A 230,686-nucleotide genomic window follows, 5' to 3' on the forward strand; every position below is an offset into this window, starting at 1 on the left:
CGCGGCTCACATCCAGCTCTACTTCCAGACGTGGATATTGCTCACGTAGCGCTATTAAAATCTGCGACATAAACACCCCGCCAAAACTGGTTGGCACGGTGATACGCAATAAGCCTGCCACTTCTTCACGCAAAACCAGCACCGCCTGCCGGGCGGCCGAAACCTGCGCCTGCCACGATTGGCAATGCACCAGATAAACCTTGCCCGCCTCGGTGAGATTGAGTTTGCGTGTGGTGCGAAAAAAAAGATCCACGCCAAGCAAATTTTCTAGTTGCGATACCTGCTTGCTGGCATAGGATTTAGAACAGCCCAAAATTTCTGCCGCCCGCGTAAAGCTCCCTTGCTCCGCCACACAGGTAAAGGTATTGGCCCAAATCACTTGCTGACTAATTGTTTCCACTAGGGCAACTCAAAGTTAATTATTAGCTAGATTATCAATGATAAAAGTTTGTTTATGATTCTTTCTGTAAACAAACTTGATCGCGCAAAGCAAAAGCTCCACAACGCGATCCAACTCTTACAGAGATAAACACCATGAAAATTCTTGTTATCGGTGCCAATGGCACAATCGGCAAAGCTGTTGTTGCAGAACTATCATCACGGCACGAAATCATCACCGCAGGCAGAAACAGCGGCGAGTATCGGGTTGATCTAAAAGACGCAGCCAGCATCACGGCTTTGTTTAAAGAAATAGGCAAAGTAGATGCGGTGATCTCAGCGGCAGGGAATGTACACTTTGCCCCGCTGGCCGAATTTAGCGCCGACCATTACGCCATCGGCATTAACGATAAACTGATGGGACAAGTAAACTTGGCGCTGGCCGCACAAGGCGCGTTAAATGACGGCGGCTCCATCACCTTAACCAGCGGCATTTTAAGCAGCGATCCGATTCGCTTTGGCAGCAGCGCCAGCATGGTAAACGCCGCTATCGACGGCTTTGTCCGCTCCGCCGCCATTGAGCTACCGCGCGGCTTACGCATCAACAGCATCAGCCCCACCGTATTACAAGAAGCTCTTGAAAACTACGGCCCCTACTTCCGAGGCTTTGATGCCGTACCCGCAGCAAAAGTAGCGCTGGCCTATAGCAAAAGCGTAGAAGGCGCACAGACTGGGCAGGTTTATACGGTGAATAACTAGCAAGATTTGTAGGATGGGCACAGGGTCGTGCCCACCCTACATTCGTTTTCCTCCGAGGTTCAAGACTTGGGTTTTCTCTCCCTCACACCGCATCCACACTATATCGCTCACCGCCCTGAATTTCAGAAGCGACCAGCCTTGCAATCGCCGCCGCCACATCTGCAGGCGGGCGTAATAGACCTTGCTCCTTACGGGCAATAAATCGGCCTACATCGGGGAATTCTTCTGCTGTGCGCGAGCGGATTTCGGCTTGCATGGCAGTATCCATGACGCCGGGGTCAAAATTAATACAGCTCACCGGATGCGTCATCGTGCTTTGTTCTACCGCCAGCGCCCGAATAAAGTGCTCTAGGCCTGCTTTGCTCGCACAATATAAAGACCAGCTACCATAGCCGCGAATCGCTGCACCGGATGAAACCTGCAGCACGGTTTTACGCGCAGGCAAATCACCAAAATGGCGGATAAACGCTGCAATAATGCGGATCGCCGCATTGAAATTCACATTCAGATTAGTGGCAATGGCCTCATCACTTAAAGTGGCAACCGGAGCCAGCGGACTGAGCATGCCAGCATTATTGATTAGCAGCACCTCTTCCCAAGTTTGGCTCGCTAGCCGAGAAAAATGCGCATCAATCAGATTTGCCGCATTGTCTGCCGCCAGATCAACGCTGATATGACCTGCAAGCTGGCCACTGCGCGAAAACTCGCAGACCTGCCAGCCTTGAGCCTGATACAAGCTGACCAGCGCCGCGCCCAAACCAGCAGATCCGCCGGTGATACAGAGTAATTTCATGTTTTTCCTTAGAGGTTCTGCTGATAACAATGGATAAGCTAGATCTTGAATTACAGAAAATAGGGAGCTCCGAACTTTATGTAGGGCGGGTGAAACCCACGTATTTATTTAATATTGCTCGCGGGTTTCACCCGCCCTACGAATGATGGGGTGCTTGTAAATAATTCGCGACGCTCATCCCTACACTCAAGCGGCCCAATCTCTTGCCCTGCTTGAACAATCAACGGTGTTTTCACACTGGCAGCTGTATATATCCCTTTTGCGGCCAGCCTTGCTTCAATCATCGTTTCACCCGCTTTGAGTAGCGTCACCCAGCCGGTTTTTTCATCCACCGTGGCGATCTCGGGCTGGCTACTGTAATAGCTAATTAGGCCCTGGCTATTGCTGGCAGGAGCTGGGATATAAAACGGCTCGTCATCCAAGGTTTTGCTTATCATCGTCAGCGCCACCAAATCAGGCATAGGCAAGACAGCCTGTTGCTCTGGGCTGAATACAATGTCATCCGTATTTAAAGCGCCAAGCTGGGCGAGTGATAACGAGCTAAGTTGCTCTGGGCTTAGGGCAAGCAATAATTGGGGGGGCAGAGCGGCTAATTGTGGCTGGCTCAATACCGGCAATAATTTCAAAGCAGCCAGCTGAGCAGAGCTCATCGCGGCAATCGCCTTAGGTGGCAAAGATAATAATTGTTCTGCATTGAACAATTCCAGCTCGGCCACAGGCATACGGGCAAATTGCTGTGGAGATATCTTTTGCAGGCCTAAAAGTGTGGGGAAATTTAATCGTTTCACCGAGGCCAGCTTCGCATCACCGCCCAATTCTGCAGCGGCTTTGCTCACCTCTACTTCGATTTGCAGCACCGCACCATCGCTTTGCTGCACATCCAGAATATACACACCAGCTTTGCTAAAGCGAGTCAACATCGCCCTGATTGTGCCCGCCTCAAGCACAAATAACTCGGTCCCACGCTCACGAATCACCGCCTTGCCCTTGCTTTGCAGGGCAATAATTTCCTTTACAGGTAAGAGCAGCAAAATAGATTGCCGATTACTGATATCAATACTCACCCCGCCCGCTGCCACGGTTTTATCTGGAATAGGGCCGCTAAAACCGGTATAGGCCAGCACCGATTGCGGAGAAGGCCGCTGAATGGCATCTGCCAATACAGGTGTAAATGGCTTAGGCCCTGCAAGGTACTGGGCGCAGGTCTGGCTTTTAAAACTACCTCCATTCAGAGGAATGGCATAGCGCAGCACAATATTGCCTTGGGCAATGTCCTGCTCTACCCTGCGGGTGGCAGTTACACTCCATTCGTCTTTGGCAATCCCCACATTAAATAAATGAGTGGATTCACCTCCGTTATAGCCTCCCGTAAGGCGCAGACAATTTGTGAAATACTGGCTGTATTGCACTAAAGATTGCCGCTCTCTTCCCCCCCAGGCTGCACCCGCCGTATTTTGCACACGCTTATAGCCCAAGCCTAAATCGAGCTTGGAAAAATAAGCAGGAGCGAGGCTGATATTGTAAACAGCCCCCTGCCGCCTAGTGTTTGACATGCGTGAATCAAAATCACTACTGACCACATTCTGACTTTCAATACTTGGATCAGCGGCATAGACCGTCATGCCCAGTTCGGAGAAAACATGGCCCCTATCCCAGCTCTTTTTTAAATTCAGCAGATAATTATTCTGCCGCATCTCCTGCTCATCGCTGCCATTAGTCAACTGAAACGTCTTTTGTGCCTGCTGCTGCCCTAAGGAAAGCCTTAAACGCAAATGATCCGACGTACTAAATACGCCAGAGAGCAGCGCTTCTTGAAAACGCTCGCTGACTTCTAAATTAGCGCCCAGCGCAAAGTAATCGCTCAGCGCAAAGCCTCCATCTAAATTTAGCGCTGTTTTATTGGCCTCTGAATAGCCAACAGTCGCACTAAGGCGCTCGGTCGAAGTTTTAAACCCCAAGCTTGCCTTATCCATAGCCCAATTGATTTTACCAAGCGATGTATCCTGAGCATCGGGTAAATCGGGCAAATCTGCGGCATGCAAAGCCGAGAAGCTAAACAGGCTCAGGAAAATTATTCTTTTAGAAAATAGAAACGAATCCACATGCTTCCAGATCATCGGCAAAAAGGCCACCTTTGAATCTAAAGAAAGCCATCTACCTTGTCTTGGTAAAAGTACGATCCCACTTAAAGAAACAATCTCTACCCCTATAAAAAAAGGCCCCTGTATAACAGGAGCCTAGGCAGAGTTAACATACGGCCAGCATTTTCTCTGCCGGATTTGCATCCACTTTCTTATCACTTTGCAGCTGCTTCACAATTCTGGCAGGGTTACCGGTCACTACGCAAAAAGGCGGTACATCTTCGCTTACCACAGCTTGTGTACCGATCACCGCACCTTCACCGATGCTTACGCCTTTTAGAATCGTTGCCCCTGCACCGACCCAAACCCCATTCGCTATTCGCACAGGGGCAGAGCGAATTCTAGCGGCTTCACCCGCCTGGCCACGCCCTAGCAGAGGATGGCCGCTGCTATCCATAATCGTTACCATCGGGCCAAAAATAACATCGTTGCCGATCTCCACCCGCTGATAAGCCAGAATCGCCACGCCCTGCAATACCACCCGATCGCCAATTCTAATCTGCCCAACCGGGCCATCGTTAATTTGCACCGTGCTCAGCTTAACCGGCAAATTATGAAAAGCAGGGATATTTCCCGATTCGATATAACACTGGCTACCAATCACAATACTGCCTGCAAACTGAGCCTCATCGATATCAGACGCTACTAAGCCCGCCTCCAGCAACTCTTTATCAATCACTCTGGTATACGCTAAACGAGGCGTACCAGAGAAATGGGTGCTCAGGCCTATCCTCACCTGATGTTTGAGCAAGTTTTCGGCTACATTTTGAGCGGGGCTAGCTGCCAACTCGGGTGGAATTAAATAAATATTCTGATATTCGCAGGGCATATTATGCCCCCTCGGTTTCAAGTAATTCGGCACGTTTGGTTTTCTTAACCGCATAATCACGATGAATTTTAATCACTTTATTTAAGGAGTATTTTTCATCATTCAAATCCTTGCCATAAAAGCTGGTCGACCAAAGCTGATATTTTTGGTGAATGCGTAAAGCTGCGATTTCTGATTGCTGTTTTTGATCGTCCACTTCTTTTTTGTGTGGCCAATGGAAAGACACCGCTTCGCGCTCCATTGAAAACTGATTGTTATTTAGGTGCAAACGCACGCCTAAATCAACATCTTCACCGCCCCAGCTATTAAATGATTCATCAAATAAGCCCGCTTTCAATAGCTGTGCGCGCTCCGCCGAGGCATGGCAAGTCCAGAAAATATCAAAGGGCGCAGGCCAGTTGCTGATGTTGTCCCCTAGCTCATCGTATTGCTGCTGGCGAATATCATGCGCCCCCATCAAAGACAGACGGCTAATCGTGGCATCGGGCGTTTGGTAATCGATTTGTGAAGACATTTCGGCCAGCAGGCTGTTATCTACTTCAAAGCCATAAACATAGCCAATGATCACCACAGGGAATTCTGATTGGGTATGCACTTTGGCGTGCACTTCCAACGTTTTACTGCCCAGCAAAACGCCTGTATCAATAAAAATAATATATTGCCCTTCAGCAATCGCCGTGCCGATATTGCGCGCCTTACCCGCCCGGAAGCCTTTATCTTCTTGCCAGAAATATTTGATATTAAGCTGCTCAGAAAACGCCTGAACCACCTGCTCGCTATTATCAGAGCCGCCATCATCAACAACAATCACCTCAAACAGCTGCTTATCCAGCGTTTGTAAAACCAAAGATTCGAGGGTATAGCGTAAAAGATCGGCTCGGTTATAGGTGGGGATAACAACACTGATCTGTAGATTAGGCATGGTCTTTCCTTTGACTTCAATTTGATCAAAAAAACCAGCTTGAGTGCGTTTTCTATCATCAAGCCGTGACGCTTCGTTTTACTGATGTGCAGCACAAACGACGGGGATGCGACTACATCAGCAGTGAGTAATGTAAAATTTAATTTCAATCATTTACAATTTAAAGACAATTTAAAGTAAGAATATAACGCTTATTTACTTTATATTGCTTTCAATCAGCTGTAAACAATATGCCAATGTAGTTTTGTAACAGAATATTTTGTAGTATTTGCTGGTTTTACTACAAAGGCATATTCAAAGCGCATAAAATCAGCACAAAGCCATTGTCTGTAGCTTACAAGCAAGAAGAGAGGGAAAAATCTGAAAGAAAAGCCGCTGCAGACTTACCGCAGGCAGAAAAGAGATAAGCAATGGAGAGGAAAAAGAGACACTTCAGGCAGGGCGATACGCAATAGTCACAGCCCTGCCGTTTAAGCAGTACAAACGCTAAGGGATTAATCTTTTAGCTTTAATTTTTGCTATCTAAAACCTGCGCTAAAAGCTTGGTTAAAAAGTTTTTCATCGCAAGCACGCGCTGGCTGGCTTTAAGATCACGGTGATACACCAGCCATAACTCACGCGAAGGCACTACCGATGGGGCATCGAGTTTCACCAGTGTTTCATCAATATCGCCTACATATTCTGGCAACAGGGTAATTCCCAAACCACACCTTACCGCCACATACTGGGTATGCAGGGTATTGCCTTTAATCAGCGGAGCACGATTCTGAGTAATTTGCTTTAGCCATTTCACCATCGGTAAATACGCCCAGCAATCACTCAATTCAATAATAGGCAATGCCTGCCACGGGTCTTGCTTTGGGCCAAGATCTGCCAATAAAGACTTCAGGCAATACGGTGCAAAATGCACATAGCCGACAAAATGGGTGATGTAATCCTGATTATTATCGACCACAATTGAATCGCCATAGCGCAAAGCCACATCGGCCTCACGCCGTGCTAAATTAGCAGGCAATGCGCCCACCAAAAGCTCTACCTGTACTTTGGGATATAAAGCCAGAAACTCCGGCATATGCGGCATGATTAAATAACTGGCTAAAGACTCCGCTGCGGCGAGCCGAATTAAGCCGCTGACCTGATCAACGGATTGCAATTGATCGCTATTTCTTTCTACGGTCAGCATGGCGTTTTCTACTTCAGTCACCCTTGCCAAAATACTCACGCCCTGATCAGTGAGCAAATAGCCTATTTGCTGCCGCAAAAAAAGCTTCACCCCTAAGCGATTTTCTAAAGCGGATATATGCCTGGACACAGTTGATGCGCTGCTACCCAATTTAAGCGCAGCCGCACTTAAGCCGCCTTCACGTGCCACCGCCAAAAAATACTTTAAATCATTCCAATCCAAATCTGCATTTTTCATTTTTAGAAAACTGTTTTCCATTCAAGGCTAAATACATCTTAAGGATCAGCAACAATAATGACGGCAATTTCCAGCTAAAGCCGTACACACCATGCCACACTTGCTGACTTATATACAACTTACATTGACTGTCTTCTTCTGGGGGGCAGTATTTCATATTGGCAAATACGTGGTGCAATTTTTATCACCGATGGTGGTCGGCAGCTGGCGATTTATCATCGCTGGCCTGATTCTATTTATCTTTGTTTCTTTGCGCGAGAAATGGGATATCCAAGCATTACGCAATAATATCCGCCCCTTATTATTTATGTCCGTCATTGGCATTATGGGCGTCAATTTTTCATTATTTTATGGTCTGCAGCTCACATCAGCGATTAACGCGGGATTAATTATGGCGCTTAGCCCCATCCTTACCGCCATACTCACCGCTTTTTTTCAAAAAGAACCGCTGAATCATCAACAAATACTCGCGATGGGATTAAGTTTTTTTGGCGTAGCGATTGTTGTCAGCGGCGGCTCTCTTCAGGCCATCCGCGATTTACATTTTGCCTTAGGCGACGCACTAGTTTTAATTGCCAGCTTTAGCTGGGCTTTATATTCTGCTATTCCTAAACGCTTTGTTCATGGCATTTCCCCCCTGCACACCACAACCGTCACCATTATTGTTGGCGCTATTTTCATGACCGCTATTTCGGCAAGCTTGAGCAGCGATTTTTACACCCTGCCCGCTTGGAATGTTTTGTTGGCCATCGCGACCATGGCCTTTTTTTGTACCGCGCTAGCCTTTGTCTGGTGGAACGAAGGACTGCGTAAAATTGGCCCTGCACAGGGAGCCATCTTTATGAATCTGGCTCCTATTTTCGCCACGCTAATCGCCATTGCTCTAGGCCAAACCCCTAGTTTGCCGCAGTTTATTGGCATGATCCTCATCATCAGCGGTGTGGTTTATAACTCACGCAAGCCCTCCGCCACACCCAAACTATTTAGCCGCACGACCTATCAGCGCGTTAATTCATCGACTCGCTCAGCCTTGCCTGCAAGCGTGGCACCACAAACTGAATAAACGCTTCGTATTTTTTGGGCATAGGTTGCCGGTATGGGAACACCAAAAAATAGGGCTTAGGTGTAGCTAGCCAATCGGGTAGTACAGGCTGCATCAACCCTTGGCGCAAATAGGGGGCTGCGATGATGTTATCCAGGAGTCCCACGCCATATCCTGCCTCCACCGCGCTGGCAATCGCCCCAAAGGTATTGCAAACCAGCGTAGGCCGCAGCTCTACCCTCACCACTTCGCCGTTTTTCTCGAGCTGCCAGCCCATCTGCTCATGCAAGCTCTCGTGGCAAAAAACCCGATGCTGGCGCAGGTCGCTTGGATGCTGCAATTTGGCCGCCTTGGCTAAATACAGCGGCGAGGCATAGAGGCGTTTCTGCGTGAAGCCAAGGGGTCGCGCCACCATACTGTCGTCCAGCACATTGCGCGAATGCAGGCAGAAATCGATACCCCCTTCTGCCATGCCCTGCAGCTTATTTTGTGCCGTCATTTGCACCTGCAAAGAGGGGTAATGAATGGCGAACTCGGCCAGAATCGGTGCCAGTACATATTGCCCGATACCACTCGGGCTGCTGATCAAAAGCGGCCCGGCCAGCTGATCTTGCATACTGCTCACTTCGATTTTGAGGCTTTCCATCAGAACGCGCAGCTGCGCAGCCCGCATCGCCAGCGTTTGCCCCACCTCGGTTAGCGTAACCCTTCTGGTCGTTCGCAAAACCAGTACCGCTCCTAAATCCGCCTCCAGCCGCTTAATACTTTGGCTGACATAGCTCTTGGCACAATTCAACTCATCAGCCGCCGCAGTAAAGCTCCCCAATCTAGCAAGCGCATCAAAAACCAATAAAGCATCGGATGAGGGTATTGTTTTCATAGCAGAACAGTTTGTCTAGTTATCGTGGGTTTATCCAGATAATGAATCAAAATACACTCCAATTACAAATTTAAAAAGCAAATTGGAGATACCATGAAAGCACTACTCAGCAAACTACTAGATAAGCCAATAGCATTCTGTGATGCCCGTCTTGGCGGGCCAGCCTTCTATTCTGAAGTTGAATTAGACGAAGGCCTTGAGCTACGCCTGCGCAAAGCAGCGCTTGTTGCAGCGGCCAAGATTGAGGAGTGGCGATGGCGATGTAGGGAGCGGTTTTAAAGAGTGCCTATGTTAAAACCGCAAACCCATCAATTAAACGTTAAAACACGAACATCGGCCAAGGCCGGTGTTATTTATTGCAAGGTTACAGAGGGGTAAGCAAGATGCTTTATCTTGCCCCCCGAACTACCTCTCACTAAAAATTGAAGTTCTGCGTAGGCACATACCTATCCTGTCGCCTGATTAAACCGTAAAAAACCGCTCCTGCATCTCATCCAAGCCCAGCTCTGCCAACACGGCGGTAAGGCGTTCGGCGGGTTTGCGGCGGGGCAGGGTTTTATACTGGGCGATAATCAGCTCATTTTTCATCGAATGCTCCCAGCCTACCAATTCAGTCACCGTTACTTGGTAGCCATGCGCTTCCAATTGCAGGCAGCGCAATACATTGGTGATTTGGCTGCCAAATTCACGGGTATGAATCGGGTGACGCCAGATTTCTGCCAGCGGATTCTTTAGCGATTTAGCCTTGTTTTTACGCAACACGGTAGCGACTTCGGCTTGGCAACAGGGCACCAGCACCATAAATTTGGCTTTCTTTTTAAGCGCAAAAGCAATGGCATCGTCGGTGGCGGTATTACAGGCATGCAGTGCTGTTACCACATCAATTGTTTCTGGCAAGAGATCAGAATCAGTTGATTCGGCCACCGATAAATTCAGAAAAGACATACCGGGAAAGTTAAGGCGCTGGGCCAGCTCTTGCGACTTTTTAACCAGCTCATCACGGGTTTCAATGCCGTAAATATGGCCGGAGCCCGGCTTATCTTTAAAGAATAAATCATAAAGAATAAAGCCCAGATAAGACTTACCCGCGCCGTGGTCAACCAAGGTGACTTCGGGGTGCTCCGCCTGTACTTCTTTTAGCAGCGGCTCAATAAACTGATAGAGGTGATAAACCTGCTTGAGTTTGCGGCGGCTATCTTGATTAAGCTTGCCGTCGCGGGTCAGGATATGCAGTTCTTTAAGTAGCTCGACCGACTGGCCGGGCTTGATTTCGTGATGTTCTGTCATAAATGCGTCCAATGGCTGAGCTTGCAGCAAGGCGCAATTCTACCCCTTCTGGGGCGATCAGTTAAAACCAGCCGCTAATATCACCAAAAATCACCCCAAGCAGCAGCATAGCAACCGTTCAGCGATGAAAAACAAATCACGCAAAAAAATAGACTAAAACGCACATAGTAAGCAAAAAAGCAAAATAACCATTAACAAACTGACACGATAATTTGTAAACAAATAAATATTGCATCCTCATGAACGATATTTTGCAGCAAGTTTCAGAGCATAGGCATCCACATGGCGGGTAAATAATAGACACAATTAATTATTTTTCTTTGGTCGCTACAGCAAGCCGTTGGCTGAAACTCGCCCCAACAATATGGCATAAAACTGTGCTTATCCCTCTCTATACAAGGACTTTAAGATGAAAGCATTCCAATTGATTCACCCCTTCGGCTTATCGCTTATGCTGGCTTGCGCCCTGACTTATGCCTCTGATGATCATGACGGCTCCGTAAAATCCGAGCCTTATGCCGTTGGTAAAACAATGAGCAAGGCAATACAAGCCGGCATTACACCGAGTGCTGCTCTGGATATTTTAAAAGCGGGTAATCAGCGTTTTGCCAGCAATAAATCAATCAAACGTAATTATAAAAAACAAGTGATGCAAACAGGCTTGGGGCAGTATCCCTTTGCCAGCGTAGTTTCATGCATTGATTCTCGCTCCGCTCCAGAATTGGTATTTGATCAGGGAATTGGTGATTTATTTACCGCCCGTGTGGCTGGTAATACCGTGAACGAAGATATCTTAGGCAGCCTAGAATACGCAGCTAAAGCAGCTGGCTCACGCGTGATTGTTGTGCTGGGGCATAGCCAGTGCGGCGCAATCAAGGGGGCTTGTGATGATGTAAAACTGGGCAACTTAACAAGCTTGCTCGAAAAGCTAAAACCCGCAGTAGACGCCACTAAAACAGACGGCGAGCGCAACTCTAAAAACCATAAGTTTGTGCAAAAAGTGGCCGATGAAAATGTGCATCTCACGGTGCAGAAAATTCGCGATATGAGCCCGATTCTGAAAGAAATGGAAGAACAAGGCAAAATCAAAATTGTTGGTGCAATGTATGACATAAGCACCGGTAAAGTAGATTGGTAATATGCTTAACCATTGATATCTTATTGATTTAAAAGATGGGGGGAGGCCACTTTGGCACTCCCCTTATTTTATTTCTACGCTTAGCTCCGTAATCTGAAAAGATCCTCCTCGCAATTACCCACCAGATAACGCTACCGTTCAGGGCCAAAATTTACATATCCTCATGAAAAACAAGCAATTTTTTGATTGGCAATGCGTAAATCTGCGACAATGCGCGATTAGTATTGCTCATCAAAGCCATGAATCCCGCTCCTACTGCTATTTCTACCCTGCCCGCAGGTGTTTTCCCCCGTAAACCCGCCCCTTTCCTGCCTATGAGCCGTGCCGAAATGGACCTGCTCGGCTGGGATGAGTGCGACATTATTCTGGTAACGGGCGATGCTTATATCGATCACCCCAGCTTTGGGATGGCCTTGATTGGCCGCCTGCTAGAAGCGCAGGGGCTGCGGGTTGGGATTATTTGTCAGCCAGACTGGTTATCTGCTGACGAATTTAAAACGCTGGGTAAGCCAAAACTCTTTTTTGGCGTGACTGCGGGCAATATGGATTCGATGATTAACCGCTACACCGCAGATAAAAAGCCACGCTCCGACGATGCCTATACCGCGGGAGGCATGGGCGGTAAGCGGCCAGATCGCGCTGTTACCGTTTATTCTCAGCGCTGCCGTGAGGCTTATCCCGGCGTGCAGATTATGATAGGCGGGATTGAAGCGAGCTTGCGCAGGATTGCTCAGTACGATTACTGGAGCGATAAAGTGCGCCAATCAGCGCTGATTTATTCCAAAGCCGATATTCTTTTATTTGGTAATGCCGAACGCGCGCTGGTCGAAGTCGCCCAGCGCTCAGCTGCGGGCGAAAAACTCAAAGACATGCGAGATATTCGCGGCACTGCCTTTATGACGCCGCAGGGCTGGCTGCCCGAAGGCTGGGCGGAGCTGGATTCCACCACGGTAGATACCCCAGGGCGCATCGATAAACATATCGACCCTTATGAAATGCTGCCGGAAAAGTCTGAAAAAGATATCACTCCCGCCAGCGACACCAAGGCGATTCGCCTGATCAGCAAGGCAGAGCGCATCGCCGCCAAGCAGGCTGATCGGCAGCACACGGTGATCCGTATTCCGGCCTATGAAGCTGTGGCTTTTGATCCGGTGCTCTACGCCCACGCCAGCCGCACCCTGCATCTGGAATCTAACCCCGGCAATGCTCGGGCAATGGTGCAGCAGCATGGTTCTCGCGATGTATGGATTAACCCACCGCCAATCCCGCTGAGCACGCCAGAGATGGATTATATTTTTGGCCAGTATTACGCCCGCAACCCGCATCCAAGCTATGGCAAAGCACATATCCCGGCTTGGGAAATGATCCGCTTTTCGATCAATATCATGCGTGGCTGTTTTGGCGGCTGTACTTTCTGCTCGATTACCGAGCACGAAGGCCGGATTATCCAAAGCCGCTCGGAAGAATCCATCCTGCAAGAAATCGTCGATATCCGCGATAAAACCAGCGGTTTTAAAGGCCATATTTCTGATCTGGGCGGCCCGACTGCGAATATGTATCGCTTATCGTGCAAAGACCCCAAAATCGAATCATCCTGTAGACGCTTAAGCTGCGTGTATCCGGGTATTTGCGAAAATCTAAACACAGATCATGCGCCGCTGATTCAGTTGTATAAAAAAGCGCGCAAGATTGAAGGCGTAAAGCGCATCACCATAGGCTCGGGCGTGCGTTACGATATTGCGGTGGAATCGCCTGAGTATGTTAAAGAGCTCGCGACACACCATGTGTCAGGTTATTTAAAAATTGCCCCAGAGCACACCGAAGAAGGGCCTTTATCTAAGATGATGAAGCCCGGCATTGGCACGTTTGAACGCTTTCGCGAGATGTTTGATTATTACTCTGAGCAAGCGGGTAAAAAGCAGAGTCTTATCCCTTACTTTATTGCAGCCCACCCCGGCACTAGCGATGAAGATATGCTCAACCTTGCGCTATGGCTGAAGAAAAACGACTTCCAGCCAGATCAGGTACAAGCCTTTACGCCTACACCGATGGCAATGGCCACCACCATGTGGCATACCCGCCGTAATCCTTTAAGAAAGCTGGCGAGAAGCTCGGAAAAAGTAGATGTCATCCGAGATGGGCATCGCCGCAAGGTTCACAAAGCCTTCTTGCGCTATCACGATTCAGATAACTGGCCTATCCTGCGCGAAGCACTGATTGCCATGGGGCGTGCGGATCTAATCGGCAACACGCCTAGGCATCTAATCCCCGCGCAACAACCCGGCGAGAAGTTTGTGCACGAAAAAAACAATGTCGTGGTTCGCCGCACAGATAAGCCCAAAGGCAAAAAAACCTTCGGCAGAAGCCGTGATGCGGCGGCTCAGGGCTCTAAAAAATAAAATGGCAAACAAAAATGTGTAGGGTAGGCACATTTTTGTGCCCACCCTACGCGTTTTTTGAGAGAAAACAATGAGTTTAGAAAACCGTATTACCGAGCTGGAAATCAAGCTGGCGCTGCAAGATGAGCTATTAGAAGAGTTAAACCGCATCGTTGCCACCCAGCAGCAGCAATTAGATCAGGTAGTAAATGAGTTACGCTGGTTACAGCAACAAGAGCCTAGCGGCTCTGCACAGAAATCATTATTTGATGAAGTACCGCCTCATTATTAATTTCTGCCAGTAGCAAATAGAAAAAGGGCATAGGAAGCACTGATCGTGCTCTCTGTGCCCTTTTTTCATGCTTTACATTTTTATGATGGCTTTAAGTAATGCACCAACAGCTCGCCAAACAACACACTAAAGCCATCCCAGAAAATCTGAATCCCGATACACATCAAAATAAATGCGGATAAACGCAGAAAAATAATCGAACCTGTACTGCCTAAAAGCTTAAGCAGGCGCTCGGCGTGGCGGTAACACAAGTACAAAGAGTAAGACGTAATCGCCACGGCCGTTAAGCTGGCTAAAGGCATAGAAAACCTCTGCAACCCCGGCCCGTTAAAACCCGCCCCCAAGGCAATCGCCACAGTAATCGAACCGGGGCCTACCGTAATCGGGAAAGTCAGCGGATAAAACGCCCGCTCGCGTAATTCCTCATTGCTTGGGCGTGTGGCCCCTGCCTGCAGCATACCGGCGGACTTATGACTATCATCACCCGAGCTCATCAACTGCCAGCCAGCGGTAGCCACCAGCAAGCCGCCGCCTACCCGCACAATCGGTAGCGACACGCCAAAAAACTCCAACACATAACTGCCAATAAACATGCTGACCAGCAGCAAAATAAAACTATAGATTCCTACCCGCCGCGCCAAAATCGCTCGCTCTTGCGAGTTATAACCGGCAGTCATGGTCAAAAAGATAGGTGCATGGCCCGGCGGATTTAAAATCGGCATTAAAGCGCCAAAAACCAAAAGCATATTGCCGAAAAATACAGTTAAGGTTTGCAGCATATTGTTTACAACCTTACAAAAAGTGGCAATGGGTCGGCATTTTAAACAAAGAAATGCACTGGACTGCTAAAGCATTGTTATTACTTTACTAATACAAAATGAATCACATAAAAATAATCCTGCTGCGGGTAAATTTGCCTAATTAACTGCTTCAATTCAGGCAGTCCCATGTTTTCCTGCGCGGCATGCAGTGGTGTTAAATCTTCCAGATTCACTGGCGTAAGTGATAAAACCTGCAAGCGGCAAAACCAGCGCCCTTCTTCTAGAGTGCTGACTTCAAGAATATCACCGGCATTTACATTTGCTTCACTCGCATCGCGAATCGTAATGGTTTTGCGTTCGGCCAAAATATCATCAACAAAACGTTTAAAAAAAGTGATCTTCTGCATTTTGTGTCCCCAATACGTACGCACTACAGGCAGCGTAGGCTGATTCCTGCCTCTATAAAAGCCCGCAGCTTACTGCCTGCAATATAAAAATCATCAAACTATTGATTGATCAATGGCTTATAGCCAGCCACCACAGCGATGACATGTAGATAATCACGTCAAAATGTAGTTGTACTACTAAATAAACCACTATAAAATTAGTAGTAATACTACATTAAATGGAGAGCATTACAATGATTAGCTTACTAGGCAGCCTTTACCACCTGTTTTTTTCCGCCTCACAAAACATTGCTATTAATACCCGCGTAAACCGCATTGCAACCATAGATGGCTCAGAAAAAATCGACGGTCTTGTGATGAATGTAGAAGGCAACCGCGCCCGTGTTTGCTGGAACAGGGGCGAAAAAACCCAAGAAGACTTAAGAAACTTAATAACCATTGTCGACTGATAAAAGTAGCAGAACAATGCGCAAATCAAAAAAGGCTGATCAAGATCAGCCTTTTACTTTTTAAGACACGGCTTTTACCCGCTTGGCCATCCAGATCGCCAGCAGGCCAAATATGCAGCTTAAATACCCTACCCAATCAAAATTCAAAATCCGGCCGCTGCTGCTCTGCGTCATAATCAAGCCTGCCAAAAGCGCCGCAATACCCGATGCAAAATTCTGTGTTGCTGAGTTAAATGCCATCAGCCGCCCGCGCATTTGCGGTGCAGTAGCGCCAGTCACCATAGCCGTTGCCGGAATAAAACGCCCGCTAACAAACACAAAAAAGAGCGTAGAGAATAATAACTGCCATGCAATCGATAGAGAAAACGTTTGCGTAACTAAAATAAGCGGTACAAAACTCACCACCACCAAATAGCCCAAAATACGGCTAGGGCTGAAACGATCAATTAAACCGCCAATTAATGGCCTTGAAAATAAAGTAGCCACCCCGCCCAGCAAATACATATAAACCAAATCATGCGTCGTTAGCCCGGAATTGCTTACCATCGTCGAAGCAACATAGGGAATCACGCAAAAGCCGGATAAAGTCAGCATGGCCGTTACACCGCAGGCCCACCAGTGATTAGCATCGGCAAATAACTCCTTGTAACCCGCCAATAAGCCCTGCACAGGCTGATTCTTCATCAAATGGCTTTTTACCGCAGGCAGCAAATACCATACTCCGATCCAGACCAAGGCACACATCAAGGACAACGCCACAAAAGGCATGCGCCAATTGGAGTGCGCAGCAATAAATAAGCCCAAGGGCACACCGGCTACCGCAGATAATGAAAAGCCCAGCATCACCCAGCTCATTGCCCAACCCCGCCGCTCTGGCGGAATTAAATCTCCCACAATGGCAAAAATAATCGAGCCGATTACCCCGCCAAACACACCTGCTAAACCACGAGCAGCCAGCAAGCTATAAAACCCTGTAGCCGCCGAGCAGGCCAGTGTGGCCACAACCAGACCGGCATAACAAAACAGCAATGCCTGCCGCCGATCAAAGCGATCAGCCAGCGATGCGGCCAATAAAGAAGCCACGCCTGCAGCCAAAGCATAGGCTGAGACTAAAAAGCCAAACTCAGCGGTATCAATGTGCATCTCGCGCATCAAATCCGGAGCCAGCGGCATCAAGATCATAAAATCTGCGATCGACGTAAACATCACCAGCATTAGGACCAGCAACATGGCTTGAGTACGGTGTTCGGGCTTAAGCGATTTCAGCATGCAAATTCCTAAAAAACAGAGCATTGCCCTATTAAGATCGGGGCCTTATGAACCGGCTATTTAGAGTATTTATAGCTAGGCATTCATGATGAAAGTGCGCTCAAAAATATATATCGCCTAAAGAAATATCAATAAGCTGCCGATAAGTAATAAACCTCTTTGAGTCACCGGCTATGAACCCGCTCTCGCTACTTAATCATCGTACAACACCTAGCTTTTATGCGCCCTCTGCACAAAGCCTGGTGGCCAACACACAAGCGGACAAAGCAGATAAAGCCTTGCCAGAAAGCCGTGATGTTCTGGCAAAGCGTGCTGAAGAATTAGGCAAGGCCACCACCGATTTAGCACAGAACTTAATGCAAGGATTTGCCCAGCAACTCTTCGGCGATGCAGCCAAAGGCATGACATTTAGCTTTGAGCAGGCAGAGCTGAGCAGCTCATCAAACTTTGCAGCTGCAGCCCAGCAAAACGCCAATGGCGCAGCCGCAGGATTTAGGCTGGAAGACGCCAGCCATTTTAATGGCAAGGGTAAACTATTTACTGCCGATGGCCGCCAGTTTGATTTTGAAATTGATATCCGTTACCAATCCATTATTGAAGGAGCGAGTGCCAGCAGCTTTCAGCCTGCCACCGAATTGCCACCTAGCCAGCCTAGCAATTTAAATACACAATTTGCAGATACGGCAGAAGAGCTGCTTAAACGACTAAGCAGCGAGCCCACCTATCAGCCCTTCCAATTACTTAAGCCAAGTGAAGATGGGAAATCCCTGCTGAAACTACTGGGCGATATGAGCTTGCAGCTGCTTAATCTACCCGGTGGCCCGCGGTATTTGGATTTAGACCCGGAAGGCAGAAAACAAAGCCATCTTTTGGCACAAGCCTGAGCGCTTTGAAAAGCCCCAACCGCGCAGTGCAAACTCTCTTTCGCACGCTCTAAAATCATCCATAGCGATTCTAAACAGCGAAGTTATTACGTACTCTATTTCCCCAATGACAAATCTCCGCAACGTTCCTGCGCATTAAATCAGCTATAAATAACAAATACATTGCCTTGCCATCGTGATAAATTGCTTATCATTGATATCTAATGATGTTAGAAATGAATGGCCATGCCAGCAAGTAACAAGGTAATGTTTATTATAAATAACATAGATCAACCATGATATTACGCGCCATATTTTTTCTACTTTGCCTATACCCAAATACTGGCTTGGCCAAAAAAAGTGTACGTGCATGCGGCGGGCAATCTGAATGGCCGCCCTCATCCTATTATGTAGATGGCCAAAAGAAAAAAATTGAAGGCTACTCGGTGGATGTACTGCACAGCATTTTTAAAAACACTGGCCATCAAATAGAAATACAGCTTCTGCCTTGGCCACGCTGTTTAGCCGAAGTACAAAAAGGCACTGACTTTCAAATTGCCATGGCAACATCACGCACTGCCGAACGGGAAACAAAATTTTTATTTTCCCAACCTTATCTTTATTTGACGCCCGGCTATATTCGGCACACTAAACACGCTCCGCCGCTTGGCAATAATATAAAAAAATGCGGGATTAATGGGTTTAACTATCAGGCATTTAATTTAGCTTCTGCCACAGAAATAGATAGCACTGCAAACAACTATGAGTCTGTTATTAATAAACTAAAAGTAGGCCGCTGCGATATATTGTTGGAATACGTAGAAGTTGCCCAAGCCTTATTAAGAATGGAGCGGCACGGGCTACAAAATAAATCTTTTAAAGTAGAAGAAGTAAATGCAGCCCCGCCTGTGGCAGCGCACTTTATAGTTGGAATAAATTCAAGCCAATCAAAAGAAACAATAATATTACTCAACAATGGCTTAGATTTATTGGAGAAAAATAATAAATTAAAAAACATGCTACTTAAACATACTATCGGCAAGCCTTAAATTATTTCAACACTTTATCCCAAGATGGTTCACGCCCAAAACGATCGGCTAAAAAATCTAATAAGCTGCGTAAAATAATCGGCATATGACGGCGCGAAGTATAAAGACCATAAATCCCTAATTCATCCGATTGATAATCAGATAAAAGCCGAACTAACTGCCCTGATTCTAAATAAGGTGCGGCACTAAATGTGGGCTGATGAGCCACACCTGCCCCTGCCAGCGCTGCCTGCAAAATCACATTTGCATCATTCGCGCTAATCGCGCCAGCCACATTGGCAACAAAAGGCTGCCCTTCCTTAGTAAACCGCCAGCCATTTTTACCAAAAAAAGCATGTGTTAAGCATTGGTGCTGCAGCAAATCCTCCGGATGCAAAGGCGTACCATGCTGCGCCAGATAAGCCGGTGTTGCGCAAACAACCGAGCGGCAAACGCTTAGTTTTCGGGCAATCAGGCCAGGGTCTACATCATTAGTAATGCGGATCGCCAGATCAATTCGCTCATCCACCAGATTAATACTTCTATCTCCCACAATCAGCTCTACTTGCGTATCAGGATACTGGGCAACAAAGGCCGCTGCCGCTGCAGCTAAGTGTGATTGGGCGAAGGAATTACTGCTCGCAACGCGGATCAGCCCATGTGGCGCCGCATTTAGATTATGCGTTATTCCCTGCACATCATCAGCCAGCTCCAGCATTTGCCGGCAACGTGGCAAAGCATCCTGCCCTGCGCTACTCAAACCCAAACTTCGGGTAGAGCGATGCAGCAGCCGCACTCCAAGCCAAGCTTCCAGCTCTGCCAGATAGCGGGAAACCATCGCCCGCGGCATATCCAGCTTATCCGCCGCTGCGGTTAAGCTGCCCTGATCGACTACTTCTATAAACACCCGCATCGCGGTCAGCCTATCCATCATCTTTGTAACGGCATTCGCCGCTCCTTTGGCAGATCAGTCATTCGCTCGAATTATGCAACAAACTAACACGTGATTTGGGGTTTTTCTGCGCACGGTATACAACTAATCTAGCGTCCATTGCCTGACCCCAACATTCAAGGAAACAAACCATGTTTAAACCTGCTGCAGTTTTATCCACACTTGCTCTATCTATTGGCGTAATCGCTGGTGCTCAGGCTGCCGAAGCCCCTTTAAAACTTGAAGTGTATGCAAACCCGGATCCAAGCACCTTTGGCGTAGCTTCTACTTTAATTACCGGTAAAACCGAAGCCATCTTGATTGATGCACAATTTACCCTAGCCGATGCTCACCGTGTAGTTGCCAATGTTTTAGCCAGCGGCAAAAAGCTGACTACGGTTTACATCAGCCATGGAGATCCTGATTACTACTTCGGCCTTGAAGTCATTACCCAGGCTTTCCCGGGCGTAAAAGTAGTAGCAAGCGCACCAACTATTGCCCATATCAAGCAAACACTGCCAAAGAAAATGGCTTACTGGGGCCCGATCTTAGGAACAAACGCACCTAAGAACCCAGTGGTTCCAGCTCAATTATCCGGCAACACACTGACCGTTGATGGCGAGAAACTAGAAATCATCGGCTTGGATGGCGACAATGCAGAGCACAGCTTTGTATGGATTCCATCGATCAGAACCATCGCTGGCGGCGTCTCGGTATTTGGTAACTTCCATCTGTGGACAGCAGACGATGCATCCGTAGCCAAGCGTGCAAAATGGCTGAAAGTGCTCGATAAGATGGAAGACTTAAAACCTGAAGTAGTGATTCCAGGCCACTTTAAAGCCGGTACTACCTTCACTGTTGAGCATCTGCAATACAACCGTGAATACCTGAAGGCTTATGATCTTGAGCTGGCTAAAGCAAAAGACTCCACAGCACTGATCGCCGCGATGAAAAAACGCTACCCAAATGCGGGCCTTGGCATGGCACTCGAAATTGGTGCTAAGGTCAACAAAGGTGAAATGAAGTGGTAAGGCGCTGGTTTACAGTAAACCTTGTCTAACACAAAAGGCCCGGAGCAAATCCGGGCCTTTTGACGTGTAAAACTCAATAAAAAATGCCAGGCTAGTGATGCAGCAGCGGGCTGACCTCTCTCGGGCGCGCCGCTAATATGGCCGAATGCACGGCATCGTCTTGTAATCCATGCCAGAAAACATGAGCGCCCACCGCATGGCTATGATCGTTAATCTGCTGCCAGGCGCGTACGGCATCGCTTGCCAGCTCAAACATCACAATCGAGTGATGCACTTCCAGCGCCTGCGCTACAGTCATCATTCCCGCATCGTTTAAGTAATCAATCAAAGCCCCCCGCGATCTGGTTGTACGCTCATCAGTGGTATCGTAAGTCAGAAACAACACTGCATCACCCAGCTGTGCAGACGCCATACGAATGAAATCAACCCGGGACAGAATATTCACCCGCCCCCGCGGACTCTCAGTCTTCATGATAAAACTCCTCAGCAATAGACACCCTTACTGTGTTCTAGCAGATTTAAATTTGCCTGCTAGCCAGGAAAACGTAGCCATTTCCAGCCATAAAATACTTCTGGCATTACAATAAGGTAGAGGCCTAGTTAGGTGTAAGTAAAACTTTGAAAGGAGAAAGGAATGGCACGTACAGCTTTAATTATCAGTGGCGGCGCACCCAATGCCACACTGCTTGCAGGCGCTTTAGAAGCCTTTCACGAGCTAGGGGTAAAAGTAGATGTCATCTCCTCTGCCGGAGCAGGAGCCTTGCTTGGATTAATGTATATTGCCCCGAAGAACGGCGATATTGTAAGCACACTGCGTAGCCTTAAAGAAATGGGCGTCGCTGATTTTATCTACCAAGCTTTTCCTGTGAATTTCAAAGTATTTCATAAGCCAGGCCCCATGGCGGATGCTTATCGCCAGGCACTTTCGGCCAATCCTTTGTTACAAATGATGCAGCAATGGCCCGCAGATAATGCTTGGGCTAAAACATTAAAAGATGGCGCTGCACTGGCTTTTGCCAGCGCTACCCCAAGCAATTTAAGCAGTGATTCGCTCGGCCTTTGTGCCCATGTCCCTTTTGCCGAAGAAATCATCGACTTTAATGCCTTAAAAAACAGCGGGCCGGATTTCTGGCTCAATGCTTATAACCTCAGCCAGCATCAAATGGAAAACTGGTCACGCAGCCAGATTGATTTACAGCACTTACAAGCCGCGCTGTCTTTCCCCTATCTGTACCCGCCTACTGAAATTAATGGTGATTTTTATATCGAAGGGGCAGCCATTGATTGTCTTAACTTTAAAGACCTGCGCAAAAACTATCCGGATTTAGAAGAAATCGTCGTCTTTGATTTGCTCGGCGCAGAAAAACTACTCCGAAAACCCAAAGATTTATACGATGCCTGGGTAATGTCTATTATTACCCCCTTAGTTGAAATTGCGCGCGATGATATTAAATTATTTGAAGCTCTGCATAGCGATGGCATTACCTTGCATAAGGTGCCATTAATTGACGCGATTGCTGAAGAAAACCTGCCGGATGTATTTGACTGGTCCAGAAGCAATATGGACAGGCTTTATCAAACCGGCTATCAGGCTGCTAAAAACTATGCCCAGGATAAGCTTAATCATTTAATAAAATAAATTACTCTTTAAATGATGAATTTAACTGAATGACCGTTCTTTTATTTAAATTTAATGATTTAACTTTAGGTAAAATAAGTTGATCAAATAAGCGGCGCTGTAAGCCACTCGCCAATGCGGCTTGCAATGCCCGCTCTATCTGATCTCGCAACTGGGGATAATGGGGTGAAACATAAAAAACGAAATCACGTTCATAGCTTAATAATAAATTCGGCTCAATTTCTAAGCCCGGATACTGGGAAAAATCATCCAGAATCTCAATAGCACCACGTGGCAAATAATCTATACCACGATTTTTTGCGCCTGCAAGTTTAAATAAAACGCGCCAATCACCAACCTGCTCATACACGGGCAATTGATTCGCCTTCCAAACCATCACATCAAACCAGCCCTGAGCCATTCCTGCACGTTTATTACTTGCTTGTAAATCTGCCAAATTTTTTATTTTAGTATAGGGTTCGGCTTGCCCTTTTTTGACTAATAATAAACGTTGGCCAATCAAGCCAAAACTTAATGGCACACTCACCCGTAAAAAACGCTTGTCCCGTTCAGCGGTTTGCAAAAACCAATGTGCGGATAATTCACCGCTATCTAATAATTTATAGATACGCAGCAAAGGCATTTCTGGCGCTAATATAATCTTTACACTCTTCCCCTCTGCCTGTAATGACTCTTGCAATAAACGATGATAATACAGCGGCGCCTGATCACGTTGCCCCATTAAATGCAAATCAAGTACTTCTGCCTGAGCAAAACCCGAAAATACTAAAACAATTACTAGTTTATACATCGCCCTTCCCCTCATTTTACCCATGAAAGATAAAGCAAAAACAAAACAAACCCTCCATTTAGCCGCTCATAGACAGATTTGAATTTAAGATTAAACGAATCCTGCCTAGGATGAAAGTTCAGAATAATGTGAGCCCCGATGATGAACTACTTAATCCGCTTTATGCGCTCGCTCAGCTATCCGGCTCGGTTTGCAGTAATGGGTATTGTTATCGCAATTGGAATTTGCTTTCTTGGCTACTCGCTCTACAAAGTTACAGAAACAAATCGCTTGTTTTCGGCCCGGGAACAGCAAGGCATGGCCTATATTCAGCCATGGTTAAGTTTACAAGCGGACTTACAACCTTTACGCGCCGCCAAAGTGGCCGGATTAGCAGCCAATAATAGTGCATGGATTGGCGAGCTTGAAAAAGTATTAGCCAGCTCGGAACAAACCCAACTCGTTAAAGATTTAGGCTTTGATAGCCAGCGGGATGCCTTGCGCCAATCTTGGGATGAGTTTCGTAAACAAGCCACGGAAGACCCGAAAAACATAGAAGAAAGCTACGCCAAACTTTCCAGCAAAATGACCCAGCATATTTCTGATGCTTGCGACCAATCCAACCTTACGCTAGATCCCGATATCGACACCTATTATTTAATGGATACGGTTTGCTTCAGGCTACCTGCTTATCAAGACTTGCTGGGTGAGCATATGGCGCGTGGCTCAATTGCCCTAAAAACAGAGCAAGCCGGGCAAGCCACCCGCCTGATTGAGCTACGCCCGCTTGCCCAGCAAAACCTTGACCTTAGCACCGGTAATTTAATCCGCGTGGGTAATTACAATGCAGAAATGAGTAAGCATTTTGATAGCACTTTAAATGCAATGAGCAGCCAATATAGTAAGCTGCAAAGCGAACTAAGCCCATTGGCGCTAGAAAGCAAAACTGCCGAAATGCTGCCCGCACTGCTGCAACTGCACCAGCAAGGCAGTAAAGCCCAGGAAGAATTAAACCAAAGCCTGCAAGCCTCTTTAAACAAATTACTACAAGTGAGGGTAGATGGCCTTACAGAGCAGCGTAATCGCTATATGGGCACGTCCATCATCGCGCTTATTTTAATTAGCTTACTGGGCTGGGCTTTTTACCGCGCGCTGAGCATGCAGCTTGGCAGTGATCCTAATACCGTAGTGGCGCTGGTTAAACTAATTGCCGAGGGTAATTTAGCCGTGCCCATCCCGCCTTCTGCCGATGGCAGCCTCTTGCAAGCCATTGATAGCATGCAGAAAGACTTGCGCAGCATGGTGGCAGAAACCCAAATTGCCACCACTTTACTGGGCGATATCGCCATCGAATACGCTAAAACGGTTGCCAGCATTGCCGATATGGCGGTCAGGCAAAGCGAAACAACGCAAATGGTTTCCAGCGCCGTAGAGCAACTTTCTACCAGCATTGCAGAAAGCGCATCTTATGCAAAAAATGCGCTGGAATTAGGCACGCAATCTGAGGTGCAAGCCATCCAAAGCGTGGCTGAAGTCGATTCTGCCTTCGGGCAAATGCAGCAAATTGCTGACAGCATCAATACCGTCTCCACCAGCATTAATCATCTCAGCACCGAATCAACGCGTATCTCATCCTTAGTAGGCGTAATCCGGGAAATTGCCGATCAAACTAATCTGCTGGCACTTAACGCCGCCATTGAAGCTGCGCGTGCCGGAGAACAGGGTCGTGGCTTTGCGGTAGTTGCAGATGAAGTGCGCAAACTGGCAGAAAGAACATCCAGCTCTTCTGCCGAAATCGTCGGGGTCTTAAGCAAAGTTCAGCATGCCACGCAAGATGCTGTGCACAGCATGAACCGCAGCGTGGCCGAGGTAGAACGCAATAGTGATATGTCGCAAAAAGTCAGCTCATCGGTCAACACCATGCGTGAACAAATGAGTGGTGTAGTCCTGCAACTACGTGCCATTAGTGACACCTTGGTTGAGCAACGCACCGCCAGCGAACACGTCGCCATGCACGTTGAAGCCATTGCCAGAGAAGCCGACGGCAGCCGCGCCTACACCGAAAAAGGCCTGCATGCTTCTGAAGAGCTGCAACAAGTTGCATCCCGCTTACAAGAGAGTGTCAGCAAATTGAAGATTTAAGTACATAAATGCAAGGAGCGCTATCGTATTTACGACGAAAGCCGCTCCTGCAAAGCTTGTAACCCGGTCATTCTGACTCATAAAACTTAAGTGCTTTTGCGCTGAAAAACCCATACCCCCGCTTTTAACTCAGGCGGCAGCACCAGCCTGCTTAGTGAGGCATCTTCCTGCCAATCGAATGTCGTTTGCGCCTCATAATCGGCCCAGTTGCCAGTAATAAAACGAGAATGGCTGCCAATGACGATATAAGTTTCTACGCTACGGGTGCGGAAAATCTGCTTTTCAAAGCGGTTACCTGAAGGCGACCAAGAGCAAATCACCACCTGTGGATTAAATCGTGCCATCGCTGCAGCGGCATCTAAGCGCTGCACGGCTTCAGGGTATTGCACCACTTTTCCCCAGCTAAAATCGTCGCTGGCCGTGATATCCACACCTTCATCACTTAAAAACCGGCTGAGCGTACCATCCCCCGCCGCAATTTCTAAGCAGCTACGCTGGCCAATGATCCGGGCTAAACCTGCAATCAGCTCACGGCTATAAAAACAATAAATTCCGCGCTTTTCTACCAAGGGCATCAAAAGCCGCTTTTGCCATAACAGCGGCCAGATGCACTTAAATGCCCGCATCGATACGGGTTTCCTCACTAGATCACGCTTAAATAATAGTTTTTGCGCCAAGAAGCCATTAAAAAAATTAAACCTCACCTTACCCTGATACACGCCTGTGGCCGCAGAAAAAGCATACTGGCGAAGCGCCAGCTCGGTCATTCGCTGGCGAATCTGAACGCGGACAAAATCAGCAAAAGCACGGCCATTTCGCTCGCCCGATAGGAAACGCGCATCGGCCTTGATTCGCTTTGAAGATCGCTCGACCAACTGCTTAAGCTCAGCCGGATCCCGCCGCGCAAACACCGCCGCCAGCTCATCACGCACCATGAGCCAATCCTCTGGGCAAGACTCGCTTAAAGCACCCAAACCCGGCCCACTTTGCAACCACTGCCACTGCTGCTCAGGGGTTTTATCATTCAAAGCAATACTCCTAAGAAAACCCAAATCTTGAACCACGGAGGACACAGAGTTTCACGGAAAAAACCTAGTTTTCCTTATGCTTTTCTCCGTAGCCCTCCGTGTTCTCCCTTTCCTCCGTGGTTCAAGATTTGGGTTTGGGGTGAAGACTTATTTCCACTATTTTGTACAAGCATAAAAAAAAATGCAAACCAGCGAACCAGTTTGCATTATGAGAGAGTCTTGCAAGCCAGCCTGCAATCAGGCTGGATTAATTTTACTTACCGCCTAGTGTTTCCAATACTTCCCACTTACCACCTTTCACCTTGTACACAGTCAGGCTACCGTCTTGTAAATCGCCTTTCTCGTCAAAGCTGATATTGCTGGAGGTTACGCCGCTATGCTTGATCTTAGCCAGCACCGGCAGGTATTTAGCTGGGCTGGCCGAGCCCGCAGCTTGTATCGCAGCCAGCATCAGGCGCGTAGAGTCGTAGCCGTATGGAGTGTAAATTTCCAGCTCGCCGTATTTAGCTTTGTAACGGGCGGCAAAGTCTTTACCACCTGGCATCAGATCCAGTGGCTGACCAGCCAGCGCAGCAATCGTGCCTTCTGCATCTGGGCCAGCTAATTTCAAAAACGTATCTGAGCGAGTCATTTCGCCAGAAACAATCGGTACATTGATGGCTAAGCGTTTCTTTTGACGCGCCATAGGGCCGGATTGTGCGTCAGTGCCGCCGTAGAAAATCACATCTGGCTTAGCGCCTTTGATGGAGGTGAGAATCGAGGTGAAATCCGTTTCTTTATCGCTGGTGAATTCGCGTTTTACGATTTCAGCACCGGCAGCCTTAGCGGCTTTTTCAAACTCATCAGCCAAGCCTTGGCCGTAAGCTGAGCGATCGTCAATGATGGCGATCTTCTTAGCGCCTAGTTTTTCAACTGTGTATTTACCGATCACCGAGCCAAGCTGAGAATCAGAAGTCAAGGAGCGGAAAGTCGTTTTAAAGCCTTGGGCGGTATAAGCAGGCGCGGTGGCCATCGCAATTTGTGGCAGGCCCGCATCGGAGTAAATCTTGGAAGCCGGAATAGCGCAGCCCGAATTAAAATGGCCAATAATCCCGGCTACTTTGCTATCAACAAATTTCTCGGCAACCTGAGTGGCTGTTTTTGGATCAGCCATATCGTCTTCGGCCACCAGCTCAAACTTAACTGGCTTGCCATCCAGAGTCGGTTTTGTTTCGTTTACATCGTCAATCGCCAGCTGCACGCCATTTTGATAACCCTTGCCATAATGCGCTTGCGGCCCGGTAAGCGGTGCTGCAAAACCAATTTTTACGACCGATGAATCACCGGCAGGTGCTGCAGCAGCGGCTGGGGCAGATGCCTCGGTATTGCTTTCTGGCTTTTGACCACAAGCAGTCAGGGCTAAAGCAAGAGCGGCGGATAGCACGGCTGATTTCTGAACGAATTGCATAAACAAAACTCCCCTCGAATGTGTCCACGCAATGTGAGCGCGTTCATTTTTTACAGCAATCGGGGGTTTCCTGAACAGGGTTTGATTTGAAGCATTCAAACGTCTACAGCAAAAGCGGGCTTAAGCAATAACGCCGCTTAAAACACCGCTTATAGCTGCTATTTACAGGGAATTGGTACTTTGTTTATTGGAGGCTTTTTAATTTTGTAATTGCTTTAACTGCTCAATGCTTGGTGCAAAAAAAGCAGCGCCTGTCACTGCGCGGGTAAAGTTAAGCAGGTGATCAACTCTGCCGTCTGATGTAGGCGCTACCATTCTGGTAAGCATTTTCTCAAACACTGACGGCGTTTTACAGTAGGAAATAAAGTAGAGACCCTTTTCCCCACCCGGCGCGCCATAGGGCATGGAATGCCTGAGCATAGCCAGCTCCTCACCGTTTTCTTCAATAATCACTCGGCTGATATGCGCGGTATGTGGCCGATCTTCATCAGGGAGCTCTTCATTTGTTTCCTTGGTACGCCCCATCACCGCCTCTTGCTGACGCACGGGAAGTTTTTTCCATTGCTCCATCCGGTGTACATAGCGCTGCAGGTGGATATAACTGCCACCCGCCCAATCACCGTCAGAGACCAATGCAACCTCGGCCCGCTCATCGCCTTCGGGGTTTTCTGTACCATCCACAAAGCCCGTTAAATCACGCATATCACGGTAGCGAAAGCCATGTACGGTTTCAATCACATCTAACCACTCGGCCATTTCAGCACTCAGCTGATCAGCAAATTCATGCAACAAATCATAACGCTCGCCACGTAAATGCAGCAAAACATCCACGTCACTTGCAGGAGCAGGGTGAATTGCCCCTGAAATAGAGGGAAAATCCCGCAGTAGCTCTGGCTTGCTTTGATAAAGCTCCGGCCAAACATGCGGGCCAAAAGCCAACACCACACTGGCCCGGCTGTCTTCTGCCTGTAAAAGCTGAATACGATCAGAAACACTGGCAAGTAAAGCTTTAAGACGTGCATCTGCGCGCCTGCCTAAGCGCCGCCGAAACAGGGTAAATAATGCGTGCCCATTGGCAGGAGGCAGAATTCCACTTTGTGGGGTCATGCTTTAATCCTTAAACAAAAATCTCAGACTGCGGGTAGAAACTGCGGGACTGTCCCGCCAGGCAAATACAATATTTAGCACTCCGTGCTGACCACAAACAGGCGATCAGCTTCGGGGTTTATTTTCCCTGGGCAAATCCCCATATCTCGGGCAGCCACTGGGTAAAATCAACGAAGCCATGATCGCCACCTTCAATAATAGTCTGACGGCACGCCGAGTAATAGTTCACACCAAGCTGATAATCCAGAACCTCATCGCCCGTTTGTGTAAGCAGCCAGTATCGCTCAGGCTGGCTTGGCAGCCGCTCAAACGCTTTTAGCTGCTCAGAAAAACAAGCGTCAATCATATGAATCTCGCCGGTCTGATAATTACGCTGCGGCCCTAAATACTCATTAATTCTGGTATAGGGCTGCACCGCAGGATTAATCAGCACCGCCCGGCAAGCAAAAGTTTCTGCCGCCCATGTGGCAAAAAAACCGCCTAATGAGCTGCCCACAATGCAAATATCTTCATGCACCAGCTTAAAAAATAAACCTTGCAACAATACGCCTGCCGCATCCGGATCCATAGGCAGCTGCGGGCAATGAAAATAATCCTGTAAGCCCTGCTGCTTCATCCAGGCCGCCATTTCCTGCGCTTTTTGCGACAAGGGGCTGGATAAAAAGCCATGCAGATAAATAATATGTGGGCGATCTTTCATCTTATCAGGGCCGTAGTAAAGTGGAGCCTTGCGTCTTACGCAGCGCCAGATCTTGGTGCGCCTGTGCAACATCTGCTAAAGCGTAGCTCTGGCCGATTTCTGGCTTAACAAACCCGCGACGCACGGCGTAAAAATAGTCTGCTGCTGTATTCACCAGCTCGGCTCTCGTTGAGGTGTAATGTCCCAGTGTAGGACGTGTAAAGAAAAGCGAACCTTTTTGCGCCAGAATTGCAGGCTCAAAAGCAGGCACAGGCCCCGATGCATTACCAAAGCTCACCAACATGCCCCGCATTGCCAAACTATCCAGCGAGCCTGCAAAAGTATCGGCCCCCACTCCGTCATACACCACTGACACTCCCTTGCCACCCGTTATTTCACGCACATGCTCAGAAAAATGCGCGTAGTCGATCACATGGTCGCAATAAGCACGGGCAACTGCCGCTTTTTCTTCCGAACCTACCGTACCAATCACTATGGCACCGAGTTCGCGCGCCCACTGGCAAGCAAGCTGACCTACACCACCGGCAGCGGCATGAAATAAAATGGTTTGCCCCACATGCACTGGAAAAGTCTGCTTTAGTAAATACTGTGCTGTCATTCCACGCAGCAAGGTACCCGCCGCAATTTCATCGCTCACGCCTGCAGGAACCAAGACCAGCTTATCCACAGGCATCACGCGATACGATGCATAAGCGCCTACTGCACCGCCCGCATAAGCCACCCGATCTCCCTGCTTAAACTCAGTCACACCCGCACCAATGGCCTCGACCACACCGCACGCTTCTACGCCAAGGCCAGAAGGAAGGCTCAGCGGATACAAACCCGATCGATGATAAGTATCAATGAAATTGACACCAATAGCCGTTTGGCGCAGCAACACTTCGCCAGCCTGAGGTGCTGCAAGAGTATGATTTTCAAGCTGCATCACGCGGCTATCACCATGGGCATGGATACGAATCACCTGAGTTTGCATCATGATTTCCTTTTGAAATAGTAAGTACACCAAGCGAAGCTGACAAAATAATCCAGCTGAAAACAAACAAGCAAAAGACAAACCATAGCGCGAGTGCAAGCTTGCTGCACCGGAATTAATTGAAACCATCATGATCAAACACAGCAGAAATAAGTAAACAAGCCAGCACAAGGCCAAAAAAACCGTAAAAATCTTCATCATATAAATGCGAACAGCAGCAAAGCAAAAACCACGGCTGAGCATGGTAAAATTGCCAGCTTTGTATTACGCCTAGATTGGACAGCCCATGACCCGCCCCCTAAGTCTTCATGCAGAACTACAAAACCAGCTCAAACAGCGCATTCTGATTCTGGATGGCGGCATGGGAACGATGATTCAGGCTTACGATTTGCAAGAGGCCGATTATCGCGGCACGCGTTTTGCTAATTGGTCTTGTGATGTAAAGGGCAATAACGATTTGCTGGTGCTGAGCCAGCCGCACATCATCGCTGAAATCCATCAGGGATATCTGGATGCGGGCGCGGATTTGATCGAGACCAATACCTTTAACGGCACCTCGATTGCCATGGCCGATTACGAAATGGAAGGCCTCGTTTGGGAGCTGAATTTTGCCGCTGCCAAAATGGTTAAAGAATTATGCGTGGCGCAAACCGCCAAAACCCCCAATAAGCCGCGCTACTGTGCCGGTGTTTTAGGACCAACCAACCGCACCTGCTCGATCAGCCCCGATGTAAACGACCCTGGCTATCGCAATGTAACCTTTGATGCACTGGTTGAAAGCTATTTAGAAGCCATCGATGGCCTTGTGAAAGGCGGCGCGGATATCCTGCTGGTTGAAACGATTTTCGACACGCTAAACGCCAAAGCCGCGGTGTTCGCGATTAAACAGTATTTCCGCAGAAATAATATTGCGAAAGATGATCAACTGCCGGTGATGGTCTCCGGCACGATTACCGACCAATCTGGCCGCACCTTAACCGGCCAGACCACCGAAGCGTTTTACAACAGCCTGCGCCACTCAGATGCCATCAGCTACGGGCTGAACTGTGCGCTAGGGCCAGATTTGCTGCGCCAGTATGTAGAAGAACTGAGCCGTATTTCCGAAGGCTTTGTTTCCGTCCACGCCAATGCAGGCTTACCCAATGCCTTTGGCGGCTACGACTTAGACCCGGAAATGATGGCCGAGTCGATCAAAGAATGGGCGGCATCGGGCCTGATCAATATCGTTGGCGGCTGTTGCGGCACCACTCCGGCACATATCGCCGCCATGTATGCTGCAGTAAAGGATATCGCGCCACGCGCCCTGCCAGAGATCGAAGCCAAATGCCGCCTCTCTGGCCTTGAGCCATTTAATATCGGCGATAGCGATTTATTTGTGAATGTAGGTGAGCGCACCAACGTCACCGGCTCCAAAGCCTTTGCCCGCCTAATTTTAAATGGCGATTATCCACAGGCCTTGGTGGTTGCCCGTCAGCAGGTAGAAAACGGCGCGCAAGTGATCGACATCAATATGGACGAGGGCATGCTGGACGCCCATAAAGCCATGGTCACCTTCTTGAACCTGATCGCTGCCGAGCCGGATATCTCACGCGTGCCGATTATGATCGACTCGTCCAAATGGGATGTGATCGAAGCCGGTTTGAAGTGCGTGCAGGGCAAGTGCATTGTTAATTCGATCTCGATGAAAGAAGGTGTTGAAGCCTTTAAACACCACGCACGCCTCGTCAAAGACTACGGCGCAGCGGTGATCGTGATGGCTTTCGATGAAGTTGGTCAGGCCGACACCTATGCCCGCAAAGTAGAAATCTGCGAAAAGAGCTACCGCATTCTGGTTGACGAAGTGGGCATGGATCCGGCAGATATTATTTTTGACCCGAATATCTTTGCCGTAGCCACAGGGATTGAAGAGCACGCACGCTACGGCCTCGACTTTATCGAAGCCACCGGCTGGATTCACCAGAATCTACCGCACGCCAAGGTCAGCGGCGGCGTATCGAATGTCTCGTTCTCCTTCCGTGGCAACAATAAAGTACGCGAAGCCATCCACGCCGTCTTCCTCTATCACGCCATTAAAAAAGGCATGACGATGGGGATTGTGAACGCGGGTGCGCTGGAAGTTTATGAAGAAGTGCCACGCGAATTGCGCGATTTAATCGAAGACGTTGTGCTGATGTTACCAGCCGGAACCAGCGCCGGTGCGCCACTCACCGAGGGCAATCTGGATGTCACCGAGCGCCTGATCGAAATTGCCGAACGCTTTAAGGGCGACGCAAATCAGGCCAAGGGTGAGGACTTAAGCTGGCGCAATGGCACGCTGCAAGAGCGCATTACCCATGCGCTGGTGCGCGGCAATACCACTTTTATTCTGGAAGACGCCGAAGAAGCACGCCTCGCCGTAGAGCGCCCGATTCATGTGATCGAGGGCGTACTTATGAACGGTATGAACCATGTGGGTGATCTGTTTGGATCAGGCCAGATGTTTCTGCCGCAAGTGGTGAAATCCGCCCGCGTAATGAAAGCCGCCGTTGCCCATTTAGAGCCCTTTATCGAAGCAGAAAAAATCGCCATGGGCCTGCAAGACGCACCCGCCAAAGGCAATATTGTGATGGCAACGGTTAAAGGCGATGTACACGATATTGGCAAGAATATTGTCGGCGTGGTGCTCCGCTGCAATAACTACAAGGTGACCGACCTTGGCGTGATGGTGCCTGCACAAAAAATCCTCGATACAGCAAGGGAAATCGGCGCAGATATGATCGGCCTATCCGGCCTGATTACGCCAAGCCTGGAAGAAATGAGCCATGTGGCCAAAGAAATGCAGCGCCAGGGCTTTGATATTCCGCTGCTGATAGGCGGGGCCACCACATCCAAAGTGCACACCGCCGTTAAAATCGAGCCGGGCTACGCCAATGGCCCCGTGGTTTATGTGCCCGATGCCAGCCGCGCGGTAGGCGTCTGCTCCAATTTATTAAGCGACGAGCTAAAGCCGGCCTTTATGGAAAAGCTACGCGCCGAATACCAGAATATCCGCACCATTCATGAGAACAAAGGCAAGAGCAAGCTACTGCCCATTGCCACGGCCCGCGCCAATAAATTTGAAATCGACTGGACCAGCTATACCCCACCCAAACCTAAGCAGCTGGGCGTGATGCGCTTTGAAAAAGTGCCACTGCGCGATATCGCCCCCTATATCGACTGGAGCCCATTCTTTAACGCTTGGGAGCTGGCCGGTAAATATCCGCGCATTCTGACCGACGAAGTGGTTGGCGAGGCCGCCACCGCCCTGTTTGCCGACGCCCAAGTGCTGCTGGCACAAATGATAGAAGGCGAGTGGGTGCAAGCCAATGGCGTAATCGGCCTCTTCCCAGCAAACAGCGTGGAGGACGATATTGAAATCTACCATCCAGAAAATGGCGAGCGGCTGATGACTTGGCACAATCTGCGCCAGCAAAATGCCAAGGCTGCTGGTAAGCCTAACTGGTGCTTAGCTGACTTTATCGCCCCCAAAGACAGCGGCGTGACTGACTATATTGGCGCATTTGCCGTAACGGGCGGGCTGAATATTGATCAGCATGTGGAACGTTTCGAGAAGGCCGACGACGATTACAACGCCATTATGGTGAAAGCCTTGGCCGATCGTTTTGCCGAAGGCTTTGCCGAATATATGCACGAGAAAATCCGCAAAGAGATATGGGGCTATGTGCCGGATGAAAACCTGCATGTGGATGATTTAACCGACGAAAAATACCAAGGCATCCGCCCCGCCCCCGGCTACCCCGCCTGCCCAGATCACACGCCCAAAACCGGCTTATTTAACCTGATCGACCCAGCCAGCATCGGCATGAGCCTCACGACCGGCTACGCCATGCTGCCTACCGCAGCCGTCAGCGGCTTCTATTTCAGCCACCCCCAAGCCCAATACTTTGCCGTGGGTAAAATTGAGAAAGACCAAGTAGAAAGCTACGCGACGCGCCGAGGGGTAAGCATCGAGCAAGCAGAACGCGATTTGGCACCCAATCTGGGATATAACGCCTGATTGTGTAGTTGGATATGGTTTGCACAACCCAAATCTTGAACCACTTCGGTCCCAGAGAACACGGAATTTCACGGAGAGAAACCATGCTTGAGTTATGTTGTTCGCGCAATAACAAGCATTGAATCATCGTAGGGCGGGTGCAACCCGCCGTTTTTTGTGTTCCAGCAAAGCTCGGCGGGTTTCACCCGCCCTACGAAAAACATTTCGCTTAAGTTGATAGGATTAGAGTTCACTCCCTTTACAAAGCTCAGCAATTACAACGTCAGCCTTAAACTGGAAGACTATGTTCCTGTGCAAGCTAGCCCTAGCTCCAATGACTTGCATGCACACAAAGCGGCCCTCATCGCAAAATACAAAATAAATACCCATGGCAAATAAATAAGGATAAAAAATGCAGCTCAGTGAATGGGAAAAACAATTTGAAAATAAGATAGCTACCATCGCAACAAATGACGACCCCGCTCATGATCTGCTGCACTTTAAAAGAGTCGTTCAACTTGCTAAAAAAATAGGCAAAGAAGAAAACGCCCAATTAGAAGTCATTATTCCTGCGGCATGGCTACATGATTTTGTGATTGTGCCCAAAGACAGCCCATTGCGCAGCCGTGCTTCCAGATTATCTGCCGAGGGCGCCATTGAGTTTTTAAGCTCAATTCAATATCCAGCAGAATTTTATCCCGCCATTGCCCATGCCATTGAAGGGCATAGTTTTAGTGCCAATATTGAAGTCACCACACTAGAAGCCCAAATTGTTCAAGACGCCGACAGGCTAGATGGCCTTGGGGCAATAGGCATCGCTCGATGCTTTGCAACTGCAGGCCTATTAAAGAGAGCTTTTTATGCAGATCATGATCCCTTCTGCACCGTAAGAGCGCCAGATGATGCTCAATTCACTGTTGATCATTTCTTTAAAAAACTATTCAAAACGGCTGAAACATTAAAAACAAGAGCAGGCAAAGCAGAAGGCCGGAGGCGAATTGAAATCATGAAAACCTATTTAGCCGCCTTAGAAACAGAAATTCTCTAAAATGGACTGAAGCTACACCGCTTATCCACACATCCAATCACCCGCCCCGGACACCCCATGCCCATATCACACCGTTTTTTAGATAGCGAAATCGAAAGCCTGACCCGGCTGATGAGCCAGCGGCGGGATATTCGTCAGTTTAAAACCGGGCCTCTGCCAGAGGGGCTGATGCCACGCTTAATTGAAGCGGCGCAAATGGCTCCTTCGGTAGGCTTTATGCAGCCGTGGCGCTTTCTACATATCACCGATGCTGCATTGCGTGGACAGGTGCATGCCTTAGTCGATGCCGAGCGTGAACGTACCTCGGCGGCGCTGCCCAGCCGCCAGCAAGAATTTATGAAGCTCAAAGTAGATGGCTTGGCAGAATGCGCCGAAGTATTGGTGGTGGCTTTAATGGATGGGCGTGAGAAACACATCTTTGGCCGCCGCACCCTACCGGAAATGGATTTGGCTTCCGCCTCCTGCGCCATTCAGAATATGTGGCTCTTGGCACGTGCCGAAGGAATTGGTATGGGTTGGGTATCGATCTTTGAGCCTAGTGATCTCGCCAAGTTATTAAAGATGCCAGAAGGCGCAAAGCCGATTGCCATTCTTTGCCTGGGGCAAGTCGAAGCCTTCCCAGAAAAACCTACGCTGGAGCGCTTGGGCTGGGGCTGCCGCCTGGAACAAGAGCAAATCTTTTTTGAAAATAGCTGGCCGGAAGGAGATCACAGCACGCCGATTAGCTATTAGGAATATTCAGACGTAAAAAAAGCCGCTTTACGCGGCTTATTTTGCTCTTGGCAGGGGAAGAAGGATTCGAACCTTCGCATGTCGGAATCAAAATCCGATGCCTTAACCAACTTGGCGACTCCCCTGAAGAGAGCGGCATAGTACATGAAGAATTTTGTTTTGGGAAGCCTTAAACAAATATTTGTAAGCAGGCCTGTAAAAAGCAAGCCTTCAGCCACTCTACCTCTGCAAATATGAGCAATAAACGCCCAAAAATCACGCCGTATTATCTATTAAACCACAATAGATCTTTCTACTTACTTTCTTCTATCCATTGCATTTCTTTCCATATACCATAGAAATAGTGAATAATTACAATACTACTTTTTGGTGCCGCATGGATGAAACAGAAGATCTGGAAGCATTCCTTGAGGATTTCTCCAAGGTCTACGCACGGTTGGATGTGGATGGTGTAACAGATATGTTCTGCCTGCCGTTTTTTTCGCTAATTAACGGTGAAAAAACCGACTGGCCCAAGCTGGAAGAGCTTTACCATACCACCTGTATTTTATTTGACTGGTATCAGCAGCAGGGCTTTCACGACGCGCATTACGCTATTTTAAGCATGCTCAAAATCACCCCCAAGCTAGCCACCGCCAGGCTGCGTTGGCGCGTGCTACTCACGGATGGCAGCCCTTGGGAATATTGCACCAGCTATCAGCTCAAACATATTGATGGCGAATGGAAAATAGCTGGCGTAATTCAGTTTGAAGATACAAGCCCGAATTCGCTACCTCATCCCTTTATTGCCGCAGAAAACGCGCTGCATCATTTAGCTGAACTTGCTGAAGCAGAACCTGCCCTGCTTAAAAATATCTATTTTGAAGCGCAATAATTAATCGCGAAATACCGCGATCTATCTGGAAACAGGCTGGTAAAATTGTGTTTTGCCTGCCTGATTTTTATGAACGATACGCAAGCCATACCATCGCCCTGCATCAATCAATGCAAGCTGGATGACGCACAAACCTGTACCGGATGCCGCCGCACGATTGAGGAGATCCGCCTCTGGTCTAAAACCACCGAGGCAGAGAAAACCATCATCTGGCAACGCTTGCTTGCGCTGCCCTTAGCAGTAAAAAGTAAAACCTGCCAGCGCTGCAATAGCGTATTTAGCTGTGGCAATGGGGGCAAGCAGGGTAGCTGCTGGTGCATGGATTTCCCGCCGGTGCTATCGGTCACTAGTGCAACGGGTGATTGCTTTTGCCCCACTTGCCTTGCTGCCGTGATTGCCGAGCGCAGCCATCAGCCCCTTGGCGACCAATCCACCAGCCGCAATTCATCTGCAGAATAAAGCTGGCGGCTTGCCAAAGCCGCCAAAGCGCCAGCGCCTGCATCCAGATCATAAAGATGCCAGAGTGTATTTTGCCCCTCACAATGGCTTATTGCCCGCAAACGCTGGCTTTCGCCCAGTGGCAGCACCACTTGTGACATTGGCAAATGTAAGCCCCGCCCCACAGCCTTGAGTACCGCTTCTTTGCGCACCCACAGCCTTAAAGCTTGCGCCGCATTTAAAGGTTGGTGCATTCGCCGCAGCTCTGCGGGGCTCCAGCAATCTGTAAACCAATCCGGGCTGGTTTCTTTGCTATGCAGCTCGATATCAACCCCCAAGGGCAGATCAGCTTGTACAGCAATCAAGGCCAGCGGGCCGCTATGGCTAAGCGAAAAAGCAGGGCCACGCTCTAGAAACGGCTTGCCCCAGTCATTCTGCGAATACTGAATATCACCCGGTGAGCAAGCCAGCTCGCTCGCCAGAATAGAGCGCAAAGCGGTATGCGCAGCAGCATAGCGGCGGGCATCTAGCGCCTTGCGCAAACTCTGCCAGCGCTGATGCTCCTGCTGATCTAAAGCCGCCAACCTTGGCGGATCAAGATGCACCGGATCATCGAGTGTTACCCGCCAGATTTTTAGCACGCCTTCATCCGATTAAATCCCCAGCGTCGCCCCGCCATCCACACACAGATTATGCATGGTGATATGGCGAGCGCCGGGCGAGAGTAAAAAGAGCACCGCTGCAGCAATATCATCAGCATCTGCAATCCGCCCTAACGGAATACCTGTGCGATAGCCCGGCAAGGAGCCTGCAATCACTTTTTGCACATCGCTTTCATCCTGCCAAAGCTGGCGCTGCATGGCCGTATCCGTAGAGCCGGGGGAGACAATATTGCAGCGTATGCCGTATTCAGCCAGCTCCAGACCCAGGCACTTGGTAAAGTGCCCCACCGCTGCCTTAGACGCGGCATAGGCCGCCATTTGCAGCCGGGGTACTTCTGCCGCATTTGATCCTACCGTTACAATCGTGCCGCTGCGGCGTGGAATCATGCGCCGTGCCACGGCTCTGGATAAATAAAAGGGGCCATGGGTATTCACGGCAAAAGTGTTTTCCCAATCTTCATCACTCATCTCGCAGATTGTCGTCATGCGTAAAATACCTGCGGCATTTACCAAAATAGCAATCGGGCCAAGCTCGGCTTCAATCCGCTCAACCACCTCGTTAATCTGGCTACTGCTGCGCATATCCACTGGATAAGCATGCACCGCCAAGCCTTCTGCCTGATATTGCAAAGCCACAGATTGCAAACGCTCAGCCTGAATATCCAGCGCTGCAACAATCGCGCCCTGGCGGCTTAAAGCCTGCACAACCGCAGCGGCAATACCCTGAGCGGCTCCGGTCACAATGGCCACTTTCCCACGATAGGGCTGATCTTGCATAAGCGCTTTTCCTTGTTTTTTTGAGGGGCTAACAGTCTGTGTCTGGCTTAAGACTAATCTGCCAGACGCTTTTTAAGCGGTCTTACACAATATTTTAATACGAATAATTATTGTTCGTATTAAAATAATAATAAGGCTGTAAGTGTTACCGATGGGCTGCACAACCATGCTCCCATAGCGCCAGCACACCTCACCCCAAACCCACATAAGCGAGTCTTCCTTGAATACTAAACATGGCCTTATGGCCTTTATTCTGATGAGTGCCGCCCTGCTTACTGGCTGCGATTCCAGCCCGCAAACAACCAAGACCGAAACACAAGCAAGTGGCTGGCCACGTACTTTCGACACACCCCAAGGCAAACTCACGATCAAAGCCCCGCCAGAGCGAATTGTATCGACCAGCGTAACGCTCACCGGCACGCTGCTCACCATTAATGCGCCTGTAATTGGTAGCGGCACGGGCGCTGTAAATACGGTGACTTCGGATGAGCAGGGGTTTTTTCGGCAATGGGCGCATATTGCTAAAGAGCGCAAAGTAGAGCCGCTCTATCATGGCGAGCCCAATGCCGAAACGATTGCAGCCGCCAATCCTGATCTGATTATTGTGTCGGCTACCGGTGGCGATTCTGCCCGTAAAATTTATGATCAACTCAGCCAGATTGCCCCAACCGTGGTCATTAATTATGACGATAAAGACTGGCAAGCCATCGCTACACAACTTGGGGCCATCACCGGACATGAGCAAGATGCTGCGGCAGCAATCAAAGACTTTGACAACAAGCTCAATGCCACCAAGCAAAAAATAAACCTGCCTCCCCAGCCCACTACTGCCATGGTTTATTACGAAGATAACTCTGGTGCAAATGTCTGGACGGCAAATTCTGCCCAAGGGCGGCTCTTGCTGGATCTTGGCTTTACGCTAGCCACCATCCCGGATGCAGCCAAAGGGGATACCAGCATGGGAATACGCAAAGACATCACCCAACTCACGGGTGAAAAATTCTCTGAAGGGCTACAAGGCAAAACCATGCTGCTCTTTACAGCCGATGATGCAACGGTAGCAAAAGTCAAAAACAATAAGTTTTTACAACAAAACCCGGCCATATCAAGCAATCGCGTTTACGCCGTAGGCTTTGATACTTTCCGTATCGACTACTACAGCGCCAGCAATATGCTGAAGCGGATCGAGCAGCACTTTAAGTAAAAAGCGGCCTGGCTGCCGTATTCAGGCAGCCAGGCAAAAATTGCTTTAATGAGCCGCCTCGGATGCCACCTCAGGCAGTAGTGGCTCAGTCTCCGGCGGGGGATTCTGCAAGCGCCGCAAACCACTGAACCCCAGCCCCAGCATAGCCCCGGCCAGTGCAACGCTACCCGCAAAAGAGCACACCGCCAGCAGTGGCGCAAATGCACGGGCCAAAGCACCCAGCCCTAAAGCCCCCACAGAATCTCCTACTACATCTTGTGCGCTCCATAAGCTATTAACACGCCCCAGCAAGCGATCCGGCGTGTGCTGCTGCACTAAGGTGAACTGCAATAAAGAACTAATCGAGCCCAGATAGCCAAAAATAACGAGCGCCACCAAACCCGATGGCAAATGAGAAATCAGGCCGAATACAACAATCACCAGCGCCGCAGAGATCACCGCAGCAATCAGTAATAAACCCGGCCGCTGCACCCGCGCCACCCAGCCACTGGTAAACGCCCCCGTCATTGCACCTAGCGGCACCGCCGAATACATCAGCCCTACCTCAAATGCGCCTCCGCCATACACACTCACCGCCAGCACCGGAAACATCACTCGAATGGCGCTCAACATTGTTTGCAAAGTCCCCATCACCACCACAGCCCCAACCACGGGGCTTTGCATCAGGAAATGCACGCCATCGGCCAAGGCCCGTAGCGGATGTTCTGGCTTCCCCACGGCAGGCTGCATCGAAGGCAAGCACAGCAAGGGAATCAGTGTGCACAAAGTGCCAAGACCTGCCAGCAGATAATTCCAGCTCACCCCTGCCGAAGCAATCACCACACCAGCAATGGCCGGAGACAAAATCGCACCTAAACGAACGGTCAGCATGCTTAATGCACCGGCCGCCGATAAGTTTTCACGCCCAACCAGAGCCGGAATACTCGCCATCAGGGCGGTAATCCCCAGCGCGCCAAAAAAACCATCCCAAACCGCAACCAAATACAGGGCAAGCAGGGAAGGCGCAGCAATAAAGCTATTTAACGCCAGCACTAAAAAGCCGATACCGCACAGGCAACGGGCCATTAAAATCAGCTTGCGTCTGTCGTAGCGATCAGCCAGTACGCCGCCGCACATCAGGCCCACAAACATCCCCACGCCATCCAGCGCCACCGCCAGCCCGACATGCAATGCCGAGCCAGTGAGCGCGTGAATCTGCACGGGCACCGCAACGGTGAGCATCCCCAGTGAGAGTACCGAAATCAAACGCGCTATAAAAACAGACCGAAAGTTTGAATTATTTTTAAGCAGACTAAAATCAACAAAAATAGACGATCTGGGTTTACTCATTAGAAATCCAAAAAAAGTTAGTAAGTACTTAGGCGCACACAAACACCCAAATCTTGAGCGGCAAAGCAAGCTTTTAGTCTCTTCGCGGGCCAAGGCCGAGCCTTGAATGCTTGAGTTAATTACAGAAAATAAAGCAATAGAGCCGCCACCCGCAGCTTGAGCTGTATCTGTCACCAGATTGACGACTATGGTATCATTAAGCATTGAAATGAATATGATTTACATTCTCATTTAATGATTAAATCTGGCACGCCTACTACCATTTCCTGGCAGCAAACCCGCTCCCGATATGCCTTAGTGTTTATCCTGCTCTGCCTTATTGCGGCTCTTAGCCTAACGATGGGGGCCAAGCCTATTCCGCTGGCCGTGGTTTATGACAGCTTCTTTGGCACGGCCCTTCACCCGGACAGCATTATTGTGCTGGAGAGCAGGCTGCCCAGAACGCTGCTCGGCCTATTTGCCGGGGCAGCACTGGGGCTCGCTGGCGCGCTGATTCAAGCCCTCACGCGTAATCCTCTGGCCGATCCGGGCTTGCTTGGGGTTAATGCAGGGGCGAGCTTTGCGGTAGTGCTTGCCGTCGCACTATTTAATATCCAGCAGCCCGCCGCCTTTGTTGGCTTTGCCTGTACAGGCGCCCTGCTCACTACCCTGCTGGTTTATTTTGTCGGTGTCTGGGGTGCGGGCAGGCTAGACCCTAGCCGCTTTATTCTGGCCGGGGTGGCAATTGGCGCGGTGATGCACGGTATTTCTTCGGGGCTGGTGCTATTTAACCCTATGGCATTTGATCGTATCCGCTACTGGAATGCAGGCACGCTGGATGTACGCAATCTGGATCTGGTACTGATGGTGTTGCCCGCTATTATCACCGGCAGCGTATTGGCGCTGCTTCTGGCAAGGCCGCTGAATGCGCTCAGCATGGGCGCAGAATTATCCGTAACGCTAGGCACTCGGCCATGGATCACGCAGGCATTCAGTATTTTGGCCATTACCCTGCTCACGGGTGCCACCACGGCCATTGCAGGGCCAATTGGCTTTGTCGGCCTGATGATCCCGCAAGTGGCCCGCTGGCTGGTTGGCCCGGATCAGCGGCGAATTTTGCCACTGACTATTTTACTGGCCCCCATTTTATTACTCGGTGCCGATATTATTGGCCGCCTACTGGTGGCCAGTGAGCTACGCGTATCGATTGTCACCGCCTTTGTGGGTGCGCCGATGCTCATTTGGCTAGCCCGCAAACAGGTGCGCACATGAACACCGCCCTTTCTAAGCATCACCAGAGCTTTAAGCCAGCAATCGCCGCTAAATCAATATGGGCTCGCCGCTCTATGCTCATTGGCAAGCCGGATGGAGCGATCAACTTCCGGCTCAATCTGGCTGGGCTACGGCTCGCTTTTATCCTTACGCTGGCTTGCCTGCTGCTGGGAATAATGGCCTTAAAGCTGGGTGCATTATCGTTTTCAAACTCCGAAGTATTTGCCGCACTAAAAGGTGAAGGCAGCAGTCGCGCCATGATCGTCATCAATCAATGGCGACTGCCACGCGTATTTATGGCGATTGTGATTGGCGCGGCATTGGGCATGAGCGGAGCCATTTTTCAATCACTGGTGCGAAACCCGCTAGGCAGCCCCGATGTGATTGGCTTTGGCACAGGCGCGCATACCGGCGCGCTGATTACCATCATCCTTTTAAACGGCGGTTATCTGGAAATCGCCACCGGTGCCATCGTTGGCGGGCTGCTGACGGCACTCTTGGTTTATTTACTAGCATGGCGGCAAGGCATACACGGCTTCAGGCTAATTATTGTAGGGATTGCGGTAAGCGCCATGCTAGCTGCATTTAATACCTGGCTTAGCATTACCGGCAGCCTGGAAGCCGCCATGAGTGTGGCGCTGTGGGCGGCCGGATCGCTCAATGGCATGTCATGGGCCAAAGGTCTGCCTGCTGCGGCGTTTTGCCTCAGCTGTATGCTGCTGGCGCTGCTACTTGGCCGCCGGATGCAACTCTTAGAAATGGGCGACGATAGCGCCAGCGCATTAGGGATTCCAGCCGAGCGCACCCGCTTGCAACTGATGGCGCTTGGCGTGGCCCTCATTGCCGCAGCCACGGCAGCCACCGGACCAATTGCCTTTATTGCCCTCGTTGCACCGCAAATCGTTAAGCGCATAGGCAGCAATAATGCGGCGTCCCTCTATCTTTCAGCCTTAATGGGCGCGCTGCTGCTACTGCTAGCCGACGTAGCCGCACAACATTTATTCTTCCCCCAACAATTTCCGGTCGGCATCATCACGGTGAGTATTGGCGGGGTTTATCTGATCTGGCTCTTACTCTGTGAAGCAAAACGCATATGACAGCAAGACTTAACCCCTCCCCTCCCGTCACCAGCCGCTTAAAAGGTGAAGACCTGCAGCTGGGCTACGGGCAGCGCGTGATTTGCGAGCAGCTTAATCTGCAAATCAGCGATGGCGCTTTTACCGTGATTATTGGCCCCAATGGCTGTGGCAAATCAACGCTACTGCGCAGCCTGGCCCGGCTAATCAAACCATCCACAGGGCAAATCAGCCTTGATGGCAAAGATATCCACAGCTACCCCGCTAAATTTGTCGCCACACAGCTTGGCCTGCTACCGCAATCTTCCACCGCGCCCGAAGGCATTTGCGTGGCCGACCTCGTTGCCCGTGGCCGCTATCCGCACCAAAGCCTGCTGAAACAATGGAGCCAAAAGGACGAAGACGCCGTTGCCAGCGCCATGCACGCCACAGGCATAACCGAGCTAGCCGAGCAAAATGTAGACGCGCTATCCGGCGGGCAAAGACAACGCGTTTGGGTGGCGATGGCACTGGCCCAGCAAACATCCATTTTGCTGCTCGATGAGCCCACTACCTATCTGGATATTGCCCACCAAATCGAGCTGCTTGAGCTGTTTCGCACCCTTAATGAACAAGGCCGCACCCTAGTGGCGGTATTGCACGATCTAAACCACGCCTGCCGCTACGCCAGCCATCTAATCGTGATGAAAGAAGGACAAATTGTGGCCACAGGCACGCCCCGCCAAATCATGACGCCAGAGCTAGTAGAAAGCGTCTTTGGCCTACCCTGCCTGATTATCGACGACCCGATCAGCCACACCCCAATGATTATCCCGCGAGGCAGGCCGCATTTGCGCTGATTGGGCCGATGCAAAAAAATACCCCGCCTTCATAATCGGCGATCAGCGGGGTATTTTTATCAGCTCAGCGTTTTAGTCAGGATCTGATCAAGCAAAGGCCCGAGCACCGTTAAGGATTCGGGTGAGACGATATCCTCGTGGGCGCAATCCAGATAATGGACTTCCAGCTCCCCCACATAGGCGGCCCAGCTGGCTTGAATATCCCAATCTGCCGGCAAAGTGCGGCTGGCTACAAACAGCTGTGCTTTTCCCTCGTAACGGGGGGAGCGTGCCTTGGATAACAGGCGCACGGCATCAGCGTAGTTGGCCACAATCTGCTCAAACATTTCGGTTTTTTCACGCAGCATAAATTCATCTGCGCCCTCTTCTGCCGCCAGCATAAACTGCTCGCGCTCCCTATCCAGCTCGGTATTGGCGATCTCTTCCGAAGGCGCGGTCCAATCCTGCTCTTCGGGGGGGTACATATCGAACAGCCCTAAGAAAGCGACTTGTTCGCCCATCGCCTGCAGCCTTGCAGCCAGCCCATGCGCCACCGCACCGCCAAAAGAATAGCCCAGTAAGTGATAAGGGCCTTGCGGCTGAATGCGCAGTAAATTAGCCAGATGCCGCTCGCACACCTCATCCATATCAGCGCATGTGGCAATCACACCGTCCGGCCTTGGCGACTGCAAGCCAATTAAAGGCCATTGGCTGGATAGCTGGCTGGCAAAGCCGCTGTATTGCCATGCAAAGCCAGAAGCAGGATGGATAAAGAAAAGGGGCTTGCCCAGACCTGCCCGCAAATAAAGCACTTCGCCAAAGCCTGCGTTATTCGGGTCATTCGCCTGCTGCTCATCGCTCAGCAGCGCGGCCAGCTTTTGCACGCTAGACGCCACCATAATTTGCCCAACCGACACTGGCCGCTTCAATTCACTACGCAAAGCGGCCGCTAAACGCATCGCCATCAAGGAATGGCCGCCCAGCATAAAGAAATCATCGTCGGCAGAAATGGCTGATTGCCCGAGTATTTGTGCAAAGACATTCGCAATCTGGCTCTCCAGACCGGCACGGGGTGCACGACGGGCAGAGCTCGCCAGTAAAGCAGGCTCGGGCAAGGCTTTACGATCCAGCTTGCCATTAGCGCTTAAAGGAAACTCGCTCAGATAAACCAGCGCCACCGGCACCATATAGGCGGGAAGCACTTGTGCCAGCGCCACAAGCACGGCCAGAGAATCAGGCGGTGACTGGCTATCTTCGGCAATGGCATAGGCCAGCAACTGGCGGGCATCCGCGCCTGTTGCTGCCGCCTGCACGCCTAGTAAACGAGCATGCACCACAGCACGGGCAATGCCCGGCTGCTGCAAGAGTGCCGCCTCGATTTCGCCCAGCTCGATGCGCTGGCCACGAATTTTCAGCTGGTCATCGCTGCGGCCAAGGTATTCAACATCGCCCGTTGGCAAGTAGCGCACCACATCCCCCGTGCGATACATCCGTTCCCCAAGCGCAAAAGGATCTGCCACAAAGCGCCCTGCTGTGAGGCTTGGGCGCCCCAAATAGCCATCTGCCAGCTGTACACCTGTCAGATATAAATCGCCTGCCACACCCAGCGGCACTTCGCGCAAATAGGCATCCAGCACGCGCAGCTGGGTATTCCAGACGGGGCGGCCAATAGGCACGCTGCTCGCGCGCTCTGTGCCCGCATCTTTATCCTGCGCAGGCTTGTATGTCACATCTACTGCTGCCTCGGTCGGCCCGTAAAGATTATGCAAGGGCGCGGCAATCAGCGCGGCGTAGCGATCAGCCAGCTCGCGGGGCAGCGCTTCACCGCTGCAAAATACGCGTTTCAGGCTGGCGCAATCTGGCAATAAAGCATTGGGCTGAGCAATAAATGCAGCCAGCATCGACGGCACAAAATGCAGTGTTGTAATCTGCTGCTCAGCAATCAGCTGCAGTAATTCTTCCGGGTCTTTATGCGCTTCAGGCGGCGCCATAAAGAGTTTGGCACCGTACATTAAGGGCCAGAAGAATTCCCATACTGAAACATCAAAGCTGCAAGGCGTTTTTTGCAGCACCACATCATCGGCCTGCAAAGCGTATTCATGCTGCATCCATACCAGCCGGTTCACAATGGCGCGGTGCGAAACCAGCACACCTTTAGGGCGACCAGTCGATCCCGATGTGTATAAAAGATAGGCAGCATGATCTGGCGTCAGCGCCACCACATCATGCTGCGGCGCATGCTCAGGCAGGCGGTCTGCCAGCAGCAGAGGCCCCATTGCAGCAAAGCGAGCTGCCAGTGTGCTATCGCTGATGATTAAACGCGGCTTAGCGTCTGCCACCATATAACTCAGTCGCTCATCTGGGTAGCCCACATCAAGGGGCAAATAGGCGGCTCCCACTTCCAGTGCTGCCATTAAAGCAAGGCTAAGATGGGCAGAGCGAGGCAGGGCCACCGCCACAATATCGCCCGCCCGCACGCCTACGGCTTGCAAGTGCCCGGCAAGCTGCGCCACCTCCAGCCGCATTTGCCGATAGCTGAGCGATCTTTCCACATCCTGTAAAGCCACGGCATCCGGCGTTCGCTCTGCCTGCGCCTGTAGTAAATCGCACAGGGTATACGCGGGCAGCGGGGTCTCCGTTGCATTCAGGGATTGAATCAATGCCTGCTCGGCCTGAATCTGCGGTTTAAAAGCAGACCATGGCAGATCAGCCTCATCCGCCAGATGGTTCAGCAGCATTAAAATTCGTTCTGGCAACTGAGCCGCATCCTGCACCACATCCCGATATTCAATCACCAGACGTAATTGCTGGCCCGGCAGCACCAGAACGGTTAAAGGATAATGGGTATAGCCCCGGTTACGTAGCGCCCCCACCCGCAGCCCGCGGTAATCCCGTGCAAGCAATTCATCTTGCTCGGGGTAGTTTTCAACCACCAGCAGGGTATCAAATAAGGTGGGCGCTCCTGCCAGCCGCTGAATTTCACCCAATCCTAGGCCATCGTGCTCCAGCAGCTGAATCTGCTGAGCCTGTACAGCGGCTAATTGGGCGAGCAAAGGCTGGTGCGGATTAAGCCGGACGCGCACGGGCAGCGTATTACTAAATAAGCCAATATGCTCGTCAATGCCTTTTACCGGGCTAAAGCGCCCCGATACGGGCGAGCCAAAAACCACATCATTGCGCCCGCTCATGATTGAAAGTAGCGCGGCCCACATTCCTTGCATCATGGTATTGAGCGTTAAACCCTGCTGACGCGCCTGCGCAGTTAAGGCCTGCTCCAGTGCCTTTGGCACCACCAGCTCTAGGGTATTCACCTTGCCGGGCTCAGGGTTGTTGCCAAATAAAAGCGTTGGTTTTACCCCGGCCAGCACATCTGACCAGATCTCCCTTGTTGCCGCCAACGGACGAGCTGCCAGTTGCTTAACCACCGTCGGGTAATCGACGCGGGTGGCGGCTAAAGTGCCTTCCCCATAAGCGAGGAGCAGATCACCCAGCATAATCGGCGTAGACCAGCCATCTACAACCAGATGATGTGCCGTTAAGCAAAGCGTGTGCTGATGATGGCCTTGCCGAACCAGCAAGGCGTTGAGCAGAAGATCTGCCTCGCCAATCACAAAATCACGATTGATTTCCTGCTGCTCTAATCGTGCCAGCTCAGCCTCCTGCTCTGCCGCACTTAAATGGCTGAGATCCTGCTGCACCCAAGGCCAGCGGCGCTCGTTGCCACTCACCAGAGGCAAGAGCTGCATGGCTTGATTACCCGATTCATTATCAAACATCGCCGCCAGTTGCGGATGGCGAACAAGCACCGCTTCCAGCGCATCACGCAATCTTTCAATATCCAGCGCGCCTAGCAGCTCAATGCGGGTAATCGAGTTGTATTTGCTGCTTGCATCGCCCAGCTGGGCATGAAACAGCAGGCCTTCCTGCAAAGGCAGAGCGGGTAAAACAGCCGCCAGTGGCCCGTAGCGCTGGCTTAAAACATGCAGCGCCGAATCGCTCACCGGCGTTTCCACGCTCACCAGCGTATCAACCGCCAGTAAAGGCCGGGCCTGAGCAAAGTGTTTCAAGCCTGCCACATAGGCGGTAAATCGCTGGTGCAGAGCGGCTATTTCAGCCTCGCTAAACAGCGCCGTAGCCCATGTCCAGTTCAGGGCCAATTGCGGGCCGCTGCTGCTTTCTTCTACAAATAAATTAACTTCTAAGCCATATAGCAAAGGCATGGTTGGATCAGTGTTCACCGCAAAAGCATCGGCAAAATACCCTGCGGTGCTTTGCGGAGCCCAAAACGCGGCTCCTCCCGTAAAGCGCCCCAGATAATTAAATAGGAACTGTGGCCGGTGCGCCGATTCCAGCTTTGCCAAAGCAGGGCCGTTTTCATCATCCAGATAACGCAAAATACCGTAGCCCAAGCCTTTATCTGCAATAGCACGGGTGCTGCGCTTAATGGCCTTCACCGCTTCCACAGCGGCGTGGGTTCCGGCGCACACACCCGCCAGATCCAAGCCTTTTAGCTCGATTGCCAGCGGATATTCGCTCGTCAGCCAGCCTATGGTGCGGCTTAAATCTGCATGCTCGTCATCAAGCTGGCGGCCATGAGATTCAAGTGAAACGCTGACGCGAGGGCTGGCAAATACCTCGCTATACGCTAAGGACACCGCAAGCAGCATCACCTCTTCAATCTGCGCCTGATAAGCAGCGGGCAAATCAAATAAAAGCGCTGTGCTTAAACCGGCATCCAGCAAAGTGCGGCACTGGCTTGCCGAGCCATAGGTATCCCGAACAGGATCTAATGCCCGGCCAGCAGCAGGCTCAGCCAGCGCGGCTTGCCACAGTGCAAGCTCGGAGCGGCGGGCAGGAATTTGCCCGGCCAGCCGCTGTGCCCAATCCTGCACCGTGCACGATTCACGCAGCAGCAGAGCCGCCGTATTATTCAGCGCAGCCTCACTGGCCTCTTGCAAATCGGCCAGCAGAATTCGCCACGACACGCCATCAATCAGTAAATGATGCAGCACCAGCATCAGGTAACTATCGTCTTCCCCAACAAAATGCACTGCCTGCATCATCTTTCCGGCTGAAGGCTTTAAGCTGGCGCAGGCCGCTTCAAACCGGGCATCCATCACGGCAGAGAAATCGTCTTGCTGCAGTAATTGCTGCTGCTCTGGCTGCGCAGTATCCAAAGTGGCGGCAGGGGCTGTGAGTACCAAGCCTTGCTCATCCACTTTGGCGCGTAAAACAGGGTGGCTGCGTTGTACGGCATGCAATGCAGCCTGCAAATGGGCAAGCTGAATCTCCTTAGGAATACGCAAGAGCACGCCCTGTGCAAAGCGTCGATCCAGCCCGTAATGCTCGGCAAACCAGCTTACGATAGGCAAGCGCCCTAAGCGCCCTGTTGCCTCGCTACCCGTAGTGGGCGCGCTATCCAGACGCTCTAATATGGTGGCCATTCTGGCGGGCGTGCGTTGAGAAAACACATCCCGCGGCCTGAGTAAAAAGCCTGAGCGTCTTAGCTCTGAGCCCAGCGCCATCGCCGAAATACTATCCCCGCCCAAATGAAAGAAATCATCATCCGGGCCAAGTATCTCCAGCCCCAGCACCTTGGCCACCCCATTGCAAAGCAAGCGCTCTGCCTCGTTCGCAGCCGGGCGGCTCTGGCTTTCCTGAGCGGGCTTAGGCAGCGCCTGCTTGTCGATTTTGCCGTTCACATTCAGCGGCCAGTCTGGCAGGATCATCAACGCTGCCGGGATCATGTAATCAGGCAGCTGCTCGGCCAATCTGGCGAGTAAATCTAGGCTTAAGCCCGGCGCATCGTGCTCTACCGTGCAATAGGCAATCAGGCGATGACTAGCGGCAAGCGGCTCTGCAATCACTACAGCGCCCTTCACACCTGCCAGCTTAAGCAGGGCGTGTTCTACTTCGCCCAGCTCAATCCGAAAGCCCCGCACCTTGATCTGAAAATCGGCACGCCCGATAAACTCCAGCAACCCATCGGTGCGCCAGCGGACTAAATCGCCCGTTCGGTACATCAGCCCTTCTGCAAAAGGATTTGCCACAAAGCGGCTGGCGGTTTGGCCGGGGCGGCGCAGATAGCCAAGCGCCATTCCTTCACCGGCCAGATATAAATCACCCACCACGCCCTGTGCCACTTTTTGCAAAGCATGGTTAAGCACATAAGCCCGAGTATTGGCCACAGGCAGGCCGATGACCGGCTGCTCCGCCTGCGACACGCAAGCGCCTAAGGCGTCGATGGTGTATTCAGTGGGGCCATAAAAATTATAAACATGCAGGTGGGAATGCTGGCGCAGCTCATTCCACAGCGCCGGAGACACAGCCTCGCCACCAATCAGAATCAGATCAGGCACATGGTTGGCCGCGGCCAGACCGCAAGCGAGCAGCTGTTGTAATACTGGTGGCGGTACATCCAGCATATCGATTTGCTGCGCTTGAATAAGCTCGAGCAAGGCCTGTGCATCACGCCGCAATTCTTCATCGCAAAGATGTAACTCATGGCCCAAAAGTAAAAAGAACAGCGGCTCCCAAGAAGCATCAAATGAGAACGACGTGCTATGCGCCGCACGCACTCTGCGCCCGCCAAGGCGCTGCATCATGTCCGCAATAAAACCATGCTGATGAGAGATCAGTAAATTAACTAAACTGCCGTGGCTAACCATCACCCCCTTAGGCTTACCGGTCGATCCGGAGGTATAAATAATGTAGGCAAGATCCCTTTTATTTAAAGGAGCAGCCCTTTCGCTATCACTGACCGGCAGTGCAGATAAAGCAGACAATTGCGCCATGCAATCCGGCGAATCTAGATATAAAGCCTGTGCCTGCAAAGGTAGATCGCAATCGCTTAAAGCCAGCAGCAGAGCGGGCTGTGCATCGTCGCACAGCATGGCCAAACGATCTTTTGGGTAATCCAGATCCAGCGGCAAATAAGCCGCGCCTGCCGACAATACCGCCAACACAGACACCACCGAATCCACACTGCGTGGCAAGGCAATGGCGACAATATCGCCTCGGCCTATCCCTTGCTGCATCAGCAGGCGGGCAAGGCGCGCTACTTTGGCGCTTAGCGCGCTAAAATCCAGCGTTTCCGCCCCAAAAACTAGCGCCTTATACCCGGCAGAACGCACAGCCTGCTGCTGAAACAGATCAACAACGGTATTTATTTCAGGCAGCGCAATCGCAGGCCCGGCTGACCATTTATCCAGCCTTGCTGTTTCGGCAGGGGCCAATAAGGCCAGCGTATCAATTGGCGCATGCGGGCTGGCCATCAGAGCATTTAAATATGCGCTTAAACGTTCACAATGTAATGCCAGCTCTTCTGGCTGATAGCGATCCGGATTAGCTGTAAGGCTCAGCACCAGCAGCTGTTCTTCCAGCGCAATACCAAACTCCAGATCATCAACCGGGCCTGCAGCCAGGATATGCGTCGTGGCTTGCAAGCCGCCCAATTGCAGGCTTTGCTCGTAAATCTTCAAATTAATACTTGGCCCGTACAAGGGGCGGCGGCTGGTTCCCATGTCCCGCTGCACCTGCTCAGCATCATAACGCTGGTGCCTGCGTACCCGCTGTAGCTCTAAAGCCAAGCGTTTGGCCAGCTCGCACAGGCTTAGCTGAGTATCCACTCTAAGCTGCAAGGGCAATACATTTACCACAGGGCCAATTGCATTAAGCGCGGCGGATCCCATGCGGCGCATAAAGGGCATCCCTAAAACCGGCCTTGCTGATCCCGTCATCCGGGATAAATAAGCAAAAATGCCTGCCATCAGTAATTCTGGCTCGCTCACATCGCCCGGCAAGCCCGCCCTTCTTTGCAGCTGAAAGCTTTGTTTTAAGGCATTCACATTGGCAAAAGACTGGCCGCCATGATGGGCAGTCAAAGAAACCGGCAGCGCTAAATCGGCGCTATATTCCTGCCAGAACTGCCGATCACGCTGGTAAAGCGCGGACTGCTGATAGGCCTGATATTCATCGACCACACGGGCAAAAGATACAAAGGGCGTTGCGCTAAGGGCATGGCCTTGTTGCAAATCGGTATAGAGCGCAGCAATCCGCCGTGTTAGCGCACTAAAGCTATAGCCATCAACGCACACATGGTGATAGCGCTGATACCAGAACCAGCGCTCATTGCCCGCTGTCCCTAATTTAAAAATAATATGCCGGTAAAGCGCCTGCCCCGAATCAGCAGGCTGGGCCTGATCAAGATCGGCATGCATCAGCGCCAGCGCCGTAGCGGGTGCATCGTTTTGATCGCTTAAATCTAAGTATTCGGCATCAGGCAAACAATCTGCATCTACAGCCAGCGGCAAATATTGCACAGGGCCGGAATCACCGTCCTGAAAACGCGCATGCAGCGTATCTGCTTCGCTCAGGCCAAGCCGGATAGCACGTTGCAGGCAAGCTATGTCTAGCCGGCCTTGCAGCTCTGCATAATGCGCAACGGTATAGCCATTTTTTACCGGAGATATCTGATCAGCCAGCCAAATGCCCAGTTGTGATCCAACGATGGGCAATTCCAGCTCGCTCTCTGCCGAGGAGTTCTGCGTAACAGTACTAAACAAGATGCCTATTCCCTTTAAAAGTAGATCCGCTGCTTGCAGACTAAAAATCAATACGCTTACTGGGTAACGCGAATATCAAGCCAATTCAATTCAATATATTCAAGGCAACGGGCATGGCCCTCTGGCCCCAATACCGAGCTCCAGCCTACTGGCACCGCAGCAAAATCAGGCCACAGGCTGTATTGCCCCAAGGCGTTTTTCAATACCAGGAAATCCTGGCTCTCATCATCAAAAGGATTAACCTGCTCATTGCTCATGCTTTGAATCTCCGCTTAAAACCGGTTTAAAAATGGACTGACTTCAGTACGGTATTTATTTGCACGGCGCTAATAGCTCACTCAGCCCGTCGAGCAGGCCTCCCCGCCAGCACAGCCAATCGTGCCCGCCTTCAAACAGGCGGTAATTCACCTGATGGCCAGCCTGCAATAAGGCATCGCGCATGGTTTCATTGACATCAATCATCACGTCTTCACGGCTACCTACTTCCTGAAAAACCTTTAATGCACGCACAGCCGGTGCCAAGCCCGGCAACTGCTCGGCAAGCTGCCCTATGCTCCCCGGCTTGCGGCTTGCTGGCTGATTAGGTGGCATTTTTAGAATATCGTTGTAAGGCCACCAGAAAGAGCCTGACTGGCTTAGCACGCATCCAAAGCGCTCAGGCCAGTGCAAGGCCGCATACATGGCTGCCAGCCCGCCATAGCTTTGCCCTGCAAGCACTGTGCGCTCCGGGTCATTGCTACACGGCGCAATATCCTGAATCAGGGGTAAGAGCTCGCTCTGCACCGCCAGCCAGAATGAGGCATTGCAGGGCAGCTCGCGGCCGCGTTGCTCGCCATCAATCACATCAATCAGCACATATACGGCAGCGGGCAGCTGCCCCTGCTCAGTGGCCCGATCAATCGCAGCATAAACAGGCATACGCTTGGCCCAGTGCTGTCCATCAAGCAGCAACACCAAAGCACGCTCGCTCTGTGCCTCGCCTGTCTGGTAAACCCAAACCTTGCGCTGATTGGCCAAGATGACGCTATGCCAATCCAGCTCGCAAAGCCCTGCCTTATCATCCTCGCCGCACCTATCCGCATGCCGCCAAGCCGCCTGTGGCGGTGCTTCGGGTAAATGCAGCGCCGACATTGCAGAGCGCCATGCGCCAGCACTGGGAGACTGCAAATTCAAAGGATCTGCCTGCGCCGCCTCAGCCATTGAGCGCCACCAGCTTCGCTGGCGGCTGGCTTGCTCAGCGGGGGCCAGCTCTGAAAACACAGGTAGCTGAGATGCAGCCACGGGCATCAGGCTATAGCTACCCCGCCAATCTGCGGGCAGTTGCACCTGCCAATACCAGATATCACTGCCCGCTATTCTGGCCAGCGATTGCGGGTCTGCACGGTGGTGATCAGTGACCGAATTAACGTCGATATAAACTCTGGCCAGCGTTGAGCTCGATTCATCGCCTGCCGGATCACGCCATAAAAAAGTAATCCACACCTGATGATTAAGGCATTCCTCAATAAGCGGCGTGCCCTGCTCTGCAATCTGCTGCCACCAGCTTTCGCTGCCAGCATTGCTTGCTTTCAGCAGATTCATGGCTTGGCTTGCTTCTGAATTTAAGTTCCACAACATCACCCTTTTCATCCTTTTTGCTGCCTTTATCATAACGGCATTATTGCACATTGTAATGAGAAGTATTATCATTTCATCGCTGCAATTTATTACATATCACCAAAAAATTACAATTTTCTAGAAAAGAACCGCCAGATGACCCAAGGGGCGCTTGTAAGGAAGAGAAATAATTAAGTCAGATTGCTTCATCTTGGTGTGCAATAAAATGCCTCGCAGCCTGTCGGACTTAAGCGATCGTAGCGAGGGAAAGACCGGTTTGAGACAGACTTCATGCCAGCAAGCCATACCCAGCCCACGGCTATGAATGATTACGCCTGTAAGCGCTCACATCACCTCTAACGGAAACACAAATGAAATACCCAACCCGGCATTACTCATTACTGTTAGCAACCAAGCTGGCACTTGCGTGCTTAGGCGGAGCCACGCTGACCAGCGTTGCCTATGCTTCACCCTCGGCAGAGCAGGCTTATCAGCTGCCTGCGGGCTCTTTATCTGCTCAGCTTAAGCAGTTTTCGCAGCAATCGGGTATCAAGCTCAATATCGATGAAAGCTTAGTCAAGGGCTGGACAAGGCCTGCGCTGAATGGCCGCTATTCTGGCCAGCAGGGGCTGAATGCCATTCTGGCCGATACCGGCTTACAGGCCGTAGCCAACGGCAATGGTTATCAGCTCATTGCCAACACAGCCTACTTAGCCCCTATCACGGTGACCGGGGAGAAAATCAACCGCTCCATGCAGGAAACCACCACCGCCATCACCGTATTAAATGGCACGGATCTGGATAAGGGCCATGTCACATCGATTTATGAAGTAGGCAATCGCGCGCCCAACGTCAATATCAATGGCGCAGGCGGAGTGAATATCCGTGGCGTGGAAGGCACCGGCCCTGCAACAGGCGTATTCAGCTTTATCTCTGGCGCCCGCCCGCGTGTCAGCACTAGTGTGGATGGCGCTCCTGAAACGTGGTCCGGCCAGCAATATGTAGACTTCGGCATGTGGGATGTAGAGCAGGTAGAGATTTTGCGCGGGCCCCAATCAACCACCCAAGGCCGTAACACCATTGGCGGGGCCGTGGTGGTAAACACTAAAAATCCTACCTCCAGCTGGGAAGGCGCAGTGCGCGCTGGCTATGAAAACGAAGCAGGCAGAACGCTGGGTGCTGCCATGATTTCCGGCCCTATCGTGCAAGATGAATTGGCATTCCGCCTTGCTGCCGAAGGTATCAAAGGCAAGGGTTTTGTTGAATATCCCGGCGTGTGGCCATGGGACCCATCGGATTTCAAACGCCAGAATATCCGCGCCAAATTGCTTTGGACGCCAAGTAATATGCCTGATTTTTCGGCCAAGCTCACCGTATCCCAGCGGGATCAGGAAGGCGAATTCTTAAACCGGATTAATAGCGCCAACCATTCAGACCGCACTTATTCCAAGCTGAATTCCAGAGTAAACACCCGCACGCAAGATTCATCCAAAACCACGGCCAATGTCGATCTTGAATACAAAATATCAGACAGCTTAAACAGCCATATGCTCTATAGCCGTGGCAAATACCGCGCTTCATTTAAAGAAACCGGCGCTGATCGCTTCCAGCTGCAAATGGATGAAAACAGCAATACGCTGGAATCCCGCTTGGTTTACGACCCACAAGGCGGCAGCGTAACGGCACTGGCAGGGCTTTACTACTACGACCGCCATCAGGATTTGAACGCCAGCCCATATAACAGTGGCTTTTTTGGCACCGATAAAGTCGACACCCTCGCTTTTTTTGGTGAATCCACTATTGCTCTGAACAGCAGTTTTGATCTAAATATAGGCGGGCGTATCGAGCGTGAAAGCCAGAAACGCAATGTTTTAGGATGGCCTGGCACCCCCAATGAAGCACTGATCAAAACCGATATCACCGAAACCATGTTTTTGCCTAAAGTCGGCGTGATTTACAAAGCCACACCCGAAACATCATTCGGCCTGACCTATCGCGAGGGCTATACCCCGGGCGCAGGCAGCATTAATTATGACGACAACAAGTTTTATGAATATGGCAAAGAAGAAGTCAGCACGATTGAGCTAAGCAGCCGTTCCAGCTTCCTTGATAAACGCCTGACCTTAAACACCAATCTGTTTTACAACCGCTATAAAGACTACCAAGCTTTACTCAATAACTACTTTACCAATATTCCTAAGGCAGAAAGCTATGGTGTAGAAGTCAGCGCTGACGCCAGCGTTAATTCCTCGCTCAAGCTCTTTGCATCTTTAGGCTTATTGAGCACCAAAATCACCGAAAGCAATCTGCGCAGCACCTCAGTTGATGGAAACCGCTTTGGCTACGCAGCCCCTGTGTCTGCCAGCTTCGGCTTTAAGCAACAATTTGACTTAGGCTTCTTTATCAATGGCGATATCAGCCATACAGGTGAATATTATTCTGACCTAAACAACTCAGAAACCCTGAAAGCAGGCGATTACACGCTGGCCAATTTGCAAATTGGCTACGACAAAGGCAATTACGCAGTACGCGCCTACGTTAAAAACCTCTTCAATAGCGATGTTATTTATCGTAAAGGAAGCCGCAATAACGAAGCAGACGCCGGTGCACCACGCACGGTAGGCGTCACGGTTGATTACCGCTTCTAAAAAAACAAAACGTCCACCTGTTTGCAGGTGGACGTTTTTTTACAGCTCGGTTTCATGTTTTTTTAAGGCTTCGCTAACAAAGCCCACCATGCCGCCAGCGTAGCTTGCTCGGCAAGCTGGGTGAAGCTTAGCTCTACACCCGCCCTTCTCCAGCTCTCTTGCAAACTCATTACCCGAATCGAATCCAGCCCCCAATCGATCAGATTGTCATCATCGTGCAAATCAGATGCGGGGATTTGCAAGCTGGTGGCGATGATTTTGCGCAGCTCGTCAATCGAGGCAGGCAGGCTGCCGCCTTGTAATTGCTGGATTAAAGCAGCGGTGGAGGTGGTGTAGCCACAGCGCTGAGCCACGTAATCCAGCGCCATTTGATGCTCTTTGGCAGAGAAATCAGCCAGCGCATCGCCCACAAAGAAGGCTTGGATATCGTTCATAAAAGCATCGCAAGCGGTCATCATGCAGCCGATATGCGCGTAAACACCGCAAATAATCAGCTGATCGCGTCCCTGGCTGCGCATGGTTTCCAGCAAATTAGAGCGCTGAAACGCGCTATAGCGCCATTTAGGCAGCACGGTATCTTGTGGCTGCGGAGCAAGCTCAGCCAGAATGCCTTTGCGTGCGGGCTGGGCCACGAGGCCCGCTCCCCACATATCTTGCAATAGTCCGCGCTCTTCCAAGGTCTGATCCGGCGTTTGCGCGGTATACACCACGGGAATACTTAGCTTTGCTGCCAGATCCAGAATGCGTCTTGTATTGCTGATTAATTCAGGAATAGGCGCGGCAGATTTATCGTAAAAATCAACAAAGTAATCCTGCATATCGTGGATCAGCAGCACAGCGCGTTTTGCATCTGGCTGCCAGCTCACACGGTTTGCAGGAAACTCGGTAGGCATTGGGTAAGTACTGATTTTTGGGATAGCCATATAGATTCTTTTAAGTGTTTAAATTTAAAGGTCAGTAACGATGCGTAGGGCGGATGAAACCCGCGTATTTTTCAGCATCGCTCGCGGGTTTCACCCGACCTACGACGGCACTAGCAGCCGCTGCTCTATTATTTGTCGCAAGATTTTTTTGCTGACTTTGCCCACGCCGGTTTTAGGGAAGGCGTCGATAAACTCGATCCGGTCGGGGATTTTGTAAGCGGCGATGCCTAGTTTTCTCAGATAGGCATTCAGCTCCACAGCCCGCAAGCTGGCGTCACGACGAATCACAAAGGCGCAGCTTTTTTCACCCAGAAAAGCATCCGGCATGGCCACAATCGCCACGTCGGCCACGCCCTGATGAGCCAGCAATAGATGCTCCACTTCTTCGGCAGAGATTTTTTCACCGCCACGGTTAATCTGATCTTTTGCCCGGCCTTCCACCACCAGATAGCCCTCAGCGGTCTGCCTGACTAAATCGCCGGTACGGTAAAAACCATCGGCTGTAAAGCTACGGGCATTGTGCTCGGCAGCGCGGTAATACCCGTGAATGGTGTAAGGGCCACGCGTTAGCAAATGCCCTACTTCGCCTACTGGCAAGGGCTGATCTTCATCGTCCACCACGCGAATTTCATCGTCTGGCGAAATCGGCCTGCCTTGCGAGTGCAAAACCAGCGCGTCGCTATCGTCGTAGCGCGTGTAATTCACAAGGCCCTCGGCCATGCCAAACACCTGCTGCAAGGTGCAGCCCAGCTCACGCACCAGGCGGGCGGCCATCTCGCTATTAAAACGAGCACCACCGACCTGCACTACTTTCAGGCTGGATAAATCGGCTTGCAAGCTTGCCGCGGCATCCAGCCATATGGGCACCAAAGGCGGTACCAAGGCGCTGATCGAAACTTGCTCTGCGGCAATCAGGGGGAAAACATGATCAGGGCTGGAATTACTGCTCAGCACCACCGTGCCACCCGCGTAGAAAACACCTAATGAGCCGGGCGAGCTCAGTGCAAAATTATGCCCAGCTGGCAATACGCAGAGATAAACGCTTTCCGGGCTAAGCTGGCAGATTTCTGCACTGCCCCGTAGGCTGTAAATATAGTCATCGTGGGTGCGCGGAATCAGCTTAGGCGTGCCCGTGCTGCCACCCGATAGCTGGAAAAACGCGACATCCGAAGCCTTAGGCGGTGCTGGCAACGGGCCAGCAGCTAAATCATGCAAAGCCGTAAATGGCCCTGCATCACCCAGCACCAAAACATGCTGCAAGCTTGGCGACACGGCTTTTACTTCGCTGGCCAGATTGCGGTAATCAAAGCCGCCATGCTGATCAGCAATGATATAAGCCACCGCTTCGGCATGCTGGCAGAAATAGCTGATTTCTAATTTGCGATGTGCTGGCAGGGCAAAGACCGGCAAAGCGCCAATCCTGAACAAGGCAAAAATCACCGAAAAAAACTCGGCGCAATTAGGCAGTTGCACCACCACCCTATCTTTTGGCCCTATGCCCAGCGCACTAAACCCTTTGGCAAGGTAATCTGCCTCTGCGGCCAGATCACGGTAGCTCCAGCGGGTTTGCCCGCTCACGACCGCCAGCCGCTCGCCATATTGCTCTACCCGCTCATCCAGCAAGGCGTTAAAGGTTTGGCCACGCCAATAACCCTTGCGGCGATACTCCGCCGCCAGAGCTTCGGGCCATGGCGTGCAATGTGCTAAAAAATCACTCATCGAACTACTCCTGCATGCACAAGACCCATGGCATTGAACGTGGTGCTAAATTTAACCGACATTCCTGCCAGCGCGCTTTGCAGCGAAGAGTCACTCATCACACCGCCCCGGCATGCACAAGGCCCATAGCATTCAGCATGGTACGGAATTTAGCCGACGTTTCTGCCAGCTCGCTTTGCGGCGACGAGTCAGCCACGATGCCGGCTCCGGCAAACAGGCGCAAAGATTTACCCACCACTTCAGCGCAGCGGATCGTCACAACCCACTCGCCATCACCGTTGGCATCGCACCAGCCCAGCATGCCGGTGTAAAAGCCGCGATCAAATGGCTCGATCTGCGAGATCAGATCTCGGGCGCTGCGCTTAGGATGGCCGCACACTGCCGGTGTAGGGTGCAGGGCAGAAGCCAGCATCAGCGAAGTAGTGGCTTCATCAATCAGCTCGCCGCTGATTTCGGTGGATAAGTGCCACATCGTTTCGGTATGTAGCAGCACAGGCCGCTCCGGCACATTCAGTGTGCGGCAAAATGGCCGCAAACCGGCCGCAACCGCATCCACCACCACCGCGTGCTCGTGCAAATCTTTAGCTGACTGAAGCAGCGCCTCGCCACGCTCTCGATCAATTTTAGGATCGGGGCTGCGGGCGGCAGAGCCTGCCAGCGGATTAGAAAACACCAGCTTGCCCTGCTTGCGTACTAATAGCTCGGGGCTGGCACCAATCAAGATGCGCGGCGTGGCTTCTTTTTCAGCGGCAGAAAGGTTCACAGCAAAGGTGTAACCATGTGCATTGCGCTGCGCCAGCGTCACCAGTAATTTGGGAATATCTACCGCTTGTTCAGCCGTTAAATCCAGCGCACGGGCCAGCACAACCTTATCCAGATCCTTATTTTGCAAATGACTGACCGCCAGCGCCACGCCATCGGCATAAACCTGTGGCTCCGGCAGCGATTGAATAGTGCACGGCACGGCTTGCGGCTTAGGCTGCGCCAGACTTTGCGGCAAAGGCCCTGCCCGTAATACGCTGCGTGGGATACTGAGGCAAGCTGGCTTTTGCCCATCAAAAGGAATCGCCCCCACCACCACCGGATCAAAATGCCCTGTGGCTTTAGCTTGCTTTAAAGCAAGGCTTACCGATTCATTCAGAGCTTCTAAACTATCGGCCGTGGGCACGGTGGCATAGTGGCCTTGTGCCAGCAAAGTTTGCCGGGAGCTGGCAAAAAATAAGGCTGAATCTGTTTGGTAGCCCGAGAGTAAATATTGAGCCTGCGTGCGCAATTCACCGCGAAAAAGATCGTTCATAAGCGAGTTCCTCTTGTTCAAAGTGGAATAGGCAAAGTAGTTAAAATCTATAAAACCATTCCTGCACTAGATTTCCTAATCACCACGAAATACCAGACCACGAAGCAAAATAGATTTAATAAGCCAACAAAAACGAATGATAATGAGTATCATTAGCGAGATTGGCGAGAGTATGTCATAAGCAAGATGAGTAAGCAATGCTCATGAAGTCACTCGATATTGGCTGTCTTTTATTGCAAGAAAAAGCCAGCAGGCTGACAAATTAAAGAAGGAAAAAAGCGCAGCCTCTCGTTAAGAAGCTGCGCTTTTATAAAAATCAGCAGGCGCTTAAAAAATAAGCTAGGCCTGAAGCCTCAACGGCTATACATCAACTCATTAAAACGGGCTCGCCAGTTGAAAGCCTGTTGAGCTATAGATTTCGAGCAACCACGAAATACCAATCCCCGCCAGCAACAGACCAATCACCAGCTTTAGCTTAACTTCAGGAATGCTTTGCAAGCGCTTATGCAGCAATAGTGCCAGCAGAGTCACAATGGCAATCCCCGTAAAAGCGCCACCCAACACGGCAGGCCAATCTCCGCTTATTGCCGCTACCGGAAAAACCACCAGCAAAATTTCAGTCGCTTCAATCACCGCACTTTTAGTCATCACCAGAAAAACAAAGGGGGAAAAGGCGAGGGGAATCAAAGATTCAGGCGTGATGCCTACTTTGCCCAAGGGGTTACTCACCCAGCGCGGCCGCTGATTAAGCATCTGCCTTTTAGCTGACTTAAAAGCCCAATACAGCCCCATCGTGGTGAGCAATAATGCAGCAATCAACCTTAGCCAATCCACGGAGATCGCCGTGTGCGCAGGCAATAGAAAAAACGCCGCAATAAATACCAGCAGATGGCCAAAAATCACCGCAAAAACCGCCTCCCGTGGATGCCCCGCCCGGATAATGGCGTAGGCAATCACCACTGTTTCAAAGAACTCCACTGATGTACCAGTAAGGGCGGCAATAAAAGGCTGAAACATGGACAACTCCCAGATTTAGATCATAAGAAGTACATCAATCAAAGAAACAAACCCTTCACCCACCCTAAGATAATTCAATGCTTACAAGTCAAGCAGAAACCAACTCAAAAAAAACGCCCCTGCATTGCAGAGGCACTTCTAGGGGGAGAATAATTCTAAATAGCGTGAGGCTCAACAATGAGAATAAATATCATTACTAATAATGCCATAAGCAAGCCCCGCCATGCAAGATTAATGTAAGTTTAATCAAGCCAGCATTAAGCGCGATTTGTCATCTAAATTGCTGAAAAACACAGACACCAAGACGCAAAAAAACCGGCTGACTCCTATGCCTGAGCCAGCCGGTTTTGCGATAAAACGAATCAGCCTAAAAGCAAGGCATCATCGTCGATTTTCTCTCCGCGAGTTTTTTCAAACATCGCCAGTAAATCACCTACTTCCATCGTGTGGCGCTCGTCTCCTGCCACATCCAGCACCACCTGCCCCTGATGCAACATAATCGTGCGATGGCCGTGATCAAGCGCTTGGCGCATGGAGTGCGTCACCATTAATGCAGTTAAGTTGTTTTCTTTTACGATGCGGTTTGTCAGCTGCAACACAAAAGCCGCCGTTTTAGGATCAAGCGCAGCGGTGTGCTCATCCAGCAGCAACAAACGCGATGGCTGTAAGGATGCCATTAACAGGCTCACCGCCTGCCTTTGCCCGCCGGAGAGCAAATCCATCCTATCCCCCAGCCTGTTTTCCAAGCCCAACTCTAAGGTAGCCAGCTTTTCACGGAAAATCGCCCTCTGCTCGTTTTTGACCGCTCGGCCAAAGCCACGCTTTTTGCCGCGCTGCCAAGCCAAGGCCATGTTTTCTTCAATGCTCAGCCCTTCGCATGTGCCTGCCATCGGGTCTTGAAACACCCGCGCCACCATGCCAGCACGCTGCCATGCCGACTGCCTTGTGACATCTTGCCCATCGATATGAATGCTGCCGCTATCCATTTGCAAATCGCCGGAAATCGCATTCAGAAAAGTCGATTTACCTGCGCCATTACTGCCGATCACGGTAATAAACTGGCCGGATTCAATGGTGAGCGATAGCCCACGTAAAACCAGATTCTCAATCGGTGTACCGGGGTTAAAGGTTTTGTATAAATCACGGACTTCCATCATGATTTTTTCCCCTTTTTACGAAACAACTTAGCCTTCAGCTTAGGCAAGACCAGTGCCACCCCAACCAGCACGGCAGTAATTAAGTTTAAATCCTGTGCCTTTAAGCCAATAAAATCAGCATTAAGCGCCAATGCAATCAGCAGGCGATACAGCAATGCACCCAACACAGTCGCCAGCGTAATCACCCATAGGCTGCGTGATGGCAGCAACGTTTCACCGATAATCACCGCTGCCAAACCCACCACAATCGTACCTACACCCATCGACACATCCGCACCGCCCTGCGTTTGCACATACAGCGCACCGGCAAAGGCAATCAAGGCATTCGATAAGGCCATGCCAATCAGAATCATCCGGTCAGTAGCAATGCCCTGAGCACGCGCCATACGAGGATTAGCCCCAGTGGCACGCATCGCCAGGCCTGCTTGCGAAGCAAAGAAGACATCCAAGCCCAGCTTAGCCAGCACGATAATCACGGCTAGCACCGCGGGCTGTACCAGCCAGCCACGCTCAAATTGTTCACCAATAAAGGGTGAGAACACCGTTGGAGCGCCAATCAGCGGTAAATTAGGCGCGCCCATAATGCGTAAATTAATCGAATAAAGGCCAATCATCACAAGGATACTGGCGAGTAGTTGCAAGATATTTAAGCGCACATTCAGCCACGCCGTTAGCCAGCCCGAAGCCGCCCCAGCTAATACCGCCATGGCACAGGCAAACCAGGGATCATGACCACCGGCAATTAAAGTGGCCGCCACAGCACCACCAAGGGGGAAGCTGCCATCGGCAGTTAAATCGGGGAAATTCAGCAGGCGAAAAGAAATCAGCACCCCAAGCGCCACCAGCGCAAAGATCAAACCAATTTCCAATGCGCCCATTAAGGCAATGGGAGTCATAAGTATTCCAGGGGGTGAACATCAAAAACATTACAAAAAGTCTGTAGACACAGAGAGCCCAGAGGGCACGGAGCACACAGAGAAATACAAAGCTAGGCATTGTCTTCCTCTATGTGCTCTGTGTTCTCATTTAGCTCTGTCTCTACAGACCTTTTTGTGATTAATACAGAAGAGCTTACTTCACTACTTCTTTAGCTTCTTTTAGCAGTGCTGCAGACAGCGTTACACCTTGTTTCTTGGCGGCCGTGGTGTTGACCATCAGCTCTTGCTTAGAGCCTACTTCAGGTGCGATATCGCCGGCTTTTTCACCTTTCAGAATACGCACCACCATCTTGCCGGTCTGGCGGCCTAGGTCGTAGTAGCTCATGCCCATCGCCGCAATCGCGCCGCGTTTAACCAAGCTGGCATCGCCCGAGATCAAAGGAATCTGCGCCTGTTGTGCCACGCCAACTAAAGACTCGTAGCTAGACACCACGTTATTGTCGGTATTGGTGTAAATCGCATCCACCTTGCCCACCAAGCTTTTTGCTGCTGTAGAGATATCCACCGTGCGTGCTGCTGGTGCTTCTACCAAAGTCATGCCGCGTTTAGCCAACTCAGCTTTTAATTCTTTAGCCACGATGGTGGAATTCACTTCACCTGGGCTATACACCATGCCGATACGCTTGGCAGTCGGTTTTACTTTGAGGATTAAATCAATTTGCGGGGATAATTGCAGCATATCGGATACGCCGGTCACATTATCGTTGCCCGTCTTCCAGCTTTTAACCAGCTTGGCCGCCACCGGATCAGTTACTGCCGTAAACACCACAGGAATGCTGCGTGTTGCAGCCACAACGGCCTGTGCGCTTGGGGTGGCGATCGCCACGATCACGTCAGGCTGATCGCCCACAAACTTACGTGCAATTTGAGCGGCAGTGGCGGTATTACCTTGAGCGCTTTGAAATTGATATTTGATTTGCTTGCCCGGCTCAAAGCCCGCTGCTTTTAATTCATCTTCTACCCCTTTGCGTGCCGCATCTAATGCAGGGTGATCAACAATCGCCGTTACTGCTACTGATTTCATTTCCGCAGCGCCCGCAGTAAACGACAAGCTAACAAGTGCGGCTAAAAGAGTAGGTTTAAATAATTTAAGCATCGGGCAAATCCTTATTTCAAAGTGATTTTGAAGCTTGGGGGAAAGAAAATCTCGAATTTTTTAAGTAAAAAATAAGTTTGCTTACTTATCCAAAACAATCGTTTTATTTTTTCATTTGAATGACAAACAAATAGCTAAGCCACTGCTTTAGCTTGCAAATCATACTAAATAAAATACCAATAAGATAAACACAATAAGCTTTAGTTGCGCCAAAGATAATAGAGGGAAGTCTGCATAGGATACAAAACGGGGATATCCCTAATAGAGGGTGTTTTCTTTAGTGCAGATTGAGACAAACGGGAGTCAAACGGGCTGTGGATAACTTTGTGGGTAAGATATCAACTAAGCCTTAATTAAGACGATTTAAAGCGATGAATCCGGCCTTGGCGGCAACAAAGAAATAGTGCTAAGAGCCAAGCCAGATACCATTTAGCGGAAAAAAACGCGATGAGAAATTATATTTATAAAAACCAGCCACAAGCACAGCTCTGCCTGTGTGTAAAGGCTTAGAGCACACTTTGATATACCGCAAAAAACCAGCACTTAAGATGTCAACAGCACTACAGGTTTTAATAAATTTTAAGGAAACAGCGGGTTAGCAAGAAAGATGTCTATCAGACTAGTTCACAGAAATGACATTATCCAGCAATATATTTGAAGGATATCTTTGTAAGCTGAGGAACGGTTAAATGCCTTGCTCACACTTGTATTTTGACCTTCTTATACCTCTTTTCAAAAAAACAAAGCGGAAAACCCTGAGGTTTTCCGCCTGTAAATTCAGGGCATTAGCAGCAGAGCGAGGCCAGCCAATGTGGCTGGCTAGCACTCACCCTTCTTGCATCCTGATGCCTGACAGTTTAAAGCACGTAGCGCGCTAAATCTTCGTCTGCGGCAATGCCACCTAATTTGCTGCTTACGAATTCTGCATCCACCACAATCTTGCCGCTTTTTGCATCAAAGGAAATTTCTTCCAGCAAACGCTCCATCACGGTATACAAACGGCGCGCGCCAATATTCTCGGTGCTTTCGTTCACCTGCCAGGCAATTTCAGCCATGCGCTTTACACCGGCATCGGTGAAATCCAGCTCCACCTCTTCGGTAGCGAGCAAAGCCTGATATTGCTTCACAAGGCAGGCATCGGTGCCAGTCAGAATGCTGGCAAAATCACCAACGGTGAGTGAATTCAGCTCAACCCGAATCGGAAAACGCCCTTGCAACTCGGGAATTAAATCCGAAGGCTTGGCTAAGTGGAAAGCACCGCTGGCAATAAACAGAATATGGTCGGTCTTCACCATACCGTATTTGGTGGTAACGGTTGTGCCCTCTACCAGTGGCAGTAAATCGCGCTGCACACCCTGACGGCTGACTTCACCGCTACCTGCCTCGGCACGGCTGGTGACCTTATCAATCTCGTCGATAAACACAATACCGTTTTGCTCAACTGCTTGCAGTGCTTCGGTTTTGGCGTCTTCTTCATTCACCAACTTGCCGGCTTCTTCCTCGGTAAGCAACTTCATCGCCTCAGCCACTTTCAGCTTTTGTGCTTTCTTTTTATCCGAGAACGCACCTTTAAACATTTGCTGGATCTGGCTGGAGAAGTCTTCCATTCCCGGCGGGCTCATTACTTCCATCGTTGGCATGCTGGCTGCCACTTCGATTTCGATGTCTTTATCATCAAATTTGCCTTCACGCAGCATTTTGCGGAATTTCTGGCGGGTATCTGATTCATCGTTGCCACCGGGTGGCAAGAGTACATCCAGCACCCGCTCTTCGGCGGCATCGGTAGCACGGGTACGATTGCGGCTAATGGCTTTATCCCGTACCTGCTTTACGGCAACTTCTACTAAATCACGAATAATGCTGTCTACATCTTTACCGACATAACCCACTTCGGTGAATTTGGTCGCTTCTACTTTAATAAAGGGTGCGTCAGATAGTTTGGCAAGGCGGCGGGCAATTTCAGTCTTACCCACGCCGGTTGGCCCAATCATCAAAATATTTTTGGGTGTGATTTCACTACGCAGCGGCTCTGCCACCTGCTGCCTGCGCCAACGATTACGCAGCGCAATCGCTACCGATTTCTTGGCCGCAGCTTGGCCAACAATATGCTTATCTAGCTCGTGAACGATTTCTTGCGGCGTCATATGACTCATGGTCAATCCTTAACAATATATAAAAAGCAGATGGCGGCACTCTCGCTAAATTTAAAGCCTGATACACACATATTTCATCTCTTTATGCCTTAGTTGGCCCCCTAAAACCACGGGTAATTAATACATAAAATCATAAGCACTTGCATACAAATCAACTAGATAAGTTCTACACTAGCTATATATAAGCCTTACGCAGAGAGAAATATGAGCAATAGCGTAGATGATGATTGGTTAGATGAAGACACTACGGATGAATCCACCCGTGATCACAAAGATTGCTGGACGATCTTGGTAGTGGATGATGAGCCAGATATTCACCATGTCACGCGGCTTGCTCTGGCCAATATCGAATTTCTAGGCAAGCGTTTAGAAATCTTGTCTTGCTACTCTGGCGCAGAAAGTCTGGAACTACTCAGTACCCGCCAAGATATCGCTCTCGTATTACTTGATGTAGTGATGGAGCAGGAAGATTCCGGCCTGCAAGTAGCCCATGCCATCCGCGAAACCCTAGGCAATCATCAGATCCGTATTATTTTACGCACAGGCCAGCCCGGCGTTGCCCCGGAACGGCGAGTAATTGAAAGCTATGATATTAATGATTACAAAGCTAAAACCGAACTCACCCGCGATAAGCTCTACACCGCTATTCTGGGCACTTTGCGCTCTTATAAAGACATTATGCAGCTGGAACATCAGCGCCAGATGCTGGCCGCCAATCGCCGGGGTTTAATAAAAGTAATTGAGGCTTCGGCCAGTATTTTTAAACAGCAATCGATTCAGCAATTTGCCCAAGGTGTATTAGAGCAATTGCAATCGCTACTCTTTTTTGAGCAAGAAGCTTTATATGTGGTTGTTCAGGGCGGGATGGCCGCCCTATCGCAAGATGGAGGCGTTCAAGTCATGTATGCCACCGGCGGCTATCAAGCGCTTTGCGGTAAGAAACTAGAAGTTGCACAGCTTGCCCAATTTGATGCCTCAATCAAACAAGCAATGCAAGAAAGCAGCAGTGTTTATGCACCTGATCATTTTGTCGGCTTTTTTCATACCGAACGTGGGCCGGTGAATCTGCTGATTATCGACGGCCCCGTGGCCTTATCTAACCCGGATAAAGAACTGATCGAACTATTCTGTCGTAATGTCAGCATCGCTTTCGAAAATCTAATGATGAATAGAGAAATTCAAACGCTGCGTGGGGCAGAGTAAAACCCCTGCCTGCCGTATTTAAGTACAGTCGTGGCTAAAGCCGCACCTACAGTACCTTGCTGGGATTGAGTCATCCCCTTGAGCAAAATAAATCGGCCCGATTTTTAACTCCCTGCTTTTTCAAAACCCCGATTGATCACTTTCAACGGTAGAATCATCCATTCCCTCTCACCAACCCGTAGCATGCTATGTCGAAAGATTATCTGGAAAGTATTATCAAAGCCCGTGTCTACGATGTGGCTATTGAATCCCCGCTAGAATTCGCCCCCAATCTATCCCGCCGCATTGGCAATAAAGTATTGTTTAAACGCGAAGATATGCAGCCCGTGTTCTCGTTCAAAATTCGCGGCGCATATAACAAAATGTCCAAGCTTAGCCATGCCGAGCTGGAGCGTGGCGTCGTTGCAGCATCAGCTGGCAACCATGCGCAAGGCGTAGCGATGGCTGCCCAGCATTTAAAATGCCGCGCCACCATTGTGATGCCCACAACGGCCCCTCGCATTAAGGTAGACGCCGTTACCCGCCGTGGCGCTGAAGCGGTTTTGGTGGGCGACTCTTACTCTGACTGCTATCAGCACGCGCTTAATTTATCCGAGCAAACCGGCGCTACGCTGATTCACCCCTTTGATGATCCTGATGTGATTGCCGGGCAAGGCACGGTGGCAATGGAGATTTTGCGCCAATACCCTGATCATATCGACGCGATTTTTATTCCGGTAGGCGGTGGTGGCCTTTTGGCGGGGATGGCGGCGTATATCAAGCGCCTGCGCCCGGAAATTAAAATCATTGGCGTAGAGCCAACCGATGCCAACGCCATGTATTTAAGCCTGAAGCTGGGCGAGCGCATTACGCTGCCGCAAGTCGGCATTTTTGCCGACGGCGTAGCGGTGAAACAGGTTGGTGAAGAAACCTTCCGCCTCTGCCGTGATTTTGTAGACGACGTGATTCTGGTCGATACCGACGCCATGTGCGCGGCGATTAAAGATGTATTCGAAGACAATCGCTCAATTCTAGAGCCTGCCGGTGCGCTGGCCATTGCTGGCCTGAAAGCCTGGGCGGCGCGTGAAGGCAAGCAAGACGCCACCCTGATCGCCGTGGCCTCTGGCGCAAATATGAATTTCGACCGCCTGCGTTATATTGCCGAGCAAGCCGAAATGGGCGAGCAGCGCGAAGCGATTGTGGCCGTCACTATTCCAGAGCAACGTGGTTCTTTCCGTGCTTTCTGTAAGCTGATTGGCGCGCGCAATATCACCGAGTTTAACTACCGCTATTGCACCGCAAGCGAAGCCCATGTTTTTGTAGGCTTATCGATTCAAAATCGCAGCGAAGTGATCGATTTGATTAGCGACTTAGCTACCGCAAAAATCGCTGCTGTCGATCTTACCGATAATGAACTCGCCAAGCTGCATATCCGCCATTTAGTCGGAGGCAAAGCACACAATGTACAAAACGAGCGCCTGATGCGCTTCGAGTTTCCAGAACGCCCCGGTGCACTACTTAACTTCTTGGACGGCATGAATAGTGAGTGGAATATCAGCCTATTCCACTACCGCAACCACGGTGCAGATTACGGCCGCATCTTGGTCGGCATTCAAGTGCCAGAGCAAGACAACGATGCATTTAAAGCCTTTGTGGATAAGCTGGGCTATATGCATTGGGATGAAAGTAATAACCCTGCGTATCATTTATTCCTAAGCGCATAAAAAAAAGGCCGTCATTTAATGACGGCCTTTTTACTCACTCAAACAATTACAGCAAATTACGCGCAGCTTCAATCACGATATCTACCGCAGTATGCTCAGCAAGCTTCATAGCTTCAGCATCCGGGATTTCTTGCTGGGTGCGGTTCACAATCACGCCAGCTACCATCCCTGCACGCCAGCCTTGAGTCGCACACATGGTCAGCAGAGTGGCCGATTCCATTTCGTAATTCATCACGCCCATCGCCTGCCATTCTTTCATCGAACCTTGCAAGCTGCCCAACACACGGCCGCTACAAGTGTCGTAACGCTCTTGGCCCGGGTAGAAGGTGTCCGATGAAGCGGTTACGCCGATATGCAGTGGTTTACCCGCTTTTTTAGCCGCGTTAACCAGCGCAGTGGTGCAGTCAAAATCGGCCACGGCAGGGAAGCTCATCGGAGCAAAGTGCAAGCTAGCACCATCCAAACGAACCGAACCGGTGGTCACCAGCACATCGCCCACATTGATATGCGATTGAATCGCACCCGTTGTACCCACGCGCAGAAAGGTGTTGATCCCCAGCTGAGCCAGCTCTTCAACCGCAATCGAAGTAGAAGGGCCGCCAATACCGGTAGAGCAAATCACAATCGGCTTGCCATCGAGCTCAGCAAGGTAGGTGGTGAATTCACGATGGCTGGCCAGCAATTTGGCATTACTCATTTTTTCAGCAATACGCTGCACACGAGCAGGATCACCCGGAACAATGGCAAGAGTGGCACCGGCTAAATCGCTTTTAGCGAGGCCTAAATGGAAAACTTCAGATTTAGACATGAGAGTCCTACTTAAATTAATAAAACGAAAAACACCTGTAGACACAGAGCGCGGAAAGAACACAGAGCCCACGGAGAAAAACAAGCTTACTTAGGTTTTCTCTGTGATCTCTGTGTCTACAGAATTGTTCTTAGGCAAGCTAGCCGCCCTGAGGCTTTGCATCAGATTGGATGCTTAAAGCGCTGGTGTATCTTTTGGGTCGAGGTAGAAAGCACCCGGCAGCAGATCGCCTGCGGTGGTGATTTCCATATCTTCTTTCATATTGCCCAAAATCACCGGCAGCGCGGGTGTACCTATTTCTATCATCACCTGACGGCAAGCACCGCAAGGCGCGATCGGGCCGGGAGTATCACCCACTACAGCAATGGCAGAGAAATCACCCGGCTTATAGCCATTGGCAACCGCGCTAAACAGCACGGTACGCTCGGCGCAATTGCACAGGCCATAAGAAGCGTTTTCTACATTGCAGCCATGAAATACACGGCCGTCTTTAGTAATGAGCGCAGCGCCAACTAAAAAGCGCGAATACGGCGCATAAGCCGAAGTACGGGCAATACGGGCTTGATCGAGTAATTCTCTTGCATCGAGTTCTTCACGAGTCATCATCATCTCCAAAAAAATCACTCTAGAAAGGCTTTCCCGACGGGGAAAGAAGAAAGATTGAACCAGTTAGCCAGGCTCTGACCCACGTCTGCGAAAGATTCGCGGATACCAATGCTGCCAGCCGGAACGCACTTACCGTAGACCAACACCGGCACATGCTCACGGGTATGTTCGGTGCCCGGCCAAGTTGGATCGCAGCCGTGATCGGCCGAGATAATCAGAATATCGTCGTCTTTAAGCAGGGCCAGCATTTCTGGCAGGCGCTTATCAAATAATTCCAAGCCACGGGCATAACCCGCTACATCGCGGCGGTGACCAAACTTCTCATCGAAATCAACAAAATTGGTCATCACAATGCTGTTGTCCGGCGCCTCTTCCGTAGCTTTCAGCGTGGCATCCCACAGCGCGGTTAAGCCACTGGCTTTAATGCCCTTAGTAATGCCGCAGTGCGCGTAAATATCAGCGATTTTGCCAATAGAAACCACCGTGCCACCTGCATCGGTCAGCTTTTCCAGCACCGTTTTAGCGGGCGGTGCAACGGCGTAATCATGACGATTGCCGGTACGAGCGTAAGTTGCTGGTGTTTCGCCATCAAATGGACGGGCGATCACGCGGCAAATATTGTAGGGCAGCATTTCTTCATGGGCGATCTGGCACAGCTCGTAGAGCTTTTCCAAACCAAAGCTTTCTTCGTGCGCAGCAATCTGGAATACCGAATCGGCCGAGGTATAAAAAATCGGCTTGCCGGAAGCGCGGTGTTCATCACCCAGCTTGGCAATAATATCGGTGCCAGAAGCGTGGCAGTTACCCAAATAGCCGGGCAGGCCTGCACGTTTTACCAAGGTTTCCAGCAGCTCTGGCGGGAAGGTATCGGTTTTTTTGGTGAAATAGCCCCAGTCAAACAAGACCGGCACACCGGCTAATTCCCAGTGACCCGATGGCGTGTCTTTACCGGACGAAATCTCAAAAGCTGCGCCATAGGCGGCAATCGGCGTAATCGTGGCGGATAGGCCTGCTGGCACTTTGCCACTAGCTAAGCCACAAGCCAGCCCCATTCCCAACGCTTCAAGATGAGGAATTTTCAGCGGGCCGCTGCGCTCGATATCAGCCTCGCCATTGAAACAACGCTCTGCAATATGGCCAAGTGTATTGGAGCCTACATCACCAAACTTATCTGCATCGGGTGCAGCGCCTACACCGAGTGAATCCATAATCAGGAAGATGGCACGCATGGGTGACTCCTTAGGGCGGGTGTTTACCCGCCAAAAAATACTATTAATAAATAATCGGATTGCTGGCAACGGCAACTAAGCCGTAAGTAAACGCAGCCTGTATTTCTTGCACCGCCAGCTCGGCAGCCTGTGCGTTTTGTGCATGCACAATCGCCAATGGCTCGCCTGCCCTCACTTCCTGGCCTAAGCCTGCAATTTGTGTAATACCTACCGCGTAATCAAGTTGCTCACCCGGCTTACGACGACCACCACCTAGGCTGACTACAGCCATCCCTAGCGCACGGGTATCTATAGCAACAATAAAACCATTTTGCGCCGCTGGCACCGCAATTTGTAGCGCAGCCTGTGGCAGATATTGCTCTGGCTTTTCAATAAAATCAGCTGGCCCGCCAAGGCTGGCGATCATACGGCCAAATATTTCAGCTGCACGGCCGCTATTAAGGGCGGCCATTAACTTGCTTTCTGCCTCGGCCACATTCGTCGCCAATTTACCCAGCACCAGCATTTCGCTACACAGCGCCATAGTCACCTGATGCAAGCGCGCAGGGCGATGTTTGCCGCTTAAATAATCCAGCGCACAGCGCACTTCGATGGCATTGCCCGCACATGGGGCGAGTGGCTCGTTCATATCGGTGAGCAGTGCAGCGGTGGGCAGGCCTGCGCCATTGCCGACTTCTACAATACTAGTCGCCAGCTCACGCGAAGCGGCCAGATTAGGCATAAATGCACCACTGCCTACTTTGACATCCATCACCAGCGCATCCAGCCCTGCCGATAATTTTTTCGACAAAATCGAGCCGGTAATCATGGCCACCGATTCCACCGTGGCGGTCACATCGCGAATTGCATAGAGGCGTTTATCCGCTGGGGCTAAATCACCTGTCTGGCCGATGATCGCCACGCCCACTTCACGTACCGTTTTACGAAATAGCTCGGTGCTTGGCTCGGTGTTGTAGCCGGGAATAGCATCAAACTTATCTAAAGTACCGCCGGTATGGCCCAAGCCTCGGCCAGAGATCATCGGTACAAAGCCGCCACAAGCCGCAATCATTGGCCCCAACAGCAGCGAGACTAAATCGCCCACGCCGCCAGTTGAATGTTTATCCAGCACCGGACCAGATAAATCTAAGCTGCGCCAGTCCAAAACCTGACCCGAATCCCGCATCGCCAAAGTCAGCGCCACGCGCTCGTCCAGCTCCATGCCTTTAAAATAAACCGCCATCGCAAGGGCGGCGATCTGTCCTTCAGAAATGCTCTGATCGCTAATCCCGGATACAAAAAAACGAATCTCATCGCCACTTAAAACATCGCCATTGCGCTTTTTACGGATAATTTCTTGGGGCAGAAACATATAAACCTCTTTGAAACGAATCACATTCTGTTGGGCGTGGATCAATTTAAGTTTCGTAGATTGGGTTACGCAATATATCGCTGAGAGAGGTAAACCTCACACGCAGACTGCTAGCCCAACCTACAAATTCACCTTCAATAGACAGAGCGGAGATGAGGCCCGCCCACAAACGAACACAAACCAATCAATACGCCGATTTAGCCGTTGCGCCTGCATCGTGGCCCAGGGTGGTCAGCAAGCTGCCCATCAGGCTGGATGCGCCGAAGCGGAAAGTAGCGGCTTGCGCCCAATCTGGCCCCATGATGCGATCAGCAATGGCTAAGTATTCCAGCGCATCTTGTGCAGTACGCACGCCGCCTGCCGCCTTAAAGCCAACCGCTTTGCCACTGTCTTTAATCGCCTGAATCATGATTTCAGCCGCTTCTTGCGTGGCATTCACCGGCACTTTGCCGGTAGAGGTCTTAATAAAATGCGCGCCTGCAGCAATTGAAATTTCGCTGGCTTTACGAATCAGTGCAGGTGTTTTTAGCTCGCCGCTTTCGATAATCACTTTCAGAATTTTGTTGCCCACTGCAGCGCGGCTTTGCGCCACTACATCAAAGCCAACCTGCTCATCCCCTGCCATCAGCGCGCGCCATGGAAACACCACATCCACTTCATCTGCGCCATTGGCAATGGCGGCAGCTGTTTCAGCAGCAGCCTCAGCAGGTGTTGGCTCACCCTTAGGGAAGTTAGTCACGGTGGCAACTGGAATATTCAAGCCGTGAGCTGCCAGTGCCGCTTTTGCAGTAGGCACAAATTGCGCGTAAACACAGAGCGCAGCAGGATTACCCACAGGGGTTTTAGCCGATGCAGCCAGTGCTTCAATCGAAGCCACGGTGTCAGAATCGTTCAGCGCGGTTAAATCCATTAAATGCAAACCACGCAGGGCTGCGGCACAGAGTTGATTTTGAGTCGTCATGATTTTTCCTTTTACAAAATATTTGAGTGCTTCGCCTCAAAGATGAAGCTTGATCTTGATCTGAGCATGTTGGGTTACGCTTGTTTATTGGCAAATACGGCCAACAAACAAGCTAACCCAACCTACCCAACTAGCCACTAGGCTCTGTTGACTTGTATTTCACAAGGGAACAAATCAACAGAGCCTGCTTTAAAACCTTAAGCCATGCTAATAAACAAACCAGCAATCGTTGCACTCATCAAATTAGACAGCGTTGCAGCAGCCACCACGCGCAAGCCATAACGGCTTACTTCGGAACGGCGCTCTGGCGCTACCGAGCCAAAACCACCGGCCAAAATAGCAATCGACGAGAAATTGGCAAAGCCACACAGCGCAAAAGACAGAATCGCCAGTGTTTTAGCATCCAATACTTGCAAGCCAGCAGCCGTTACCGATGCCGCGTCTTTAAGGTAAGGAGCCAAACCAACAAAGGCCACAAACTCGTTCAAGATCATTTTTTGGCCAAGGAAGTTACCCGCCAGCGCCGCATGTTCCCAAGGCACACCAATTAAGTACGCCAATGGCGAGAACACATAACCCAGAATCAATTCCAGATTGTATTCAGGATGGCCAAACAAACCGCCCACGCCCGCAACCAAGCCATTGACCAGCGCGATCAAGCCAATAAACGCCAGCAACATCGCGCCTACATTCAGTGCAATCTTCAGACCCACCGATGCACCTGCCGCACCCGCTTCGATCAGATTAGCCGGGCGCTCATCGTCAAAAGTCAGGTCTTTAATTTCTACCGTGCTCTCTTCGGTGCTTGGGCAAATGATTTTGGCAAAGAGCAAACCACCCGGAATCGCCATAAATGAAGCGGCAATCAGGTATTCCATACGCACGCCAAGGCCTGCATAACCCGCCAATACCGAGCCAGCAATAGCCGCCATACCGCTAGACATCACCGCAAACAGCTCAGGGCCGCTCATGGTTTTCATAAACGGCTTAACCACGGCAGGCATTTCACTTTGGCCTAAGAAAATAGTCGTTACAGCTGAAAAAGATTCCAGCTTGCTCACGCCCAAGAGCTTTTGGAAGATCGTGCCTAGAATCGTCACAATCCAGCGCATTACACCAAGGTAGTAAAGCACTGAAATAAATGAAGTCATAAAGATAATCATTGGTAACACACGGAATGCAAACACAAATCCGCCATTACCAAACACTTCAAACATCTTTTTATCGACTAAACCGCCGAATAAAAATGAGATCCCATGATTACCATATTCCAACACATGATTCACGGCATTAGCCACATTCAGTAAAATATCTTTACCAAGCGGAATAAATAGCACAATTGCGCCAATTGAAATCTGTGTGAGTAATGCGGCAATAATAACGCGGGGTTTAATTGCTTTTCTGTTCATTGAAAGCGCAAAAGCAATCAATAATAGAACAGCGATACCTATTAGGCTGCGTCCAACTTCAAACATCTTCGTCTCCTGAAATTTCACATACCGCTTTATTTAGCGTGCGCTGCGGCTTGTTTTTTACGGGTTTTCACTCAGCCTGCAATATAGGCTTGGTAATATTTGAAGAAATAAGGTGTTTCACTTATATACCGACCCCCCAAAAAAGAATGAATGTTTAGCAAATCAGCCTATGTAAGCAAAATAGCCATTTTTCAAAAAAAGCGGCACATACTAATGCTTTTCAAGTAAAAAAAGCTAAATTTCTCTGCCAATTATCAGAAAAAATCAATTTTCTTTGTTTTATCTTTTCATATTTTGTAAGCAATAGCATTTACTGTTTTATTTGAGAGAAATCAAAAAAGGCACAACCCACAGGGTATGTGCCTTTTTTTGCCGATTAAATATGCCCACTTTTTTTAAACAAAATCAAGCAAAGCCTGACATTTGAAATAAGGGGAATCTAAATCTGTTTATTTCATTAAAAATAACTCAACGATTATTTTTAACCCATTCCAGCCATGGCTTAAATAAAGAAGGACATCGCGCAGCAACTACCGATCTTTGCCAAATATGATCCTGCCAGTAATTATCATGATGGATACTGGCAATTTGTCCGCCGGATTCCAGTAAAATCAATACCCCTGCCGCGTAATCCCATAATTTTTGCGAGCCATGCAACATTAAATCGGTACGCCCTGCCGCCAGCCAGCACCAATCGATAGTTGACGATCCATAATTGCGCAAGCTGCTAAAGGGGGCCACGCTCACCACCCGTGCTGGCAAGCGCCCGCCTAAATACTTAGGCTCCACTGCTGCCACCGCCTCACACAAAGACTTGGGGATCTCGGTGCGTAGCGGTAAAGATCGCCCATTCATCCACGCGCCGTAGCCTGCGGCAGCCGAAAAGCACTCGTCCAAGGCCGGTACATACACCACACCCAATACAGGCCGCCCTTGGCGAAATAGCGCAATCGACACCGAAAAATGCGGCAAGCCATGCACAAAATTAGTTGTGCCATCAATCGGATCAACAATCCACAGCCCGTCCGCATGATTTTCCCACAACGCTTTTTGCTCGGCGACGCTCATTTCCTCACCCAACACCGGGCAATTTACAATCTTAGGGAGCTCACGCTGCAAAGCCGCTTGCGACGCCATATCGGCCTCGGTAAAGAGGCTGCCATCCTGTTTACGGCTTGACGCCACCTGCTGAAAACGCGGCATGATCTCATCCACCGCCACACGCCTAGCCAAAGCCACCAGATCAGATAAACGCTCAAAATCGCTCACAGCTTTCTCCCTTGTTTACCCCTCATTGTAAGGCCACAAGCCCGCTTTGTTGCATGTGCACATGAAAAAACGCTGGGGAATATATATAGGGAGGCCAAGTTTCACCCCAATCCTATCAACTTAAATAAATCCAGCGGAAAATGACGCTTTTGTAGCTTGAGTTACGCGATATATCGCTGAGCGAGGTAAACCTCGCACGCAGGCTGCTATAACCCAACCTACAAAAAAACCCACCCATAAAAAAACCGCTCCCCCATCAGGAAAGCGGTTTTTGTGGATTTTAATCAGCTAAACAGCGCTAATTAATAAGGCCACTTCCAGTTTTTAACTTCTGGCATATCGTCGCCGTGTTCTGCAATGTATTGGCCGTGTTCTACCAATTTATCCGACAGTTTTTGACGGACATGTGCGCCGATTTTTTGCAAAGATGGCACACGGTCGATCACGTCGATGGCTAAGTTATAGCGATCCAGCTTGTTCACCACCACCATATCAAACGGTGTAGAGGTCGAGCCTTCTTCGATATAACCACGCGCATGGATATTGCTATGGCCATTGCGACGGTAAGTCAGGCGGTGAATCAGCCATGGGTAGCCGTGGAAGGCAAACATCACTGGCTTATCGGTCGTAAACAGCGAATCAAACTCGCGGTCAGACAAGCCGTGTGAGTGCTCTTCTTCTGGCTGCAAAGTCATCAAATCGCAGACGTTTACAAAGCGGATTTTCAGATCAGGGAAGTGCTGGCGCAGCAAATCAGTTGCAGCCAAGGCTTCCATAGTCGGTACTTCACCCGCGCAAGCCATCACGACATCTGGCTCGCCGCCTTGATCATTAGACGCCCAGTCCCAGATCCCCAAACCCTTAGTGCAATGGGTTATGGCTTGATCCATGGTCAGATATTGCAGCGCTGGCTGCTTACCGGCAACCACTACGTTTACATAATGACGGCTGCGTAATACATGATCGGTTACGCTGAGCAGGGTGTTAGCATCTGCTGGGAGGTAAACGCGGATCACTTCAGCACGCTTGTTAATCACATGATCAAGGAAACCCGGATCTTGATGTGAGAAACCGTTGTGATCCTGACGCCATACATGCGATGTGAGCAGGTAATTGAGCGATGGCAACGGTTTACGCCAATTGATCGTGCGAGTTGTTTTCAGCCATTTTGCGTGCTGATTAAACATCGAATCAATCACATGGATAAACGCTTCGTAGCAGCTAAAGAAGCCGTGACGACCAGTCAGGTTGTATGCTTCCAGCCAGCCTTGGCAGGTGTGCTCAGACAAGATTTCCATGACGCGACCATCTTGGGCCAAGTAATCATTGTTTTTATCGGCTTCAAGGTAATCAGCAAACCAAGTTTTGCCTGATACATCGAACACATCGTTCCAGCGGTTGGATGCAGTTTCGTCTGGCCCAAAGATACGGAAGTTCTTTTGCTCTTCGTTCTCTACCATCACATCGCGCAGGAATTTACCCATTACACGAGTGGCTTCGGCGTTCACTGTACCTGGCTTGTCAAAAGTAACCGCATATTTACGGAAATCTGGCATACGCAGATCTTTAGACTCTTGACCATGCACGACTGGATTAGAGCCCATGCGCAACGCGCCTTCCGGTGCTAATTCGGCCAGCTCTGCCTTGAAGGAGCCATCGGTATTGAACAGCTCTTCAGGACGATAGCTCTTCATCCAGTTTTCTAAGTTATGGACGTTTTCTTCATCAATATCAGAGAACGGCACTTGATGGCTACGCCAGTAATCTTCAACTTTCTTACCCTTAATTTCTTTCGGGCCAGTCCAGCCCTTAGGCGTACGCATCACAATCATTGGGTAGCGTGGGCGAACGATAGGCTGGCCCGCATCCATTTCTGCCTGCGCCTTAGCACGAATCGCATCCAGCTCGGCCATACACAGATCCATGGTCGCAGCCATTTTTTGGTGGATCTCGGTAAACGATTCATTCTTTTCATTAAATGTTTCGGTTTTCAGCTCAACAAAGTGCGGCTTATAGCCGTAACCTTCAAATAGCTTGGTAATTTCTTCGTGGCTAATACGGGACAGCAGTGTTGGATTGGCAATCTTGTAGCCATTCAAATGCAAGATAGGCAGTACAAAGCCGTCATTCACTGGGTGCAGGTATTTATTCGAGTGCCAAGATGCTGCCAGCGGGCCAGTTTCAGCTTCACCATCACCCACAACGGCAATCACCGTTTGAGTTGGATTATCAAACGCAGCACCAAAAGCATGTGAAAGCGAATAACCCAACTCGCCGCCTTCGTGCATCGAGCCCGGAGTTTCCGGTGCTACGTGTGAAGGAATACCGCGTGGGAAGGAGAATTGCTTAAACAGGCGTTGCATACCGGCAGTGGTGCGGTCGATATGTGGATAAAATTCTTCGTAGCTGCCTTCCAGATAAGTATTTGCCACCAAACCCGGACCGCCGTGGCCAGGACCAGTGATATAAATCATTGGGCTTTTACGTTGTTTAATAATGCGATTGGCGTGAACATAAATAAAATTCAGACCGGGCGTTGTGCCCCAGTGGCCCAGCAAACGTGGCTTGATATGAGCAAACTTCAGTTGCTCGGTAAGAAGCGGATTATCTAACAAATAAATTTGGCCAACTGAAAGATAGTTAGCCGCACGCCAGTAAGCGTGCATTTTGTCGATTTGTGCAAGAGATAGCTGTTGAGTCACGGAACACCTCGTTGAGAGTTGCTAATCAGTAAATCGTTAAGAATTTCATCTGTTGAAATCCACTGTACATGATTACTATTTAAGGCTGTATGACAAAAATCAAACCTGTTAAAAGTCGAACACAATAAGTTTTTCACCTTAGTACCGACGATCAAAAGTACTGCTTTGTTCCTGATGCTTTCCAAAACAACAAAAAATACCATAGGACAAATATGGTATTTCGTTCATACCCCGCATTTTAAGAAATTAACCCGCATAAATAAGATACATTATATTTTATTAACAAGCATTTTATTTATAATAAATATTGCCTTGTTTTTTAAAAACCTACGCATTTAATAAATTAAATATAATTATATTAATTTCAATTTAAATACTACACAGGCAATAATTTAGCAGGAATAAGTATCTATCTAAGCAGCGCTATGCCTTACTTGCTCTTTGTTTATTGTTCCGGTAACTTGCCAATGTTACGTAAGTCTAAAGTAAAAAAATCCGTAAATCATGCCCACACTTGTAGCCAAGCTATGCTTCAAACTACTCATTTATTTAGCTGTAGCACTAACAAGTGCTGACAAGATGGCGCGCGGCACTCCCCTTACACCCCCATTTTTCTTAAATTAATGTATTGGAGCAATCTATGAGCTTGCCTATGGCAAAAGAGCAGGAAAAAGTTCGTTTGGTTTTACAAAAGCAAAATGTACCGCCAAGCTTTAAAATCAATATGAAACTGTTTGCTGATGTAAGTGGCTCATTTAAAGATGAATTCACCAAGAAATTAGCCAATGACAGCTATATTGTTGATCCGTTTTTTACTGCTGCGCTCGCAATTGCAGGCGTCATTGATCCAGACCGCAATATTCAGATTATTGGCTTTTCTGATCGCGCGCTCGATACGGGCGACTATTCGGTTGATGGAGCCGAAGGGATACGCACTGAATTCTTACAGCGCGCCAAGCCTATTTTATGGGGCTCTACCGATTATGCTAAGGCGTTAGAAGCTTTACTTAAAAGCGAAGCCATGGAGAAATCACTAGGTGGCATGCTCAAAGGCTTATTTGGCTTTGGCAAGAAAAAAACCGTAGAGAAAAAAGAAGCATTTTTAGTTTTATTTGTTTCCGATGGCGAAGATATGGGTTCGGCTCAGAATTTTATTTCTCAATTAAAAGAGCTGGCTGAGATTGGTACTTTTGTCGCATTAATTGGTGCAAACTCAGATAAAAATGTAAAGTTTAATTTGATGCAAAAAGCTGCTAAAGAAGTAGAAGGCTGCACATTTCATCGCTTAACTGAATTAGCCAGCCTTTCAACAGACCAACTTTATGACCGTATTTTTGATACTGAATTTAAGCGCTGGTTTGAGCAATTACCCGCTGAATATAAAGTGTAATAATGGCTGAATTAAGCGGCAGCCAAGTCTACCGTTTTAAGATTTGATTCAACATTAAACCTATGTAAGGATAAAAAATGCTCCCCATGACTAAAGGCGGCAGCTTGCCGCTCACAAAAAACAGTGAACCATTACAAGAAGTCCGCCTTGAGCTGTCTTGGTCTCCTCCCAAAAACAGCAGCAAAGGCAGCTATGATCTGGACGCCAGCGCCTTCCCCCTCAATAGCAACGGTGGTGGCCCAATGGGAACCATCACCGAAGTAAGCCATATCTGCTATTGGGGCCAGCAAAAAACGCCGTCTATGGAGCACCTAGCTGGAGATGATCGTACGGGTGACGGCGATGAGCCTGATGAAATCATCTTGGTCCGCTTTAATGCCCTGCCAAGTCAGTGCGATTTAATCGCCATTGTTGGCACCATCGATAAAGCAATCGAGCGTGGACAAAGCTTTGCCGAAGTTGCCGATGCAACGATGCAAATCTTTAATAATAAAACCAATGAGCTATTAGCCTCAGCTAAGCTTGCAGCGCTAGACGCTGGCTCTACGGGCTGCTTATTTGCAAGTATCCGCAAGAAAAATCAGATTTGGACAGTAGAAAACGTAAGCCAAGGCTATCCGGGCAAAGAATTGCCTGATTTCTTCCAGCTATTTGGCTATCAAGGCTAATTATGTCTGGGTATCGCGATTTATTTGGCGCTCCTTCAGCCCCAATGCGCGACCTGTTTGGGGAGCAGCAGGTTGCTCCCCCGGCAGCCCCCGTTGCCGAAGCATTGACCGATCTATTTGCCGGACAAACAAGCGCCACTGTGCCTGCTAAGGCAGATTTAAACCCAGCACCCGCTGCACCAACAACAATTGCCAGCACTGAAGGCGTTAATCTGCGTTATGCAGAATTAACTCAAGCCAGCGAGCAGTTAATGCACCGCGTAATCGACCTCACCCAATCCGTTAAAAGCCGTGAAAATCTATTAAATACGATATTTACTGAAGCCAAACGCCAAGCAGATGATTTACAAGCCACAATCAATCCCAAACGCAGCATATTGTTTAGAAAAACAACGATAGATAAGGCGCAAGCACATGCCTTAATCGATCAGTTGCAGTTATTTATGCGGCAAGAATTAAAACCAGATCTATTTTTACAAAATGATATCGACGAATTACTGCGCCAAACCGATTATCTAGATCGTCTGGCCCATGTTTTAAAAACGGATGCGCTGCTCGTACTGGCTCCGCAAGATCAGCTACTTAATCGCATCCTGACGCAAGCACAAATTCTGGCCCTGCAAGCCGCATCCACACGGCAGCTCACAGCCCAACTGGGCGAGCAACTCCATGATATTGAAAACTGGCGCACCCACTTTCTATCTCTATTAGTCGTCAATATTCAGCAAAAACTCTGAGGATCACCATGTCGCAATATAAGGACTTATTTGGCAGCCCAACACCGGGCCCAAGCCCTCAAACTAGCGAAGTAAACCAAACCGTAAACACAGTGTTAAATGTTATTCAGCCATCAGAAGTGGCAGCCCCTGCAGCTGTAGATCCCGCAGCGACCTCAGCCCCAGTTGCTGATCCCGCCTTAGTGGCACAAATTCGCCAACTAGGCAGCGAGCAGCTCGAGGAAATCGGCAACAGGCAAACTCAGCAATTGGTTAATTTATCCGATCAGCTGTTAGCTAAAACACGGGCCAGTGATACCGGCGATTTTGGCCGCGGCATGAATGATGTGCTTAAGCTAATGACTACCGTGCACTACGATCAGCTCGGCGAGCCCAGCGGCTTAAACGGGCTGGTTAATCGCCTGAAACGCACTTTAAAAGTGGCAAAAGTGGATGTTGTACAGGCGTTTGATAGCGCAAAAGGGCAAATCGACAAAATTTGCAACGATATGCGCAATCGCCTACGCGTCATGGAAACCGATAACCAATGGCTAAGCAACGCTTACGAAGCCAATCTAGCCGATATGCGCGCGCTAGAGCAAATCCTGCCCGCCATCGGCGTTGTACTTGCCGAAGAGCAGCAAAAGCTGGCAGCACTTGATCCTAACGACCCGATGCAAATTGCCGGGCAACGGCAACGGGTAGATCGCTTAACACGCAGGGCAGAAACAATCGAGCTACAAATCCATCAGGCCAAATTACGCGCATTTCAAATCAAGGGCTTAGAAGACGCAAATCGCGGGATTACTGATGATTTTCGCTCTTTGCTGGAAAACGCGATTCCTGCTTGGGGAACGGATATCAGTATGGGTTTGCTCAGCCTGCGACAAAAAGCCAATTTAGAAATTAGTAACCGCGTTAAAGATCAGATTCAATCTTCAATGAAGCGGGCAGCAGATCAAATTCACGACAATGTAATTGGCGCTGAAACGGCACTACAAAGACAGGCTGTAGATGTAAATACGCTGCAACATGTGCAGGATAAAACCATTAATATGATCAGGCAAAAACTGCAATTGGCCGAGCAACGCAGCCAGCAGCGAGCCAAAACAACCCAAGAACTTATGCGGATGGATGCTGAATTAAAACAAACTTTGAAAATCTGATTCAAAGCACATTTAACCCGATGTTCACTACTTTAGTTTTGTATGAGTAAAAAGCCCCGCTGTTTTTGCAGCGGGGCTTTTTATTTTAAAACGAATGACTAAAGAAAATTAAAGTCATTACTACAAATAGCGGCAAAAGAATCGCGCAAGACCAAGCCATATAACCAAAGAAGCTTGGCATCTTAATACCACGATCTTCAGCAACCGCCTTCACCATAAAATTAGGTGCATTACCGATATAGCTTAATGCGCCCATAAACACCGAGCCTGCCGAAATAGCCAGCAAGGTAGAAGCCATAGGGCCCATCATTTGCACGGCATCGCCATGAGCCAGATTAAAGAACACCAGATAAGTTGGCGCATTATCCAGGAAGGCAGAGAGTAAACCTGTCATCCAGAAATACATATAATCAATCGGCCCGCCGCTGGCATTGCTTACGGTATTGACCAGAGGCGCTAAATGCCCTGCCTCACCCGCCCGCAAGATAGCGATCGCTGGGGCCATGACAATAAAAATACCGGCAAATAATTTAGCCACTTCTAGAATAGGGCCCCAGTTAAAGTCATTCCCAGCCCGAACTGGCTTGGGTGTGAACTTTAAAGAAAGCAGTGCTAAAGCCAGCAAAATTAAATCGCGCATTAAATCCTGAATCGCGAGCTCAGTACCCGCAATATTCCAGCTAATTCCTGGCTTCCACACCCCCGACATCACCACCGAAGCTACTACCGCAACAATCAAAAAGAAATTGAATTTGCCATGAATTTTAATCGGCTTATCTTTAGTTTTATCAATTTCTAGCACGCCTTCTTTTTTGAAGTAATAGCTATCAATAAAATAAAACACCGTCAGCAATACAGCAGCGGCAAAAGCCACTAAAGGCAGCATATGGCTAAAGGTCCAGAAAAAATCCACGCCCTTTAAAAAGCCCAGAAACAAAGGAGGATCACCTAGAGGGGTTAAACCACCACCAATATTCGCCACCAGAAAAATAAAGAACACCACCACGTGCACATTATGTTTGCGGTTGTCATTGGCTTTAATCAGCGGGCGAATCAAGAGCATTGCCGCACCCGTCGTTCCCATAATCGATGCCAATACCGTACCTAAAGCTAAAAGAGCAGTATTAAGCTTGGGAGAACCGTGCAAGTTTCCCCACACTAAAATCCCACCCGAAATGGTGTAGAGGGCAAATAAAATCAAGATAAAGGGAATATATTCAGCAATCATCGCATGCGCAATCACGCCCAGCGATGTAGGTAAGCCAAACACCATGGTAAACGGCAGTAAAAGACATGCCACCCAGAAAGCGGTGACCTTGCCAAAATGGCTGTGCCAAAAATGCGGTGCAAACAGCGGAAACAGCGCAATCGAGAGCAAAATACCCACAAAAGGTAACGCCCAAAGCAAGCTTAAACTGGCACCATCAAAATCTGCCGCCAGCGCAACGCCAGGCAGCAGACTTAAAGCAAGAAGTAAGTTTTTTTTCATCATGACTTTTGGATAAATTCGATTTTGTAACCATCCGGATCCTCAACAAAAGCAATAATCGTAGTGCCATGCTTCATTGGACCCGGCTCGCGAACCACCTTACCGCCTTTTTGGCGTACCTCGTTACAACAGGCAAAAATATCGTCTATTTCAATGGCGATATGCCCATACGCATTGCCAAGATCATATTGTGCGGTATCCCAATTATGAGTGAGCTCCAGCACCGTACCGTTGGCTTCATCTTCATAACCTAAAAATGCCAAAGTAAAGCGCCCCTCAGGAAAATCCTTGCTGCGCAATAAACGCATGCCTAGCACTTCGGTATAAAACTGAATAGATAGTTCCAAATTGCCCACACGGAGCATGGTATGCAACAAGCGCATGACGATTGTCCAATTCAAGAAAACTCGAGTTTACCGTGTTTCTATTGCCTATTAAGGCCACGGCATAAATTCACGTTTTTTTTCCAGCGCTACTTTAAGCAAAGCTAATCAATCTAGCTATTTACTCCACAAAAAAAATCATACTAATCAGTAAGTAAGCTATTAACCCATAAGTTTAAAGCTAATTTATACGGCCTAAAGGTTGACACAAAATCTCAATACATTACAATGCGTCCTCTCTGAAGTGCGAGCGGGTCGTTAGCTCAGTTGGTAGAGCAGTGGACTTTTAATCCATTTGTCGCAGGTTCGAATCCCGCACGACCCACCACTCACACACAGATAAAGTATTTTAGGGCTGTTAGCTCAGCTGGTAGAGCAGCGGACTCTTAATCCGTAGGTCGACAGTTCGAATCTGTCACAGCCCACCAAAAAATTAGCCCAATCAGAAACGATTGGGTTTTTTATTGCCTGCCGTTTTACCCCCATTCATTGATCACAGTTGAGCCCGCCTTAAGCTGCACAGCCGCACTTATCAATGAATTAAGCGCTGCCTGCACCTCACTAGCCTCGGCACTTCCGCTGACACACTTCAAACACCAGCTATAAACCAGTCCACCTATAGAAAATGACCTAAACTTGGGGGCGGGACGAAATATTGCATTCAATATCCCTGCAAAGTTTACGAAGGACAAAAGTAATCCGTGCAAGGATGCTGACGCTCTGCCGCAGCTGCCACACATCACCCCGGAGCAAGGGTAAGCAACAGCAAGCCTTTTATGCTCACCAAGGTATTTATTTTTCAAAATCATTTGACAAACTCAATATATCAGCTATAATCCGCATCTCTTTAGAGCGGGTCGTTAGCTCAGTTGGTAGAGCAGCGGACTTTTAATCCGTTTGTCGCAGGTTCGAATCCCGCACGACCCACCAAGTATAAGTATGCAAAAAGCCCAATCTTCGGATTGGGCTTTTTGTTTTTCAGCAAGCCATCTGCATCCCTGCCACATTCCCCTCCCAATCACTTTATTATTTCTCTTTTATTCACTGTAGTTTTTTACAAATTCAGCGGGTTTAAGTTAGTATTTAATGTAATCCAAAGGCTACATTTTAATCTTATTAAACCAATAAGTGCTTATGCAAAACTTCGCCAGCTGCGTCGACGTGCCTTGCTGTAAAACTTTTGTATATGCACTAGATATTGATTTTTAAGTATCAAGCCTAAGCTCATCGCATCAGTAGCATAAGGATATTTGAATGCTTGGCCTGCTAGGAACCCTTAGTACCATTTTATTGGTATTCCTGGTGGTGGCGATTATTTTAATTCGCCGCTTGCTAAGGGATAGTCAGCGCTATCAGGCACTACTCGACAGTATTCCTGATTTAGCTTGGGTTAAAGACAAACAAAGCCGCTTTGTGATTGTTAATCAGGCCTTTCGCAATATATGGGGTATTGCAGACCCAAAATGGCTAATAGGCAAGGATGATTACGTCCTTTCCCCGCCTAATTTAGCAGCCAGTTATCAGGTAGATGATCAACGTGTCATGAACAGCGCAACAACAATGCGCTCTGAGAATAATTTCAAGCACATTCAGGACGGCACTCGCTGGATGGAACTAATCAAAGTTCCCGTGTATTTGCGCGGCAACGTTATTGGCACAGCGGGTATTGCCCGTGATATCAGCGAACGAAAAACCGCCGAAGAACAACTGTCTTGGCTTGCCCACCACGATCCGCTTACCCAGCTAGGAAATCGCACCTTTTTAGCCCAGCAACTCAAACAAAAAATTGAAGCTGCCGAGCCATTTTGTGTTTGGCTGATAGATTTAGACCACTTTAAGCGCATTAATGATGCCCTAGGGCACCGGGCAGGCGATCAGGCACTCACACAAGTAGCTAGTAATCTAAGCAGCTTAGGCTCAGAGGTATTTCGCTTAGGCGGTGATGAGTTTGTATTGCTTGATACGCTCAATCACGCTCACGCCATTAATCAGGCCTTAATGGGGCTTTTAAATATCCCTATCATGATTGAGGGCTTGAAATTTGAGCAGACATTTACTGCAGGACAAGTGGATTTTCCCAACGATGGCACTTCGGCAGAGCAATTATTAAAACACGCCGATGTGGCACTCTATGAAGGCAAAGCATTAGGGCGTGGACATATACGCCGCTTTGAAGCTCATATGGCTACGCAAGCCGTCAGGCAATTAGAATTAGAGCGGGATTTACGCAGCGCATTAATCAATCAGCAATTCAGGCTTGCCTATCAGCCACAAATCGCTCTCGCTACTCAAAAACTAATCGGCTTTGAGGCCCTATTGCGCTGGCATCACCCAGAACGAGGAGAAATTCGCCCCTGCGACTTTATTCCCTTTGCAGAACAAACCGGCATTATCTGTGCAATTGGTGAATGGGCTTTAGATCAAGCGATTGCCGAGCTTAGCCATTGGCATCAATCAGGCCTGCCCTTAGTTCCGGTATCGGTGAATGTCTCTGCACTACAATTAGAAATCCCCAGTTTTGCCCATTCCGTGATTGAGCGATTAAACCTTTTGCCAGACCATTTACGCAGCAATATTGCGCTAGAGCTAACAGAATCAACCCTTATGCAAAATCAGGCATTAGAAAGTATTCAAGCCTTAAGCACAGCAGGCATTCCTTTATATATGGATGATTTTGGAACGGGTTATTCTAATTTATCGATCATCTCTCAATTAGGCCTGTCTAAATTAAAATTTGATCGCAGTTTAATTCAAAACGTACCCAATAATAATGCACATCAGAAGGTATGCAGTGCCCTGCTCGATTTAGCCGGAGCTTTAGAATTAGAAGTCATTGCTGAAGGAGTAGAAACGCCAGAAGAAGCACAATGGTTACTTGAGCAAGGCGTTTTATATGCACAGGGTTATTGGTTCTGCCATCCGCTTGAAAGCGCACAAGTACTTCACTACCTGAAAGAGCACCAGCCCTAATCGCCGAATAAGCTTTTAAGCGCTCCCTATTTAACTCTTTTTTAAAAGCAATGCTTGCGCCAGTCTATAACGGCTTATCCCTTGATTGGAGCATCATGATGCGCACCCTCTATTTTGCTCTTTTACTTAGCTCCACAAGCCTTGCTGCTGAACTTATGCCCCAGATAGGCCAATGGGAAATCACCAGCGAAATGCCTCCCGAGCAAAAAGCAGCGATGAGCAAAATGACGCCGGAAATGCTCAAGCAAATGCAGCAAGGCAATATGCGCTTCGATACCAAAGCAGGAACAATGATTATGTCGACTTGCTTATCCAAAGATAAGCTGGGCACTTGGCAGCAGATGGGGCAAAAACCACCGCAGCATTGTGATGCCCCCAAAATAAACTATAGCGGCAATACCGTAACCATGGATATGCAATGCCGCCAGCCACAAGCATCAACGATGCATAGCGTGATTCAATTTAGCGCAGCAAGAGACAGCTATCAATACCAGCACCAGATTCAGGCACAAGGAAAAACAATGGTCTTAAAAGGAAGCGCAAAGCGGCTGGGGAATTGCAAATAAGGCGGCAAAAAACAGGGGGGGCAATTTGCCTGCCCTGTTTTTACAATTAGCTCTGAATACGGAATGTACGCAGGAAAGGCGTATTGGTTTGCGGCCCAAACCAGCGATTAAAGATCAGCTCTGCTTCACCGCTTTTTTCAGTTTCTAGCAGTGTTTCATTAATCAGATTAAGCAGGCGCTTTTCATTGAGCTTCACGGCTACAGAAAGAATTTCGGTTGCATTGGCAAAGCTGGACAATTCATACTGTGCTTTTGTTGTCATGGTATTTAAAGCACCCGCCAAGGTAGGCTCATCATCCATCACCGCATCCACGCCACCTTGCTCTAACGATCTGACCGCATCAGATATATCAGCAAAGGCCGTGATATTTGCCTTAGGGTAAAGCTTTCTGGACAGGTCTTCACCTGTCGTGCCACGTGATACGGCAATCCGCGATTTAGCCAGCGATTCTGCAGTAGGATACTTCCCTTTTTTGCTCAATGCTTTTTGCGAAGCAACGAAATATCCAATACTGCAGGCCACTTCACGTTCACGCTCCGGCGTTTTAGTAAAAGCCGCCACAATCACATCAACCTTGCCTGTTTTTACGCTGGGAATTCGCTCTGCCGGATCGACATCCTGTACAACCAGCTTCACTCCCAGTTTTTTAGCAATAGCCGCTGCAAAATCAACGTCATAACCTGAAACAGTACGGTTTTTATTTCTTTGCCCAAACGGAGGTACATCTGCGGAAACACCGACAATCACCGTGCCTCGCGCTTTAATCGTATCTAGCAAATCAGCATGCGCCACCATGCTGCAAACACTAAGTAAACCAGCCAAAAGTAATCGTTGCATAACAAGCTCCGGGCAATCGCACAAAAACCTGCACTTCATTGCCGTATCAGATTAGAGATAGCTAATCTTAAAGCGCTTTCGCCACGACCGTCATACTGCGGTAATCGCCAACTGTATAATTTATCCAGCTGTGCCTGCGCTCAGAAACGCCGCAATATATAGTTTCACTTACTGGCTGGCTTAGTTACTTACAATAGAGCAACGAAAACACTCAGTATAAAAAATTATATTTATACTGAGTGTTGTTAAATCAACCGCGAATCTTGAATGTACGTGGGAATGGTGTTGCAGTTTGCGGGCCAAACCATTGATTAAAGATGCGCTCGGCTTCACCGCTGTTTTCCATCTCAACCAGCGTTTCATTAATCAGGCTCATCAAGCGCTTTTCACCCAGCTTAGTGGCAATTGCAAAAATCTCAGTTGAGTTTGCATAGCTAGATAATTCAAATTGAGTTTTATTTGACATCTTGCTTAAAGAACGCGCCAGAGAAGGCTCGTCATCCACCACAGCATCAATCTTTCCATCTTCCAGGAAACGCACTGCTTCAGGGATATCATCAAAAGCAATCACAGTGGCCTTAGGGTATTGCTTACGCACCAGATCTGATCCGGTAGTACCGCGTGCCACACCAACATTAGCTTTGGCTAAAGATTCTGGCGTAGGAAACTTACCCTTTTTTGACAGTACTTTTTGGGCGGCAACAAAATAGCCAATGCTGCAGCTCACTTCACGCTCACGCTCTGCTGTTTTAGTGAAGGTTGCAACCAGCACATCCACTTTGCTGGATTTCACGGCAGAAATACGCTCGCTAGGATCTAGATCCTGAACCACGAGCTTCACGCCTAGCTTTTTGGCAATCGCACCAGCGAAATCAACATCGTAACCAGAAACTGTTTGATTTTTATTTCTTTGGCCAAAAGGAGGGATATCAGCGCGCACGCCAACAACCAAAGCACCGCGCGCTTTAATCACATCCAGTAAATCGGCATGTGCCATCAGGCTACTACAAGCAAACAATGTGGCAAGTAAGAATTTATTCATTATATGAATCCTAATTTTGGGCAGTGTCAGACACAAAGCAGCAAATGCTTTGTACTAGTACATCAGTGTTTGCTTATTCTATGTGTTTGGAATATTTCCACAATTGGGGATAAGTCGCAAGTGTAGATACTTATACCCACTAAAGCCTTACTCACTACCCTGCTTAAAACTCATATAAGCAGCTATTCTCCTGCACCAGGATGCTTTTTATTTCAGGCACTCAATATCATCAAATGTATATTGAGTGCCCTCCACAAACTAAGCCCGAATAAACCCGCGTATCTGGCTTAGCAGCTCTTCTTCCTGATAAGGCTTACCTAGGAAAGCATTAACGCCCAGCTCGAATGCGTAATTCTTATGTTTATCCGCAGTACGCGAAGTAATCATAATGATAGGAATCTGACGTGTACCCTCGTTGGCACGCACATTGCGAGTCAACTCAAAACCATCCATACGCGGCATTTCAATATCCACCAGCATCACATCGGGTGTTACATCAGAAAGCTGTTGCAAAGCATCCACACCGTCTTTCGCTGTAAGCACCTGAAAGCCTTCACGAGCCAGCAAGCGCCCCGTGATTTTGCGCACAGTCAGGGAATCATCCACCACCATCACCAAAGGTGTGGTTTTGAGCGTTTCCGGGGCAGCAGATTCAGCAGTAATACTCCGTGTTTCACCATGTGCCAGCAGCAAAAGTGGATTCATAATCATCACCACATCGCCGTTACCCAGCACGGTAGCGCCTGTCACTCCTGGAATCCGCGCTAGCTGTGGCCCAATGGTCTTCACTACCACCTCTTGGTTACGCAACAGCTCATCCACATGCAAGGCCATACGCCCGGTACCGCTACGCAGCAACAATATAGTGTTATAGCGTTTTTGTTCTGGCACCGATTGCGCATCGCCCAACAACCTCGGGAAATACGCAAATGGATAGCGGTGATCCATCCACTCCTGGAAACGGCTCTCGTAAATCCGCTCCAATACGCCCAGCTTAATTTCCTGCACCTGCTCGATCATTCCCGAAGGAATAGCGAATTGCTGTCCACCCGCTTTCACCAGCACCACTTGGGTTACGGCAAGGGTTAAAGGCAGGTAAATGGTAAAGGTCGTTCCCACACCCGCCTGGCTGGATACGTCGATACGTCCACCCAAATCACCCAATTTATTTTTTACCACGTCCATGCCGATACCACGGCCTGAAATTGCAGTCAGCGAGCTCGCCGTACTGATGCCCGGCTCAAAAATCAGCTCGGTCACCATCTGATCGCTAGCATGAGCGGCCAGCAGACCTTTTTCCACGCCTTTAGCACGCAGCGTTTCCAGATCGAGGCCCTTACCATCGTCTTTTAGCACTAAGACCAGCTCGTTACCTTCTTGTCTTACTTCAACCTGCACTTCACCAAACTCGGACTTACCTAGGGCAACTCGTTGCTCGGTTGTTTCCAGACCATGATCGATGGCGTTGCGCAGCATATGCTCAAACGGCGACATCATTTGATCCAGCACCCCGCGATCGACTTCTACACGGCCACCACGCAGCTCCAGATTGACCTTCTTACCGACGTCCTTACCGGTCTGACGAGTCAGACGGTAGAGGCGATCAGATAAGCTGCTAAACGGCACCATGCGTACACGCATCAAGCTTTGTTGCAGCTCTTTGGTCATCCGCGCCTGCTGGCTAAGCGCAGCAGTAGAATCATCGTGATTTTTCAGCAAGTTTTGCTGAATAGTTGCCACGTCATTCACACTTTCAGCAATAAAACGCGTTACTTCCTGCAAACGGGTAAAACGATCAAATTCAAGCGGATCAAAGTTAGCCTCATGGCTTTCTTGTTCCTTCACCTTCGCCTGCATTTGCGATTCGGCTTGGATTTCCATCTCACGCAGCTGACTGCGCAAACGATTCACGTTTTCTGTTAAGTCGAGCAACGATGCTTTCATGGTGATCATTTCGGCATCAATACGCGATCGGGCAATCGAAACTTCACCGGCCTGATTCACCAGCTGATCCATCAGCTCTGATTTGACCCGGATCGTCGTACCGCTTTCTACATCGCCCTGATTGAGCGGAGCAACTTTAGCAGCGACAACCGGTTGTTTAACACCTTTTAATTCATCCGCTAAGGTTTGAATTAAATCAAAATCAGCATCAAGCGCGTCTAACAAAGCCGCGGAGTAGTGATTACCAGCAGCCAGCAAGCGGCTTTCCATTTGGTGAGCCACTTCCCCCATCCGCATCGCACCCGCCATCCGCGCGCTGCCTTTAAAGGTGTGTAAATCGCGCTTTAAAGCACTGGATTCTTGCTGCACTTCGGCTGGCACACGCAAACCACGCAAAGAGCCACTGATTTGCTGCATCAGCTCGTCTGCTTCTTCGATAAACACTGGCAAAAGCTGCTCATCAATATCATCGGCTTGCAGGCCATCCAGCTCAGATTGACGCTGCACATCGTGCTTATCCAGCAACTGCTCAAATGGCGTCAGCGATTCCATATCCAAGAGGCTGACCAACTGCTCTTCTTCGTCGGCGCTATCCAGATCATCTGGCTGATTCAGCAAGCCATCAAGCAACGGCGATAGAGCCTCAGACTCGTCTTTAGACTCATCAACTGCGGGTTCTGCCACTTCCTGTGTTTCAGCAACCTCGCTACTAAGCGGCTCTACCTCACCCTGTTGCTCAAACTCATTCACCGGCACCAGTGCTTCTGCCAACAGCTCGTGCTCTTTGAAGGCATCCGACAATTCAGAATCAATTTCTTCTATCAAAGACTCGGCAAACGCATCGTTAGCAAGCCCGGCTGGCTGATCCACCCCATCCAGCAGTTGCTCGTGCTCTTTGAAGCTATCCAGTTCAGAGTCAATTTCTACAACTAAAGGCTCAGCAAACACATCGCTGGCAAGCCCGGCTGGCTGAGCCAACCCATCCAGTAGTTGCTCGTGCTCTTTGAAACTATCCAGTTCAGAGTCAATTTCTACAGCTAAAGGCTCAGCAAACACATCGCTGGCAAGCCCGGCTGGCTGATCCAACCCATCCAGTAGTTGCTCGTGCTCTTTGAAGCTATTCAGTTCAGAATCAATTTCTGCAACTAAAGGCTCAGCAAACACATCGCTGGCAAGCCCGGCTGGCTGATCCAACCCATCCAGTAGTTGCTCGTGCTCTTTGAAGCTATCCAGTTCAGAATCAATTTCTGCAACTAAAGACTCAGCAAACACATCGCTGGTAAGCCCGGCTGGCTGATCCAACCCATCCAGCATCGGCTCAAGCTCTTTAAAGGCGTCCAGCTCTAGATCAACCTCTACTGCCAGCTGCTCAGTAAACGTATCGCTGACAAACTCTGGCTTGATCGCAAGATCAAGAGTGTCTTCAAGTGACAAATCTAACGGCTCAGCGAGCTCATCAAGAGCTGCTTCTGGCTCTACGCTCGCGATATCGTCTGCTTCAACCGCATCGGGCAGGTTAAACTCTGCCGCACTGCTATCAAGCAGTAAGGCTTCAGGCATAAGGACTACATTTTCTGCCTCAGGCTCGCTCTCAGCTAAACCATGCCCAAGATCGATCGCAACGCCTTCAGGCTCAGTGGGTTCATCCAAAGATATTTCATATGTTTCGGCTTGCAGATTTTGCAGGGCAAGGATTTCAGCCTCAGCAAAGCCTGGCGCTTCAAGAGCAAAAATAGACTTCAACATACTGCCGATTCGCTCTACAGCCTGATCCAGCGCGGGCTCCTGGCCGATCACCATTTCACCAAGTTGCTGCACTGCATGCTCGAGGGTGTAAGCCAATTCGCCTAAGCTGCGAAAGCCTGCAGTCGAAGCAATGCCACCGAGGGTATGAGCAGCCAAGAGATAGGCTGATGGATGGCTGTTTTTTCCGCCTTGCAAGGTCTGCAAATATTGAGCGGCTTCATTACGGAATAAGGAAAACAACGAGGACGATACCGTCACCGTACCGATTGTCACTTCGTCGCTGGCGCCCTGCTCACCCTCAAGCGATACGCTGTCTTCAAATGGGGCAGAAACCACATCAAGCTGGACTTTAAGCTGCTCTGCTGCAGCAATCAGATCACTACCTTCAACCTGAGCAACGCCATCACGGCCAAGCTGCTCCACCCACGTCGCAAACGCGGTATGCGCCTGGGCCAGTAATTGCAATAGCTCAGGCGTGGCGGTTTTTTCAATTTGCATCAGCTTATTGAGCAGTTGCTCAATGGCCCAGGCAACCTGAGCTAAGTGATTCAGCCCCACCATGCGGCCACTGCCTTTTAAGGTGTGGAAGCTGCGCCTTAAGACAGTAAGCGCCTCTCTGTCATGTGGAGTCTGCTGACAAACCAAGATTTGCTCGGCAATACTCGCCAGCACCTCAGCCGCTTCTTCTAAGAAGACTTCAAGCAGCTCGGCATCCACTGCTGCGTCACTTGCTGGCAATGGGCGCGATGGATCAGGTAAAGGTTTAACATGCTGCGGTGCAGGTTCGGCGTCAAGCTGCGGCTCTTCTTCCAGCTGTTCAAGCTCGTTTTGCACTGCATCGGGCTGCACCGAGCCAGCCAGCTTATCAATCATCACCAAGAGCGAGGCAGGCTCGTCTCTGTTTTGGGCAATGTTATCAATATAAAAACCAAGGCAGGATAAACCTTCGGCCAATAACTCCAGATCTTCTTGCGCAGGAAGCAGCAACTCACTCTGCGTAAACTGCTCAATTCGCTGCTGACAGCGTTGTAATAGCTCAACAGCCTGATGCTTCTCCAGCATCACCAAAGCGCCTTGAATCTGGCGCAGGCTAGGGTCAATTTTATTTAACTCTGCGCTACTGTCCGGTTTGCGGAACCAGCCATCAAGAATGTCTTCAACTCCCTGCAAATTGCTGCGCATTTCGTGCGCCAATTGCGCTTGTAATAAGCGCTCTTGTGCCTGCCGGGTGATTTCATCAAGTTGAGGCAGCTCATTTTTTACCGCTGGGTGCAGCAAGCGCAGGCACATGGCCTCCGCCTGGGCAGGAAAATCATCTGCCAAGAGAGGGTAAATCACTAGGCAGTTATCGATCAGCAATAATGCGGTGGCCACTTCAAGGGCATCTGCATCACTCGGCGCTTGATCATGCAAACGCTGCACAGCCACGGCAATCGCGGGCCATAGCTGATCCAGACCCGGAATCGCTAAAGGCTCAGCACGCGCGGATAGTGGCTCAAAATCGGCCATAAAGGTATTTAAGCGTTCAAACTGACCCGAACTGATTCTGCCCCAGCCTTCTTTACACGCATCCAGCTCTTCACGCAGGCTACGTGCCAATAAGACACGCAATGCGGATTCGGGCGACAATAAATCGCTATCTGCCCCCGGCAATAAGCTCTCTAAAGCAAAGCCTTTGCGTAATGCCAAAGCCAGTGTACTGCTGGTTTCCTGCATTAACAGGGCGTACAAAATATCACGGTATAAGCGCTCTGCAACTTTGCCTGAGCCCTCACTCAAACGGCGCAATTGCATATTAAGCCGCAAGATAAGCTGCTTCAGATCCAGATCTATATTTAAATCCAGTGGCCCTTGATGACGGCTTAAGCCATCGAGTAAACCAGCAGCGGCCCACCAAAAATGACGCGAAATAGCCAAGGATTGCGTGGCCGCAATTTCAGCTAGGCACTTGGCCATTACTCCCGCAGCGGCAGGCTCGTTACCAATCCAGCTCAGCAATACCGCTTCAAAACGCTGGCGGCGCAAACGAATAAAAGCACTCACGTCAGCGGCATCTACTGTACGAACAGGCAAACCCTTAGGCAGCTCCAGATCAGCAAGGTGCGGGAAAAACAACTCAGCACCGCTCTCTGAAGCCTGACGCAAAGCAGCCATCTTTTTAAAACTGCCAAGCAATCTTAAAGGCTGATTAGGCGCGCCTGCAGCAATTTGCTCCAGATAATGGCTGGCTTCTGCAATCGCTCTTTGGATAATGGTAAGCGTGTCAGGACTGATCTCATCCGAGGCGAGTGTTTGTTCGATTTCTTCACAAAAACGCGCAAGGCCAGTGAGCTCAACCATTTGCACTGCACCATAAGCCTGATGCAAAAAGGTTCGAGCATGTTTCAGCAGTGCGCTATCTTTGGTCTCGCCAAACTGAGCCAAAGCTTGCGATGCTTTTTGTAAAGTTTGCTCGATTTCGCTCTTAACCCAGACCAAAGAGCCCAGATCAAATTCGGTGTGCGCGCTCATTTAAAGCCTATTTTCAAGTAACACTTCAACATATTAGATGTAGGTTGGGTTAAGCGATCTATCGCCATAACCCAACGTCCTTATCAGCCTCTTGGCTTAGCAAGCGCCATCGCCTAAGTCTATAGGCGTCAACTTAAGTGCCAAACTTAACCTTTGCAGAATAAGTTTTCTGCAGGCGGGCTATACAGCCCCCTGCAGATGCCGTCAGCTAGCAATAGAAAAATTAAAGCTTAAAGCCCGAAGCGGAGTCTTTCAGCTCTTGCGCCAGAGACGTGAGCTGCCCCACCGCCGCCGCAGATTGCTTCGTCCCTGCTGTCGTTTGCTCGGTAATAGCCAAAATATCGCGCATGGACAAGTTAACCTTACTAGCCAGCTGGGTCTGATCTTCCGTTTCATGCGCAATCGATTCAATCAAACGCGCCAGATCACGGGAAACCTGACCAATCTCGGTCAGTGCCTGACCCGCGGCATCAGATAGTTTTGCCCCTTCAACCACACCCTGTGTTGAAACTTCCATCGCGGCTACCGCATCATGGGTATCGGTCTGAATCGTTTTCACAATCGCACTAATCTGCTTAGTCGCCTCGCCCGAACGTTCCGCCAGACGCTGTACTTCCTCAGCAACAATCGAGAAGCCGCGGCCTGCATCACCCGCTGCAGCAGCCTGAATCGCCGCATTCAAAGCCAAAACGTTGGTTTGTTCGGTAATGTCTGAAATCAATTCAACGATTTCACTAATTTCTTGCGAGCTTTCACCCAGACGCTTAATCCGCTTCGCCGTTTCCTGAATCTGCTCGCGAATGTCGCCCATACCCTTAATCTGATTCTGTACGGCCTCTGCACCCTTCTCTGCAGCCATCAGGGATGACTGCGCAACGTTGGCTGATTCGGCAGCATTGCTCGATACACCACGAATCGATGTCACCATCTGCTCAACCGTTTGATTGGTGCCTTCAATTTCTACAGATTGGCGTTCAGCAGCTGCCAGCAACTCATCAGAAATACCCTGCGCTTCTTGCGTGGCCGAAGTAACCTGCCCTGTTGCACGGTTAATCTTGGTAATCAGGGAGCGCAGCTCTTCAATCGTATAGTTAATCGAGTCAGCAATCGCCCCCGTCAGATCTTCAGTAACCGATGCACGAACGGTCAAATCTCCGTCAGCTAAATCGGCCATTTCATTCAGCAGGCGCAAAATCGCCTCCTGATTCTTTTTGTTCTCAGCTTCCAGTACCAAACGACGACGTACCGATTCCTGGTTAAATACCGCCACCAGTAAGTACAGAGCCAATAAAGCCACCACGATAAAAACAAACTCTAAAAGACCATTGACGATACTACCGGCGGTATTTTCATATGCATCCGCCAGTTCACTGGTTTCTTTCAATAGTTTTTCTGAGTCAGAAACGATACTTTGGCTGGCCATCCGCGAGCTCACCAAAGGCTGCATGTTTTTAGAGAACGAGGCCACAACCACTTCAAAGTCATTAAAACGCTTAGCAATTTCATTTAATTTAGCAATCATTTCAGGATTGCTAACCGCCCGCAGTTGCAGCTCTGTATTTTTGCCATCCAAAAACGCAGTCACGATTTCATCAAATAAAACCGCATCCTTACCCAATAAAGACACCACTTCAGGGTTGATCAGATCATCGCCGAAAACGGTGTTCGAGTTTTTCGCCATACGCTGCGATAACATCGATAGGAGATACGCGTGCTCCATTTCGCTTGCATTACCGCCATTTGCGGCCAGCAGTTTGGCGAAATCCTGTGTGTTTTCCAGTAATACGGCATCGTTACGGTTAATCGTAAATACAGACTGACCAATCGTCACCAAAGCTTTCTCTTGCTTCAGGATGGTATCTACTGTGGGGCGGGATGCATTGCTACTAAACGATTGCTTCCACGTCGCATTAATCGAGCTAATCAGCTTGGATGGGTTATGCGACAACAAGCTAACCAGCAAACCACCGCTCGACAGCTGCGTCAAATTGGCGTCAAAGCGAACATAAGCATCTTTCAAAATAGGGAACGCGTCTGCCTTACCCTGAACAGCCTGCGTAGATGCACGCGCAATACGCTGCGAAAGCATCTGCATTTCAGTAGAAATAGCACGACGCTCAGCGTTATAAGACGAAGCTTGAAACGCAAGAAACGCGGTAATGATAAACAAGCTGGCAGAAAGCAACATAACCGCTAGCAAAATAGCCATTTGCTGACGAATTGGCAGCGCCCCAATCACGGGTAATGGTTTTTTTACTTGTGTGTCATCCGACTCAGGCAGACTCAACTTCCCCATGATCCATGTTGTTTTTGTCGGCTCATAATTAGCCGCAACAGGAGCCGCTTGTTTGCTTCCGGAAAAAAGGCGTTTTACGCCATCCAGATTCAGTGCCATTTTGTGTTACTCCCAATCCCGTATCTATTTTTATGGGTGCTGCTCATTAAACAGACCATTTAAAACCACTACGCCCTCACCATCATCCAATGATGTATGAGAGCAATGGCAGGAACTCCCAGCTTACAGTCATAAACCGAGCTTTTTTATTACCCTGCCATGCTCTGGCCAAGGGGATGCTACATTTTTCAACAGCCCGCTACATTTGACCTGTCTGTAAAAAAGCAGGCTGTGCAACTAAGGCCTGAATATCTAAGCTGCGCCAAGAAATACCCACCGCATCGCGATATGCATCTCCTGTGCAAGCAGATGAGCGGCTAAGTGCAGAATCAGGCGTTAAATCTGCCAAATGCTTTAAACCAAGCATGCGATCAACCAACACCGCGCAATGCAAGATATGCCGGGGGTGCAAGAGCAATAATCTCGCGGCAGGGGTAGCGGATAAGCTGCCCGTGCCAAGAAACGCAGCCAGATCACTCACACTGACTAAATTACCTCGTAAATTCGCCACCCCTTTAAACCAGTGGTGAACCAAGGGAACAGTTGAAAGGGCTGGCACAGGCATCACCTCTGCCACGTCTGATAAATCAACCAGCCAATTCTCTCCGCCGATTCTCACGCCCAAACGAGCATCAACTTGAGCACTTGCTGCCACGCTTTTTAAACGCGCCATTACCCCTTCTTGATAATCGCGCAGGCTAATCCGTTTGGCCATGATTCTTCCGCTTAAATAAGCTGCAATTTAAAATACAACAGATCAAAATTCAGTCAATACCTGATTCACCTCAATAGGAGGCAGAAAATCATGCCGAAGAAACACTAAACGAGTAAATGGCTGACTCATTTTAGAATCAGCCATTCGCTTTAAAAATACGGACTAAATCTCACCTAAATGGCGTGATTTTGACCCGATTTTTGTGTTTCTTACAGATATATTGCAGCTTAATCAAGCAGCTCTATATCAAAGGCTTGGCATAGGAATAAGCTATTTTTTACAAAGCCGCAATTTTGGCAAGCAATTCCTGGGGGTCAACCGGTTTAACCACGTATTCCACGGCACCTTGTCTGCGTCCCCAAACCATATCTGTTTCCTGGTTCTTAGAAGTGCACATAATGATAGGAATATGCTTAGTCACTTCATCACGGCTAATTGTGCGAGTTGCTTGAAAGCCATTCATTCCCGGCATTACAACATCCATCAGAATTAAATCTGGCATTAATTCTTTAACTTTTGCCACCGCTTCCTCACCCGACTCTGCGGTGACGACTTGAAAACCATTCTTCGTAAGTAATTCACCTAGGAAATGACGCTCTGTTGGTGAATCATCGACGATAAATATTTTTTTGATACTCATTGGTGTCCTACCCATAGTCAAACGCTGCGAATATGCGCAGCAACAGCCTGCAATAGGCTGTCTTTAGTAAAAGGCTTAGTTAAATACTCATCAGACCCAACCATCCTGCCTCTGGCACGATCAAATAAACCATCTTTAGAGGACAGCATAATAACGGGGGTCGTTTTATATCGAGGATTTTTTTTAATCAGCGAGCAGGTTTGATAGCCATCAAGCCTTGGCATCATTACATCAACAAAAATCACATCGGGTAAACGATCGCTGATTTTAGCTAATGCATCAAAACCGTCTTCTGCAAGAATCACCTCGCAGCCAGCCTGCCCCAAAAAAATCTCCGCACTTCTGCGTATGGTATTGCTGTCATCAATCACCATGACTTTTACCCCGGCGAGCTGTGACATTACTTTTTTCCCCTCATCAATTTTCTTGGCATGGTTTTATCGGGAGCAAACAAAAATTATAATATTAGTGGGCAGTATATGCGCCCTATTTTATCTGCGCACATTCTTTGCCGCAAAATAATAGGCCAATACTAAGACAATAAGAAGATAAAGGGATATAGAAAAAAAAGAAACCCCGGTCTGAGCAGGCATTGACCGGGGTCATACAGGCTCTGGCGCGTTGCCAAAGCACCCGCTCAGGGAGGAAAAAGCGGGAGGTGCAGGGGCGCACCTAGAATCAAGATAGAACCCCGGCATAAAACTGCAAGCCTGTTTACTCCCCGTCTATCGGCTCCGGGTTTTCACCTTCGCTCTTAAGCTGCTCTGTCTGGTAATTCATGGCATCAAACCAGCCGCCAACGACCTTTTCAGTAATATCTGCCCCCAGCTTTTTAGAACTGGAAAACAGCTGAACTGTAATCATCGATTCGTCAGCAAACTCTGCCTCTACCTTACGCAAAATCGCAATTTGTTCCTGACGATTAAGCTTGTCACATTTGGTCAGAATGCAGTGAATAGGTTTGCCTGTTGGGCGGAACCAATCAAGCATTTGCCGATCAAGCTCGGTTAAAGGGCGACGGGAATCCATAATCAGCACGAGGCCAATCAGATTGCTCCGGCGTACCAGATACTGGCTTAGCAATTTTTCCCAGTGTTGCCTAACAGACACAGGTACTTCAGCGTAACCGTAGCCCGGCAGATCCACCAGCCGGTTATTGGCATTACCAAATTGAAAATAATTGATATGTTGAGTACGGCCCGGTGTTTTAGAAACAAAGGCAAGCCGTGTATGGTTAGCCAGTGTATTGATAGCACTGGACTTGCCGGCGTTGGAGCGTCCGGCGAATGCAACTTCCATACCGTCAGCCGGAAGAGCCTTCAGGTCGTTGACGGTTGTCAGGAATTGCAAGCCTTGGAAAAGCGACATTGGGTAACCACTGTGGTTTGTGAACGGGTCTTGTTATAGAATACCAGCAATTGAATAATCTTCGGCCGGTTCAACTTATTGCAAAATTGACTGCGGCGCTTGTACTGCGTGCTAAAAACAAAAAAATCCTCATTTACTCTAGTAAATTCCAGATTTTTTGTCTTACCTGCCCGGTACCTGCCCCACCCTATTTTGCAGCAAGCTGATTTATCCGGCTACTCGCACTTTTGAGGAGCAAATGCTTATGCGCCGTGCGCCTGTTGCAGCAATCATTGCCACACTATTAATGGTGGCCCCGACCGCATTTGCCGCTGGCGGCACTAAAGCAGATCCGGCAAAAGGTAAACAATTGGTCGAGCAAGTCTGCGCGGCCTGTCATGGTATCGATGGAAACAGCGCTGCATCTGCTAATCCCAGCCTTGCAGGCCAACATCCTGAATACATTGTAAAACAATTGGTCGAGTACAAGACGGCTAAGCGAAAAAATCCCGTTATGATGGGAATGGCAGCGCCTTTATCTCCTGCGGATATGGCTAATGTGGCGGAATACTTCTCTCAGCAGCCAGCCAAAGATCGTGGCGCATCTGATAAAGCGCTGATCGAAACCGGTAAAAAAATCTACCGTGGCGGCATTATGGCTAAGGGTGTTCCTGCCTGTATGGCCTGTCATGGCCCGTCTGGCGCAGGGATTCCCGGACAATATCCTCGCATGGGTGGCCAGCATTCGGCCTACACCTTGGCTCAGCTTAATACTTTCCGTAGCGGTGAGCGCACCAACAACAGTGTAATGACTGATGTTGCGGCCAGATTGTCTGATGCAGAAATCAAAGCCGTTGCTGAATATATTCAGGCACTGCATTAATTTAGACCGTAGAGCAGCACAAGCTGGCTAAATACGCCTGTGCTGCTACTCCTTACCGGAACTTTATTCGGTATCAGGGTTCTTTTAAGCTAGCTACAAACAACTGTAGTTGATTAACAGATCCCTAGAACAAGGGGCTTATGCCCCTTTTTGACTTCTATGACACCCAAAACTTCTTTTCTAAAAGCATGGTACGAATTATTTTCGTCGATGCGTTTTGCCGTAAGTCTGCTGACTATTCTTGCAATTGCTTCGATTATCGGCACCGTCCTCAAACAAAACGAACCTTACGCCAATTATAAAATTGAGTTTGGTGAATTCTGGTTTCAGATTTTTCACCCCTTAGGCCTGTTTGACGTTTACCACAGTGCATGGTTTTTACTGATACTTTGCTTTCTGGTGCTTTCCACCAGCTTATGTATCTGGCGGCAGTGGCCGGGAGTTTGGCGTGATATTCGCGGCTACCGCGAAAACGCCAGCAATAACTCGCTGCGCTTGATGTCGCACAATACCGAACTGGACAGCGAATTAGCCCCCGAAGAAGTGATTGATGCGCTAGCCAACCGAGGCTACCGCAGCCGTATTCGTGAAGAACACGGCCATGTCATGATTGCCGCCAAAAAAGGCAGCTTTCAGCGTCTGGGCTATTTATTTGCCCATGCCGCCATTGTCGTTATCTGCTTAGGCGGCTTGCTCGATGGCAATGTGCCGCTCAAACTAACCGAGCTATTTGGCTTTAAAACACCGGAAATACGCGACGTACCTCAAAGCAAAGTGCCCGAACAAAGCCGCTTGCCCGAAGATAATTTATCTTTCCGAGGCAACGTCACCCTGCCCGAAGGCTCGGTAGGAGATGTGGTCTTTTTAAACGCAGGCCAAGGTTATTTTGTACAAGAGCTGCCATTTGCACTGCGTTTGAATAAATTTTATATCGAGCATTACTCCACAGGGCAGCCTAAGCTCTTTGCCAGCGACATCGATTTACTCGATAAAAAAACCGGCAAAGTACTGCGCAGAGCCAAGGTAGAGGTCAATAAGCCCTTAATTTATAATGGTGTTGCCGTGTATCAAGCCAGCTTTGGCGATGGCGGCTCCTCGCTCGAAATGCGGCGCTGGGATTTAAACAATAACACCTCGCAAGCACTAAGTGCCCGCTCGCAAGCCAGCCAGGCAATTCAAATTAATGGCCAGCCTTACCAGCTAGAAATGGGTGATTTCCGCGCATTTAATATTGAAAACATGGGCAAAGTGGTTAATAACGCCATGGCCGTCAGTAAATTTGCCCAAGCAATGGCCTCTGCCCAGGCAGTGCAAAGCGAACACAATCTCAAAAATATCGGCCCATCGATTCAATTTAAATTGCGTGATAAAAACGGCCAGGCAATCGAATACCTGAATTATTTCTCCCCTTTCTTTGAAAAAAGCGCGGGCTACGCCGTAACGGGTATGCGCCGCGAAGTAGCAGCACCTTTCCAATTTGTCCGTATTCCTCTCGACAAGGAAATGGAAGCCAACACCTTTATGCGTTTACGAGCGGCTCTGCTAGATAAATCTCTCTACCCGGAAATTGCCCGCCGTACCGCAGCCAAAGCATTTCAAAGTGGCGGGATATCCAAAGAGGGCGAAGCCCAATTTAAAGATGTCACCATGGGTGTGCTCACCCGCTTTAGCGAAGGTGGCTTCCCTGCCATAGAAAGTTTTCTTGATGACAAAGTACCCAAAGATCAGCGCCAAACGGTTGCCCAAACCTATATCAAGATTCTGCAAGGCACAGTGATTGATGCAATGGATGTGGCGCAAGGACGCGCTGGCCAGCCGATACTGCCTATTGATGAGACACAATATCGCTTTCTGATGGATAGTCTGGTGGCGGTGAGCAGCTTATTTGAATACGGGCCGCCAATCTGGCTGGAAGCGAATCGCTTTGATGAAATCAAAGCCAGTGGCTTTCAGATTACCCGCGCTCCGGGCCAGAATATTGTTTATTTAGGCTCTCTATTATTGGTTATCGGTATCTTCTGCATGTTTTATATTCGTGAAAATCGCGTTTGGGTGCGCCTTGCCGCTGGCAAAACCTTAATCGCCATGAGTAGCAACCGCAAAAACTCCGATCTAGATCATGAATTTACCGAGCTAAGCTCGGCTCTGGCTGCCAAAGGAAAAACACGATGAGTCTCTCCAAGCGCCGTCTGTCACCGTTTGATATGGTGTTTGCCGGTCTGATTATTGCCTCAGGGCTATTTGCCTATAAGCGCTACGCCGCGTTTATGGATTATTACGAAGAAGGCATCTTACTTGGCACCGTGGCCGCCATCGTATGGTTTGGCCGTTTCTGGCCAGCGATGCGCGTATTTCTGCCGGTCAGCGCACTGTTCGCTCTTGCAGGGATTGGCCTGTATCAAAACTCGCTGGCTAATGGGCAAAGTGTTTTCTGGCTCAAATATATCCTCTCCAGCCAATCGGCCGTGATGTGGATGTGCGTGCTTTATCTTTTAGCCACACTAATGTATTGGCTGGGCATGTTGCGCCGCTCTGATACCGCTCTGGATATCGCCAGCAGCTTAACTTGGGCTGCAGCTTCCGCCGCGCTGATCTCTAAACTGGTGCGCTGGTATGAAAGCTATTTAATCGGCGCAGATGTAGGCCATATCCCTGTTTCCAATCTGTACGAAGTCTTTATTCTGTTTTGCCTGATTACCACCTTGATGTATCTGTACTACGAGCAAAAATTCAAAGCACAGGGCATGGCTAAAACCATGGGCGCATTTGTACTGCCCATCATTCTGGCCGCAGTTGGTTTTATTCTCTGGTATAGCGTTGATCGTCAGGCACATGAAATTCAGCCGCTCATCCCTGCCCTGCAATCCTGGTGGATGAAAATTCATGTACCGGCAAACTTTGTGGGCTACGGTGCATTTGCATTATCTGCGGGCTTGGCAACGGCTCAGCTTTTAGTTTCGCGTGGCATTCTGGTCAACCGCCTGCCTAGCTACGAAACGCTGGGCGAAGTGATGTACAAAGCGATATCCATCGGCTTTCTATTCTTTACCATCGCCACCATTTTAGGTGCGATGTGGGCTGCCGAAGCATGGGGCGGCTACTGGAGCTGGGATCCAAAAGAAACATGGGCGCTGATTGTATGGCTCAACTACGCATCATGGCTACATATGCGCTTAGTGAAAGGCTGGCGCGGCAATATACTGGCTTGGTGGGCACTGATTGGCTTGCTAGTCACCACCTTCGCTTTTATTGGTGTAAATATGTTTTTATCCGGCTTGCATTCATACGGCGGCTTATAAGCCATCTGCAACAACCCAAAGTGCCTCCATCTGTGGAGGCATTTTTTTACCTGCTACTTTCCGAATTGAACCATTTCACCACCTTTCCAGCAGCCCATCGCTTAAATAATAAGCCAGCATCTTTAATCAGGCCTTGGCCCGTTCTGCAAATTACTGACGAAAGAATTAAGCAATACCCTTGTAATTGCTTAATATAAAGTACAAGAATACTAGCGATCTATTTGACACTTAAGCAAAGCCAAACTAGCTTAAGTTATATCTTTTCACTGACTACACACCTAAAACACTTGAGGCCAATGATGAAAGCGGCTTGGTTTGATGATCTAATCCGCTTGGTTTTAACTCGCACCGGCATTGTCGTTCGCGAGCAGGACGGCCTGTGCAAAGAAATCGAAATCTTAAGTAGCAAGCAACTGGGTTTAAATCCGCAGGAACTACTCCTTGCCTTGCAATTTAGCGAAACTGAATCCAGCAAAGTGTGGCGTGAGATATTGTCCCTGCTCACGGTAAGTGAATCTTATTTTTTCCGCGATCAGGGCCAATATCATTTACTGCGCGAACACATTTTGCCAGAGCTTATTGCACAAAAAAGAGAACAAAAGCAGCTGCGTATCTGGAGTGCGGCTTGCTCTTCCGGTGAAGAAGCTTATTCAATTGCTATTTTAATCAGCCAATTGCTGCCCGGCCTAAGCGGCGATTCGCAGTGGGATATCCGTATTGTGGCGAGCGATATCAATCAGGATATTTTAGATAAAGCCCGCACAGGCATCTATAGCGCATGGTCATTCAGACGAGTAGACCCCGCCATACAGAAAATGTATTTCACCCAGCAAGGTAATAGCTGGAAAATCAACCCGGATATCCAAAACAAAGTACATTTTTGCTATAACAATCTACTTGAGGACTCTTTTCCCGATTTTAATTCCGACCTGCATGATTTTGATTTAATTATTTGCCGTAATGTATTTATTTATTTTTTACCTGAAACTGTAAATAAAATTGCACAAAAATTTGTGGCTAGCCTGAATGAATCCGCTTATTTAATGACCGGGCATGGTGAGCTGGGATTACGGGAGACTCAAGGACTGGTGGGCAAAAGTATTGATAATCTTCTCATATATAAAAAACAATCCGCAGCAATCATTGCCCCCAGGATAATTGAATCTGCGCCGCATATAAAAAAAACAAGAATCATTTCAACACCTATACCAAAAAGCATTCCTGTCGCTAGCAGCCAATACATAAAACCTGCAATTTCCTTTGCGGAGCTATTACAACAGGCAAAAACAAAAGCAAACCAAGGCCAATATGAACTCGCTATTTTAGATTGCAGGCAGGCAATCCGTATTAACGAAGCATCACCTCACCCGCATTTTATCCTAGCACAAATTGCAGAAATACAAGGCCAGCGGCAGGAAAGTAAAATCATGCTCAAGAAATCTTTATATTTAGATCATGATTTCTTACCTGCTTATGTTGAATTATTTAATATTTATATGCAAGAAGGCAATAAAAAAACAGCTGGAAAAATGTTAGATAGCGCTTTGCATATTGTGCGCAATTTACCAAGCCATTCCCCCGTTATGCACTATGACGAAACCAGCGCCGGTGAGCTATTGGCTCTATTAGAGCAATTTCAAACTAGCTTATAAGTGGTGAAAGCGATGAGCAATAATTTATATTTTATTTTCAGCGTAAATAACTCTCTCTATGCCATTGATGCATTAGCCGTCAATATGACCTTCGGGCTGCCTGCTATTCGCAATATGGAAGAAGCGCCTCATTATATTGCCGGAGTCATTAATTTACGTGGCCGCATTATTCCAATTTTAGATTTAAATTTGCTGCTAGGCGGCAATGAGCAAGAAAAAAATCTATCCGATGCTGTATTGGTTATGCAGGGTGATCAAACCTTGCTTGGCATGATTGTGAATGAAGTGCTGGATGTAATTAATATTTCTACTGAGCAAATAGATCCCCCTCCCCGGCATGAAAGTGCACATCAGCGGCATCCCTCACTTGTATTAGGAATGGCAAGGGTAGATGAGCAAATTATTAGCATCCTTGATCACCATCGCTTATTGGCGCAAGACTTAATATTGGATGAGCAGAACTTTGCAGATCTGCCTAAAAATACGGACGCAATGAGCGATACGGATAAAGGCATATTACAAAAACGTGCTGCTGAATTAATACGCCAAGTAGAAGATGATAGCGGAACAGAAACTTTGCAACTTGCCGTTATTTTGCTAGGGCAAGAATACTTTGGCATGGATATTCGCTATGTAAATGAATTTACCAAAATTAAAAATATTATTCCCCTGCCTAATTGCCCGCAGCATGTACTGGGAAATATGAATTTACGCGGCAGCATCCTCACTATTATTGATATCCGCCATACCTTAGGAATGCACTCAGCGAGCTTTAACCAAAGCGCCAAGATTGTAGTTAGCTCGGCCAGCGATATTCTGGTTGGCGTCGCCGTAGATGAAATCGACGATATTGTACAAATCAACCCGGTAGAAGTGGTGCCTTTGCCTGCATCAACGCACCCCGAGGTGCTGCGCTATATGATGGGCACCATTCACTATAACCAGAAAGCCATGACCATTCTTAATTTACCAGAGATTTTAAAAAACAAAGATTTAATCGTAAACGAGCGTTAGCACTGGTGAGTGATCACCTAAGGAGATCGTCATGTTTGAAAAATTAAAACTCAAATATAGCATTTTGCTAGGCTATGTTTTGCCGCTGCTATTTTTAGTGCTGGTTGGTATTCTGGTCTACAAAAATATTAAAGAGGCTGAAGAAGAATCGCAGCTGGTGCAACAATCGCAGAGCACCATGCAAAAAATCATCATGCTGCAATACCATATCGCCGCTTTTCAGCGCGCGGCACGGGGCGCAATTATTTTCAAAACCGATGCCGTTTTTAAAAATTACCAGAGCCACTCTGATGGATATAAAGCGTCGCTCGCCGATCTGGATGAAATGATTAAAGACGGCAAGCAAAAAGAAATATTTAAAAATATTAAAACCCTAGGTGATGAGCTGTTGAATGACACTACTGAATATATACGTTTAGTCGATGCTGGGAATAATGAATCCGCCGCCGCGATATTTCGCACAGGCAAAACATTGGGGCCAGCGGCCGAGTTGAATAAATTACTCGATGAATTTCAGAAGGCTAAAGATGAAACCATGAAAGAGCAGCAAAAACTAGCTGCAGATGCCTTTAGCGCCCTGCTCAGTACCTTGGTTTACGGCATCATCGGGTCGACTCTAGTAGCGATAGGTCTCGGCTTATTTATTGCCTCTCGCATCACACGTACCATCAATGTGGCCATCAATGCCGCCGCCGCAACCTCTAGCGAAATTGCCGCAACCATTGCCCAGCATGAACGCACTGCTAATCAACAGGCGGCCATGACCAATGAAATGACCACCACACTTGAAGAGCTCTCTGTTTCATCCCGCCAGTCTTCAGACCAATCTACCAATGCCGCCGATATGGCAAGAAACGCCAGCACGATGACCGAAGACGGCAACGAAGCGATCAGGCAGGTGGTTGAAGCAATGAGTGGTTTAAAAATGAAAATTGGTGCCATTGCCGAGCAAATTCTCTCGCTGTCCGAGCAAACCGGGCAAATTGGCACCATCACCGAGCTGGTTAAAGACTTATCTAATCAAATTAATATGCTGGCTTTAAATGCTGCAGTAGAGGCCGCGCGTGCAGGCGAACATGGCAAGGGGTTTTCTGTAGTTGCTGCTGAAGTGCGCAAACTATCGGTGGAGAGTAAAAAATCAGCAGAGCAAGCTAAGGGTATTGTTTCCGGCATTCAAAAGGCATCAGACACCACCATCATGCGCACGGAGGAAGGCACGCGCAATATCGAAACCGTGATGGGCATTGTTTCCAGGGTAAACGAGCTATTTGAATCGATTTCCAGTTTATCTAATCAGGTCTACCAAAGCTCCCAACAGGGTGCGCTCAATGCTAAACAGCAAACCGCGGCCATTGCCGAAGTGGTTGGGGCAGCAAACACCATGAATGCCGGGGCCAAGGAAACCGCAGCGGGTATTACCCAAACCAAGGTGGGCATACAAAACTTGAACGAAGCAAATAACAAGCTCAAAGCGATTGTTTGATAGTAAAACGGCGGCCCGCGTCCGCCCGACAATGAGCTAGAGCTACGCTGGGAGGTCGCATGATAGAAGATAATGAGATGCGCGATTTATTTCGCATCGAAAGCAGTGAACACCTGCAAGCGATTGAAGATGGCTTACTCAAAATCGAAAAAGATCCTGACAATCAGGCACTGCTAGAGGAGTTATTTCGCGAAGCGCACAGCTTAAAAGGTGCTTCACGGATGCTGGAGCTCTACGATATCGAGCGTATTTTCCATCGCTTTGAGGATATTTTAGGCAAGGCCAGAATCAGCGGGCAACGCATGGCCAGCGACACCATTGATGGCATGTGTAAATCGCTCGATGCCATCAGAAAGCTAGTTGATGAAGCGGTAAATGGCAGCATTGCGAATGTAGATGTCTCTGAAGTATTAGCCTCACTTAAAATACCCAGCACTGCTGTGTTAAACACAGCGGAAGCCATTACTAAAGATAGTCGCGCCCCCACCCAGCAAACAGCAATTGCGGCTCAAATTGATCCTGCTCCGAGCCAGCCCGATACCTCCTCCGCCACAAACGAGCCCATTCCAAGCGGGCAGATTGATGAAGCCTTTGATGTAGGCAAAGCGATTCTTAGCAGCAAAGCCAATACCGAACAATTTGTAATCGAAACCATACGCGTTGAAACTCGTAAACTCGATATGCTAATGACACATGCAGGCGAGCTAACCGTCGCAAAAATCCGCATTGCCCGCCGTCATATGGAGCTGGAAGAACTACAAGAAAAGTGGGATCAAATTTATCTAACTATTAAAAATTCCAGCGCTAAAAGCGCCCATCTACTCAGCATGCTGGATCAACATGCCAACCATTTAGAAAACTTAATCAGCGCCGCTTATGAAGATAGCGCAAGGCTGGATTTTGTCACTGGTGAGCTGGAAGAAGGCATTCGCACCATACGCCTGCTGCCGCTTTCCACTATTTTTAATTTATTCGGGCTGATGGTCAGAAAGCTTTCTCGTGAACGAGCTAAAGACGTAGAGCTATATATCGAAGGCGGTGAAATCACCGCAGATAAGCGCATTCTGGAAGAAATGAAAGACCCGCTTATGCATATCCTTAGAAATGCAATTGATCATGGCCTTGAACTGCCTGCAGAGCGTTTAGCCAAAGGTAAATCCAGTACAGGGAATATCAGGCTGCGTGCTTATCAATCATCATCCAAAATTGTCATTGAAATTGAAGATGATGGCCGGGGACTGGATCTGCAAGCGATCAAACATGCCGCAAGTAAAACTCGTTTATGGCGAGAAGAAGAATTAGCAGCGATGAGCGATGAGCAAGTGATGAGCCTGATTTTTATGCCCGGTTTTTCCACCAGTAACTTTGTTTCTGATGTATCCGGGCGCGGCGTAGGCATGGATGTGGTGCGCGCCAACGTAGAAAAACTTAAAGGCAGCGTGAATGTATCGTCCGTGCCAGGCCACTCATGCACCATCAATATCAAGCTACCGCTCACCCTCGCCACATCACGGGTCCTGATTGTCCTCGCGAATTCAATCAAATATGCCGTGCCGGTTGAATATGTACAGAAATCCTATCCGCTTTCAAGAAAAGAGCTATTTACTGTAGAAGGCCATCTAGCCACCATGTTTGAAGATAAAGCAGTCGCAGTGGCCAGGCTGCTGGATTTGCTGCAATTTAAACGCAATGATTTTGTCCCCGCAGCCGATGATAAAGCCGAACAAAAAGCCGATGAATCATCGCCATGCATCATTATGGAGGTCAATGGCGAGCGCTTTGGCCTGATCGTCGATGAGTTACTCGATGAGCAGGAAATTGTTTTGAAATCACAAAGTGCCTTGCTCAAACATATCAGTGATCTGTCCGGCGTCACCATCTTAGGCACAGGCGAAGTATGCATGGTGCTCAACCCGCCTGATTTCATCGCTAAGCTCAAACACCAAACCAGCCAAACCGTCACAGCCAGCAGCCAAGAAGTAGAACGTAAAAAACAATTAATCTTATTAGCCGAAGATAGCTTAACCACCCGCGCCCAGATGAAGCGCATTCTGGAATCAGGCGGCTATGAAGTAGTCATGGCAGTTGATGGGCTAGATGCCTTTAACAAGCTGGAAACACGGCCCTTTGACGCCATTGTAAGCGATATCAATATGCCCAATATGGATGGCTTAACGCTGGTGCAGAAAGTGCGCAGCAATAAAAAACATACCGAACTGCCCATCGTACTAGTCACCATGTTATCCACTGAAGAAGATAAAAGGCGGGGTATGGAAGCAGGAGCCAATGCTTATATTTCTAAAGCAGCTTTTGAACAAAAGCTATTACTCGATACCTTAAGAAGATTGGTGTGAAATGCAACTAAACAAAACACGAGTCCTACTGGTTGATGATTCCCCCATCGCGCTTCGTATCTTAATAAGAATATTGGAAAAAGCCGATGATATCGAAATAATTGGCACTGCCAGCAATGGCAAGCAAGCTTTAAAAATGATTGCCAGTTTAAACCCAGCCGTGGTTTGTACCGATTTTCATATGCTCGGCATGGATGGTTTAGAGCTGATACAAAACATCATGGAGCATCATCCATGCCCTGTGCTGGTCATTAGCGTCTCGGCCATGCCCGGCTCGGTAAATGTCTTTAAATTACTTGAAGCAGGCGCTTTAGATATCGTTACCAAACCCAGGCTAGAGCAAGAATCTGTTTATGGTGGCATTAGCTCTGAATTACTCAGCAAAATACGTATTTTGGCGGGTGTGCATGTGTTTCGTAAAAAGAACCCTGCCCCCCGCTTGCTACCCGATATCCTCTCAGCAGCAAGCTGTAAATACCGCTTACTCATCATTGGTGCATCAACTGGTGGGCCACAGGCACTGCAAGCCATACTCTCGCAGCTACCAATCAACTTTCCGCTGCCTATTATTTGTATTCAACATATCAGCGATGGCTTTTTGCATAATTTAGTCTCATGGCTAGGCGAGCAATCTGCTTTAAAGTGCCAGATAGCCACGGCGGGGCTAGCCCCACAGCCTGGCCATGTGTATTTTCCCCAAGAGAAAATGCAGCTTGAATTTGATACCAACGGCCGCTTCTTAATTAGTAATAATGTGCCCAATAAGGGGCATTGCCCCTCAGTTAGTACTACCATGCAATCTGCTGCAAAACAGTTTGGTGAAAACATAATCTCTGTTTTGCTGACAGGAATGGGCGATGATGGTGCAGATGGTATGCAAGCGATCTGCCAAGCAGGTGGCATGACCATTGCCCAGGATGAAAAAAGTTGCGTGGTATTTGGAATGCCTAAGCAAGCCATTGCGCTGGGCTCAGCCAAACGCATATTGGCTTTAAACGAGATCGCGCCCCATTTAATCGGCCTATGCCTGAGAGCAGCCAAATGAGCACATTCGATTCCAGCCCAAGCGGCACAGCGATATCGGTGTTAATCGTCGAAGACAGCACGATTCAGGCCATCATGCTCAAACGCATTTTGCTGGCCGAGGGTTATCAGGTTTTACTCGCAAAAAATGGCAGTGAAGGGCTAGAAATAACACGCAGCCAGCGGCCTGATATCGTCATCAGCGATATTAATATGCCCAATATGAATGGCTTTGAGCTATGCACACATATTAAGCAAGACCCTGCCCTGCAGGGCATTCCAGTAATTCTATTAACCTCGCTCACCGATGTAAAAGACGTAATCAAGGGGCTTGAATGCCGTGCAGATAATTTTCTGACCAAGCCCTACGATACAAGTGATTTATTGCTCCGAATTAAATACATGCTGCTCAGCCGCGATATGTATAAAAACAACGATACAGATGCAGGCGTACCGGTTTTTTTCTCGGGAGAGAAGTATTTAATCAAATCTGATAAACAACATATTCTAAGCCTCTTACTTTCTATTTATGAAACAGCTGTACAGAATAATAATAAACTATTAGAAATGCAGGAACATATTCGTAGTGCCAATGAAAAATTAGAACAAATGGTTGAAGAAAGAACCAGCGAGCTATCTAAAGAAGTAGAAGAGCACAAAGCAGCAGAGCAAAAAATATTAAAATTAAATCTTGAATTAGAAAGCCGGGTAGAAGAACGCACTGCACAACTACAATTAAGTTATAAAGAACTGGAAAAAGCGCGTGATTCAGCCGAACAGGCCACCAAGACGAAGAGTGAATTTTTAGCGTCTATGAGCCATGAAATTAGAACACCAATGAATGCAATTATTGGTCTTTCTCATTTGGCTCAAAAAACGGATTTAAACCCTAAGCAAAGAGATTATATTGATAAAGTACAAGGAGCTGGTAAGCACCTATTGGGAATTATCAATGATATCCTAGACTTTTCTAAAATAGAGGCTGGTAAATTAGATATAGAGCTCGTTGATTTTTCTTTAGAAAAAGTATTAGATAATGTAGCCAACTTAATTAATGAAAAAGCCTTTGCTAAAGGTTTAGAGCTGGTTTTTGATATCGACAAAACTGTGCCACGGCATTTAATTGGCGATCCTACACGCCTAGGGCAGGCAATCATTAACTATGCCAATAATGCAGTAAAATTTACCGAGCAAGGTGTTATTAAAGTCATTATTAAATTAAAAGAACAGCTTAACGATGATGTGCTGATTTACTTTGCAGTGCAAGATACCGGCATTGGCTTAAATAGTGAGCAAATCAGTAAATTATTTCAATCTTTTCAGCAAGCAGATTCCAGCACCACCCGCAAATATGGCGGCACAGGCTTGGGCTTGGTGATTGCTAAAAAATTAGCAGAATTAATGAATGGTGATGTGGGTGTCGAAAGCGAGCTAGGCAAAGGTAGTACATTCTGGTTTACAGCCCGTTTAAAACTTGCAACAAACGGCCCTAACTACCCTGTGCCGCAACCTGATTTACGCGGACGGGATATTTTAATCGTCGATGATGTGGATAGCGCACGTGAAGTCATGCAAGATTTATTAGAAAGCATGTCATTCAAAACAACAGCCGTGCCCTCTGGGCAAGCGGCTTTAGAAACCATCAAGCAACGCCAACACTCGCCTTTCGATGTGATTTTAATCGATTGGAAAATGCCGGAAATGGACGGCATCGCCACGGCTCAACATATTTTTGAAATGAATTTATCTCCGCCGCATAAGGTGGTGATCGTCACCGCTTATGATAGCGGTGATGTGCAATCGCAAGCACAGCAACTAGGGATTGAAAACATTCTGGTCAAACCCGTTCAGGCATCCCAATTATTCGATGTGGTCATCCGCGTGCTAAGTGCCGGAAGCAGCACGACAAGAAAGCAAACAGAGCGCTCATCAGCAAACCAGGAAGAGCAGCTTAAATCGCTTGCAGGCGGACGAATTTTGCTAGTGGAAGATAATGAACTCAACCAGCAAGTGGCAAGCGAGCTTTTATCCGATGCAGGTTTAATCGTTGCCACTGCCGACAATGGCGAGATTGCCGTGCGCATGGCCCAAGCCGATACTTACGATGTGATCTTAATGGATATGCAAATGCCGGTTATGGACGGCATTAGCGCAACACGCGAAATTAGAAAAATTGAGCGGCTAAGTAAGACCCCCATTCTGGCCATGACCGCCAACGCCATGCAAAGCGACCGGGACAATTGCACGGCAGCAGGGATGAATGACTTTATCAGCAAACCTATCGATCCAAATCTATTCTGGGGAGTATTGCTAAAATGGTATACACCATCTGCAACAACACCTGCACCCATTGTATCCCCTGCTCCCGACCCCATTGCTAAACCTGTTTCTAGCGATTCAAATCAGTTACCCAGCAATATTGAGGGGCTAAATGTAGAAGCAGGCTTGCAATTATGCTTGGGAAAAAAAGATCTTTATTTATCGATTCTGCGCAAATACGTTAAAGCGCAAAAAAACACCGCGGCAGAAATTAATGCCGCAATGGAGCAAGATGATTGGGCCGGTGCCGAACGAATAGCCCATACACTAAAAAGCACATCAAGTTATGCAGGTGCTGATTTTATCCAGGAATTATCAGCCTCGATTGAGCAAGCGATTAAAAACCGGCGCTCAAAACAAGATATCAACACCCTAGTCTACACTCTGGATATCATCTTATCGCCATTGATTCATAACTTAGAAGTCCAATTAGCGCTTGAAACTTCAACATACGAATAAACATTCCTGCATTACACCATTCAGTGGCTGTGGTTTCTAAACCACACTCGTTCATATTGAATGACAGCAATAGTCTGCTATGAACAGCGATTTTCCATGCTCCTTTCAGCAAAATAGCCGCAAATACTTTTACACTGTAAATTTAAATAAAAATAAATAAATTCATCATTAATATTTTATATAAGTAGTATTGGCTTATATGTGAGAGTCGGGTAATCTGAGCTTACACAACCCTATCTGGCCGGCCGTAAAATGGATCAGCAGCGTTTCACTAAAACAGCCAAAGGTAGTAAAGAAATCGAAGAGCGCAGTGGTTTGCTCTCTTCGGTAGCGCGTCGTATTTTAATTATGACCGATGGAAAAAGAAGCCGTGCTGACTTACTACAAACATTCAGCATCAATGAATTAGAAGAAGGCTTAGCCCGGTTGGAGTTGCTCAAGCTGGTAGAAGAAGTGGGCAGCAATGGCCACGGTATAGTGAGCATTGATCAACGCGCTTTATCCCAAATACGCCAAATGATGCATATGAGTAATCAGCAATACCTGGCAGGCCAGCTTGATCGTTTTTTAAATGAAGACTTTGCACATATCCACAATAGAGCAGGATTAGAGCCGGTATTAGAGCATTGGCATCGGCTGTTATGTGATGCGGGGCATGAAGTAACAGCCTATGCCTATCTTAGACAGATTAAAAGCACTTTAGGCTGGGATAAAAGAGCCGCATAATGATCTGTTGGCTTGCAATCAACCATGCCGTGCAATAAAAAATAGCTAGAGCAATTTCATCCGGCTTTGCGTTTGCAATTGTAAAATTCGCTGCCGGTGTTTTGCGCTTATTTTAAAAGTGTGTTTTTCTTCATTTTGCAGTAGTGCGTTAAAACTGGGCATCGCCAATTCATAATGATGCTGTGCAATATGCCACTGAATTAAACCCGTATGACAGCGATTTTGTAATTCTTTTATTCCAACCTGCTGCGCTAAATTTAAAGCCTGCTGCAATATCTCTCCGGCAGTAACATCATTCAAAGCCAGTAATACCTCGGCCAAAGCCGTTAAAGCATGAGCCTTACCCCACAGATTTTCATTTTGATCGCTTAAGGTAAACGCAGTTTCTAATTCGATTTTAGCTTGTAAAAATTGCTTTTGCTCTGCGTGTACAGCCCCTAGATAATAAATAATCTCTGCAGACCAAATTGGATTAACAACCGATTGCTGTAATAGTTTTTCTGCTTCAGCAAGACATTGCAAAGCATAAGAGAAACGTTTTAAGCGATAAGCATCACTGGCCACATTCAGCAGCACCTCGCACTTCAGGTGATCGCTCCCCAGCTTGCGAGCTAACTCCAGTGCCAGCTCATTAAACCCCAGCGCCGCCTGATGATCACCAAAACCAATATAAACCTGCCCGATCCCCATATAGATACGCGCGCAGAGTTTTCTATTTTTTAATAGGCGGGCTATTTTTAATGCCTCAGACCAATTATCAAGAGCAAGCAGCGGTTCGTGGCTCAATAAATGCGAAAATCCCAGCAGAATCAGCGTTTCAGTTTGCTCCTTCTTACACTGCATGGCTTTAAAGCTCTTTATTCCCGCCAGAAAAGCCTGCTGGGCCTTCAGATGCTCGCTTAAATGCTGCCATGAATGCCCCAAAATCACCTGAGCCGTTGCCATCAGTTGCTCATCACCTGCTGCCGCAAGCAATAGCTGCTCTGATTCAGTTGGTGAAGGAGGTGCACCGCAATACGATGCCTTGGCAATCATTTCTAATTGGGCCGCAAATTGTAATTTCGCGCTCATTTTGTGGCTTCATCCCAGAGCAATTGACCTTGCCCTTTGCGTTGCCCCAGAAACAGGGCTAAATCTGCCCGCAATTGCAAAATCTCGGCGGTATCGCCCTGCTGGAAAAAAGCCCCTCCCATACCCACACTAAATGGCTCGGGCAAATGAGCGCTTTCCAGATGCGCAACATCCAGCTGCATGCAGGCAGCCATTTGCTCAATAGCCGCTTTATCCATACCGGCTAAAACCAAGGAGAATGAGCCTATCCCAGCGGACACTAAGATAGCTTTAGCCGGGGTATGCTGCTGCAAAATACGGGCTACCTGATGGTAGGCAATGTAGGCCAGCTCGCTGCCAAAGACTTCCCGAAGACTGGCAAAGTGATCTATGCCAATACTGAGCAAACAAAGCGCAGTTTCATCCGCCCGATCTAATAAAGCAGGCCAGCGCATCGCAAGATAGCGTGCATTATGCAAGCCGCTTAGCTCATCGCGAAAACTCACGTTTTCTAGCTCTTGCACCTGTTGATGCTGCGCCACATTTTTTTCACGCAGTAGTTCAATTTCAATCTCGCTAGTCATATGGCGCAACTTGTATTCCACTGCAGCAAGGCGCCTTGGCCGCGATTTTTTCTGCACTTTAGCCAACTGCAAGGCATGGCTAAAATAATCAGCAGCCTCAGCAAATTGCCCCAATGCCTGATAAGCATGGCCCAGCTCTGCCTGCATTTCGCGCTGACAATTGGGCAGCAGATGCATGTATTTTTTTACAATAGCAATCCCATCAACCGATTCAGACCAGACAGCAGCCTTGGCCTGCAATTTAAGTAAAGCCAAGCCACAGCATGCCAACGCCAGCGGCTCGTTCTGATACAGAGCAATCGCCTTTTCAAGCAGGCCTAGCGCCTGCAACCACTCAGCTTGCAAGGAATAAAGCTGGCTTAATCGCTCAAGCAGATAGGCGCATTCATATAATGCAGGGTTTTCCATGGACTGTTGCATCATGGCGAGCGCCGATGCTGGTTTATTCAGTACCCATAAATCGGCAGCCAGTCCTAGCCTCGCGGCGCAAATCAAATAAGCATCGTCTGCTGCTAATTGCAATCCATATTGATTTAAAGCTAATGCCCTTTCCACCTGCCCTGTTTCGCGAAATAAATGCGCCAGCTCAAGCCAATAAATGGCTTCGTTTTCGCCCTTATCCAGAGATTCTTCGATACCAGAAAGAAAGACAGAAATAGCTAGGGCAGGCTGCCCTTGCCGGTATAAGTTCCGCCCTTCCAGCAATAGCGCTTGCTGATGACTCATGTTGATCTACTCACACCCTGCACGTAATTTGTACAAAATCAACAGCCCTCACTTAAGGCGCTGGTTTAAGCGCATCAAACGGATAAGTAGACAAACTAGCCCAGCACCACTAGACACCACATCAGCGCCAGATTAAGCAAACACACCAGTTGCGCTGCGCTGCCTAAGTCTTTGGCCCGTTTAGCCAATACATGGCGCTCTAAAGAGGTGTGATCCACAGCGGCTTCAATTGCAGAATTAAGCAGCTCTACAATCATCGAGGCCAAATGGCTGCCAATCAAAATAGCGCGCCCCCAGTGAGGCAGGCCAGGAATCAAAAAGGCACAGGGAATACCAATAAAAGCCAGCATGCTCACTTGACGAAAAGCGGCTTCATTAAGCCAGCCCGCTTTTAAACCGTCTAATGAGTAGCCCAATGCATTAAAAATACGGGCGACTCCTGTTTTACCTTTGAATGGGCTTTCTAGCACTTTAGACTCCATCAACGCTCACGGGCGCTGCGTCAAAAATTTCTCGGTATGCCATATATTGCGTCAACATCATGACAGGCAGCACAACGACTAATCCAAGCATTAAAGTAAATGCCGACAAAATAAATAAAGCGGCAGCAAGCATGCCACTCAGTAAAAAAGCCTGCCAATTGCTGCAAACACCTGAAAACGACAGCTTCATTGCCTCAATCGCTGAATGACCTTTAAGCAGTACCAAGGCGGGTGCAAACCATGTAGCGCATTTCACTGGTGCCATTAAAATCAGGCTCAAAGACACGTGTAAATAAATGGCTTTCATCTCTTCCGGGCTGGGTAAAGTGCCAGCAGGAACATCAGGAAAAGTACCTTGGCTACCAAAAAAACTGAGCAATATCGTGACCAATACCGCAGCAAATAAATCAACAAAACCAATAAAAAGTAAGGGCTTTATTTCACCACGAAAAGCAGCAAATAAATCCAAAGGGCCCAGTTTATTGCCTAAATCGGCTTGCTTAGCCGCCAGATAAAACCCGGCAAATAGCACAGGAGCCGCCAAGGCATAAGCGATGGCACCCACGACCGAAAGCACATAAGCCAATAAAGCGACAACAAAAAACTGCAGGGCAAGCACAATCCACATCCCTGACTGGCGGCGAAACAGCTTAAATCCACTCACATACCACTGCCAGCCGCGCCCGGCAGGCAGGCGACGCGGCTCAGGCAAGAGATCAATTACATTATCATTTTCCATTTTTTCCTACTCGTACTCCGGCAAGGCTTGAAGGATACGTGAACCACCTGGCTTACTCAAAGGTAAACATAGCAAGCAAGCCTGAAATGGGCTTACTACGATAAATATGCATGAAACAATTAGCCCGGTATTTGTTGCAGACATAAAACTAAATCACCGCAGTCCCTGAAGTTACCTTCAGTTGCAAGTAGAGCACGGAAGATTGCCCGCTGAGTACGGCCATTGTGCGGCTTTTAAATAAAGATTTAATTTCAAAGCAGATTAACAACACCCCTACTGCATTTGTTTTTTTACATAAAAAAAGCCACATGAATTAACTCATGTGGCTTTTTTAACACTAGAAAATTAAATGGCAACGCACTTTAAAGCATGACGTGCAATCATCAATTCTTCATTGGTTGGAATGATATACACAGGAACACGGCTGCTTGGCAGAGAGATACAGCGCGCTTCACCTGAGCGTTTTGCGTTTTCTGTTTCATCAATTTCCACGCCTAACCAGCGCAATTCATTGCATACCGTAGCGCGGGCAATATCGTCGTTCTCGCCAATACCTGCCGTAAACACCAGCGCATCAAAGCCTTGCATCGCCGCAGCTAAAGATGCCGTTTCACGCACAACACGGTGAGCAAAATAATCCACAGCAAACTTAGCATGTGGATCTTTGCTAGCATGCAGATCGCGCATATCGCTAGAAATACCCGACATACCCAATAAGCCTGATTTTTTATAGATTAGCTCTTCAATTTGTGAGGCATCCATTTTCAGATGGCTCATAAAGTGCAGAATCAAAGCTGGATCGATCGTGCCGCAACGCGTGCCCATAGGCAGGCCTTCCAAGGCGGTAAAGCCCATTGTCGTTGCCTGGCACTTCCCCCCCAACAAAGCAGCCATCGACGAGCCATTGCCCAAGTGAGCTACAACCGTGCGGCCTGCGGCAGCCTTAGCATCAATCGCAGGCAGCACACTGGCGATATATTCATAAGAAAGGCCATGAAAGCCGTAACGACGAATACCGTGTTTTTCGCTAAATTCATAAGGTAAGGCGTATTGCTGTTCGATTTCTGGCTGAGTGCGGTGAAAAGCGGTATCAAAGCAGGCAACTTGCGGCACATTAGGTAACAGCTGAGCCAGAACACGCATCGGCATAATATTGTGCGGCGCATGCAGTGGCGCTAGCGCAATCGTTTCATCCAGACCTTTTAAAACGTCTTCTGTAATCTGTACTGGCTGGCAAAAGCTTAAACCACCATGCACTACGCGATGGCCAATCGCTGCAATGGTGCGGCCTTCGATATGGCCATTGAGCCAAGCTAGCATATGACGCAGTGCAGAGTCGTGGTTCTTAGGCATATCTGCCGGTATCGATTCGGAAACCAGCTTATTGTCATTCGCATCTTTAGCCACAAATTTAGGATCGACATAAATGCCGTCTGCTAAGCCTTTAAACAGCAAGACAGGATCTGCTGCTGTGGTTTCAAACAGGGAAAATTTGATGCTGGACGAACCGGCATTGATAACTAGAACCAACTCACTCATAAACTACTCCTTAGTATTACGCTGGCGGTGATAAGAATGCCTTACCACCAGCCCTGTTGTGCCTTTGCAAATCATCATTCAATCGCAGCATCACCTGCTTTTCAAAAGCGGGCAGATAATCAAGCCTCAGCCTCTGTAAGCACGCCATTTAGAGACAATCAATCCAGCAAAATCAGCGCTGGTCTATCTCATTTTTCGTGTCAACCAAAAAAATCGGGCAGGCTGCCAAGCTGTGGCTGCGATAATATTCATAGCAATTGCTGCTTATCTCTTACTCATTCGGCGCAATGTTAGAAACTGCAATGCTGCGCTGCAATGGAATAATTACTAGTGCATATTCTAAACAGCCATAAAGTCGGCTGTATTGGCCAAAATCAAGCAAAATCACTCAAATTAGGTGCATATTCACCATGACCGCATTCACGACCCACCTGATCTGTGTTCCCGAGCTGGCAGATTCCGCCTGCGTGAGCGCTCTGCATATCGCGCCCGGCCACCATGTTCAGAATAACGCCCCTCTGCTGACCTTAAGCTACGGCAGTGAAGAAATAGAAATTTGTGCGCCCGAAGCGGGTCTGGTTTCTCATTTAATGGTTTCACTCACCGAAACCGTATTTTGTGGCGATTTATTATTACAAATGGAAATCGAAGAAACACCCGAGCCTGTTTTTGGTGCAGAAGCCACCTTTGTAAGCGCCTGCCAAGTTGACTGGCCGGAAACAGCCGTACTTAGTGTTAGCCCACAAGCCGCCCAATTTGCAGCAAGGCTAGGTGTAGACCTCAGTGCCGTCGAGGCCCAGGGTAAATGCATTGAAATCACCGATGTAGAAGCCCATATACGATCAGTGATGCTGCAATGGCAAGCTGCAAACCATCATTAAAAAAAACCTGCCGCACTTGCTTGCATAAGAGCGGGAGTAGCCGCGCCTGCACCTGCTGCAAAGTCTAAAGTTCAGCAGGCTGCCCAGCGCTATTTTTTTTGCAACTGCTCCATAATCGCAGCCGGATCTTGGCTCGTCGCCAATACCGCCCGCACCTGATTAAATGCAGTGCTTGCCTCATTAGGATGTTTGCCATAAGACACCACACTGGCGTGTTTCCAGCCTGCCGCCAGCAAAGCATTGCGTTTAAACGTGGTTCCCTCGATACCACCACCACCCAGCTGCATCAAAGCTTGTTCGATCAATACATGGGGTAAAGGAGTGCGAGAGATAATATTAAAATGATCGGGTAGTACTTCATCAAATTGCATATGCTGGCTCCGATATCAGGCAATATATTTCCAGTATGGCAAGCTGTTTGCTAAGCGATCTTTCAAAAAAATAGACAACTTAGCTAAGACGCCCTCAAAAAAATATCCCTGATCGTTTATCAGGGCATTTTCAATACTAGTAAAGAGCTGTGCCAAATCCAGTAATTCCTTTCCATGAGCACTCGCTAAGCGGCAAATAGAAATACAAAACGCCCCGATTTACGGGGCGTTTTCTTATAAAGCTCAAACTTATTTCAAGCTTTTAAATATGTACTTTAGCAATTGCACGACGATCAACCACCGCCTTGGCTAAATCGATCAGCATGGTTTCAGTTTGATCCCAGCTAATGCAGCCATCCGTAATCGACTGACCATAAGTCAGCGGCGTGCCTTCGACATGATCCTGACGGCCGCCCACTAAATGACTTTCAATCATCACACCAAACACCGCATTATTGCCCCTAGCAAGCTGACCACACACATCGGCGGATACATCAACCTGGCGACGGTAATCCTTGCTGCTATTTGCATGGCTAAAATCGACCATTATTTTTTGTGGCAGACCCGCAGCAGATAAATCGGTCATCGCAGCGCGCACATGATTGGTATCAAAGTTAGGTTCTTTACCACCACGCAAAATGATATGGCAATCAGGATTGCCCGCGGTCGCCACAATGGCTGAATGGCCCATTTTGGTTACAGACAGAAAGTGGTGCGACTGGCTGGAAGCACGAATGGCATCAAGAGCAATTTTTAAATTGCCATCGGTCCCGTTTTTAAAACCAACAGGGCAAGATAAACCCGAAGCCAGCTCGCGGTGTACCTGCGATTCAGTAGTGCGCGCACCAATTGCGCCCCAGCTCATCAAATCCGCCATATATTGTGGCGTGATCATATCGAGAAACTCACCCGCGGTTGGCATGCCATCGTTGTTTAAATCAAGCAGCAATTTGCGCGCAATACGCAGGCCATCGTTGATATTAAAGCTACCGTTCAGGTAAGGATCGTTAATCAAACCTTTCCAGCCAACAGTAGTGCGTGGTTTTTCAAAATAAACCCGCATCACGACTTCTAAATCGTTTTTATGCAGCTCACGCAGCACTTTAAGCTTAGCGCCGTATTCATGCGCAGCATCAGTATCGTGAATGGAACAGGGCCCAATAACGACCAAAAGGCGATCATCTGTTCCTTGCAGAATACGTTGAATGGCTTGCCGGGTTTCAAAAACGGTGACGGATGCAATTTCGCTGACGGGAAATTTTTCCATCACGGCAATAGGGGGAAGTAGCTCTTTGATTTCTCGGATACGGACATCATCTGTTTGATATTGCATATTCTTCCCTAGAGCGGCTGCCTTGCACCACGACAAGCACATAATAAAAGGAAGAGATTATCGTCTATCGACAGTCGGCGCAAATGCCTTTCACGGTGATTTCAACCATGCGAGCCATAAAGTGCGCAGGCAAACTTACGGGCAGATCACTGCTAACGTTTTCTAGGCAGAAAAAACGACCACAATTTTCACACTGAAAATGTGCATGATGGTGTGGGGCGGGTGCAACAGAAAAACGCCAAACCCGATCATCGCCGGATAATTTATGCGCTAAATGCTGCTCGGTGAGCCAATCCAAAACTCGGTAAACCGTCACCCGGTCGATGGCAGGCTGCAGCGCAGCCAGCACATCAAGATGCGATAAGGGGCGCTGAGCATCCAAGAGAGCAGCCAGCACCCGTACACGCGCAGGAGTACTACGGGCACGGGTCTGGGTGACTAAGTCACGTGCTTTAGCAATTGTCTCGGAGGTATTACTCATCAACACAGCACGGCATTAATCTGCGTACTGCTTTTTCATACGTTCACGACGCTCTTGTGCTTCCAGAGACATGGACGCAGTTGGACGTGCAACCAGACGTGGCAGGCCAATCGGCTCGCCGGTGTCTTCACAGTAGCCGTAATTACCCTCATCAAGCTTACGCAAAGTCGATTCAATCTTCATTAGCAACTTACGCTCACGATCACGAGTGCGTAGCTCTAATGCGTATTCTTCTTCTAAAGTAGCGCGATCAGCCGGATCAGGCGTGGCTTCCTGCTCTTGCAAGTGTTGGCTGGTCTGATTGGCATTTGCCAACAGCTCTGCTTTCATTTGCAGAAGCTTAGCCCGGAAAAACTCGAGGTGATCCGGGTTCATGTAATCATCTTCTGAACCATTCCAGTTAATGATTTCTTGTTCCGTGAGTTTGGCCATGGTGGTTCTCCCTTTCTGCAAATGGGGGCGGGGCGAAGATGCGCTGTGAGAGTATTTCATGAATCTGAAACAAAAACTAAACAGAACATCAACTTACGAGCATACACCCCACCAAATGGGGAGGCAGCATAATCAAGTCCCCGCCGCAATGCAATAACTCGTTTTGCCATACAGGCGGTATGGTATTAATGAGACAACACCCAACGCACAATAATCCTTAAATCTTTCTCTTCAATTTGCTGGGCAGGCATAGGAATTTTGCCCCATTTCCCGCCCGGTAAACCACTACGCACTTCTTTCATTAGCATCGCTTCTGCGTCTTTTTGCCCACGATATTTAGCGGCTACTTCTTTATACGACGGACCAACGATTTTAGTATCAATAGCATGGCAAGCTAAGCAATTATATTTTGCAGCCACTTTTGCGCCATCTTCAGCCCAGGCAAGCGGCGTACAGATCAGCAATAGCGGCAAAAAATACTTAATCATGTTTTTTCCTTACGGGTAGATGAAGCGTAAAGCTATTTTAGCAGCAAGCAGGTAGCCTGCGTCGTGCTACACTCCCGCGATTAAAAATCTTAGGCAAGTACAGGTTGGCAAATGGATAGAGCGCAACGCTTTATGGCTCTGGGTGGGTTCTTATCGGTACTCGCACATGCTATCCCTATTTTCGGCATGAAATTTGTCATGCCCGATCCTAAGACGCTGTTTTCAGCGCAGCCACTCGAAGTGGTGCTTGTAAACCAGCGCACGCTGCAAGATGCTCACAAGGCCGATGCGCTGGCGCAAGCCAATCTCAATGGTGGCGGTAATACGGATGTGGCCAATCAACACGTCAAATCCCCCCTGCCTGCCAGCAATAATGCCCAGTCCAAAGAGCTTGAGCGCGTTAAAGAACAGCAAAAAAAGCTGGAAGCCGATGCAGAAAAGCTGATGTTGCAGCTCAAAGCCAATACCCGTGTCGCACAGGATTTGGGTAAGAGCACGCAAACTGAAAACGTGGGTCTGGATAATGAGCAATTAAAGCAACAGGCACGTGAAATAGCCGGCTTAGCAGCGCAAATCAGCAAGCAAACCAGCGATTATCAAAGCCGCCCACGTATGACTTTTATTGGCGCACGGGCGAGAGAATATCGTTTTGCCCGTTATGTAGAAGACTGGCGAATGAAAATGGAGCGAGTCGGTGCGCTGGCTTATCCGCTGGATGCGCGCGGACAAAAAATGTACGGCCGCTTGCTGGTTTCAGTAGAAATTGATGCTAACGGTAATGTGCGCCATGCTGAAATCACCAAATCATCGGGCAATAAAGAATTAGATTCTGCCGCTTTGCGCATCATAAAAATGGCCGCGCCTTTTGGTAAGTTCCCAGACGATATTCGTAAAGACACCGATGTGCTCAGCATTAGCCGCACTTGGACCTTTGCAAAAGGTGACACTGTTTTAGGTAATGATTAGTAGCCAGTCAAGCTGAAACGACAGGCATAAATCGCGTCTTTTTCCACCTAGCTGCGTTGCTCGTCATTGCATAGCCAGCTATGCAGCTTCCTCGCGCCTTGCCAGACGAAAAAATCCGTCGATTTCTAACCTGCCTTTTTCAACTGGACTGACTACGAATGCGTATTTTAGGAATTGACCCCGGCTCTAGAATCACAGGGTTTGGGGTGATTGATATCGACGGGCAAAACCGAACTTACGTCGCTTCGGGCTGTATTCGCACCCCCGGCGGGGAGCTAGCAGCCCGCATCAAATCCATTTTGCGCGGGATTACTGAAGTAGTAGAAACCTATAAGCCGGATGTAGCTGCAGTTGAAATTGTGTTTGTAAACGTCAACCCACAATCAACCTTAATGCTGGGCCAGGCACGGGGAGCGGCGATGTCGGCCCTTGTGCTGGCCGATCTGCCGATTGGGGAATATACGGCGCTGCAAGTGAAGCAGGCCGTGGTGGGAAATGGCCACGCAGATAAAGATCAAGTCAGCCAGATGGTGCAGCGCATGTTGCGCTTAAATGGCGCGCCGCAATCTGATGCTGCCGATGCCTTGGCTGTGGCACTTACCCATGCTCAGCACGATAGTGGCGCAATGAAGCAACTGGCAAGCTTAGGTCTCACCATTAAACGTGGGCGTTTAGCTTAAAGTTTGCTACGGCAAAGCGGCAGCTCGGCATTAAAGCGAGCAAGAAACTCTGGCTCTTCTTTTAAGAAACGATGGCCAAAATACACGCCTAAAGGTTTGTCTTCTAATAATTCGGAGCGAATTTTTTGCTCCGAATGCGTCAAGCGAATCGACTCATTCATCGCCAAATCACTCGCCAATACTGCTTCGACTCTTCCTGCGATCAGCATTTTTAATAACTGATCATGCCCAGGAGGGGAGGCATAAATTCGATAGCCGGATATTTTTAACCAGCTCAGCATATTCGAGCCAAAATAAGCCCCCACCATCGCCGATTGGCGGAATTCTTCACTTAAAGGCTTGGCATGACTATCGCGGCGAAAATACCAGCGCCACTGCTGAGGCGCAATCATTTGCGTCAACGAGGCGTAACGATCCCGCTCATTGCTTTGCGATGCTGAAAAAAAGCCATCGGCCTCACCCAGCTCAACTAAGTTCTGCGCACGCTTCCATGGCAAAAACTTAATTTCTACCGGACGCTGCAATTTATTCATAACGCAACGTACCGTTTCCAGGGCAATACCTGTCTGGCGTCCATCTTCCAGCTGATTACTGTATGGTAATTGCTGCTGTGTCAGTAGTTTTACGGGCACGGCACCCGCTTGCAGAGCAGATGCTAAGCAAAAAATACCTAACTTCACTTTCAGATTCGTCAAGCGATTGTCGGCCATTTATACTCCCCGCTTTGATAAAGAGATGCACACCATGATCGGACGCCTTACCGGAACCCTGATCGAAAAACAGCCGCCGCAAATTGTGATTGAAACCAATGGCGTGGGCTACGAAGTAGATGTGCCCATGAGCACGTTTTATGTATTACCCCACATGGGTCAGCCATCCAGCTTATATATTCATATGGTAGTGCGTGAAGACGCACAGCTTTTATACGGTTTTGCCACCCGGGCTGAGCGCGATACATTCCGCTCGCTGATTAAAGTGAGCGGCATCGGCGCAAAAATTGCGCTCGCTATTTTATCGGGAATGAACGCCGACGAGCTTGCGCAAGCGATTGCCGCAGAAGATCTGGTGCGGCTATCCAAAGTACCGGGTATTGGTAAGAAAACGGCAGAGCGGCTTGTTTTAGAACTGCGTGGCAAGCTCAACAATCTGCCTATTATGACCTCTGCCAGTAATAATAGTGCACTGTTTCAAACGCCTGCATCAAATAAAGATGATGTGCTACATGCATTAATTGCCTTGGGATATAGCGAACGCGAAGCCAATGGAGCGGTCAAAGAGCTCGCCAGCGATGTTGATGTTTCTGACGGCATCCGGCGCGCCCTTAAACAACTGGTTAAAACCTAAATGCGAATCCTGTCCATCACCGCCATTACCGGCACTATCCTGTTCATTTTTTTAGCCACGCTCTTAAGCACGCCAGAGCTCAATGCACTTGATGATGCCATCGGTAATGTCTTTTACAATGGACCAGCATGGCTGATTGCCCTCTGCAAAACTTTAGCTTGGTTTGGCAGTGCATTAGGCTCCCTGCTACTGGCATCGGTGATTGGTGCAGGTTTATGGTTTAAATTAGGCGATCGCCGCAATGCCGTTGGCCTGCCCTTGGCCATTTTCAGCGGCTGGCTATTAAATGCCGCACTTAAATTCAGCATTTTACGGCCTCGCCCCAGCTTAGAATTTTTAGCCTCGGCACACGGCCCGTCTTTTCCTAGCGGCCACGCCATGAGCGCATGGATAATGTCTTTTGTACTGGCCCTGATTGCCTCGCAATACCAGCCACAACGCCGCACGCTCTGGTTTGGCCTTGCCTTTTGTGCTGCCATTTTAGGTGGAATAGCCAGACTGGTACTCGGTGTGCATCATTTCTCCGATATCATTGCAGGCTTTAGTGTTGCGAGCGTGGTGGTACTTGCTTATTGCTACGCAGCAAGCCGTACTACCCTCTTGGATCGCCTACTGCCATGATCGAAACCGATGCGCTTTCTGCAGCTCCTGCTGATCGCCTGATTAGCAGCACAAAATTATCTAATCAAGAAGAAAAACTAGAACACGCCCTCAGGCCAAAATTACTCGACGAATACGTTGGGCAAGCCAAGGCGCGTGAGCAATTAGAAATTTTTATTGAAGCCGCTAAAAAGCGCGGTGAAGCGCTCGATCACGTTCTGCTGTTTGGCCCGCCGGGCTTGGGCAAGACCACGCTGGCGCATATTATTTCCCGCGAACTGGGCGTAAATCTGCGCCAGACTTCAGGCCCGGTACTCGAGCGCGCTGGCGATTTAGCGGCGATTCTGACTAATTTAGAGCCGCATGATGTCTTGTTTATCGACGAAATCCACCGGCTTAGCCCTGTGGTTGAAGAAATTCTTTATCCTGCGCTCGAAGATTTTCAGCTCGATTTAATGATAGGCGAAGGCCCTGCGGCAAGATCAGTAAAGCTTGATCTACCGCCATTTACGCTCGTTGGTGCCACCACCCGCGCAGGGATGCTGACCAACCCGCTGAGAGATCGCTTTGGTATTGTGGCAAGGCTGGAGTTTTACACAGCAGAAGAGCTAACCCGCATCACCACACGTTCGGCACAATTACTCAATGTGAATATCGCACCTGACGGCGCATTCGAAATTGCGCGAAGATCACGGGGTACGCCACGGATTGCTAACCGCCTACTGCGCCGGGTGCGTGATTACGCCGAAGTGCGGGCCGATGGTCATGTAACGCGAGAAGTGGCCGATGCTGCGCTCTCGATGCTGGATGTCGATCACGCAGGGCTGGATGTCATGGATAGGAAGCTTTTATCTGCCATCCTAGAAAAATTCGCTGGTGGGCCAGTGGGCCTCGATAACGTAGCCGCCGCTATCGGCGAATCATCCGACACCATTGACGATGTAATCGAGCCTTTTTTGATCCAGCAAGGCTTTTTACAAAGAACACCGCGCGGCAGGATTGCTACACTGGCTGCATACGAGCACTTCGGGCTTAGCCCGAAGAAACAGGATTAATGCCAGATTCAACCGGCACAGAATATTATTTCGGCGGCTTCTCCCGCCATTAACAACACGCTATATAAAGGATTCCCCAAAGTGGACGCTGTTGCAGCCAATCAAGATCTGTCGATTATCACTTTAGTCCTGCACGCCAGCCCCGTAGTACAAGCCGTCATGGGCATTTTGCTGGTGATGTCGTTTATGTCTTGGTGGTATATCTTCAGCAAGCACTTCGCCCTCTCCCACGCAAAAAAACAAACTGAAGAGTTTGAAAACCGCTTCTGGAATGGTGCAGATCTGGCAACACTTTACGATCAAGTGCGCCGTGGCCAGACACTCGGCATGGAAAAAATCTTTCAGGCGGGCTTTGGTGAATTCTTAAAATTGCGCCAGCGCGCGGGCGAGCGCGGCAATATGGAATTATCCGACGTCATGGAAGGCAGCCGCCGTGCCATGCGCGCCGCTTGCCAGCGTGAACTGGACGAGCTGGATTCGCACACTGCGTTTTTGGCTACCGTTGGCTCGATCAGCCCCTATATCGGTTTATTCGGCACCGTATGGGGCATTATGAATGCCTTTACCGGCCTTGCTAATGTAGGCCAGGCTACCCTTGCCACCGTTGCCCCCGGCATTGCCGAAGCACTGGTTGCCACCGCCATCGGCCTGTTTGCCGCCATTCCTGCCGTAGTTGCCTATAACCGCTTTGCCAATGATGTCGACAAGCTCGCCAATCGCTTTGATACCTTTATCGAAGAGTTTTCCAATATCTTGCAGCGTCAGGTGAAATAATGGCCCGCCGCGCACGCAGGATTAAAAACGAAATCAACGTCGTTCCCTATATCGACGTGATGCTGGTTTTGCTGGTGATTTTTATGGTTGCCACACCGATGATGCAACAAGGCGTGGTGAATCTGCCTACAGTTGGCAAATCCGATCAGGAAGTGAACGCGGCCCCGCTGCGAGTTGAAATCGACGCCGCTGGTGCGATTAAGCTGCACGATAAAGAAGAGAGTAGCGATCTGGCCGATCTCAAAGCGCTGGTCGCCAGCGTACAAGCCAAACAAGCCATCACACCCAATCGCCCGGTCGTGATTGCCGCAGATAAATCCATACGCTACGAGCAGGTAATGAATGCGATGGATGCTTTAAAACAAGCCAATATTGCCCGGGTTGGCCTGCTTGTTCAGCCGAAGTGATATGAGCCCAAACCTTAATCGTAATGAGCGCCCCACTCTGGCCTTTGCGCTGGCCGCTGCCGTCCATTTGCTTTTGGTGGCGGGCTTATTGCTGTCGATGAACTGGCAAACAAAGAAACCTGAACCGGTCATGGTTGAATTATGGGGTGGACCACCACCTGCCAGCTCGCAGCAAACACCTGATCCAGAGCCAGTTCCCCCTCCTAAAAAACAAACCAAAATCGAAGCCAAGCCTGAACCTTTACCCGAAAAGCCAGCGGATATTGCTACGGCTAAAGTAAAGCCAGCGCCTACTCTACGACCTACCCCAATCCCGACTCCAACTCCGGCGCCAAAGCCTAAGGCGACGCCAGTGCCAACAGCTGTGCCTACTGCCCCACCAAAACCCAAGCCAAGCGCTGCGCCCATAGCCAAGCCAACAGCCGCCCCCAAAGCGTCGGCTAAGCCCAAAGTATCCGCATTTGATGCCGCATTGTCTGAAGGCAGCTCCTTAGAGCCCAATAAAACCGGAGCAAAGCCGGGTGGCAAAGGCAATAACCCCAATGCCACCAACAACACTGGCCCTGGTTCAGGTAGCGGAAATAGCGCCACTGCCAGCAAGGGGCTGGCCGATTACCGCAGTAAGGTTTCGCAACTTATTCGCTCTAAATTGGTCTACCCAAACCCTAAGGGCAACCCATCGGCAGAGTTCAGAATCAATGTGCTGCCCAATGGCGAGATTCAAGAAGTAACACTATTGAAATCCAGCGGCGAAACAATGTATGACGAAGCCGCAAAACGTGCCATTCTTGCCTTGCAACGCATGCCGCCTTTGCCTGATGGGCAACCATTTAGCGGTGATATGCGCAATATTAAAATCTCGTTCCGTTTGAATGATTAAAGCCATGTCTCTACCAAGAGAGATAACACGTTAACCGAATGGAATAGCCATTCATGGAGAACTCCAATAATGCTTTGGCGAAAATTCTTTAGCCTGCTCAGCGCAAGCTTGCTCTTAAGCGCTGCGGCTCATGCTGATATGACGATTGATGTGGTAGGCGTAGGCGCATCGCAATACCCTATCGCAATCGCACCATTCCAGAATGAAAACCAGCAAAAACAAGCGCTCACACCAGTCATTAACGATGATTTAACACGTAGCGGGCTGTTTAAAGTGATCGGCGCGGGGGACTTGTCGCCAGTGCCATTTGCACCGGAGCAGGTCAATTACACAACAGCTCTGGCTAAAGGCGCACAAACCATGGCCATTGGCCGGGTAACGCCTGATGCGGGTGGCTTTAATGTGCAATTCTGGCTGATTGATTTAGCCAGCAAAAAGCCCTTAATCACCTGGGAGCGCAAAGCCACAGCGGGCCAGATGCGCCGGGTAGCGCACCAGATTGCAGATTTGATTTACCAGCAAATCACTGGCCAGCCGGGTGCGTTTAATTCACGAATTGCCTATGTACTCAAACAAGGCTCACGCTTTGAATTACAGGTGTCCGACGCCGATGGTTTTGGCTCACAAGCCATTTTGGTCTCCAAACAACCTGTGATGTCGCCAAAATGGTCGCCAGATGGTGGCAAATTGGCCTATGTTTCTTTTGAGGCCCAAAAACCCGTGGTGTATGTGCACGAATTGGCTTCAGGACGGCGCTGGAAAGCGGCTAGCTTTAAAGGCAGCAACTACGCGCCTGCCTGGGCACCCAATGGCCGAGAACTCGCCGTTGTACTCACCCAAAGTGGCAGCTCGCAAATTTATCTGGTCAATACCGATGGCAGTGATTTACGCCAGCTAAGCCGGGGCGGTGAAATCAATACCGAGCCTGCGTTTTCACCCGATGGGCGCTTTATTTATTTCACCTCGGATCGTGGTGGCAGCCCGCAAATTTATCGTATGAACAGCAATGGCAGTAACACAGAACGGGTAACGTTTCAGGGCAGCTACAATAGCTCAGCCAAGCTCAGCCCGGATGGCAAGAATATGACCTTTATTACCCGTGATGGTGGCTACCGTGCGGCAATTATGGATTTAAGCAGCCGTCAGGTGCTCACCCTCACCGATACAGGCTCTGACGATTCGCCCAGCTTTGCACCGAATGGGCAAATGGTGCTGTACGAAACCAAAATGGGTGGACGGGGAGTGCTAGCGGCGGTTTCAAGCGATGGCAGAGTAAAACAGCGCCTCAGAGCGCAGGCTGGAGACGTAAGACAACCCGCATGGGGACCGGTACTCCGGTAAAGATACCATTTGCGGAACCTTTGCTAAGCTAAATGTCATACTGCTCGAACGCTTAGCTTTATCTCTTTAAGATGTAAGATCTAAGGAAGAAACACAATGAAAAAAGTAGCGCTTAGTTTAATCATGACTGCCTTGCTGGCCGCTTGCGCGAGCACCCCGGTACCAACAACAAAACCTGCTGACAACTCTGGCTCAACAAATACCAGCACGACTCAGCCAAGTACTAATCCTACAACCGTTGACCTGACTCAAGGCACGGCAAAATCCTTTACCGAGCTGACAGATCCAAACAATATTCTGTCCAACCGTCGCGTGTATTTTGATTTTGATTCCTTTATTGTGCGCCCGGATTTTCATGAGCTAGTACAAGCTCATGCTAAGTATCTGAACACCCATAAAGACGCAAAAATCATCTTGCAGGGCCATACCGATGAGCGCGGCACCGCAGAGTACAACTTAGCTCTGGGCCAAAAACGTGCAGATTCAGTGCGTAAAATGATGAATGTACTGGGCGTGCCGGATAGCCAGATCGAAACAGTGAGCTTTGGTGAAGAGCGTCCGCTTGAAGCCGGTGATAGCGATGCCATTCGCGAACGTAATCGTCGTGCCGAAATTGTTTACAATGGTGAAACTGCGCAGTAATCAACTTGCCGTTAAAACAAAAAAGACCTAGTCTCTACCACGGACGAGCGATAGCTCGTCCGCGCGTTTTCAACTTCACATCAGATCAATCTATGAAACGAATTGCTACTCTGCTCTTGCTCGCATTTTCTGTGCAGGCTCACGCTGGTCTTTTTGATGACAATGAAGCGCGCCAGCAATTAACTGATCTGCGTACTACTCAAACCCAAGCGCAAAAAAAGACCGATGATCGCCTCATGCAATTAGAGGCAAGTAATAGCCGCGCTATCGAACTAGTGGGCCAGCTAGAAAAACTACGCCAGGAAATTGCCACCTTGCGTGGACAAAACGAAGTACTGCAATTTAATCTAGACGAGGCAGCCAAGCGCCAGAAAGATCTTTACACCGATCTGGATGCTCGCATGCGCACAATGGAGCTGGCTAAAGTAGAAAGCAAAGCCGCAGCTGTTGTGTCTGAACAGCAGCAATTAGACGATATCGTGCAGCTCACCCGCTCAAGCAAACACAAAGAAGCGGTAGTCGGCCTGCAAAAATTTATTAACGAAAACAGCGGTAGCGCACAGCTGCCCACCGCCTATTACTGGATGGGTGTCAGCCAAACGGCACTCAAAAGCTATAAGGGCGCACAGGCATCTTATCAGCAGGTACTCGCGAGTAATGACGAAACTCGTGCACCCGATGCACTCTTTGGCCTAGCCATTATTGCCAACGCACAGGGCGATAAAAAATCATCGCGTCGCTTTCTATTGCAGCTGATTGAAAAGTATCCACAAGCAGAAAAAGCCGCAGCAGCCAAGAAAGCACTGCTTGCAACTGATTAAGTGTAATTAAAACAACTCTAAAAACACTAAAACTGCGTAAAATTGCTTCGCTGAAACATTGCAACGCCCACATTTTTACCCGGCGTCACCGATTAGGTTGACGCCGTTTTTATTTCCACCGGACTGTTTTCCGGTTTGCCATGCAGCATCAAATGCTGCCGCTGGCTGAGGAGCTTCTCTTGAAAGACGCATTACGTATTACCGAAATCTTCTGCTCATTGCAGGGTGAAACCACCCGTATGGGCCTGCCTACGGTGTTTGTCCGCCTGACCGGCTGTCCGCTGCGCTGTGGCTATTGCGACAGCGCCTATGCTTTTACCGGTGGCGAGACGCAATCTTTTCAAACCATCCTCGATAAAATCGCCTCATTTAACACCCACCATATTTGCGTGACTGGCGGCGAGCCTCTGGCGCAAAAAGGCGTGCATGAACTGATGCGCTTGCTCTGCGATGCAGGCTATTCACTCAGCCTGGAAACCAGCGGCGCTTTATCGATTGCTGATGTTGATCCGCGTGTTTCACGCATTCTGGATATCAAAACGCCCGGCTCGGGTGAATTAGCCAAAATGCACTGGGAAAACCTCGCATACTTGAGCAAAGCCGACGAAATCAAATTTGTTTTATGCGATCGTAGCGATTACGAATGGGCGCGCGATTTAATCCGCGAGCGTCGTTTAGAAACGCTGGCCCCCGTGCTGATGTCGCCCGTCTGGGAAACGCTTCCCCCTGCCAATCTCGCCGCCTGGGTACTGGAAGATCATTTACCAGTACGCATGCAAGTGCAATTACACAAAATCCTCTGGGGTGAACGTCCCGGCGTTTAAACAGGCAAGCTCATGTATTGGAAACGTTGGCTGGTACGTATTAAACACTTACCAGAACGCAGCCGCGCCACACTAGCTCTCTGGTTTGGTGCCGCTATGGTGGGCCTTGTTGCCGTTGTTTTGGCCAAGGCCGCTGACGGTGCACTGGCGATTTTCCAAAGCATGAGTACACGCTGGGCATGGTGGCCCTTTTTTGCCCTGCCCTGCGGCGGGATGGCTATACGCTGGCTGATGCAGAAAATAGGCAAAGGTTCGGAAGGCAGCGGCATTCCACAAGCGATGGCGGCACTGCAAGTAACCGATCAGCCCGCCGTTATCAGACAACTGCTTAGTTTACGTATCGCCTGCGCCAAGTTTATCGGCGTAGTCGCAGGGCTGGGATGTGGCTTTGTGCTGGGGCGTGAAGGCCCAACGGTGCAAATTGGTGCAAGTTTAATGTATGCCTGCCGACGTTTTATTCCATTATCCGATGCCGTATTTCGCCGCCAACTGATTCTGGCTGGCGGAGCCGCTGGGATTGCCGCCGCATTTAATACGCCACTGGCAGGGATTGTGTTTGCATTTGAAGAACTGGCGCGCTCGGTAGAAGAAAAAACCTCAGGAAAGCTATTAGGCGCGGTGATTTTAGCCGGTGTGGTTTCCCTAGCGATTCAGGGTGATTACACCTATTTTGGCCGGATTCATGTGCCCGGTTTTAACTACAGCATTTTGTGGCCGATGTTTATTGTGGCGGTGAGTGCGGGCTTAGTTGGTGGCTTTTTCTCCTGGCTTTGCGTGCATCAGGATCGCTGGCTGCCCGTTAAAGTGAAGATGTGGCGCGCAGCTCAGCCCTATTTGTTTATCGCCGCATGTGGCTTTTTAATTGCCTGCATGGGGCTAGCCGCTCCTATTTTTGGTAGCGGGGCAGAAATCACCAGCGAAGTGGTTACAGGCCATGGAACGATGGCCTGGTACTTCTTACCGCTGAAGTTTTTAGGCTTGCTCGCTACCTTTCTAACCGGCTTGCCCGGCGGCATTTTTGCCCCATCGCTCTCTATGGGCGCAGGAGTCAGCAGCTGGTTTTTGCCATGGTTTGACAGCAGTATTCATATCAAACTAATTGCCATTGGAATGGCGGCGATGCTGGCCGCAGTGACGCGGGCACCACTGACCTCGGCTATTATTTTGATAGAAATGACTGACGGGCACACGATGGTGATTTCAATTTTGGCAGCCGCGATGATTTCATCCACCGTAGCACGCCTCTTTGGCACCAATCTTTATCATGATCTGGCGGAAAAAGCCCTGCAACGCTTGGCTTACCCTCAACTTTTAAAGTGATCCTATGCGCTACTTTTTAGCTGTATTTGCATTGATGGCCACATTGGCTCAGGCAGAATCCACAGGTCCGGACGGAATGACCACTGCTCAGTTGAGTGAGTTTTTAAAATCACTGCAAACGGCCGTCGCCAAAGACGATGCCGCCAGCGTGGCCAAGCTCGCCCGCTTTCCCCTGCGCGTGAATCTGCCACATAAAAAAACACTGAAGGCACCGCAGTTTATTGCTCAGTACTCAAAAGTAATCACGCCAAAAGTCAAAGCGGCCGTGCTGGCACAAACAGCAGAAACGCTGTTTCGCAATAGCAATGGCGCGATGATAGGCAATGGTGAAATCTGGTTTTCCGGCATTTGCCTGAATAAGGATTGCACAAAGCAAACCACCAAAATCATCGCCATCAATCCATAAACAACATTATTTAAATTGAAAATATCATGACAAAAAAACCTGCAGTGATCTTACTATCCGGTGGCCTCGACTCCGCCACCTGCCTTGCTATTGCCAAAGCTGAAGGCTTTGCTCCCTATTGCCTGTCTTTTGATTACGGCCAAAAACATACTGCCGAGCTGAAAGCCGCCGCCCGCGTGGCAGAAGCGCTGGGCGCAGTTGAACACCGCATTCTGAAAATTGATTTAGCAGGCTTTGGCGGATCGGCACTCACCGACGCCAATATTGATGTGCCAGTAGACGGCGGCAAGCCCGGCGAGATCCCTGTGACCTACGTGCCCGCTCGCAACACAGTGTTGCTCTCTTACGCGCTGGCATGGTCTGAAGTGCTCAAAGCCGATGATATTTTTATTGGCGTGAATGCTGTGGATTACTCAGGCTACCCAGATTGCCGCCCAGAATATATTGCATCTTTTCAAGCCATGGCAAGGCTGGCGACGAAAGTGGCCGTTGAAGGATCAAAACTCACCATCCACACTCCGCTGCTGAAACTCACCAAAGCAGAAATCGCCCAAAAAGGCACCGAGCTGGGTGTGGATTACGCCCTTACCGTGACCTGCTACAAAGCCGATGAAGAAGGCCGCGCCTGCGGCGAATGCGAAGCCTGCCGCCTGCGTAGCGCTGGCTTTGCCAATGCGGGGTTGACTGATCCGACACGGTATCAAAAGTAATATAGAGCGTACGGCGAGACTTTTCGGGCGACGTTTACCTTGCTCAGCAAAAGCACAATGCGGCGAAAACGACCTATAAAAAAATCGGCTTACGTGCCTAGCACGGAGCCGATTTGCTTTTGTATTAGCACACAAGAAAAAAACGTACTAACCAAGCTCTCTGCATCGGGCTTAAAAGTCCCCTAGAAGCACGCCGAAACGAGGAATAAGCGGATCGGGGTTTCGGAAAAGGGGTAGCGAGGCAGCGAGCGAGCAGCCTTTTTCGCCGAGCCGATTATCCGCAGTGAGGGGCCTTCGTGCTGGCTGGGGCGGCCTTCTTTGGCTTCGTTTCTTGGCCGCGCAAGAAAGGAAGGTCCAGCGGGACGCCCGCACCAAAATCAACGTGCCGAAGGCACTAAAAAAGCATTGTTTTTGATCTGCTTCACCCCTTACAACAACACATCACTTCCCCGCCAACCACCGTGCCGCATCCAAGGCAAAGTAAGTCAAAATCCCATCTGCACCAGCGCGTTTGAAGCCCATTAAGCTTTCCAACACCACAGCCTCTTCATTCAGCCAGCCGTTTTGCGCGGCGGCTTTGATCATGGCGTATTCGCCAGACACTTGATACACAAAAGTCGGCGCAGCAAATTCGTCTTTCACTCGGCGAACTACATCTAGGTAAGGCATGCCCGGCTTCACCATGACCATATCAGCACCTTCTGCCAGATCGAGCGCAACTTCATGCAAGGCTTCGTTCAGATTGGCTGGGTCCATTTGGTAAGTCTTTTTATCAGCCTTGCCCAGATTCGCAGCAGAGCCAACGGCATCGCGGAAGGGGCCGTAAAATGCCGATGCATATTTGGCCGAGTAAGCCATGATGCGGGTGTTGATAAAATCATCGGCATCCAAAGCCTTTCGAATCGCGCCAATACGGCCATCCATCATGTCCGACGGTGCAATAATATCGACGCCGGCCTCGGCATGGCAAAGCGCTTGCTTGACCAGCGCAGCCACGGTTTCTTCATTAAGCACATAGCCATTAGCATCGATAATGCCGTCCTGACCATGAATGGTATAAGGATCAAGTGCGCCATCCGTAATCAAGCCCAGCTCTGGGAAACGCGCTTTTAACTCACGTACTACACGTGGTACTAAGCCATTCGGATTCCAGGCTTCGGCAGCATCCAGCGTTTTTAAGTCTTGCTCAATCACAGGGAAAATGGCTAAAGCAGGCACGCCCAGCTTAACCGCTTGCTCGGCGGTATGAAACAGCTGATCCAGACTCTGACGATTTACCCCGGGCATAGAGGCAATCGCCTGAGTACGATTTTCGCCATCTAAAACAAACACCGGCAAGATCAAATTGTTCGCGCTTAAATGATTTTCACGCATCATTCTGCGCGAGAAATCATCGTGGCGCATACGGCGTAAACGGGTAGTGGGGAACGAGCGATTACTATGCATAAGGCGCTACCAATAGATGAGTACGCTTATTTTAACGAAGATTGAGAGGGGATGATTGAGCAATGCTGACAAAACATGAAAAAAATACAAATGTAGAATGGGCACGCTTTTGTGCCCACCCTACATTTAATCAATAACGCGCTAAAGCCAAGCCGCTACTTTCGATTTCTGGTTGCTTTTGGGTAATCAAATCAGCCAGTACACGGCCAGAGCCGCAGGCCATCGTCCAGCCTAGTGTGCCGTGCCCGGTATTCAGCCACAGATTTGGATAAGACGTACCGCCCACCAAAGGTGTGCCGTCCGGTGTCATGGGGCGTAAGCCCGTCCAAGGCTCACCCTTACTGGTATCCCCGGCATCAGGAAAAAGATCATTGGTGACCATTGCCAGCGTAGCAACGCGGCCCATATCCAGATGCCTATCGTAACCCGCTACTTCGGCCATGCCACCTACACGCAGACGAGAATCAAAGCGGGTCAGCGCAATTTTATAGCTCTCATCCAGCACGGTAGAGCGTGGTGCGGCATCGGCGTTTTTTAGAGGAATAGTCAGCGAATAGCCTTTCACCGGATAAACTGGTAAATCCAGACCCAGCGGTAAAGCCAAAGCGCGTGATGTGCAGCCTGCGGCCAGCACCACATGATCTGCATCGAGGATTTCCCCTCCCTTAAGCTGTACCTGGCGGATTTGCTGATTAGCCGCGATTAAACGCTCAACCGTTACGCCATAGCGGAACACCACACCTGCGGCTTCGCAACGCGCTGCCAGCTTATCGGTAAACATTTTGCAATCGCCCGTTTCATCATTTGGCAATTGCAATGCGCCAACCAATTTACCCGGCACACGCGCCAGAGCAGGCTCTACATCGACCAAGCCTTGCGCATCCAGCAAATGATTAGGCACGCCAATGGCGCTTAAAATATCTGAATCGCGTTGTGCGGCTGCTAACTGCTTGGCCGTACGGAATACCTGCAAAGTGCCTAAGCTGCGTTGCTCGTATTGCAAATCAAGCTCTTCACGCAAATCGCGCAGGCAATCACGGCTATATTCGGCTAAAGGCACCATACGGCCCTTATTGCGCTCATAAGCGGCATGGGTGCAATTGGCAAGCATTCTTGCCATCCATGACAGCTGAAAAAAACTGCCATCAGGCCGAATTTTGAGTGGGGAATGCGGCTGAATCAGCCATTTAACCGCTTTCCACGGGATGCCCGGCGCAGCCCAAGGTGCGGCGTAGCCTGGGGACACTTGGCCCGCATTAGCAAAGCTCGTTTCGGTTGCAGGCCCGTCCAGTTGTTCTAGTACGGTGACATCGCATCCCGCTGCGCGCAGGTAGTGCGCAGTGGCTACGCCGACAACGCCAGCTCCGATGACAATAACACGCATATTTTTAATCCTTAACCCACTGGGTGATTTCTGTTTGCAGCTTACCGCTGGGGGATAGGTTCAGCGATAGGTGATTCCCCTTGCATAAGTATATTTGGGTATTTATTCCTTAATCAAATAAATAAAGGAAGGATCAACCCAACTTTTTGATATAAGCGCAATTTAATTGTGCATCTACACAATTACTTAGCATAAGCATTTACCATAAAGCGGCTAGATTAAAGTTTCCATATTGCATAAAAACTACAGGCATTTGAAACGGTACGCTGCGCTTTTAATAAAGCACTTGCTCAAGGCAAAAACATACCGTACGATTGGTTTGTTTTCACGCTACAGAGTGCTGTAATGCCCATCACCAAGCAACAGCTGATCAATCAAGCTACCACCTTATTCAGAATGAAAGGTTATGCTGCAAGCAGCATCAGTGAAATTGTGCAGGCCTGCGGCATTACCAAGGGCAGTCTTTATCACCACTTTGCGAGCAAAGAAGCATTGGGGCTGGCTACGCTAGAGCAGTTAGAAGCTTATTTTGACGAGCATATTTTTTCAAAAATACGCCAAGATCAGCCAGCAGCAGGGCTTGCTGCATTTAATCTGGCAATTGAAGAATTCTTCTGGCAACACCCCAATGGCTGCCTGCTTGCTAGCTTAAGCTTAGAAACGGGTACCGCGTATGAGCCATTCCAAACTGCCATTCTGCATTTTTTTAGCAAATGGCAAAGCTGCTACTACCACGCTTTTATTGCTTTTTACCCGGCCGCTCAAGCCAAAACACTCAGCATTGACGCCCTCGCCATCGTGCAAGGCTGCATTTTAATGTACCGGGTGAATGGCAATATCGAGCCCTTACAGCGCCAGCAGCAAGCTCTGCTCAAGCTCTGCGCTTAATTGAAGCTGGCGGGGCTAAACTCGCCTTGCAAAAAAAAACATACCAATCGTTCAGTATAAAAAAGGAAGATTATGATAGATAAGCAAGCTTTAAAGCATGCCCTGCTCGCGGGAATGGGGGGATTTATTGCCATCTTACTGCTGGCAAGTGCCAGCGAATTTGGAGCGGCAGCACTGATTATGGCGCCGTTTGGTGCAAGCTGTGTTTTGCTTTTTGCACTGCCTGAAGCAGCACTATCGCAGCCTAGAAATGTGATCGGCGGGCATTTACTGACTGCAAGTGTGGGGCTAGCTTTCTATTTACTCACCCCTAATACCGCACTATTTGCTGCACTAGCTGTAGGTGTTGCCATTAGCCTTATGGTACTGACTAAAACCACTCACCCGCCAGCTGGCGCAAACCCATTATTATTTTTTCTAGCTGCCAAGCCGCTGAGCATCTGGTTTTTACTCACTCCTGTGGCAAGTGGTGCCATTTTGCTGGTGCTACTAGCCACCCTCTACCACCGTGCCACAGGTAAATTCAGCTATCCGGTAAAGCGTTAAGCTGCAATCACCATATCGATATGCGGAATATTGTCTTCTAAATATTCCTGCCCCACCGGCACAAAGCCAAAATTGCCGTAAAAACCCTGCAAATGGGATTGCGCTCCAATACGATGCCCCTGGCCCGGATAAAGCTGGCTTGAATAGCGCAAACCTTCTGCCACCAGCTTTGATCCGGTTCCGCCACGGCGTGCATCAGGGTGAGTAATCACCCGCCCAATCGAGGGCTCTGCATATTTAAGCCCGGGCGGCACCAGGCGCAGGCTGGCAAGCACCTGGCCGTTTTGATCAAAGCCTAATAAATGCTGCGAAACCGCATCGTATTGATCCATATCCGGATAAACACAGTTTTGCTCAATAATAAAAACGTCCTGACGTAACTTTAAATGGGCATACAAAGTCAGCGCATCAAAATCCGCCAAAGCAAACCAACGCCATTGCAATTCCATAATCTGTATCCTAAGAAAAAGGCTGCCAAAGCAGCCTTTTTGATGAAGTAGCATAACGGCACAGGAGTGCAAAAAACAAAACGGCGATCCGTGAATAACACATGAAGCATAAAAAACCGATTATCTGTCTTGGTTTTCTTCGTGTAACTCTGTGCTCTCTGTGGTTCAAGATTTGGGTTTTGTTCGCAACACCTGCTTTATTTGAAATGACTTTATTTTTAGCAGCCCAGCTTTTCACGCCATTTGGCAATTTGCACCAGCACCTGGAACGGCGCAGTGCCACCCACATGGTTACGGGCATTCAGAGAGCCTTCCAGCGTCAGCACTTCAAAAATATCGTCTTCAATCAGCGGAGAGAAGCTTTGCAATTCAACCAATTGCAAATCGCCCAGATCTTTATGCTTTTGCTCGGCATAGCGCACAGCTAAAGCAACGGCCTCGTGCGCATCACGGAACGGAATGCCACGCTTCACCAGATAATCGGCCAGATCGGTTGCAGTAGAAAAGCCCTGTTTTACCGCACGCACCATGGCATCAGGCTTTACAGTAATACCGCGCATCATATCGGCATAAATACGCAGCGTATCTGTGAGTGTATCTACCGTATCAAACAGCGGCTCTTTATCTTCCTGATTGTCTTTGTTGTAAGCCAGAGGCTGGCCTTTCATTAAAGTGAGCAGGGAAATCAGGCTGCCATTTACACGGCCGGTTTTACCACGCACCAGCTCAGGCACATCCGGGTTTTTCTTTTGCGGCATGATGGAGCTGCCGGTACAAAAGCGATCGGCAATATCAATAAAGCCGTAACGCGGGCTCATCCAGAGTATCAGCTCTTCTGATAAGCGCGACAAATGCGTCATCACCAGCGCTGCGGCGGCGGTAAATTCAATCGCAAAATCGCGATCAGATACCGCATCGAGCGAGTTCTGACAGACTTCATCAAAGCCCAGCAATTTTGCGGTGTATTCTCTGTCGATTGGGTAGGTAGTGCCTGCCAGCGCTGCCGAGCCCAGCGGCAAGCGATTCACACGTTTACGTGCATCAATAAAGCGCTCAGCATCGCGGCCCAGCATTTCTACATAAGCCATCATATGGTGGCCAAAGGTCACAGGCTGTGCCACTTGCAAATGGGTAAAGCCAGGCATCACGGTAGAGGCGTTTTTTTCTGCCAGATCAATCAGGGAAACCTGCAGCTCGTGCACAAGGCCAACCAGCAAATCAATTGCGCCGCGCAAATACAGGCGAATATCGGTGGCAACCTGATCATTACGGCTGCGGCCGGTATGCAGGCGCTTACCTGCATCGCCTATCATCTGAGTCAGGCGGCGCTCGATATTCATATGCACGTCTTCTAAATCGAGGCTCCATTCAAACGTGCCTTCACGGATTTCGTTCAGGATATCGGCCATGCCGCCCTGAATAGATTTCAGGTCTTCAACTGACAACACGCCTACTTTATTCAGCATGGTGGCGTGAGCTAAAGAGCCTTGGATATCCACTTCGGCCATGCGTTTGTCAAAATCTACTGAGGCGGTATAACGCTTGACGAGTTCGGTAACCGGCTCGTTAAAACGGCCAGACCACATCTTTTTGCTCTGATCTTGCATGCTTGTTTCCTGATCGAATCTAGATTTAGGACAAATTATATCTGCCATGCTAGATAATACGTAAAATTTCCGCTTAATAAATCATAAGCAGGCATTCAGCTGATGGCGATAGCATGTTGCTATTTTGCCCAAGAAAAGAACCTATACTGAACTTAAAGTAGATTATTGCTTATACAGCCATGAGAATACGCTGTAAAAATACAAAATGCCTTATAAAAACCAAGAACGATGCCTGCTCCAAAAGTGTAAAGAGCCGTATAATCCGCAGCATAAATAGAAGTGACGGCATAATAATGCAAACAACATAAGTAGTTTCATTTAATCATCACAAAAATATAAAAATATCCTGAACCAATATTCGGAATAAAACGGCATTGCAAGCACGCCACTATTTATTAATCGTTTCTTATTTAGCTTAGAAACGTATCTTCTGAACTCAGAATCTTTAAGGAGTTGGACAGACTCTATGTCTATAAGTGCCTAATTCAAATAAGCGCTTTATGCTAACAAGCAGATCTGTCACAACTTAAACCGCCATTGAATACTGAAGCGCCACAGAGAGTAAGCAAGCAATGTCCAGAGACATGAAAAGAACACCTCGCAGCAATACCGGTAACGCCTCAAAAAGCGGAGGCGGAGGGTCCTTGCTCACGGGCTTATTGATTGGCTTATTCGGAGGAGTCGCTGTGGCTGTGGCTGTGGCCGTTTTCTTAAACCGTAGCGGCAATCCTTTTGCAGGCAAAGTCAGCAGCACACCGGCAGATGCAATCTCTTCTGCTCCTGTTGGTTTGCCCCCACAAACTCCAGAAGTCTTATCCCCTGGTGGTAAAAATGATGTGATCATCGTCACACCTACGCCCACCGCCTCGGCCGTTAAAAACGAAAATGGCGAGCGTTTTGATTTTTATAAGATGCTGCCGGAACTTGCAGACAAAAAACCTGCCGAAGCAGCTAAGCCTGCCGAGCCTAAAAAGCCTGAAGCCAGCCCGCCGGTAAAAGTAGAAGTACCAAAAGGGGCATATTTACAAATTGGCTCATTCCAAAATGAACAAGATGCAGATAATCTTAAAGCCAAACTCGCCTTACTTGGCATTGAAGCCAGAATTCAAACCAGTGATATTCCCGGTAAAGGAATCTGGCATCGCGTTCGGCTTGGGCCTTTTAATTCCAGCAATGAGCTGGATAATGCCCGCTCACAACTAAAAGCGAATGGCGTAGATAGCGCCATTGTTAAATAACAAGGTAGGACTTGCGTATGTTAAATACTTGGCTCAAACGATTACTGATTGGCACCACACTGCTGGCTGCAAGCTTTGCCCACGCCGACATCCGTGAAGGCGTTGAATACAAAAAAATGACGAAGCCACAAGCGGTTGCCGTTGCTGGCAAAAGCGAAGTAATCGAGTTCTTCTGGTATGGCTGCCCGCACTGCTTTACCGTGGCCCCTTATGTAGAAGACTGGGCAAGTAAATTACCATCCAATGTTAATTTCCGCCGCGTACACGTTGCATGGCCAGGCCGCAGCGATATGGAAGGCCACGCGAAAATCTTTATCGCCTTGCAGGCAATGGGTCTGGAAGGCAAGCAGCAGCTGGCTGTTATGACCGCCGTGCAAAAAGATCGCATTGAATTACGTAAAGAAGATGTGTTGTTTGACTGGATCAAAAAACAAGGCATCGATGCAGAAAAATTCAAAGCCCAGTACAACTCATTCAGCAGCAGCGCCAATATGAATAAACTGGCGCAAATGACGCGTGATTATCAAGTAGATGGCGTGCCCATGTTTATCATCAATGGCAAATACGTAACCAGCCCGGCGATGGTTGGCAAAGAAGATGGCACCATCACCCAGGTTATTAATGAGCTTCTGGCCAAAGACAAACCTGCAGCGGCTAAAAAGAAATAAATCAGCCCCCTGCAATAAAAATGCCCCGGATATATTCGGGGCATTTTTTACGCCCTAAATCCTGGCACAACAAGGCATACTCAGAAGCCTGATTGTAAGTACAGTGCCATTCCCCCTACAGGAGCGTTAAACATGCAATGGATCGATCTGCGTAGTGACACCGTTACCCAGCCTACACCTGCCATGCGTATAGCCATGATGAATGCAGCCGTTGGCGATGATGTATATGGGGATGACAGCAGCGTGAATGAGCTTGAACGCTTTGCTGCCGAAACACTGGGCTTTGAAGCGGCCCTGTTCGTACCCACAGGCACCTTTGGTAATCAACTGGCATTGTTCACCCACTGCGAGCGTGGTGATGAAGTGATCCTGGGCGAAGACACCCATATTGTCTGGCACGAAGTAGGCGGAGCTGCTGTGATTGCAGGCGTCAATCTGCGCCCTGTTCCCACGCATAACGGTGTGCTGGATGCCGAACAAGTTCGCCGCCGCATCCGCCCCGAAGGCGATATCCACCTGCCGCGCACAAGCTTAATCTGCATGGAAAACGCCCATTCCAGTGGCCGGGTTATTCCGCTCGCCGCCATGCAGGAAGTCTGGGAAACCGCAAAATCTGCAGGGCTGAAAGTTCACCTTGATGGAGCACGGGTCTTTAATGCCGCCACTCACTTAGGGGTTGATGTAAAACAGATCACCCAATACGCAGACAGCGTGATGTGCTGCTTATCCAAAGGCCTGGCGGCCCCAATCGGCTCTATTCTTGCCGGTGATACTGCTTTTATCGCCACCGCACGTAAAAAGCGCAAGCTTCTGGGCGGTGGATGGCGGCAAGCCGGCGTGCTCGCGGCCCCTGCCATGCTGGCGCTTACAGAAATGACCCAGCGCTTGGGGGACGATCATAAAAACGCACAATACCTGGCCGGGCAACTTGCCAGCCTGCCTGATGTGCGTGTTTGCACCGACCAGCTGCAAATCAATATGGTGTTTTTTAAAATCTGCAAAGAGATCGACGAAGCCAGACTGCTTGCCTGCCTGAACGAGTGCGGCATTAAATCAAACGGCACCGAAGACGGCCAATGGCGTTTTGTTTGCCACTGGCAGATCGGCAAAGAAGAGATTGATAAAGTCATTGCAGCAATGAAAGTGGCACTGGCTGCGGCTTAAGGCTTTAGCTTAAGGAGTGGGCACGCCACTCCTTAATTTGCTGACCTTAACGATTACCTTAACTTATCCACAACCGCCAGCAGCGGCAGCAAAACGCTTGCGCCAAACTGGCGCGAACGCTCGCCGTTCCAGCCTACTTCCGGCAATGGGCGTTTAGCAGTGTCTTTAAATGGCATTTCAATGGTGTAAGCCAGGCAATCAAAGGCATCGCCTACCCAGTTGGTACCAATAGTCAGTGTTTCCGGGCCAAATTTGCCTTTTTCATAGCCAAATTCAGTTTGAAAATCCGGGCTTGTTGCCAGCCATGCGGCTTTAAAAGCCTCCTGCAGGCTGGCTTGATGCGCGGAGAAAGACGCATTGTCATCACAGCCCGCCACAAAATTATGCGGAATTGCTTCGTCGCCATGCACATCAAGGAAGGCATCGATACCGGTTTCCAGCATCATCTGACGCACCAGGAATACCTCAGGGCTGCGCTCCATCGCTGGCGTTGCCCATTCGCGGTTCAGATTGGCACCCGCCGCATTGGTACGCAAATTACCGCGCACGCTGCCATCCGGATTCATATTCGGCACGATATAGAACACGGCTTTTTCCAGCAGCACACGAGCCACAGCGTTTTCAGGGTCAAGCAGCGTTTCCAGCAGGCCTTCCACAAACCATTCGGCCATGGTTTCGCCCGGGTGCTGACGCGCGGTAATCCAGATTTTTTTCTTGCCAGGCATTTCCACGCCCACGCGCAGCAAATCCATATCACGGCCATCCAGCGTGCTGCCTAGATGCACCAACTCGCACAGCGGGCTTGCTTCAACGGCCTCGCCAATCAGGCGCATATGGCGCTCCCACGAGTAAGGCTCGAAATAAGCGTAATACACCGATTCGCGCTCCGGGCGGTGATGGATACGCAGCGTTTGTCCATCGTAATCACTGGCCACACGGAACCAGTTTTCAGTGTCGTAGCTGGCCACCGCATTGTAATCAGGCCAGCCATCGGGATATGCGCTGCTGGCGGCATTATCAAAATGGATCACACAGTCCTGATCTTTTGCGCCAAGCAGACGAAAGTGAAACCACTGGCTGAATGGCGAAGCGTTATCGCTGCGGATCTTTAAATGGATATTTTGGGCATCAGCAAGGCTGACAACTTCAATAGCGCCAGAATCAAACTGGCTGGAGATTTTTAGCATGAGCTAACCTTATTAATTAAGAGACATAAAAATTCTGTAGACACAAAGACCAGTGAGAACACAGAGCACAAAGAGAAAACCTTTTCCTAGCCAGTAGGGACAAAGAATTTACAAGATTAAAAGTATGTTTTCTCTGTGTTCTTTGTGTGCTCGGCATCCTCTGTGTCTACAGGTTTAAGGTTTTCCAGCTTCAAACGGATAGACCAAGCCTAGCTCTGCTCTTGCCGCATCCATCATGGCAATCATCGCTCTGGAATGAGCGTAGGGCATCAGCGGGCTTTCGCTTTGGCCTGTGCTTAATAAATGGCAAAAATGCGCTGCTTCGTATTGCAGGCCAGAGCCCGTTGGCGGCATTTCCAGTCTGACTTTGCGGCCATCTTTATAAAAAACGGTGGCGGCAGTCGGATTCCACCATTTTTCGTCCAACACTACATGGCCATCTGGGCCTGCCAACATCGCCTCGCCCGATCCAGCTAAATCAAGGCCGCAGTAAAGCTGGCTGATGCCGCCGCTGTGCTGGCTATTGATGCTGGCAAAAGTATCCACACCACCATTCAGTCGCCCCAAAGCCTGCACATTCTGCACGCCACCTAGCCAATCTACCGCTAAAAACGCGCCATAAATACCGATATCCAGCAGGCCTCCGCCCGCCATTTCAGGCTTTAGCACGGCATGGTCTGGCGCCACATTGGGGTTGGCAAAGCCGCAACGCACAAAAGCAATCGGGCCGATTGGGTCTTCTAATAAGTGCTCACGCAGCGCCTGATACAACGGATAAAACCCCGGCTTCATCGCTTCCATAAACAACTGGCCAGTTTCCGTCGCCACATCCAACACACGTTCCAGCTCGGCAAGGCTGGTAGCCGCTGGCTTCTCGCACAGCACCGCCTTACCCGCCTTCATGGCAGCTATGCTGTACTCAACATGGCTGGTATGAGGCGTGGCGATATACACCGCGTCGATATCACTGGCGAGCAAATCTTCCACGCTGTGATGCACTAAGCCACCATGCTGATCCGCAAAAGCCGTAGCCTTAGCCTGATTGCGGTTCCACACGGCAGCAAGCTGTGCCTGGCCCGGAATTAAAGCCAAGCCCTGAGCAAAGCGATTGGCGATATGGCCAGTGCCGATAATCCCAAAACGAATAGTCATTGAGTGCCTTTGTAATTGGTAAAGAAAACTCACACCTTAAAATACGGAGTAAAAGGAGAACACAGAGATCCACGGAGAAAAGCACAATAGCCAGTTAATTTGAGCGAACAAAACTATATAGTTTTTCTCCGTGAAACTCCGTTTTCTCAGTGGCCTCAGTGCTTCAAAATCTAAGTTTTCTTAAATTACTATTAAACTTTATTAAACCGCACTAAAGCCAAGCTGCCGAGTAGATTAGGCAGGAATTCTACTTTTTCACCCTGATTCAATACCAGTTGATGATCAATTTTTAAGCCTAATTTATTCAATAATTTAGCAAAATCATGCACGGTGCAAAAATGGATATTGGGTGTGTTATACCACTCGAACGGAATCGTTTCTGATACCGGCATTCTGCCCTTGAGGATTTGCCAGCGATTTTCCCAAAAGCCAAAATTAGGAAAGGTTACAATACCGGTTTTACCCACTCTGACCATTTCCTGCAAAATCCCTTCAATATTGTGCATAGCCTGAATCGTGAGGGACAGCACCACATAATCAAAGGAATGGTCTTCAAAAGTCGATAAGCCACTTTCCATATCGCTTTGAATCACATTCACGCCATTGGCCACGCAGCCCACCACGCCATTAACATCGATTTCAACGCCATAACCACTGACTTCTTTTTTGGCCGCCAGCCAGGCCAGCAATTCCCCATCGCCACAACCTAAATCTAATACTCTGGATTGTGGGGCAATCCAATCGGCAATATATTGCAAATCGGGGCGTAAAGTTTTTAGCTCGCTCATTGAGTAATCTCCTTAGCAATCCGCTGCATATAGTTGCGCATAATGGCGTGATAAGGAGCGTCTTCCATTAAGAATGCATCATGGCCGTGTTCTGATTCAATTTCTGCATAAGAAACTTGGCGTTTAGCCGCGAGTAAAGCTTTTACAATTTCTTTAGAACGGGCAGGAGAAAAACGCCAATCAGTGGTAAATGAAACGACCAAAAATTGCGCCTTGGCCTCACTTAAAGCCGCCACTAAATTATTATTGTAATGACGTGCCGGATCAAAATAATCCAGCGCCTTGGTCATCAATAAATAAGTATTGGCATCAAATACTTCGGCAAATTTATCACCTTGATAGCGCAAATACGATTCGATTTCGAATTCCACTTCAAAACCGTATTTATATTCACCCGAGCGCAATAGACGGCCAAATTTCTCGCCCATACCATCGTCGCTTAAATAGGTGATATGCCCCAACATGCGGGCCAATCGAAGGCCTCGGCGAGGCAGGGTATTGTGCTGATAATAATCGCCGCCATGAAAATCCGGATCGGTCAAAATAGCCTGGCGAGCCACATCATTAAATGCAATATTTTGCGCGGTTAATTTAGGTGCAGAAGCAATCACGAGGCAATGGCGAATTCGCTCCGGGTGGGTAATGGACCAACGCAGCGCTTGCATGCCCCCCAAGCTGCCACCAATCACTGCAGCAAATTGGGCAATGCCTAAACGATCGGCTAATCGTTTTTGCGTTTCTACCCAATCCCGTACCAATACCAATGGGAAAGTCGAACCATAAGGCTGGCCCGTGGCTGGATTAATCGAAGAAGGCCCAGTTGAGCCATGACAGCCACCTAGATTATTTAAACCAATCACAAAGAATTTATCGGTATCAATCGGCTTGCCAGGCCCAATCATCGTATCCCACCAACCCGGATTTTTATCATCTACGGTATAGCGGCCAGCCACATGATGATTACCCGACAAGGCATGACAAACCAGAATGGCATTAGATGCATCGGCATTCAGCGTGCCATAGGTTTCATAAACCAACTCGTAATACGGCAGGATAGTGCCGGAAGATAAAGTAATTGGCTCGTCAAAAATCGCCTTTTGAGCGGTGACTAAACCAACGCTGCGAGGTAGCTGCATTGTTTTTCCCAAGTCTAAAAAGCTCAAACTCAACCGAAACCATAAATCTTCAACACGGAGCACACGGAGGAAGGCAAAAACGAGAGTGAACAAATATATAAATCTCTCTCAAGATTTTCTCTGTGAAACTCCGTGTTCTCTGTGTGCTCCGTGGTTTAAGATTTGGGTTTTAAGCCCTATTTATTCAATTGTACTAATTGTGCCCGCTCTGCATCCGACCATTTATCTTCCAGACTAATTAGCTGATCTCTGTCCGCAAAAGGCGGATAACCCGCTTTCATGGTCAGGCGAATATAATGGTGGATAAATACATCCAGGCAAACATGCATCGCGCGCATATCGCCCACTTCCTGTTCGCGCTTTTTAGTACGCAGATATAAATCGAAATCTGCGGCCTGAATGCGCTCATCCCACACGCCAATTTTAGCCAGAGCACTACGGGCTATCATCACCGTATTGCCCACAAAGCCTTCTTTAATCTGATGCTTAAATCGCGTTTGCCTATCAAGGCAAAAACCTTCCCAATTACGATACATCAGCTTATGCATCCAGCTGAGCGTGGTGCGATTAAAACCAAATAAGCCGAGGATGTTTTTAATTTTCTGCCAGCGATGCTTCAATTTTTTAGTGGCTTGGGCATTTTCAATTTGCTCAATTCCACAAACCGTCGCCACCTCTAAGCCATTCGCCGTCATCGATTCAATCAGTTTAATATCCCATTGGGGGGATACGATGATGTCATTATTCAGAAAAGCGAGCCAGTCATATTTTGCAATGGCAATCCCTTGATTCTGGCTATGCGGATAAGCGTAATTCGCATGATTACGAATCACCGTTACCCCTACTGAATCAAAAAATTCCGCGCTGCCATCATTCGAGCCATTATCAATAATAATCAGCTCAAAAGGGTGATGGGTATAACGCTGCAGGTTTTCCCAGAATAATTGATTGACTGCTAATTGATTATGGATGGCGGTAATAATGCTAATCATAAAGAAACCTTACGCTGAAAACTGGAGCCCGCCAACAAGGCGCAAGCCAATAAAACATAAGCCAGGCCCGTAATATTATCTGTAAAAAAGGAATTGGCTAAAGTCGATATACCGTAAGAGCACACCAGCACCAAGCCCAACCAGCGTTCAGCCGAAATAGTATTCCATGCTTGTTTTGCTGTAGCGAGTAAAACTAAAACCAAGGACAACATCCCCACAACACCCAGCTCTACACCCAGCCATAAATAATCATTATGCGGATTAGCAAAAGAGCGGCGCACTTCCGAATCGCCGGCATTCTTTAAATAGTTTTGGGCATAACTACCCGTGCCATGCCCCAGAACAGGCGCTTCTTTAATTAAATCTTTAGCCACTTTATGAAAAAATAATCGTAAACCTACCGAGGTATCAATATCGCCTTTATCGTAGCTTTGTACATCGCTTTGTACCGTGCTCATTCCTGTGCGCAATGAGCTGGAGCCTAAATAAAGTAAGGGGCCCATTACCGCAGCAGCAATCAGCGCAATAAAAAAACCGCGCCTGCCCTGCCATAGCACCACCAATAAGCCTAATAATAAAAGCAGCAATACTTGCGCCGTACGCCCTTTCACCATAAAAAACACATCAAAAATACACAGGGCAATCGTGATTGCAGCTAGCCAGCGCCATGCTGAAGGCAAACGCCCCGCCATCCAATAAGCGGCAATACCACAGGCCAGAAAACTCACAAAGGTACTGTGATAGGTATGGGTTCTAAACACAGAATAATCGCCGATTGCGCCCTGAATAATGGGCGTGCCACTGAGGCCACTGCCAATTGAAAGCACAAGGGTAATCACCGCACCAAGGCCAAAACCCGCTAATAAATACTGGCGAACAGGAGCTAAAGTACATACTGCAAAAAACAAAGGCGCTAATAAATAAGCCCGCATTTTAAGCAACATGCCCAGCGCATCATTGATTGATGCATCAGTCCAGAAAACGCCCAATACAAACAGCGCATACATTAAAAGGCAGGCCTGAATTAAAGGCTGGCGTAATGCATTTGCAATATGTTGGCGGATTTCCGGAGTAAAAATCGCGAATAAAACCAAAACCCCCGCGCTAATATTTTGCATAGCGGTTGAAACAGGAATAGCAAACCCCGCCAGAAAAGCAAACCAGAGCAGAGGCTGCCGAGCGATATTTAAATTCATGCCACCACCAGTCGATAATGTTTTTTAGTTAAATCACGGCCCAGTAATTTTTCTACTTTCATTTGCCAGCGATGACGTTTTTCACGCTTGGATAAACAGTATTGCGGATCGGCCGTGAATACTAATTCGGCATAATCTTGAAACCAAGGCTGAACAATGGCTGGATGTTTGCCTTTAAATGGCTGCAAAATGCTGGCATCAATCTGGCTGTAATCGTGCGCCTTTGGTGTGTGATTCCAATATCGGGAAACCTGGCGAATTTTTTCATTCATTTTTTCGCTGGATCGCACATGGCCGTAATGATAAATCGGGCAACCCACCAAAGCCGCATTTGGATAGCGGCCACGCTTATTCTGATGCATCACCACCCAGAACAAACCATCAGGTGCCCAGCTGCGAATCGTGTTTCTGATAATTCTAGGTGCGCGGCGATACCATGCAGGGCTTTTGGCGACTAAATCCGGGCAACCATAAAAATGGTGATAATCAAACACCAGCGCTTCAACTTCAGGGTTAGCTAAATGCTTTTCCATTGCGGCGCGAATCGTGACCACATCTTCTTCGTGAATAACTTCGTCGCCTTCCAGATAAAACGCCCAATCACCACTGCAATTAAATTGGGCAATCATTTTTTGCTGGGCATAGACATAACCACGGTCTTTCATATCCTCATTCCAGGTGGTTTCAATCACCCGAATCCGCGCATCGCCAATGGAGCGCACGCGCTCCAAAGTATCGTCATCGCTTTTGCCCACCGCCACGACCACTTCATCGCAAACGCTAAGTAAGCTTTTTAAACTTTCAATATAGGGATAGCCAAGCAGGGTGCCATTGCGCAGGAAGGTAAAGCCGCTAACTTTCATAGGGAATCCGTAAAATGTGGGGATCTACTCGGCATTATGTTAATTGAGCCTTGCGGGCAGCCAGCCAATCGGGAGATTATAGCAGCCTCAATACAGCTATCTTGCGTCTTATACGCTCGCACAAAATGTTAAAAATAAGTGGTCTAATTATTACGTTTAATGAAGCGCACAATATCGTTGCATGCCTGCGCTCCATGAAACAGGTTTGCGATGACATTGTGGTGGTCGATTCTTGCAGTAGTGATAACACCGTAGAATTAGCGAGGCAAGAAGGCGCAACGGTGATTTCGCAGCCCTTCCTAGGCGATGGACCGCAGCGCAGTGTGGGTTTGCCGCATTGCCGCCACGATTGGGTACTTAATTTAGACGCCGATGAGCGCTTAGAAGACGATTTAGTCGCTTATTTAAAGAATACTGATTTAAGCCAGCAAAATGTCAGTGCCATTGAAACGCGCCGCCGTAATTATATTGGTAATCAAACCACCCGCTTTGCCGGGCAATATCCGGATTATGTGCGGCGCATTTTTAATAAAACACAGGCTGATTTCTCACCAGCCGCTGCGCACACCAAAATTCAAAGTAATTCATTAAAAAAAATACCCGCGCATATTACCCATTATTCTTATAAAGATTATCCGGATATCTTTAAACGAGCCTGCCTCTACGGCACATGGCAGGCACAAACTATCGCAAAAACCAATAAAAAAATCGGCCCGCTCACGCCTGGATTTCATTGCCTGTTTTCATTTCTAAAACATTATGTGATTAAGTTGGGCTTTCTGGCAGGGCACGATGGATTAGCGATCTCATTAGGAAAAGCCATCGCCTCCTACATCAAATACGCCCATGCGATTGAATTACGTCGTTCACGCTAAAAAGATCTGTAGACACAGAGCACATTAAGAACACAAGGAACTCGGAGAAAACCACAAACAAACAACACCACAAAGAAGTCCTGATTGATTCTGTTTCGTCATTCCCGTGCGGATTGAAATCCAACATTTTTACTGGATCCCCGACAAAACATTCGGGGATGACGATCTAATCAGAGCATCCTTAACTTCATTTTCATTATTTCTCTGTGTTCTGCTTTTAAACTCTGTGTTCTTTGTGTCTACAGACCTTAGTTTTTTAAATCATCGCAGCCAAGATTGCTGCTTCTATCGCCACCCAATCGGGCACGGTATCACCGCTTACAATCACTTCAAAGCGTGAATCTCGGCGATAAGCCGTGGTGGTGGCTCCCAGCATGCCATCTACCCAGTCGAATCGATACCAGTCCCGCTCGGTATGAAATACACCTTTAGCACGGGATAAACCTGCTAATCCCAAGCTTTGCGGGCTAGATAGCGCATCAAATAAATCGGCGAGTTTGGCGCTAAAAAAAAGGGTTTCTGGGGCAAAAATCCAGCCGCAGCTGTGCGAGCCTAAAGCCGAATGGGACTTTTTAATCGGCCAGACCTGCTCTTCTTCCACGGCAGCAACTGGTTTAACGCGTTTGCGCAGATTATTGCTATGAGTGTTAGGCGTGCTGGCGACTGGCCAGCGCTCTGGATGCAGCTCTAAATCCAGCAGAGCAGGATAGAATTCGCCTTGCACCGCTTCTACAATGGCGAGCTTTGGCGGGAACATCGCTTGCGCCATTTTCCAAGCAGCAGCCATTTGATCGACATCGGCCAAATCGGCCTTACTCAGCACAATCACATCGGCCAATTGCAGCTGATCGCGCCATGTTTCATGGCTGGTATAGCGGCTGTCTTGCAAATGCCGCGCATCAAGCAGCGTGAGCACCGCCCGCACATCCAGGGCGGCGGCCAAAAAAGGATCACGCAGTAAATCGATAATCCCCGCCGGATGCCCCAAGCCTGATGGCTCGATAAGTAGGCGATCAGGGCGCTTACCTTTCAGTAATTTAGTCAGTGTGACTCGCAGCATGGGGCTGGTGGTGCAACAGATACAACCGCCGGGTACTTCCGCCACTTGCAAACCATCCGCCGCCACCGACAGGCTGGCCCCATCGATGCCGACTTCACCAAACTCATTCACCACCACCGCCCAGTATTCATCCTGCGGCTTGGTGGCGAGCAGCTTCATCATGGCGGTGGTCTTGCCGACGCCTAAAAAACCGCTGATTAAATTGACCGGAGTGCGATTCATAAATACTCGTTGCTCATTTTATAAAACTACAAACTTCTGTAGACACAGAAAGCGGTGAGAACACAGAGGAATACTTTAAGCTAGTTGAATTAGCTGCTCAATTTTACTGCAGGGCATAATCGCCATCACATGCCGCATACAGCTGCTAGTCATTTCGAGTGCACCCTGCGCTGTTTTCTCTGTGTGCTGCTTTTTATCTCTATGTGCTCTGTGCCTACAGACTTTTTTACTCTGGCTTAGGTTTATTTGGCCTTTGCACGCCAGCGTGCAATTGCTGCATTGCTCCGCCCATATCCCCTGCCAGCATTTTAGGCAGCACATGGTGCGCCTTAATAAACACATCCATGATGCCTTCGAATTCTTCTTTGCGTGGCGGCTTAAGTACAAAATTAGCCACTTCGGCCTTATTGCCCGGATGGCCAATGCCCACGCGTAAGCGCCAGAAATCAGGTGTACCCAAGTGGGCCTGAATATCTTTTAAGCCGTTATGCCCGCCATTACCGCCACCCTGCTTCAGCTTGATCTGCCCTGCGGGGATATCCAGCTCGTCGTGCACCACAAGGATTTCTGTGGGCAATATTTTATAAAACTGCGCCAAGGCCACCACGGATAGGCCGCTGCGGTTCATGAAAGTTTGCGGCTCTAGCAGCCATACATCACTGCCATGCAGGCGAGCTTTAGCAGCCAGTCCGTGGAATTTATTATCGTGGCGTAAAGAGGCATTGGCATCTTTAGCTAATTCATCCACCCACCAAAATCCCGCATTATGGCGGGTTTGCGCGTAATCGCTACCCGGATTACCCAGCCCTACAATCAGTTTAATTTGCGGCATAGTCTTTCAAAAACAGGCGAAAAGGGCTACATGATACCCTAGGCAGCCTGTAAGACTTAAATCCGGCGAGCTACTAAGCGCCCATTTTTTTCAGCGAGGCAAAAGCTGCAGCATTTGGGTGGTGGCGAATGACACGCAAGCTGGCATCGGGTGCCAGATAAATCTTTCCCCATGCAATACGATCTGATTCAATATCAATACTCCAGCCACCAGACCAAGCCCAGCCTGCACTCGCGGGAATCAGTTTAAAGCGCCCGATCCAGCGGCCCGGTGTAGCTGCTGTTGCATCACCCACGCCGGGAACATCAATCGCTGCCTGCCATTCAATTTTGCCAGCGTGATTTCGTAACACTAATTGCTGGGTATTTTCAGATGAATACTGGCTTAGAGTAAAACCCGGCCAAGACCCAAGCAGGCTCAACTCGGCCTGAGCAATGGGCAGGCCTTGCGGTACTTTACGATCCGCAGACACTTGCACATCCGTGAAATAGGGGGCGTAGTCCAAGCCATCTTGCCGAACATGAAAAGGTGAAACGCCCAGCCTTGGCGCCAGCCAATAAATCAAAATAAATAACAACAGCAGTAGCGCCGCCCCCATCACTTTGGCCTTATGCCTCGGTGGGATAACGGGTAAATTAGCTAACCATACCAAGGGGCTCCAGGTAAATGTTTGGATATAGTCCTGACCTGATGACTGCTCTTCTCCACGCATAGCTTTCTCTAATTTTTATTAGAAAGAAAGAATAGCAGAGAGATAGAACTAAAAGACGAAAAAAAACCCGCCGTAGCGGGTTTTTTAAGAGCTAAAACTTAAACAGATTTTGCACCGTTCAAGTTTACAACGCCCAAGTCTTTACCAGAAGCCAACGATACCAATTCGATACCATCAGCAAGCTTGATGTCTGACAAGTGAACTGAAGTCTTCAGAACAGACAAATCAGCCAAATCAACAGTTACGAATTCTGGCAGCTTAGAAGCTACGCAACGAACCATTACTTCGTTCAGCACAGTGCTGATCGAACCACCTTGCAACTTAACACCCAGGCTGTTTTCGCCGTTGATGAAGTGCAATGGTACTTTCAATTCAACAACAGTTGCTTCGTTTACGCGTTGTAAGTCAACGTGCAGAACCAATTGCTTGAACGGGTGGTATTGAACAGCACGAACCAGAACTTGCTCAGCAGCAGCGCCTTCAACATTCAGTGTGATCAAAGCAGTGTGGAACGCTTCTTTTTGCAAAGCGTAATACATGCTGTTGTGATCAAGAGTTACGGCTACAGGGGCTACATCGCCACCGTAAACGATTGCTGGCAAACGGCCGTCACGACGCTGGCGGCGGCTCGCACCCGTACCTTGCGTGTCACGTGCTACTGCATTGATTTCAAAAGTCATGATAAAACTCCATAAGCACTTTGCTTGCCCTCAGGGCTGGCTTGGTGCATTTAAATAAGTGCTGTCCGCGACCAGACAGCACAGTAAGCGGACAAAAGTCCGTAAATCGAATTAATCTACAAACAAGGATGAAACAGATTCATCGTTGTTGATACGGCGCATCGTTTCAGCCAAGAGGCCAGCAATCGATACCACGCGTACACGACCACTATCTTGTGCTGCTTGGCTCACTGGAATAGTGTCAGTCACAACCACTTCATCCAGATCAGATTGCATAATGCGCTCTACAGCAGCACCCGAAAACACGGCATGCGTAGCGTAAGCTAATACGCGCTTAGCACCGTGTTGCTTCAAAGCTTGCGCCGCTTTACACAGGGTGTTGGCGGTATCGATCATGTCATCAATAATCACGCAAGTACGGTCTTTTACATCACCGATAATATGCATAACTTCGGCAACGCCAGCCTTAGGGCGGCGTTTATCGATAATCGCCATATCCACACCCAATTGCTTAGCCATGGCGCGGGCACGTAATACGCCGCCTACGTCCGGGCTGACAACCATCAGGTTTTCATAGCGTTTTTCACGGATATCCGACAGTAATACCGGTGTCGAGTAGATATTATCTACAGGGATATCAAAGAAACCCTGGATTTGATCTGCATGTACATCGACAGTCAGCACACGATCTACCCCAGCCACAGTCAGCATATTTGCGACCACTTTGGCAGAGATAGGCACACGAGCAGAGCGTGGGCGACGATCCTGACGGGAATACCCAAGGTAGGGAATTGCTGCAGTAATGCGGCCTGCAGATGCGCGTTTCAGCGAATCAACAATCAACATCACTTCCATCAGATTATCGTTGGTCGGTACACAGGTGGACTGCAAAACGAAAACATCGCGACCGCGAACGTTTTCCAGCAGTTCAACGGTCACTTCACCGTCCGAGAATCGACCAACCGTGGCACGGCCGATCGAGATGTCCAGGTGATTAACTACGCTATCAGCAAGTTTCGGGTTAGCGTTACCAGTGAACACCATGAGACTATCGTAAGCCATTTCTGTATTCCAGAAGGACGAAAAGCGCGTAATTTTTAAATTACACGCTTTTCTATTCGAATGATGGCAGGGGAAGAAGGATTCGAACCTTCGCATGTCGGAATCAAAATCCGATGCCTTAACCAACTTGGCGACTCCCCTAATGAAACTGCCTAAACACTACTCGGCAAATTCATGTAATGGATGCTTACTTAATGACCTTGCTACATATCCGGTCATATTTTTTGGCAGGTCGTATATTACACGGTTTGCTTCGTTGGGTGAAGAAAAACTTGCAAAAACACAACTACCTGAGCCGGTCATCCTTGCGTTTGCATGCTGGCCAAGCCATGTAATGCTTTCGCTTATTTCCGGATAACTCTTACGCGCCACTTCTTCCAGATCATTTTGGGTCATGGCGCTGCTGAGGTGCGGAACTGTAATCGGCGGCGTATCCCTTGTCAAGCTAGGGTCGGAAAATATTTGTGGTGTAGAGACATGCACTTGAGGGTGAAGAATCACAAAATGAGCCTCAGGAGTAAGTATCGGCGTCATGATTTCGCCTATCCCTTCCACGAAAGCGTTCTCGCCAAAAATAAAAAACGGCACATCTGCGCCCAAGCTTAAACCCAGCTCCATCAACTTGCTGCGTGACAAATTCAACTGCCAAAGGCGATTCAGCGCCAACATCACCGTGGCCGCGTCCGAGCTGCCCCCCCCCACACCGCCGCCCATAGGCAGGCGCTTCTCTACTTGGATATCCACGCCCTTGCTGCATCCTGTAGCTTGCTGCAGCAAACGTGCAGCCCGCACGGTTAAATCGCTTTCCGCAGGCACTCCGGGTAAAGGATTGAGATGCCGGACTTCACCATTATCATTCACCCGCAAACTGATGGTGTCGGCCAGATCAATCAGCTGAAACACAGATTGCAGCAAATGGTAACCATCGCTACGACGACCGATAATATGTAAAAAGAGATTAAGTTTGGCGGGTGCAGGAAAATCTTGCCAATCGTGAGTACTGCTCATTAGGGATTCCATTGCCATTCTGATATCACTACTTTGATTTCTAAATCGCTACGACTTAGCGTTAATTTATGCGGCAAGCTAGGTTGCCCGCGATAATCACTACTTTCTATATGCCAACCTGCCTGTAAGAGCAGGCGGCCATTTTCAATCTCACTCTGGCTTGTTACCGCAAGCTCCGGATCAGGCTCACCACGTAGCCACCAGCGTAAACCTGACACAGGCAAAGGCCAGCCAAGCGCCTCTAAGATCAGCTCATCGGCAGAGTTTGCGGTAATTTCGCGTTGATTGGCACCGCGAAAGCTCGCTCTGCCGGGGCTAAAACGCAGCTCTGCTGCCGTTTGCCCGAGCGGGCCAGAAAGCGACAACTCGCTTTGCTCGCCCAATTGATGCCAATCAAACTGAGCATAGTGCCTTTCATTCGCCACTTTTAAAGCCACGCGCCCACTCGCCGAATACCCCGCCCGAGTTGCTTGCGGGGTAGATGCGCAGCCTGCCAGCATAAATAGCAGCAGCAAAACAAAACCTAAGCGCATCAACGAATACCTAGCCGGGAGATAGTTTCGGTCAAGGTTTCATTTTTGGCATCAATTAAGAGCGCGGCATCCACCACTTTTTTGGCTTCGACCTTATCACCCAGCTGCCACAATACTTCAGCCAAATGTGCGGCAACATCAGGCTCAGACAATTTTGCGTGGGCACGCTTCAGCAACTCTTGTGCCTCTGGCAGCTTGCCTTGCTTATAACGCAGCCAGCCCAAGCTATCCAGAATCACAGGGCTATCTGGCTCTAAGGCGATGGCTTGCTCCAGCCATTTTTCGGCTTCTGCAAGCTTGGCGGTGCGTGTCAGCAGCGTATAACCCAAGGCATTCATTCCCTGAGCATTAGCGGGTAGCAGCTGTACATACTTACGCAAATCGCTTTCAGCTAAAGCGTAATTACCTTGCATATCGGCCATTAAGGCTCGATCGTAAATTAAATCTGCCGACTGTGGATAAGTTGTAATTCCCTTACTTAAAATATCCACACCCTTTTTATAATCGCGTGCCTCACGCCACAACTGAGCCTCCATCTGGATATGCTCAATCCGTGCTTGCTCGGTGTCCGCAGGCAAGGCGGTGATCGCTTTACGTGCTTCCTCCATGCGGCCTAAACGGGCAAAAACTCGTGGCAAGCGTTTTTTAGCCGGCAAGGCAAATTCGCCACCTACCTGGCTATACCACTTTAATGCTTCGTCAAAACGATAGCGCTCTTCGGCAATCTGCCCCAGGTAGTAACGTAAGTTATCCACATTGCGCGGGTTTTGCGTAATGGCAGCGCTTAAATTGCGATAAGCCGTATCTAAATCTCTCTGCTGCAATGCAATTAAACCCGTGCCAATCAAGGCATCCAGATTGCTCGCTTGCAAATTAAGTACTTCCTGGTAAACCTGATTTGCTTCAGGTAAACGTTGAGCAGCAACTAATTCACGCGCCAGACTATTACGCAGGCTAAACGACATCGGATTATCTTTTATGGCTTTTTGCAAAAATTCAATGCTACCCGCAGGCGATTGATTCGATAAAAGCTGTGCTTTGTACTGAATCACCACTTCCCAATTAGGGCGAGCTGCCAAAGCGCGATCTAATTCTGCGATGGCATCATTAAAACGCTCCTGATTAGCTAAGGCCACGGCACGGGCAAAGCGAGCTTCCGGCAGCTGAGGATACTTTTGCGTTAACTCATCTGTGAGCATCCACGCAGCTTTTCGATCGCTGCTTTTATCCCAGAGCAAGTGCATTTGCATAAAGAAAGCAGCAGCATCCTCAGGCTTGGCAGCCAGCAATGCCTCTATATGCGGGCGGGCTTCTTCAATGCGATCTGCCCGAATCAATAAAGTAAGCAATATTTGTCGCGCACCCACCGAGTTAGGTGCCGCTGTAATCCATTGCTGAGCCGTTTCCTGAGCCAAACCCAACTGCCCCGCGCCTACTGCGACTTCGGTAGCGCGACGTGCAACACGCGGATCATGCGTTCGGTTTGCTAAGTCGTACCAGGTTTGCGCGGACAATGCTGTTCGGCCACGCTGCAAAGCAATATCCGCAACCAAAAAACGCAATAGCAAATCATTAGACAGAGGTAAACGTGATAGCGTTTCAGGGGCAAAGCTTTCATCCCGAACCGGCTCCGCATCGCCCGTAACCTCAGCGGGTTCGCTCGCCGTCACCCCGGATGTGGAGGCGACAGGCACAGAGGCGCACCCGCCCAAAAATAAGCTGCTAATAAGTAAGCAAAGAGCATAGTGTCGGAAAGGGACGAGCATGGCACAATCCAGTAACGTCATTAATCATTCCATATTAACTCGGATATTTCAGATAGGAATAGCTCGTCTTACACTTACTATATTCATCGACAGATCGTAAGCTTTACTAACATAGAATAAAAACAATATTAAAAACTCATAAAAATGCTTACAAAACAAGCAGCTGCGCCATTATCACTCGCCAGTAAGCCTCTTTATACGCAATATATATCCAGTGTTTACAACAACATCAGCACCGCCAACGGGAAGAAAAAGTGCCAGAATTACCCGAAGTTGAAACCACAAAACGCGGCATTGCACCGCATATAGAAGGTGTTGTGATCAGCGAAGTGATTATTCGCCAAGCCAGATTACGCTGGCCGATTCCTGCCGATCTAGCTCAAACACTAGAAGGCAAAAAAATACTCAGCGTAAGCCGTAGGGCAAAGTATTTACTCTTTAACTTTAAGCACGGCACCCTGCTGATTCACTTGGGCATGTCAGGCAATTTACGCGTATTAACCGAAGCATTTCCGGCAGAAAAACATGATCACTTTGATTTAGTTTTAGCTAATGGAAAACGCTTACGATATCGCGATCCACGCCGTTTTGGCGCTTGTTTATGGCAAGCATTAGAAAATGGACCACATTCTTTATTATTAAAGCTGGGGCCAGAACCATTATCCGAGCAATTTAATACCGATCATCTTCTATCCGCCCACTCTAATCGGAAAATAGCGATTAAACTCGCCATTATGGATAACCATACGGTAGTGGGCGTTGGTAATATCTATGCATCAGAATCTTTATTCAGGGCAAAAATCAATCCCAACAGAGCTGCAAATAGCCTAAATCATCAAAAATCTGCGCAATTAGTTGATGCAATCAAGGCGACACTAGGGGATGCGATTATTGCAGGTGGCAGCACACTGCGTGATTATGTCGATAGCGATGGTAAAGCAGGCTATTTTCAGCTGAGTGCTTTTGTTTATGGCCGGGCAGGAATGCCATGCCGAATTTGTGGTACTGAAATCAAACAAATACGCCAGGGGCAACGCAGTACATTTTATTGCCCTCAATGCCAGAATTAAAAAACAAATAAATTACAATTAAAACAACACATTAACCAAGACTCACAACTTACAAACAATGACGGCGTCGCAAATAGAGAGATGGCAATGAGCACCGATTATCTGCATCAAAACGATTTGGCAGTGAATGACCCAAGTGGCAGTGATCGCTTAGTCGGGGATTTCCAGGCTTACAGCACTTGGCGCGCTGAGCTCACTCAGGCAATCAGCCAGCTCGCCCGCTGGCTGACTGAGCAAGATTTGGAGGATGCCCAAAGTAATTTGCGTATTTCTCAGCTAATAGAAAAACTACGTGACGACAAACTGAATATTGCCTTTGTTGCCGAGTTTTCACGCGGTAAATCTGAGCTGATCAACGCTATTTTCTTTGCAAATTATGGCAAACGTATTTTGCCCTCATCGGCTGGCCGCACAACCATGTGCCCAACCGAGCTGCTCTACGATGCCTCGCGCGAGCCATCGATTCAGCTTTTGCCGATTGAAACCCGCACTCAGAATGTAACCACCAGCGAATATCGCCGATATCCTGAAGAATGGAAAACCATTCCACTAGATGTTAATGATGCTGATGCCATGTTTGAATCGTTTCGGCATGTAGGCCTTACACGCCGCTCCCCTGTGGCAGAAGCAGCCAGCTACGGCCTTTACAATGCCGAAGACCCAGATCAGCTCATCGCAGTGGATGCGCAAGGCACCATCGAGATTCCTTGCTGGCGGCATGCGGTGATTAATTTCCCGCACCCGCTACTCAAACAAGGCTTGGTGATTCTGGATACACCGGGGCTAAACGCCATTGGTACCGAGCCTGAACTCACGCTTAATTTGCTGCCCAATGCACACGCTATTCTTTTTATTTTGGCAGCAGACACCGGTGTTACCCGCTCGGATATTGATATCTGGCGCTCGCATATTGCCAAAGGCGGCAACCGTGGCCGCTTAGCCGTGCTCAATAAAATCGACAGCATGTGGGATGAATTAAAACCCCCCGAGCAAATCGAAGCTGAAATCAATCATCAGATTACCACCACTGCTGAGCTGCTCGGCGTGTCTATTGGCCATGTTTACCCTATTTCGGCACAAAAAGCGCTGGTTGCCAAAGTAAACCAGGATGTAGATTTACTGGCTCGCTCACGCCTAACGGCATTAGAAGAAGCACTTTCTAACGAGCTGCTTCCTTCCAAGCAAGATATCGTTCGCGACAGCACGATCACCGAAGTAGAAGACATCGTTCAAGGTATGCGCGCGATTCTGACAGTGCGACGGGACGGTGTGCTGGAGCAACTCAACGAGCTATCCACTCTGCGTGGCAAGAATCAGGATGTTGTCGGGCAAATGATGGATAAGGTGCACGCCGACAAGCGCAAATTTGAACAAGGCTTGGTGCGTTTTCAGGCACTACGCAGCATTTTCAGCCAGCAAACCAATCAGTTGATGACATTGCTGGGCATTGATGCGCTCAAAGGCAATATCGAAGCCGTGCGTAAGCAAATGGAAAACAGCATGTTCTCCTTTGGCGAAGGCGGTTTGCGCGCAATCATGGATCAGTTTTTTAAAGACGTGAATGGCAATATCAGCCACTCCGCAGCCCAAGTGGCCGAAATCCAAGCCATGATGGCGGCGATGTATAAGAAATTTAGCGAAGAACACGGCTTGGGTAGCGTTACTCCACCACCTTTTTCTACCTTGAAGTATCACAAAGAAATTTCGCGCTTAGAAAAATCTTTCCGTGAGCATTTCAATACCGTCAGTACTTTGCTCACCACCAGCAAGGGTAAGCTTTCGCATAAATTCTTTGAAACCATAGCCAGCCGTGTGCTCTATGTATTTGAAGTAGCCAACCGCGATGTAGAAAACTGGCTAAAAGCCGTAATGGCACCGATGGAAACACAGGTGCGCGAACATCAGCTGCAATTACGCCGGCGCCTAGAAAGCATTAAGCGCATCCATAAAGCCACCGACACACTGGAAAGTCGTATTGAAGAGCTGGAAGAAATGGACAGACAGCTCGCCACACAGCTCGCCGATCTGGAGGGGCGTTTACGTGGCATTTATGCTGCACTGAATGAAAATATATTTGCAGCAAAAGCGGCTTAGTTGTTGAGCTAATAGCATATTGCTTAGGGCGAGCAACGACTTTTACACCTTGATCGTATTGCTAAGGATGTAAAACAACACCGTCGTTGCACCCCATAAGAAAATAAATTATTGATCTGAACCATCAAACTTACGGCTTAAGCTACATCGCTTTTCCCGAACCTTTTAAGCTTCATTCTGTCCTAGCAAATCTATCTATAAATAACGCCGCCCCTTCTGGCGGCGTTCTCTTTTGGAAGCATCTATGTCTGATATTTTGCTGGAAATCTGTGCTGGATCAGTTACATCATGTTTAGCTGCTCAGGAAGGCGGCGCACATCGGGTTGAGTTTTGCGATAATCTATTAGAAGGTGGCACCACGCCATCGTACGGGCAAATCGCCGTAGCCAGAGAGCGTTTATGGATCGGTTTTAATGTGATCATCCGCCCGCGCGGTGGCGATTTTTTATACACCGATCTGGAATACGAAGTGATGCAGCGCGATATTATTGCCTGCAAAAAGCTCGGTGTAGACGGCATAGTGATTGGCATACTGACTGCCAATGGCTATATCGATGTGGCGCGTTGCAAAGCCTTGGTTGCGCTGGCCAGCCCCATGCAAGTCACCTTCCACCGCGCTTTTGATGTGGCTCAGAACCCACTCAAAGCGCTGGAAGACGTTATTGCCACGGGTTGCAATCGGCTGCTCAGCAGCGGCCAGGCCGCCACGGCATTAGAGGGTGCTGCCCTGCTCAAAACACTGCAAGCCGCCGCAGGTGATCGCCTAGTCGTCATGCCCGGTGCAGGTGTTCGCTGCAATAATATCGCCGAATTAGTCGCCACCACCGGCTGCAAAGAATTCCACACCTCCGCCCGCCTGCCTTTCGCCAGCCAAATGCGTTATTGCAACCCCAATGTGCATATGGGCATCCCCGGCCAGGACGAATACGCCTTGATAGAAACCAATGCCGAGCTGGTAAAAGAAATCATCGCCAAAGCATCCATATAGATATAACGATTAAATCCTTCGCTTACCGGCCCGACTTCGGTAAATTCGCAAGGTTATAGCGTTATAAGCCATTGCCTGAACCCTTTCAGCGCTACGCAAAACGTCGCAGAAAAATCACCCGCATTTTGAAACAATCTCTTTGCCCGGATAAAGTATGACTACCCTCAGTGAAGCAAGGCTGACTCACCTTAAGCAACTCGAAGCAGAGTCCATCCATATTATTCGAGAAGTAGCCGCCGAGTTTGATAACCCGGTCATGCTCTATTCCATTGGCAAAGATTCTGCCGTGATGCTGCATCTGGCGCTGAAAGCCTTTGCTCCGGGCAAAATGCCTTTTCCGCTGATGCATGTGGATACCACTTGGAAATTCGGCGAAATGATCACATTTCGCGATAAAATGGCAGCAAAGTGCGGCTTTGATCTGATTGTTCACATCAATGAAGAAGGTGTAAAAGCGGGCATCAATCCATTTAGCTCGGGCTCGGCTAAGCACACCGACGTAATGAAAACCGAAGGCCTGAAGCAGGCGCTGAATAAATACAAATTTGATGCAGCTTTTGGCGGCGCACGCCGTGATGAAGAAAAATCTCGTGCCAAAGAGCGCGTGTACTCATTCCGCGATAAAAACCATCGCTGGGATCCAAAAGTGCAACGCCCAGAGCTATGGAATATCTACAACTCCAAAATCGACCAAGGCGAAAGCATCCGCGTATTCCCGCTGTCTAATTGGACAGAGCTGGATATCTGGCAATATATCTATATGGAAAACATCGACATTGTGCCGCTCTACTACGCCGACGTTCGCCCCGTAGTTGAGCGTAATGGCACCCTAATCATGGTAGATGACGATCGTATGCCCCTGTTGCCGGGTGAAGTACCAGAAATGAAATCGGTACGCTTTAGAACGCTGGGCTGTTACCCGCTTACTGGCGCTGTCGAATCCACCGCAAAAACGCTGCCAGAAATCATCCAAGAAATGCTGCTCACCACCACCAGCGAGCGCCAAGGGCGAATGATCGACCATGATTCATCAGGCTCGATGGAAAAGAAAAAAATGGAAGGGTATTTCTAGAAGTTCAGAAAAACCTGTAGACACAGAGAACACAGAGAGGGCACTAAGAAATACAGTGCCTCTCCCCCTTTGTTCTGTGTGCTCCGTGTTCTCTCTGATCTCTGTGTCCACAGAATTTAAGGTTCTAATAATATGTCACACCAATCTGATCTGATCGCCAGCGATATCGAAGCCTATTTAAAGCAGCACGAAAACAAAGATCTGCTGCGTTTTATTACCTGTGGCAATGTGGACGACGGTAAATCCACCTTGATCGGCCGCCTGCTGCACGATTCAAAACTGATTTTTGAAGACCAGCTTGCCGCCATTCAAAAAGACAGCAAAAAATACAACACCACCGATCAAGAAATCGATCTGGCTCTGCTGGTAGACGGCCTGCAAGCCGAGCGCGAGCAAGGCATTACCATCGATGTGGCCTACCGCTACTTCAGCACAGATAAGCGCAAATTTATCATTGCCGATTGCCCCGGCCACGAGCAATACACCCGCAATATGGCCACCGGCGCATCCACCTGCGATCTGGCCGTTATCCTGATCGACGCGCGTTATGGTGTACAAACCCAGACTCGCCGCCACAGCTATATCGTCAGCCTACTGGGCATTAAGCATGTGATTATCGCCGTGAATAAAATGGATTTAGTCGGCTTTAGCGAACAGCGCTTTAATGAAATCCGCGCAGAATATCTAACACTGGCTAAATCCCTAAATATCGCCGACATTCAATTTGTGCCGATCTCTGCACTGCGCGGCGATAATGTGGTGACACCAAGCGAGCAAGCACCCTGGTACACCGGCCTGACCTTTATGCAGCACTTGGAAGCCGTGCAAATCAATCGCGACAGCCGCCTCGAATCCTTCCGCCTGCCGGTGCAATACGTGAACCGCCCTAATCTCGATTTCCGTGGCTTTTGCGGCACCATCGCCGCTGGCCGCGTATTTCCAGGTGACGAAATCATCGCCCTGCCTTCAGGCAAAACGGCCAAGGTAAAAGCGATTGTGATCTATGAAGGTGAGCTGGAAACCGCCTTTGCAGGCCAAGCCATCACGCTGACCTTAGATCGGGAAATCGACATCAGCCGTGGCGATATGATCGTTAAAACCAGCGATATCGCTCCACAAATCGGCCAATCTTTTGACGCGCATTTAGTGTGGATGAACGAAGCGCCACTGACCGTGGGCAAAGAATACGGCTTTAAACTTGCGGGTAAAAACGTCTTTGGCCGAATCGCCCAAATCGCCCACCGTGTGGATGTAAACAGCATGGAGCATGTGGAAGCCAAGGAGCTAAAACTCAACGAAATCGGCCTCTGCCGCATCATCCTAAATGCCCCCGTCGTCTTCGACACCTACGCAGATTGCAAAGGCACCGGCAGCTTCATCATCATCGACCGGCTAAGCAACGCCACCGCAGGCGCAGGTATGATCGAACAAGCCGCGGCCCATTCAGCCAGCGACGAGCAAGATGAACGGGCTAAATGGCGTGCTTTTGAAGTGGATTTAAATACACTGGTACGCAAACACTTCCCAGAATGGGGCGCGCGGGATGTGAGGGAGATTTTTAAGGGGTGATGGTTTATTTTGTAAGGTCAATAAGAGTAATAGCGCAATTGCACCATGAGTGATTAATCAGCAGCATCAAACACACAATCCAGCATCCATTACAGATACTGGATTGTGTGGTATCACTTTGCTCATTCGGCACAACGTGCCACAACTTATTAAACCCTTACACCTGTTTGCACGTTTTAGGCGCTAAATCCTCGAAACCCGCCACAATCCCTGTCGTCGCACAAGTCCACTCACCACCAACAGCACGCGTCCATGTAATCTTTGCCGCAGAAATTTTCCCTGGCGCATTGGCCATTGAGCATGAAATAAATACAATCCCTGTATTCGCAACTTCTGCAGTCATTGTGCAATTATTGGTAGTAGCAGCTAAGCCAATAGCTGCTGCATTTGCAATGATCTCACCGTTATTCAACTTTACTTCTACTACTGTTTTTCCCGGTGTAACTTCAGCCAAGCCCGCAGCCATCTTTGCTTTCGCTTGGTAATTCGCATATGAGGGAATCGCTATTGCAGACAAAATGCCAATAATTGCCACAATAATCATCAATTCAATCAGAGAAAAACCTTTTTGCATGTTTTTCATATTGCACTCCAACAACTATCTCAGAAAAGTAGAGAAAAACTTCAACTCTTACAAATAATACATTGTCTTATTTTTATTCAAAATGAAATAGCTGACCTCTAGGCTCCCACAAAATGAGGAACACGGGATGAGAAAAATTATCACGAGATAATGCTTTGGATAAGTTCTGCATAAAATAAAAAAATGGCCTACTTATATTGAGTAGGCCATTTAATTAAAACGATATAAATCCTAATTAGCTATTCTTGCAACCCTTAGGCAAGGCTTTCAAAGCTTCGTCAGCCCATGCACCTGTGGTCTGACATTCCCACTCACCAGAAACTGAACGAGTCATTTGCAACACTTTACCAGCAAGAACTTTAGGCTGGTTAAGCATTGTGCAAAGGATACCGCCATCAGCAGTCACAGCACTCAGTGTGCAATGTGCCGTTGTCACTTTACCGATATAACCTGCAGTCGTAGCATCAGCAGCAAATACTGGAGTTTCACCATCAGAAAGTTTGCTGTCATAAGGGGTTCTGAAAGCATCAATTTCTGCCAATGCTGCAGCAGCAAAAGATTTTGCAACGTAATTTTGATACGAAGGAATCGCTACTGCAGCCAAAATACCGATAATCGCTACAACGATCATCAATTCGATCAGGGTGAAACCTTTTTGCATGTTTTTCATTTTTATCGCTCCCATATAATGTTTAAGAAGGAAGCCCTACGCTTCACTTAACCAAAACATTCACGGGATGATACTAAGCAATAGTCATGCCAGCTTATAAAACAAGCCGACTCAAATTATTTTACCGATGAGTGCACTTAACGCCGAGCACAAACAGCTACAACTCCTATCGCACATGCTTTAGCGTAGTCTTCTTTGGCAAGCTCCGGTTTCCCTTGTAGCTCAAAAGCCCGGGCGCGACCAAGATAGGGCCTGAAGTAGTCAGGCTTTAACACAATCGACTGATCAAAGTTTACCAGTGCCTGTTGGTAATCTTGCATTTCAAGATAAACAGCCCCTCTATCGTTATAGACAAAACTATATTGCGGCCATATTTCTAGTGCTTTATTAAAATCATCTAAAGCTAGTTTATATTGCTTTTCTTTGAAAAATGCCAAACCTCTATTATGGTAAACACGTTCAACACCTGGTCTATTCTCTTTACCTTCCACTAATCTAGCAGCATCATCCCATAGCAATAAAGGGTGCGAAAAACTAGTCAACCTTTGTAAGGTTAAAGGAATCATAAATAATGCAATGATACTTAGTAATATAATTGATTTTTTCGGGCTAATTTTTTGCACGAAAAACGGCAAAGCACACGATAAAAAAACAATCCAGATATAACTACGATAAATGACAAACGACTCTTGAATACGAATAGTAGAAAACTCAGTAAAAAACAATACCCATGGGCAAAGAATAGCAAACCCCAATAACCCCACCAAACCTTTACGTAACAGTAAATAAATGCATGGTAGCGGAAAAATAACAAATAAAGTTGCGCCAATAATTTGAGGGAACAAAAAAAAGCGTGTGGAAAATGTTTCATATATGTCTATAGACATCCAGCGCGGAGAGGGAACAATCCAAACCATTAGATATTTAAAGAATAATCCTGCCTGAGTGAATATTGAAAGTGGGTAAGCCAGCTTTATATTAAAATAAGGATCAATTACTTTCAATCGGGCAAGCATTTCTGGAGCACCTAACTCATAAGTAGACCCATACAAATCAATTTCAGATTGTTTTGTATATAAAACATAAATTGCAATAAAAAAACATAATAAAAAATATGGCCAGCTAAATTTAACTATTGATTTGAAATCATTCTTTATTAAAACAGAAGCAGCAAAAGCTATAACTGGTAACATAATCGCATGCTCTTTGCACAATACCGACAAACCATATAATGCAACTGAAATATATAAATATATTTTATTTTTAAATAAAACACTCTTCAAAAATATTATTAACATAGCAATTGCAAAAAAAGTAGACATTAACATACTTCTTTGCGATAAATATGCAACGGAATAAACAGAGGCGGGATGCAATAAAAATATTAAACTAGCAAAAAATGCAGTATTTTCTAGTGATAACCCTTCATATCTACTATCAATAACTTCATAAAAAATAAATTTTAGAAAAAAATATAGAAGTACTCCATTAGACGCATGAATCAGTGAATTACCAAGGTGCAACCAAACAACATCATCACCAAGCAAGACTCGGGTCCATTCAAATGTTGCATATGGAAACCATCGCAAAGAAAAATCAAAAAACTTATTTAAAAGATGATGGTGTTCAGTTCCATTAAAAAAATACAAATCATCAAATACAATTGGGCCCCATAAAAAATTAAAGTATATTAAAAATGGAAAAAATATTATCAACATCAAATGCAAATAAATTATATTTTTATTGTTCACTGGACCCCCCTTGTTTTTTAATATTAAAAGATGAGCAAAATAAAACGCTCATCTTTTAATTTTTTTTACTTACAATATTTAACACCCAAACACGTCCCTGTTTGTGCCCAAGTAATAGCTGTCCCCTGTGCATTTAAAGTTGGTGTCAAAACAAAAGTGTAGCCACCCGCTGCTGCTGTACCAGTAAATGTAATCACGCCATTTGTTACAGTTCCCCCTGTTGCTAAGCCTGTTGTAGCTACAGTGGGAGTTGCTGGAATACCTTGAGTACCTGCATTACAACCTGTAAATGTATTCAAGTCAGCATGGCACAATGCAACCGCTTGTTTATATGAATCAGAAATACTGAGAACTTCAGAAAATTTCGCTTTTTTTGTATAATCTTGATAAGAGGGAATTGCTACGGCAGCTAAAATTCCTATAATTGCCACAACAATCATCAATTCAATTAATGTAAAACCTTTTTGGATGTATTGCATTTTACTCTCCAAATAGAGCTAGCAAAAATGCTAGCTCTATAAATTGAACGTCTATGTTCACTTGCAGTACTTAACAGCTAAGCATGTACCAGATTGTGTCCACGTAATTGCAGTCCCTTCTGCATTTAAAGCAGGAGTTAAAATAAAGGTATATGCACCTGCTGCCGCTGTACCTGTAAAGGAAATAACGCCATTTGTTACCGTACCCCCTGTTGCTAAGCCTGTTGTAGCTACAGTTGGGGTAGCCGGAATACCTTGAGTACCTGCATTACATCCCGTAAACGTATTTAAATCTGACTGGCACATCGCCACAGCTTGTTTGTATGAATCCGAAATACTCAGCACTTCAGAGAACTTCGCTTTCTTCGTATAGTCCTGATAAGACGGAATCGCAACGGCGGCCAGGATACCGATAATGGCGACCACAATCATCAGTTCGATCAGGGTAAAACCTTTTTGTAAGTTTTTCATATCTTGCTCCTAAATCTTTAATTTAAAAGCTTTTTTCCCCGAGCATTAAGCCGCAAAATATGTTTTTTGCTTGTTTATGACATGTGCAATATCGATGCCTGCTTGCTTAGCTTTTGATCGCTGACTGATTAACGGCGGAATTTATCGGTGGGGTGAGGCGCTGTGGCTTATAATTTTATTGAGTCTTGCCGTTGTAGCTCAGTTGGTAGAGCAACTGATTCGTAATCAGTAGGTCGGGTGTTCGATTCACCTCAACGGCACCAATAGAATCAGCGCCTTAAGCTATTTAGTAGGCGAAAACTTATATTTATTGAACTCTTAACTCATAAAAATTATTTTTCTCATAAAAAAGACCCCGAAGGGTCTTTTTTATGACTGGCTCTAAACACAATGTGACAAAAATGGTCAGGTAGCGCCCATTTTTGACATCAGGTAGACCATTTAGTCCATACAGAATCAATAAAACCTGTAAACACAACACCATAGGTATTATTTCTAACCTCTGTACACAAACGTAATTAGCCTGCTAAAAACCCCAAACCGTGACGAGCAAGCAGGGCGGCTGTGTCGTGCAGGGGCAAGCCCATTACGCCGCTGAAGCTGCCTTGCAAATCAGAAATAAACAATCCAGCCCTGCCTTGTATGCCATAGCTACCAGCCTTATCCATAGGTTCGCCACTGGCAACATAGGCTGCGATTTGCGCAGGGCTCAGTGGCATAAAGGTAACTGTACTAAGCGATAGTATGATTTCTATGCCGGTATTGGTGCGTAAACCCAGACTGGTAAGCACTTCGTGGCTGCGGCCAGATAACTGCTCCAGCATAGCGGTTGCATCGTTCGCATCCAGCGGTTTACCCAAAATTTGTCCGTCCAGCACCACCGTGGTATCTGCGGCTAAAACGGGTAGGGGATGTTTATCCTGTGCCAGCATGGCTTGCCAGCCTGATTCTGCCTTAGCCTTCGCCAGACGCAGCACATAATCCTTGGCGGTTTCATTTGGGAAAGGGGTTTCATCGATAGGGGCAGAGATGCGTTCAAAATGAACGCCAATTTGCACCAGCAGCTCCTGACGGCGTGGGCTGCCGGAAGCAAGATAGAGTTGAGGTTTTGGCATGGGTATATGACGTGTAGGGCGGGTGAAACCCGCGTTGTGAATAATATTGTAATGGAATAATGAGCCGCATTAAAAAATGGCGGGTTACAACCCACCCTACAACACCACAACATCATTACTCGCGATGATAAGGGTGGTTATTGATAATCGATACCGCCCGATAAAGCTGTTCGGCCAATAGCACTCTAACCATGCCATGCGGCAGGGTCATGGCTGAGAGTTGCAATAGCTGATCGGCGCGTTTTTTTACACTGGGGTCTAGGCCATCGGTGCCGCCAATAATAAATACCGTTTCCCGACCATCAATTTGCCAGGTCTTCATTTTTTCGGCGAGCTGCATGGTGGTCCAGTTAGCGCCATGCTCATCTAAGGCCAATACGCGGGCATCTTGTGGGATGGCCGCCAGGATACGCTCGGCTTCATCACTCATCACTTGCTGTGCGGTTTTGCCACTGCCCCGTTTATCAGGCTTTAGCTCTAGCAATTGCAGCGGAAAATCACGTGGCATACGCTTAGAAAACTCTTTATACCCAGAGTCGATCCAATCCGGCATCTTGTGCCCAACAGCAATTAAAGTCAGTTTCATACGGTGTCAGGCAAAGGATCGGAGCTTAGCGGTTTAAATCTTGCAGGGGTAGGGGTCTGCAAAAATTGCCTGAGCTCTTCAAAAGGCATCGCCTTGGCATACAGCCAACCTTGTCCCCATTCAACGCCCATTTCTTTTAGCGTTTCTGCCTGCTCGGTGGTTTCAATTCCTTCTGCCACCACGCTCAAACCCAGTGCAGTAGCCATTTGTACGATATGCGATGCCACATGATGCGTGGCAGCACCACTACCTAGTGCTTGCACAAAGCTTTTATCGATTTTTAGTATATCCACCGGCAAAGTATGTAAATAGCTAAGGCTGGAATACCCCGTGCCAAAATCGTCAATCAATATAATGTGGCCCGCTTGCCGCAAGCGGGTAATCACCTCGATCTCGCTCTGGCCCAGCACTAGGCTACGCTCAGTGATTTCTAATTCAATGCGGCTCGGGGCAAGCTGATGCTTTTTGCAAAGCGCAGCAAGGTTTTCTACAAATAGTGGCGAGGCTAAATCTGCGCCCGCTAAATTCACAGAGATAGAAACATCAGTGTTAGCAAGTTGCGCTAAATCAGTGGCCACTTTTTCCAGTACAAATTGTGTCAACAGGCTGATCTGGCCGTTTTCTTCGGCATAGCCGATAAAAAGATCCGGGCTAATTTTGGAGCCATTTTGCCGCTGCCAGCGTAATAGCGCTTCAGCGCAGCATACTTCACTCTTTGCCAACGTCACCATGGGCTGATAATGCACTTCAAACTCACCCAACCGCAGGCCTTCGATGATCTCCAGCCCCATGGTAAAACTACGCCGGGTAAACCAGATAATAATGCCAATAAATATAATGCAAACCACGCTACATAACGGCAACAAGTCTTTAAAGTAATCTTGCCAAGCACGTTGCAACTCTTTTGGGGGCAAGGAAGCGGTAATTTTATAGTTTGGATTTGTTCGGCTTACACTAGTCTGCTGCAACCACGTTGTGTCTGGCTTAGGCTTCACATTCTTGGTACTGGCCAAACGCCTTTGATTACGATCCACTTCAATATATAGCCCTCGCTTTTTAACAGGCAAGATATCAACTAAATACTGTGAGTTAATCACGGCATAATGTGGTCCTTTACCATACAGAATAGAGGGCTTAGGTAAATCCCCTTTAAACTCAAACCACAGCGAGCGACCCAACATAGTGTGTTGATCTGGTGGAGGCAAAGGGTAATTTGATCTGCTCGATGCCGAACATTTCACCACGCCATCCGGCGCATAGATCACGCTACGTACAAATAGCTCACTGAACGTAATATTACTCAGGCGCTGCTGATGAGCCTCACTACAGTCATTTAAATCCGATTTATCTAACTGCTCAAGAAAATGCCCACTCACCGTATAAGCACGATCACTACGCAGCATAGCTTGCTCGGCAATATCATGAAGATAGCCCTGCAACTCTTCCTTGGCCTGCTCTCTGGCCAGCCAGGCTGCAAATAAAGTGACCGCCACACAGGCAAGGATCGAGATTAGAATGGCTTGCCATAATAGTTTCTTTTTGCGCATATGATTATGCTTACGTCCTATACCTAGCAAAATGTCCATCATCGTAATCTCTTTAGCCTAGCCAAGCATGCCCCCACATACAAGCCACCCACTTATTGCCTTTGAGCATTCCGATTTTTTAGTCGCCATCAAGCCTGCAGGCTTATCTTTTCACCAAGAAGCAGGGGAGGCGGGTTTTGTTGAAGTATTACGCCAAGCGCTAGGCGGAATGCCGCTTTGGCCTGTGCATCGACTTGATAAACTGACTTCGGGTTTGCTGCTTTTTGCAAAAAATGCCGAGGCAGCCCGCTACTTTGGCGATGCTTTTGCTGAGCACCGAATTAATAAATATTACCTAGCCATCTCCGACAAAAAACCATCCAAAAAACAGGGCTGGATCAAGGGTGCAATGGAAAAGGGCAGGGGAGGCTCTTGGCGATTAAGTCGTGATGGCGAGTTAAAAGCAGCCACGCAATTCTTTAGCTATGGAGATATGCTTTATGGGCAACGATTGTTTATCCTTAGGCCACTCAGTGGCCGCACCCATCAATTACGCGTTGCCCTTAAGAGTTTAGGCAGCCCTATTTTGGGCGATGAGCGCTATGGCGGCACACCAGCAGATCGTGGCTACTTGCATGCATGGGCTTTAGATTTTGATTATCAGGGAGAACAGCAGCGAATTTTACTGGCCCCGGAAACAGGATTGGCATTTCAGGACTTAGAAGCGCAACTTGCAAAAATCGCAGCACCTTGGAATTTACCTTGGCCTAAGTAAAGACGAGGAGGGACTTGCGGCGCACTGCGCTCTTGCTTAGCGACTAAAACCCGTCGCACGCAAAGCTTCAAGTGCGCCCTACGCTGCTGAAACCTACCTGCCTTCGCTTTCCAGTTTTTTAAGCTCTTTAATCACATGCTGCTGCCTGCGGCTCACCGCCAAACGCTCGGGTAAATCGCGCAGAATCACTTGCCAGTGCGCTTCGCTCCCCCCCACGGCGGACTTCTCAAAGCCCGACATCATGTCCCGTGCCACCAAGCAGTTGCGATGAATGCGCACAAAATGATTGCCGAATTCTTCTTCTAAACGAGTCAGCGAGTCCTCGAGCAGATACTCGCGATCGCGTGTGCGCAGCGTAATGTATTTTTGCTCGGCTTTTAAATAATACGCATCCGAAACAGGAATTAAATGCACCCGACCACGCTCAGTGACGCTGAAATGGGTACGGGCATGACTGGCTGGCTCTGCTTGCGATCTGGCTGTTCGCATATCTTGCACCCGCTTTAAAGCGGAGATCAGCCGCTCTTTACGAATAGGCTTTAACAGATAATCAACCGCGCGCACTTCAAATGCAGCCACACCGTATTCTTCAAAGGCCGTAGCAAAAATCACCACAGGCGGGTGTGAAAAATGGCTTAGCTCGCGGGCCAGCTCAATACCGCTCATTTGCGGCATCTGAATATCCACAATCACCGCATCGGCATCGGCTTCCGCCAAGGCTGCAAGGGCGGCCATGCCACTGGTGGCTGTGCCAACAACATCGTGCGGGCATTCATCAGCAACGTCCGCCAGCACATCTTGCAGCCTGCGCAAGGCGGGGATTTCATCATCAACAAGAAAAAGGCGCAGTGGCGTTCCCATGGGGAATCTCCCGGTAAGGCAAGACAATATGTACTTGATAATAGTCGTTATTCGCGTAAGTGCTTAGATTGGCTTCTGCATCAAAGTGGAGCAGCAAACGCTGACGAATATTTTCTAGCGCCATACCATTGCCTCGATGCTGACTTACCGTCCCTGCCGGCGGCAGAGAATTTCTAATCCCTAAATGAATATGCTTATCTTTAACAGCGATGCTAATTTGCACAGGGCCTGGATTCAATATAGGTTCTACACCGTAGTAAATGGCATTTTCTAATAAGGGCTGCAACAAAAGTGGCGGTAAAACAGCAGACAGCGCTGCCTGAGTAATATCCCATTCCACTTTCAGCCTATCGCCTAATCGTACGGCTTCAATATTTAAATAGCGGCGTGCAACCACCAACTCACATTCCACGGTAGAAAGCTGCTGCTTATCAACCATCACCACCCTGAATAAATCTGCCAGATCTTCTAGTACTTGCTCTGCCCGCCTTGGCTCGCTACGGATTAATGACAGCACCGCATTCAGGCTATTAAAAAAGAAATGCGGGCGTATCCTAGCTTGTAAAGCCGCCAGCCTTGCTTCAGTCAACCTAGGCGACAACGATTTCCAGCGCAAACGCAGGTAAAGCATTAAAGACACTACCAACATCATGGTAAACAGAAGCGCAGGAAGCAAGGCAGTTACAGGTTGTAACACCGAGAACAATAATTTTCTCTGCACCAATACCATGAGCATCGCTAGCGCGCTCACCAGCAAAACACCTGATCGATAAGATAATCGATGAAGCCAGGGCATCAGCAGCGCCAGCAACAGCAGCAAGCTAAGCAGAGGAGGCACGACCCACATGGCCGCCTCGCCCAATCTTAAAGGCCATTCTTCCCAGCTTGCCAAACCCAGCAACACATAAGCCAGCATGCCCAAATGCACCAGCAGCAAAATACGTAATATCACACCAAAATTACGAAAATCAGGCAGCGGCACAACTTCTTCGGCCGGCTTATCAAGCAACATACGATTACCCCATTTGTTATCTACACTAAAAGAAACCTTCACAGGCGTTTTGCATGTCTCTCGCCATTATTCATAGCCGTGCCATGATAGGAATTGAAGCAAGTGCCGTGCTGGTGGAGATCCATCTTGCCAACGGCCTGCCTGCTTTTAACCTGGTAGGGCTGCCCGATTTAGAAGTCAAAGAAAGCCGTGAGCGCGTTCGTGCGGCCTTGGCCGTTTGCGGCTTTGAGTTTCCCAACCGGCGAATTACTGTAAACCTTGCACCTGCTGACTTACCCAAATCATCCGGCCTGTTCGACTTACCCATTGCTGTAGGCATTCTGGCAGCCAGTGGCCAGCTTCCTTTAGAGCAGCTGAACGATTTTGAGTTCGCAGGTGAATTAGGGCTATCGGGTGAATTACGCTCTATTCGTGGTGCGCTAGGTATGGCTTGGGCTGCGCAAAAAGTAGGCAGAACACTGATTCTGCCGGCAGATAGCGCTGCAGAGGCCGCCTTGCTCAGCAGCGCCAGCGTACTTTCTGCCAATCACCTCATGCAAGTTTGCCGGCATTTACTCGGTAGCGATCAGCTAGCGGTCGCGGTGCCAATCGCCATTGAAGCCCCGCCCGCCATGCTCGATTTAAGCGAAGTAAAAGGCCAGCAGCAAGCCAAACGCGCCTTAGAAATTGCGGCCGCAGGCAGACACAGTCTGCTCCTGATAGGCCCGCCGGGCACAGGTAAATCCATGCTGGCACAACGTTTACCCAGCCTCTTGCCGGATATGAGCGAGCTGGAGGCGCTGGAAGCCGCCAGAATTCAATCCTTAGGCAAAGAGCGGCTAGATGCCAGCCGCTTTGGTGTGCGCGCCTACCGATCACCGCATCACACAGCATCAGCAGTTGCCTTGGTGGGTGGCGGAAGTGTGCCACAGCCGGGTGAGATTTCTTTGGCGCATCACGGAGTGTTGTTTTTAGACGAATTGCCTGAGTTCGATAGAAAGGTTCTGGAAGTATTGCGTGAGCCACTGGAAAGCCAAAAAATCCATATTGCCCGTGCCGCACACTCCACCGAGTTTCCTGCTGACTTTCAACTCATCGCCGCCATGAATCCCTGCCCCTGTGGCTTTTTGGGCCATCCTAAAAAAGCCTGCCGCTGCACGCCCGATCAAATTGCCCGCTACCGGGGCAAATTATCCGGTCCCTTTATGGACCGAATCGACTTAGTGATCGAAGTGCCATTATTACCAGAAAATACCCTATTAGCCGCCGCCACTGGAGAACCCTCAGCGCTAGTCAGAAAACGCGTGGCGGCAGCTCATCTCAGGCAAGCAAAACGGCAAAACACGCCCAATGCCCGCCTGAATGGCAAACTTCTTGAGCAACACTGCCCCCTAAACGATGAAGCGCGCGGCCTGCTACAAAATGCCATTCAAAAACTATCACTCTCAGCCCGCGCCACCCACCGCGTGCTAAAAGTAGCCAGAACCATTGCCGATCTGGCAGGGGATGAAGCCATCAACACAGCGCATATTGCAGAGGCGATTCAATATCGGCGTGGCTTGGGTGGGTGACTCGCACGCGAAGCAGGTTTAAAAAGTTCTGTAGACACAGAGAACGCTAAGAACACAGAGCACACGGAGAAAAACAAAGTGTTTCATAGGGTGTACAACGACACAATCATTGCACACCGAAATCGGAGCACAACGACTTGCACTCCCTATCACTTCCAAAATCGCCACCCCCGAGTGCCTTTATCGGGGCTCCAGCAGTGTCACTAGATTCTCGACACACCGCTCGGAAATGACGATTTTTAAGTCTTTATGAACAGCTCCAACGATCACATGGCAAGGCTAGCTCCCTGCCTGCAGGTTTTATTTATGTAGCCTTGTGGTAGTTATATTTGTCTCAGCTTGCTAGACTCGCGACAACTTTAGTAATCGGTTTCACGTGAAACATGGCAACTCCTAAATACGACGAATCTTCCGTTAAGGTCTTAAAAGGCCTTGATCCTGTCCGGCACCGGCCCGGCATGTACACCCGCACCGATAATCCTCTGCATATTTGCCAAGAGGTGATCGACAACGCCGCCGACGAGGCTTTGGGCGGCTATGCCACTCAAATCGACGTGGTGCTGTACCGCAATCAAAGCGTGCGGGTCAGCGATAATGGCCGAGGCATTCCGGTAGGGCTGCACCCTGAAGAAGGCGTGCCGACGGTGCAGGTCGTATTTACCCAGCTGCACGCTGGCGGTAAATTTGATAAAAAAGATGGCGGCGCTTATGCGTTTTCCGGCGGTTTGCATGGCGTGGGCGTTTCGGTCACCAATGCCTTATCCACGCGTTTAGAAGTTGAAGTTAAACGTGAAGGCCAGCAGCATCGGCTTGTGTTTGGCTCCGGGGATGTGATCGAGCCACTGGTGGTGCTAGGCACTTGTGCCAAAAAAGACAGCGGCACCAGCGTGTATGTAGAACCTGATCCTAAATACTTTGATTCACCCAATATTCCGTTGGCCGATCTGGAACATCAACTCAAATCCAAAGCGGTGCTCTTGCCGGGGCTAGTGGTTACTCTGGCAATTGAACAGGCTAATGGCGAGCTGATTAATAAAAGCTGGTGCTATCCGGATGGCTTAACGGGCTATTTATCTGAAAAAGTAGCTGGCTATACCCAGCTGATCCCGATCTTTGAAGGCGAGAAGTATATCGAGCAGGTAGACGATACTTTCTCGCTGGGTGAAGGCTGCGCTTGGGCGCTGACTTGGACCGAAGACGGCCCGGTTAATCGCGAATCCTATGTAAATTTGATTACTACACCAGTCGGTGGCACGCACGAATCCGGCCTGCGCGATGGGGTGTTTCAAGCAGTTAAAACCTTTATCGAATTCCACAGCCTGCTGCCTAAGGGCGTAAAAGTGCTGCCGGAAGATTTATTTGGCCGATGCTCTTTTGTGCTCTCGGCCAAGATTCTGGACCCGCAATTCCAGGGCCAGACCAAGGATAAGCTAACCAGCCGCGATGGCTTAAAGCTGGTCTCTACCGTAGTGCGCTCGCCCTTTGAAATCTGGCTGAATCAACACGTTGATCTGGCTAAAAAACTAGCCGAACTTTGCATCCGCGCGGCGCAGGCTCGGCAAAAGAACTCGCAAAAAGTTGAGAAGAAAAAATCCTCCGGCGTGGCGGTACTACCCGGCAAGCTAACCGATTGCGCTTCGGACGAAAGCGAGCGCTGCGAGTTATTCTTGGTTGAGGGTGATTCAGCGGGCGGCTCGGCCAAGCAAGGCCGGGATAAGGATTTCCAGGCCATTCTGCCACTGCGCGGCAAGGTGCTAAACACTTGGGAAGTCGATCGCGATCAGATTTTTGCCAATAATGAAGTGCACGATATGGCCGTGGCGATTGGCGTTGATCCGCATACGCTGGACGACAGCAAGGTTGATTTATCTGGCCTGCGCTACGGCAAAGTAATCATCATGTCGGATGCGGACGTGGATGGTAGCCATATTCAAGTGCTGCTACTCACGCTGTTTTACCGCCATTTCCCACAGCTGATCGCCCAAGGGCATGTCTATGTGGCACAACCACCGCTTTACCGTGTGGATGTAGCAGGCAGCGGCAAGGCCAAGCCTCCACGTAAATTCTATGCGCTGGATGAAGGTGAATTAACCGCGATTCTGGATAAGCTGCGTGTAGAAAAAATCCGTGAAAACGCGTGGAGCATCAGCCGCTTTAAAGGGCTTGGTGAAATGAATGCCGAGCAATTATTTGACACCACTATGAATCCAGACACGCGTCGTATGCTACGTGTAGGTATCAACAATGACGTGGCCCTCAATACCCGTGAACTGATGCATATGCTGATGGGCAAATCCGAAGCCAGCAGCCGTAAAGCGTGGCTAGAAGCACGAGGTAATGAAGCCGAGGCAGATGTTTAAGCTATAGCGTTTAAGTCCGCATAAAAAAAGGGCCACAGATTTTATTCTGCGGCCCTTTTTTACATTAAATTACTTTAAAAATTTCAGTAATTTACCCAGAGTCGTCGTAGGTTCTGGCGCTGTCATCCCTGCTTCTGACTCATCAAACGCTAAAGTACAATCATCAGGCAAGGCAGCCGCATCCACTTTGCCCGTAATACTACAAGCCCAGCTGATCGTGCCATCATCACCAGCAGAAGGGCTCAAAATAATTTCCTTATCCTGATGTGGTGCATTTAGAGCTAAGCTCAACTCGGCTGATTCCGGGTTTATTTGCACGCTTTTAATCAAGCTATTCGCTGGAATTTTAAAGCCTAATCCCTCAACAGCTTCTGGCATATACTGGGTTTCTTCATAGAAGTTTCCCACCAGCTTGGCCGCAACCATTCCCTGTGTATAGGCCTGGCTTAATTCAATATGTGTTTTTGCATTCAGCGCTTTAGTCTGATAGCTGGAATACGCTGATATTGAAATAGGCACCAGAATCAACAGCAGATAAATATAAACAACCATCGCGCCAATCAAACCAAAACCCGTATTTGGAATCGTGGCAGAAATCAGCCAGGCAAATATATTACGGCGAGGAAATACAGCCGCATCGCCATTTTCTACGCGGGCAACGCGTTTGCACAGCCAAGGGTAATCAGCAGTTAATTCATTGACTGCCATCCAGAAACCATCAGTATCTTTAGCTTGAGCGATATAGGCTTGGGTATTCAAGCTTTTCCAACGGCTGCTACCCGCTGCTAATACGGCCAGTGCATGCACCGCACTTTGCTTATTGCTCGTGCAAGCTAAGCCATACTGATCGCAGCTATATTCTCTGGCACGAGAATACGCGGTGCCAAGCAAGGGAATCCAGCTAGCAAAAACCAGCCACCAGTGGTGTACTAAATGCTTTTGCGCAATATGGCCTAACTCGTGGCCAATATAAAAATTTAAAGCTTCGGTATCTTCTTGCAAAGCATCAACAATATCACTCAGCAGCACCACGTAATACCGGCGCAAAAACCGGGTAGCAAATGCGTTTAATGCGCCATTACCCGTCATTAAATAAAATTCTGGCCGCTTATTTAATCCTACAATCTGGCAGCAGTTTTCAAAACGAGCGTGTAAATCAGGAAACTGCTCAGCAGTAACACGCACGCCATTGCCACGTACATAAGAAATAAAATACGAGAACCCAAATAGGCCGATGAGATAAAGCACCAGCATAATAATCCAGATAATACCAAAGGTGACCAGCGTTAAAGCCAGCCAGCTCAGGCCTGAAATCACCGCCATGATCACAAATAAACGCTGCTCATTAGCGTATGGCTTGATCACTGCCCTTTGGCCATTTACTGGTGGTGTTGAAGCTTGGTCTTCCATAATGCCCCTGCAATTTTTTACAAAGCGGCGATTATAGCGGCTAATCCAAAAATTACTTAACCGAATCTGACTATTTTCATTCGTAGTAGTTAGTAAAAATACTTACAAGTGTAAGACTGCGATCATCGATTCTTTTTGGCTTAAATCAAACCACAATCCTCATACCTGCGTAGAATCCGACTAAATTAGTCGGGAATTAAGGAGAGGCATCATGTCATTGTTTTCTACCGAAACGGTCACCTTTGAAACCCCCATTGCCATGCTCATGGCCTGTCACGATAAGGTGCGCCAGTACGCTGATCTAACGCTCAAGCTAGCTCAATATCTGATTAAAGAGGGCGCAGATGCCAAGGCACAAGACGCTGCAGCTGGCATTTTGCGCTATTTCGACGTAGCAGCCCCGCTGCACCACGACGATGAAGATCTCGATTTATTTCCGCTGCTTAGCCAATACGGCGATGCTGAGCTGCAAGCCATCATTGCATCGACCAGCGCCGAGCACGAAACACTAGGCCTGCTCTGGCAAGATATCCGCAGCTATTTAATTCCACTGGCAGCAGGGCAAGGTGGCAGCTTGCCACTGCCTTTGGCAGGCGAATTTGCCAAGCGCTACACCGACCACGCCGATCTGGAAGAAGCCCGTATTTACCCCAGCGCCGAACTACTACTTGACCCGCCCACACTAGCAGCAATAGGGCAAATAATGGCTGATCGGCGTAACACCGATCAGGATAAAGCCTTATGAAAACATTTCTCAGTGCTCCTCACCGTATTGGCTTTTTTTGCGGCACTTTATTGCTGATCGCAAGCCTTACTTGGTGGGCCAGCGAAATGCTACTCAGGGCCAGCGGCAGCACCATGCCCAGCAGTATTGCGCCAATGTTTTTGCACGGCTATCTGATGCTGTACGGATTTTTCCCGCTGTTTATGCTGGGCTTTATCTACACCGCGGGGCCTAAATGGCTGGGCGTGGCCAGCCCCTCTGCCAAACTCTATGTACCGATTTTTATCACCTACGCCATAGGCAGCGCCCTCTTGATTGCCGCGCTATTTTGGCAGCCACTGCTTAGCCTAGGCATTGCCCTGCACTGGATCAGTTGGGGAGCCGCCTGCCTTGTCTGGCTAAGCCGTGTGCGGGCCAGCAGCGCGCCGGATCGCGCCCACGCCATTCGTATTGCACTTGCCTTTGCCATGGGCTGGATAGGGCAGGCTCTGGCGCTGTATTGGGCCGTATTTGGCGCAACGACGGGCTGGCTGAGTATGATAGAAATCGGCTTATGGGGGTTTTTACTGCCGGTGTATTTAACCGTTAGCCACAGAATGCTGCCGTTTTTCTCTGCCAACGCTATTTCTAACTACAGCGCATGGCGGCCACTATGGCTGTTAAACGCCATGATTGCCTTGTCTTGGGGTCATGGAGCCTTAAAGCTGGCTCATTTCAACAGCCTACCTGTTGATGCCATATTTGCTGGGCTGCTGCTCTATACCAGCTACCGCTGGCGTCTATTTGCCTCACTCCAAAACCGGCTCTTAGCCATGCTGCATTTAGCCTTTGCTTGGGCGGCGGTCGCTATGCTGCTTTACACCGTACAAGATACAGCCATGCTAGCAGGCTCAACCATTCTGGGATTTGCACCGCTACACGCCATCAGCATCGGCTTTTTTGGCACGATGTTGCTGGGCTTTGCCACAAGGGTGAGTCTGGGCCACGCAGGCCTGCCGCTCATCCTCAGCCGCCTTGCCTGGACACTTTATTGCCTGCTGCACGGCGTAGCCATTGCCCGAGTATTGGCCGAAGTGCTGCCCTGGCAAAACACCCTGCTCTGCGCCGCAGCCTTGGGCTTTTTACTATTAGTGGCCTTATGGGGCAGCCGCTTTATGCCGGTGTATTTGAAGCCGAGGGCGGATGGGAAGGCGGGGTAGCTTTAATCTCCACATAAAACCCAAACCTTAAACCACGGAAGAAAGGGAGAACACGGAGGGCCACGGAGAAAAACATACACAAGGTTTTTTCCGTGAAACTCCATGTTCTCTGTGCCCTCTGTGTTTCAAGATTTGGGCTTTACACTGAGGGAATTTCCGCTGCTGTGTACCGTACCAAGGTATATCATTCCCCATCCTTTACCCTTGGTTTACACATGCTTCACGCCGAAGTTCTTCTTACCCAAATCTCTAATCCTTCGCTAAGCAGCGATTCGCTCTCGGCCAGTAGCAAAGCCAAGCTAGCGACGATGCAATCACCCGCCCGCGTTCAGCAATTTATTCTTGGCCGCATGCTGCTTGCCCAAGCAGCAGCACGGGCCTTAAATATCAATTACTCAACGGCGGATATTGAAGAAGGCGAGTTTTTCCCCTATTTAAGACTAGCCACTCATTTGCACGCCAGTATTTCGCATAGCGGAGATAGCTTGGGGGTAACGGTTAATACTGAACGAGTGGGGCTCGATATTGAAAGCTGCCGCCCTAAGGCCAATATCGCCAAGCTGGCCGTCTTTGCACTGCATCAGGATGAAGCCAGCTGGGTGAACGCCATAGAGGCAGAATCTCAAGAGCGTTTTTACCTACTTTGGACGCTGCGTGAAGCGGCTTTTAAAGCAGGGATTCGTGATCAGGTGATTCGCGGCAGCAGCCTTGTTCACGATCAAATCATTCGCACAGATTGGCATTGGTGTAGTGAAAGAGAGCAGCAGCTAAGGGTAAGTATCGCTGCGAAAACGCCCTGCACTATGGTTTTAATCCACAAACCCTGCCTTTAATCCCTTAGCCAAGTGCAGTCTGTCAAATAATGCCCGCTTTAGATATTTACTGAAAAACAGGTAAAAATTTAGCCTAAAAGGCAAAAAATAGCTGAAAAACTGAGTTTACAGACCTTAAATCATCGTTTTTTATTGTTTTTCAGTACAGCAAGCAAGCTTGCGCCATGTTTTGAAAGGGACTGATAAGCGACACTTTGCGATAGTACGGTATATGCAAACGCAGAGTTAAGGTAAGCTACCCCTTCATACCTACCCTAGTTTTCTAATGATGACCGATCAAAATTCAGCTTTAGCTCAAGCATTCCAATCTGCCATTGGCGAGAAATCTGCCCGTCAACAGCAAATTATGATTATCGAATTACTTTATCAGCGTTATCCGGTGATGAAGCAGTTCAAGCCTTTAATGATCGGTGTTCATAAAGAGCTAGAAAAAGCACTGCCACAATTTGGTGCAAATCATGTGCACCGCGCCATTGCGGCCCACTGTCGCAAGGTGCGTTACCTCAAATCGGTAGCGCGCGGCGGTAAGCGTTTTGATCTGAACGGTAAGCCAGTTAGTGACGTTACCTTAGAAGAAAAAACTGCAGCGGCTAAGTTTGTACAAAATATCGAAGATCGCAAAAAGCCAGCAACAGCCGTAGTTGCAGAAGAAGCAGCGGTTGAGCAGCTAGTGGTCGCTACTGCCAGCGAAGTGATCTCTGAAGCAGTAATCACCGACGCAGAGAGCAAAGCAGAGTAAAGCGCTTTAGCTCCATAGAAAAAGGCCGCAGCAGCGGCCTTTTTTATTCCCCCAAATATCCCCTATCTTTGCACCAATTGCCCTGCTTTATAAACCACACCACCGCCATCCTTTGCCATAAAAAACATCACATATCGCAGCACTACATAGCCCACAATCACCGTGGCAATGCCTAATTCAAACTGCGCCAACCATTGCACCTGCTGCACATAGGGTGCGGCAAATTCCCATTGCCCAAGCAGATGGCTGACTTTAAATAATGCTGTAGCGCCAATCACCAATGGGAAAGTAAAGGCAGCGTAGCCCGGTGAAAAAGGCAGGCTCAGCAGCTTGAAAAAAGCGAGGTAGATAATGCCTGTCATCAGCAGGGCAATCCCAAACAACAGCGCCACAATCAGTAACGACGGCTCGGTGGTTACTGTTAAGTAGCCAGCGAGTGAGAGGCTGGCAGGAGCCGCCAAAATGGCAATGGTTGGCTTGGCCGCATCAGGTACTTCGTGGCTAAAGATCAGACGATAGAGCATCAGCGGCAACATCACGGCGTAGCAAAATATTCCGAACCACAATAAACCATTCGCAAGGGCCGCAAACTGCCCGCCGGGGAAAGCCACATCGGCCACGATAATACCTACCGGCGGCACAAACCAGCTTGGCAGCATATGGTGAATTTCAAAGTCTTTAGCGCGGTGCCAGATAAACATCGCCAGAAACACCATATGCAAGATCACGGCAAACAACCACAGGCCCTCAGCAAAATCAGGGGCGAACTGGCCTGATGCCTTAGACACCACCATCGTTGCCATTGCAAAGGTAGGCACTACGCTGCCCACGACGGGGTGAGCTAAATCTTTCAGAAGCAAACGGGGGTGAAGCACAAATTTGAAAGCTAAGATAAGTAACAGCAAGGCAGCAACCACAGCGCCTAATAACTGGGCTTTACCCGAAAAATCGCCAGCGTTTTCCCAACACCATCCAAGGCTGGCAAGGCCTAAAGCTAAGCCCGCCATAGGGGTAGGGGCAGCGGCAAGTAATTGATGAATTCGCTTAAACATACGACGACCTTCTTATTTATTGCAGTACAAATAGAATAACGCCCAGATATTGTTTATCATATCTAAATGATTTGAATGAGGCGTTTAGTAAAATCAAATGAAGCTCACTCTGCAACAGCTAAAATCCTTCGCGGCCATTGCCCGCTATGGCAATCTTGGCACGGCAGCCAATGAGCTATGCCTGAGCAAGGGCGCCATTTCTCAGTCTTTGCAAGAGTTAGAGCGCCAGCTGGCAACGCCGCTGTTTGATCGGGTTCATCCGCGCCTGCAATTGAATGCAGAAGGTAAATTATTACAGCCCGTGGCCGAAGAAGTACTCGCCCGAGTGCAAGACATTGAAACGATGTTTGCCAGCGATAGCGGGCCCATTGGCCAGCTTCGCCTTGGAGCCACCCAAACCATAGGCAACTATCTGCTGCCAATTCTGCTGGCGCGCAGCGAGCAGGCCACTACGCCGCGCATATCCATTGCCAATACCCATATCCTGAGCCACGCACTCGCGCATTTTGAACTAGACCTCGCCTTAATCGAAGGTGAGAACCACCACCCGGATTTAATCGCCGACCCTTGGCTGCAAGATGAAATGTGCATTGTGGCCGCAGCCACTCACCCCTTAGCCAAGCAGGCTGAGTTGACTATCTCTGCATTAAGCAGCGAAACATGGGTGCTGCGTGAGCCTATGTCTGGCAATCGGGAACAATTTGAGCAACTGATCCAGCCACAGCTCAGCAACAGCCGAATCGGGCTGGAGCTAAATACCCTAGAGGCGGTGATGTTGGCGGTAGAGCAGGGGCTAGGAATCACCTTTATATCCAAGCTAGCAGCACAAGACCGTATCGATAACGGGCGATTAGTCTGCCTAGCCATGCAGCAACGCTTCCCACGCCAGCTTTACCTTGCGTGGCATAAACAAAAATACCACTCCGCTGCCTTGCGCCGGTTTATTCAGTTTTGTAGGGATCAGGCGGGGGTGATTTGCTAGCTAATACCTTTCATTTACAAGCATTGAATCATCGTAGGGCGGGTGCAACCCCATACGCGCTAGCCAAGTTGTTTTTTATTAGCAAACAGCAAAAAAACACAATAACCACGCGCTCTGCATAGGGCCTTTTAAAGTCCCCTTGAAACACGCCGAAGCGAGGAACAAGCGGGGCGGGGGATCGCTTGGGAGCGAGGAACGAGCCAATCCCGCCCGCCGCCGACTCGATTGTCCGCAGCGCAGGGGCCTTCGTGGTTTTGAGTTTGTCGCTTGGCTTCGTTTCTTGGCGAAGCAAGAAAGGAAGCCCCCGCGGTGGCTAACCGCTCCAAAATCAACGTGCCGAAGGCACTAAAAAGCTCTTTTTGATTTTGGTTAGCGCATATGGGGTGCAACCCGCATGTTTTTCAGCATCGCTCGCGGGTTGCACCCGCCCTACATACAGCTCAACAAGCAACAGGACTCAGCATTGAATAAATTCTTTCTACGCACCATCCCTGGGCTGGCCGTATTCTTTAATTACCCACGGGACTGTTGGCGGCAGGATTTGCTGGCGGGATTGTCTGTGGCGTCCGTCGCACTGCCGGTGGGCGTGGCCTATGCCCAGCTGGCGGGGATGAGCCCGATTGCCGGCCTTTACGCCAGCATTCTGCCCATGGTGGCCTATGCGCTATTTGGATCATCCCGGCAGCTGATTGTTGGGCCAGATGCAGCCACCTGCGCCATGGTGGCCTCAACTCTGCTGCCGATGGCAATGGGAAATTCCGAGCTGTATATCTCGCTTTCTGTCGCTTTGGCGCTAATTACCGGGCTGTTTTGTCTGCTGGCCAGCCGCTTTAAGCTAGGTTTTTTGGCCGACTTTTTATCTCCGCCTATCTTAGCGGGCTTTTTAAACGGTGTAGCGATCAGCATTGCGTTGGGGCAGCTGGGTAAATTGCTTGGTTTTACTTTTCATAAGCATGATTTTATTGGCCGTATCCTCGAGCTGCCAGATCGCCTGCCTGAGCTTCATCCAAGCACCGCCCTGATCGGCATTGGCACGCTGTTAGCCATTCAAATTATTAAACGCCTCTTGCCTAAGCTGCCCACCGCCTTAGTTGCCATGGGCCTTGCTGCGCTGGTGATCTTTAGCCTGAATTTACAAGCCGCAGGCATCGCCATCATCGGGCTATTACCCGCTGGGCTGCCCACTTTGCACTGGCCCACCATCCCCAGAGCCCATCTGGGTGAATTACTCGGCGCAGGGGCGGGGCTGGCGCTGATCAGCTTTAGCAGTGCCATTCTGACCGCCCGCAGCTTTGCCGCCAAAAACCGCTATGAGATCGATGCAGATAGGGAATTTACCGCGCTGGGCATGGCGAATATTGCCGCTGCGTTTTCACAAGGCTTTGTGATTAGCGGTGCGGACTCCAGAACGGCAGTGAATGATCATGCCGGCGGTAAAACTCAAATGGTGAGCCTGGTCGCGGCGGCGTCTATCGCCATTGCCATCGCGCTGTTTACTACTCCGCTGCAATATGTGCCGATTGCAGCTCTGGCCGCCGTACTGATTACAGCCTCGTTTGGGCTAATGAGTTTTGCCAATTTTATTTATTTTCGCCAGGCCAGCCGTGGCGAATACGGCATTGCCATCCTCACCGTGATTGGCGTGGCCTGTGTAGGCGTGATGCAAGGCATGCTGTTTGCCGTATTAATGGCTACGCTGCGACTATTAATTAAAATTGCCCGCCCGCATGAAAGCCTCTTGGGTGTTTACCCTGGAAAAAACAGCTTTCACGACCTATCCCACCACCCCGGCGCAGCGCCGATTGATGGCATGCTGGTGTATCGCTTTGATGCCTCGCTTAATTTCTTTAACGCCAATTACTTCCGCCAGCGCGTTTTATCTTTAGCCGATGGCGCAGCAAGCCAAGTTTCATGGGTGGTGCTGGATACCGTACCGATTAATCAAATCGATATTGCAGGCATCGAAGCGATTATTATTTTGCAAAGAGATTTAAAAGAGCGCGGCATCGCCCTCGCCTTAGCAGGGCGCAAAAAACAGACCGAATTTATCGCCGCCAGACACCATAAGCTGGATGAATTACAAGCCAACTTTCTGATTTTCTCTAGCGTAAAGCTGGCCTATCGGGCATTCAGGCAGCAAGTGTTGATACGTACTGAAACGACGCAAACTGCTGCTCAATTGCCGCTAAGGTGGCAGGCTGAGGAAAATGAAGCTGCGCAGAATTAATCAGCGCAGGCTCGATACAGCCAGCTGGCCTGAAGGATTGCAAGACATAGCGCCTCACCCCTAAGGCGCTTAAAGTTCGGGCAAGGGCAATCAGCTCATCCTCGCTATGCAAGCTGGGGTGGATGGTGCTGCGGCATTCCAGCGCCACCTTGCTCGCCAATAGCAGCTTTAAAGAAGCACTGGCAACAGCACCACTGCCTACTACGGTGGTGATCTTTTCGTAGCGCATAAAATCGCTTTTAATATCGAAACCCACCCAATCCAGATAGGGCAAGCATTCCTGTAAACGCTTGGGATAAGCGCCGCCGCTATGCAGGCCAATTTTGAAGCCTAGCGCTTTTATACTACGCATCATCTCGGGTAACTGAGGCTCGATCAGTGGCTCACCGCCCGAAAAAACCACCGCATCCAAGAGGCCACGGCGCGTTTTTAACCAGATCAGGATTTCATCCCACTGTGGTGCTGCATCGTGCTGCTCACGCGCTTGTAAATGCGGATTATGACAATAACCACAGCGCCAAGGGCAGCCCGCCAGAAAAATCACGCAAGCCAGCTCGCCGGGATAATCACAGCTAGAAAACGGCACCAAGCCGCCAATCTTGGGCGCGGGCATCATTAGAAAACGGTATTACATTCGTTAAAAAATTGCCTTTCTTTAAACTCACCTTTTTTACCAATATTAAAGCTGCTCACCGGCCGGTGATAACCCATCACCCGCGTCCAAACTTCGCAGCGAGTACGTTCTTCATCTTTAAGCGCAGGGACCAGCTTGGCTTGAACCGATAAATCACTCATGATTTTTTCCTTTATTTATTCAAATTTGCACAAAAAATATCTACAGCGAAATTTGCAATTTTGCTAAACCTTGAACCACTGAGAAAAATGAGAGCACAGAGGACACAGAGAAAATCGAATCGTTTTTCTCTGTGAAACTCTGTGTCCTCTGTGCTCTCTGTGGTTCAAGATTTAACAGACTACTTATGCAGCAGCACAGCTTTTCTTCGCCAGCAACTCGCCATCGCACTTTGGGCAAAACTCGTGATGGCCGCTCAGGTAGCCGTGTTTCGGGCAGATAGAGAAGGTGGGCGTGATGGTGATATAGGGCAGGCGATAGTTAGTCAGCGCTTTTTTCACCAGCGCTTTACACGCTGCGGGGCTGGAAATTGCCTCGTTCATATACAGATGCAAGACCGTGCCGCCGGTGTATTTACGCTGCAATTCCTGCTGACGGCCCAAGGCCTCAAACGGATCATCGGTAAAGCCAACCGGCAGCTGGCTGGAATTGGTATAGAAGGGCTGCTCCGCCGTGCCTGCTTGCAAGATATCGGGGTAAAACTTCTTATCTTCTTTGGCAAAGCGATAAGTCGTGCCTTCGGCGGGCGTGGCTTCTAGGTTATAGAGATGGCCTGTTTCTTCCTGAATTTCAGTCATTTTGGCGCGAATATGATCCAGCAGGCGTATCGCTAAGGCGTAGCCTGCTTCACTGCTAATATCGTCTCTATCATCGCTAAAATTGCGAATCATCTCGTTAATACCATTTACCCCAAGCGTACTGAAGTGATTACGCAGCGTGCCTAAGTAACGCTTGGTATAGGGGTAAAGACCACCATCAATTAAGCGGCCAATCAATTTGCGTTTAATTTCTAAAGATTGCTTGGCCAAATCCATCAGCTGATCAACACGCGCTAGGAGGCCCGCTTCATTGCCTTTGAATTCGTAACCAATCCGCGCGCAGTTAATGGTCACCACGCCCAGCGAGCCGGTCTGCTCGGCCGAGCCAAATAAACCATTGCCGCGTTTTAATAGCTCGCGCAGATCAAGCTGCAAGCGGCAGCACATAGAGCGCACCATATGCGGCTCTAGATCAGAATTTAAGAAATTCTGGAAATAGGGCAGGCCATACTTAGCGGTCATTTCAAACAAAAGATCGGTATTGGGGTGATCCCATGCAAAATCTTTGGTGATGTTGTAGGTGGGAATAGGGAAAGTAAACACACGGCCCAGCGCATCGCCTTCCATCATCACTTCGATATAGGCGCGGTTGATCATATCCATTTCGGTTTGCAAATCACCGTAGCTAAATGGCATTTCCTTGCCACCCACATAGGGGATTTGTTCGCGCAAATCTTCTGGGCAGATCCAATCGAAAGTCAGATTGGTAAACGGCGTTTGCGTGCCCCAGCGGCTGGGCACATTCAGGTTGTAAATCAGCTCTTGGATATATTGCTTTACCTGCGTGTATTGCAGATTATCGGCACGAATAAACGCCGCCATATAGGTATCAAATGAGCTAAATGCCTGAGCGCCCGCCCATTCATTTTGCAAAGTACCTAAAAAGTTAACAATCTGGCCGATGGCGGCTGAGAAATGCTTAGGCGGCTTGGCTTCTACCTTGCCCGGCACGCCATTAAAGCCTTCTTGCAAGAGGCGGCGTAAAGACCAACCCGCGCAATAGCCAGATAGCATATCTAAATCATGAATATGCATGGCACCAGAGCGATGCGCCTCGCCAATTTCTGGCGGATAAACATGGCTTAACCAGTAATTGGCAATCATTTTGCCGCTGGTATTTAAAATCAGCCCGCCCAAGCTCCAACCCTGATTAGCATTGGCATTGACCCGCCAATCAGATTGATCCAGATATTCATTAATCGACGATTCAACATCCACCACCGTGCGCACATCGGAGCGCAAACGGGCGTGCTGGCTGCGGTAAGCAATATAGGCGCGAGCTGTTTTTAGATAATGGTATTGCAGCAGTGCTTCTTCAGCCTGATCCTGAATCTGCTCGATGGTGGGGGTGAGATCACCCTGCAAGCGGCTGCTAATCAGCGTACTTAAGCGTATTGCTTCTGCCTCATCAAACTCGCCAGTTACGCGGCTAGCATTCAGCAGGGCAAGGCGAATTTTATCAAGATCAAAAGGCACGATGCGGCCATCGCGTTTCAGCACATATTGCGGGTATATGGTCATTTTTCCCCACCTGGATCAGGGTAGAATATTTTTACAGACCACAATATATGGTGTTTTATCTAAGGATGCTTAGCTAGATATGGGGCATTTGATCAGAATCAAATACTTTCAGAATAGATTTGCAGAGCGGGCAGAATGCCCACTCAGGAGAAGAAATATTAGCAATAAAATATTGCGGAGCGATCATCTTTTTAGTGCCTTCGGCACGTTGGTTTAGGTGCGGGCGTCCCGCTGGACCTTCCTTTCTTGTGTGGCCAAGAAAGGAAGCGAAAGAAGGCCACCCCACAAAACACGAAGGCCCCTACGCTGCGGACAATCGAGTCGGCGGCGGTCGGGATTGGCTCGCTGCCTCGCTCCCTTGCCGAAACCCCGCCCCGCTTGTTCCTCGCTACGGCGTGTTTCAAGGGGAGATTTAAGCCCAGTGCCACTAGCCGCGATGCAAATTCTAATTGCTGGGTTTTAAAACACTTAAAAACCGATTCAAACCTTGTTTTTCTCTGTGAAACTCCGTGTTCTCTGTGTCCTCCGTAGTTCAAGATTTGGGTTTCTGTTGCATAACATCAGTTAATAATCAGGCTGGCCGTGTGCGGTCAAAATATAATCGTTTTTTTCCAGCTCCATCAGCTCGCCCACATAGGGTTGCAGCAGGGCAATACGGGCGGCATCTAGCATATAAGAGAGCTTCATTTCAGGATCTGGCTGATCTTGCTCATGGCGAAATAAGCTAAACAAAAACTCAACGCTGATGGTTTCGGCAATGGCCAAATGCCCGATAAAACCGCCATCCATGCCTTTTTCCCAGACTTCAATATTGCGGATAATCTTCATAAACCGTTCCTATAAACACCAAAATCAACGTTTTTTATAGAGCGCGCAACAACTGCGTAGTGGCACACCCTATATGACCAGAACAAGCACGCAAAATAATAGCCCAGTTTCAGTGATTTCTATTCCCGCGCCTAGGCAATCCCCTGTCATCCCACCCAATTTATGCATCAGCCATTTGGCATAAGCCAAAATCAGTAAGGGGGCCATCATTAATGCGGGAACTATAAAATAGGACAGCAGCAAAAGTGCAGCCAAAAGAATATACAACGAGTAGCTGGTTTTTTGCCAGGCAAATTGCTCTGCCATACCAGGCGCTAAAGCGGGTAAGCGGCTCCAATACAAAACGCCGAAGCGCGCCCATGCGGGGATCAGCAAAAGCGCCAGCCATTCTTGCTGCTTTGCCAGCAGCATTAAGAGCACCAGCTTGGCGGCAGATTGGCAAATCAGCGCCAGCACACCAAAGCTGCCCAGATGCGGGTCTTTCAGCACCGCCAAAAAGCGTTCCGGATCACGATGCGCAGCGCCTAAGCCATCCGACATATCGGCAAGGCCATCTAAATGCAAGCCGCCGGTAATCCATGTCCAGAGCAAAAACCCCACCAAAGCCGCCAGCCAGGGATCTGCTTTAGCAGCCAAAAACACCACCGTGCTTAAAAAAGCACCAATCAATAGCCCAACCACAGGAAACCACGGCGCGGCAGCTGCGAGTAAAGTGGGTTCAAACTGACGAATCTGCGGCGTAGGCAGGCGGGTTAAAAACTGCACCGCCAGCACAGGCTCGCGCCAATCAAATTTCATTTTTTATTCCTATTTCGTAATGACTCTGGTGCGCTAAAACAGATACCCACAAGAAACACATAAGGCACGAATAAATGGATCATTTCTCTTGGTTTTCTCCATGAAACTCCGTGTTCTCAAGACCGAAGTAGTTCAAGGGTGGGTTTTGTTCGCACAGCTATTCCAATAGCTCACTCACCCAACACAACTTCATTATCAATCCCCTGCAAAATAGGCGGATATTCATCGTCCCAATAAAGAGTCATCATTCCCGCATGCGCCAGCCAAAACTGGCTATGCCGCGCTGCGGGCAGGCCCAGCCACTCTAGTAATAGCGCTTTAGCCACACCACCGTGGGTAATCAACACCCGATGACCCCCTTCGCTAAGGGGTAGCCACGCACGAAAAGCGGCATTCACTCGGGCAGAAAAATCCGTCCAGCTTTCAATGCCCGCAGCCGTATTTTCCTCTAGATTGTGTGACCAAAGTGCCCAAGCAGCCTGCTGTTGTTCGCTCCATTGGAGCTTAGCTAAACCATCCAGCTCACCAAAGCTCATTTCGCGCAGATTACGATCGATATGGCAACCCAGCCCTGACGTTGCCGCCAATTGCTGGGCAAAGCCCGCACAGCGGCTTAAATCAGAGCTGGCAATGCTACTTGGAGGAAAGCGAACAAAGTGATCATTGCGACTAGCCAGCTGCTGCTCACCCAAGGGCGACAAAGGCAGATCGGTATGACCGATTAACATCCCCGCCGGAGCAACCGTAGCGCCATGCCGCAAAAGAGTAAGCCGGAAACTACTCATGATTTCATACCGAAAGCTTGCAAAAGTTCTGTAGACACAGAGATCGGTGAGAACACGAAGCACATAGAGAAAACCCTATAAAAGGTTATAAGCAGTACATCCAAGCTGAAGTGATGCTCCATACAAAAACCAAAATCTTAAACCACGGAGGAAAAAGAGAACACGGAGGGACACGGAGAAAACCTTACGTATGTTTTTCTCCGTGTCCCTCCGTGTTCTCTGTGGCATCGAGGTTTCAAGATTTGGGTTTTATATTGAGATGGAGGTTCCGCTGCTAAAGCCACTCTTACTCAACACGATTTAACTCTTATGCCTTTCTCTGTGTGCTCTGTGTTCTCACCGATCTCTGCGTCTACAGAACTAAAGTTTTTTTAGACAAATGCTTACTTCGTCGTAATCCCTGCGGATGAAAACGTGGCCATATCGCGATGCAAGGCAAGGGCGCTTTGGATGAGGGGGAGGGTGAGCGCCGCACCGCTGGCTTCGCCTAAACGCAAGCCCAATTGCAAGATGGGTTCCAGCTGCAAGGCCGCCAGCGCATGACGATGGCCTTTTTCATCCGAGCAATGGCTAGCCAGCAGCCAATCGGCCACTTCGGGCTTGTTTTTAACAGCGACCAAGGCAGCGGCTGTTGTAATAAAACCATCGAGTAATACCGGAATACCCACTTCGGCAGCGCCGGTATAAAAGCCAGCCAAAGCGGCGATTTCTAAACCGCCGACTTGCATCAGCCAATCTTTAGCAGTCACTGCTCCAGCAGCACGGGCACGGGCCAGCGCGTCTTTTACCACTTGAACTTTATTCTCACGGCTTTGGGCTGAAATACCTGTGCCCAGGCCAACAATTTCTGTCGGATCGATATCCGTCAAAGCACAAATCAGCGCGGCGGCGGCCGTGGTATTGCCGATGCCCATTTCGCCGCCAATCAAGAGCGTTTTGCTACGCACGAGGCCTTCTTGTGCGCTGCCTACGCCAATTGTCCAAGCTTTATTGCATTCTTGCTCGCTCATTGCAGGCTCAAGACGCAAATTAGCGGTTCCTGCACGCACTGGCACTCTAAATAGCTGGGCGCTACTACCCGCCGTAACGGCGTAATGACTGGCAACACCCACATCGACTACCGAAAGACTAGCTCCTGCTTCGCGGGCCAAGACGCTAATTGCAGCACCACCTGCCACAAAATTAGCTACCATTTGGCCAGTCACTTCGGCAGGGAAGGCAGACACGCCCTCGCTTGCCACACCATGATCTGCAGCAAAAACCACGATTGCAGCTTGTAAGCGGCTAGGCATGGCCGAATTTGAGCGTGCAGCAAACCAGATTGCCAACTCTTCAAGTTTGCCTAAGCTGCCCTGCGGCTTGGTTAATTGAGCTTGGTGAAGACGTGCAGCAGTAGCAAGGGCTTGATTTGGAGTAGACATACGGAAAGCCAAGCAAAAAGAATGCACCGTAGACGATGCACATTCATCGTGCAAGTAGATAGTAAAGGACATCTGACTTAAAGCATTAATACATGACTTTATTTGGCCCCACCGCCATTGCACTTTGCAATGCAATATCTGCGGCTAATAATAGATCTTCTAAGCTATCCATTTCATTTTTAGTTTGTGCCACACCAATGCACACCGTCATGGTGAATGCTAAGCCGTCAGGCATACATATTCTATTTTCCGCAGATTTTCTACGAATACGTTCTGCCACTACAATTGCACCATCTAAGGGTGTATCAGGTAGGAGCAGGGCAACTTCTTCACCTGAGAAACGAGCAATCAGATCAAAATCACGCACGCTTTGGCGACAAGCTTCGGCCAAATGATTTAACGCTAAATCTCCGCCAATATGGCCGTAAGTTTTATTCAGATGGCGTAAATCATCAACATCAATAATTAAGCAGGTAAGAGGATTAGAAAACCGTTGGCTGCGATTAACTTCCCGCGCGGCAATATCCAAGAAATGCCGACGGCTGGATAGGCCTGTAAGCGTGTCTTTTCCTATTAAGCCGGTTAGTTTAATTTTCTCTATACGGCGTAAATGCTCGCTCCATAGCCATAGGTTAAACATAATCAGCGCCAGTATCCAAGGCAATAATAGTAAACCATCATCGATCATCATTTACTAACCCTGTAACAATTCATCTTTGTCAGTGTAGTTCTTATAAAGCAAGTGCGGGTAGAATGCTGCCATGTTTCAGACCCTCATTATTCGTCTCTCCTCGATGGGAGACATCATCCATAATTTCCCTGCTCTTAGCGATTTAGCAAGGCATAGGCCCGATATCTCCATCGATTGGGTGGTAGAAGAGGGCTTTGCTGCCTTGCCTGCCCTACACCCCGCTGTGCGTACGGTTATTCCTACCGCATTGCGCCGCTGGCGTAAGGCTCCGCTTCAATCAAAAGCAGAATTCCTAAACTTTCGCAGCCAGTTACGCCACTGCCAATACGATTTGATTCTTGATTCACAAGGCTTAATTAAAAGCGCCTTTATTGCGAAGCAAGCACTTGGCCCAATTAGTGGTTACGACAAGGCATCGGCAAGGGAAGGCTTGGCCAGTTTGGCTTATCAAAACACCTACCCAGTGTCACCTAATCAACATGCCATCACTAGAAATCGCCAATTAAGCGCGCAGGCATTTAACTACACAATCGATGACAATATCGTTTATGGCCTCAGTGTTCCCAAGCTCGACTTAGCATGGCGGCCGGCTCATTACGCCGTTTTACTCTCGGCAACCAGCCGAAGCGATAAGGAGTGGGCAGAAGAAAACTGGATTGCTCTTGGCAAGCGCCTAGAAGCCATGGGTATCTGCAGCGTATTACCCTGGGGTAATACTCTAGAGCAAGAGCGCAGCCAGCGGCTTGCCACAGCCATCCCGCATGCGGTTTGCCCACCACGAATGAGCTTAAAAGAAGCCGCATCGCTGCTTGCATCCAGCCAGGTTGTGGTTGGCGTAGATACCGGCCTTGCCCATCTTGCCGCTGCCGTTGCCGTCCCCGTGATCGCCATTTTTTGCGCATCAGACCCTCAGCTCACAGGCGTATTAGCCAGCAGCTATGCCGTTAATTTAGGCAGCAATGGCGCGCCACCAAGCTTGGAATCCGTTTGGCAAGCCACACTGGATGGAATGAAATGAGTTGCTGGGTTTTACGATATGTCGCTCAGATTAATGAGGGCAGAGCATGAGCTGCGAGCAGCTACGTCGCGTGGCTCTGTTTACCCACCGTCTAACAAATCGAACTGGAGATAGAGCATGAGCCGCTGGCTTTATCGCGCGCTGCTCTGCTGCGTTTTCCCGCTTATTTTTTTATATCTGCTTAAACGCTCTAAACGCCAGCCAACTTATCGCCAGCACTGGCGTGAGCGGCTGGGCTTTTACGCCAGCACGCCAGATAGCAGGCCACTCATCTGGCTGCATGCCGTATCGGTAGGTGAAACCCGTGCCGCAGCGCCCTTAATTGCGGCGCTTAAAATAGCCTATCCTCAGCACCGTTTTTTAATCAGCTGCATGACGCCAACAGGCCGAGCCACCGCGCAAGAATTATTTGCCGACTTCGCCGAAATCGTCTATCTGCCTTACGACTACCCCAGCGCGGTAGGGCGCTTTTTAGCACATTTCCAGCCCAGCTTTGGCGTACTGATGGAAACCGAGATCTGGCCCAATCTGATCCACGCATGTGCAGATCACAAGATGCCCTTGTTTTTAGCTAATGCGCGTTTATCCGAGAAATCACTCAAGGGCTATTTAAAGATCCGCTCCTTAATCAAGCCTGCCGTCGCTCGCCTTGCCGGTGTATTGGCACAAAGCGAAATGGATGCAGCACGCTTAAAGCAATTAGGCAGCAGCAACACGCATATTGTCGGCAATATCAAATTTGATAATCTGCCCGATGAAAGCGCCATCGCCCATGGACTAAGCTGGCGTTGCAACTTTGGCCCCCGCAATGTGCTGCTATTTGCATCCAGCCGAGATGGCGAAGAAGCTTTGCTGCTCGATGCTTTAGCCACTTGGCCCGAATCACTGCTATTAATTCTGGTACCACGCCATCCACAACGCTTTGAAGAAGTCGCAACGCTTTTAGAGCAGCGTGGTTTGCAGGTATTAAAACGCAGTAGCTGGGATGAGGACCCTGTAGCAAACCATGTGCAAGTTTTGCTAGGCGACTCGATGGGAGAAATGACCCGCTACTACGCAGCCAGCGATCTAGCCATTATCGGCGGCTCCATCCTGCTCTTCGGCAGCCAGAACCTGATCGAAGCCTGCGCCCTGGGCACACCCGTATTACTTGGCCCATCCACCTATAACTTTAGTCAGGCGGCTACGGAAGCCATCGCCAGCCATGCCGCATGGCAGGGCAATGACATCCACGCCATCATCAAACAAGCCATGCATTTATTTGCCCACTTTGATGAGCGCAAAACCATGGGACTAGCAGGCAAAACCTTCGCCAGCGCGCATCGGGGCGCTACCCAGAAGCTGCTTTCTTATTTGCCACCTACCATAGAAAAACCCAAATATTGAACCACGGAGGCCACAGAGAACACGGAGTTTCACGGAGAAAAACAGAAATTTAACTATTTTCAAATCCATTTTCGTAGGGTGTACAACGACGCAGAAAACGGTGCGCAAGAAAAACAACTTGCACACCCTACGCCTTTTTCTCACCCCCTCCCTCGCTGCGCCAGCAAATGCACCGCCAGCCCTAGCAAAATACACGCCGTTCCCCAAATCAAAGACCCAGAAACTTCTTCGCCATTCAAGCTATGCCCCATCCAAAGCGCTGATGGAGGGGTGATCAGGGAAATAAGTGACACGGTAATTGGCTTGCATTCGCGGATCAGCCAGTAATACAAACTAAAGCCCAGCACCGAGCCAAACACCGCCAGATAGCCAATCGCAGCTAAGCTCTGCTTGGGAAAAGCTAAATTTGTGACATCGGTTTGCCATACACACACCGTGCTCAGCACCACAGTTGCAATCATTAAGGCTCCGGCATTCACCGCCAGTGGCGATTGCCCAGCGGCTAGTTTTTTAAGCTTTACGGCTGCAGCCGCCTGAATCAATACCGCAAGCAACACCACAGCCACACCCAATACGCCGCTTAAACGTAGTTTTTCTGCAAAAACAATCAGCAAACCTGTGATACCTATCACCATTGCCAGCATTTCAAAACGACTTAGCTTTAGCCCAAAGCTCCACCATGAAAAACCGGCTGTAGCCAAAGGAATCAAACCAAATAACACGGCAACCAAGCCCGACGATACCGTTTGTGATGCCCAATAAACACAAAGCATAGATAAAGACGTGCCCAGCCCGGCACAAGCACTTGCTGACCAACTGCTCCGAGGGATTTTTTGTTTCCAGATAACTAAAACCAACAGCGCTAATGCAGCTGCTAGCCCAAAACGAGCAGCAAGAGCAGCAGAGTAGGGTACGCCTTGCACACTCCAGTTAATCGCCAAAGGCGTGGTAGACCAAAGCAAAACCAATACGAAATAAGCTATTTTTTGCATAGATTCATCTTGTTTTTTTCAGCTTTTCTATGCATCAATTCCAACAGAAATAATGCAAGACATAAAAAGTGAGTAGATTCGAGCGAGTATCTAGGCATACTATCTTGCCTTCAATGCAAGCCCACTCATACTAAAAGCAAATGTCCCTGCTGTTCTTCATTCAGTTGCAAGGACATTGTGACATTTTGCATGCAGAGTGCAGGCTTGATAATTAGCTACAATCCCATCCTCAATTGTTCCACGTGAAACCATGACTCAGCACGATATAGAACCTAATGATGCCGACGAGTTGGAAAGCATCGCAGATCAAGGCCCGCGCCGTTTTGTTGAAGCGCAGATCTCTGCTACTCCAGACGATGCCGAATCCGTACAGCTAGGCTTGTACGCAGAAAAAAGCTATCTCGAATACGCGATGAGCGTGATTAAAAGCCGCGCCTTACCCCAAGTGGAAGACGGGCAAAAGCCGGTACAACGCCGTATTCTTTACACCATGCACGGCCTTGGCCTAGTGGCCAATGCCAAGCCGATTAAATCGGCGCGTATTGTCGGTGATGTGATGGGTAAGTACCACCCGCACGGCGATCAATCTGCTTATGACGCGCTGGTGCGTATTGCTCAGGACTTTTCGCTACGCTATCCACTGATCGATGGTCAGGGGAATTTTGGTAGCCGCGATGGTGATGGCGCTGCGGCGATGCGATATACCGAAGCACGCTTAACACCCATTGCCGAACTACTGCTGAGTGAGCTGGATAAAGGCACTACCGATTTTGTGCCTAACTACGATGGCGCATTCCAAGAGCCTTCCTTGCTGCCCGCACGTCTGCCTATGCTGCTGCTCAACGGCGCATCGGGAATTGCGGTGGGGATGGCAACAGAGATCCCGGCGCACAATCTGGGCGAAGTTGCGGATGCTGCCATTGCGCTGATTAAAAAGCCTACGCTGACGACCAGTGATTTGCTCAGCTATATCCAAGGGCCGGACTTACCCGGAGGCGGGCAGATTATCTCGCCACGCAAGGATATTGTGACGGCCTATGAAAATGGCCGAGGCAGCTTAAAAGTTCGTGCCCGCTGGACCAAAGAAGATCTAGCCCGTGGCCAGTGGCAGATTGTGATTAATGAATTGCCACACGGCACTTCCACGCAAAAAGTGCTGGAAGAAATTGAAGATTTAAGTAATCCAAAAATCAAAAAGGGCAAGAAAGCCCTAACTCAAGAACAGATTCAAACCAAGCAGCTGATCCTATCTTTAATCGATAGAGTTAGAGATGAATCGGGCAAGGAAAACGCCGTTCGCTTGGTGATCGAGCCCAAATCATCGCGGCAAAATCCAGACGATATGATGAAGCTGCTGCTGGCGCACACAGCACTAGAAAGTGGTTTATCCATCAATATGGTAACCATCGGTCGTGATGGCCGACCTGGGCAAAAGTCACTACAGCAAGTCATTGCCGAGTGGGTTTCTTTCCGTTTTGATACCGTCACCCGCCGTACGGAACATCGCCTTGGGCAGGTGAATGATCGTATGCATATTTTGGAAGGCCGCTTAATTGTCTTCTTAAATATCGACGAAGTGATCCGCATTATTCGTCATAGCGACGATCCAAAAATAGCCTTGATTGAGGCGTTTAATTTAAGCGATCGCCAAGCCGAAGATATTTTAGAAATTCGCTTACGCCAATTAGCGCGTCTGGAAGGCATTAAGCTTGAACAAGAATTGGCTGATTTAGCTAAAGAAAAGGCAGAGCTTGAGCACCTTTTAGCGACGCCAGATGTGATGCAAAAACTGATCATCAAAGAAATCGAAGCAGATAAAAAGAAATTTGCGGATCCGCGTAGAACACTCATCGTAGAAGCAGAACGGGCCTCGCTCGAAGTCACAGTAGTGGATGAGCCGGTCACAATTATCTTGTCTGAAAAAGGCTGGATGCGTGCCCGCCAAGGCCATGCGCTCGATCTGCAAAACCTTAGCTTTAAAGACGGCGATACGCTGCTGGCCTTTATTGAATGCCGTTCTATCGACCCAATTGCGATGTTTGGCACAGATGGCCGAGTCTATAGTATTCAAGCTTCGGTGATCCCGGGCGGTAGGGGCGACGGTGCACCGGTCACTACTTTGGTTGACCTGACGCCTAAGTCACAAATTACTCAGCTACTTGCCGCCAAGCCACAAGATCATGTGGTCATCGCTAATTCTAATGGTTATGGTTTTTACTGCTTATTTGAAAACTTAATGAGCCGCCAAAAAGCAGGCAAGAGTTTCCTGAACTTGGAGGAAGGTGAAACATTACTCAAAGTATCTACCTTTGTTCCACGTGAAACATCGCAAGTTGCTTGCCTGTCTAAAGGTGGCAAATTACATCTATTTGCCTTTAGCGAGTTTAAACAACTAGCGGGCGGCGGACGGGGAGTGATTACCATGGCTTTGGATGATAAAGATACACTCTCCGCGATTACCGTTTGTGATGGTGCCACTTTAAAAATCAATGGCACAGGGCGCGCAGGCAAAGCCGTTGAGTGGGTGTTGAATGTGAATGAAATGGCTCCTTATCAAGGGAAACGCGCCCGTAAAGGTAAGCCAATCAGCTCTGCTTTAAAGTTTCCGGGTTTTTAAGATGACACCACTGCTTGCTGCAGCATGGGCAGATCTGGGTATTCCGCTAGATTTGCTTAGCCGCCGTCCTTTGCAATTATTTGAAGAAGCCAGCGAGCTAGTCAATGTAGCTATCGCCAGTGATGGCCGGGTGTGGCAGCTCACCCCGAATGCGGCCGCAGCATGGCTGGCAATGCAAGCTGCTGCACAGGCAGATGGCGTCGATATCCAGATCGCCTCGGCGTATCGGGCTTCGAGTCGGCAGTGTGAATTAATTCAAAGAAAGTTGTCACAGGGGCAGGATATCGAGCAGATCTTGCAAGTGCTTGCCCCGCCCGGCTGCAGCGAGCACCACACCGGCCGCGCTGTCGACATCTACCAACCCGGCGGCCCAGTGGTTGAAGAAGCCTTTGAAGCCACGCCCGCATTTACTTGGCTAAATCTCAACGCCACGCACTTTGGCTTTAGCCTATCGTTCCCACGCGGCAATCCATCCGGCTATCTCTATGAGCCTTGGCATTGGTGCTGGCATCACATGTAGGGTGGACAAGACGCTTTTTCTTGCCCACGCGGTTGATATAGATGCATCATTTTATGGATGCCGGATTGCCGCGTGGGCACAAAAAATTGCCCATCCTACAAAACATAATTCAAGCCTTGTTCTTCTCCGTGAAATCCGTGTTCTCTGAGTCCTCCGTGGTTCAAGATTTGGGTTTTCGCTATACAACATCGCTTATTTATCATTCACCACCGTCGTTACCAGTTTTAATAGCTCAGGCAAAATCTCTGGCAGCCGGTCCTGAATACTGCGCCCCGGCAGAAGTGGCAGGCAAAGATCGTAGCGGCCATCGTAATAGCACTCCACTCTTGGCCGCTGCGGGTCTAGCATCCAGCCCGAGTAAGGCAGCCACACCAGCATAAGATCACGCCAGCGCGGGCCAATATCGGCGCTGATCCCCAAATGGCTAAATACAGCCCAACGCCCCGCAGGGCGCTGATACTCGCCTATATGCCGAGGCAGTTTTAAATGCCGTGGAATAGCCACTGCCGCATCGTAACGTCGCCGCTCGGCAGGCGTTGTTGCCGGATCGCTCCATACCAAGCCAAACCAATGATCCGCCTTGATATCAATCGCATGGCATTGCTCTTTAAAACCCGCCAAGAGTTGCTCTAAATGAAAGCCATAATCACCTACAGCTCGCTGATAAGCCATACGTTCGGCAGGCCATTCTTCTAAGTTGATGCAGGCTTCAACTTCATCCCAGCTCCAAATTCGATCGACATCGGTGCCCGCAATCGTTAATCCAGGACGATAAGACATCGCGCCTAAATTATTAGCAATCCAGCAAATCGCGACGGCTCGCCCAGCGCGTAAATCACTCGGCGTAAAACCAAAGCTGCGGCTAAAGGCCCGGCTAAAGGTAGCAGGGGAAGAGAAACCGACTAAATCAGCCACCTGCCCAATCGACAAATGCGGAGACCATTGCAATAGCGAAGCGGCAACTTCTAAACGGAGTTGCCATAAAAACGCCTGCGGGCTATCACCATATTCACTTTGAAAGCGGTGTGCTAAATGCCAAGGCGAGTAATGAGTCACATCGGCTAGATCAGCCAATTGCAAAGGCGCAGCCAAGCCTCGCACCATGCGATCTATCGCTTTTTCTAACCGAATGCAGGGGGGGTTAGTCATGTTTCACGTGAAACAATTAGAGAACCTCATCCAGTGGGGTAATCGATAAATCTTCAGCAGGCCGCGCCCAAAAGAATCGATCAGGAATCAGCTGCCCCATACCAGGCCGGTAAGCAGCTAGCAGTGTTTGCCAAGTGTAATCTTGGGCCTCTTTAACGGCTTCGATAATCTCCGCACCATTGGCCAAAGCGCCAGTTAAGGCGGCGGCAAGTGTGCCACCCGCACCATAAAAACTTCCTGGTAATCGATCCCACGAATCCACACTGGCACGCCCCATATCACTGTATAAGCCGTTAATCACCTTTGGCGTATTTTCATGAGCACCGGTAATCAATACATATTCGCAGCCAAAGTCTAGAATTCGGCTGGCGGCAATATCGAGGGTTAAATCATCTTGCTCATCCGGATCGTCCGATGCTAAGTGCCTTGCATCGATACTATTGAGCGTCACTAGCGTGGTATGCGGCAATAATAATTCACGCATCATCGCGAGTAATTCTTCGGCAGCTAAGTGATCCCCAGCTTTGGTGAAAAATACAGGGTCTAGAATAAGCGGGATTTCTGGATAATCAGACGCGATTTCAGCAATCACGGTAAGTGTTTCAATACTGCCAATCAGGCCCACTTTAATGGCATCTACTTTCATATCTTCAAGAATACAGCGTGCTTGATCTTCTACCCATTCACTCTCAATAAGTAAAACATCTTGTTCGCCTGCACTATCTTGAATCACGATACCGGTCATTACTGGCGCCACATGGCAACCAAGGGATGATAAAGCAAGCATATCTGCAGCAAGTCCAGCACCACCGGATGGATCATTACCAGCAAATACAAGCACAATAGGGGGGCTGGTAGTCATGGGGACATTCACTGAATCAGGTAAAATTGAAATTTTATCTTACTTAACAGGTAACTCGAATGAAAAAATATATGTGTCTCATTTGTGGCTTTATTTATGATCAGGCTGAAGGCCTACCAAACGATGGTATTGCCGCCGGAACTGCTTGGGAAGATGTGCCTCCAAATTGGACCTGTCCAGATTGCGGGGCCAGAAAAGATGATTTTGAGATGATAGAAATCTAAAAGGATTGCTATGAAAAAGCTGATTAGCGCAATTATTCTTTCAGCCTTATTGCCAGGCTGTCAGCAAGTAAGTACAACGGAATCGGGTGCGACTCAGATTAACCGTAAGCAAAACATGAGCATGCTATTGTCTGAACAACAAGTCGACAATATGGCTAAGCAGTCTTACCAGGAAACACTAAATAAAGCGCAAAGCAAAGGCGTATTAAATAGTGATAAGCAAATGACAGCTCGAGTACGCAACATTGCTAATCGTATAATTCCGCAAGCTAGCGTATTTCGCCCGGATGCCAGTCAATGGCAATGGGAAGTGAATGTAGAAAATAGCCCAGAGCTCAATGCCTACTGCATGGCAGGCGGCAAGATTATGTTTTATTCAGGCATTATCGAAAAACTAAAGCTGAACGATGATGAAATCGCCCAAATTATGGGCCATGAAATCAGCCATGCTTTAAGAGAGCACAGCCGCGAGCGCATGAGCAGCGCATATAACAAGCAATTAGCCATGCAAGGCTTGTCGCTACTTACTGGCGGAAAATACGATGGTTATATGGGCATGGCCGATGAGCTGATGCAAGTAGGCTACTTTCTACCTAATAGCCGCGAGCATGAATCCGAAGCTGATACGATGGGCTTAGAATTGGCTGCCAGAGCAGGATATAAGCCGCAAGCTGCAGTTAGCCTATGGCAAAAAATGGCAGCCGCCAGTAAAGGACAGCCCGCAGAATTCCTATCTACTCATCCTTCAAATCAAACGCGTATTCAAGATTTACAAGCCAAAATTCCCGCAGTACAAGGCTTGTACGATACCGCAGCACGTAAGTATCCAACTAAAAAGGGTAATTAATGCTCTGGGTAAAAGCACTGCATATTATTTTTATTACCAGCTGGTTTGCGGGCCTGTTCTATCTGCCTAGATTATTTGTAAACCATGCCATGAGCACAGATCATGAAACGATAGCACGCTTAAAATTGATGGAGCATAAGCTGATCCGCTTTATGACGCCATTAGGTATTTTGGCGTTGATATTTGGTATCTGGCTTTGGTCTTACTTTGATTTTTATATGGGCCCGGGTTGGCGCTGGATGCATGCAAAACTCACACTCGTCGCCGTTTTAATCGCCTATCACGGCTTGTGTTGGAAAATATGCAAAGATTTTGCAAGCGACCGTAATACTCGCAGCCATCGCTGGTATCGTTTTTTTAACGAGATCCCTGTTTTAGTTTTAGCAGCCTGCGTTATTTTGGTGGTGGTAAAGCCTTTCTAAAAAACTTAGGTAAAAATAATGGCTACAGAAATTGAACGTAAATTCTTATTAAGTAGTGATGATTGGCGTAAAGAAGTGCGGCAATCTAGCCGAATTGCTCAGGGTTATTTATCCAGTGATCCAGAGCGGGTAGTGCGTGTTCGTTTACGTGGGACGCAAGGATTTATCACCATCAAAGGCAAAACAGCAGGAATTGAACGCCTAGAGTTTGAGTATGAAATCCCAGTTGCGGATGCTGAAGCCTTATTAAAATTGTGTCCAAATACATTGGATAAAACTCGTTATTTAATCGACTTTGCTGGGTATACTTGGGAGATTGACGAATTTCATGGTGAGAATGCACCATTGATTATCGCCGAGTTGGAATTACCTAGTAGCGATGCGGCCTATACCAAACCGGCTTGGCTAGGCGAGGAAGTATCAAATGATTCGCGATACTTTAATAGCTATCTTTCTGAGCATTGCTATTCAACTTGGTAATTAATTAAAACTTAAAAAATAAGCGCCCTATAAAAAAGGCGCTTATTTTTTTGTCTGATACTTATTAAAAAGTAGCAATGTAGTCGACAAACACAAACTACGTTGCACTACAAAATAGACAACAAGTGCGCAATGACGGTTTCTGCACAAGATCGATGGCGCTATGATATTGCTTTCTATTGTGGATTTCGTCATGAATCAAAACCAACAATTGTTTGCTGCCGCACAAAAGCATATTCCTGGCGGCGTAAATTCGCCAGTGCGCGCTTTTGGTTCTGTTGGTGGCACGCCACGTTTCTTTAAAAAAGGTCTCGGTGCCTATGTTTGGGATGTAGATGATCAGCGTTATATTGATTATGTAGGTTCTTGGGGCCCGCTTATTCTTGGCCACACTCATCCAGATGTGCTAGAAGCGGTGATTGCAGCAGCTAAAAATGGCATGAGTTTTGGCGCGCCAACGGCAGCAGAAGTGGAATTAGCCGATTTAATCTGCGAAATACTACCGTCTATCGAACAAGTTCGCCTTGTTTCAAGTGGCACTGAAGCCACAATGAGCGCTATTCGCCTTGCTCGCGGTTTTACTGGTCGGGATAAATTGGTGAAATTTGAAGGTTGCTACCATGGGCATGCAGATAGCTTGTTAGTAAAAGCAGGTTCTGGCTTGCTAACTTTTGGCAATCCTTCATCAGCTGGTGTACCTGCGTCAGTTGCAGCTGATACTTTAGTTCTACCTTACAACGATGTCGCTGCTCTGGAAGCATTGTTTGCAGAAATGGGCGATAAAATCGCAGCCATTATTGTAGAGCCCATCGCTGGTAATATGAATATGGTGCAAGCCAGCCCTGAATTTGTTCAAGCAATGCGCAAGTTGACTGAAAATTATGGCGCAGTTTTAATCTATGACGAAGTCATGACTGGTTTTCGGGTTGATTTGCAATGCACCCAAGGTTTGCACGGTGTGAAACCTGATTTAACTTGCCTTGGTAAAGTTGTAGGCGGTGGTATGCCGCTCGCTGCTTTTGGTGGCCGTAGCGATATTATGGCCAAGCTAGCACCTCTGGGGCCTGTTTATCAGGCGGGTACATTATCTGGTAATCCTGTCGCAGTTGCTGCTGGTTTGGCTACATTAAAGATTATTCGTGAAGACGGGTTTTTTAATCAATTGTCTATTCAAACTAAAAAAGTATGTGATGGTTTAATTCAAGTTGCTAAAGAAACAAATACTATTTTTTCTGCGCAAAGCGTAGGTGGTATGTTTGGTTTTTACTTTAGTAAAAATATTCCGCAATCATTTGCGGATGTGATGAATTCTGATCGTATTCGTTTTAATTCTTTTTTTCATGGCATGTTAAATAAAGGAATCTATTTAGCGCCTTCTGCATTTGAAGCGGGGTTTGTTTCTTCAGCACATTCTGATCAAGATATTTTGGAGACACTTGAAGCTGCAAAATTAGTATTTTTAGAAATTAGTTAATATATTTATTTATAATAAAAACGGCCTTTTGGCCGTTTTTTTATTGTCTATTAATATGTGGTTTTTATATGTTTGCTATTTTTGTTAACAAATACTAAGTTATAGTAACCATTTGATTTTAAAGGTTATTTATGTATTTATGAAGGTTTTTTTATTTCTTTTTCAATTAAATTTTCTATTTCTTTTATATCTGCAACACCTACATATTTTTTAATGATAGAACCATTTTTATTAATTAAAAATGTACTAGGTGTTAATCCTACATCGCCAAATGCTTTTGCAATTTTTCCATTTATATCATGTTGTATAAAGAATGGTAATTTTTTTTCTTGTACATAATTAGCAATATATTCTGGATTGTCATAATCCATAGCAATAGCAATTGTCTTATAGCTGTTATTTTTATATTTTTCTTGTAGCTTTATAAGTTCAGGCATTTCTTGAATACAGCCAGTGCAACTAGTTGCCCAGAAATTAACCAGAACGATTTGGTTTTTTAATGTAGACGGGTTTAAGTTTTTGCCTTCAATGCTGGTTAATTCTATATCTGGTGCTTGTTTATTTGGCGTTTGAAAAAGTAAATATCCAGCAATGCCTATGACAGTAGCTATAGCAAGTAAGTGTCGAGCATATTGTTTCATATCTATGGTCCTTGGCATGCAAGAAGCGGATTTTAGAACATTTTTGGTGTGTTTTGGGTTGGAAAATTTATTTACACCTTTTTTTCTTTTAATACTTCATTTAAGAAGAAAGATATAAGAACAACTAATAAGGAGTGATGTTTTCTGTGGATAAGTCATTTTTCCTTGTTTTTTCAACAACTTAAGTTATCCACAAGGCTGGGTGTTAAATCTGTTTGGCCTGTGGATAATTTGGAGATAGTTTTTTGGATTTTGCGGACTTGAAGGTTTTCCACAGTGGCACTTACTTTTATCCACAGGCCAAGTAGTTGATTTGATGGATCGTTTGATTTTTCACCGTATAATGGCTCGTTTTGACGGAGGGGTTCGATGGCGATCCAGTGGTTTCCAGGGCATATGAACACTGCCCGTAAGCAGGTTGCAGAGACCATGGCCAAGGTGGATTTGTTGATTGAGGTGGTTGATGCTCGTTTGCCATTGTCTAGTAGCAATCCCATGATTGAGCCGATGCGCCGCTTAAGGCAGCGTCCTGCTCTCAAGGTTTTGAATAAAGCAGATTTGGCAGATCCAAGGCTTAATAAAATCTGGCTTGAATGGTTTAAATCTCAGCCGGGTACAGAAGCGGTTTTGTTGGGTGAAGATAATAAAATTCAGGGTGCAAAGCTGATTCCTCAGCTGTGTCAGGCCTTAGCTCCGCACCGAGATGGTGAGGAAAAACCGCTTAGAGCAATGATTGTTGGGATTCCTAACGTTGGTAAATCAACGCTGATCAATCATTTAGCTAAGCGTAAAATTGCGAAAGTAGCGGATACGCCGGGTGTGACCAAGATGCAGCAACGCGTTGAAACGCTGGCGGGTATGATTTTGTACGACACGCCAGGTTTGATGTGGCCCAAAGTGCAGAATGAGGATTCGGGTTATCGTTTAGCAATGGCCGGATCGATTGGTCGAAATGCTTATGATGAAGTGGATGTTGCTTTGTACGCGATTGAAACGTTGATTGAGCGTTACCCGCAATTATTGCTAGATCGTTATAAATTGAAAGATTTATTAGGTGATGCAGAGCCGCTTTTTGAGCTGATTGGTAAGAAACGCGGTGCGATGTTATCGGGCGGACGGATTGATACGCAAAAGACGGCAGATATGATTCTGACTGAGTTTCGCGGAGGTATATTAGGGCGAATTACTTTGGAGACACCAGACGATTTCTTAGAAATGCCTGTGTACGATCCTGATGATGAAGCTGAGTTGCCAGATCCGGATTTGTGAACGAAACTGGGTACTGCATATCGTTTACTGAATGAAAAGAGTCATTATCTGCGCGGCGTATTCTGGAAAATTGTCTTAGAATCCGTCTGCTCTGCTGCCTATGGAAGTCATTGATGGAAGCTGAACTTTTAAATCTTGAAGATAAAGTAAGCCAACTGGTTCTGCTTTGCCGTGAGCTACGTGATGAGAATCGTGGCTTAAGGCAGAAGTTATTGCAGACACAGCAGCACAATCAAGGCTTGTTGGCGAAGATAGATGGCAGCAAAGAAAGAGTTGCTGCTATTTTGGCCAAGCTGCCGGAGGATACAGAATGAGCGACGGGATTAAGCAACTCGATGTTTCTATCATGGGCCGTGAATTTCGTGTGGCTTGTCCTGAAAATGAAGAAGCGACGCTGATTCAGGCTGTAGAGCTCTTAGATCAGCGTATGCATGAGATTCGTGCATCTGGCAAGGTGATAGGGCTGGAGAAAATAGCGATTATGGCTGCGCTTAATATTACTCATGAATATTTGCATACGAGGGTTGATGGGGGTTTTGACATTGCGACAATTCAGCGTAGAATTGCCAGCATGAATTCAACGATAGATGCAGTGATGGGCGAACAGACAGAATTGTTTTCCTAACTTGCGGCTATTGTAAACCAATGCTTTCCTGCGGTGTTTGTTACGACTTGTCTCTCTGAACCAATAATTACTTTGGTTGCCTGCCATGAGTATGCCTGTTGTGAGCATCCCCCGTTGGATGCACCTGATGGCATCCGGTCGGTGACCGCTTGAACCTTCGGTTCAAGATTGCTCGTCGGACGGCACTCGCGGGAAGCTCTTCATTGTTTCACTCCACGTGAATATCACTTGTTTATCTGGCAAATCCGAAGTGCGGCGTTCGATACGCCGCACTCGCGCCCTGATTTCTCCTCTAGAAAGACACTTAGCAGAATTAGCTATTGTTGCGAAGGCAAAGCAGCTTGGCTTATTACGCCGTGGATTAAAAATCGCTGCGTATATTCCTGCAGGCAGTGAGTTTTCCCCTTGGATATTAATGCTGCGGGCTCTGGCGGGCGGTATAGATGTGTATGTGCCTAAAGTGCCAAAGCGGGGAAGAAAACTACAATTTGTGCGTTTAGATGCGCAGAGTCGGTGGAAACTAGGGCCGCACCGTATCCTTGAGCCACTGAATGGTGAAATATGTTCACCACGTGATTTAGATATCGTGTTTATGCCTTTAGTTGCTTTTGATTCCAATCTTGCCCGATTAGGGCAGGGTGGCGGTTATTACGATTGTACGTTTGAATTTAGACGCTGGCGGCGCGAGTGGAAAAAACCGCGTTTAGTGGGCTTAGCATTTGATGAGCAGCATGTAGAGCAATTGGCTACAGATCGCTGGGATTTACGATTGGATTACATCCTCACCGGTCAGCAAATTTGGCGTTGTCCACAAGGTGAAAAACAGCTTTAGTCTTGCTAATATTGCAAGAAAATTGAAATTTATAATAATTTATCATTTTTTGCACAGTACAAAATGCGTGTTTAATGAGAAAACGCAAATTGTTGCCATGACAAAAGCAATAATTACACAGTTATTTTTTTTGCCATAGCACTAAACTACAGCGCGATTGGCTTTAAAGCCGACATAAGAGTTTCTACAAGCACTGCCCCCCAATAATGAGGTTGCTATGAATAATTCGACTCAAGCCTCTCGGCTGGATCTTTTTGCACCGCTGTCAGGTGTTGTTGTCGCCATAGAATCGGTCCCTGATCCGGTGTTTGCGCAAAAAATGGTGGGTGATGGGGTATCGGTTGATCCAATTTCCAATCTGCTGCTTGCGCCTGTTGCCGGTAAAGTAACTCAGCTGCATTCGTCACGGCATGCCATTACCATCACTACGCCAGCCGGGATCGAAGTGTTGATTCATATTGGCTTAGATACCGTGATGCTGCGTGGCGAAGGCTTTATTGCCAAGGTTGCAGAAGGCACTGAAGTGAAAGTGGGCCAGCCATTGATTGAGTTCGATGCCGATTTGGTTGCTCGCAAAGCACTTAGCTTACTCACACAGATCGTGATTACTACGGGTGATAAGGTTGTTAAATATCTGCCAACAATCAAAAAAACAGTTGTTGCCGGTCAGGATATTGTTCTGTCCTTGGATTTAGCTGGCGCTACCGTAGTTGGTCAAGCTGTCGCTGCAGATGCTGCCATCCAATCTGCTGCTGTGATTGTGCCTAATCCAACAGGTTTGCACGCGCGCCCGGCTGCGGTGCTGGCGAATACAGCCAAAACTTTTAAATCAGATTTAAAAATGGTGCGTGCCGGTGATGAAGCGAATGCCAAATCGGTCGTATCGATTATGGGTTTGGAAGTGCAGCATGGTGATTCGGTTTTTGTAAAAGCAACAGGCCCTGATGCGGCACAAGCAGCCAAGGCCCTTGCTGAGCTGATTGCCAGCGGCTCTGGCGAAGACTGTGGCGGTTTATTAGCGCCTGCCGCGATTAAGCATCTTGCTAAGCCACAAACACGCCCGGCATTAAAATCGAATGACCCAAATGTACTGATGGGTGTATCGGCTTCACCTGGCCTTGCTGTTGGGCATATTTTCCAGGTCAAGCAAGAAGTGATCGACGTTGTTGAAGCGGGCGATGTGCCAGAGCTGGAAAAACGCCGCTTCGATAAAGCACTGAAAGAAGCGTACCAGCAGTTAGAAGCACTGAAAGGTGAAATTGCTGATCCGGCTAAGGCAGAAATCTTCTCTGCTCACCAAGAGTTATTGTCTGATCCGGATTTGCTTGATTTGGCGACTGCAGCAATCAGCCAAGGCAAGAGTGCTGGTTTTGCTTGGCGTGCCGCGTTTACCAGCTATGCTGATAAACTGGCTAAGCTGAAAAATGAAGTATTAGCAGGCCGGGCTAACGATATCCGCGATATTGGTCGCCGTGTATTGCGTCTGATTGCAGGCATTAAAGAAGCGGCACTTGAAGTGCCGAATGATGCCATTTTGATTGCCGAAGATTTAACACCGTCTGATACCGCCTCGCTGGATCGCAATAAAGTGCTGGGTTTTTGCACAATTGGTGGCGGCGCAACCAGTCACGTTGCTATTTTGGCCCGCTCACTGAATATTCCAGCGATTTGCGGCATTGAAGAAGCCGCATTGCAATTGGCCAATGGCACACCAGTGATTCTGGAAGGTAGCAAAGGCTGTTTACGTTTGAATCCTTCGGCCGAAGAAATCGGCAGCATCCGTGAGCGCCAAGTGAAGCTGGCTAAGCGTCAGGCTGAAGAGCTAGAAGCAGCATTTGAGCCTGCTACAACGACTGATGGTATTTGTGTTGAAGTGGTAGCCAATATTGGCGGCCTAGAAGAAGCGCAGCAATCGGTGAAGTTGGGGGGTGAAGGTGTGGGTTTGCTGCGCAGCGAGTTTTTGTATCTTGAGCGTACCGAAGCGCCAACAGAAGCTGAGCAAGACAAGATTTATAGCGATATCGCTAAATCGCTAGGTAAAGATCGTACCTTTGTTGTGCGCACTTTGGATGTGGGCGGCGATAAACCACTGCCATACCTGCCAATGCCGGTTGAAGAAAATCCATTCTTGGGTGTGCGCGGTGTGCGTTTATGCCTGGCCGAACCAGAATTACTACATACCCAGATTCGTGCCATCTTGCGCTCTGCCGAGCATGCAAAGCTTGCCATCATGTTCCCGATGATTACGTCTCTGGAAGAGGTTCGTGAGGTAAAGCGTATCGTTGCGGAAGAAAAAGCAGCTTTGGGTATTACTGCGCTAGTACAAGTCGGAATTATGGTTGAAGTGCCTGCAACGGCGGTGATGGCAGAAATTTTTGCCCGCGAAGTTGATTTCTTCTCGATTGGCACGAATGATTTAACTCAATACACCTTGGCGATGGATCGTGGCCACCCTAAACTGGCTAAAGAAGCCGATGCCATGCACCCGGGCGTGTTGCGCTTGATTGCTAACACCGTAAAAGGCGCGCACACCCACGGTAAATGGGTCGGCGTGTGTGGTGGTATTGCTTCCGATCCTTCAGCTGTGCCACTGCTTATCGGTATGGGCGTTGATGAATTGTCTGTTAGTGTGCCAGCTATACCTGCGGTAAAAGCATTGGTGCGCAAGCTCTCTAAGGCGGATTGCCAGAAATTGGCGGCTGAAGTGTTGCAAATGGGTACCGTGGCTGAAGTTCGTGCACGTTTAGCCCAGCAGTTAGCAGATTAAATCATGATCGTAACAGGCCGAAGCTGGCCTGTTATGTCAAGCGTATATGTCAAGCTTTAGTGTTTCAATTTATGCGGTGTTCAATGGATTGTGACATTACGAGTGATACGTGAAAATTAACTGTGGAAAAAGTAAACACAATGAGTGATAGCTTTCCTGTTCTGTTGGTGGCAGCCCTAGGTGGATGGAGCAATATTCGCTCCCTAGAACTAGTGGCTTTGACGCGTTTGCGGGTTGATTTAAATGATGTGAGCCGCTTTGATACAGAGCGCTTGCAACAAGCAGGTGTGTTAGCAGTGATGCCTTTTGCAAATCATGTCTACCATCTTGTTATCGGCCCTGAAGCCCCCCGCTATATGGAAATTCTGTCTTAATCTTGATTTATAGCTTGGTGCTTTTTTTACGCCTAAGCAGGGTCGAACGGAGAAATTATGTTTAAGAACGCATTTGCATTCTTACAAAAAATCGGCAAGTCGCTAATGTTACCGGTGTCGGTATTGCCGGTTGCGGGCCTGTTGCTTGGATTTGGTGCATCCAATTTTTCCTTCTTGCCGGAGGTGGTTTCACATCTGATGGCAGCGGGCGGTGGTGCGATTTTTGGTAACTTAGCGCTGATTTTTGCAATTGGTGTAGCGCTGGGCTTAACCGAAAACGACGGCGTAGCTGCAATTGCTGCGGTCGTCGGCTATGTCGTGCTTTTGGCAACCATGGGCGTGATGGCTCCGGTGCTGGGTACAGAGCCTGCCATGGTTATGGGTATGAAGGCGATGGAAACCGGCGTATTTGGCGGGATTATCGCAGGTGCTCTGGCCGCTGGCTTATTCAATAAATACTATCGCATCGAGCTGCCACCTTACCTTGGCTTCTTTGCTGGTAAGCGTTTTGTGCCAATTGCAACGGGTATCGCGGCCATTTTTGTTGGCGTGATCTTGTCGCTGATCTGGCCTCCAATTCAGGGCGCGATCAAAACATTCTCTGAATGGGCTGCGTATGCTGATCCGCGTATCGCTGCAACGCTGTACGGTTTTGTAGAGCGGATGTTGGTGCCATTTGGTCTGCACCATATCTGGAACGTACCGTTCTTCTTTGAAATTGGTAATTACGTGGTGGATGGCAAGCCTGCTGTGCATGGTGATATTGCTCGCTTCTTTGCGGGTGATCCTACTGCCGGTATTTTGTCTGGCGCGTTCTTGTTCAAAATGTTTGGTCTGCCAGCTGCTGCTGTTGCGATCTGGCACACAGCTAAGCCAGAAAATCGCGTCAAAATTGGCGGGATTATGATTTCAGCTGCGCTGACATCATTTATGACCGGTATTACCGAGCCAATTGAATTTGCCTTCTTGTTTGTGGCTCCACAGCTGTATGTTATTCACGCCTTCTTGGCCGCATCTACCCAGTTTGTTGCTAACTCGCTCAATATCCATATGGGCTTTAGCTTCTCACAAGGTGGTATCGACTTCCTGATGTTTAACGCTTTGGGTAAATACGCGCAAAACTGGTGGTTAATTCTGCCTTTGGGTGCGGTTTATGCAGCTATTTATTACTCGGTATTCCGTTTTGTGATTGTGAAACTCAATCTGAAAACTCCGGGTCGTGAAGATGAAACGGCTGAAGAGCATGTTGTGGATAGCAGCGAACATGGCCGTGCACGTGAATTAGTGTTGGCTTTTGGTGGTCGCAGCAATATCAACGGCTTGGATGCATGTATTACCCGTTTGCGTATTTCGGTTAAAGATATTTCAAAAGTAAATCAGCCTAAGCTGAAAGCCATGGGTGCTGCCGGTGTGATGGTGGTAGGTAATGGCATTCAGGCAATCTTTGGTACGCAATCAGATAATCTGAAATCCGATATGGTGAATTACCTGAAAGTAGCTGGCCCGGAAGCGGATGCAGTAACTGCTCCTGTGCAACAAGCTGCAACAGCGGGTGTTCAGGCTGCAGCGGCAACTTCTGCAGGTGACATCAATGGTAAAGCCATGCAAATTCAGGCTGCCTTGGGTGGTATTGCCAATATCCGCAAGCTGGAAGCCATTGCGGGTACTCGTTTACGTGTAGAGCTGGCAGATGCTTCACGCCTTGATGAAGCGGCTTTAAAAGCGGCTGGCGTAGAAGGTGTGATGCCGCAGGGCGATCAAGTGTTCCATTTGATTGTTGGTCAGCAGGCTATTGAGGTTGCCAGTGTTTTAAGTAAATAAACGCTTAGTTCTCTATAAAAACCCGCCAGTGATGGCGGGTTTTTTTCGTTTAAATACAGAGTAATGGTAAGCTTGATGTCAAAATACCTTGTTAGTGTAGATAAATATGAATGCACTTGAGCGTGATGGCTTTACTTTGGTTTCTGCCTTATTAAGCCCTGCTGAATGTAGAGTCATTGCTGGGAAGATTGAAACGATGCGCTGTGCCTCTGTAGGAACACGGCGTTTATTATCGCAAGATTGGTGCCGCTCTCTGGCTGTAAAAATTCGCCAGCATCCTGCTTTATCACCATTGATCCCAGCAGGCTTGGTTGCGGTGCAGTGCACCTTTTTTGAAAAATCAGCTTCCCGCAATTGGCTGGTCGCAGTGCATCAGGATTTAAGTATTCCTGTGGCAGAGCGCATTGAGCATTCTGCTTTGCAGGGCTGGTCGGTCAAAGAAGGCCAACTGTATGTACGAGCGCCTGTTGAGGTATTACAGCGGTTGATTGCGGTGAGGATTCATTTGGACATGTGCGGGGCAGATGATGGCCCACTACGCTTGGTGCTAGGATCGCATTTGCAGGGCTTGGTGACGGCTGAGTGTGCTGCGTTAGCTCGCCAGCAAGAAATCGTCTGTGTGGCTGAAGCAGGTAGCGCGCTATTGATGCGGCCCTTACTTTTGCATTCTTCTTCAAAATCATCAGGGAAAAGTCAGCGGAGGGTTTTGCATTTTCTGTTTGCCCCCTTAGAGCTTCCTTTGGGGCTCCGCTGGAGTGATACAGTTTGATTGGGGTATTTGTTTGATTATTTGCAAAGTAGAAACGTGTTATTTTTTGCGGAACGGATTTTAAATCGCAGTGCTAACTAGGAAATAAATCATGAATAAAGTATTACGTAGAAGTAACAACGATCAGTGGATTGCCGGTGTGATGGGTGGCTTGGCTGATTATATGGGGATAGGCTCAGGCAAGTTGCGCCTGATTTTTGTGATTGTGTCTTGCTTATCGGCGGCGTTTCCCGGTATTTTTGTTTATTTGATTCTGTGGTTTTTGATGCCTAAGCAAGGCGCTTGATCCTTTATTTAGTATGACTGGTTAAATCGTTTTTTTAATTAAAGGCGCTATATTTGACTTTACTTACTCTTAATCGTGGCATGCATGCCAATGTGCAAATCAGGCCGCGGTGGCCTGCTCAGCAGGTGCAGGTAGATTTAGATGCATTTAGCAAATTGCAGCGTATTCAGACGAAATTACCAGAGCATATTGGTTTGATTTTGACCCGGGGCTACGAAAAGAAAGAATCTCATCTTGGCTTCGCCCGCAATAAGTTTCGTGCTCTGGGTATCAGCGCATTTCGCTTTTGTTATTCCAGCAGGCAAAGTGAGATTGCTGCTATTTTTGGAAGCAATGGCCATGACGTGGACGGCACACATATTGATGTGTCTTTTCTTCTGTATGGGCGTCGTGTACGGCTATTACCTCTGAGCGTGTTTACCCCACTATTTTGGCAAAAACGTCGAGTGGAGCGATATTCACTTCCGCTGTGTCAGGTAAAAGAGGCCCTTATCAAGGAAGGTTTTCGAATTCACTTAAATTCAACTGAAAGCCTGCAAATACACTGTGATCTTGGCTGATGCCGCTTTCTGCTTTTGCTTTGGTTATTCTTGCGGGCTTTATCCACTCTTTGTGGAATATTGCGGCGAAAAAAGCCGGTGGAGACGTGCGCTTTGCTGGTTTTTCCAGCCTAATCATCATGGTAGTTTGGGCTCCGGTTGGTATCTATTATGGCTGGAACATCGTGCCAAGATGGGGAGGGCGCGAATGGGCGTTTGTTTCCCTCTCCGGTGTATTACATGTGCTGTATTTTGTTGCGCTGCTGCGAGGCTATCGTAAGGCTGATTTAACCGTGGTATACCCGATAGCGCGTGGTTCCGGGCCGCTGATTGCATCAATATGTGCGATATTTTTGCTTGACGAAGTATTGTCCTTACAAGGCATGCTAGGAATGTTGGCGGTTGTAGCTGGCGTGTTTTTAATTGCTGGTGGGCCAAAAATTTTTAAAACAATGCAGGATGTTCGCCAAGGGCCACGCATACATCAGGGGCTATTTTATGGCCTGCTCACAGGCTTATTTATTGCCAGTTATACGGTTTTAGATGGCTATGCAGTTAAAGTTTTATTACTTTCACCCATTTTGCTGGATTACTTTGGCAATTTTATTCGTATCGTTTTCTTAGCTCCGCCTTTATTAAAAGACACGGCCACTACGCTCTCTCTGTGGAAAAAACAATGGAAATACGCGCTGATTGTGGCGTTGATCAGCCCTATTTCTTATGTTTTGGTGTTGTTTGCCATGCAGACTGCTCCACTTAGCCATGTTGCCCCTGCTCGTGAAGTCTCTATGCTGTTTGCTGCTTTAATTGGTGGGCAGTTACTTGGAGAGGGCGATCGGCTATTGCGTTTGCTTGGGGCCGTATTTATTGCTACAGGTGTGATTGCGTTAGCGATGTAAAAATGGGCTTGTGAATCACAAGCCCATTTTATTTTTAAAACGCCATCGCCAGATTAAAGCCTTCGGCAATGGCGCGTTTAGCGTCTACTTCACCGGCAAGTAGCGCTCCGCCAATGCGATGAACGGGTGCACCGGCGGCGCTGAGTTCATCCCAAAGTGTAGTGACGGATTCTTGCCCAGCGCAGAGCACGATTTGATCGACTTCAAGGCAGATCTCTTCATTATTTTGCTTGATATGCAGGCCTGCATCGTCGATTTTCAGGTATTCAACTGAGCCAAGCAGGTTTACGCCGCGTAATTGCAAGGTGGCGCGGTGCACCCAGCCGGTGGTTTTGCCGGGGCCGCTACCTGGTTTGCCTTTGCTGCGTTTTAATAGCCAGATTTCGCGGCCACTAGGCTGCATGGCAGGTTTGGCTAAGCTGCCCGCACTGCTCATGCTGGAATCAATACCCCAGTCGCGGATAAAGTTGTCTGTGGGGCTGAGATCGCTATGGGTTTCGGATAGGAACACCGCGGTATCAACGCCAATACCACCTGCGCCAATAATCGCAATTTTTTTGCCGGGTTTTACTTCGCCGCGCAGCAGAGCTGGGTAGGAAACCACGCTTGGGTGGGTGATGCCTGCAATATCTGGCACACGCGGTTTTACGCCGCTGGCAATCACGATTTCATCAAATTCACCAGCCAGCTCGGCGGCATTTGCAAAGTGATTGAGCTTTATATTTACGCCAAGATAATCGAGCTGATTACGGTAGTAGCGCAGTGTTTCGGTGAATTCTTCTTTGCCGGGGATGCGCTGGGCAATACCAAATTGGCCACCAATGGCAGTGCTTGCTTCAAACAGCGTGACCTTGTGGCCTCGGCTGGCCGCCGCAGTAGCACAAGATAACCCGGCTGGGCCTGCGCCAATCACGGCGATGCGTTTGGTTTGCTGTGTTTTGGCTGCAATCGGGAATTCAGTTTCGCGGCAGGCGCGAGGGTTGACTAGGCAAGAGGCTGGTTTGCCTTCAAACACATGGTCGAGGCAAGCTTGGTTACAGGCGATACAGGTGTTGATCAGATTGGCGGTCTTGTTCGCGGCTTTATTGACAAAATCAGGGTCGGCCAAGAGCGGGCGAGCTAAGGACACCATATCTGCATCGCCACTGGCTAAAATATGCTCGGCAATTTCTGGGGTATTAATGCGGTTTACCGCGATCAGTGGGATGGACACATGGTCTTTTAGTTTGCGCGTGACCCAGCTAAAGCCACCACGAGGTACGGCTGCGGCGATGGTTGGAATGCGTGCTTCGTGCCAGCCGATGCCAGTGTTAATCAGGGTGACGCCAGCGGCTTCAAGCGCTTGGGCAAGGATAATCGCTTCGGGCAGCGTGCCGCCGTCTTGGACTAAATCGAGCAAAGACAGGCGGAAAATCACAATAAAATTGGGACCAACCGCAGCGCGGACGGCTTTGCTGATTTCAACTGCAATACGCTGGCGGCGGGTGGCGTCTCCACCCCATTCGTCATCACGCTGATTGACATGGCTGCAAAGGAATTGGTTAATCAGATAGCCTTCCGAGCCCATGATTTCCACACCATCGTAACCCGCGCTCTGTGCCAATTTAGCGGTATTGGCAAAATCAGCAATGGTGCTGGCGATTTCTTCCACGCTTAAAGCATGCGGCGTAAACGGCGTAATTGGTGAAGCAATGGCCGACGGGGCCACGCTAGCGGTGTGGTAGGCGTAGCGGCCCGCGTGCAAAATTTGCAAACAAATTTTGCCACCCGCATCGTGCACGGCTTGGGTAATCGGCAGATGGCGTGGGATATCGCTCTCATCGGCCAGCATGGCTGCATCTTCATAAATACGACCTGCTGCATTGGGCGCGATGCCGCCTGTAACGATCAGGCCCACACCGCCTTTTGCGCGTTCGGCATAAAAGGCGGCCATGCGTTCCGGGCCATCGGGGGCTTCTTCAAGTCCAGTGTGCATAGATCCCATCAGGACGCGATTTTTAAGGGTAGTAAAGCCCAGATCGAGGGGGCTTAATAGCTGCGTATAGGTCGACATCGGTGCGTTTCCCAGCAATTGTATTAATTAGAGATCAAGCTGATTTTTCTTTTCTTTCTTGGTGCTAAATAGCTGCGTTTAGGTTGAAATTGCGGCGTTTCCAAACGATTGTTTGAATTAACATTAGCCTGATTTCTCTAGCTTGTCCTATTGGGGTTTACCAGCAGAGCGCAGGATATGGCGTGTTTGCTTACCATTTTGGTAAAAATAGCCTGTGTATTTTTGAATAATCGTCTCAGCTATGGCCTTGAAATGTTGAATTTAAGGTAAGGTAATGCCTCCATTTTACCGCCAGATACTATGACTACTACTCACTGGAAATCGCTCTTGTTTTCCCGGCGCATGCTTATCTGTGTGTTTACCGGATTTGCCTCGGGTCTACCTCTGTATATCCTGCTTAACTTAGTCCCTGCATGGTTAAAAAGCGAAGGTGTTAATTTAAAAGCGATTGGTTTTTTTGCGCTGATTCAATTCCCATTTACGTGGAAATTTATTTGGGCTCCCTTATTAGATCGCTATGCTTTGCCAGGCTTAGGCAGGCGGCGTGGCTGGATGCTACTCACACAAGTTGCCTTGCTGCTTTTAATCGCCTCATTAGGATTATTTAATCCCAAGTTAGATATATGGTCGATTGCCTATCTTGCCACCGCATTGGCTTTTTTTAGCGCCAGCCAGGATATTGTGCTTGATGCTTATCGGCGTGAAATTCTTAGTGACGAAGAATTGGGCTTGGGTACGTCGGTGCACGTGAATGCTTATCGGATTGCCAGCCTGATTCCCGGTGCGTTTTCTTTGATCTTGGCCGATCATCTGCCGTGGGCGCAGGTGTTTATGATTACCGGTTTGTTTATGCTGCCGGGTATTTTAATGACACTTTTGGTAAGCGAGCCACAATTAGTCCGCCCGCCTAAAACATTGCGTGAGGCGGTGATTGAGCCTTTTCATGAGTTTATGACCCGCCACGGCTGGCGCAATGCCATGTGGATTCTGGCTTTTATCTTTTTATATAAATTAGGCGACAGTATGGCTACGGCCTTGGCCACGCCGTTTTATTTAGAGTTGGGCTTTAGTAAAACAGAAATCGGCGTGATTGCTAAAAATGCGGGGCTATGGCCTGCGGTGTTTGGCGGCATTGTGGGCGGCGTATGGATGTTAAAACTGGGTATCAATCGTGCGCTGTGGTTATTTGGTGTGGTGCAGGTTGTTTCGATTTTAGGTTTTGCATGGCTGGCGACAATGGGGGCAGATAAAGTTGCTTTGGCGATTGTTATTGCATTTGAAGCCTTGGGCGTTGGGCTGGGAACGGCTGCATTTACGGCTTATATCGCCAGAACGACTGATGCGCGTTATACCGCAACTCAGTTCGCCTTGTTTACCAGTCTGGCAGCAGTGCCCCGCACCTTTATTAATGCCAGCACAGGATGGTTGGTAGAGCAAATGGGCTGGATTAACTTCTTCTTCCTATGCACCGCGCTGGCGATTCCAGGCATGCTGCTGTTATTTAAAGTAGCACCGTGGAACAGCGAATCAGAGCGTGAAAAAAGTTTGTAGGCTCAGAAGATAAAAGGAGGACACAGAGCATACAAACAGCATAAGCGTTTCAAACTCTGTGTTCTCTGTGTCTACAGATTTTAGGTTTTTATGTGAATGGCCGAATTCTTAAGGCTGGTAGTCGTAATCCACAATCAGCGGTGCATGGTCAGAGAATTTTTCGTTTTTATAGATTGAAGCACTCTGCGCCGTTGCAGCAATGCCGGGAGTGGTGATGTGGTAATCGATGCGCCAGCCTACGTCTTTGGCATAGGCTTGGCCCCGGTTACTCCACCATGTGTAACCGGGGATTTCCGGGTAAAGTTTGCGCCAGACATCCACAAAGCTCAGCTCGCTAAATAACTTACCCAGCCAACTGCGCTCTTCCGGCAAGAAGCCTGAGTTCTTCAGATTGCCTTTCCAGTTTTTTAGATCAATCTCATTGTGAGCGATATTCCAGTCGCCAAGCAGAACCACTTCGCGGCCGCTGGCGGCGAGTTGCTCTAGGTGTGGGCGAAAGCGTTCTAAAAAGGAAAACTTCACTTGCTGGCGCTCATCTGATGATGAGCCTGATGGCAAATAAAGA

At 48.7% G+C, this 230,686-nt stretch carries 204 protein-coding genes, 6 tRNA genes and 1 other RNA gene (2 of these 211 running past the window's edge); 102 read left to right on the top strand and 109 right to left on the bottom strand.

What is annotated here, in order from left to right; translation table 11 throughout:
- A protein-coding gene (locus tag VN23_RS16870; RefSeq protein WP_052746795.1) for a LysR family transcriptional regulator crosses the window boundary here: on the bottom strand, positions 1–400 show its 5' portion. The gene continues 515 nt to the left of window position 1, outside the view; only the first 400 of its 915 coding nucleotides appear in the window; it begins with the start codon at positions 398–400; its stop codon lies off the left edge, out of view.
- A gap of 134 nt (positions 401–534) precedes the next feature.
- On the opposite strand from VN23_RS16870, the gene VN23_RS16875 reads away from it, so the two are divergent.
- A complete protein-coding gene (locus VN23_RS16875; RefSeq protein ID WP_046353622.1) occupies positions 535–1,137 on the top strand; it encodes a short chain dehydrogenase in 603 nt (200 codons plus the stop codon).
- An 82-nt stretch (positions 1,138–1,219) separates the two neighbouring features.
- Here VN23_RS16875 and VN23_RS16880 read toward each other — a convergent pair whose 3' ends face one another.
- From VN23_RS16880 to VN23_RS16900, 5 genes are all read right to left on the bottom strand, one after another.
- Positions 1,220–1,930 carry an SDR family NAD(P)-dependent oxidoreductase gene (locus VN23_RS16880; protein ID WP_046353623.1) on the bottom strand — a complete coding sequence of 237 codons (711 nt, stop codon included), beginning with the start codon at positions 1,928–1,930 and terminating at the stop codon, positions 1,220–1,222.
- 104 nt (positions 1,931–2,034) lie between these two features.
- Positions 2,035–4,047, bottom strand: coding sequence for an Ig-like domain-containing protein (locus tag VN23_RS16885; RefSeq protein WP_156455219.1), 2,013 nt, complete (start codon positions 4,045–4,047; stop codon positions 2,035–2,037).
- A gap of 130 nt (positions 4,048–4,177) precedes the next feature.
- Positions 4,178–4,900: an acyltransferase gene (locus VN23_RS16890; RefSeq protein WP_046353625.1), complete on the bottom strand. Its 723-nt coding sequence runs from the start codon at positions 4,898–4,900 to the stop codon at positions 4,178–4,180.
- A gap of 1 nt (position 4,901) precedes the next feature.
- Positions 4,902–5,822: a glycosyltransferase gene (locus tag VN23_RS16895; RefSeq protein ID WP_046353626.1), complete on the bottom strand. Its 921-nt coding sequence runs from the start codon at positions 5,820–5,822 to the stop codon at positions 4,902–4,904.
- 508 nt (positions 5,823–6,330) lie between these two features.
- Positions 6,331–7,242: a LysR family transcriptional regulator gene (locus VN23_RS16900; RefSeq protein WP_046353627.1), complete on the bottom strand. Its 912-nt coding sequence runs from the start codon at positions 7,240–7,242 to the stop codon at positions 6,331–6,333.
- A gap of 91 nt (positions 7,243–7,333) precedes the next feature.
- On the opposite strand from VN23_RS16900, the gene VN23_RS16905 reads away from it, so the two are divergent.
- Positions 7,334–8,305 carry a DMT family transporter gene (locus VN23_RS16905; RefSeq protein WP_046353628.1) on the top strand — a complete coding sequence of 324 codons (972 nt, stop codon included), beginning with the start codon at positions 7,334–7,336 and terminating at the stop codon, positions 8,303–8,305.
- On the opposite strand, the gene VN23_RS16910 is transcribed toward VN23_RS16905, so the two are convergent.
- A complete protein-coding gene (locus VN23_RS16910) occupies positions 8,250–9,164 on the bottom strand; it encodes a LysR family transcriptional regulator (protein WP_046353629.1) in 915 nt (304 codons plus the stop codon). The genes VN23_RS16905 and VN23_RS16910 overlap by 56 nt on opposite strands.
- 93 nt (positions 9,165–9,257) lie before the next feature.
- On the opposite strand from VN23_RS16910, the gene VN23_RS16915 reads away from it, so the two are divergent.
- A complete protein-coding gene (locus VN23_RS16915; protein ID WP_046353630.1) occupies positions 9,258–9,443 on the top strand; it encodes a hypothetical protein in 186 nt (61 codons plus the stop codon).
- A 183-nt stretch (positions 9,444–9,626) separates the two neighbouring features.
- Here VN23_RS16915 and VN23_RS16920 read toward each other — a convergent pair whose 3' ends face one another.
- A complete protein-coding gene (locus VN23_RS16920) occupies positions 9,627–10,451 on the bottom strand; it encodes a class I SAM-dependent methyltransferase (RefSeq protein WP_082752821.1) in 825 nt (274 codons plus the stop codon).
- Positions 10,452–10,860: 409 nt separating this feature from the next.
- On the opposite strand from VN23_RS16920, the gene VN23_RS16925 reads away from it, so the two are divergent.
- The 3 genes from VN23_RS16925 to VN23_RS16935 all read left to right on the top strand — a co-directional run bounded on the left by VN23_RS16925 (position 10,861) and on the right by VN23_RS16935 (position 14,259).
- Positions 10,861–11,589 (top strand): carbonic anhydrase family protein, encoded by a 729-nt coding sequence (locus VN23_RS16925; protein WP_197432941.1) that lies wholly within the window; start codon positions 10,861–10,863, stop codon positions 11,587–11,589.
- Between the two features lie 314 nt (positions 11,590–11,903).
- Complete coding sequence (locus VN23_RS16930) at positions 11,904–13,988, top strand: YgiQ family radical SAM protein (protein WP_231743444.1); 2,085 nt, start codon at positions 11,904–11,906, stop codon at positions 13,986–13,988.
- A gap of 70 nt (positions 13,989–14,058) precedes the next feature.
- Positions 14,059–14,259, top strand: a complete 201-nt coding sequence (locus VN23_RS16935) for a SlyX family protein (protein WP_046353633.1) — start codon at positions 14,059–14,061, stop codon at positions 14,257–14,259.
- Positions 14,260–14,339: 80 nt separating this feature from the next.
- Here VN23_RS16935 and VN23_RS16940 read toward each other — a convergent pair whose 3' ends face one another.
- Positions 14,340–15,038 (bottom strand): MarC family protein, encoded by a 699-nt coding sequence (locus VN23_RS16940; RefSeq protein ID WP_046353634.1) that lies wholly within the window; start codon positions 15,036–15,038, stop codon positions 14,340–14,342.
- Positions 15,039–15,118: 80 nt separating this feature from the next.
- Entirely contained in the window at positions 15,119–15,427 is a 309-nt protein-coding gene (gene yqfB, locus VN23_RS16945) for a N(4)-acetylcytidine aminohydrolase (RefSeq protein ID WP_046353635.1), read from the bottom strand.
- A 233-nt stretch (positions 15,428–15,660) separates the two neighbouring features.
- On the opposite strand from yqfB, the gene VN23_RS16950 reads away from it, so the two are divergent.
- The gene (locus VN23_RS16950) at positions 15,661–15,876 is read left to right on the top strand and encodes a hypothetical protein (RefSeq protein WP_046353636.1); all 216 of its coding nucleotides are present in this window, start codon (positions 15,661–15,663) and stop codon (positions 15,874–15,876) included.
- Positions 15,877–15,936: 60 nt separating this feature from the next.
- Here the strand turns inward: VN23_RS16950 and VN23_RS16955 are convergent, their stop codons facing one another.
- Complete coding sequence (locus tag VN23_RS16955; RefSeq protein WP_046353637.1) at positions 15,937–17,145, bottom strand: MFS transporter; 1,209 nt, start codon at positions 17,143–17,145, stop codon at positions 15,937–15,939.
- 173 nt (positions 17,146–17,318) lie between these two features.
- Between VN23_RS16955 and VN23_RS16960 the strand changes: the two genes are divergently transcribed.
- On the top strand, positions 17,319–18,029 hold the full coding sequence (locus tag VN23_RS16960) for a hypothetical protein (RefSeq protein WP_052746796.1): 711 nt from the start codon (positions 17,319–17,321) through the stop codon (positions 18,027–18,029).
- 275 nt (positions 18,030–18,304) lie between these two features.
- Positions 18,305–19,057: a substrate-binding periplasmic protein gene (locus VN23_RS16965; protein ID WP_052746797.1), complete on the top strand. Its 753-nt coding sequence runs from the start codon at positions 18,305–18,307 to the stop codon at positions 19,055–19,057.
- 1 nt (position 19,058) lies between these two features.
- Here the strand turns inward: VN23_RS16965 and VN23_RS16970 are convergent, their stop codons facing one another.
- A complete protein-coding gene (locus tag VN23_RS16970) occupies positions 19,059–19,967 on the bottom strand; it encodes a LysR family transcriptional regulator (protein WP_046353844.1) in 909 nt (302 codons plus the stop codon).
- A 152-nt stretch (positions 19,968–20,119) separates the two neighbouring features.
- On the opposite strand from VN23_RS16970, the gene VN23_RS16975 reads away from it, so the two are divergent.
- Positions 20,120–20,998, top strand: coding sequence for an MBL fold metallo-hydrolase (locus VN23_RS16975; protein ID WP_046353638.1), 879 nt, complete (start codon positions 20,120–20,122; stop codon positions 20,996–20,998).
- A gap of 91 nt (positions 20,999–21,089) precedes the next feature.
- On the opposite strand, the gene VN23_RS16980 is transcribed toward VN23_RS16975, so the two are convergent.
- Positions 21,090–21,470, bottom strand: coding sequence for a hypothetical protein (locus tag VN23_RS16980; RefSeq protein WP_046353639.1), 381 nt, complete (start codon positions 21,468–21,470; stop codon positions 21,090–21,092).
- Between the two features lie 162 nt (positions 21,471–21,632).
- Here VN23_RS16980 and VN23_RS16985 point away from each other — a divergent pair, with 162 nt between their 5' ends.
- A complete protein-coding gene (locus tag VN23_RS16985; RefSeq protein ID WP_046353640.1) occupies positions 21,633–22,637 on the top strand; it encodes a patatin-like phospholipase family protein in 1,005 nt (334 codons plus the stop codon).
- Between the two features lies 1 nt (position 22,638).
- Here the strand turns inward: VN23_RS16985 and VN23_RS16990 are convergent, their stop codons facing one another.
- Positions 22,639–23,427: a hypothetical protein gene (locus VN23_RS16990; RefSeq protein WP_052746798.1), complete on the bottom strand. Its 789-nt coding sequence runs from the start codon at positions 23,425–23,427 to the stop codon at positions 22,639–22,641.
- A 138-nt stretch (positions 23,428–23,565) separates the two neighbouring features.
- Between VN23_RS16990 and VN23_RS22350 the strand changes: the two genes are divergently transcribed.
- Positions 23,566–25,548, top strand: a complete 1,983-nt coding sequence (locus VN23_RS22350; RefSeq protein WP_082752823.1) for a methyl-accepting chemotaxis protein — start codon at positions 23,566–23,568, stop codon at positions 25,546–25,548.
- A gap of 86 nt (positions 25,549–25,634) precedes the next feature.
- Here the strand turns inward: VN23_RS22350 and VN23_RS17000 are convergent, their stop codons facing one another.
- The 5 genes from VN23_RS17000 to VN23_RS17020 all read right to left on the bottom strand — a co-directional run bounded on the left by VN23_RS17000 (position 25,635) and on the right by VN23_RS17020 (position 30,806).
- Positions 25,635–26,576: a hypothetical protein gene (locus tag VN23_RS17000; RefSeq protein ID WP_052746799.1), complete on the bottom strand. Its 942-nt coding sequence runs from the start codon at positions 26,574–26,576 to the stop codon at positions 25,635–25,637.
- A gap of 253 nt (positions 26,577–26,829) precedes the next feature.
- Positions 26,830–28,023 (bottom strand): branched-chain amino acid ABC transporter substrate-binding protein, encoded by a 1,194-nt coding sequence (locus tag VN23_RS17005; protein ID WP_046353642.1) that lies wholly within the window; start codon positions 28,021–28,023, stop codon positions 26,830–26,832.
- 198 nt (positions 28,024–28,221) lie between these two features.
- Positions 28,222–29,130 (bottom strand): Dyp-type peroxidase, encoded by a 909-nt coding sequence (locus tag VN23_RS17010; RefSeq protein WP_046353643.1) that lies wholly within the window; start codon positions 29,128–29,130, stop codon positions 28,222–28,224.
- 118 nt (positions 29,131–29,248) lie between these two features.
- Positions 29,249–29,830: a YqiA/YcfP family alpha/beta fold hydrolase gene (locus VN23_RS17015; protein WP_046353644.1), complete on the bottom strand. Its 582-nt coding sequence runs from the start codon at positions 29,828–29,830 to the stop codon at positions 29,249–29,251.
- A 4-nt stretch (positions 29,831–29,834) separates the two neighbouring features.
- Positions 29,835–30,806, bottom strand: a complete 972-nt coding sequence (locus tag VN23_RS17020) for a quinone oxidoreductase family protein (RefSeq protein ID WP_197432942.1) — start codon at positions 30,804–30,806, stop codon at positions 29,835–29,837.
- Between the two features lie 283 nt (positions 30,807–31,089).
- Here VN23_RS17020 and metH point away from each other — a divergent pair, with 283 nt between their 5' ends.
- From metH to bluB, 3 genes are all read left to right on the top strand, one after another.
- A complete protein-coding gene (gene metH / locus VN23_RS17025) occupies positions 31,090–34,839 on the top strand; it encodes a methionine synthase (protein WP_046353645.1) in 3,750 nt (1,249 codons plus the stop codon).
- Positions 34,840–35,230: 391 nt separating this feature from the next.
- Positions 35,231–35,866: an HD domain-containing protein gene (locus tag VN23_RS17030; protein ID WP_046353646.1), complete on the top strand. Its 636-nt coding sequence runs from the start codon at positions 35,231–35,233 to the stop codon at positions 35,864–35,866.
- Positions 35,867–35,923: 57 nt separating this feature from the next.
- A complete protein-coding gene (gene bluB / locus VN23_RS17035) occupies positions 35,924–36,598 on the top strand; it encodes a 5,6-dimethylbenzimidazole synthase (RefSeq protein ID WP_046353647.1) in 675 nt (224 codons plus the stop codon).
- Positions 36,599–36,646: 48 nt separating this feature from the next.
- Here the strand turns inward: bluB and VN23_RS17040 are convergent.
- Positions 36,647–36,723 (bottom strand) — tRNA-Gln (locus tag VN23_RS17040).
- A gap of 251 nt (positions 36,724–36,974) precedes the next feature.
- Here VN23_RS17040 and VN23_RS17045 point away from each other — a divergent pair.
- Positions 36,975–37,472 (top strand): hypothetical protein, encoded by a 498-nt coding sequence (locus VN23_RS17045; protein ID WP_046353648.1) that lies wholly within the window; start codon positions 36,975–36,977, stop codon positions 37,470–37,472.
- A 69-nt stretch (positions 37,473–37,541) separates the two neighbouring features.
- Positions 37,542–37,931 carry a DUF1289 domain-containing protein gene (locus tag VN23_RS17050; protein WP_082752931.1) on the top strand — a complete coding sequence of 130 codons (390 nt, stop codon included), beginning with the start codon at positions 37,542–37,544 and terminating at the stop codon, positions 37,929–37,931.
- Here the strand turns inward: VN23_RS17050 and VN23_RS17055 are convergent.
- Together VN23_RS17055 and VN23_RS17060 are read right to left on the bottom strand one after the other, a co-directional pair.
- Entirely contained in the window at positions 37,883–38,551 is a 669-nt protein-coding gene (locus VN23_RS17055; protein WP_052746800.1) for a 4'-phosphopantetheinyl transferase family protein, read from the bottom strand. The genes VN23_RS17050 and VN23_RS17055 overlap by 49 nt on opposite strands.
- A 12-nt stretch (positions 38,552–38,563) precedes the next feature.
- Positions 38,564–39,349, bottom strand: a complete 786-nt coding sequence (locus VN23_RS17060) for a 2,3-dihydro-2,3-dihydroxybenzoate dehydrogenase (protein WP_046353649.1) — start codon at positions 39,347–39,349, stop codon at positions 38,564–38,566.
- Positions 39,350–39,569: 220 nt separating this feature from the next.
- Between VN23_RS17060 and fepB the strand changes: the two genes are divergently transcribed.
- The gene (fepB, locus tag VN23_RS17065; RefSeq protein WP_197432943.1) at positions 39,570–40,553 is read left to right on the top strand and encodes a Fe2+-enterobactin ABC transporter substrate-binding protein; all 984 of its coding nucleotides are present in this window, start codon (positions 39,570–39,572) and stop codon (positions 40,551–40,553) included.
- A 45-nt stretch (positions 40,554–40,598) separates the two neighbouring features.
- Here the strand turns inward: fepB and entS are convergent, their stop codons facing one another.
- A complete protein-coding gene (gene entS / locus VN23_RS17070; RefSeq protein ID WP_046353850.1) occupies positions 40,599–41,882 on the bottom strand; it encodes an enterobactin transporter EntS in 1,284 nt (427 codons plus the stop codon).
- A 234-nt stretch (positions 41,883–42,116) separates the two neighbouring features.
- Between entS and fepD the strand changes: the two genes are divergently transcribed.
- From fepD to VN23_RS17085, 3 genes are read left to right on the top strand one after another with little or no spacing between them, the layout of a single operon-like run.
- Positions 42,117–43,133 carry a Fe(3+)-siderophore ABC transporter permease gene (fepD, locus tag VN23_RS17075; protein WP_046353651.1) on the top strand — a complete coding sequence of 339 codons (1,017 nt, stop codon included), beginning with the start codon at positions 42,117–42,119 and terminating at the stop codon, positions 43,131–43,133.
- Positions 43,130–44,230 carry an iron-enterobactin ABC transporter permease gene (gene fepG, locus VN23_RS17080; RefSeq protein ID WP_231743287.1) on the top strand — a complete coding sequence of 367 codons (1,101 nt, stop codon included), beginning with the start codon at positions 43,130–43,132 and terminating at the stop codon, positions 44,228–44,230. The genes fepD and fepG overlap by 4 nt, the downstream gene beginning before the upstream one ends.
- A complete protein-coding gene (locus VN23_RS17085) occupies positions 44,227–45,048 on the top strand; it encodes an ABC transporter ATP-binding protein (RefSeq protein ID WP_046353652.1) in 822 nt (273 codons plus the stop codon). The genes fepG and VN23_RS17085 overlap by 4 nt, the downstream gene beginning before the upstream one ends.
- 59 nt (positions 45,049–45,107) lie before the next feature.
- On the opposite strand, the gene VN23_RS17090 is transcribed toward VN23_RS17085, so the two are convergent.
- From VN23_RS17090 to fes, 3 genes are read right to left on the bottom strand one after another with little or no spacing between them, the layout of a single operon-like run.
- Positions 45,108–53,591 (bottom strand): non-ribosomal peptide synthetase, encoded by an 8,484-nt coding sequence (locus VN23_RS17090; RefSeq protein WP_046353653.1) that lies wholly within the window; start codon positions 53,589–53,591, stop codon positions 45,108–45,110.
- A 56-nt stretch (positions 53,592–53,647) separates the two neighbouring features.
- On the bottom strand, positions 53,648–53,848 hold the full coding sequence (locus tag VN23_RS17095) for an MbtH family protein (protein WP_046353654.1): 201 nt from the start codon (positions 53,846–53,848) through the stop codon (positions 53,648–53,650).
- A 55-nt stretch (positions 53,849–53,903) separates the two neighbouring features.
- Positions 53,904–55,208, bottom strand: a complete 1,305-nt coding sequence (gene fes, locus VN23_RS17100; RefSeq protein WP_197432944.1) for an enterochelin esterase — start codon at positions 55,206–55,208, stop codon at positions 53,904–53,906.
- Positions 55,209–55,558: 350 nt separating this feature from the next.
- Between fes and VN23_RS17105 the strand changes: the two genes are divergently transcribed.
- A complete protein-coding gene (locus tag VN23_RS17105; RefSeq protein ID WP_046353656.1) occupies positions 55,559–57,835 on the top strand; it encodes a TonB-dependent receptor domain-containing protein in 2,277 nt (758 codons plus the stop codon).
- A gap of 62 nt (positions 57,836–57,897) precedes the next feature.
- On the opposite strand, the gene VN23_RS17110 is transcribed toward VN23_RS17105, so the two are convergent.
- The 8 genes from VN23_RS17110 to hslU all read right to left on the bottom strand — a co-directional run bounded on the left by VN23_RS17110 (position 57,898) and on the right by hslU (position 68,135).
- The gene (locus VN23_RS17110) at positions 57,898–58,758 is read right to left on the bottom strand and encodes an isochorismatase family protein (protein WP_046353657.1); all 861 of its coding nucleotides are present in this window, start codon (positions 58,756–58,758) and stop codon (positions 57,898–57,900) included.
- A gap of 99 nt (positions 58,759–58,857) precedes the next feature.
- Entirely contained in the window at positions 58,858–60,477 is a 1,620-nt protein-coding gene (locus VN23_RS17115; RefSeq protein WP_046353658.1) for a (2,3-dihydroxybenzoyl)adenylate synthase, read from the bottom strand.
- A gap of 97 nt (positions 60,478–60,574) precedes the next feature.
- Positions 60,575–61,774 carry an isochorismate synthase DhbC gene (dhbC, locus tag VN23_RS17120; RefSeq protein WP_046353659.1) on the bottom strand — a complete coding sequence of 400 codons (1,200 nt, stop codon included), beginning with the start codon at positions 61,772–61,774 and terminating at the stop codon, positions 60,575–60,577.
- Positions 61,775–62,149: 375 nt separating this feature from the next.
- Positions 62,150–62,791 carry a hypothetical protein gene (locus VN23_RS17125; RefSeq protein WP_046353660.1) on the bottom strand — a complete coding sequence of 214 codons (642 nt, stop codon included), beginning with the start codon at positions 62,789–62,791 and terminating at the stop codon, positions 62,150–62,152.
- A 362-nt stretch (positions 62,792–63,153) separates the two neighbouring features.
- On the bottom strand, positions 63,154–63,948 hold the full coding sequence (locus VN23_RS17130; protein ID WP_046353661.1) for an ABC transporter ATP-binding protein: 795 nt from the start codon (positions 63,946–63,948) through the stop codon (positions 63,154–63,156).
- Complete coding sequence (locus tag VN23_RS17135; RefSeq protein WP_046353662.1) at positions 63,945–64,844, bottom strand: ABC transporter permease; 900 nt, start codon at positions 64,842–64,844, stop codon at positions 63,945–63,947. Before VN23_RS17135 ends, VN23_RS17130 begins: the two co-directional genes overlap by 4 nt.
- A 175-nt stretch (positions 64,845–65,019) precedes the next feature.
- Positions 65,020–65,982 (bottom strand): ABC transporter substrate-binding protein, encoded by a 963-nt coding sequence (locus VN23_RS17140; RefSeq protein WP_046353663.1) that lies wholly within the window; start codon positions 65,980–65,982, stop codon positions 65,020–65,022.
- An 857-nt stretch (positions 65,983–66,839) separates the two neighbouring features.
- Positions 66,840–68,135 carry an ATP-dependent protease ATPase subunit HslU gene (gene hslU / locus VN23_RS17145; RefSeq protein WP_197432945.1) on the bottom strand — a complete coding sequence of 432 codons (1,296 nt, stop codon included), beginning with the start codon at positions 68,133–68,135 and terminating at the stop codon, positions 66,840–66,842.
- Positions 68,136–68,339: 204 nt separating this feature from the next.
- Here hslU and VN23_RS17150 point away from each other — a divergent pair, with 204 nt between their 5' ends.
- Complete coding sequence (locus VN23_RS17150; protein ID WP_052746801.1) at positions 68,340–69,338, top strand: DUF3369 domain-containing protein; 999 nt, start codon at positions 68,340–68,342, stop codon at positions 69,336–69,338.
- Between the two features lie 188 nt (positions 69,339–69,526).
- Complete coding sequence (gene ilvA / locus VN23_RS17155; RefSeq protein ID WP_046353664.1) at positions 69,527–71,041, top strand: threonine ammonia-lyase, biosynthetic; 1,515 nt, start codon at positions 69,527–69,529, stop codon at positions 71,039–71,041.
- 46 nt (positions 71,042–71,087) lie between these two features.
- On the opposite strand, the gene udp is transcribed toward ilvA, so the two are convergent.
- The 8 genes from udp to VN23_RS17195 form a co-directional block, all read right to left on the bottom strand.
- On the bottom strand, positions 71,088–71,849 hold the full coding sequence (gene udp, locus VN23_RS17160; protein ID WP_046353665.1) for a uridine phosphorylase: 762 nt from the start codon (positions 71,847–71,849) through the stop codon (positions 71,088–71,090).
- 174 nt (positions 71,850–72,023) lie between these two features.
- Positions 72,024–72,452, bottom strand: a complete 429-nt coding sequence (locus tag VN23_RS17165) for a cytidine deaminase (protein ID WP_046353666.1) — start codon at positions 72,450–72,452, stop codon at positions 72,024–72,026.
- Positions 72,453–72,469: 17 nt separating this feature from the next.
- The gene (locus VN23_RS17170) at positions 72,470–73,684 is read right to left on the bottom strand and encodes a phosphopentomutase (RefSeq protein ID WP_046353667.1); all 1,215 of its coding nucleotides are present in this window, start codon (positions 73,682–73,684) and stop codon (positions 72,470–72,472) included.
- 43 nt (positions 73,685–73,727) lie between these two features.
- Positions 73,728–75,035 (bottom strand): thymidine phosphorylase, encoded by a 1,308-nt coding sequence (deoA, locus tag VN23_RS17175; RefSeq protein ID WP_046353668.1) that lies wholly within the window; start codon positions 75,033–75,035, stop codon positions 73,728–73,730.
- A 184-nt stretch (positions 75,036–75,219) separates the two neighbouring features.
- A complete protein-coding gene (deoC, locus tag VN23_RS17180) occupies positions 75,220–75,996 on the bottom strand; it encodes a deoxyribose-phosphate aldolase (protein WP_046353669.1) in 777 nt (258 codons plus the stop codon).
- 197 nt (positions 75,997–76,193) lie between these two features.
- Positions 76,194–77,471: a NupC/NupG family nucleoside CNT transporter gene (locus VN23_RS17185; RefSeq protein ID WP_046353670.1), complete on the bottom strand. Its 1,278-nt coding sequence runs from the start codon at positions 77,469–77,471 to the stop codon at positions 76,194–76,196.
- Between the two features lie 468 nt (positions 77,472–77,939).
- Entirely contained in the window at positions 77,940–78,740 is an 801-nt protein-coding gene (locus tag VN23_RS17190; RefSeq protein WP_082752825.1) for an inositol monophosphatase family protein, read from the bottom strand.
- A 302-nt stretch (positions 78,741–79,042) separates the two neighbouring features.
- Positions 79,043–81,442 (bottom strand): phosphoketolase family protein, encoded by a 2,400-nt coding sequence (locus tag VN23_RS17195; protein ID WP_257722033.1) that lies wholly within the window; start codon positions 81,440–81,442, stop codon positions 79,043–79,045.
- A gap of 640 nt (positions 81,443–82,082) precedes the next feature.
- Between VN23_RS17195 and VN23_RS17200 the strand changes: the two genes are divergently transcribed.
- The 4 genes from VN23_RS17200 to VN23_RS17215 all read left to right on the top strand — a co-directional run bounded on the left by VN23_RS17200 (position 82,083) and on the right by VN23_RS17215 (position 85,382).
- Positions 82,083–82,832 carry a VWA domain-containing protein gene (locus tag VN23_RS17200; RefSeq protein ID WP_046353672.1) on the top strand — a complete coding sequence of 250 codons (750 nt, stop codon included), beginning with the start codon at positions 82,083–82,085 and terminating at the stop codon, positions 82,830–82,832.
- A 77-nt stretch (positions 82,833–82,909) separates the two neighbouring features.
- Positions 82,910–83,500 (top strand): TerD family protein, encoded by a 591-nt coding sequence (locus VN23_RS17205; RefSeq protein WP_046353673.1) that lies wholly within the window; start codon positions 82,910–82,912, stop codon positions 83,498–83,500.
- Between the two features lie 2 nt (positions 83,501–83,502).
- A complete protein-coding gene (locus VN23_RS17210; RefSeq protein WP_046353674.1) occupies positions 83,503–84,237 on the top strand; it encodes a hypothetical protein in 735 nt (244 codons plus the stop codon).
- 8 nt (positions 84,238–84,245) lie between these two features.
- On the top strand, positions 84,246–85,382 hold the full coding sequence (locus tag VN23_RS17215) for a toxic anion resistance protein (RefSeq protein ID WP_046353675.1): 1,137 nt from the start codon (positions 84,246–84,248) through the stop codon (positions 85,380–85,382).
- Between the two features lie 85 nt (positions 85,383–85,467).
- On the opposite strand, the gene VN23_RS17220 is transcribed toward VN23_RS17215, so the two are convergent.
- A complete protein-coding gene (locus VN23_RS17220; protein WP_046353676.1) occupies positions 85,468–86,874 on the bottom strand; it encodes a sodium:proton antiporter in 1,407 nt (468 codons plus the stop codon).
- On the bottom strand, positions 86,871–87,254 hold the full coding sequence (gloA, locus tag VN23_RS17225) for a lactoylglutathione lyase (RefSeq protein ID WP_046353677.1): 384 nt from the start codon (positions 87,252–87,254) through the stop codon (positions 86,871–86,873). Before gloA ends, VN23_RS17220 begins: the two co-directional genes overlap by 4 nt.
- A gap of 252 nt (positions 87,255–87,506) precedes the next feature.
- Between gloA and VN23_RS17230 the strand changes: the two genes are divergently transcribed.
- The 5 genes from VN23_RS17230 (at position 87,507) to VN23_RS17255 (ending at position 90,790) form a co-directional block, all read left to right on the top strand.
- Positions 87,507–87,582: transfer RNA gene (locus VN23_RS17230), tRNA-Lys, on the top strand.
- A 24-nt stretch (positions 87,583–87,606) separates the two neighbouring features.
- A tRNA-Lys gene (locus tag VN23_RS17235) sits at positions 87,607–87,682 on the top strand.
- Positions 87,683–88,108: 426 nt separating this feature from the next.
- Positions 88,109–88,184: transfer RNA gene (locus tag VN23_RS17245), tRNA-Lys, on the top strand.
- Between the two features lie 324 nt (positions 88,185–88,508).
- Entirely contained in the window at positions 88,509–90,224 is a 1,716-nt protein-coding gene (locus VN23_RS17250) for a putative bifunctional diguanylate cyclase/phosphodiesterase (RefSeq protein ID WP_052746802.1), read from the top strand.
- Positions 90,225–90,319: 95 nt separating this feature from the next.
- Positions 90,320–90,790, top strand: coding sequence for a DUF3617 domain-containing protein (locus tag VN23_RS17255; protein WP_197432946.1), 471 nt, complete (start codon positions 90,320–90,322; stop codon positions 90,788–90,790).
- 46 nt (positions 90,791–90,836) lie between these two features.
- On the opposite strand, the gene VN23_RS17260 is transcribed toward VN23_RS17255, so the two are convergent.
- From VN23_RS17260 to yihA, 8 genes are all read right to left on the bottom strand, one after another.
- A complete protein-coding gene (locus VN23_RS17260; protein WP_046353680.1) occupies positions 90,837–91,628 on the bottom strand; it encodes a transporter substrate-binding domain-containing protein in 792 nt (263 codons plus the stop codon).
- Between the two features lie 250 nt (positions 91,629–91,878).
- On the bottom strand, positions 91,879–92,670 hold the full coding sequence (locus VN23_RS17265) for a transporter substrate-binding domain-containing protein (protein ID WP_046353681.1): 792 nt from the start codon (positions 92,668–92,670) through the stop codon (positions 91,879–91,881).
- 258 nt (positions 92,671–92,928) lie between these two features.
- Positions 92,929–98,871 (bottom strand): Hpt domain-containing protein, encoded by a 5,943-nt coding sequence (locus VN23_RS17270; RefSeq protein WP_046353682.1) that lies wholly within the window; start codon positions 98,869–98,871, stop codon positions 92,929–92,931.
- A 223-nt stretch (positions 98,872–99,094) separates the two neighbouring features.
- Positions 99,095–101,266, bottom strand: coding sequence for a methyl-accepting chemotaxis protein (locus tag VN23_RS17275; protein WP_046353683.1), 2,172 nt, complete (start codon positions 101,264–101,266; stop codon positions 99,095–99,097).
- Positions 101,267–101,465: 199 nt separating this feature from the next.
- Entirely contained in the window at positions 101,466–101,981 is a 516-nt protein-coding gene (locus VN23_RS17280; RefSeq protein ID WP_046353684.1) for a chemotaxis protein CheW, read from the bottom strand.
- Positions 101,982–102,258: 277 nt separating this feature from the next.
- On the bottom strand, positions 102,259–102,621 hold the full coding sequence (locus VN23_RS17285; protein WP_046353685.1) for a response regulator transcription factor: 363 nt from the start codon (positions 102,619–102,621) through the stop codon (positions 102,259–102,261).
- Between the two features lie 17 nt (positions 102,622–102,638).
- Positions 102,639–103,022 carry a response regulator gene (locus tag VN23_RS17290; RefSeq protein WP_046353686.1) on the bottom strand — a complete coding sequence of 128 codons (384 nt, stop codon included), beginning with the start codon at positions 103,020–103,022 and terminating at the stop codon, positions 102,639–102,641.
- Between the two features lie 313 nt (positions 103,023–103,335).
- The gene (yihA, locus tag VN23_RS17295; protein ID WP_046353687.1) at positions 103,336–103,989 is read right to left on the bottom strand and encodes a ribosome biogenesis GTP-binding protein YihA/YsxC; all 654 of its coding nucleotides are present in this window, start codon (positions 103,987–103,989) and stop codon (positions 103,336–103,338) included.
- Between the two features lie 244 nt (positions 103,990–104,233).
- On the opposite strand from yihA, the gene VN23_RS17300 reads away from it, so the two are divergent.
- The 10 genes from VN23_RS17300 (at position 104,234) to VN23_RS17345 (ending at position 119,180) form a co-directional block, all read left to right on the top strand.
- On the top strand, positions 104,234–104,851 hold the full coding sequence (locus VN23_RS17300) for a c-type cytochrome (protein WP_046353688.1): 618 nt from the start codon (positions 104,234–104,236) through the stop codon (positions 104,849–104,851).
- A gap of 159 nt (positions 104,852–105,010) precedes the next feature.
- Entirely contained in the window at positions 105,011–107,023 is a 2,013-nt protein-coding gene (locus VN23_RS17305) for a cytochrome c biogenesis protein ResB (RefSeq protein WP_046353689.1), read from the top strand.
- Complete coding sequence (ccsB, locus tag VN23_RS17310; protein WP_046353690.1) at positions 107,020–108,150, top strand: c-type cytochrome biogenesis protein CcsB; 1,131 nt, start codon at positions 107,020–107,022, stop codon at positions 108,148–108,150. The genes VN23_RS17305 and ccsB overlap by 4 nt, the downstream gene beginning before the upstream one ends.
- A 296-nt stretch (positions 108,151–108,446) precedes the next feature.
- Positions 108,447–109,802: a CheR family methyltransferase gene (locus VN23_RS17315; protein ID WP_046353691.1), complete on the top strand. Its 1,356-nt coding sequence runs from the start codon at positions 108,447–108,449 to the stop codon at positions 109,800–109,802.
- Between the two features lie 12 nt (positions 109,803–109,814).
- A complete protein-coding gene (locus VN23_RS17320; protein WP_046353692.1) occupies positions 109,815–110,816 on the top strand; it encodes a chemotaxis protein CheW in 1,002 nt (333 codons plus the stop codon).
- A gap of 31 nt (positions 110,817–110,847) precedes the next feature.
- Positions 110,848–112,299: a HAMP domain-containing methyl-accepting chemotaxis protein gene (locus tag VN23_RS17325; RefSeq protein ID WP_046353693.1), complete on the top strand. Its 1,452-nt coding sequence runs from the start codon at positions 110,848–110,850 to the stop codon at positions 112,297–112,299.
- 59 nt (positions 112,300–112,358) lie between these two features.
- Positions 112,359–114,653, top strand: a complete 2,295-nt coding sequence (locus VN23_RS17330) for a hybrid sensor histidine kinase/response regulator (protein ID WP_046353694.1) — start codon at positions 112,359–112,361, stop codon at positions 114,651–114,653.
- A 1-nt stretch (position 114,654) separates the two neighbouring features.
- Positions 114,655–115,698, top strand: coding sequence for a chemotaxis-specific protein-glutamate methyltransferase CheB (cheB, locus tag VN23_RS17335; RefSeq protein WP_046353695.1), 1,044 nt, complete (start codon positions 114,655–114,657; stop codon positions 115,696–115,698).
- Complete coding sequence (locus tag VN23_RS17340) at positions 115,695–118,454, top strand: response regulator (protein ID WP_052746804.1); 2,760 nt, start codon at positions 115,695–115,697, stop codon at positions 118,452–118,454. The genes cheB and VN23_RS17340 overlap by 4 nt, the downstream gene beginning before the upstream one ends.
- 252 nt (positions 118,455–118,706) lie before the next feature.
- Positions 118,707–119,180 (top strand): hypothetical protein, encoded by a 474-nt coding sequence (locus VN23_RS17345; protein ID WP_046353696.1) that lies wholly within the window; start codon positions 118,707–118,709, stop codon positions 119,178–119,180.
- Positions 119,181–119,225: 45 nt separating this feature from the next.
- Here the strand turns inward: VN23_RS17345 and VN23_RS17350 are convergent, their stop codons facing one another.
- The 5 genes from VN23_RS17350 to VN23_RS17370 form a co-directional block, all read right to left on the bottom strand.
- Positions 119,226–120,251, bottom strand: coding sequence for a tetratricopeptide repeat protein (locus tag VN23_RS17350; protein ID WP_046353697.1), 1,026 nt, complete (start codon positions 120,249–120,251; stop codon positions 119,226–119,228).
- Positions 120,248–121,540, bottom strand: a complete 1,293-nt coding sequence (locus VN23_RS17355; protein WP_046353698.1) for a tetratricopeptide repeat-containing diguanylate cyclase — start codon at positions 121,538–121,540, stop codon at positions 120,248–120,250. The genes VN23_RS17350 and VN23_RS17355 overlap by 4 nt, the downstream gene beginning before the upstream one ends.
- Positions 121,541–121,635: 95 nt before the next feature.
- On the bottom strand, positions 121,636–122,010 hold the full coding sequence (locus tag VN23_RS17360) for a diacylglycerol kinase (RefSeq protein WP_231743291.1): 375 nt from the start codon (positions 122,008–122,010) through the stop codon (positions 121,636–121,638).
- Position 122,011: 1 nt separating this feature from the next.
- Entirely contained in the window at positions 122,012–122,761 is a 750-nt protein-coding gene (locus VN23_RS17365) for a BPSS1780 family membrane protein (protein WP_046353700.1), read from the bottom strand.
- Positions 122,762–123,106: 345 nt separating this feature from the next.
- The gene (locus tag VN23_RS17370) at positions 123,107–124,300 is read right to left on the bottom strand and encodes an acetate/propionate family kinase (protein ID WP_046353701.1); all 1,194 of its coding nucleotides are present in this window, start codon (positions 124,298–124,300) and stop codon (positions 123,107–123,109) included.
- A 410-nt stretch (positions 124,301–124,710) separates the two neighbouring features.
- Here VN23_RS17370 and VN23_RS17375 point away from each other — a divergent pair, with 410 nt between their 5' ends.
- The gene (locus VN23_RS17375; protein ID WP_046353702.1) at positions 124,711–125,181 is read left to right on the top strand and encodes a hypothetical protein; all 471 of its coding nucleotides are present in this window, start codon (positions 124,711–124,713) and stop codon (positions 125,179–125,181) included.
- Between the two features lie 89 nt (positions 125,182–125,270).
- Here the strand turns inward: VN23_RS17375 and VN23_RS17380 are convergent, their stop codons facing one another.
- The 5 genes from VN23_RS17380 to VN23_RS17400 form a co-directional block, all read right to left on the bottom strand.
- Positions 125,271–125,552 (bottom strand): hypothetical protein, encoded by a 282-nt coding sequence (locus tag VN23_RS17380; RefSeq protein ID WP_046353703.1) that lies wholly within the window; start codon positions 125,550–125,552, stop codon positions 125,271–125,273.
- A 262-nt stretch (positions 125,553–125,814) separates the two neighbouring features.
- Complete coding sequence (gene aroG, locus VN23_RS17385) at positions 125,815–126,885, bottom strand: 3-deoxy-7-phosphoheptulonate synthase AroG (protein WP_046353704.1); 1,071 nt, start codon at positions 126,883–126,885, stop codon at positions 125,815–125,817.
- Positions 126,886–126,949: 64 nt separating this feature from the next.
- A complete protein-coding gene (locus tag VN23_RS17390; RefSeq protein ID WP_052746805.1) occupies positions 126,950–127,366 on the bottom strand; it encodes a Fur family transcriptional regulator in 417 nt (138 codons plus the stop codon).
- Positions 127,367–127,381: 15 nt separating this feature from the next.
- Positions 127,382–127,798, bottom strand: coding sequence for an RNA polymerase-binding protein DksA (dksA, locus tag VN23_RS17395; protein ID WP_046353705.1), 417 nt, complete (start codon positions 127,796–127,798; stop codon positions 127,382–127,384).
- Between the two features lie 185 nt (positions 127,799–127,983).
- The gene (locus VN23_RS17400) at positions 127,984–128,286 is read right to left on the bottom strand and encodes a c-type cytochrome (protein ID WP_052746806.1); all 303 of its coding nucleotides are present in this window, start codon (positions 128,284–128,286) and stop codon (positions 127,984–127,986) included.
- A 111-nt stretch (positions 128,287–128,397) separates the two neighbouring features.
- Here VN23_RS17400 and VN23_RS17405 point away from each other — a divergent pair, with 111 nt between their 5' ends.
- Positions 128,398–129,252, top strand: coding sequence for an energy transducer TonB (locus VN23_RS17405; RefSeq protein WP_052746807.1), 855 nt, complete (start codon positions 128,398–128,400; stop codon positions 129,250–129,252).
- Positions 129,253–129,410: 158 nt separating this feature from the next.
- Positions 129,411–129,932 carry a crossover junction endodeoxyribonuclease RuvC gene (gene ruvC / locus VN23_RS17410; RefSeq protein ID WP_046353706.1) on the top strand — a complete coding sequence of 174 codons (522 nt, stop codon included), beginning with the start codon at positions 129,411–129,413 and terminating at the stop codon, positions 129,930–129,932.
- Here the strand turns inward: ruvC and VN23_RS17415 are convergent.
- Positions 129,929–130,642, bottom strand: a complete 714-nt coding sequence (locus VN23_RS17415) for a substrate-binding periplasmic protein (RefSeq protein WP_046353707.1) — start codon at positions 130,640–130,642, stop codon at positions 129,929–129,931. The two genes, ruvC and VN23_RS17415, sit on opposite strands and share 4 nt — an antisense overlap.
- 34 nt (positions 130,643–130,676) lie before the next feature.
- Between VN23_RS17415 and ruvA the strand changes: the two genes are divergently transcribed.
- The 13 genes from ruvA to queC all read left to right on the top strand — a co-directional run bounded on the left by ruvA (position 130,677) and on the right by queC (position 141,056).
- Entirely contained in the window at positions 130,677–131,276 is a 600-nt protein-coding gene (gene ruvA / locus VN23_RS17420) for a Holliday junction branch migration protein RuvA (RefSeq protein ID WP_046353708.1), read from the top strand.
- A complete protein-coding gene (locus tag VN23_RS17425; RefSeq protein ID WP_052746808.1) occupies positions 131,277–131,897 on the top strand; it encodes a phosphatase PAP2 family protein in 621 nt (206 codons plus the stop codon). It abuts the gene before it with no gap.
- Positions 131,894–132,931: a Holliday junction branch migration DNA helicase RuvB gene (ruvB, locus tag VN23_RS17430; protein WP_046353709.1), complete on the top strand. Its 1,038-nt coding sequence runs from the start codon at positions 131,894–131,896 to the stop codon at positions 132,929–132,931. The genes VN23_RS17425 and ruvB overlap by 4 nt, the downstream gene beginning before the upstream one ends.
- A gap of 81 nt (positions 132,932–133,012) precedes the next feature.
- Positions 133,013–133,705 carry a protein TolQ gene (gene tolQ, locus VN23_RS17435; RefSeq protein WP_046353710.1) on the top strand — a complete coding sequence of 231 codons (693 nt, stop codon included), beginning with the start codon at positions 133,013–133,015 and terminating at the stop codon, positions 133,703–133,705.
- The gene (tolR, locus tag VN23_RS17440; RefSeq protein WP_046353711.1) at positions 133,705–134,112 is read left to right on the top strand and encodes a protein TolR; all 408 of its coding nucleotides are present in this window, start codon (positions 133,705–133,707) and stop codon (positions 134,110–134,112) included. The genes tolQ and tolR overlap by 1 nt, the downstream gene beginning before the upstream one ends.
- 1 nt (position 134,113) lies before the next feature.
- Positions 134,114–134,992 carry a TonB family protein gene (locus VN23_RS17445; protein WP_046353712.1) on the top strand — a complete coding sequence of 293 codons (879 nt, stop codon included), beginning with the start codon at positions 134,114–134,116 and terminating at the stop codon, positions 134,990–134,992.
- 69 nt (positions 134,993–135,061) lie between these two features.
- Positions 135,062–136,333, top strand: a complete 1,272-nt coding sequence (tolB, locus tag VN23_RS17450; protein WP_046353713.1) for a Tol-Pal system beta propeller repeat protein TolB — start codon at positions 135,062–135,064, stop codon at positions 136,331–136,333.
- A gap of 96 nt (positions 136,334–136,429) precedes the next feature.
- A complete protein-coding gene (gene pal, locus VN23_RS17455; protein ID WP_046353714.1) occupies positions 136,430–136,975 on the top strand; it encodes a peptidoglycan-associated lipoprotein Pal in 546 nt (181 codons plus the stop codon).
- A 92-nt stretch (positions 136,976–137,067) separates the two neighbouring features.
- Positions 137,068–137,796, top strand: coding sequence for a YbgF trimerization domain-containing protein (locus tag VN23_RS17460; RefSeq protein WP_052746809.1), 729 nt, complete (start codon positions 137,068–137,070; stop codon positions 137,794–137,796).
- Positions 137,797–137,936: 140 nt separating this feature from the next.
- Positions 137,937–138,620, top strand: a complete 684-nt coding sequence (gene queE / locus VN23_RS17465; RefSeq protein ID WP_082752829.1) for a 7-carboxy-7-deazaguanine synthase QueE — start codon at positions 137,937–137,939, stop codon at positions 138,618–138,620.
- Between the two features lie 12 nt (positions 138,621–138,632).
- A complete protein-coding gene (locus VN23_RS17470; RefSeq protein WP_052746810.1) occupies positions 138,633–139,940 on the top strand; it encodes a chloride channel protein in 1,308 nt (435 codons plus the stop codon).
- Positions 139,941–139,944: 4 nt separating this feature from the next.
- On the top strand, positions 139,945–140,346 hold the full coding sequence (locus VN23_RS17475) for a hypothetical protein (RefSeq protein ID WP_052746811.1): 402 nt from the start codon (positions 139,945–139,947) through the stop codon (positions 140,344–140,346).
- Positions 140,347–140,372: 26 nt separating this feature from the next.
- The gene (gene queC, locus VN23_RS17480; RefSeq protein WP_046353716.1) at positions 140,373–141,056 is read left to right on the top strand and encodes a 7-cyano-7-deazaguanine synthase QueC; all 684 of its coding nucleotides are present in this window, start codon (positions 140,373–140,375) and stop codon (positions 141,054–141,056) included.
- Positions 141,057–141,497: 441 nt separating this feature from the next.
- On the opposite strand, the gene hemB is transcribed toward queC, so the two are convergent.
- Positions 141,498–142,502 (bottom strand): porphobilinogen synthase, encoded by a 1,005-nt coding sequence (hemB, locus tag VN23_RS17485; RefSeq protein WP_046353717.1) that lies wholly within the window; start codon positions 142,500–142,502, stop codon positions 141,498–141,500.
- Positions 142,503–142,632: 130 nt separating this feature from the next.
- On the bottom strand, positions 142,633–143,886 hold the full coding sequence (locus VN23_RS17490) for a D-amino acid dehydrogenase (RefSeq protein WP_046353718.1): 1,254 nt from the start codon (positions 143,884–143,886) through the stop codon (positions 142,633–142,635).
- A gap of 345 nt (positions 143,887–144,231) precedes the next feature.
- On the opposite strand from VN23_RS17490, the gene VN23_RS17495 reads away from it, so the two are divergent.
- Both VN23_RS17495 and VN23_RS17500 read left to right on the top strand, forming a co-directional pair.
- Positions 144,232–144,774, top strand: a complete 543-nt coding sequence (locus VN23_RS17495; RefSeq protein WP_046353719.1) for a TetR/AcrR family transcriptional regulator — start codon at positions 144,232–144,234, stop codon at positions 144,772–144,774.
- 72 nt (positions 144,775–144,846) lie between these two features.
- Positions 144,847–145,320 (top strand): HPP family protein, encoded by a 474-nt coding sequence (locus tag VN23_RS17500; RefSeq protein ID WP_046353720.1) that lies wholly within the window; start codon positions 144,847–144,849, stop codon positions 145,318–145,320.
- On the opposite strand, the gene VN23_RS17505 is transcribed toward VN23_RS17500, so the two are convergent.
- Positions 145,317–145,769, bottom strand: coding sequence for a GNAT family N-acetyltransferase (locus VN23_RS17505; RefSeq protein WP_046353721.1), 453 nt, complete (start codon positions 145,767–145,769; stop codon positions 145,317–145,319). The genes VN23_RS17500 and VN23_RS17505 overlap by 4 nt on opposite strands.
- Positions 145,770–145,987: 218 nt before the next feature.
- Complete coding sequence (argH, locus tag VN23_RS17510) at positions 145,988–147,376, bottom strand: argininosuccinate lyase (protein WP_046353722.1); 1,389 nt, start codon at positions 147,374–147,376, stop codon at positions 145,988–145,990.
- A gap of 584 nt (positions 147,377–147,960) precedes the next feature.
- Between argH and VN23_RS17515 the strand changes: the two genes are divergently transcribed.
- From VN23_RS17515 to ltaE, 3 genes are all read left to right on the top strand, one after another.
- Entirely contained in the window at positions 147,961–148,614 is a 654-nt protein-coding gene (locus tag VN23_RS17515; RefSeq protein ID WP_052746812.1) for an SPOR domain-containing protein, read from the top strand.
- A 17-nt stretch (positions 148,615–148,631) separates the two neighbouring features.
- Positions 148,632–149,282 (top strand): thiol:disulfide interchange protein DsbA/DsbL, encoded by a 651-nt coding sequence (locus VN23_RS17520; protein WP_046353723.1) that lies wholly within the window; start codon positions 148,632–148,634, stop codon positions 149,280–149,282.
- 132 nt (positions 149,283–149,414) lie between these two features.
- On the top strand, positions 149,415–150,446 hold the full coding sequence (ltaE, locus tag VN23_RS17525) for a low-specificity L-threonine aldolase (RefSeq protein WP_046353724.1): 1,032 nt from the start codon (positions 149,415–149,417) through the stop codon (positions 150,444–150,446).
- Positions 150,447–150,499: 53 nt separating this feature from the next.
- On the opposite strand, the gene VN23_RS17530 is transcribed toward ltaE, so the two are convergent.
- The 7 genes from VN23_RS17530 to VN23_RS17560 form a co-directional block, all read right to left on the bottom strand.
- On the bottom strand, positions 150,500–151,633 hold the full coding sequence (locus tag VN23_RS17530) for a M14 family metallopeptidase (RefSeq protein ID WP_046353725.1): 1,134 nt from the start codon (positions 151,631–151,633) through the stop codon (positions 150,500–150,502).
- A 174-nt stretch (positions 151,634–151,807) separates the two neighbouring features.
- The gene (locus VN23_RS17535) at positions 151,808–152,785 is read right to left on the bottom strand and encodes a Gfo/Idh/MocA family protein (protein WP_046353726.1); all 978 of its coding nucleotides are present in this window, start codon (positions 152,783–152,785) and stop codon (positions 151,808–151,810) included.
- 191 nt (positions 152,786–152,976) lie between these two features.
- Positions 152,977–153,573 (bottom strand): methionine biosynthesis protein MetW, encoded by a 597-nt coding sequence (gene metW, locus VN23_RS17540; protein ID WP_046353727.1) that lies wholly within the window; start codon positions 153,571–153,573, stop codon positions 152,977–152,979.
- Positions 153,570–154,709, bottom strand: coding sequence for a homoserine O-succinyltransferase MetX (gene metX, locus VN23_RS17545; protein WP_046353728.1), 1,140 nt, complete (start codon positions 154,707–154,709; stop codon positions 153,570–153,572). The genes metW and metX overlap by 4 nt, the downstream gene beginning before the upstream one ends.
- 176 nt (positions 154,710–154,885) lie before the next feature.
- Positions 154,886–155,701 carry a glycosyltransferase family 2 protein gene (locus VN23_RS17550; protein ID WP_046353729.1) on the bottom strand — a complete coding sequence of 272 codons (816 nt, stop codon included), beginning with the start codon at positions 155,699–155,701 and terminating at the stop codon, positions 154,886–154,888.
- Entirely contained in the window at positions 155,698–156,897 is a 1,200-nt protein-coding gene (locus tag VN23_RS17555; RefSeq protein ID WP_046353730.1) for an O-antigen ligase family protein, read from the bottom strand. Before VN23_RS17555 ends, VN23_RS17550 begins: the two co-directional genes overlap by 4 nt.
- Entirely contained in the window at positions 156,894–157,760 is an 867-nt protein-coding gene (locus VN23_RS17560) for a glycosyl transferase (RefSeq protein WP_046353731.1), read from the bottom strand. The genes VN23_RS17555 and VN23_RS17560 overlap by 4 nt, the downstream gene beginning before the upstream one ends.
- A 194-nt stretch (positions 157,761–157,954) precedes the next feature.
- On the opposite strand from VN23_RS17560, the gene VN23_RS17565 reads away from it, so the two are divergent.
- Positions 157,955–158,635 carry a glycosyltransferase family 2 protein gene (locus tag VN23_RS17565; RefSeq protein ID WP_231743292.1) on the top strand — a complete coding sequence of 227 codons (681 nt, stop codon included), beginning with the start codon at positions 157,955–157,957 and terminating at the stop codon, positions 158,633–158,635.
- 256 nt (positions 158,636–158,891) lie between these two features.
- On the opposite strand, the gene VN23_RS17570 is transcribed toward VN23_RS17565, so the two are convergent.
- The 9 genes from VN23_RS17570 to VN23_RS17610 form a co-directional block, all read right to left on the bottom strand.
- The gene (locus VN23_RS17570; protein ID WP_046353733.1) at positions 158,892–159,917 is read right to left on the bottom strand and encodes a CobW family GTP-binding protein; all 1,026 of its coding nucleotides are present in this window, start codon (positions 159,915–159,917) and stop codon (positions 158,892–158,894) included.
- Positions 159,918–160,143: 226 nt separating this feature from the next.
- The gene (gene pth, locus VN23_RS17575; protein ID WP_046353734.1) at positions 160,144–160,749 is read right to left on the bottom strand and encodes an aminoacyl-tRNA hydrolase; all 606 of its coding nucleotides are present in this window, start codon (positions 160,747–160,749) and stop codon (positions 160,144–160,146) included.
- A 73-nt stretch (positions 160,750–160,822) separates the two neighbouring features.
- A complete protein-coding gene (locus VN23_RS17580; RefSeq protein ID WP_046353735.1) occupies positions 160,823–161,461 on the bottom strand; it encodes a hypothetical protein in 639 nt (212 codons plus the stop codon).
- 98 nt (positions 161,462–161,559) lie between these two features.
- Entirely contained in the window at positions 161,560–162,141 is a 582-nt protein-coding gene (locus VN23_RS17585) for a 50S ribosomal protein L25/general stress protein Ctc (RefSeq protein ID WP_046353736.1), read from the bottom strand.
- A gap of 111 nt (positions 162,142–162,252) precedes the next feature.
- Positions 162,253–163,203 carry a ribose-phosphate pyrophosphokinase gene (locus tag VN23_RS17590; protein WP_046353737.1) on the bottom strand — a complete coding sequence of 317 codons (951 nt, stop codon included), beginning with the start codon at positions 163,201–163,203 and terminating at the stop codon, positions 162,253–162,255.
- Between the two features lie 64 nt (positions 163,204–163,267).
- Positions 163,268–163,344 (bottom strand) — tRNA-Gln (locus tag VN23_RS17595).
- Positions 163,345–163,362: 18 nt separating this feature from the next.
- Complete coding sequence (gene ispE, locus VN23_RS17600) at positions 163,363–164,211, bottom strand: 4-(cytidine 5'-diphospho)-2-C-methyl-D-erythritol kinase (protein ID WP_082752831.1); 849 nt, start codon at positions 164,209–164,211, stop codon at positions 163,363–163,365.
- Positions 164,211–164,744 carry a lipoprotein insertase outer membrane protein LolB gene (lolB, locus tag VN23_RS17605; protein ID WP_052746813.1) on the bottom strand — a complete coding sequence of 178 codons (534 nt, stop codon included), beginning with the start codon at positions 164,742–164,744 and terminating at the stop codon, positions 164,211–164,213. The genes ispE and lolB overlap by 1 nt, the downstream gene beginning before the upstream one ends.
- Positions 164,744–166,438, bottom strand: a complete 1,695-nt coding sequence (locus tag VN23_RS17610; protein ID WP_197432947.1) for a tetratricopeptide repeat protein — start codon at positions 166,436–166,438, stop codon at positions 164,744–164,746. Before VN23_RS17610 ends, lolB begins: the two co-directional genes overlap by 1 nt.
- A gap of 326 nt (positions 166,439–166,764) precedes the next feature.
- On the opposite strand from VN23_RS17610, the gene mutM reads away from it, so the two are divergent.
- From mutM to cysN, 5 genes are all read left to right on the top strand, one after another.
- Positions 166,765–167,580, top strand: coding sequence for a bifunctional DNA-formamidopyrimidine glycosylase/DNA-(apurinic or apyrimidinic site) lyase (mutM, locus tag VN23_RS17615; protein ID WP_046353740.1), 816 nt, complete (start codon positions 166,765–166,767; stop codon positions 167,578–167,580).
- 87 nt (positions 167,581–167,667) lie between these two features.
- Positions 167,668–169,674, top strand: a complete 2,007-nt coding sequence (locus VN23_RS17620) for a dynamin family protein (protein ID WP_062654931.1) — start codon at positions 167,668–167,670, stop codon at positions 169,672–169,674.
- A 244-nt stretch (positions 169,675–169,918) separates the two neighbouring features.
- Complete coding sequence (locus VN23_RS17625) at positions 169,919–170,662, top strand: copper homeostasis protein CutC (RefSeq protein WP_046353742.1); 744 nt, start codon at positions 169,919–169,921, stop codon at positions 170,660–170,662.
- Positions 170,663–170,816: 154 nt separating this feature from the next.
- Positions 170,817–171,734, top strand: a complete 918-nt coding sequence (cysD, locus tag VN23_RS17630; protein WP_046353743.1) for a sulfate adenylyltransferase subunit CysD — start codon at positions 170,817–170,819, stop codon at positions 171,732–171,734.
- 132 nt (positions 171,735–171,866) lie between these two features.
- Positions 171,867–173,303, top strand: a complete 1,437-nt coding sequence (gene cysN / locus VN23_RS17635; RefSeq protein WP_046353744.1) for a sulfate adenylyltransferase subunit CysN — start codon at positions 171,867–171,869, stop codon at positions 173,301–173,303.
- Between the two features lie 157 nt (positions 173,304–173,460).
- Here the strand turns inward: cysN and VN23_RS17640 are convergent, their stop codons facing one another.
- The 5 genes from VN23_RS17640 to VN23_RS17660 all read right to left on the bottom strand — a co-directional run bounded on the left by VN23_RS17640 (position 173,461) and on the right by VN23_RS17660 (position 177,257).
- Positions 173,461–173,886 (bottom strand): pilin, encoded by a 426-nt coding sequence (locus VN23_RS17640; protein WP_046353745.1) that lies wholly within the window; start codon positions 173,884–173,886, stop codon positions 173,461–173,463.
- A gap of 235 nt (positions 173,887–174,121) precedes the next feature.
- Positions 174,122–174,556: a pilin gene (locus tag VN23_RS17645; protein ID WP_046353746.1), complete on the bottom strand. Its 435-nt coding sequence runs from the start codon at positions 174,554–174,556 to the stop codon at positions 174,122–174,124.
- Between the two features lie 137 nt (positions 174,557–174,693).
- The gene (locus VN23_RS17650) at positions 174,694–176,307 is read right to left on the bottom strand and encodes a tetratricopeptide repeat protein (RefSeq protein ID WP_046353747.1); all 1,614 of its coding nucleotides are present in this window, start codon (positions 176,305–176,307) and stop codon (positions 174,694–174,696) included.
- A 65-nt stretch (positions 176,308–176,372) separates the two neighbouring features.
- On the bottom strand, positions 176,373–176,786 hold the full coding sequence (locus VN23_RS17655) for a pilin (protein WP_046353748.1): 414 nt from the start codon (positions 176,784–176,786) through the stop codon (positions 176,373–176,375).
- 57 nt (positions 176,787–176,843) lie between these two features.
- Positions 176,844–177,257 (bottom strand): pilin, encoded by a 414-nt coding sequence (locus tag VN23_RS17660; RefSeq protein WP_046353749.1) that lies wholly within the window; start codon positions 177,255–177,257, stop codon positions 176,844–176,846.
- A gap of 187 nt (positions 177,258–177,444) precedes the next feature.
- Between VN23_RS17660 and VN23_RS17665 the strand changes: the two genes are divergently transcribed.
- Positions 177,445–177,520, top strand: a tRNA-Thr gene (locus tag VN23_RS17665).
- Between the two features lie 255 nt (positions 177,521–177,775).
- Here the strand turns inward: VN23_RS17665 and VN23_RS17670 are convergent.
- The 3 genes from VN23_RS17670 to VN23_RS17680 form a co-directional block, all read right to left on the bottom strand.
- On the bottom strand, positions 177,776–178,372 hold the full coding sequence (locus tag VN23_RS17670; RefSeq protein ID WP_046353750.1) for a Maf family protein: 597 nt from the start codon (positions 178,370–178,372) through the stop codon (positions 177,776–177,778).
- Positions 178,373–178,487: 115 nt separating this feature from the next.
- Entirely contained in the window at positions 178,488–178,958 is a 471-nt protein-coding gene (gene rlmH / locus VN23_RS17675; protein ID WP_046353751.1) for a 23S rRNA (pseudouridine(1915)-N(3))-methyltransferase RlmH, read from the bottom strand.
- Positions 178,955–180,505, bottom strand: coding sequence for an EAL domain-containing protein (locus VN23_RS17680; RefSeq protein ID WP_197432948.1), 1,551 nt, complete (start codon positions 180,503–180,505; stop codon positions 178,955–178,957). The genes rlmH and VN23_RS17680 overlap by 4 nt, the downstream gene beginning before the upstream one ends.
- A 67-nt stretch (positions 180,506–180,572) precedes the next feature.
- Between VN23_RS17680 and VN23_RS17685 the strand changes: the two genes are divergently transcribed.
- Entirely contained in the window at positions 180,573–181,259 is a 687-nt protein-coding gene (locus tag VN23_RS17685; RefSeq protein WP_046353752.1) for a TIGR01621 family pseudouridine synthase, read from the top strand.
- Positions 181,260–181,352: 93 nt separating this feature from the next.
- Here the strand turns inward: VN23_RS17685 and VN23_RS17690 are convergent, their stop codons facing one another.
- Positions 181,353–182,120, bottom strand: a complete 768-nt coding sequence (locus VN23_RS17690; RefSeq protein WP_046353753.1) for a LytR/AlgR family response regulator transcription factor — start codon at positions 182,118–182,120, stop codon at positions 181,353–181,355.
- Positions 182,089–183,132: a sensor histidine kinase gene (locus VN23_RS17695; RefSeq protein WP_046353754.1), complete on the bottom strand. Its 1,044-nt coding sequence runs from the start codon at positions 183,130–183,132 to the stop codon at positions 182,089–182,091. Before VN23_RS17695 ends, VN23_RS17690 begins: the two co-directional genes overlap by 32 nt.
- A 53-nt stretch (positions 183,133–183,185) precedes the next feature.
- On the opposite strand from VN23_RS17695, the gene VN23_RS17700 reads away from it, so the two are divergent.
- Entirely contained in the window at positions 183,186–184,682 is a 1,497-nt protein-coding gene (locus tag VN23_RS17700; protein WP_046353755.1) for a YifB family Mg chelatase-like AAA ATPase, read from the top strand.
- 383 nt (positions 184,683–185,065) lie between these two features.
- Positions 185,066–187,042, top strand: a complete 1,977-nt coding sequence (gene parE, locus VN23_RS17705) for a DNA topoisomerase IV subunit B (protein WP_052746815.1) — start codon at positions 185,066–185,068, stop codon at positions 187,040–187,042.
- A 69-nt stretch (positions 187,043–187,111) separates the two neighbouring features.
- Here the strand turns inward: parE and VN23_RS17710 are convergent, their stop codons facing one another.
- The gene (locus tag VN23_RS17710) at positions 187,112–188,452 is read right to left on the bottom strand and encodes a M48 family metallopeptidase (RefSeq protein ID WP_052746816.1); all 1,341 of its coding nucleotides are present in this window, start codon (positions 188,450–188,452) and stop codon (positions 187,112–187,114) included.
- A gap of 211 nt (positions 188,453–188,663) precedes the next feature.
- Here VN23_RS17710 and VN23_RS17715 point away from each other — a divergent pair, with 211 nt between their 5' ends.
- From VN23_RS17715 to VN23_RS17730, 4 genes are all read left to right on the top strand, one after another.
- Positions 188,664–189,197, top strand: a complete 534-nt coding sequence (locus tag VN23_RS17715) for a hemerythrin domain-containing protein (protein ID WP_046353757.1) — start codon at positions 188,664–188,666, stop codon at positions 189,195–189,197.
- A complete protein-coding gene (locus tag VN23_RS17720; protein ID WP_046353758.1) occupies positions 189,194–190,375 on the top strand; it encodes an NnrS family protein in 1,182 nt (393 codons plus the stop codon). The genes VN23_RS17715 and VN23_RS17720 overlap by 4 nt, the downstream gene beginning before the upstream one ends.
- Before the next feature lie 215 nt (positions 190,376–190,590).
- The gene (locus VN23_RS17725; protein WP_046353759.1) at positions 190,591–191,208 is read left to right on the top strand and encodes a 4'-phosphopantetheinyl transferase family protein; all 618 of its coding nucleotides are present in this window, start codon (positions 190,591–190,593) and stop codon (positions 191,206–191,208) included.
- A 265-nt stretch (positions 191,209–191,473) separates the two neighbouring features.
- A complete protein-coding gene (locus VN23_RS17730; RefSeq protein WP_052746817.1) occupies positions 191,474–191,947 on the top strand; it encodes a ProQ/FINO family protein in 474 nt (157 codons plus the stop codon).
- Positions 191,948–192,009: 62 nt separating this feature from the next.
- On the opposite strand, the gene VN23_RS17735 is transcribed toward VN23_RS17730, so the two are convergent.
- Positions 192,010–192,999, bottom strand: a complete 990-nt coding sequence (locus tag VN23_RS17735) for a TDT family transporter (RefSeq protein WP_046353760.1) — start codon at positions 192,997–192,999, stop codon at positions 192,010–192,012.
- Between the two features lie 97 nt (positions 193,000–193,096).
- Between VN23_RS17735 and VN23_RS17740 the strand changes: the two genes are divergently transcribed.
- Positions 193,097–193,981, top strand: coding sequence for a LysR substrate-binding domain-containing protein (locus VN23_RS17740; RefSeq protein WP_046353761.1), 885 nt, complete (start codon positions 193,097–193,099; stop codon positions 193,979–193,981).
- 463 nt (positions 193,982–194,444) lie between these two features.
- Positions 194,445–196,208: a SulP family inorganic anion transporter gene (locus tag VN23_RS17745; RefSeq protein ID WP_046353869.1), complete on the top strand. Its 1,764-nt coding sequence runs from the start codon at positions 194,445–194,447 to the stop codon at positions 196,206–196,208.
- Here the strand turns inward: VN23_RS17745 and VN23_RS17750 are convergent.
- The 8 genes from VN23_RS17750 to VN23_RS17785 all read right to left on the bottom strand — a co-directional run bounded on the left by VN23_RS17750 (position 196,111) and on the right by VN23_RS17785 (position 203,704).
- Entirely contained in the window at positions 196,111–196,824 is a 714-nt protein-coding gene (locus tag VN23_RS17750; protein ID WP_046353762.1) for an anaerobic ribonucleoside-triphosphate reductase activating protein, read from the bottom strand. The two genes, VN23_RS17745 and VN23_RS17750, sit on opposite strands and share 98 nt — an antisense overlap.
- A complete protein-coding gene (gene nrdD / locus VN23_RS17755; RefSeq protein ID WP_046353763.1) occupies positions 196,824–197,003 on the bottom strand; it encodes an anaerobic ribonucleoside-triphosphate reductase in 180 nt (59 codons plus the stop codon). Before nrdD ends, VN23_RS17750 begins: the two co-directional genes overlap by 1 nt.
- A gap of 183 nt (positions 197,004–197,186) precedes the next feature.
- Positions 197,187–199,181: a ribonucleoside triphosphate reductase gene (locus tag VN23_RS17760; protein ID WP_046353764.1), complete on the bottom strand. Its 1,995-nt coding sequence runs from the start codon at positions 199,179–199,181 to the stop codon at positions 197,187–197,189.
- Between the two features lie 564 nt (positions 199,182–199,745).
- Positions 199,746–200,009, bottom strand: coding sequence for a hypothetical protein (locus tag VN23_RS17765; protein WP_046353765.1), 264 nt, complete (start codon positions 200,007–200,009; stop codon positions 199,746–199,748).
- 69 nt (positions 200,010–200,078) lie between these two features.
- The gene (gene cobS / locus VN23_RS17770) at positions 200,079–200,807 is read right to left on the bottom strand and encodes an adenosylcobinamide-GDP ribazoletransferase (protein ID WP_046353766.1); all 729 of its coding nucleotides are present in this window, start codon (positions 200,805–200,807) and stop codon (positions 200,079–200,081) included.
- 170 nt (positions 200,808–200,977) lie between these two features.
- Positions 200,978–201,592, bottom strand: coding sequence for a histidine phosphatase family protein (locus VN23_RS17775; RefSeq protein WP_082752832.1), 615 nt, complete (start codon positions 201,590–201,592; stop codon positions 200,978–200,980).
- Between the two features lie 383 nt (positions 201,593–201,975).
- Positions 201,976–203,013 carry a nicotinate-nucleotide--dimethylbenzimidazole phosphoribosyltransferase gene (cobT, locus tag VN23_RS17780; protein WP_046353767.1) on the bottom strand — a complete coding sequence of 346 codons (1,038 nt, stop codon included), beginning with the start codon at positions 203,011–203,013 and terminating at the stop codon, positions 201,976–201,978.
- 85 nt (positions 203,014–203,098) lie between these two features.
- Complete coding sequence (locus VN23_RS17785) at positions 203,099–203,704, bottom strand: GGDEF domain-containing protein (protein WP_052746820.1); 606 nt, start codon at positions 203,702–203,704, stop codon at positions 203,099–203,101.
- A gap of 70 nt (positions 203,705–203,774) precedes the next feature.
- Between VN23_RS17785 and waaC the strand changes: the two genes are divergently transcribed.
- Together waaC and waaA are read left to right on the top strand one after the other, a co-directional pair.
- Positions 203,775–204,722 (top strand): lipopolysaccharide heptosyltransferase I, encoded by a 948-nt coding sequence (gene waaC, locus VN23_RS17790; protein ID WP_046353768.1) that lies wholly within the window; start codon positions 203,775–203,777, stop codon positions 204,720–204,722.
- Between the two features lie 117 nt (positions 204,723–204,839).
- Complete coding sequence (waaA, locus tag VN23_RS17795; RefSeq protein ID WP_046353769.1) at positions 204,840–206,108, top strand: lipid IV(A) 3-deoxy-D-manno-octulosonic acid transferase; 1,269 nt, start codon at positions 204,840–204,842, stop codon at positions 206,106–206,108.
- Between the two features lie 140 nt (positions 206,109–206,248).
- Here the strand turns inward: waaA and VN23_RS17800 are convergent, their stop codons facing one another.
- Positions 206,249–207,100, bottom strand: a complete 852-nt coding sequence (locus VN23_RS17800; RefSeq protein WP_046353770.1) for a DMT family transporter — start codon at positions 207,098–207,100, stop codon at positions 206,249–206,251.
- 298 nt (positions 207,101–207,398) lie between these two features.
- Between VN23_RS17800 and parC the strand changes: the two genes are divergently transcribed.
- Positions 207,399–209,717, top strand: a complete 2,319-nt coding sequence (parC, locus tag VN23_RS17805; protein ID WP_062654957.1) for a DNA topoisomerase IV subunit A — start codon at positions 207,399–207,401, stop codon at positions 209,715–209,717.
- Between the two features lies 1 nt (position 209,718).
- Positions 209,719–210,237, top strand: coding sequence for a M15 family metallopeptidase (locus VN23_RS17810; protein WP_046353771.1), 519 nt, complete (start codon positions 209,719–209,721; stop codon positions 210,235–210,237).
- Between the two features lie 192 nt (positions 210,238–210,429).
- Here VN23_RS17810 and VN23_RS17815 read toward each other — a convergent pair whose 3' ends face one another.
- Both VN23_RS17815 and thiD read right to left on the bottom strand, forming a co-directional pair.
- Complete coding sequence (locus VN23_RS17815) at positions 210,430–211,386, bottom strand: AraC family transcriptional regulator (protein ID WP_082752834.1); 957 nt, start codon at positions 211,384–211,386, stop codon at positions 210,430–210,432.
- A gap of 16 nt (positions 211,387–211,402) precedes the next feature.
- Positions 211,403–212,248, bottom strand: a complete 846-nt coding sequence (gene thiD / locus VN23_RS17820) for a bifunctional hydroxymethylpyrimidine kinase/phosphomethylpyrimidine kinase (protein ID WP_046353773.1) — start codon at positions 212,246–212,248, stop codon at positions 211,403–211,405.
- A gap of 59 nt (positions 212,249–212,307) precedes the next feature.
- Here thiD and VN23_RS17825 point away from each other — a divergent pair, with 59 nt between their 5' ends.
- The 5 genes from VN23_RS17825 (at position 212,308) to hemL (ending at position 215,695) form a co-directional block, all read left to right on the top strand.
- Positions 212,308–212,472 carry a rubredoxin gene (locus VN23_RS17825; RefSeq protein WP_046353774.1) on the top strand — a complete coding sequence of 55 codons (165 nt, stop codon included), beginning with the start codon at positions 212,308–212,310 and terminating at the stop codon, positions 212,470–212,472.
- Positions 212,473–212,482: 10 nt separating this feature from the next.
- The gene (locus VN23_RS17830; protein ID WP_046353775.1) at positions 212,483–213,319 is read left to right on the top strand and encodes a M48 family metallopeptidase; all 837 of its coding nucleotides are present in this window, start codon (positions 212,483–212,485) and stop codon (positions 213,317–213,319) included.
- A complete protein-coding gene (locus tag VN23_RS17835; RefSeq protein ID WP_046353776.1) occupies positions 213,319–213,741 on the top strand; it encodes a CopD family protein in 423 nt (140 codons plus the stop codon). Before VN23_RS17830 ends, VN23_RS17835 begins: the two co-directional genes overlap by 1 nt.
- 18 nt (positions 213,742–213,759) lie before the next feature.
- A complete protein-coding gene (locus tag VN23_RS17840) occupies positions 213,760–214,221 on the top strand; it encodes a CYTH domain-containing protein (RefSeq protein ID WP_046353777.1) in 462 nt (153 codons plus the stop codon).
- A 193-nt stretch (positions 214,222–214,414) separates the two neighbouring features.
- On the top strand, positions 214,415–215,695 hold the full coding sequence (gene hemL / locus VN23_RS17845) for a glutamate-1-semialdehyde 2,1-aminomutase (protein WP_046353778.1): 1,281 nt from the start codon (positions 214,415–214,417) through the stop codon (positions 215,693–215,695).
- A 137-nt stretch (positions 215,696–215,832) separates the two neighbouring features.
- On the opposite strand, the gene VN23_RS17850 is transcribed toward hemL, so the two are convergent.
- The gene (locus VN23_RS17850; protein ID WP_046353779.1) at positions 215,833–216,336 is read right to left on the bottom strand and encodes a TlpA family protein disulfide reductase; all 504 of its coding nucleotides are present in this window, start codon (positions 216,334–216,336) and stop codon (positions 215,833–215,835) included.
- 369 nt (positions 216,337–216,705) lie between these two features.
- On the opposite strand from VN23_RS17850, the gene ylqF reads away from it, so the two are divergent.
- The 12 genes from ylqF (at position 216,706) to VN23_RS17905 (ending at position 226,517) form a co-directional block, all read left to right on the top strand.
- Entirely contained in the window at positions 216,706–217,605 is a 900-nt protein-coding gene (gene ylqF / locus VN23_RS17855) for a ribosome biogenesis GTPase YlqF (protein WP_046353780.1), read from the top strand.
- 113 nt (positions 217,606–217,718) lie between these two features.
- Positions 217,719–217,919 carry a hypothetical protein gene (locus tag VN23_RS17860; RefSeq protein ID WP_046353781.1) on the top strand — a complete coding sequence of 67 codons (201 nt, stop codon included), beginning with the start codon at positions 217,719–217,721 and terminating at the stop codon, positions 217,917–217,919.
- Complete coding sequence (locus VN23_RS17865) at positions 217,916–218,230, top strand: cell division protein ZapA (RefSeq protein WP_046353782.1); 315 nt, start codon at positions 217,916–217,918, stop codon at positions 218,228–218,230. The genes VN23_RS17860 and VN23_RS17865 overlap by 4 nt, the downstream gene beginning before the upstream one ends.
- Positions 218,231–218,252: 22 nt before the next feature.
- A non-coding RNA gene (gene ssrS, locus VN23_RS17870) (6S RNA) lies at positions 218,253–218,429 on the top strand.
- 18 nt (positions 218,430–218,447) lie between these two features.
- Positions 218,448–219,062, top strand: a complete 615-nt coding sequence (locus VN23_RS21595; protein ID WP_052746822.1) for a 5-formyltetrahydrofolate cyclo-ligase — start codon at positions 218,448–218,450, stop codon at positions 219,060–219,062.
- A 217-nt stretch (positions 219,063–219,279) separates the two neighbouring features.
- Positions 219,280–221,829 (top strand): phosphoenolpyruvate--protein phosphotransferase, encoded by a 2,550-nt coding sequence (gene ptsP, locus VN23_RS17875; protein ID WP_046353783.1) that lies wholly within the window; start codon positions 219,280–219,282, stop codon positions 221,827–221,829.
- Positions 221,830–221,969: 140 nt separating this feature from the next.
- Positions 221,970–222,203, top strand: coding sequence for a PTS transporter subunit EIIB (locus VN23_RS17880; RefSeq protein WP_052746823.1), 234 nt, complete (start codon positions 221,970–221,972; stop codon positions 222,201–222,203).
- Between the two features lie 57 nt (positions 222,204–222,260).
- Positions 222,261–224,024: a PTS glucose transporter subunit IIBC gene (gene ptsG, locus VN23_RS17885; RefSeq protein WP_046353785.1), complete on the top strand. Its 1,764-nt coding sequence runs from the start codon at positions 222,261–222,263 to the stop codon at positions 224,022–224,024.
- Between the two features lie 106 nt (positions 224,025–224,130).
- Positions 224,131–224,793, top strand: a complete 663-nt coding sequence (locus tag VN23_RS17890) for a phytanoyl-CoA dioxygenase family protein (protein WP_046353786.1) — start codon at positions 224,131–224,133, stop codon at positions 224,791–224,793.
- Positions 224,794–224,884: 91 nt separating this feature from the next.
- Complete coding sequence (locus VN23_RS17895; RefSeq protein ID WP_052746824.1) at positions 224,885–225,079, top strand: PspC domain-containing protein; 195 nt, start codon at positions 224,885–224,887, stop codon at positions 225,077–225,079.
- Between the two features lie 80 nt (positions 225,080–225,159).
- Positions 225,160–225,639, top strand: coding sequence for a hypothetical protein (locus VN23_RS17900; RefSeq protein ID WP_046353788.1), 480 nt, complete (start codon positions 225,160–225,162; stop codon positions 225,637–225,639).
- A complete protein-coding gene (locus VN23_RS17905) occupies positions 225,639–226,517 on the top strand; it encodes a DMT family transporter (RefSeq protein ID WP_046353789.1) in 879 nt (292 codons plus the stop codon). Before VN23_RS17900 ends, VN23_RS17905 begins: the two co-directional genes overlap by 1 nt.
- A gap of 34 nt (positions 226,518–226,551) precedes the next feature.
- Here the strand turns inward: VN23_RS17905 and VN23_RS17910 are convergent, their stop codons facing one another.
- Positions 226,552–228,570: an NADPH-dependent 2,4-dienoyl-CoA reductase gene (locus VN23_RS17910; protein WP_046353790.1), complete on the bottom strand. Its 2,019-nt coding sequence runs from the start codon at positions 228,568–228,570 to the stop codon at positions 226,552–226,554.
- Positions 228,571–228,870: 300 nt separating this feature from the next.
- On the opposite strand from VN23_RS17910, the gene VN23_RS17915 reads away from it, so the two are divergent.
- On the top strand, positions 228,871–230,121 hold the full coding sequence (locus VN23_RS17915) for an AmpG family muropeptide MFS transporter (protein WP_046353791.1): 1,251 nt from the start codon (positions 228,871–228,873) through the stop codon (positions 230,119–230,121).
- Between the two features lie 108 nt (positions 230,122–230,229).
- On the opposite strand, the gene VN23_RS17920 is transcribed toward VN23_RS17915, so the two are convergent.
- Positions 230,230–230,686, bottom strand: partial view of an exodeoxyribonuclease III gene (locus VN23_RS17920; RefSeq protein WP_046353792.1) — the 3' portion only. It continues 317 nt past the right edge of the window; the window shows 457 of its 774 coding nt (coding positions 318–774); its start codon lies off the right edge, out of view; the stop codon is at positions 230,230–230,232.

This window comes from Janthinobacterium sp. B9-8 (assembly GCF_000969645.2).
In the GTDB taxonomy this organism is placed as follows: domain Bacteria; phylum Pseudomonadota; class Gammaproteobacteria; order Burkholderiales; family Chitinibacteraceae; genus Iodobacter.

Excerpts from the sequence above, each read along its gene's own strand:
- VN23_RS17050 (WP_082752931.1), top strand. The coding sequence starts at position 37,542 with ATGAACGATACGCAAGCCATACCATCGCCCTGCATCAATCAATGCAAG.
- VN23_RS17915 (WP_046353791.1), top strand. The coding sequence starts at position 228,871 with ATGACTACTACTCACTGGAAATCGCTCTTGTTTTCCCGGCGCATGCTT.
- VN23_RS17265 (WP_046353681.1), bottom strand. The coding sequence starts at position 92,670 with ATGAATAAATTCTTACTTGCCACATTGTTTGCTTGTAGTAGCCTGATG.
- VN23_RS17425 (WP_052746808.1), top strand. The coding sequence starts at position 131,277 with ATGCGAATCCTGTCCATCACCGCCATTACCGGCACTATCCTGTTCATT.
- VN23_RS17560 (WP_046353731.1), bottom strand. The coding sequence starts at position 157,760 with ATGAAAGTTAGCGGCTTTACCTTCCTGCGCAATGGCACCCTGCTTGGC.
- pal (WP_046353714.1), top strand. The coding sequence starts at position 136,430 with ATGAAAAAAGTAGCGCTTAGTTTAATCATGACTGCCTTGCTGGCCGCT.
- VN23_RS17860 (WP_046353781.1), top strand. The coding sequence starts at position 217,719 with ATGGAAGCTGAACTTTTAAATCTTGAAGATAAAGTAAGCCAACTGGTT.
- VN23_RS17320 (WP_046353692.1), top strand. The coding sequence starts at position 109,815 with ATGAGCAATAATTTATATTTTATTTTCAGCGTAAATAACTCTCTCTAT.
- VN23_RS17835 (WP_046353776.1), top strand. The coding sequence starts at position 213,319 with ATGCTCTGGGTAAAAGCACTGCATATTATTTTTATTACCAGCTGGTTT.
- VN23_RS17105 (WP_046353656.1), top strand. The coding sequence starts at position 55,559 with ATGAAATACCCAACCCGGCATTACTCATTACTGTTAGCAACCAAGCTG.
- pth (WP_046353734.1), bottom strand. The coding sequence starts at position 160,749 with ATGCCGCAAATTAAACTGATTGTAGGGCTGGGTAATCCGGGTAGCGAT.
- VN23_RS17720 (WP_046353758.1), top strand. The coding sequence starts at position 189,194 with ATGAAAACATTTCTCAGTGCTCCTCACCGTATTGGCTTTTTTTGCGGC.
- metX (WP_046353728.1), bottom strand. The coding sequence starts at position 154,709 with ATGCAGCTACCTCGCAGCGTTGGTTTAGTCACCGCTCAAAAGGCGATT.
- VN23_RS17060 (WP_046353649.1), bottom strand. The coding sequence starts at position 39,349 with ATGCAAGATCAGCCCTATCGTGGGAAAGTGGCCATTGTGACCGGAGCC.
- ptsP (WP_046353783.1), top strand. The coding sequence starts at position 219,280 with ATGAATAATTCGACTCAAGCCTCTCGGCTGGATCTTTTTGCACCGCTG.
- VN23_RS17140 (WP_046353663.1), bottom strand. The coding sequence starts at position 65,982 with ATGCTTAAATTATTTAAACCTACTCTTTTAGCCGCACTTGTTAGCTTG.
- dhbC (WP_046353659.1), bottom strand. The coding sequence starts at position 61,774 with ATGAACGATCTTTTTCGCGGTGAATTGCGCACGCAGGCTCAATATTTA.
- VN23_RS17655 (WP_046353748.1), bottom strand. The coding sequence starts at position 176,786 with ATGCAATACATCCAAAAAGGTTTTACATTAATTGAATTGATGATTGTT.
- tolB (WP_046353713.1), top strand. The coding sequence starts at position 135,062 with ATGCTTTGGCGAAAATTCTTTAGCCTGCTCAGCGCAAGCTTGCTCTTA.
- deoA (WP_046353668.1), bottom strand. The coding sequence starts at position 75,035 with ATGTTTCTGCCCCAAGAAATTATCCGTAAAAAGCGCAATGGCGATGTT.
- queC (WP_046353716.1), top strand. The coding sequence starts at position 140,373 with ATGACAAAAAAACCTGCAGTGATCTTACTATCCGGTGGCCTCGACTCC.
- VN23_RS16950 (WP_046353636.1), top strand. The coding sequence starts at position 15,661 with ATGATTAGCTTACTAGGCAGCCTTTACCACCTGTTTTTTTCCGCCTCA.
- VN23_RS17125 (WP_046353660.1), bottom strand. The coding sequence starts at position 62,791 with ATGTTTCAGCCTTTTATTGCCGCCCTTACTGGTACATCAGTGGAGTTC.
- VN23_RS16875 (WP_046353622.1), top strand. The coding sequence starts at position 535 with ATGAAAATTCTTGTTATCGGTGCCAATGGCACAATCGGCAAAGCTGTT.
- VN23_RS16990 (WP_052746798.1), bottom strand. The coding sequence starts at position 23,427 with ATGTATAAACTAGTAATTGTTTTAGTATTTTCGGGTTTTGCTCAGGCA.
- VN23_RS17010 (WP_046353643.1), bottom strand. The coding sequence starts at position 29,130 with ATGACCCCACAAAGTGGAATTCTGCCTCCTGCCAATGGGCACGCATTA.
- VN23_RS17825 (WP_046353774.1), top strand. The coding sequence starts at position 212,308 with ATGAAAAAATATATGTGTCTCATTTGTGGCTTTATTTATGATCAGGCT.
- VN23_RS16960 (WP_052746796.1), top strand. The coding sequence starts at position 17,319 with ATGAACCCGCTCTCGCTACTTAATCATCGTACAACACCTAGCTTTTAT.
- VN23_RS17130 (WP_046353661.1), bottom strand. The coding sequence starts at position 63,948 with ATGATGGAAGTCCGTGATTTATACAAAACCTTTAACCCCGGTACACCG.
- VN23_RS17565 (WP_231743292.1), top strand. The coding sequence starts at position 157,955 with ATGAAACAGGTTTGCGATGACATTGTGGTGGTCGATTCTTGCAGTAGT.
- cysD (WP_046353743.1), top strand. The coding sequence starts at position 170,817 with ATGACTACCCTCAGTGAAGCAAGGCTGACTCACCTTAAGCAACTCGAA.
- VN23_RS16900 (WP_046353627.1), bottom strand. The coding sequence starts at position 7,242 with ATGAAAAATGCAGATTTGGATTGGAATGATTTAAAGTATTTTTTGGCG.
- VN23_RS16980 (WP_046353639.1), bottom strand. The coding sequence starts at position 21,470 with ATGAAGACTGAGAGTCCGCGGGGGCGGGTGAATATTCTGTCCCGGGTT.
- VN23_RS17890 (WP_046353786.1), top strand. The coding sequence starts at position 224,131 with ATGAATGCACTTGAGCGTGATGGCTTTACTTTGGTTTCTGCCTTATTA.
- VN23_RS17830 (WP_046353775.1), top strand. The coding sequence starts at position 212,483 with ATGAAAAAGCTGATTAGCGCAATTATTCTTTCAGCCTTATTGCCAGGC.
- VN23_RS16925 (WP_197432941.1), top strand. The coding sequence starts at position 10,861 with ATGAAAGCATTCCAATTGATTCACCCCTTCGGCTTATCGCTTATGCTG.
- VN23_RS17500 (WP_046353720.1), top strand. The coding sequence starts at position 144,847 with ATGATAGATAAGCAAGCTTTAAAGCATGCCCTGCTCGCGGGAATGGGG.
- VN23_RS17570 (WP_046353733.1), bottom strand. The coding sequence starts at position 159,917 with ATGAATCGCACTCCGGTCAATTTAATCAGCGGTTTTTTAGGCGTCGGC.
- VN23_RS17585 (WP_046353736.1), bottom strand. The coding sequence starts at position 162,141 with ATGACTTTTGAAATCAATGCAGTAGCACGTGACACGCAAGGTACGGGT.
- argH (WP_046353722.1), bottom strand. The coding sequence starts at position 147,376 with ATGCAAGATCAGAGCAAAAAGATGTGGTCTGGCCGTTTTAACGAGCCG.
- VN23_RS16970 (WP_046353844.1), bottom strand. The coding sequence starts at position 19,967 with ATGGATAGGCTGACCGCGATGCGGGTGTTTATAGAAGTAGTCGATCAG.
- VN23_RS17785 (WP_052746820.1), bottom strand. The coding sequence starts at position 203,704 with ATGATGATCGATGATGGTTTACTATTATTGCCTTGGATACTGGCGCTG.
- VN23_RS17460 (WP_052746809.1), top strand. The coding sequence starts at position 137,068 with ATGAAACGAATTGCTACTCTGCTCTTGCTCGCATTTTCTGTGCAGGCT.
- metH (WP_046353645.1), top strand. The coding sequence starts at position 31,090 with ATGACCCGCCCCCTAAGTCTTCATGCAGAACTACAAAACCAGCTCAAA.
- VN23_RS17580 (WP_046353735.1), bottom strand. The coding sequence starts at position 161,461 with ATGCGTGGAGAAGAGCAGTCATCAGGTCAGGACTATATCCAAACATTT.
- queE (WP_082752829.1), top strand. The coding sequence starts at position 137,937 with ATGCAGCATCAAATGCTGCCGCTGGCTGAGGAGCTTCTCTTGAAAGAC.
- hemL (WP_046353778.1), top strand. The coding sequence starts at position 214,415 with ATGAATCAAAACCAACAATTGTTTGCTGCCGCACAAAAGCATATTCCT.
- VN23_RS17275 (WP_046353683.1), bottom strand. The coding sequence starts at position 101,266 with ATGGCACTGAATCTGGATGGCGTAAAACGCCTTTTTTCCGGAAGCAAA.
- VN23_RS17400 (WP_052746806.1), bottom strand. The coding sequence starts at position 128,286 with ATGATTAAGTATTTTTTGCCGCTATTGCTGATCTGTACGCCGCTTGCC.
- VN23_RS17475 (WP_052746811.1), top strand. The coding sequence starts at position 139,945 with ATGCGCTACTTTTTAGCTGTATTTGCATTGATGGCCACATTGGCTCAG.
- VN23_RS17340 (WP_052746804.1), top strand. The coding sequence starts at position 115,695 with ATGAGCACATTCGATTCCAGCCCAAGCGGCACAGCGATATCGGTGTTA.
- VN23_RS17270 (WP_046353682.1), bottom strand. The coding sequence starts at position 98,871 with ATGAGCGCGCACACCGAATTTGATCTGGGCTCTTTGGTCTGGGTTAAG.
- VN23_RS16975 (WP_046353638.1), top strand. The coding sequence starts at position 20,120 with ATGTTTAAACCTGCTGCAGTTTTATCCACACTTGCTCTATCTATTGGC.
- bluB (WP_046353647.1), top strand. The coding sequence starts at position 35,924 with ATGCCCATATCACACCGTTTTTTAGATAGCGAAATCGAAAGCCTGACC.
- VN23_RS17530 (WP_046353725.1), bottom strand. The coding sequence starts at position 151,633 with ATGCTAAAAATCTCCAGCCAGTTTGATTCTGGCGCTATTGAAGTTGTC.
- VN23_RS17910 (WP_046353790.1), bottom strand. The coding sequence starts at position 228,570 with ATGTCGACCTATACGCAGCTATTAAGCCCCCTCGATCTGGGCTTTACT.
- VN23_RS17735 (WP_046353760.1), bottom strand. The coding sequence starts at position 192,999 with ATGTTTAAGCGAATTCATCAATTACTTGCCGCTGCCCCTACCCCTATG.
- cysN (WP_046353744.1), top strand. The coding sequence starts at position 171,867 with ATGTCACACCAATCTGATCTGATCGCCAGCGATATCGAAGCCTATTTA.
- hslU (WP_197432945.1), bottom strand. The coding sequence starts at position 68,135 with ATGAGTCATATGACGCCGCAAGAAATCGTTCACGAGCTAGATAAGCAT.
- VN23_RS17135 (WP_046353662.1), bottom strand. The coding sequence starts at position 64,844 with ATGACTCCCATTGCCTTAATGGGCGCATTGGAAATTGGTTTGATCTTT.
- VN23_RS17715 (WP_046353757.1), top strand. The coding sequence starts at position 188,664 with ATGTCATTGTTTTCTACCGAAACGGTCACCTTTGAAACCCCCATTGCC.
- VN23_RS17200 (WP_046353672.1), top strand. The coding sequence starts at position 82,083 with ATGAGCTTGCCTATGGCAAAAGAGCAGGAAAAAGTTCGTTTGGTTTTA.
- parE (WP_052746815.1), top strand. The coding sequence starts at position 185,066 with ATGGCAACTCCTAAATACGACGAATCTTCCGTTAAGGTCTTAAAAGGC.
- VN23_RS17170 (WP_046353667.1), bottom strand. The coding sequence starts at position 73,684 with ATGCGTGCCATCTTCCTGATTATGGATTCACTCGGTGTAGGCGCTGCA.
- VN23_RS17620 (WP_062654931.1), top strand. The coding sequence starts at position 167,668 with ATGAGCACCGATTATCTGCATCAAAACGATTTGGCAGTGAATGACCCA.
- waaC (WP_046353768.1), top strand. The coding sequence starts at position 203,775 with ATGTTTCAGACCCTCATTATTCGTCTCTCCTCGATGGGAGACATCATC.
- VN23_RS17375 (WP_046353702.1), top strand. The coding sequence starts at position 124,711 with ATGACCGCATTCACGACCCACCTGATCTGTGTTCCCGAGCTGGCAGAT.
- udp (WP_046353665.1), bottom strand. The coding sequence starts at position 71,849 with ATGTCTAAATCTGAAGTTTTCCATTTAGGCCTCGCTAAAAGCGATTTA.
- VN23_RS17415 (WP_046353707.1), bottom strand. The coding sequence starts at position 130,642 with ATGGCCGACAATCGCTTGACGAATCTGAAAGTGAAGTTAGGTATTTTT.
- VN23_RS17905 (WP_046353789.1), top strand. The coding sequence starts at position 225,639 with ATGCCGCTTTCTGCTTTTGCTTTGGTTATTCTTGCGGGCTTTATCCAC.
- VN23_RS16880 (WP_046353623.1), bottom strand. The coding sequence starts at position 1,930 with ATGAAATTACTCTGTATCACCGGCGGATCTGCTGGTTTGGGCGCGGCG.
- VN23_RS17255 (WP_197432946.1), top strand. The coding sequence starts at position 90,320 with ATGATGCGCACCCTCTATTTTGCTCTTTTACTTAGCTCCACAAGCCTT.
- VN23_RS17760 (WP_046353764.1), bottom strand. The coding sequence starts at position 199,181 with ATGACCATATACCCGCAATATGTGCTGAAACGCGATGGCCGCATCGTG.
- VN23_RS17765 (WP_046353765.1), bottom strand. The coding sequence starts at position 200,009 with ATGAAGATTATCCGCAATATTGAAGTCTGGGAAAAAGGCATGGATGGC.
- VN23_RS17005 (WP_046353642.1), bottom strand. The coding sequence starts at position 28,023 with ATGCAATTCGTTCAGAAATCAGCCGTGCTATCCGCCGCTCTTGCTTTA.
- ispE (WP_082752831.1), bottom strand. The coding sequence starts at position 164,211 with ATGAGCAGTACTCACGATTGGCAAGATTTTCCTGCACCCGCCAAACTT.
- VN23_RS17205 (WP_046353673.1), top strand. The coding sequence starts at position 82,910 with ATGCTCCCCATGACTAAAGGCGGCAGCTTGCCGCTCACAAAAAACAGT.
- VN23_RS17505 (WP_046353721.1), bottom strand. The coding sequence starts at position 145,769 with ATGGAATTGCAATGGCGTTGGTTTGCTTTGGCGGATTTTGATGCGCTG.
- VN23_RS17800 (WP_046353770.1), bottom strand. The coding sequence starts at position 207,100 with ATGCAAAAAATAGCTTATTTCGTATTGGTTTTGCTTTGGTCTACCACG.
- ilvA (WP_046353664.1), top strand. The coding sequence starts at position 69,527 with ATGTCGAAAGATTATCTGGAAAGTATTATCAAAGCCCGTGTCTACGAT.
- VN23_RS22350 (WP_082752823.1), top strand. The coding sequence starts at position 23,566 with ATGATGAACTACTTAATCCGCTTTATGCGCTCGCTCAGCTATCCGGCT.
- yqfB (WP_046353635.1), bottom strand. The coding sequence starts at position 15,427 with ATGCAGAAGATCACTTTTTTTAAACGTTTTGTTGATGATATTTTGGCC.
- VN23_RS17645 (WP_046353746.1), bottom strand. The coding sequence starts at position 174,556 with ATGAAAAACATGCAAAAAGGTTTCACCCTGATCGAATTGATGATCGTT.
- VN23_RS17810 (WP_046353771.1), top strand. The coding sequence starts at position 209,719 with ATGACACCACTGCTTGCTGCAGCATGGGCAGATCTGGGTATTCCGCTA.
- VN23_RS17305 (WP_046353689.1), top strand. The coding sequence starts at position 105,011 with ATGACACCCAAAACTTCTTTTCTAAAAGCATGGTACGAATTATTTTCG.
- VN23_RS17370 (WP_046353701.1), bottom strand. The coding sequence starts at position 124,300 with ATGAGTGAGTTGGTTCTAGTTATCAATGCCGGTTCGTCCAGCATCAAA.
- VN23_RS17185 (WP_046353670.1), bottom strand. The coding sequence starts at position 77,471 with ATGTTTGAAGTTGGACGCAGCCTAATAGGTATCGCTGTTCTATTATTG.
- VN23_RS17710 (WP_052746816.1), bottom strand. The coding sequence starts at position 188,452 with ATGGAAGACCAAGCTTCAACACCACCAGTAAATGGCCAAAGGGCAGTG.
- VN23_RS17290 (WP_046353686.1), bottom strand. The coding sequence starts at position 103,022 with ATGTCACAGCTCGCCGGGGTAAAAGTCATGGTGATTGATGACAGCAAT.
- VN23_RS17015 (WP_046353644.1), bottom strand. The coding sequence starts at position 29,830 with ATGAAAGATCGCCCACATATTATTTATCTGCATGGCTTTTTATCCAGC.
- VN23_RS16895 (WP_046353626.1), bottom strand. The coding sequence starts at position 5,822 with ATGCCTAATCTACAGATCAGTGTTGTTATCCCCACCTATAACCGAGCC.
- VN23_RS17495 (WP_046353719.1), top strand. The coding sequence starts at position 144,232 with ATGCCCATCACCAAGCAACAGCTGATCAATCAAGCTACCACCTTATTC.
- ruvA (WP_046353708.1), top strand. The coding sequence starts at position 130,677 with ATGATCGGACGCCTTACCGGAACCCTGATCGAAAAACAGCCGCCGCAA.
- fes (WP_197432944.1), bottom strand. The coding sequence starts at position 55,208 with ATGTTGTGGAACTTAAATTCAGAAGCAAGCCAAGCCATGAATCTGCTG.
- VN23_RS17045 (WP_046353648.1), top strand. The coding sequence starts at position 36,975 with ATGGATGAAACAGAAGATCTGGAAGCATTCCTTGAGGATTTCTCCAAG.
- VN23_RS17165 (WP_046353666.1), bottom strand. The coding sequence starts at position 72,452 with ATGACTCGTGAAGAACTCGATGCAAGAGAATTACTCGATCAAGCCCGT.
- VN23_RS16930 (WP_231743444.1), top strand. The coding sequence starts at position 11,904 with ATGAGCCGTGCCGAAATGGACCTGCTCGGCTGGGATGAGTGCGACATT.
- VN23_RS17110 (WP_046353657.1), bottom strand. The coding sequence starts at position 58,758 with ATGGCTATCCCAAAAATCAGTACTTACCCAATGCCTACCGAGTTTCCT.
- VN23_RS17590 (WP_046353737.1), bottom strand. The coding sequence starts at position 163,203 with ATGGCTTACGATAGTCTCATGGTGTTCACTGGTAACGCTAACCCGAAA.
- VN23_RS17815 (WP_082752834.1), bottom strand. The coding sequence starts at position 211,386 with ATGACTAACCCCCCCTGCATTCGGTTAGAAAAAGCGATAGATCGCATG.
- VN23_RS17250 (WP_052746802.1), top strand. The coding sequence starts at position 88,509 with ATGCTTGGCCTGCTAGGAACCCTTAGTACCATTTTATTGGTATTCCTG.
- VN23_RS17680 (WP_197432948.1), bottom strand. The coding sequence starts at position 180,505 with ATGCGCAAAAAGAAACTATTATGGCAAGCCATTCTAATCTCGATCCTT.
- metW (WP_046353727.1), bottom strand. The coding sequence starts at position 153,573 with ATGAGCGAGCTAAAAACTTTACGCCCCGATTTGCAATATATTGCCGAT.
- VN23_RS17850 (WP_046353779.1), bottom strand. The coding sequence starts at position 216,336 with ATGAAACAATATGCTCGACACTTACTTGCTATAGCTACTGTCATAGGC.
- VN23_RS17840 (WP_046353777.1), top strand. The coding sequence starts at position 213,760 with ATGGCTACAGAAATTGAACGTAAATTCTTATTAAGTAGTGATGATTGG.
- cobT (WP_046353767.1), bottom strand. The coding sequence starts at position 203,013 with ATGTCTACTCCAAATCAAGCCCTTGCTACTGCTGCACGTCTTCACCAA.
- VN23_RS17750 (WP_046353762.1), bottom strand. The coding sequence starts at position 196,824 with ATGATGCCCGCGCCCAAGATTGGCGGCTTGGTGCCGTTTTCTAGCTGT.
- thiD (WP_046353773.1), bottom strand. The coding sequence starts at position 212,248 with ATGACTACCAGCCCCCCTATTGTGCTTGTATTTGCTGGTAATGATCCA.
- ruvC (WP_046353706.1), top strand. The coding sequence starts at position 129,411 with ATGCGTATTTTAGGAATTGACCCCGGCTCTAGAATCACAGGGTTTGGG.
- VN23_RS16955 (WP_046353637.1), bottom strand. The coding sequence starts at position 17,145 with ATGCTGAAATCGCTTAAGCCCGAACACCGTACTCAAGCCATGTTGCTG.
- VN23_RS16910 (WP_046353629.1), bottom strand. The coding sequence starts at position 9,164 with ATGAAAACAATACCCTCATCCGATGCTTTATTGGTTTTTGATGCGCTT.
- VN23_RS17355 (WP_046353698.1), bottom strand. The coding sequence starts at position 121,540 with ATGAGTCATCAGCAAGCGCTATTGCTGGAAGGGCGGAACTTATACCGG.
- VN23_RS17150 (WP_052746801.1), top strand. The coding sequence starts at position 68,340 with ATGAGCAATAGCGTAGATGATGATTGGTTAGATGAAGACACTACGGAT.
- nrdD (WP_046353763.1), bottom strand. The coding sequence starts at position 197,003 with ATGAGTGATTTATCGGTTCAAGCCAAGCTGGTCCCTGCGCTTAAAGAT.
- VN23_RS17490 (WP_046353718.1), bottom strand. The coding sequence starts at position 143,886 with ATGCGTGTTATTGTCATCGGAGCTGGCGTTGTCGGCGTAGCCACTGCG.
- dksA (WP_046353705.1), bottom strand. The coding sequence starts at position 127,798 with ATGGCCAAACTCACGGAACAAGAAATCATTAACTGGAATGGTTCAGAA.
- ccsB (WP_046353690.1), top strand. The coding sequence starts at position 107,020 with ATGAGTCTCTCCAAGCGCCGTCTGTCACCGTTTGATATGGTGTTTGCC.
- VN23_RS17350 (WP_046353697.1), bottom strand. The coding sequence starts at position 120,251 with ATGAGCGCGAAATTACAATTTGCGGCCCAATTAGAAATGATTGCCAAG.
- VN23_RS16940 (WP_046353634.1), bottom strand. The coding sequence starts at position 15,038 with ATGCTGCAAACCTTAACTGTATTTTTCGGCAATATGCTTTTGGTTTTT.
- hemB (WP_046353717.1), bottom strand. The coding sequence starts at position 142,502 with ATGCATAGTAATCGCTCGTTCCCCACTACCCGTTTACGCCGTATGCGC.
- VN23_RS17515 (WP_052746812.1), top strand. The coding sequence starts at position 147,961 with ATGAAAAGAACACCTCGCAGCAATACCGGTAACGCCTCAAAAAGCGGA.
- VN23_RS17280 (WP_046353684.1), bottom strand. The coding sequence starts at position 101,981 with ATGGCCAAACGGATTAGCCTGCGCGATTATCAAGAAGGGGTAATGGCG.
- rlmH (WP_046353751.1), bottom strand. The coding sequence starts at position 178,958 with ATGAAACTGACTTTAATTGCTGTTGGGCACAAGATGCCGGATTGGATC.
- ltaE (WP_046353724.1), top strand. The coding sequence starts at position 149,415 with ATGCAATGGATCGATCTGCGTAGTGACACCGTTACCCAGCCTACACCT.
- VN23_RS17660 (WP_046353749.1), bottom strand. The coding sequence starts at position 177,257 with ATGAAAAACTTACAAAAAGGTTTTACCCTGATCGAACTGATGATTGTG.
- VN23_RS16905 (WP_046353628.1), top strand. The coding sequence starts at position 7,334 with ATGCCACACTTGCTGACTTATATACAACTTACATTGACTGTCTTCTTC.
- VN23_RS17900 (WP_046353788.1), top strand. The coding sequence starts at position 225,160 with ATGCATGCCAATGTGCAAATCAGGCCGCGGTGGCCTGCTCAGCAGGTG.
- VN23_RS17535 (WP_046353726.1), bottom strand. The coding sequence starts at position 152,785 with ATGACTATTCGTTTTGGGATTATCGGCACTGGCCATATCGCCAATCGC.
- VN23_RS17685 (WP_046353752.1), top strand. The coding sequence starts at position 180,573 with ATGCCCCCACATACAAGCCACCCACTTATTGCCTTTGAGCATTCCGAT.
- VN23_RS17300 (WP_046353688.1), top strand. The coding sequence starts at position 104,234 with ATGCGCCGTGCGCCTGTTGCAGCAATCATTGCCACACTATTAATGGTG.
- VN23_RS17880 (WP_052746823.1), top strand. The coding sequence starts at position 221,970 with ATGAGTGATAGCTTTCCTGTTCTGTTGGTGGCAGCCCTAGGTGGATGG.
- VN23_RS17730 (WP_052746817.1), top strand. The coding sequence starts at position 191,474 with ATGATGACCGATCAAAATTCAGCTTTAGCTCAAGCATTCCAATCTGCC.
- VN23_RS17325 (WP_046353693.1), top strand. The coding sequence starts at position 110,848 with ATGTTTGAAAAATTAAAACTCAAATATAGCATTTTGCTAGGCTATGTT.
- VN23_RS17085 (WP_046353652.1), top strand. The coding sequence starts at position 44,227 with ATGACAGCAAGACTTAACCCCTCCCCTCCCGTCACCAGCCGCTTAAAA.
- VN23_RS17215 (WP_046353675.1), top strand. The coding sequence starts at position 84,246 with ATGTCGCAATATAAGGACTTATTTGGCAGCCCAACACCGGGCCCAAGC.
- lolB (WP_052746813.1), bottom strand. The coding sequence starts at position 164,744 with ATGCGCTTAGGTTTTGTTTTGCTGCTGCTATTTATGCTGGCAGGCTGC.
- VN23_RS17670 (WP_046353750.1), bottom strand. The coding sequence starts at position 178,372 with ATGCCAAAACCTCAACTCTATCTTGCTTCCGGCAGCCCACGCCGTCAG.
- ptsG (WP_046353785.1), top strand. The coding sequence starts at position 222,261 with ATGTTTAAGAACGCATTTGCATTCTTACAAAAAATCGGCAAGTCGCTA.
- VN23_RS17285 (WP_046353685.1), bottom strand. The coding sequence starts at position 102,621 with ATGAGTATCAAAAAAATATTTATCGTCGATGATTCACCAACAGAGCGT.
- entS (WP_046353850.1), bottom strand. The coding sequence starts at position 41,882 with ATGAGTAAACCCAGATCGTCTATTTTTGTTGATTTTAGTCTGCTTAAA.
- VN23_RS17690 (WP_046353753.1), bottom strand. The coding sequence starts at position 182,120 with ATGGGAACGCCACTGCGCCTTTTTCTTGTTGATGATGAAATCCCCGCC.
- VN23_RS17095 (WP_046353654.1), bottom strand. The coding sequence starts at position 53,848 with ATGAGCAATGAGCAGGTTAATCCTTTTGATGATGAGAGCCAGGATTTC.
- VN23_RS16885 (WP_156455219.1), bottom strand. The coding sequence starts at position 4,047 with ATGATCTGGAAGCATGTGGATTCGTTTCTATTTTCTAAAAGAATAATT.
- fepD (WP_046353651.1), top strand. The coding sequence starts at position 42,117 with ATGATTAAATCTGGCACGCCTACTACCATTTCCTGGCAGCAAACCCGC.
- VN23_RS17445 (WP_046353712.1), top strand. The coding sequence starts at position 134,114 with ATGAGCCCAAACCTTAATCGTAATGAGCGCCCCACTCTGGCCTTTGCG.
- VN23_RS17555 (WP_046353730.1), bottom strand. The coding sequence starts at position 156,897 with ATGAATTTAAATATCGCTCGGCAGCCTCTGCTCTGGTTTGCTTTTCTG.
- VN23_RS16965 (WP_052746797.1), top strand. The coding sequence starts at position 18,305 with ATGATATTACGCGCCATATTTTTTCTACTTTGCCTATACCCAAATACT.
- cheB (WP_046353695.1), top strand. The coding sequence starts at position 114,655 with ATGCAACTAAACAAAACACGAGTCCTACTGGTTGATGATTCCCCCATC.
- VN23_RS17115 (WP_046353658.1), bottom strand. The coding sequence starts at position 60,477 with ATGAGTGATTTTTTAGCACATTGCACGCCATGGCCCGAAGCTCTGGCG.
- VN23_RS17210 (WP_046353674.1), top strand. The coding sequence starts at position 83,503 with ATGTCTGGGTATCGCGATTTATTTGGCGCTCCTTCAGCCCCAATGCGC.
- cobS (WP_046353766.1), bottom strand. The coding sequence starts at position 200,807 with ATGAAATTTGATTGGCGCGAGCCTGTGCTGGCGGTGCAGTTTTTAACC.
- ruvB (WP_046353709.1), top strand. The coding sequence starts at position 131,894 with ATGATCGAAACCGATGCGCTTTCTGCAGCTCCTGCTGATCGCCTGATT.
- VN23_RS17365 (WP_046353700.1), bottom strand. The coding sequence starts at position 122,761 with ATGGAAAATGATAATGTAATTGATCTCTTGCCTGAGCCGCGTCGCCTG.
- ylqF (WP_046353780.1), top strand. The coding sequence starts at position 216,706 with ATGGCGATCCAGTGGTTTCCAGGGCATATGAACACTGCCCGTAAGCAG.
- tolR (WP_046353711.1), top strand. The coding sequence starts at position 133,705 with ATGGCCCGCCGCGCACGCAGGATTAAAAACGAAATCAACGTCGTTCCC.
- VN23_RS17740 (WP_046353761.1), top strand. The coding sequence starts at position 193,097 with ATGAAGCTCACTCTGCAACAGCTAAAATCCTTCGCGGCCATTGCCCGC.
- VN23_RS17390 (WP_052746805.1), bottom strand. The coding sequence starts at position 127,366 with ATGAGTAATACCTCCGAGACAATTGCTAAAGCACGTGACTTAGTCACC.
- VN23_RS17520 (WP_046353723.1), top strand. The coding sequence starts at position 148,632 with ATGTTAAATACTTGGCTCAAACGATTACTGATTGGCACCACACTGCTG.
- VN23_RS17550 (WP_046353729.1), bottom strand. The coding sequence starts at position 155,701 with ATGATTAGCATTATTACCGCCATCCATAATCAATTAGCAGTCAATCAA.
- VN23_RS16935 (WP_046353633.1), top strand. The coding sequence starts at position 14,059 with ATGAGTTTAGAAAACCGTATTACCGAGCTGGAAATCAAGCTGGCGCTG.
- VN23_RS17700 (WP_046353755.1), top strand. The coding sequence starts at position 183,186 with ATGTCTCTCGCCATTATTCATAGCCGTGCCATGATAGGAATTGAAGCA.
- VN23_RS17895 (WP_052746824.1), top strand. The coding sequence starts at position 224,885 with ATGAATAAAGTATTACGTAGAAGTAACAACGATCAGTGGATTGCCGGT.
- VN23_RS17640 (WP_046353745.1), bottom strand. The coding sequence starts at position 173,886 with ATGAAAAACATGCAAAAAGGTTTTTCTCTGATTGAATTGATGATTATT.
- VN23_RS16920 (WP_082752821.1), bottom strand. The coding sequence starts at position 10,451 with ATGACAGAACATCACGAAATCAAGCCCGGCCAGTCGGTCGAGCTACTT.
- VN23_RS17220 (WP_046353676.1), bottom strand. The coding sequence starts at position 86,874 with ATGATGAAAAAAAACTTACTTCTTGCTTTAAGTCTGCTGCCTGGCGTT.
- VN23_RS16985 (WP_046353640.1), top strand. The coding sequence starts at position 21,633 with ATGGCACGTACAGCTTTAATTATCAGTGGCGGCGCACCCAATGCCACA.
- VN23_RS17775 (WP_082752832.1), bottom strand. The coding sequence starts at position 201,592 with ATGAGTAGTTTCCGGCTTACTCTTTTGCGGCATGGCGCTACGGTTGCT.
- yihA (WP_046353687.1), bottom strand. The coding sequence starts at position 103,989 with ATGTCGCTTTTCCAAGGCTTGCAATTCCTGACAACCGTCAACGACCTG.
- VN23_RS17405 (WP_052746807.1), top strand. The coding sequence starts at position 128,398 with ATGGATAGAGCGCAACGCTTTATGGCTCTGGGTGGGTTCTTATCGGTA.
- waaA (WP_046353769.1), top strand. The coding sequence starts at position 204,840 with ATGAGCCGCTGGCTTTATCGCGCGCTGCTCTGCTGCGTTTTCCCGCTT.
- VN23_RS17695 (WP_046353754.1), bottom strand. The coding sequence starts at position 183,132 with ATGTTGCTTGATAAGCCGGCCGAAGAAGTTGTGCCGCTGCCTGATTTT.
- VN23_RS17625 (WP_046353742.1), top strand. The coding sequence starts at position 169,919 with ATGTCTGATATTTTGCTGGAAATCTGTGCTGGATCAGTTACATCATGT.
- VN23_RS17380 (WP_046353703.1), bottom strand. The coding sequence starts at position 125,552 with ATGCAATTTGATGAAGTACTACCCGATCATTTTAATATTATCTCTCGC.
- VN23_RS17865 (WP_046353782.1), top strand. The coding sequence starts at position 217,916 with ATGAGCGACGGGATTAAGCAACTCGATGTTTCTATCATGGGCCGTGAA.
- deoC (WP_046353669.1), bottom strand. The coding sequence starts at position 75,996 with ATGACGACTCAAAATCAACTCTGTGCCGCAGCCCTGCGTGGTTTGCAT.
- gloA (WP_046353677.1), bottom strand. The coding sequence starts at position 87,254 with ATGCGCTTGTTGCATACCATGCTCCGTGTGGGCAATTTGGAACTATCT.
- VN23_RS17030 (WP_046353646.1), top strand. The coding sequence starts at position 35,231 with ATGCAGCTCAGTGAATGGGAAAAACAATTTGAAAATAAGATAGCTACC.
- VN23_RS17020 (WP_197432942.1), bottom strand. The coding sequence starts at position 30,806 with ATGATGCAAACTCAGGTGATTCGTATCCATGCCCATGGTGATAGCCGC.
- VN23_RS16890 (WP_046353625.1), bottom strand. The coding sequence starts at position 4,900 with ATGCCCTGCGAATATCAGAATATTTATTTAATTCCACCCGAGTTGGCA.
- VN23_RS17725 (WP_046353759.1), top strand. The coding sequence starts at position 190,591 with ATGCTTCACGCCGAAGTTCTTCTTACCCAAATCTCTAATCCTTCGCTA.
- VN23_RS17260 (WP_046353680.1), bottom strand. The coding sequence starts at position 91,628 with ATGCAACGATTACTTTTGGCTGGTTTACTTAGTGTTTGCAGCATGGTG.
- fepG (WP_231743287.1), top strand. The coding sequence starts at position 43,130 with ATGAACACCGCCCTTTCTAAGCATCACCAGAGCTTTAAGCCAGCAATC.
- VN23_RS17315 (WP_046353691.1), top strand. The coding sequence starts at position 108,447 with ATGATGAAAGCGGCTTGGTTTGATGATCTAATCCGCTTGGTTTTAACT.
- VN23_RS17330 (WP_046353694.1), top strand. The coding sequence starts at position 112,359 with ATGATAGAAGATAATGAGATGCGCGATTTATTTCGCATCGAAAGCAGT.
- aroG (WP_046353704.1), bottom strand. The coding sequence starts at position 126,885 with ATGCAATATCAAACAGATGATGTCCGTATCCGAGAAATCAAAGAGCTA.
- VN23_RS16915 (WP_046353630.1), top strand. The coding sequence starts at position 9,258 with ATGAAAGCACTACTCAGCAAACTACTAGATAAGCCAATAGCATTCTGT.
- VN23_RS17470 (WP_052746810.1), top strand. The coding sequence starts at position 138,633 with ATGTATTGGAAACGTTGGCTGGTACGTATTAAACACTTACCAGAACGC.
- VN23_RS17345 (WP_046353696.1), top strand. The coding sequence starts at position 118,707 with ATGGATCAGCAGCGTTTCACTAAAACAGCCAAAGGTAGTAAAGAAATC.